This is a genomic window from Streptomyces sp. NPDC087787 (genome assembly GCF_044743035.1).
Lineage (GTDB): Bacteria > Actinomycetota > Actinomycetes > Streptomycetales > Streptomycetaceae > Streptomyces.
Genome location: NZ_JBIUVQ010000005.1, coordinates 115,344 through 342,774, shown reverse-complemented (window position 1 = coordinate 342,774; position 227,431 = coordinate 115,344). Strand labels below are relative to the sequence as shown.

Annotated in this window: 198 protein-coding genes, 10 tRNA genes, 1 other RNA gene, 6 pseudogenes and 1 riboswitch (2 of these 216 only partly in view); of the genes and pseudogenes, 116 read left to right on the top strand and 99 right to left on the bottom strand. The window is 70.6% G+C overall.

Going from position 1 to position 227,431, the window contains the following annotated elements; all coding sequences use genetic code 11:
- The 4 genes from ACIOWN_RS11275 to ACIOWN_RS11260 form a co-directional block, all read left to right on the top strand.
- Positions 1–84: the 3' portion of an ABC transporter permease gene (locus ACIOWN_RS11275; protein WP_362356103.1), read on the top strand. Its footprint begins 693 nt before the window's first position; only the last 84 of its 777 coding nucleotides appear in the window; its start codon lies off the left edge, out of view; its stop codon occupies positions 82–84.
- Positions 85–125: 41 nt separating this feature from the next.
- Entirely contained in the window at positions 126–1,376 is a 1,251-nt protein-coding gene (locus tag ACIOWN_RS11270) for a histidine kinase (RefSeq protein ID WP_362356101.1), read from the top strand.
- Positions 1,373–1,996, top strand: a complete 624-nt coding sequence (locus ACIOWN_RS11265) for a response regulator transcription factor (RefSeq protein WP_362356099.1) — start codon at positions 1,373–1,375, stop codon at positions 1,994–1,996. Before ACIOWN_RS11270 ends, ACIOWN_RS11265 begins: the two co-directional genes overlap by 4 nt.
- A 23-nt stretch (positions 1,997–2,019) precedes the next feature.
- Positions 2,020–2,092 (top strand) — tRNA-Gly (locus ACIOWN_RS11260).
- Between the two features lie 44 nt (positions 2,093–2,136).
- On the opposite strand, the gene ACIOWN_RS11255 is transcribed toward ACIOWN_RS11260, so the two are convergent.
- The 6 genes and pseudogenes from ACIOWN_RS11255 to ffs form a co-directional block, all read right to left on the bottom strand.
- Positions 2,137–3,036 (bottom strand): phosphoribosylaminoimidazolesuccinocarboxamide synthase, encoded by a 900-nt coding sequence (locus ACIOWN_RS11255; RefSeq protein WP_362356097.1) that lies wholly within the window; start codon positions 3,034–3,036, stop codon positions 2,137–2,139.
- Between the two features lie 68 nt (positions 3,037–3,104).
- Positions 3,105–4,625 (bottom strand): N,N-dimethylformamidase beta subunit family domain-containing protein, encoded by a 1,521-nt coding sequence (locus ACIOWN_RS11250; protein WP_362356095.1) that lies wholly within the window; start codon positions 4,623–4,625, stop codon positions 3,105–3,107.
- Between the two features lie 942 nt (positions 4,626–5,567).
- Positions 5,568–5,876: pseudogene (locus ACIOWN_RS11245) on the bottom strand (PT domain-containing protein); the annotation flags it as partial.
- 1,503 nt (positions 5,877–7,379) lie between these two features.
- Positions 7,380–8,633 (bottom strand): phosphoribosylamine--glycine ligase, encoded by a 1,254-nt coding sequence (gene purD / locus ACIOWN_RS11240; RefSeq protein WP_401981671.1) that lies wholly within the window; start codon positions 8,631–8,633, stop codon positions 7,380–7,382.
- A 152-nt stretch (positions 8,634–8,785) separates the two neighbouring features.
- Positions 8,786–11,062 (bottom strand): DNA polymerase III subunit gamma and tau, encoded by a 2,277-nt coding sequence (locus ACIOWN_RS11235; protein WP_362356091.1) that lies wholly within the window; start codon positions 11,060–11,062, stop codon positions 8,786–8,788.
- A gap of 48 nt (positions 11,063–11,110) precedes the next feature.
- An RNA gene (ffs, locus tag ACIOWN_RS11230) (signal recognition particle sRNA small type) lies at positions 11,111–11,205 on the bottom strand.
- A 73-nt stretch (positions 11,206–11,278) separates the two neighbouring features.
- On the opposite strand from ffs, the gene ACIOWN_RS11225 reads away from it, so the two are divergent.
- From ACIOWN_RS11225 to ACIOWN_RS11215, 3 genes are all read left to right on the top strand, one after another.
- Positions 11,279–11,363 (top strand) — tRNA-Ser (locus ACIOWN_RS11225).
- Positions 11,364–11,721: 358 nt separating this feature from the next.
- Positions 11,722–15,063 (top strand): helicase-related protein, encoded by a 3,342-nt coding sequence (locus tag ACIOWN_RS11220; protein ID WP_401981668.1) that lies wholly within the window; start codon positions 11,722–11,724, stop codon positions 15,061–15,063.
- Positions 15,060–17,801: a class I SAM-dependent DNA methyltransferase gene (locus tag ACIOWN_RS11215; RefSeq protein WP_401981666.1), complete on the top strand. Its 2,742-nt coding sequence runs from the start codon at positions 15,060–15,062 to the stop codon at positions 17,799–17,801. The genes ACIOWN_RS11220 and ACIOWN_RS11215 overlap by 4 nt, the downstream gene beginning before the upstream one ends.
- Before the next feature lie 89 nt (positions 17,802–17,890).
- Here ACIOWN_RS11215 and ACIOWN_RS11210 read toward each other — a convergent pair whose 3' ends face one another.
- From ACIOWN_RS11210 to ACIOWN_RS11200, 3 genes are all read right to left on the bottom strand, one after another.
- Positions 17,891–19,663, bottom strand: a complete 1,773-nt coding sequence (locus ACIOWN_RS11210) for a tyrosine-type recombinase/integrase (RefSeq protein WP_401981663.1) — start codon at positions 19,661–19,663, stop codon at positions 17,891–17,893.
- 11 nt (positions 19,664–19,674) lie between these two features.
- A complete protein-coding gene (locus ACIOWN_RS11205) occupies positions 19,675–19,974 on the bottom strand; it encodes an excisionase family DNA-binding protein (RefSeq protein WP_401981660.1) in 300 nt (99 codons plus the stop codon).
- A 152-nt stretch (positions 19,975–20,126) separates the two neighbouring features.
- The gene (locus ACIOWN_RS11200; protein ID WP_401981657.1) at positions 20,127–20,690 is read right to left on the bottom strand and encodes a helix-turn-helix domain-containing protein; all 564 of its coding nucleotides are present in this window, start codon (positions 20,688–20,690) and stop codon (positions 20,127–20,129) included.
- 279 nt (positions 20,691–20,969) lie between these two features.
- Between ACIOWN_RS11200 and ACIOWN_RS11195 the strand changes: the two genes are divergently transcribed.
- From ACIOWN_RS11195 to dnaB (ACIOWN_RS11160), 8 genes are all read left to right on the top strand, one after another.
- Entirely contained in the window at positions 20,970–22,508 is a 1,539-nt protein-coding gene (locus ACIOWN_RS11195) for a DnaB-like helicase N-terminal domain-containing protein (RefSeq protein WP_401981655.1), read from the top strand.
- A gap of 252 nt (positions 22,509–22,760) precedes the next feature.
- On the top strand, positions 22,761–23,600 hold the full coding sequence (locus ACIOWN_RS11190) for a DUF2637 domain-containing protein (protein ID WP_401981652.1): 840 nt from the start codon (positions 22,761–22,763) through the stop codon (positions 23,598–23,600).
- 372 nt (positions 23,601–23,972) lie between these two features.
- Positions 23,973–24,464, top strand: a complete 492-nt coding sequence (locus ACIOWN_RS11185) for a mobilization protein (protein WP_401981650.1) — start codon at positions 23,973–23,975, stop codon at positions 24,462–24,464.
- A complete protein-coding gene (locus ACIOWN_RS11180) occupies positions 24,461–26,197 on the top strand; it encodes a relaxase/mobilization nuclease domain-containing protein (RefSeq protein ID WP_401981647.1) in 1,737 nt (578 codons plus the stop codon). The genes ACIOWN_RS11185 and ACIOWN_RS11180 overlap by 4 nt, the downstream gene beginning before the upstream one ends.
- 429 nt (positions 26,198–26,626) lie before the next feature.
- Entirely contained in the window at positions 26,627–27,007 is a 381-nt protein-coding gene (locus ACIOWN_RS11175) for a DUF6083 domain-containing protein (protein ID WP_401981644.1), read from the top strand.
- Positions 27,008–27,035: 28 nt separating this feature from the next.
- The gene (locus ACIOWN_RS11170) at positions 27,036–27,605 is read left to right on the top strand and encodes a hypothetical protein (RefSeq protein ID WP_401981642.1); all 570 of its coding nucleotides are present in this window, start codon (positions 27,036–27,038) and stop codon (positions 27,603–27,605) included.
- Positions 27,602–28,198 (top strand): DciA family protein, encoded by a 597-nt coding sequence (locus ACIOWN_RS11165; RefSeq protein ID WP_111005977.1) that lies wholly within the window; start codon positions 27,602–27,604, stop codon positions 28,196–28,198. The genes ACIOWN_RS11170 and ACIOWN_RS11165 overlap by 4 nt, the downstream gene beginning before the upstream one ends.
- 164 nt (positions 28,199–28,362) lie before the next feature.
- Positions 28,363–29,709 carry a replicative DNA helicase gene (dnaB, locus tag ACIOWN_RS11160; RefSeq protein ID WP_401981639.1) on the top strand — a complete coding sequence of 449 codons (1,347 nt, stop codon included), beginning with the start codon at positions 28,363–28,365 and terminating at the stop codon, positions 29,707–29,709.
- A 105-nt stretch (positions 29,710–29,814) separates the two neighbouring features.
- Here dnaB (ACIOWN_RS11160) and ACIOWN_RS11155 read toward each other — a convergent pair whose 3' ends face one another.
- The 4 genes from ACIOWN_RS11155 to ACIOWN_RS11140 form a co-directional block, all read right to left on the bottom strand.
- Positions 29,815–30,381, bottom strand: a complete 567-nt coding sequence (locus tag ACIOWN_RS11155; RefSeq protein ID WP_401981637.1) for a dihydrofolate reductase family protein — start codon at positions 30,379–30,381, stop codon at positions 29,815–29,817.
- Between the two features lie 388 nt (positions 30,382–30,769).
- The gene (locus ACIOWN_RS11150) at positions 30,770–31,591 is read right to left on the bottom strand and encodes a DUF317 domain-containing protein (RefSeq protein ID WP_401981634.1); all 822 of its coding nucleotides are present in this window, start codon (positions 31,589–31,591) and stop codon (positions 30,770–30,772) included.
- Positions 31,592–31,767: 176 nt separating this feature from the next.
- Entirely contained in the window at positions 31,768–32,121 is a 354-nt protein-coding gene (locus tag ACIOWN_RS11145; RefSeq protein ID WP_401981631.1) for a DUF317 domain-containing protein, read from the bottom strand.
- A 193-nt stretch (positions 32,122–32,314) separates the two neighbouring features.
- Positions 32,315–32,584, bottom strand: a complete 270-nt coding sequence (locus tag ACIOWN_RS11140) for a hypothetical protein (protein WP_401981629.1) — start codon at positions 32,582–32,584, stop codon at positions 32,315–32,317.
- 386 nt (positions 32,585–32,970) lie between these two features.
- Between ACIOWN_RS11140 and aspS the strand changes: the two genes are divergently transcribed.
- A complete protein-coding gene (gene aspS / locus ACIOWN_RS11135; RefSeq protein ID WP_401981626.1) occupies positions 32,971–34,281 on the top strand; it encodes an aspartate--tRNA(Asn) ligase in 1,311 nt (436 codons plus the stop codon).
- 57 nt (positions 34,282–34,338) lie between these two features.
- On the opposite strand, the gene ACIOWN_RS11130 is transcribed toward aspS, so the two are convergent.
- From ACIOWN_RS11130 to ACIOWN_RS11115, 4 genes are read right to left on the bottom strand one after another with little or no spacing between them, the layout of a single operon-like run.
- A complete protein-coding gene (locus ACIOWN_RS11130; RefSeq protein WP_401981623.1) occupies positions 34,339–35,109 on the bottom strand; it encodes a hypothetical protein in 771 nt (256 codons plus the stop codon).
- A gap of 36 nt (positions 35,110–35,145) precedes the next feature.
- Positions 35,146–36,051, bottom strand: a complete 906-nt coding sequence (locus ACIOWN_RS11125; RefSeq protein ID WP_401981620.1) for a radical SAM protein — start codon at positions 36,049–36,051, stop codon at positions 35,146–35,148.
- On the bottom strand, positions 36,048–37,349 hold the full coding sequence (locus ACIOWN_RS11120; RefSeq protein WP_401981617.1) for a radical SAM protein: 1,302 nt from the start codon (positions 37,347–37,349) through the stop codon (positions 36,048–36,050). Before ACIOWN_RS11120 ends, ACIOWN_RS11125 begins: the two co-directional genes overlap by 4 nt.
- A gap of 5 nt (positions 37,350–37,354) precedes the next feature.
- Positions 37,355–37,714: a hypothetical protein gene (locus ACIOWN_RS11115; RefSeq protein WP_401981614.1), complete on the bottom strand. Its 360-nt coding sequence runs from the start codon at positions 37,712–37,714 to the stop codon at positions 37,355–37,357.
- A 368-nt stretch (positions 37,715–38,082) separates the two neighbouring features.
- Between ACIOWN_RS11115 and ACIOWN_RS11110 the strand changes: the two genes are divergently transcribed.
- Complete coding sequence (locus ACIOWN_RS11110; RefSeq protein WP_401981611.1) at positions 38,083–39,357, top strand: transcriptional regulator; 1,275 nt, start codon at positions 38,083–38,085, stop codon at positions 39,355–39,357.
- Here ACIOWN_RS11110 and ACIOWN_RS11105 read toward each other — a convergent pair.
- The 3 genes from ACIOWN_RS11105 to ACIOWN_RS11095 form a co-directional block, all read right to left on the bottom strand.
- Positions 39,338–39,997, bottom strand: a complete 660-nt coding sequence (locus ACIOWN_RS11105; protein WP_401981608.1) for an HAD family hydrolase — start codon at positions 39,995–39,997, stop codon at positions 39,338–39,340. The two genes, ACIOWN_RS11110 and ACIOWN_RS11105, sit on opposite strands and share 20 nt — an antisense overlap.
- A 230-nt stretch (positions 39,998–40,227) precedes the next feature.
- Positions 40,228–40,614 (bottom strand): hypothetical protein, encoded by a 387-nt coding sequence (locus tag ACIOWN_RS11100; RefSeq protein WP_401981605.1) that lies wholly within the window; start codon positions 40,612–40,614, stop codon positions 40,228–40,230.
- Positions 40,611–41,231 (bottom strand): restriction endonuclease, encoded by a 621-nt coding sequence (locus ACIOWN_RS11095; RefSeq protein ID WP_401981602.1) that lies wholly within the window; start codon positions 41,229–41,231, stop codon positions 40,611–40,613. The genes ACIOWN_RS11100 and ACIOWN_RS11095 overlap by 4 nt, the downstream gene beginning before the upstream one ends.
- A 977-nt stretch (positions 41,232–42,208) precedes the next feature.
- Between ACIOWN_RS11095 and ACIOWN_RS11090 the strand changes: the two genes are divergently transcribed.
- Both ACIOWN_RS11090 and ACIOWN_RS11085 read left to right on the top strand, forming a co-directional pair.
- Positions 42,209–42,784, top strand: coding sequence for a DUF1990 family protein (locus tag ACIOWN_RS11090; protein ID WP_401981599.1), 576 nt, complete (start codon positions 42,209–42,211; stop codon positions 42,782–42,784).
- A 159-nt stretch (positions 42,785–42,943) separates the two neighbouring features.
- Positions 42,944–43,666 carry a GAP family protein gene (locus tag ACIOWN_RS11085; RefSeq protein WP_401981596.1) on the top strand — a complete coding sequence of 241 codons (723 nt, stop codon included), beginning with the start codon at positions 42,944–42,946 and terminating at the stop codon, positions 43,664–43,666.
- A gap of 39 nt (positions 43,667–43,705) precedes the next feature.
- Here ACIOWN_RS11085 and ACIOWN_RS11080 read toward each other — a convergent pair whose 3' ends face one another.
- The 9 genes from ACIOWN_RS11080 to ACIOWN_RS11040 form a co-directional block, all read right to left on the bottom strand.
- A complete protein-coding gene (locus ACIOWN_RS11080; protein WP_362356085.1) occupies positions 43,706–44,191 on the bottom strand; it encodes a hypothetical protein in 486 nt (161 codons plus the stop codon).
- A 67-nt stretch (positions 44,192–44,258) separates the two neighbouring features.
- Positions 44,259–45,851, bottom strand: coding sequence for an NRAMP family divalent metal transporter (locus tag ACIOWN_RS11075; RefSeq protein ID WP_401981726.1), 1,593 nt, complete (start codon positions 45,849–45,851; stop codon positions 44,259–44,261).
- A gap of 491 nt (positions 45,852–46,342) precedes the next feature.
- Complete coding sequence (locus tag ACIOWN_RS11070) at positions 46,343–47,638, bottom strand: magnesium transporter MgtE N-terminal domain-containing protein (RefSeq protein ID WP_362356081.1); 1,296 nt, start codon at positions 47,636–47,638, stop codon at positions 46,343–46,345.
- A gap of 214 nt (positions 47,639–47,852) precedes the next feature.
- On the bottom strand, positions 47,853–48,350 hold the full coding sequence (locus ACIOWN_RS11065; RefSeq protein WP_362356079.1) for a MarR family transcriptional regulator: 498 nt from the start codon (positions 48,348–48,350) through the stop codon (positions 47,853–47,855).
- Between the two features lie 122 nt (positions 48,351–48,472).
- Positions 48,473–49,939 (bottom strand): MFS transporter, encoded by a 1,467-nt coding sequence (locus ACIOWN_RS11060; RefSeq protein WP_362356077.1) that lies wholly within the window; start codon positions 49,937–49,939, stop codon positions 48,473–48,475.
- Positions 49,940–50,049: 110 nt separating this feature from the next.
- Positions 50,050–50,376, bottom strand: a complete 327-nt coding sequence (locus ACIOWN_RS11055) for an STAS domain-containing protein (protein WP_401981591.1) — start codon at positions 50,374–50,376, stop codon at positions 50,050–50,052.
- Positions 50,377–50,468: 92 nt separating this feature from the next.
- On the bottom strand, positions 50,469–51,401 hold the full coding sequence (locus tag ACIOWN_RS11050; RefSeq protein WP_362356073.1) for a DUF2637 domain-containing protein: 933 nt from the start codon (positions 51,399–51,401) through the stop codon (positions 50,469–50,471).
- A gap of 11 nt (positions 51,402–51,412) precedes the next feature.
- Positions 51,413–51,703 (bottom strand): hypothetical protein, encoded by a 291-nt coding sequence (locus ACIOWN_RS11045; protein ID WP_362356072.1) that lies wholly within the window; start codon positions 51,701–51,703, stop codon positions 51,413–51,415.
- A 239-nt stretch (positions 51,704–51,942) separates the two neighbouring features.
- The gene (locus tag ACIOWN_RS11040) at positions 51,943–54,012 is read right to left on the bottom strand and encodes a copper resistance protein CopC (RefSeq protein ID WP_401981587.1); all 2,070 of its coding nucleotides are present in this window, start codon (positions 54,010–54,012) and stop codon (positions 51,943–51,945) included.
- Between the two features lie 185 nt (positions 54,013–54,197).
- Here ACIOWN_RS11040 and ACIOWN_RS11035 point away from each other — a divergent pair.
- The 3 genes and pseudogenes from ACIOWN_RS11035 (at position 54,198) to ACIOWN_RS11025 (ending at position 56,283) form a co-directional block, all read left to right on the top strand.
- Positions 54,198–54,883: pseudogene (locus ACIOWN_RS11035) on the top strand (HhH-GPD-type base excision DNA repair protein).
- A 332-nt stretch (positions 54,884–55,215) separates the two neighbouring features.
- Positions 55,216–55,512 carry a type II toxin-antitoxin system VapB family antitoxin gene (locus ACIOWN_RS11030; RefSeq protein WP_004943146.1) on the top strand — a complete coding sequence of 99 codons (297 nt, stop codon included), beginning with the start codon at positions 55,216–55,218 and terminating at the stop codon, positions 55,510–55,512.
- 150 nt (positions 55,513–55,662) lie between these two features.
- A complete protein-coding gene (locus tag ACIOWN_RS11025; RefSeq protein WP_401981723.1) occupies positions 55,663–56,283 on the top strand; it encodes a LytR C-terminal domain-containing protein in 621 nt (206 codons plus the stop codon).
- A gap of 82 nt (positions 56,284–56,365) precedes the next feature.
- On the opposite strand, the gene upp is transcribed toward ACIOWN_RS11025, so the two are convergent.
- Entirely contained in the window at positions 56,366–57,001 is a 636-nt protein-coding gene (upp, locus tag ACIOWN_RS11020; RefSeq protein ID WP_326803176.1) for a uracil phosphoribosyltransferase, read from the bottom strand.
- A gap of 150 nt (positions 57,002–57,151) precedes the next feature.
- Here upp and ACIOWN_RS11015 point away from each other — a divergent pair, with 150 nt between their 5' ends.
- The 4 genes from ACIOWN_RS11015 (at position 57,152) to ACIOWN_RS11000 (ending at position 58,867) form a co-directional block, all read left to right on the top strand.
- Positions 57,152–57,388: a hypothetical protein gene (locus tag ACIOWN_RS11015; RefSeq protein WP_362356070.1), complete on the top strand. Its 237-nt coding sequence runs from the start codon at positions 57,152–57,154 to the stop codon at positions 57,386–57,388.
- A 280-nt stretch (positions 57,389–57,668) separates the two neighbouring features.
- Positions 57,669–58,199 (top strand): hypothetical protein, encoded by a 531-nt coding sequence (locus ACIOWN_RS11010; protein WP_362356212.1) that lies wholly within the window; start codon positions 57,669–57,671, stop codon positions 58,197–58,199.
- A gap of 83 nt (positions 58,200–58,282) precedes the next feature.
- Positions 58,283–58,714 carry a tRNA adenosine(34) deaminase TadA gene (gene tadA / locus ACIOWN_RS11005; RefSeq protein WP_362356210.1) on the top strand — a complete coding sequence of 144 codons (432 nt, stop codon included), beginning with the start codon at positions 58,283–58,285 and terminating at the stop codon, positions 58,712–58,714.
- Between the two features lie 68 nt (positions 58,715–58,782).
- Positions 58,783–58,867: transfer RNA gene (locus ACIOWN_RS11000), tRNA-Ser, on the top strand.
- A 168-nt stretch (positions 58,868–59,035) separates the two neighbouring features.
- Here the strand turns inward: ACIOWN_RS11000 and ACIOWN_RS10995 are convergent.
- The gene (locus ACIOWN_RS10995) at positions 59,036–59,299 is read right to left on the bottom strand and encodes a hypothetical protein (RefSeq protein ID WP_362357544.1); all 264 of its coding nucleotides are present in this window, start codon (positions 59,297–59,299) and stop codon (positions 59,036–59,038) included.
- A gap of 313 nt (positions 59,300–59,612) precedes the next feature.
- Here ACIOWN_RS10995 and ACIOWN_RS10990 point away from each other — a divergent pair, with 313 nt between their 5' ends.
- The 4 genes from ACIOWN_RS10990 to ACIOWN_RS10975 all read left to right on the top strand — a co-directional run bounded on the left by ACIOWN_RS10990 (position 59,613) and on the right by ACIOWN_RS10975 (position 62,410).
- Positions 59,613–59,789 carry a hypothetical protein gene (locus ACIOWN_RS10990; RefSeq protein WP_141359968.1) on the top strand — a complete coding sequence of 59 codons (177 nt, stop codon included), beginning with the start codon at positions 59,613–59,615 and terminating at the stop codon, positions 59,787–59,789.
- Entirely contained in the window at positions 59,789–60,082 is a 294-nt protein-coding gene (locus ACIOWN_RS10985; RefSeq protein ID WP_362357503.1) for a Dabb family protein, read from the top strand. The genes ACIOWN_RS10990 and ACIOWN_RS10985 overlap by 1 nt, the downstream gene beginning before the upstream one ends.
- A 201-nt stretch (positions 60,083–60,283) precedes the next feature.
- Positions 60,284–61,243, top strand: coding sequence for an RNA polymerase sigma factor SigF (locus ACIOWN_RS10980; protein WP_401981584.1), 960 nt, complete (start codon positions 60,284–60,286; stop codon positions 61,241–61,243).
- 246 nt (positions 61,244–61,489) lie between these two features.
- Entirely contained in the window at positions 61,490–62,410 is a 921-nt protein-coding gene (locus tag ACIOWN_RS10975) for an RNA polymerase sigma factor SigF (RefSeq protein WP_362357507.1), read from the top strand.
- Positions 62,411–62,611: 201 nt separating this feature from the next.
- Here ACIOWN_RS10975 and ACIOWN_RS10970 read toward each other — a convergent pair whose 3' ends face one another.
- Positions 62,612–62,806 (bottom strand): hypothetical protein, encoded by a 195-nt coding sequence (locus tag ACIOWN_RS10970; protein ID WP_199836732.1) that lies wholly within the window; start codon positions 62,804–62,806, stop codon positions 62,612–62,614.
- A 273-nt stretch (positions 62,807–63,079) separates the two neighbouring features.
- Between ACIOWN_RS10970 and ACIOWN_RS10965 the strand changes: the two genes are divergently transcribed.
- From ACIOWN_RS10965 to ACIOWN_RS10955, 3 genes are all read left to right on the top strand, one after another.
- Positions 63,080–63,574 carry a MarR family transcriptional regulator gene (locus ACIOWN_RS10965; protein WP_362357509.1) on the top strand — a complete coding sequence of 165 codons (495 nt, stop codon included), beginning with the start codon at positions 63,080–63,082 and terminating at the stop codon, positions 63,572–63,574.
- A gap of 21 nt (positions 63,575–63,595) precedes the next feature.
- Positions 63,596–66,163, top strand: a complete 2,568-nt coding sequence (locus tag ACIOWN_RS10960) for an MFS transporter (protein WP_401981582.1) — start codon at positions 63,596–63,598, stop codon at positions 66,161–66,163.
- Between the two features lie 146 nt (positions 66,164–66,309).
- The gene (locus ACIOWN_RS10955; protein ID WP_401981579.1) at positions 66,310–67,131 is read left to right on the top strand and encodes a YceI family protein; all 822 of its coding nucleotides are present in this window, start codon (positions 66,310–66,312) and stop codon (positions 67,129–67,131) included.
- Positions 67,132–67,161: 30 nt separating this feature from the next.
- On the opposite strand, the gene ACIOWN_RS10950 is transcribed toward ACIOWN_RS10955, so the two are convergent.
- Together ACIOWN_RS10950 and ACIOWN_RS10945 are read right to left on the bottom strand one after the other, a co-directional pair.
- Positions 67,162–67,872, bottom strand: coding sequence for a GAF and ANTAR domain-containing protein (locus ACIOWN_RS10950; protein WP_362357515.1), 711 nt, complete (start codon positions 67,870–67,872; stop codon positions 67,162–67,164).
- Positions 67,873–67,915: 43 nt separating this feature from the next.
- Positions 67,916–68,644, bottom strand: coding sequence for a GAF and ANTAR domain-containing protein (locus tag ACIOWN_RS10945; protein ID WP_401981719.1), 729 nt, complete (start codon positions 68,642–68,644; stop codon positions 67,916–67,918).
- Positions 68,645–68,824: 180 nt separating this feature from the next.
- Between ACIOWN_RS10945 and ACIOWN_RS10940 the strand changes: the two genes are divergently transcribed.
- A complete protein-coding gene (locus tag ACIOWN_RS10940; RefSeq protein ID WP_362357517.1) occupies positions 68,825–69,298 on the top strand; it encodes a PPOX class F420-dependent oxidoreductase in 474 nt (157 codons plus the stop codon).
- On the opposite strand, the gene ACIOWN_RS10935 is transcribed toward ACIOWN_RS10940, so the two are convergent.
- From ACIOWN_RS10935 to ACIOWN_RS10895, 9 genes and pseudogenes are all read right to left on the bottom strand, one after another.
- Positions 69,299–70,063 carry a TetR/AcrR family transcriptional regulator gene (locus ACIOWN_RS10935; protein ID WP_401981717.1) on the bottom strand — a complete coding sequence of 255 codons (765 nt, stop codon included), beginning with the start codon at positions 70,061–70,063 and terminating at the stop codon, positions 69,299–69,301.
- 135 nt (positions 70,064–70,198) lie between these two features.
- Positions 70,199–70,552, bottom strand: a pseudogene (locus tag ACIOWN_RS10930) (MFS transporter); the annotation flags it as partial.
- A 22-nt stretch (positions 70,553–70,574) separates the two neighbouring features.
- Positions 70,575–71,312: a response regulator transcription factor gene (locus ACIOWN_RS10925; RefSeq protein ID WP_362357519.1), complete on the bottom strand. Its 738-nt coding sequence runs from the start codon at positions 71,310–71,312 to the stop codon at positions 70,575–70,577.
- A 184-nt stretch (positions 71,313–71,496) separates the two neighbouring features.
- Positions 71,497–72,390: pseudogene (locus ACIOWN_RS10920) on the bottom strand (DUF2797 domain-containing protein); the annotation flags it as partial.
- Between the two features lie 86 nt (positions 72,391–72,476).
- Positions 72,477–72,830 (bottom strand): hypothetical protein, encoded by a 354-nt coding sequence (locus tag ACIOWN_RS10915; protein WP_362357522.1) that lies wholly within the window; start codon positions 72,828–72,830, stop codon positions 72,477–72,479.
- Between the two features lie 6 nt (positions 72,831–72,836).
- Positions 72,837–73,523 (bottom strand): TNT domain-containing protein, encoded by a 687-nt coding sequence (locus ACIOWN_RS10910; RefSeq protein ID WP_362357524.1) that lies wholly within the window; start codon positions 73,521–73,523, stop codon positions 72,837–72,839.
- 326 nt (positions 73,524–73,849) lie between these two features.
- Positions 73,850–73,951, bottom strand: a pseudogene (locus tag ACIOWN_RS10905) (SMI1/KNR4 family protein); the annotation flags it as partial.
- A 156-nt stretch (positions 73,952–74,107) separates the two neighbouring features.
- A tRNA-Arg gene (locus ACIOWN_RS10900) sits at positions 74,108–74,180 on the bottom strand.
- A gap of 196 nt (positions 74,181–74,376) precedes the next feature.
- Positions 74,377–74,467, bottom strand: a tRNA-Ser gene (locus ACIOWN_RS10895).
- A 194-nt stretch (positions 74,468–74,661) separates the two neighbouring features.
- Here ACIOWN_RS10895 and ACIOWN_RS10890 point away from each other — a divergent pair.
- Both ACIOWN_RS10890 and ACIOWN_RS10885 read left to right on the top strand, forming a co-directional pair.
- Positions 74,662–75,177, top strand: coding sequence for an SSI family serine proteinase inhibitor (locus ACIOWN_RS10890; RefSeq protein WP_401981573.1), 516 nt, complete (start codon positions 74,662–74,664; stop codon positions 75,175–75,177).
- Between the two features lie 456 nt (positions 75,178–75,633).
- A complete protein-coding gene (locus ACIOWN_RS10885; protein WP_401981570.1) occupies positions 75,634–80,811 on the top strand; it encodes a PAS domain-containing protein in 5,178 nt (1,725 codons plus the stop codon).
- Between the two features lie 102 nt (positions 80,812–80,913).
- Here the strand turns inward: ACIOWN_RS10885 and ACIOWN_RS10880 are convergent, their stop codons facing one another.
- From ACIOWN_RS10880 to ACIOWN_RS10870, 3 genes are all read right to left on the bottom strand, one after another.
- Complete coding sequence (locus tag ACIOWN_RS10880; protein ID WP_362357530.1) at positions 80,914–82,569, bottom strand: long-chain fatty acid--CoA ligase; 1,656 nt, start codon at positions 82,567–82,569, stop codon at positions 80,914–80,916.
- A gap of 117 nt (positions 82,570–82,686) precedes the next feature.
- Entirely contained in the window at positions 82,687–83,244 is a 558-nt protein-coding gene (locus tag ACIOWN_RS10875; protein WP_362357532.1) for a SigE family RNA polymerase sigma factor, read from the bottom strand.
- A gap of 320 nt (positions 83,245–83,564) precedes the next feature.
- Entirely contained in the window at positions 83,565–83,876 is a 312-nt protein-coding gene (locus ACIOWN_RS10870) for a hypothetical protein (RefSeq protein ID WP_362357534.1), read from the bottom strand.
- A gap of 384 nt (positions 83,877–84,260) precedes the next feature.
- On the opposite strand from ACIOWN_RS10870, the gene ACIOWN_RS10865 reads away from it, so the two are divergent.
- Together ACIOWN_RS10865 and ACIOWN_RS10860 are read left to right on the top strand one after the other, a co-directional pair.
- Positions 84,261–85,154, top strand: coding sequence for a bifunctional DNA primase/polymerase (locus ACIOWN_RS10865; protein ID WP_401981566.1), 894 nt, complete (start codon positions 84,261–84,263; stop codon positions 85,152–85,154).
- A gap of 147 nt (positions 85,155–85,301) precedes the next feature.
- On the top strand, positions 85,302–85,961 hold the full coding sequence (locus ACIOWN_RS10860; protein WP_362357536.1) for an NAD(P)H-dependent oxidoreductase: 660 nt from the start codon (positions 85,302–85,304) through the stop codon (positions 85,959–85,961).
- A 99-nt stretch (positions 85,962–86,060) separates the two neighbouring features.
- Here ACIOWN_RS10860 and ACIOWN_RS10855 read toward each other — a convergent pair.
- Positions 86,061–86,145 (bottom strand) — tRNA-Ser (locus tag ACIOWN_RS10855).
- A 62-nt stretch (positions 86,146–86,207) separates the two neighbouring features.
- Positions 86,208–87,635, bottom strand: a complete 1,428-nt coding sequence (locus tag ACIOWN_RS10850; RefSeq protein WP_362356867.1) for a trypsin-like peptidase domain-containing protein — start codon at positions 87,633–87,635, stop codon at positions 86,208–86,210.
- A gap of 261 nt (positions 87,636–87,896) precedes the next feature.
- Between ACIOWN_RS10850 and ACIOWN_RS10845 the strand changes: the two genes are divergently transcribed.
- The 3 genes from ACIOWN_RS10845 to ACIOWN_RS10835 all read left to right on the top strand — a co-directional run bounded on the left by ACIOWN_RS10845 (position 87,897) and on the right by ACIOWN_RS10835 (position 90,773).
- Positions 87,897–88,724, top strand: coding sequence for a glycerophosphodiester phosphodiesterase (locus tag ACIOWN_RS10845; RefSeq protein ID WP_362356865.1), 828 nt, complete (start codon positions 87,897–87,899; stop codon positions 88,722–88,724).
- A gap of 92 nt (positions 88,725–88,816) precedes the next feature.
- The gene (locus ACIOWN_RS10840; protein ID WP_362356863.1) at positions 88,817–89,455 is read left to right on the top strand and encodes an ATP-binding protein; all 639 of its coding nucleotides are present in this window, start codon (positions 88,817–88,819) and stop codon (positions 89,453–89,455) included.
- Between the two features lie 352 nt (positions 89,456–89,807).
- Positions 89,808–90,773 carry a DUF5926 family protein gene (locus ACIOWN_RS10835; protein WP_401981561.1) on the top strand — a complete coding sequence of 322 codons (966 nt, stop codon included), beginning with the start codon at positions 89,808–89,810 and terminating at the stop codon, positions 90,771–90,773.
- 326 nt (positions 90,774–91,099) lie between these two features.
- On the opposite strand, the gene ACIOWN_RS10830 is transcribed toward ACIOWN_RS10835, so the two are convergent.
- A complete protein-coding gene (locus tag ACIOWN_RS10830) occupies positions 91,100–91,702 on the bottom strand; it encodes a hypothetical protein (RefSeq protein WP_362356859.1) in 603 nt (200 codons plus the stop codon).
- A gap of 56 nt (positions 91,703–91,758) precedes the next feature.
- Positions 91,759–92,424 (bottom strand): bifunctional DNA primase/polymerase, encoded by a 666-nt coding sequence (locus tag ACIOWN_RS10825; RefSeq protein ID WP_362356857.1) that lies wholly within the window; start codon positions 92,422–92,424, stop codon positions 91,759–91,761.
- Positions 92,425–92,926: 502 nt separating this feature from the next.
- Here ACIOWN_RS10825 and ACIOWN_RS10820 point away from each other — a divergent pair.
- The 3 genes from ACIOWN_RS10820 to ACIOWN_RS10810 all read left to right on the top strand — a co-directional run bounded on the left by ACIOWN_RS10820 (position 92,927) and on the right by ACIOWN_RS10810 (position 97,471).
- A complete protein-coding gene (locus ACIOWN_RS10820) occupies positions 92,927–94,462 on the top strand; it encodes a PP2C family protein-serine/threonine phosphatase (protein WP_362356855.1) in 1,536 nt (511 codons plus the stop codon).
- Between the two features lie 53 nt (positions 94,463–94,515).
- Complete coding sequence (locus tag ACIOWN_RS10815; protein ID WP_362356853.1) at positions 94,516–96,012, top strand: aminopeptidase P family protein; 1,497 nt, start codon at positions 94,516–94,518, stop codon at positions 96,010–96,012.
- Positions 96,013–96,106: 94 nt separating this feature from the next.
- A complete protein-coding gene (locus ACIOWN_RS10810; RefSeq protein ID WP_362356851.1) occupies positions 96,107–97,471 on the top strand; it encodes a PLP-dependent aminotransferase family protein in 1,365 nt (454 codons plus the stop codon).
- 54 nt (positions 97,472–97,525) lie between these two features.
- Here the strand turns inward: ACIOWN_RS10810 and ACIOWN_RS10805 are convergent, their stop codons facing one another.
- On the bottom strand, positions 97,526–97,972 hold the full coding sequence (locus ACIOWN_RS10805; protein WP_362356849.1) for an ATP-binding protein: 447 nt from the start codon (positions 97,970–97,972) through the stop codon (positions 97,526–97,528).
- A gap of 222 nt (positions 97,973–98,194) precedes the next feature.
- Between ACIOWN_RS10805 and ACIOWN_RS10800 the strand changes: the two genes are divergently transcribed.
- The 9 genes from ACIOWN_RS10800 to ACIOWN_RS10760 all read left to right on the top strand — a co-directional run bounded on the left by ACIOWN_RS10800 (position 98,195) and on the right by ACIOWN_RS10760 (position 108,275).
- Positions 98,195–99,034, top strand: a complete 840-nt coding sequence (locus tag ACIOWN_RS10800) for a hypothetical protein (RefSeq protein ID WP_401981554.1) — start codon at positions 98,195–98,197, stop codon at positions 99,032–99,034.
- Between the two features lie 157 nt (positions 99,035–99,191).
- Positions 99,192–99,920: a YcnI family protein gene (locus ACIOWN_RS10795; protein WP_362356845.1), complete on the top strand. Its 729-nt coding sequence runs from the start codon at positions 99,192–99,194 to the stop codon at positions 99,918–99,920.
- 95 nt (positions 99,921–100,015) lie between these two features.
- On the top strand, positions 100,016–100,666 hold the full coding sequence (locus ACIOWN_RS10790; RefSeq protein ID WP_362356843.1) for an SCO family protein: 651 nt from the start codon (positions 100,016–100,018) through the stop codon (positions 100,664–100,666).
- Positions 100,663–101,136: a copper chaperone PCu(A)C gene (locus ACIOWN_RS10785; protein ID WP_362356841.1), complete on the top strand. Its 474-nt coding sequence runs from the start codon at positions 100,663–100,665 to the stop codon at positions 101,134–101,136. Before ACIOWN_RS10790 ends, ACIOWN_RS10785 begins: the two co-directional genes overlap by 4 nt.
- 13 nt (positions 101,137–101,149) lie before the next feature.
- Positions 101,150–103,252 carry a copper resistance protein CopC gene (locus ACIOWN_RS10780; protein WP_362356839.1) on the top strand — a complete coding sequence of 701 codons (2,103 nt, stop codon included), beginning with the start codon at positions 101,150–101,152 and terminating at the stop codon, positions 103,250–103,252.
- An 8-nt stretch (positions 103,253–103,260) separates the two neighbouring features.
- Entirely contained in the window at positions 103,261–104,580 is a 1,320-nt protein-coding gene (gene efeB, locus ACIOWN_RS10775) for an iron uptake transporter deferrochelatase/peroxidase subunit (RefSeq protein ID WP_362356838.1), read from the top strand.
- 131 nt (positions 104,581–104,711) lie between these two features.
- Positions 104,712–105,644 carry a prephenate dehydratase gene (gene pheA, locus ACIOWN_RS10770; protein ID WP_362356836.1) on the top strand — a complete coding sequence of 311 codons (933 nt, stop codon included), beginning with the start codon at positions 104,712–104,714 and terminating at the stop codon, positions 105,642–105,644.
- A 547-nt stretch (positions 105,645–106,191) separates the two neighbouring features.
- Positions 106,192–107,469 carry a serine--tRNA ligase gene (gene serS, locus ACIOWN_RS10765; RefSeq protein ID WP_362356835.1) on the top strand — a complete coding sequence of 426 codons (1,278 nt, stop codon included), beginning with the start codon at positions 106,192–106,194 and terminating at the stop codon, positions 107,467–107,469.
- Complete coding sequence (locus tag ACIOWN_RS10760; protein WP_362356834.1) at positions 107,466–108,275, top strand: Cof-type HAD-IIB family hydrolase; 810 nt, start codon at positions 107,466–107,468, stop codon at positions 108,273–108,275. The genes serS and ACIOWN_RS10760 overlap by 4 nt, the downstream gene beginning before the upstream one ends.
- A 14-nt stretch (positions 108,276–108,289) precedes the next feature.
- On the opposite strand, the gene ACIOWN_RS10755 is transcribed toward ACIOWN_RS10760, so the two are convergent.
- From ACIOWN_RS10755 to ACIOWN_RS10730, 6 genes are all read right to left on the bottom strand, one after another.
- A tRNA-OTHER gene (locus tag ACIOWN_RS10755) sits at positions 108,290–108,376 on the bottom strand.
- 267 nt (positions 108,377–108,643) lie between these two features.
- Positions 108,644–108,883 carry a hypothetical protein gene (locus tag ACIOWN_RS10750; RefSeq protein ID WP_362356833.1) on the bottom strand — a complete coding sequence of 80 codons (240 nt, stop codon included), beginning with the start codon at positions 108,881–108,883 and terminating at the stop codon, positions 108,644–108,646.
- Positions 108,884–108,985: 102 nt separating this feature from the next.
- Positions 108,986–109,705, bottom strand: coding sequence for an ABC transporter permease (locus ACIOWN_RS10745; protein WP_100570477.1), 720 nt, complete (start codon positions 109,703–109,705; stop codon positions 108,986–108,988).
- A 10-nt stretch (positions 109,706–109,715) separates the two neighbouring features.
- Positions 109,716–110,627, bottom strand: coding sequence for an ABC transporter ATP-binding protein (locus tag ACIOWN_RS10740; protein WP_362356831.1), 912 nt, complete (start codon positions 110,625–110,627; stop codon positions 109,716–109,718).
- A complete protein-coding gene (locus tag ACIOWN_RS10735) occupies positions 110,624–111,532 on the bottom strand; it encodes an ABC transporter permease (RefSeq protein WP_362356829.1) in 909 nt (302 codons plus the stop codon). Before ACIOWN_RS10735 ends, ACIOWN_RS10740 begins: the two co-directional genes overlap by 4 nt.
- Positions 111,522–112,496: an ABC transporter ATP-binding protein gene (locus ACIOWN_RS10730; RefSeq protein WP_401981714.1), complete on the bottom strand. Its 975-nt coding sequence runs from the start codon at positions 112,494–112,496 to the stop codon at positions 111,522–111,524. Before ACIOWN_RS10730 ends, ACIOWN_RS10735 begins: the two co-directional genes overlap by 11 nt.
- A gap of 258 nt (positions 112,497–112,754) precedes the next feature.
- Between ACIOWN_RS10730 and ACIOWN_RS10725 the strand changes: the two genes are divergently transcribed.
- From ACIOWN_RS10725 to ACIOWN_RS10710, 4 genes are all read left to right on the top strand, one after another.
- A complete protein-coding gene (locus ACIOWN_RS10725) occupies positions 112,755–112,922 on the top strand; it encodes a hypothetical protein (protein ID WP_401981545.1) in 168 nt (55 codons plus the stop codon).
- Between the two features lie 124 nt (positions 112,923–113,046).
- A complete protein-coding gene (locus tag ACIOWN_RS10720; RefSeq protein WP_362356827.1) occupies positions 113,047–113,595 on the top strand; it encodes an RNA 2'-phosphotransferase in 549 nt (182 codons plus the stop codon).
- A gap of 78 nt (positions 113,596–113,673) precedes the next feature.
- A complete protein-coding gene (locus ACIOWN_RS10715; RefSeq protein ID WP_401981542.1) occupies positions 113,674–114,576 on the top strand; it encodes an LLM class flavin-dependent oxidoreductase in 903 nt (300 codons plus the stop codon).
- A 67-nt stretch (positions 114,577–114,643) separates the two neighbouring features.
- The gene (locus tag ACIOWN_RS10710) at positions 114,644–115,552 is read left to right on the top strand and encodes a Cof-type HAD-IIB family hydrolase (protein WP_362356823.1); all 909 of its coding nucleotides are present in this window, start codon (positions 114,644–114,646) and stop codon (positions 115,550–115,552) included.
- A gap of 54 nt (positions 115,553–115,606) precedes the next feature.
- Here the strand turns inward: ACIOWN_RS10710 and cydD are convergent, their stop codons facing one another.
- From cydD to hisC, 4 genes are all read right to left on the bottom strand, one after another.
- On the bottom strand, positions 115,607–119,119 hold the full coding sequence (gene cydD, locus ACIOWN_RS10705) for a thiol reductant ABC exporter subunit CydD (protein ID WP_401981539.1): 3,513 nt from the start codon (positions 119,117–119,119) through the stop codon (positions 115,607–115,609).
- 59 nt (positions 119,120–119,178) lie between these two features.
- On the bottom strand, positions 119,179–120,183 hold the full coding sequence (gene cydB / locus ACIOWN_RS10700; RefSeq protein ID WP_362356822.1) for a cytochrome d ubiquinol oxidase subunit II: 1,005 nt from the start codon (positions 120,181–120,183) through the stop codon (positions 119,179–119,181).
- Positions 120,184–120,203: 20 nt separating this feature from the next.
- On the bottom strand, positions 120,204–121,712 hold the full coding sequence (locus ACIOWN_RS10695; protein ID WP_401981536.1) for a cytochrome ubiquinol oxidase subunit I: 1,509 nt from the start codon (positions 121,710–121,712) through the stop codon (positions 120,204–120,206).
- Positions 121,713–122,003: 291 nt separating this feature from the next.
- On the bottom strand, positions 122,004–123,083 hold the full coding sequence (gene hisC, locus ACIOWN_RS10690; RefSeq protein ID WP_362356818.1) for a histidinol-phosphate transaminase: 1,080 nt from the start codon (positions 123,081–123,083) through the stop codon (positions 122,004–122,006).
- Positions 123,084–123,504: 421 nt separating this feature from the next.
- On the opposite strand from hisC, the gene ACIOWN_RS10685 reads away from it, so the two are divergent.
- From ACIOWN_RS10685 to ACIOWN_RS10675, 3 genes are all read left to right on the top strand, one after another.
- Positions 123,505–124,617 (top strand): LacI family DNA-binding transcriptional regulator, encoded by a 1,113-nt coding sequence (locus ACIOWN_RS10685; RefSeq protein WP_362356816.1) that lies wholly within the window; start codon positions 123,505–123,507, stop codon positions 124,615–124,617.
- 252 nt (positions 124,618–124,869) lie between these two features.
- Entirely contained in the window at positions 124,870–125,967 is a 1,098-nt protein-coding gene (locus ACIOWN_RS10680; protein WP_362356814.1) for a metallophosphoesterase, read from the top strand.
- A 182-nt stretch (positions 125,968–126,149) separates the two neighbouring features.
- Complete coding sequence (locus tag ACIOWN_RS10675; protein WP_401981532.1) at positions 126,150–127,010, top strand: hypothetical protein; 861 nt, start codon at positions 126,150–126,152, stop codon at positions 127,008–127,010.
- 125 nt (positions 127,011–127,135) lie between these two features.
- On the opposite strand, the gene thiC is transcribed toward ACIOWN_RS10675, so the two are convergent.
- Positions 127,136–128,968 (bottom strand): phosphomethylpyrimidine synthase ThiC, encoded by a 1,833-nt coding sequence (gene thiC / locus ACIOWN_RS10670; protein WP_401981529.1) that lies wholly within the window; start codon positions 128,966–128,968, stop codon positions 127,136–127,138.
- Positions 128,961–129,138: riboswitch (TPP riboswitch) on the bottom strand. (Overlaps the previous gene by 8 nt.)
- A 71-nt stretch (positions 129,139–129,209) precedes the next feature.
- Between thiC and ACIOWN_RS10665 the strand changes: the two genes are divergently transcribed.
- Positions 129,210–130,700: a YibE/F family protein gene (locus tag ACIOWN_RS10665; protein WP_362356808.1), complete on the top strand. Its 1,491-nt coding sequence runs from the start codon at positions 129,210–129,212 to the stop codon at positions 130,698–130,700.
- A 110-nt stretch (positions 130,701–130,810) separates the two neighbouring features.
- Here the strand turns inward: ACIOWN_RS10665 and ACIOWN_RS10660 are convergent, their stop codons facing one another.
- From ACIOWN_RS10660 to ACIOWN_RS10645, 4 genes are all read right to left on the bottom strand, one after another.
- On the bottom strand, positions 130,811–131,248 hold the full coding sequence (locus ACIOWN_RS10660; RefSeq protein ID WP_362356806.1) for an SsgA family sporulation/cell division regulator: 438 nt from the start codon (positions 131,246–131,248) through the stop codon (positions 130,811–130,813).
- Between the two features lie 95 nt (positions 131,249–131,343).
- Complete coding sequence (locus ACIOWN_RS10655) at positions 131,344–132,243, bottom strand: IclR family transcriptional regulator (protein WP_401981526.1); 900 nt, start codon at positions 132,241–132,243, stop codon at positions 131,344–131,346.
- 196 nt (positions 132,244–132,439) lie between these two features.
- A complete protein-coding gene (locus ACIOWN_RS10650) occupies positions 132,440–132,652 on the bottom strand; it encodes a DUF5326 family protein (protein WP_362356802.1) in 213 nt (70 codons plus the stop codon).
- 178 nt (positions 132,653–132,830) lie between these two features.
- Positions 132,831–133,148 (bottom strand): cupin domain-containing protein, encoded by a 318-nt coding sequence (locus ACIOWN_RS10645; protein WP_100570493.1) that lies wholly within the window; start codon positions 133,146–133,148, stop codon positions 132,831–132,833.
- 48 nt (positions 133,149–133,196) lie between these two features.
- On the opposite strand from ACIOWN_RS10645, the gene ACIOWN_RS10640 reads away from it, so the two are divergent.
- The 7 genes from ACIOWN_RS10640 (at position 133,197) to ACIOWN_RS10610 (ending at position 138,621) form a co-directional block, all read left to right on the top strand.
- Entirely contained in the window at positions 133,197–133,574 is a 378-nt protein-coding gene (locus tag ACIOWN_RS10640) for a phage holin family protein (protein WP_362356798.1), read from the top strand.
- 97 nt (positions 133,575–133,671) lie between these two features.
- Positions 133,672–134,850 carry a cystathionine gamma-lyase gene (locus ACIOWN_RS10635; RefSeq protein ID WP_401981522.1) on the top strand — a complete coding sequence of 393 codons (1,179 nt, stop codon included), beginning with the start codon at positions 133,672–133,674 and terminating at the stop codon, positions 134,848–134,850.
- 236 nt (positions 134,851–135,086) lie between these two features.
- Positions 135,087–135,992 (top strand): LysR family transcriptional regulator, encoded by a 906-nt coding sequence (locus ACIOWN_RS10630; protein WP_362356794.1) that lies wholly within the window; start codon positions 135,087–135,089, stop codon positions 135,990–135,992.
- Positions 135,993–136,111: 119 nt separating this feature from the next.
- On the top strand, positions 136,112–136,594 hold the full coding sequence (locus tag ACIOWN_RS10625) for an NUDIX hydrolase (protein ID WP_362356792.1): 483 nt from the start codon (positions 136,112–136,114) through the stop codon (positions 136,592–136,594).
- An 89-nt stretch (positions 136,595–136,683) separates the two neighbouring features.
- A complete protein-coding gene (locus ACIOWN_RS10620; protein WP_362356790.1) occupies positions 136,684–137,559 on the top strand; it encodes a GNAT family N-acetyltransferase in 876 nt (291 codons plus the stop codon).
- A gap of 106 nt (positions 137,560–137,665) precedes the next feature.
- On the top strand, positions 137,666–138,130 hold the full coding sequence (locus tag ACIOWN_RS10615) for a MarR family transcriptional regulator (protein ID WP_362356788.1): 465 nt from the start codon (positions 137,666–137,668) through the stop codon (positions 138,128–138,130).
- Between the two features lie 38 nt (positions 138,131–138,168).
- Complete coding sequence (locus tag ACIOWN_RS10610; protein ID WP_401981517.1) at positions 138,169–138,621, top strand: GNAT family N-acetyltransferase; 453 nt, start codon at positions 138,169–138,171, stop codon at positions 138,619–138,621.
- A gap of 79 nt (positions 138,622–138,700) precedes the next feature.
- Here ACIOWN_RS10610 and ACIOWN_RS10605 read toward each other — a convergent pair whose 3' ends face one another.
- Positions 138,701–140,086: a serine hydrolase domain-containing protein gene (locus tag ACIOWN_RS10605; protein ID WP_362356784.1), complete on the bottom strand. Its 1,386-nt coding sequence runs from the start codon at positions 140,084–140,086 to the stop codon at positions 138,701–138,703.
- 176 nt (positions 140,087–140,262) lie between these two features.
- Here ACIOWN_RS10605 and ACIOWN_RS10600 point away from each other — a divergent pair, with 176 nt between their 5' ends.
- Positions 140,263–140,829, top strand: coding sequence for a dihydrofolate reductase family protein (locus tag ACIOWN_RS10600; RefSeq protein ID WP_401981514.1), 567 nt, complete (start codon positions 140,263–140,265; stop codon positions 140,827–140,829).
- 697 nt (positions 140,830–141,526) lie between these two features.
- On the opposite strand, the gene ACIOWN_RS10595 is transcribed toward ACIOWN_RS10600, so the two are convergent.
- Together ACIOWN_RS10595 and dnaB (ACIOWN_RS10590) are read right to left on the bottom strand one after the other, a co-directional pair.
- A complete protein-coding gene (locus ACIOWN_RS10595; RefSeq protein ID WP_362356780.1) occupies positions 141,527–141,997 on the bottom strand; it encodes a DIP1984 family protein in 471 nt (156 codons plus the stop codon).
- 373 nt (positions 141,998–142,370) lie between these two features.
- On the bottom strand, positions 142,371–143,849 hold the full coding sequence (gene dnaB, locus ACIOWN_RS10590) for a replicative DNA helicase (protein WP_362356778.1): 1,479 nt from the start codon (positions 143,847–143,849) through the stop codon (positions 142,371–142,373).
- A gap of 460 nt (positions 143,850–144,309) precedes the next feature.
- Between dnaB (ACIOWN_RS10590) and ACIOWN_RS10585 the strand changes: the two genes are divergently transcribed.
- Complete coding sequence (locus tag ACIOWN_RS10585; RefSeq protein ID WP_401981510.1) at positions 144,310–145,647, top strand: MATE family efflux transporter; 1,338 nt, start codon at positions 144,310–144,312, stop codon at positions 145,645–145,647.
- A gap of 138 nt (positions 145,648–145,785) precedes the next feature.
- Here ACIOWN_RS10585 and rplI read toward each other — a convergent pair whose 3' ends face one another.
- The 4 genes from rplI to rpsF all read right to left on the bottom strand — a co-directional run bounded on the left by rplI (position 145,786) and on the right by rpsF (position 147,475).
- Positions 145,786–146,232 (bottom strand): 50S ribosomal protein L9, encoded by a 447-nt coding sequence (rplI, locus tag ACIOWN_RS10580; RefSeq protein ID WP_362356774.1) that lies wholly within the window; start codon positions 146,230–146,232, stop codon positions 145,786–145,788.
- Between the two features lie 18 nt (positions 146,233–146,250).
- Positions 146,251–146,487, bottom strand: a complete 237-nt coding sequence (gene rpsR, locus ACIOWN_RS10575; RefSeq protein ID WP_003949403.1) for a 30S ribosomal protein S18 — start codon at positions 146,485–146,487, stop codon at positions 146,251–146,253.
- 42 nt (positions 146,488–146,529) lie between these two features.
- Positions 146,530–147,114 carry a single-stranded DNA-binding protein gene (locus ACIOWN_RS10570; protein ID WP_401981507.1) on the bottom strand — a complete coding sequence of 195 codons (585 nt, stop codon included), beginning with the start codon at positions 147,112–147,114 and terminating at the stop codon, positions 146,530–146,532.
- Between the two features lie 70 nt (positions 147,115–147,184).
- Positions 147,185–147,475, bottom strand: a complete 291-nt coding sequence (rpsF, locus tag ACIOWN_RS10565) for a 30S ribosomal protein S6 (protein WP_003975025.1) — start codon at positions 147,473–147,475, stop codon at positions 147,185–147,187.
- 284 nt (positions 147,476–147,759) lie between these two features.
- On the opposite strand from rpsF, the gene ACIOWN_RS10560 reads away from it, so the two are divergent.
- The 3 genes from ACIOWN_RS10560 (at position 147,760) to ACIOWN_RS10550 (ending at position 150,532) form a co-directional block, all read left to right on the top strand.
- The gene (locus ACIOWN_RS10560) at positions 147,760–148,083 is read left to right on the top strand and encodes a hypothetical protein (protein ID WP_358738313.1); all 324 of its coding nucleotides are present in this window, start codon (positions 147,760–147,762) and stop codon (positions 148,081–148,083) included.
- A gap of 212 nt (positions 148,084–148,295) precedes the next feature.
- On the top strand, positions 148,296–149,417 hold the full coding sequence (femX, locus tag ACIOWN_RS10555) for a peptidoglycan bridge formation glycyltransferase FemX (RefSeq protein WP_100570509.1): 1,122 nt from the start codon (positions 148,296–148,298) through the stop codon (positions 149,415–149,417).
- 83 nt (positions 149,418–149,500) lie between these two features.
- Positions 149,501–150,532 (top strand): alanine racemase, encoded by a 1,032-nt coding sequence (locus ACIOWN_RS10550; RefSeq protein WP_362356770.1) that lies wholly within the window; start codon positions 149,501–149,503, stop codon positions 150,530–150,532.
- 91 nt (positions 150,533–150,623) lie between these two features.
- Here the strand turns inward: ACIOWN_RS10550 and ACIOWN_RS10545 are convergent, their stop codons facing one another.
- Positions 150,624–152,132, bottom strand: a complete 1,509-nt coding sequence (locus ACIOWN_RS10545) for a glycosyltransferase 87 family protein (protein WP_362356768.1) — start codon at positions 152,130–152,132, stop codon at positions 150,624–150,626.
- Positions 152,133–152,281: 149 nt separating this feature from the next.
- Complete coding sequence (locus ACIOWN_RS10540) at positions 152,282–154,921, bottom strand: transglycosylase domain-containing protein (RefSeq protein ID WP_362350985.1); 2,640 nt, start codon at positions 154,919–154,921, stop codon at positions 152,282–152,284.
- Positions 154,922–155,319: 398 nt separating this feature from the next.
- Between ACIOWN_RS10540 and ACIOWN_RS10535 the strand changes: the two genes are divergently transcribed.
- From ACIOWN_RS10535 to ACIOWN_RS10520, 4 genes are all read left to right on the top strand, one after another.
- Positions 155,320–156,003 (top strand): helix-turn-helix transcriptional regulator, encoded by a 684-nt coding sequence (locus tag ACIOWN_RS10535; protein ID WP_362350983.1) that lies wholly within the window; start codon positions 155,320–155,322, stop codon positions 156,001–156,003.
- A 44-nt stretch (positions 156,004–156,047) separates the two neighbouring features.
- Entirely contained in the window at positions 156,048–157,130 is a 1,083-nt protein-coding gene (locus tag ACIOWN_RS10530; RefSeq protein WP_362350980.1) for an inositol-3-phosphate synthase, read from the top strand.
- Between the two features lie 101 nt (positions 157,131–157,231).
- The gene (locus tag ACIOWN_RS10525) at positions 157,232–158,509 is read left to right on the top strand and encodes an MFS transporter (protein ID WP_401981501.1); all 1,278 of its coding nucleotides are present in this window, start codon (positions 157,232–157,234) and stop codon (positions 158,507–158,509) included.
- 111 nt (positions 158,510–158,620) lie between these two features.
- Positions 158,621–159,127 carry a hypothetical protein gene (locus tag ACIOWN_RS10520; protein WP_362350974.1) on the top strand — a complete coding sequence of 169 codons (507 nt, stop codon included), beginning with the start codon at positions 158,621–158,623 and terminating at the stop codon, positions 159,125–159,127.
- Positions 159,128–159,234: 107 nt separating this feature from the next.
- On the opposite strand, the gene ACIOWN_RS10515 is transcribed toward ACIOWN_RS10520, so the two are convergent.
- Entirely contained in the window at positions 159,235–160,707 is a 1,473-nt protein-coding gene (locus tag ACIOWN_RS10515; protein WP_362350971.1) for a CCA tRNA nucleotidyltransferase, read from the bottom strand.
- Positions 160,708–161,027: 320 nt separating this feature from the next.
- Here ACIOWN_RS10515 and ACIOWN_RS10510 point away from each other — a divergent pair, with 320 nt between their 5' ends.
- From ACIOWN_RS10510 to trxA, 7 genes are all read left to right on the top strand, one after another.
- Positions 161,028–163,517, top strand: coding sequence for a DUF6049 family protein (locus ACIOWN_RS10510; protein ID WP_362350968.1), 2,490 nt, complete (start codon positions 161,028–161,030; stop codon positions 163,515–163,517).
- Between the two features lie 45 nt (positions 163,518–163,562).
- Positions 163,563–165,890, top strand: coding sequence for a murein biosynthesis integral membrane protein MurJ (gene murJ, locus ACIOWN_RS10505; protein WP_362350965.1), 2,328 nt, complete (start codon positions 163,563–163,565; stop codon positions 165,888–165,890).
- A 118-nt stretch (positions 165,891–166,008) separates the two neighbouring features.
- Positions 166,009–167,730, top strand: a complete 1,722-nt coding sequence (locus ACIOWN_RS10500; RefSeq protein WP_401981496.1) for a protein kinase family protein — start codon at positions 166,009–166,011, stop codon at positions 167,728–167,730.
- 26 nt (positions 167,731–167,756) lie between these two features.
- The gene (gene sigM, locus ACIOWN_RS10495; protein ID WP_362350960.1) at positions 167,757–168,497 is read left to right on the top strand and encodes an RNA polymerase sigma factor SigM; all 741 of its coding nucleotides are present in this window, start codon (positions 167,757–167,759) and stop codon (positions 168,495–168,497) included.
- The gene (locus ACIOWN_RS10490) at positions 168,494–169,369 is read left to right on the top strand and encodes a hypothetical protein (RefSeq protein WP_362350957.1); all 876 of its coding nucleotides are present in this window, start codon (positions 168,494–168,496) and stop codon (positions 169,367–169,369) included. The genes sigM and ACIOWN_RS10490 overlap by 4 nt, the downstream gene beginning before the upstream one ends.
- A gap of 179 nt (positions 169,370–169,548) precedes the next feature.
- Positions 169,549–170,520, top strand: coding sequence for a thioredoxin-disulfide reductase (trxB, locus tag ACIOWN_RS10485; RefSeq protein ID WP_100570522.1), 972 nt, complete (start codon positions 169,549–169,551; stop codon positions 170,518–170,520).
- 41 nt (positions 170,521–170,561) lie between these two features.
- On the top strand, positions 170,562–170,894 hold the full coding sequence (trxA, locus tag ACIOWN_RS10480; RefSeq protein ID WP_401981493.1) for a thioredoxin: 333 nt from the start codon (positions 170,562–170,564) through the stop codon (positions 170,892–170,894).
- Positions 170,895–171,006: 112 nt separating this feature from the next.
- Here trxA and ACIOWN_RS10475 read toward each other — a convergent pair whose 3' ends face one another.
- The 9 genes from ACIOWN_RS10475 to rpmH all read right to left on the bottom strand — a co-directional run bounded on the left by ACIOWN_RS10475 (position 171,007) and on the right by rpmH (position 177,914).
- A complete protein-coding gene (locus ACIOWN_RS10475; RefSeq protein ID WP_401981490.1) occupies positions 171,007–171,624 on the bottom strand; it encodes a GNAT family N-acetyltransferase in 618 nt (205 codons plus the stop codon).
- A gap of 323 nt (positions 171,625–171,947) precedes the next feature.
- A complete protein-coding gene (locus tag ACIOWN_RS10470) occupies positions 171,948–173,066 on the bottom strand; it encodes a ParB/RepB/Spo0J family partition protein (RefSeq protein ID WP_401981487.1) in 1,119 nt (372 codons plus the stop codon).
- A complete protein-coding gene (locus ACIOWN_RS10465; protein ID WP_362351019.1) occupies positions 173,063–174,136 on the bottom strand; it encodes a ParA family protein in 1,074 nt (357 codons plus the stop codon). Before ACIOWN_RS10465 ends, ACIOWN_RS10470 begins: the two co-directional genes overlap by 4 nt.
- Before the next feature lie 252 nt (positions 174,137–174,388).
- Positions 174,389–175,105: a 16S rRNA (guanine(527)-N(7))-methyltransferase RsmG gene (gene rsmG, locus ACIOWN_RS10460; RefSeq protein ID WP_100570527.1), complete on the bottom strand. Its 717-nt coding sequence runs from the start codon at positions 175,103–175,105 to the stop codon at positions 174,389–174,391.
- A gap of 116 nt (positions 175,106–175,221) precedes the next feature.
- Positions 175,222–175,734: a R3H domain-containing nucleic acid-binding protein gene (locus ACIOWN_RS10455; protein ID WP_362350943.1), complete on the bottom strand. Its 513-nt coding sequence runs from the start codon at positions 175,732–175,734 to the stop codon at positions 175,222–175,224.
- 15 nt (positions 175,735–175,749) lie between these two features.
- Positions 175,750–177,030 carry a membrane protein insertase YidC gene (gene yidC, locus ACIOWN_RS10450; RefSeq protein WP_362350941.1) on the bottom strand — a complete coding sequence of 427 codons (1,281 nt, stop codon included), beginning with the start codon at positions 177,028–177,030 and terminating at the stop codon, positions 175,750–175,752.
- A 3-nt stretch (positions 177,031–177,033) separates the two neighbouring features.
- Positions 177,034–177,387, bottom strand: coding sequence for a membrane protein insertion efficiency factor YidD (gene yidD, locus ACIOWN_RS10445; protein ID WP_362350938.1), 354 nt, complete (start codon positions 177,385–177,387; stop codon positions 177,034–177,036).
- Positions 177,384–177,755: a ribonuclease P protein component gene (rnpA, locus tag ACIOWN_RS10440; RefSeq protein WP_362350935.1), complete on the bottom strand. Its 372-nt coding sequence runs from the start codon at positions 177,753–177,755 to the stop codon at positions 177,384–177,386. Before rnpA ends, yidD begins: the two co-directional genes overlap by 4 nt.
- Positions 177,756–177,776: 21 nt before the next feature.
- Positions 177,777–177,914, bottom strand: coding sequence for a 50S ribosomal protein L34 (gene rpmH, locus ACIOWN_RS10435; protein ID WP_003956500.1), 138 nt, complete (start codon positions 177,912–177,914; stop codon positions 177,777–177,779).
- A 376-nt stretch (positions 177,915–178,290) separates the two neighbouring features.
- On the opposite strand from rpmH, the gene dnaA reads away from it, so the two are divergent.
- The 9 genes from dnaA to ACIOWN_RS10390 all read left to right on the top strand — a co-directional run bounded on the left by dnaA (position 178,291) and on the right by ACIOWN_RS10390 (position 191,169).
- The gene (gene dnaA / locus ACIOWN_RS10430; protein WP_362350932.1) at positions 178,291–180,285 is read left to right on the top strand and encodes a chromosomal replication initiator protein DnaA; all 1,995 of its coding nucleotides are present in this window, start codon (positions 178,291–178,293) and stop codon (positions 180,283–180,285) included.
- Positions 180,286–181,199: 914 nt separating this feature from the next.
- Entirely contained in the window at positions 181,200–182,330 is a 1,131-nt protein-coding gene (gene dnaN, locus ACIOWN_RS10425; protein ID WP_362350929.1) for a DNA polymerase III subunit beta, read from the top strand.
- A 163-nt stretch (positions 182,331–182,493) separates the two neighbouring features.
- Positions 182,494–183,369 (top strand): phosphogluconate dehydrogenase (NAD(+)-dependent, decarboxylating), encoded by an 876-nt coding sequence (gnd, locus tag ACIOWN_RS10420; protein ID WP_362350926.1) that lies wholly within the window; start codon positions 182,494–182,496, stop codon positions 183,367–183,369.
- 53 nt (positions 183,370–183,422) lie between these two features.
- Positions 183,423–184,544 (top strand): DNA replication/repair protein RecF, encoded by a 1,122-nt coding sequence (gene recF, locus ACIOWN_RS10415; protein WP_362350923.1) that lies wholly within the window; start codon positions 183,423–183,425, stop codon positions 184,542–184,544.
- Entirely contained in the window at positions 184,541–185,077 is a 537-nt protein-coding gene (locus ACIOWN_RS10410) for a DciA family protein (RefSeq protein ID WP_362350920.1), read from the top strand. Before recF ends, ACIOWN_RS10410 begins: the two co-directional genes overlap by 4 nt.
- Positions 185,078–185,467: 390 nt before the next feature.
- Complete coding sequence (gene gyrB / locus ACIOWN_RS10405; RefSeq protein WP_362351017.1) at positions 185,468–187,549, top strand: DNA topoisomerase (ATP-hydrolyzing) subunit B; 2,082 nt, start codon at positions 185,468–185,470, stop codon at positions 187,547–187,549.
- 42 nt (positions 187,550–187,591) lie between these two features.
- The gene (gene gyrA, locus ACIOWN_RS10400) at positions 187,592–190,186 is read left to right on the top strand and encodes a DNA gyrase subunit A (RefSeq protein WP_401981479.1); all 2,595 of its coding nucleotides are present in this window, start codon (positions 187,592–187,594) and stop codon (positions 190,184–190,186) included.
- Positions 190,187–190,204: 18 nt separating this feature from the next.
- Positions 190,205–190,948, top strand: a complete 744-nt coding sequence (locus tag ACIOWN_RS10395; protein WP_362350914.1) for a DUF3566 domain-containing protein — start codon at positions 190,205–190,207, stop codon at positions 190,946–190,948.
- A 144-nt stretch (positions 190,949–191,092) separates the two neighbouring features.
- A tRNA-Ile gene (locus ACIOWN_RS10390) sits at positions 191,093–191,169 on the top strand.
- A gap of 461 nt (positions 191,170–191,630) precedes the next feature.
- On the opposite strand, the gene ACIOWN_RS10385 is transcribed toward ACIOWN_RS10390, so the two are convergent.
- On the bottom strand, positions 191,631–191,987 hold the full coding sequence (locus ACIOWN_RS10385) for a DUF6344 domain-containing protein (protein ID WP_362350864.1): 357 nt from the start codon (positions 191,985–191,987) through the stop codon (positions 191,631–191,633).
- A 337-nt stretch (positions 191,988–192,324) separates the two neighbouring features.
- On the opposite strand from ACIOWN_RS10385, the gene ACIOWN_RS10380 reads away from it, so the two are divergent.
- Both ACIOWN_RS10380 and ACIOWN_RS10375 read left to right on the top strand, forming a co-directional pair.
- Positions 192,325–192,453, top strand: coding sequence for a DLW-39 family protein (locus tag ACIOWN_RS10380; protein ID WP_003999697.1), 129 nt, complete (start codon positions 192,325–192,327; stop codon positions 192,451–192,453).
- Between the two features lie 318 nt (positions 192,454–192,771).
- Positions 192,772–194,031 carry a hypothetical protein gene (locus tag ACIOWN_RS10375; protein WP_362350862.1) on the top strand — a complete coding sequence of 420 codons (1,260 nt, stop codon included), beginning with the start codon at positions 192,772–192,774 and terminating at the stop codon, positions 194,029–194,031.
- Between the two features lie 85 nt (positions 194,032–194,116).
- Here ACIOWN_RS10375 and ACIOWN_RS10370 read toward each other — a convergent pair whose 3' ends face one another.
- Complete coding sequence (locus ACIOWN_RS10370) at positions 194,117–195,757, bottom strand: serine/threonine-protein kinase (RefSeq protein ID WP_362350859.1); 1,641 nt, start codon at positions 195,755–195,757, stop codon at positions 194,117–194,119.
- Between the two features lie 74 nt (positions 195,758–195,831).
- A complete protein-coding gene (locus ACIOWN_RS10365) occupies positions 195,832–196,380 on the bottom strand; it encodes a DNA-binding protein (RefSeq protein ID WP_362350855.1) in 549 nt (182 codons plus the stop codon).
- Positions 196,381–196,562: 182 nt separating this feature from the next.
- Here ACIOWN_RS10365 and ACIOWN_RS10360 point away from each other — a divergent pair.
- Positions 196,563–196,635: transfer RNA gene (locus ACIOWN_RS10360), tRNA-Ala, on the top strand.
- An 82-nt stretch (positions 196,636–196,717) separates the two neighbouring features.
- On the opposite strand, the gene ACIOWN_RS10355 is transcribed toward ACIOWN_RS10360, so the two are convergent.
- Positions 196,718–196,984: a hypothetical protein gene (locus ACIOWN_RS10355; RefSeq protein WP_362350672.1), complete on the bottom strand. Its 267-nt coding sequence runs from the start codon at positions 196,982–196,984 to the stop codon at positions 196,718–196,720.
- Between the two features lie 141 nt (positions 196,985–197,125).
- The gene (locus ACIOWN_RS10350) at positions 197,126–197,830 is read right to left on the bottom strand and encodes a DUF5324 family protein (RefSeq protein ID WP_326803268.1); all 705 of its coding nucleotides are present in this window, start codon (positions 197,828–197,830) and stop codon (positions 197,126–197,128) included.
- 387 nt (positions 197,831–198,217) lie between these two features.
- Between ACIOWN_RS10350 and ACIOWN_RS10345 the strand changes: the two genes are divergently transcribed.
- Together ACIOWN_RS10345 and ACIOWN_RS10340 are read left to right on the top strand one after the other, a co-directional pair.
- The gene (locus ACIOWN_RS10345) at positions 198,218–198,751 is read left to right on the top strand and encodes a peptidylprolyl isomerase (protein WP_362350669.1); all 534 of its coding nucleotides are present in this window, start codon (positions 198,218–198,220) and stop codon (positions 198,749–198,751) included.
- 166 nt (positions 198,752–198,917) lie between these two features.
- Positions 198,918–199,841, top strand: a complete 924-nt coding sequence (locus tag ACIOWN_RS10340; RefSeq protein WP_362350666.1) for a rhomboid family intramembrane serine protease — start codon at positions 198,918–198,920, stop codon at positions 199,839–199,841.
- Positions 199,842–200,111: 270 nt separating this feature from the next.
- Here ACIOWN_RS10340 and crgA read toward each other — a convergent pair whose 3' ends face one another.
- The gene (gene crgA / locus ACIOWN_RS10335) at positions 200,112–200,366 is read right to left on the bottom strand and encodes a cell division protein CrgA (RefSeq protein ID WP_362350663.1); all 255 of its coding nucleotides are present in this window, start codon (positions 200,364–200,366) and stop codon (positions 200,112–200,114) included.
- Positions 200,367–200,506: 140 nt separating this feature from the next.
- Here crgA and ACIOWN_RS10330 point away from each other — a divergent pair, with 140 nt between their 5' ends.
- From ACIOWN_RS10330 to ACIOWN_RS10310, 5 genes and pseudogenes are all read left to right on the top strand, one after another.
- On the top strand, positions 200,507–201,283 hold the full coding sequence (locus tag ACIOWN_RS10330; RefSeq protein WP_362350660.1) for a DUF881 domain-containing protein: 777 nt from the start codon (positions 200,507–200,509) through the stop codon (positions 201,281–201,283).
- 174 nt (positions 201,284–201,457) lie between these two features.
- Positions 201,458–201,666: pseudogene (locus ACIOWN_RS10325) on the top strand (hypothetical protein).
- A complete protein-coding gene (locus ACIOWN_RS10320) occupies positions 201,663–202,301 on the top strand; it encodes an aminodeoxychorismate/anthranilate synthase component II (protein ID WP_100570552.1) in 639 nt (212 codons plus the stop codon). Before ACIOWN_RS10325 ends, ACIOWN_RS10320 begins: the two are co-directional and overlap by 4 nt.
- Positions 202,298–203,449: a class E sortase gene (locus tag ACIOWN_RS10315; RefSeq protein WP_362350657.1), complete on the top strand. Its 1,152-nt coding sequence runs from the start codon at positions 202,298–202,300 to the stop codon at positions 203,447–203,449. Before ACIOWN_RS10320 ends, ACIOWN_RS10315 begins: the two co-directional genes overlap by 4 nt.
- 14 nt (positions 203,450–203,463) lie before the next feature.
- Positions 203,464–204,237 carry a class E sortase gene (locus ACIOWN_RS10310; RefSeq protein WP_401981469.1) on the top strand — a complete coding sequence of 258 codons (774 nt, stop codon included), beginning with the start codon at positions 203,464–203,466 and terminating at the stop codon, positions 204,235–204,237.
- Positions 204,238–204,315: 78 nt separating this feature from the next.
- Here the strand turns inward: ACIOWN_RS10310 and pknB are convergent, their stop codons facing one another.
- The 6 genes from pknB to ACIOWN_RS10280 form a co-directional block, all read right to left on the bottom strand.
- Complete coding sequence (pknB, locus tag ACIOWN_RS10305; RefSeq protein WP_362350654.1) at positions 204,316–206,289, bottom strand: Stk1 family PASTA domain-containing Ser/Thr kinase; 1,974 nt, start codon at positions 206,287–206,289, stop codon at positions 204,316–204,318.
- 169 nt (positions 206,290–206,458) lie between these two features.
- A complete protein-coding gene (locus ACIOWN_RS10300; RefSeq protein ID WP_362350651.1) occupies positions 206,459–207,946 on the bottom strand; it encodes a penicillin-binding protein 2 in 1,488 nt (495 codons plus the stop codon).
- Positions 207,943–209,376, bottom strand: a complete 1,434-nt coding sequence (locus tag ACIOWN_RS10295; RefSeq protein ID WP_362350648.1) for an FtsW/RodA/SpoVE family cell cycle protein — start codon at positions 209,374–209,376, stop codon at positions 207,943–207,945. Before ACIOWN_RS10295 ends, ACIOWN_RS10300 begins: the two co-directional genes overlap by 4 nt.
- Before the next feature lie 27 nt (positions 209,377–209,403).
- A complete protein-coding gene (locus ACIOWN_RS10290; RefSeq protein ID WP_362350646.1) occupies positions 209,404–210,960 on the bottom strand; it encodes a Stp1/IreP family PP2C-type Ser/Thr phosphatase in 1,557 nt (518 codons plus the stop codon).
- Positions 210,961–211,081: 121 nt separating this feature from the next.
- On the bottom strand, positions 211,082–211,597 hold the full coding sequence (locus ACIOWN_RS10285; protein ID WP_362350644.1) for an FHA domain-containing protein: 516 nt from the start codon (positions 211,595–211,597) through the stop codon (positions 211,082–211,084).
- Between the two features lie 10 nt (positions 211,598–211,607).
- Positions 211,608–212,465: a DUF3662 and FHA domain-containing protein gene (locus tag ACIOWN_RS10280; protein ID WP_362350641.1), complete on the bottom strand. Its 858-nt coding sequence runs from the start codon at positions 212,463–212,465 to the stop codon at positions 211,608–211,610.
- 498 nt (positions 212,466–212,963) lie between these two features.
- Here ACIOWN_RS10280 and ACIOWN_RS10275 point away from each other — a divergent pair.
- From ACIOWN_RS10275 to ACIOWN_RS10250, 6 genes are all read left to right on the top strand, one after another.
- A tRNA-Leu gene (locus ACIOWN_RS10275) sits at positions 212,964–213,050 on the top strand.
- A gap of 211 nt (positions 213,051–213,261) precedes the next feature.
- Positions 213,262–214,110, top strand: a complete 849-nt coding sequence (locus tag ACIOWN_RS10270; RefSeq protein ID WP_362350638.1) for a hypothetical protein — start codon at positions 213,262–213,264, stop codon at positions 214,108–214,110.
- Between the two features lie 93 nt (positions 214,111–214,203).
- On the top strand, positions 214,204–214,533 hold the full coding sequence (locus ACIOWN_RS10265; protein ID WP_362351006.1) for a rhodanese-like domain-containing protein: 330 nt from the start codon (positions 214,204–214,206) through the stop codon (positions 214,531–214,533).
- Positions 214,534–214,784: 251 nt separating this feature from the next.
- Positions 214,785–215,702: a DUF5819 family protein gene (locus ACIOWN_RS10260; RefSeq protein ID WP_362350635.1), complete on the top strand. Its 918-nt coding sequence runs from the start codon at positions 214,785–214,787 to the stop codon at positions 215,700–215,702.
- Positions 215,699–216,910, top strand: a complete 1,212-nt coding sequence (locus tag ACIOWN_RS10255; protein WP_362350632.1) for an HTTM domain-containing protein — start codon at positions 215,699–215,701, stop codon at positions 216,908–216,910. Before ACIOWN_RS10260 ends, ACIOWN_RS10255 begins: the two co-directional genes overlap by 4 nt.
- On the top strand, positions 216,907–217,659 hold the full coding sequence (locus ACIOWN_RS10250) for a TrmH family RNA methyltransferase (protein ID WP_362350629.1): 753 nt from the start codon (positions 216,907–216,909) through the stop codon (positions 217,657–217,659). Before ACIOWN_RS10255 ends, ACIOWN_RS10250 begins: the two co-directional genes overlap by 4 nt.
- A gap of 210 nt (positions 217,660–217,869) precedes the next feature.
- Here ACIOWN_RS10250 and paaN read toward each other — a convergent pair whose 3' ends face one another.
- Entirely contained in the window at positions 217,870–219,561 is a 1,692-nt protein-coding gene (paaN, locus tag ACIOWN_RS10245) for a phenylacetic acid degradation protein PaaN (RefSeq protein ID WP_362350627.1), read from the bottom strand.
- Positions 219,562–219,731: 170 nt separating this feature from the next.
- Between paaN and ACIOWN_RS10240 the strand changes: the two genes are divergently transcribed.
- The gene (locus tag ACIOWN_RS10240; RefSeq protein ID WP_362350624.1) at positions 219,732–221,246 is read left to right on the top strand and encodes a 3-hydroxyacyl-CoA dehydrogenase; all 1,515 of its coding nucleotides are present in this window, start codon (positions 219,732–219,734) and stop codon (positions 221,244–221,246) included.
- Positions 221,243–221,830 carry a TetR/AcrR family transcriptional regulator gene (locus ACIOWN_RS10235; RefSeq protein WP_362350621.1) on the top strand — a complete coding sequence of 196 codons (588 nt, stop codon included), beginning with the start codon at positions 221,243–221,245 and terminating at the stop codon, positions 221,828–221,830. Before ACIOWN_RS10240 ends, ACIOWN_RS10235 begins: the two co-directional genes overlap by 4 nt.
- Before the next feature lie 13 nt (positions 221,831–221,843).
- Here the strand turns inward: ACIOWN_RS10235 and ACIOWN_RS10230 are convergent, their stop codons facing one another.
- Positions 221,844–222,365 carry an Lrp/AsnC family transcriptional regulator gene (locus tag ACIOWN_RS10230; protein WP_401981461.1) on the bottom strand — a complete coding sequence of 174 codons (522 nt, stop codon included), beginning with the start codon at positions 222,363–222,365 and terminating at the stop codon, positions 221,844–221,846.
- Between the two features lie 175 nt (positions 222,366–222,540).
- On the opposite strand from ACIOWN_RS10230, the gene pdhA reads away from it, so the two are divergent.
- The 5 genes in view from pdhA to ACIOWN_RS10205 are tightly spaced (at most 55 nt apart) and all read left to right on the top strand, a layout consistent with a single transcriptional unit that may run on beyond the window.
- Positions 222,541–223,680, top strand: coding sequence for a pyruvate dehydrogenase (acetyl-transferring) E1 component subunit alpha (pdhA, locus tag ACIOWN_RS10225; RefSeq protein ID WP_362350619.1), 1,140 nt, complete (start codon positions 222,541–222,543; stop codon positions 223,678–223,680).
- A complete protein-coding gene (locus tag ACIOWN_RS10220; protein WP_362350617.1) occupies positions 223,677–224,681 on the top strand; it encodes an alpha-ketoacid dehydrogenase subunit beta in 1,005 nt (334 codons plus the stop codon). Before pdhA ends, ACIOWN_RS10220 begins: the two co-directional genes overlap by 4 nt.
- Positions 224,681–226,078 carry a dihydrolipoamide acetyltransferase family protein gene (locus ACIOWN_RS10215; RefSeq protein WP_362350614.1) on the top strand — a complete coding sequence of 466 codons (1,398 nt, stop codon included), beginning with the start codon at positions 224,681–224,683 and terminating at the stop codon, positions 226,076–226,078. The genes ACIOWN_RS10220 and ACIOWN_RS10215 overlap by 1 nt, the downstream gene beginning before the upstream one ends.
- A gap of 55 nt (positions 226,079–226,133) precedes the next feature.
- The gene (locus ACIOWN_RS10210) at positions 226,134–227,060 is read left to right on the top strand and encodes an NTP transferase domain-containing protein (RefSeq protein ID WP_362350612.1); all 927 of its coding nucleotides are present in this window, start codon (positions 226,134–226,136) and stop codon (positions 227,058–227,060) included.
- Positions 227,060–227,431 carry the start of a molybdopterin molybdotransferase MoeA gene (locus ACIOWN_RS10205; protein WP_362350609.1) on the top strand. The gene runs 1,053 nt beyond the window's last position, so the window shows 372 of its 1,425 coding nt (coding positions 1–372); its start codon is at positions 227,060–227,062; its stop codon lies off the right edge, out of view. The genes ACIOWN_RS10210 and ACIOWN_RS10205 overlap by 1 nt, the downstream gene beginning before the upstream one ends.

The following is a 227,431-nucleotide window of genomic DNA, read 5'->3' as shown; positions in this document are numbered from 1 at the left end:
CGGGCCGTGGGTATCGCGCTGGCCTGGATCGCGCTCGCGGTGTTTGCTGTACGGCGCCGGTTCCGCTGGGAGCCGAGGCGCTGAGAGACGGCGCGGAGAGAACGGGAAGAGGTGGCGGAGAAGCCATGCGCGGGCCCGTCGGCTGGTGGCGCGGCAAGAGCACGACCGCCAAGGTCGAGGCGTACACACGGTGGTCGTTCCACATCTTCGCGCTGATCGAGGCGGTCACGGGCGGGCTGATGGTCCTGCTCCAGGTGGGCCCCCACCCGGCGGCCTGGCTGGCGGCGGCGGTCACCGGGCACGCCGCGCTCTGCGCGGTGACCGCGTCCCGTGCGCTCGACTGGACCCGCGGCCGGCGTGAGCAGCCCCTGCGGCTGCTGTGGGCGCTCGGCGCGGTCACCGCGGTGCTGGCGGTCCTCGCGCTCGGCGTGCACGCGCACGGCCGGGGCGAGAACGTGGACACCGCGGCGGGGCTGGCCTTCGCGTGCGTGCTGGTCTTCGGCGCCGGCACCATCGCCCTCGGGGTGCGCACCCGGCGCCGGGTCGCCGCGGTGGTGACGGGCTTCGCGGCCGGTTCCGGAATCGTCGCCTTCCCCCTGGGGATGCCGGGCCCGGCCGCTCTGGCCGACGCGGTCATGGTGCTGGTCGGAGGCGCGTTCCTGGCCTTCACCTCCGTCTTCTCCGTCTGGCTGCTGAACGCCGTCTACGCGCTCGACGAGGCGCGGGAGACCCGGGCCCGGCTCGCCGTCGCCGAGGAGCGCCTGCGGTTCGGGCGGGATCTGCACGACGTGATGGGGCGCAACCTCGCGGTGATCGCGCTGAAGGCGGAGCTGGCCGTGCAACTGGGCCGGCGCGGCCGGCTCGAGGCGGTGGAGCAGATGATCGAGGTGCAGCGGCTGGCCCAGGAGTCGCAGCGCGAGGTCCGTGCCGTGGTCCGCGGCTACCGGGAGGCCGACCTCGCCGCGGAACTCGCGGGCGCCCAGGGCGTCCTGGCGGCGGCCGGCATCGACTGCGCGGTCACCGGCTCACCGGCCGGTCTGCCCACGCCGGTGCAGTCCGCGCTCGGCTGGGTCGTCCGGGAGGCCGCCACGAACGTGCTCCGGCACGGAGACGCCCGGCGGTGCACGGTGTCCCTGCGCGTGGCCGACGGCCGGGCCGAGCTGACCGTCGAGAACGACGGGGTGCCCGAGTCCCCCGCCGGTGACCGTCCGGGCTCCGGGCTCGCCGGTCTTCGTGAACGGCTGTCGGAGCTCGACGGCACCCTGCGGGCGGGGCCCGCGGGACGCGGCCGGTTCCGGCTGACCGCGAAGGTGCCGCTGCCGCCGCCCGCCGCCGGTCCCCCGACCGACCGTCCGTTGAGCGAGGCCACCCGATGACGACGTCCACCGTGCCCGTCCGGCTGCTGCTGGCAGACGACGAACACCTGATCCGCGGCGCGCTCGCCGCCCTGCTGTCGCTGGAGGACGACCTGCTGGTCGTCGCGGAGGCGGCGAGCGGACCGGAGGCGCTGGCCATGGCCCGGGCGCACGCGCCGGACGTGGCCGTGCTCGATCTGCAGATGCCGGGCGCGGACGGTGTGAAGGTCGCCACATCCCTGCGGGCCGAAATGCCGGACTGCCGGGTGCTGATCGTGACCAGCCACGGACGGCCCGGACATCTGAAGCGGGCGCTTGCCGCGGGTGTGCGCGGGTTCGTCCCGAAGACCGTCAGCGCCCAGCGGCTCGCCGAGATCATCCGCACCGTGCACACCGGAAACCGCTACGTCGACCCGGAGTTGGCCGCCGACGCGATCTCCGCCGGGGACTCCCCGCTGACCGCGCGGGAGGCCGAGGTGCTGGAGTTCGCCGCCGACGGGGCACCGGTCGCGGAGATCGCCGAGCGGGCCGCGCTGTCCCCGGGGACCGTACGGAACTACCTGTCGTCGGCCGTGACCAAACTCGGCGCGGAGAACCGACATGCGGCAGTACGGCTCGCACGGGAGCGAGGTTGGGTATAGTTGGCCTCGCGCCACGGCGCAGTGCGGACGTAGCTCAGTTGGTAGAGCGCAACCTTGCCAAGGTTGAGGTCGCGAGTTCGAGCCTCGTCGTCCGCTCGGGAAAAAGACCCCGGTCCATCGGACCGGGGTCTTTTCGTTCCCTACGACCAGCTCGTCCCCGTCAGCCGCTCGTACGCCTCCACGTACTTCGCCCGCGTCGCCTCCACGACCGGCTGCGGCAGCGGCGGCGGGGGCTGCTCGCTCCCGCGGTCCCAGCCGGACTCGGCCGACGTCAGCCAGTCGCGGACGTACTGCTTGTCGTACGACGGCTGCGCGCGGCCCGGCTGCCACTGGTCGGCCGGCCAGAAGCGGGAGGAGTCCGGGGTGAGCACCTCGTCGGCGAGGACGAGCGCCTCCCCGTCGAAGCCGAACTCGAACTTGGTGTCGGCGAGGATGATCCCGCGGTCGCGGGCGATGTCCCGGGCCCGGCCGTAGACGGCGAGCGTGGCCTGGCGCAGCTGGGCGGCCGTCTCCGCGCCGACCTGGCGGGCCACCTCCTCGTAGGAGACGTTCTCGTCGTGCTCGCCGACCTCCGCCTTGGTGGCCGGGGTGAAGATCGGGGCGGGCAGCTCGGAGCCGTCGGTCAGGCCCTCGGGCAGGGCGAGGCCGCAGACCGTGCGGGTCTGCTCGTACTCGGCCAGGCCCGAACCGGTGAGGTAGCCGCGGGCCACGCACTCCACGGGGACCATCCGCAGGGACTTGCAGATCAGGGTGCGGCCCGCCCAGTCGGCGGGAGCGCCCTCGGGCACCTCGGTGGACAGGACGTGGTTCGGGGCCAGGTCGGTGAGCCGGTCGAACCACCACAGGGACAGCTGCGTGAGGATGCGGCCCTTGTCGGGGATCTCGGTCGGCAGCACCCAGTCGTAGGCGGACATGCGGTCGCTGGCGACCATGACGAGGTCGCCCGCCTCGTTCTGGTACAGGTCGCGCACCTTGCCGGTGTGCAGATGCACCAGGCCCGGAACCTGGATCGGCTCGGGCTTTTCGACGAATCCGGACACGGTTCCTCCCCGTGGTTCTGTCCAATGGACCGATTCTCCCGTATCGGACATCGATCCCCGGCAGCGGGTCAGTCGCGCTTGCAGATGCGGTCCAGGAGGTTGGCGGTGGCGCGCTGGATCCGGGCGTCGACGTGGCCGGGGCGGTCCAGGGCCGGGGACCAGGCGAAGGTCCCCGCGGCGAAGACCAGGGCGCCGGAGGGCGCCCGGTACAGGGACGTCTCCTGGTGGCGCGTCACGCCCTCGCCGTCCGTGTACGGGGAGTGCGAGAGCAGGATGCGGTCCTGGTACTCGGGCAGCGGGGTGCGCGGGAAGTAGCGGTCGGCCTCGCCCGCGACCAGGCCCGCGATCTCCTCGCCCTCCCCGGCCCCGGTCGCCTCCCACAGCCAGTGGTCGGCGTTGCGGACGACCAGCGGGTGCGGCTCGGGGACGCGGCCGGCGTACTGGATGCCGACCAGTTGCTGCTCGGGCCGGTCGATCTCCCGCCACAGCACCGACCGGCCGGGGCCCTTGCGCTTGCGGCAGGTCAGCAGCCGGTCGGGGACGCCGGACGGGGAGGCGCCCAGTTCGACCTGCCAGTACATGGTGTTGGCCGAGAGGAAGACCAGGGACGTGCCGTTCTCGCGGGCGAGTTCGACGGTGCGGCGCATGCTCACCGACCAGTACTCGTCGTGGCCGGGGAAGACCAGGCCGCGGTAGCGGGTGGGGTCGACGCGGCCGGCGTGCAGGTCGCGGGCGTCGGCGTAGGCGAGGTCGTAGCCGTAGCGCTCGGCCCAGCGGATGACGTCGTAGGCGTGGCCCACGTGCAGGGGCAGGCCCGCCCCGGCGTAGGGGCGGTCGAAGGAGACCGTGGTCGCGGCGTCGGCCTCACCGAGCAGCCGGCCGTGCTCGTCCCAGGCGTGGTAGAGGCTGGCGCCCGTGTGGCCGTCCTCCGGGTAGAGGTTGTAGGCCTGCCAGGTGATGTCGGGCAGGAGCAGCAGCAGGTCCGCGGGGCGGTTGTCGCGGACGGTGAACGGGATGTGGGAGCGGTAGCCGTCGTCGGTGGTGAGCACGGCCACGTAGGCGCCGACGCTCCAGTGGGACGGCACCTGCAACCGCCACGACAGCCACCAGTGGTGGCAGGAGACGGTGCGGTCGGCGGTCAGCGGCGGGGGCTGGACGATGCCGGACAGCCGCGGACTGGTGGTGATCTTGGCGGCGCCGTCGCCGCCGTAGTGCCCGATGCGGTAGATGTCCACGCCGAACTGCTGGGGCGGGTCGACGGTGACGTGGAAGTCGATCGCCTCGCCGGGAGCGACGGCACCGGTGGAGACGAAGCCCTTGATCTGCCGGTGGACGTCGTCGGCCGAACGGGGACCGCCGCCGGAGGCGCGGGGAGCGGGCACGCGGGGGCCGCCGGACCTGGTCCGCGGGGGCGGCGTCTGCGGGGGCGTCTGCGGGAGCGGGTCCACGTACCAGGGGACGACGTGGCCGGTGTCGTCGAAGTACGTCTCGCTGCCGCGCAGCCAGGGAACGGGGCCCAGGCCGAAGGGATCCGTCACGGCGTGCGCGAGAGCCCCCGACTCCCAGCGGCGAATCTGCTCCGATCCCATGCCCGATCCCCTCCCTCGTGCCCCCGTGGTCTGTCCTGCGGCGGTGCGGATCTGTCGGTCTTGTTCCGGCCGTGGCTGTCGTATGTCGCACGGACTTGCCACGTGCGTTATCGGTCCCAGCACATCACATAACGCGCGCATGCTGTCACTATTCGTTGCGAATTGGCCGAAAGTGGAAGCGGGGGATCCGGTAGCGCGACCGCCGGGTCGGCTTCGGTCCAGGTCAGACCAGCCGTACGGGCTTTTCCGGACGTATGCCCGAGTCGACCAGCCAGTTCCGCAACGGGACCGGGTCGCCGTCCTCGACCAGGGCGAGGACCTTGGGGCTGAGATCGGCGGCCCTCTCCCCGTTGATGAGGAGAGCGGGGCCGTCGAGCCAGTCGAGGCCCGGGGAGGCGTCGGCGGTGTCCATCGCGGCGCAGCAGACCATCGCGGTGACGTGGTCGGCGAGGAGTTCGCGGCCGGTGCGGTGCGGTTCGAGCGGGAAGAGGGGCAGCGAGTCCTCGTTCCGCGGCGGCGTACCGGCGATCTGCCCGGCTCCCGTCGGCGCCGTGCCCGCCGGGGGCTCCGACGCCTCCTCGCGGGCCAGCTCGGCGCTGATGCCGGCCGCGAGTGCGGCACCTCGCTCGCTGCCGAGGCCGGGGGCCTCGTCCGGGGTGAGGGGGTCTTCGGGGGCGGGGGGCTCGCCGGGGTGCCTGTGTCCGCCGGGGTGTTCCCCGTGATCCAGGTCTTTCCCGTGTCCTGGGCGTTCCGGGCGCTCTGGGCGTTCGTCGTGTTCTGCGGGCTCTTGGTGCTTGGGGCGCTCGCGGTGTCCGTCGTGCTCGCCGTGTCCGCCGGGCTCGTCGGACGGATGGTGCGCGATGTGTGTCTCGTCGTCGTGGGCCGGTCGGGGGTCGTCGGCCGGTTCGTCGGCCGGTTCGTCGGCCGGTTCGTCGGCCGGTTCGTCGGCCGGTTCGTCGGCCGGTTCGTCGGCCGGTTCGTCGGCCGGTTCGTGGGCCGGTTCGTGGGCCGGTTCGTGGGCCGGTTCGTGGGCCGGTTCGTGGGCCGGTTCGTGGGCCGGTTCGTGGGCCGGGAGGACCGTCCGCTCGCGGATCTTGCCGGAGGTGGTGGAAGGGGCGGCGGGGGCGGCAGGGGACGGAGCGGACAGGTGCTCCAGGACCCGGGCCAGGGTCGGTCCGTGCGGATCGGCGGCCGAACCGGGGGAGCGGCGGACTCCCAGGCGGTCCAGGACACGGTGGAGGCGAGCCGCATCGGTACGCCATTTGCGGTCGACGACCTCGTCCGGGTACTCCTGCCAGTCCACCGGGCACCAGTCCCGGCCGCGCTCGGCCGGGCCGCCGTGGAAGAGGCGCGCGGCCAGCAGCGAGGCGGCCTCGTCGACGGCGCCGGGCTCCTCCAGCAGGTCGCAGGCCGGGCGCTCACCGAGCCGGGAGGTGAAACCCTCGGCCAGGCGGTCGCGGCGGGACAGTTCGGTGAGGGCCGCGACGACACCGGCGTCGAGACGGGAGGGCCAGCGGCCCATGCGCCAGGCGGGGAGCGCGACCCTGGTGAGCAGCCGGTCCCAGCCCGCGTACGCCAGGCCCACCTGCTCCTGGGCGGCGATCCTCAGCCCGTAGTCCACAGCCTGTGCGCGTTCCGCCGCCGCGGCCGCCACACCGCGCTCCATCAGGGCCGCGTGCTCCCGGCAGCCGCGCAGCAGCAGCCGGGCCACCCGGCCGAGTCCGGCGTACACCGAGCGGACCAGAGGAGGGCGGCCGGGTGCCGAGGCGACGGCCACCGCCGCGTCCAGACCACGGACGAAACGCCGGGCCGCGGCTATGTCCGGGTGCGCCGAGGGTCCCGTACCGGCGACGACCGGGGCGAGCACGGCCCGCAGCTCGCCGACGCGCATCCACCACAGGAACGGGGAGCCGATGACGAGGACGGGCGTCTGCCCCGTACGGCCCGGGCGAGCCGGGGACAGGCCGCGCAGCACGTCCGGCTCGCCGTGCGGGTGATCCTGCCCGGCGGGTGGGCCGTGGGCCGGGTGCGTACGGTCCTCCAGCCAGCTGTCGCAGTCCGGGGTGAGCTCTATGGCCGACGGGGCGGGGACGCCGAGGCGGTCGGCCAGCTCGCGCACCAGGCGGTACAGGTCCGGGGCCGACTTCTCGGCTATCGGGACGGTCGGGGTCATCGCGGGGCGGGCCCGGGCCACGACCAGCCCGATGCCCGCGGCCAGGAGCAGGACGACGACCGCGACGGCGCCGACCACCCAGCGGGCGAGGTCCCAGCCCCGGCCCACGAGGTGCCCGGTCGAGCCGCCGGCGAGCAGGATCACGGCGAGGGCTGCGGGCAGCAGGGCGACGGCGAGTGCCCGGCTGCGCACGCGCAGCACGGCCAGGGCCCTGGAGCGCGCGGCCTGGACACCGACCTCCACACCCATACCGGTCACGACCGCCCGTCACCCCCTCCCGACTGTCCTGGCGTTGCTCATTCCCCCACTGTGGCACCCATGACTGACATCGCAATGCCGGTGGGCCAAGTGCCGGAATGCCTGCGCGCACACTAGTTGGGCCCCCGGCCCGCGTCAGCCGGATGGAGTATTGGTCACTCGATGGAATGGCTTTGGTCAGAGCCGGACGACAGAGCGCAATGATCAGGCCCCGACTCGGGGAGCCGGGGCCTGCTGTTGGGGAGACGTGCTGTTCAAGACGTGCTGTTCAAGACCTGTCGTTCAGGAACAGGGCCGGTGCGGAGGAAGGGGCGGGTGCCGCGTCAGGCGTCCGCCGCGGCCCTCGCCGCGATGTCCGAGCGGTGCTGGGACCCGTCGAGGCGGACCCGGGCGACGGCGGTGTACGCGCGGTCGCGGGCCTCGGTCAGGTCCTTGCCGGTCGCCGTGACGGACAGCACGCGGCCACCCGCGCTCAGCACGGTGCCGTCCTCGCGCCGGGTGCCTGCGTGCAGCACGTACGCGTGCGGGGCGTCCTGCGCGGCCACCTCGTCGAGGCCGGTGATCGGGTCACCGGTGCGCGGGGTGCCGGGGTAGTTGTGGGAGGCGACGACCACCGTGACGGCCGCGTCGTCGCTCCAGCGCAGGGGCTCCAGGTGGGCGAGGCCGCCGGTGGCGGCGGCCATGAGGACTCCCGCGAGCGGGGTCTGGAGGCGGGCGAGGACCACCTGGGTCTCGGGGTCGCCGAAACGGGCGTTGAACTCGATCACGCGGATGCCTCGGCCGGTGATGGCGAGGCCCGCGTAGAGCAGCCCGGAGAACGGCGTGCCGCGGCGGCGCATCTCGTCGACGGTGGGCTGAAGCACGGTGTGCAGGACGTCGTCCACGAGCTTGGGGTCGGCCCAGGGCAGCGGCGAGTACGCGCCCATGCCACCGGTGTTGGGGCCCTTGTCGTCGTCGAGCGCCCGCTTGAAGTCCTGGGCGGGCTGGAGCGGGACGACCGTCTCGCCGTCGGTGACGGCGAAGAGGGAGACCTCGGGTCCGTCGAGGTACTCCTCGACCACCACGCGGCCACAGGCCGCCGAGTGCGCCCTGGCGGCCTCGATGTCGTCGGTGACGACGACGCCCTTGCCGGCGGCGAGCCCGTCGTCCTTGACGACATAGGGGGCACCGAAGGCGTTGAGGGCCGCGTCGACCTCCTCGGCCGTCGTGCAGACGTACGAACGGGCCGTGGGCACGCCTGCCGCGGCCATCACGTCCTTGGCGAAGGCCTTGGAGCCCTCAAGCCGCGCGGCCTTCCCGGAGGGGCCGAACACCGGGACGCCCGCCTCACGCAGGGCGTCGGCGACCCCGGCGACCAGCGGGGCCTCGGGGCCGACGACCACGAGGTCGGCACCCAGCTCGGCGGCCAGCGCGGACACCGCCGCGCCGTCGAGGGCGTCGACCTGGTGCAGCTCGGCGACCTCGGCGATGCCGGCGTTGCCGGGCGCGCAGTGCAGCGCGGTGACGGCGGGGTCGAGGGACAGGGAACGGCACAGGGCGTGCTCGCGGGCGCCGCTGCCGATGACGAGGACCTTCACGAGGTCAGCCTAACGGCAGCGGCCCGGGGCCCTTTGTGCGGGCCGCCGAGGAGAGGGCGGGAGGGCGTTCGTAGGTTTCTCCGAGCAGGGAGGGCGCGAGCAGGCCGGGCCGGACCGCTCGAGCGGGCGGGCCGGTCATGGGCCTGCCTCCCCTACTCCGTCGAATACTCCTCGACCACCGTGGCGCCCAGTTCCCGCACGATCAGTTCGTGACCGGACAGGGCCGACTCGTCGAGATCCGGGTCGTCGTCCTCGGGAATGTCGTCCTCGGGGGCGACGGGAGGCGGCTCCGGGGCGGAGAACGGTGGTGCCGGGGAGGGGGCGGGCGCGGGTGCCGCGGCGGACGGCGGCCGGTTCGGGGCCGCGGCGGGGGCGGGCGCCGCCGGAGCCGCGGGCTGGGTAGCAGGCGTACGCTGCGCTGCCGCGCCGCCCCCACCCCCGTAGCCGCCGCCACCGGGAGCCGGACCGTAGCCGCCGCCCGGGGGCTGGGGACCTGAGCCGCCGCCTCCCGTCGGGTCGACGACCGCCTCGATCTTCCACTGGACGTTGAACTGCTCGGCCAGCGCCTGGCGCAGTACGTCCTCGCTGCCGCTGCTCGCGAAGTTGTCGCGGGCGCCGGCGTTGACGAAGCCGATCTGGAGGGTGGTGCCGTCGAAGCCGGAGACATGGGCGTTCTGGCTGAGCAGGATCCAGGTGAAGCGACGGCGGTTCTTCACCGCTTCGAGGACGTTCGGCCAGAGGACCCGGGGGTCGAGCCCGCCGGCTGCCGGGGCCGGTGGGGCGGAGGAGACCGGGGCGGCGGCAGGCCTCGCCGCGGGTGCCTGCGGTGCGGGCCCCGGGGCGCTGGACGCACCCGGCGCCTGCCCGCCGCCCGGTGCTGCCGCGGTGGGCCAGCCGCCCGGCCGCCGGCCGCCGCCCGCGGCTGCCGCCGTGGGCCAGGCACCGGGCGAGGCGGGTGCGGCGGGTGCCGCGGCGGACGGTGGGGAGGCGGGCGCGGCGGGCGGAGCCGTCTCCTGGGAACGGTCACTCGCGGCCGGCGCAGGGGGTGCGGGGGGTGCGGCCGGCGCAGGGGCCGCGGAGGGCGCGGATGCGTCAGGGGTGCCCGAGCCCCGTACGGCCGCCCGTGCCGCGGCGGCCCCGCCGCCCGGCGGAACAGGAGGTACGGCAGGCGCCGCACCCGCGGGACCGCCCACCGCGATCGGCGCTCCCCCGTGCACCTCGGGTCCGGGCACATACCCCATCGCGGGCGCACCCGCGCCCGCGGAGAAGCTGACGCCGCGCTCGATGCGGTCGAGGCGGGCCATCACCGACCGCTCGTCGCCGTAGGCGGCGGGCAGCAGGACGCGGGCGCAGATCAGTTCGAGCTGGAGGCGGGGCGAGGTGGCGCCGCGCATCTCGGTCAGGCCCTCGTTGACGAGGTCGGCGGCGCGGCTCAGCTCGGCGGCGCCGAAGGACCGGGCCTGGGCCTGCATCCGCTCGACGACATCGGCGGGGGCGTCGATGAGCCCCTTCTCGGCGGCGTCCGGAACGGCGGCGAGGATCACCAGGTCCCGCAGCCGCTCCAGCAGGTCCGCCACGAACCGCCGGGGGTCGTTGCCGCCCTCGATCACATGGTCGACGACCTCGAAGGCGCCGGAGCCGTCCCCGGAGGCGAAGGCCTCGACGACGGAGTCGAGCAGGGAGCCGTCGGTGTAGCCGAGGAGCGAGGTAGCCATGGCATACGTCACACCTTCCTCCCGCGCACCGGCGAGCAGCTGGTCCATGACGGACATGGAGTCACGCACGGATCCGGCGCCGGCCCGCACGACGAGGGGCAGCACCCCGTCCTCGACGGGGATCTCCTCCTTCTGGCAGACCTGGCCGAGGTAGTCCCGCAGGGTGCCCGGCGGCACGAGACGGAAGGGGTAGTGGTGGGTGCGCGACCGGATGGTCCCGATGACCTTCTCGGGCTCGGTCGTGGCGAAGATGAACTTCAGGTGCTCCGGCGGCTCCTCGACCACCTTGAGCAGCGCGTTGAAACCGGCCGACGTGACCATGTGGGCCTCGTCGATGATGTAGATCTTGTACCGGCTGCGGGCGGGCCCGAAGAAGGCCTTCTCGCGCAGGTCACGGGCGTCGTCCACACCACCGTGCGAAGCGGCGTCGATCTCGATGACGTCGATGGACCCCGGGCCGTTCCTGGCCAGGTCACGGCACGAGTCGCACTCCCCGCAGGGGGTGGGCGTCGGCCCCTTCTCGCAGTTCAGGCACCGGGCGAGGATCCGCGCGCTGGTCGTCTTGCCGCACCCGCGCGGACCGCTGAACAGGTACGCGTGATTGACCCGGTTGTTCCGCAGCGCCTGCTGCAACGGGTCGGTGACATGCTCCTGCCCGATGACCTCGGCGAACGACTCCGGGCGATAGCGGCGGTACAGCGCGAGAGACGACACGCATACGAGGTTATAGGCGCCCACCGACAACGTGTCCGGGCCGTGGACGCAAGCGCCCCCCACGCACCCGCCAGAGCCGACCTACCCTTGCTGCCTTCCGGCCCTGGGGGAGTTCAGTCAGATAGCGCCGCGTGAGGGGCTCCGCACAGAGTACCCGATCCCGGGCACCGGCAACGAGTTCGCGAGCACTCCCCCGAGTCATGTAATGTTTCCGGCGGAGGATTCGCCTAGAGGCCTAGGGCGCACGCTTGGAAAGCGTGTTGGGGGCAACCCCTCACGAGTTCGAATCTCGTATCCTCCGCAGCCGCCCACCTGGGCAAACGTAGGGTCCGACCGCGATGCGGTCGGACCCTACGTCGTTCGGTGGTCTCAGTTCTGGTCTCACTTGCTCCCTGCAGCCGTCCCGGAGAACTCGGCCTGGTCGTTTGCCAGAGGCCGGCACCCCGGGCCCGTGGTCAAGCCGCCGAGGTAGTCCTCACCGAAGGCCATACGGCCCGCAGAGACCCCGCGACCAGAGATGGATCAGCACGCGCTGCCTGATCACCGTGGCGTCGCAAGTCTGCCGATAGCGCCCTGAAAGGCGATGCACCGCCGTAGCATCAAGGCTCCGCGCCTCCCGCGCGGCGCCAATCTAGCCACCGGTGCCAGGAGCAAGCTCTGTGCCTGAGATCTTTGACAACCTCGACGATCAACAGTTGGGGACTGCGCTAAAGCAATCGCTGGCTGGCTGCGCCACCGTCGATGTCGCGACCGGGTACTTCGACATGCGCGGCTGGGATTCGTTCAAAGACCTCGTCGACTCCAAGCGCGAGGCTGAGGGGGTTGGCGAGGCCAGGGGTCCGGTGGTGCGCCTCCTCGTCGGTATGGTCGCCCCCAGCGACTCGGACACCATCCTCGAGTCGTTGCAGCGGGACGTGCAGTCCCCGCATGGCGACGGCGAGCAGTACCACGACATGGAGACAGCACACGCGCGCAAGGAGCAGCTGGTCAAGCACCTGCGCAATCAGCTGATGCGCGGGCTGGCAACCAAGAATGGCCGCGCCACCCTGGACACCCTGCGCAGGCAGCTGGCTGATGGCCTAGTACAGGTGAAGGTGTTCACCGAGAAACCGCTACACGGGAAGACGTACATCTTCCACAAGCCCGGCGACCACCACACTCCTCGATTCGCCTATGTCGGTTCGTCCAACTTCACCGGCGCAGGGCTCTACAGCAACCTCGAACTGAACATCGAGGTCCCTGACAAGGACGCGACCCAGAAGCTTGCAACATGGTTCAACGACCGGTGGGACGACCCCTTCTCTCTCACCATCACCGCTGAGATCATGGACCTGATCGCGGCATCTTGGGCTGGCGACCAGCCAACCCCATTCGAGGTATACCTCAAGGTCTGCCACGAGTTGTCCCAAGATGCCCGTACTGGCATGGGCTACGTCCTGCCACCGTCGATGAAGAACCTGCTGCTCGACTACCAGGAGACGGCGGTGCGTACCCTCGCACGCCGGATAGTCCGGCGGGGCGGCACGATGCTCGGCGACGTTGTAGGCATGGGCAAGACCCTCACGGCCATCGCGACCGCCCTCATGCTGCAGGGGGCCGAGGACTACTCCACCCTCGTCCTGTGCCCGAAAAACCTCGAAGCGATGTGGAATAAGCATCTGGAGAAGTACGACGTCAACGGCCGCGTTGTGCCCTACTCGATGGCCGCCAAGCGGCTCCCTGAGCTGAAGCGGTTCAACCTCGTCATCTGCGATGAGTCACACAACCTACGCAACAACACACGCATCGACTACGAGGCCATCCACCAGTACATCCGCGACAACGGCGCGAAGGTACTGCTACTGACTGCAACACCGTTCAACCTGGCTTTCACAGACGTCGCCAACCAGATAGGGCTCTACCTCGACGATGACGACGACCTGGGTATCGAGCCCACGGTCGCGCTGGGAAAGGAGCCCGGCCTGCGGGCCAAGGTCGATGGCAAGACGACCACGCTCACCGCGTTCCGCAGGTCGGCTGAGGCCGAGGACTGGAAGCGTCTCATGAGCGACCACCTCGTGCGCAGGACCCGGTCATTCGTCAAGCGATCCGCGAAGACGGAGTCGGTCATCGCACCGGACGGGACCACAGTCGAGCGGGAGTACCTCGAATTCGCCAACGGACAGCGGTTCCACTTCCCGACACGCGTACCGCGTCCGCTGGTGCACGACTTTGCCGAGGACGATGTCGCCCGGGAGATGGAGAGCGACGCGACGCTCGACGCAGTGGCCTCGTTGCTCCTGCCCCGCTACCGACTGTCTTCGTACGACAACCCAAAGGCTAAGCACACCGACACGGATCAGGCGATCCTGGACGACATCCGCTCCGGCCGGGGCAATGTCGTCGGCTTCGTCCGTACCGGCCTCTTCAAGCGACTGTCCTCGTCAGGGCACTCGTTCATCGTGTCACTTACGCGCCAGCGGGCCCGCAACGATCTGTTCCTGTACGCGATCGACGAGGGGCTCCCCCTACCCATCGGCACGTTCACCGACACCCAGCTGCAGTTCACCGACCTCGACGCCGACTCCGAGGCCGAGTCCGACGGCCCTCTGCTGCACGGCGACATGGCCAGCCGCTACGAACAGCTGAAGCACTCACTGCCCAAGAACACCAAATGGATCAACTCCACGGTGTTCACGCCAGCACTGCGGGCCGACCTCCGGCGGGACAACGACACCATCGAGGCTCTGCTCACCCGGTTCGGAACCTGGGACGTCACCCGCGACTCCAAAGTCAACCGGCTTGTAGACCTGCTGCGTCACGACCACCCGGGTGAGAAGGTCCTAGTGTTCAGCGAGTACGTAGACACCGCCACTTACGTCGCCCAGGCGCTACAGGATGCCGGCATCGGAAAGGTCGGGCTCGTCAGCGGCAGCACCGCCGATCCCGCTGAGATCGCCAAACGCTTTTCCCCTCGCTCTAACGCATTGCCCGACGACGAGCATGACCCTTCAGCTGCACTGTCTCCCGACGAGGAGCTGGATGTCCTGGTCGCCACCGATGTTCTCTCCGAGGGGCAGAACCTCCAAGACGCGCACATCGTCGTCAACTACGACCTGCCTTGGGCGATCATCCGCATCATCCAGCGGGCAGGCCGTGTCGACCGCATCGGCCAGGCTTCCGACCACGTGTACGTGTACCTGATCACTCACGACAAGGTGGAGCGGCAGATCAATTTGCGCCGACGGATCAAGCAGCGGCTTGCCGACAGCGCCCAGGCATTCGGCTCAGACGAGCAGTTCTTCGGGTCCGACCGCGAAGTCGAGATCCTTGAGGATTTGTACAACGGCAAGCTGTCCGACACCGACGAAGACGAAGGCGAAGCCGACGCCGTCAGCGAGGCGTACCTGGTGTGGTCTCACGCCACCGAGCGGTACCCCGACATCGTCCAGCGCGTCCTCGCCTCGCAAGACAACATCGGCAGTACCCGCTCCCCGCGGGTTGCAGAGACCGGCAATCAGGTCGCCTGCTTCATCAACACCCAGTCCGGCATCGAAGCGTTCGCGATCTCCGCCCCTGGCCCGGACGGAGTGATGAAGGAGAGGCTCGTGACTCCGCTCGAGGCCCTGAGGGTGTTCGAGGCCGAGCCCGACACCCCAACACGGGAATCACTGGGCGACTTCTTCGAACGGGTCGAGCAACTGGTACACGGCCCGCTGACGACGGAGGCGGTGGCCGAGGGGAACCTCAAGGGCACCCGTAAGCGGGTGTGGGAGCGGCTGCACGGCAGCACTGGCACTCTGTTCACGGATCAGGCGCGTGAGGCACTCAATGCCTTGCACGAGCGGCCCCTGACCGAGCACGCCAATGCCAGGCTTCGGATCGCCTTGCGGAACCGGTACAGCTACGACGACCTCATCGACGTGCTGAACCAGCTCCACGAGGACGACCGGCTGGTCATCAGAACCAGCGAATCTGACCCCATCAAGATCGTCTGCTCGATCGGAGTGACCCCTGCATGAACGACCGCCTGATCGAGCGCGTCGAATCGCACAGCTACCGCGACTTGTTCCTCAAAGACCTGCATTGGTCCGCGCCCACGCATAGGCAGCCCGTTGTTCTCACGAGCGACGAGGGCGAGTCGATCGCGGCTGAGAACGTCTCCAGCTACAAGGGCGTCTCCGTCTGGGTGTGCCCTCAGCGGCCAGGGACAGCCCTGGAAGCCCAGCTCGACCAGCTGATCGCTAAGCAGTCGGTCGACCGGCTCATCATCTTCCACGACGGAAACGAGCAGGTCTGGCGCTGGCCCGTGCGCAGGTCCACGGGCGGCGGCACAACCACACGGCTCTCGTCACACCGACACGTCAAGGGGCAGGAAAACCCCAACTTCGCCCACCGGCTCGACTCGATCCGTATCGACTGGAACCGACCGCCAGATGCAACCGGGCTGATCGCGCAGGTGCGGGAAGCCTTCGATGTCGAAGCGCAGAACGAGACCCGTCATGCTTCCAAGCTCATGGCCCGCATGTACACGTCACTCGAAGCGTGCGGGACCCCGGAGCACGATATCTCCGTTAGCCTTGCCCGCATTCTCTTCCTCATGTTCGGCGATGACACCGACATGTGGCAGGCAGGTCTCTTCCAGCGCTTCATCGCCGCCCACACCCAGCCCGATGCCTCCGACCTAGCTGACCGCCTGAACGAGCTGTTCACCTGGCTCGACACCCCCGATAAGGTCAGGAGCGCCCCACCGGATCACCTTCGCGGCTTCAAGTACGTCAACGGTGGGATCTTCAGCGAGAAGATAAGCCTGCCACCACTACACCCTGAGTTTCGGGAGACTGTTCTCGAAGCATGCCAGCGGGACTGGGCCACCGTCAGCCCCGCAATCTTCGGGTCTATGTTCCAGTCCGTTCGAGACGCAAAGACACGGCGTGACCTTGGGGAGCACTACACCTCCGAGGAGAACATCCTCAAGACGCTAAACCCGCTCTTCCTCGATGATCTACGTGCCGATTTCGAAGTCGCCAAGACCAAGACCAACGAAAAGCTGGCACTCACACGCCTCCGCAACCGGCTGGGAGACATCAGGTTCCTCGACCCTGCTTGCGGTTGCGGCAACTTCATCATCATCGCCTACCGTGAACTGCGGGAACTTGAGCTGCAGATCATGGAGCGACTGCAGGAGATCACTGGAGATGATCCCCTCTTGCTGGCCAACGTCGGCCTGAAGGTCAACCTTGAAAACTTCTTCGGCATCGAGATCGATGAATGGCCAGCAAAGATCGCTGAAACAGCGATGTTCCTCACCGACCGCCAAGCCGACCTTAAGCTCATTGAGCGCCTCGGCTGGGCACCCGACAGACTTCCCATCCAGCGCCAGGCCACTATCGTCTCAGGAGTGAGCGCCCTCCAAGTCGACTGGGCATCGATCCTCCCACCGAGCGAGTCGGTCGTGGTAGCCGGCAATCCACCATTTCTTGGGATTTCCCTGCGTTCCACCGCGCAAACCCAGGAACTGCAGGAGGTCTGGGGCGCGCGCTACCACGGCACCTTGGACTATGTCACTGGCTGGCATGCAAAGTGCCTCGCCTATTTTCGAGGAATCGAGGGTAAATGGGCCTTCGTCACCACGAACTCCATCACTCAAGGCGAGGCTGTGGCCCCGCTTTTCGAACCGATCCTGGAAGAAGGGTGGCGAATTAAGTTCGCCCACCGCTCATTCCGCTGGACTTCCGAGGCGACGGGCCAAGCCGCCGTCCACTGCGTGATCATCGGATTCACCAAGGGGAAGGGCAGGCCAAGACTATTTGACTACACGACGCTTGCCTCTCAGCCGGTGGAACAGCACAACGTCACCAACATCTCGCCCTATCTGTTCGACGGGCCGAGCGTGCTCGTCACACAGAGCACAAAGCCGATCAATCCTCAGATGGGCGAGGTGGTCTACGGAAACAAGCCGACTGACGGCGGCTGGCTAATCATATCTCCTGAGGATCTCGAAGCGGTGCGCTCCGATCCGATCGCCGCGCGCTTCGTGAGGCGCTATATCGGCGCCCGTGAGTTGCTACACGGCGTTGACAGGTACTGCCTGTGGCTTCCAGACATGACTCCCCAAGAGGCTGATGAATCTCCGATACTGAGAGAACGATTGGCTGGTGTCCGGGAGTTCAGGCTAGACAGCAAGGCTGCTTCGACGCGCGCTTCATCATCAACTCCTCATCTTTTCCGCCAAATCTCGCAGCCATCCACAGCTTATCTCTGCATCCCAAGGCACGTTTCGGAGAATAGACCATTCTTCCTTGCAGCTAGATACGCACCGGAAGTAATCACCAGCGATGCCAACTTCCTGGCCGAAGACGAGGATGGATTCGTATTCGCCATCATCTCATCATCGATGTTCATGACGTGGCAGCGTACGGTCGGCGGCCGAATTAAGTCGGACTTGCGCTTCAACAAGCTGCTGACATGGAACACCTTTCCCCTACCCCACGTCAGCAACGATATACGGGATTCCATAATCCAGGCGGGAGCCCAGGTTCTTCGCGAACGCGAGTCGCAGGCCAAAACCTCACTGGCTTCTCAATACGATCCGTCGAAAATTTCCGAGGCGCTAATTGAGGCGCACCGCGCACTCGATAACGAAGTCGACCGAGCATTCGGAATCGACTCTCACAGTGCCACAGAAGCCGATCGACAGCGCACTCTTTTCTCAAGGTACTTGAAAATTACCTCAACCCAACGCAAGACAAAGAGGTAAGGGGCAACTGGATCAACTTTTCCACCTCGGTGCAGTGAGGGCTCTGGTCCGGGCCGTCAGATCGGTGCAGTGCCCGGACCAGAGATAGATCACCACTCGTCGGTATCGCCGTACCTGCCCGGGTTCTGAGCCCGGTCTACCGCCTGTGCGCACGCTTCAGCAAAGGCTTCCTCGACGGCCTTCTTGTCCGTTCCTCGCACCTGGGCCTCGACCTCCTGGCCCAAGCCGGGGCGGCGAGCGGTGCGCCAGGCCGAGGCGCGGTCGGTGTAGGCGTCGGTCTCGAACTCCCAGGCCGGCACTGACCACTGCTCGGGGAGTCCGGTCGCCGCGCGTTCCCCGCCGGGGAGGAACAGGGCTCGGGAGTAGAAGACCACGACCCGCTCTGGCAAGCGGTCGCGGATGGCGCTTACTCCGCCGGCGCCCTGGCGTTCCCAGCGCCAGCGGTCCCATGCCTCGACCTCGGCGGTGCGGTCGGGCCAGTCCTCGCTCCACCGGGCCACGATCTCGTCGGCGTGCTCGCGGTGGAGGAAAGGTACCCGCCTCTCGCCGAGGCGGGCGACGTACACCACCAGTTCGGCGGGGACGGGGCTCTGGCCAGCACCCGGCGAGACACTTCCCGCAGTCTGGTCCGTGCCCCACAGGAGGCCGCCGACCTTGGCAGCGGTGTCCTTGAGGACGCGGCTGGTCAGGTGCTGGTAGCGGCGGCGCATCCGGGCGGACTTGCCGGGCTCCCAGCCCATGATGGCATCGACGACCGCGTCGGGGACACCGAGGATGAGCAGGACGGTCGCCGCGGTGTGGCGGGCGTCGTGGAGACGGGCATCACGGACGCCAGCGGCCTTCAACAACTCCTTCCACTTGTGGTAGTCGGTGTTCGGATTCAGGGGCTCGCCAGTGGGCGAGGTGCATACGTACCCCTTCTCCGTCCACAGGTCACGGGCCAGGGCGCGCTCGCGAGCCTGCTCCTCCTGGTGCTGGCGCAGGAGCTGGAGGAGCTCGTCGGGGACGCCGATGGGGCGCTGGCCGGCGCGGGACTTGGCGTTTTTCGTCTCGCGCCGGGTGTTGATCTTCTGCGGACAGTAGCCGGGCTTGCTCCGTCCGCACTTGTCGCCGCAGCCGTGCTTGTAGCGGGGCCGCAGCCGGCCACGGCGTACGCGGATGACGCCGAGTTCGAAGTCGATGTCGTCCCACTGCATGCCGAGGGCCTCGCCCTGGCGCAGGCCGAGGGCGAGCGCGATGACCCAGCGGGCGGTGTTGCGGTGCTTGCCCGCTTCGGCGAGGAGCTGCTGAACCTCCTCGACCGTGTACGGCTCGACCTCCTCCTCTTCGACCTTGGGGGCCTTGGCGATGGAGGCCGGGTTGGTGGTGAGGTGCCGTCGCCGTACGGCCTCGTTGAGGGCTGTGCGGACGGTGCGGTGGGCTTGGTGGGCGGTGCCGACGGCACTGCCGTTCGCCTGCATCTTGCGGTAGAAGCGCTCCAGGTGTTCGGGCTCCAGCTTCTCCAGGCGGTGCGCGCCCAGGCCGGGGATGAGGTGGTGGTAGACGGCCACCCGGTAGCCGTCGATGGTGTTCTCGCCGACGCTGGGCGCGGCGATGTTCTCCACCCAGTGGGTCAGCCAGGTTTTGACCGTCCAGGTCTGCCCGGCCTTGCGCACGCCTGTGGAGTCGCGCTGTCTCTCCAGGTCTCGTACGACCTTGGTGACCTCGGCGCGCGTCTTGCGGCTGACGTGCCGGCGGTCCGGGGTGCCGTCGTCCTTGACGCCGACGGTGACGCGACCGTGCCAGCGGCCGTCCTTGCCAAGGTAGATGGACGAGGCGCCGTTGGGTTGGCGGGGCGTGCGGGGCTTCTTGGTCTGTGCCATGGGCGCCCGCCTCAGGCCGCGGCGTCGAAGTCCGTGGCCCGGTGGCGACGGGCTAGGAATTCGCCGAGGGCCTCGGCGGGGATGCGTCGCAGGCTGCCGATCTTGACGGAACGTATCTCTCCGGAGGAGACGTACTCGTACATTTTCGTCCGGCCGATGCCCAGACGGCGGGCGGCCTCCTCGACGGTGAGCCCGACGAGGGTGGGGTCGCCGGGTTCGTCACCCCGCTCGGCCATCAGGGCACGCAGGGCCTCTTCGGGGACGCCGAGCAGCTGGGCGATCTGGGTGACGGGCAGGGGGAACTGGGACAAGAGGGCTCCTCACCCCGGTCGCGTACGGAGCGCCAACTCCGGTGGGACCGGTCGTGGTGGTGGGTGGTTGGGCGGTTGCGCTGTCGCGCTTGATGATGTGCCGCGGTGGAGGGCTCGGTGTTCGCAGCACCGAGGGCCTGGCGGCGAGCCGACTACTCGTCTACGTCGGCGTTGGCGGCCGGCGGGTTGAAGGCGTCGCCGAGCCAGCGGATCAGCCTGGAGCTGGCGCCCTTGTGGCGGTGGAAGTCGCCGTTGGAGGCCGCGTCGAGTTCGTGGGCGAGCAGGTTGCGGACCATGGTGTCCTGGTCCGGGTGCGCCTTGGTGTACTCCCGGAGCTGGTCCTGGATGGCGTCCATGGACTTGCCCAGGGACCGCCATTCCTTCCACAGCTCGACGTACTCGCCGACCAGCCGCCGGATGATCGGGTTGGCCATCTGTCCTGGCGGGCTGGCGAGTTCGTCGAGGGTCATGTCGAAGACCTTGCAGAAGCCGAGCGCCTCGTCGGTGTTGACCCGGCGGCGCGGCTTGCCGCTCTCGATGCGCCAGATCGCGGACTGGCCTACGGGGTGGCCAGCCTCGGCCATCTTCTCGGCCAGGGTGACCGTGCTCCAGCCGCGTGCCTCGCGCTCCAGCTTCACGCGTTCGGCGATGTTGTTCTCGACCGGGGGCCGGTCGCTCACCGTGCGCACGGAGTCGTCGCCTTTGCCGCTGGCCATGCTCACCTCCTCGTTCGTGCGGTCGTCCGGGCGTGGCCATACCCGTACGGCCTCGGGTACACCACTAAACACCGTTCGGGAGGCGAATGCAAGTAGATGTTTCCCGAATGCGCTGATAGGGTGGTGCCGTCCACCGGTGAACGCGGGTGGACAACGCAGAAACCCCCGGTGCTGCGAACACCGGGGGTGAAGCGGAGATCCTCGCAACCGCCCAACCATGACGATCTGGACCGGTGGCCGGAGTTGGCGCTCCGTATGGCCTGCCGGGAGAGGAGTCCTATGGCCCAGAGTACGGGCCTGTCACCGCAAATGCCATCCCGCCGGCCCGCGGCCACGACCGCCGAGACGATCGTCGACGGTCCGGGCGAACCGCCGTACGCCCTGGACGCCGAGCAGGCGGTGCTCGGCGCGTGCATGCACCACAGCGACGCCGTGGACGAGGTCCGGGCCATCCTGGACGCCGCCGACTTCTACCGGCCCGCGCACGAGACGGTGTGGCGGGCGCTGCTCGCGCTGCGCTCCGCCGACGCGCCCACGGACCCCATCGCCCTGACCGAGCACCTCACGGGAACCGGCGATCTGAACCGCATCGGCGGTCGCGTCTACCTGCACCAACTCGCCGGTGCACCGCCGTCGGTCGGAAACGCCGGCTGCTACGCGGAGATCGTCCGGCGCAAGGCCGACCTGCGCCGCCTGCGCGAGACCGGCCTCCGCTTGATCCAGAGCGTCACGGAGCCGGGCGCCGACCCGGACGAGATACGCAACGCCGCCGAAGCCGAGGTACGGGCCGAGCGGGAACGCGCCCTAGCCTCCGGCACCGGACGACTCTCCCGGTACCTGGTGAACGGCTGGGACTTCGTCACGAAGACCGCCGACATGAAGCCGATCTGGGGTACCCCGGCGCAGACCGCCTGGGCCTCCGGCGAGAGCCTGATGATCGTCGGCCCGCCCGGTGTCGGCAAGACCACCCTCGCCCACCAGGTCGTCCTCGCCCGCATCGGCCTGAAGGACACCGTCCTCGACATGCCGGTCGTGCCGGGCAAGAAGGTGCTGTACCTGGCGATCGACCGGCCCACCCAGATCGCCCGCGCCCTGGCCCGCGCGGTCGATCCCAGGCATGAGGCCGTCCTGCGCGAACGGCTCGCCGTCTGGCAGGGGCCCCTGCCCGCCACCCTCGACAAGGAGCCCGATCTCCTCGCCGACCTCGCCAATGCGCACCAGGCCGACACCTTGGTGGTCGACAGCCTCAAGGACGCCGTCAGCACCATGGTCGACGACGCCCTCGCGGTCGCGTACAACAACGCCCGCGGTCGAGCCGTCCAGAACGGCATCGAGGTGCTGGAGCTGCACCACCAGCGCAAGTCCGGCGCCGAAACCCCCAAGGGCCAACGCCCCACCCTGGACCGGGTCTACGGCTCCACCTGGCTGACCTCCGGCGCCGGCAGCGTGCTGTTCCTCGACGGCAAGCCCGGCGACCCGGCGGTCACCATCCACCACCTCAAGCTCGCCACCGGCGAGATCGGCCCCCTCCAGGTCGCCCACGACCACGAGCGCGGCACCACCACCGTCGACCCCGCACTCGACCCGATCACGCTCCTGCGCGCGGCACGCGGCGGCCTGACCGTCCGCGAGCTGGCCGGCATGCTCTCCGGCGAGACCAGCCCCGACCGGGCCGACGTCGAGAAGGCCCGACGTCACCTCGAACGCCTCGTCAAGGCCGGACTGGCCACCAAGGCCGACGGCACGGCAGGCGGCAACGGCGGCGGCCAGCAGGCCCGCTACCACGCCTCCACCCGCCACATCGGCGCCGTGTCCTGACCGCCCGCACCACCGCCTGAACCGTTCACGCGACCGTACACGCACCCCTCGCACGCACACGCCCCGGAAAACCGCTCACGACGTGCACGCTCACCGCAAAGGTGCAGGTAGAGCGATCACGCGAGCGTCCACGCCGCACACGCGCCCAAGCGATCACGCGCGGGGCCCCCTTTAGAAGGGGGCCCGCGTGTACGCCCCCTTCGTGAACGCCCCTCACCCCCTCACCACCAGCCCCACCGCACCACCCCTGGAGTGCCTGACTTGCCCTCTCCTGCCCCGATAGCCCCGACCACCGTCCGCGGCAGCCGTTCCATCCGCGTCGGCGTCGTCCTGCTCGCCGCCGTCGCCTTCGCCCTCTCCTACGACGCCCTGCGCCAGATGGCCGTCGCCAGCCACGTGCGCGGGCTGCTCACCTACCTCTTCCCCCTGGTGATCGACGGCTTCATCGCCATCGGCATCGTCGCCCTGCTCATCCTGCGCACCGCCCCGCTGCGCTCCCGCCTCTACGTGTGGACGCTCGTCGGCCTGGCCACCAGCACCAGCATCGGCGCCAACGTCGTCCACGCCATCGGCCTCAACGAGGGCACCCGCCTCCACCTCAACAACACCACCGCCGGCACCCTGTCCGCCATCGCCCCGCTCGCCCTCGCCGGCGCCGTCCACCTCTACCTCGTCATCAACCGCCACCTCGCCGCCAACAGCGCCATGGCGGAAGAGCCCGCCGCCACGCCGCCCACCACCTCCGCCACGCCAAGGCGGAGCCGCCAGACCCTCCACGAACAGGCAGACGACGCCAGCACAGCCCCGCCCGCCAAGGCGAGCAACGCACCCACGCCCGAGGCCAAGTCCGCCACCACGGCGCCGACCGCCAAGAGGGCGCCCAAGGCGGCCCAGCGCAAACGCACCGTCCCAGAAGAGGAGCTGCTCGCCATGGCCCGCGCCATCGGCGCCGAGACCGGCGAAGTCCCCCGCACCGCCTTGGAGAAGGCGGTCAGGGCCAAGGGCTACACGATCAGTAAAGACGACGCCCAGAAGACCGCCGCCACCGTCAGGGCGGAACTGAACGCCGCCAAGAACGCCATCGCCGTCTGAACGCCACCCCAGAACGCCAGGCGGTGGCGAACCACGTACCGCCACCGCCCGGCACAGCCGACCAAGCGCCGCCGCCAGCCCGCTTCCCGCACGTACGGCTCTTCACCCGAACCACGCCAACCGCCAAGCCACCCGCGCCAAGGCCGCTCCTCACGGCCACGCAGAACCAACCCCGGCTCAGCCATACCCGGCTCCGCCACCGCGCGTACAACCCACCTCCCGCACGACTCCTCGGAGATCAACCCCATGCACCACGAACACCACGAACATCCCGCCACACCTGGCACTGCAACCCCAGCCGAATCGGCAGCAAGTTGGAGGTCCGGACACTCCCCCGCAGGGGGAGCGCCCGAACCCGACCCCGCCCCGGGGGTGGCGGGACCCGATCGGCACCAGGGGGCGCCGGACGGGAAGGCTGCGGCCGAGGGCGGACCGCAGCCGGGCAAGGCCGGCCACAAGGCCAGGACCAGGAAGAGCAAGCCGCGCCCGCGCGACAAAAAGCAGCGCCCCGCCCACAGCGTCCGCCTCAACGAGCACGAACTCGCCATCATCCGATCCGGCGCCGACCACGTCGGCATGAGCGTGGCCGGGTTCCTGGCCCACTCCGCCCTGGCCGCCGCCCGCGACCAGTCCCGCACCGCAGCGGCCATCGCCACCGAGCGCGATGTCCTGACCGCGCTGTTCGGCGTACGTCGTCAGCTCGGCTGGGCCGGCAGCAACGTCAACCAGATCGTCAAGGCCCTCAACTCCGGTGCTGAGGCAACGCACTTCGCCGCCGCTCTCGCCGATCTGCGACGCGCCGCGCAGGCCGTCCAACGGGCGGCCGACCAGATCACCAACCGGCGGGAGGATCAGGCGGCTTGATCCCCCGGATCCACCAGCAGGGCAGCAACACCCTCGGCCTCCTGCACTACCTGTACGGCAAGGGCACCCACGAGGAACACATCGACCCCCACCTGGTCGCCTCCTTCGACAACATGGCCCCCGACCCCGGCCGCGACCCCTCGGTGACGAAGAAGGACCTCCAGCACCTCCTCGACCAGCCCCTGTCCCTCCTCGGCCCCGGGCAGCGCCCGGACAAGCACGTCTGGCACTGCTCCGTGCGCGCCGCCCCCGACGACCCGGTCCTCAGCGACGGGCAGTGGGCCGAGATCGCCCGCCGCATGGTCGCCGCCACCGGCATCGACCCCGGCGACGGCGCCGGCTGCCGCTGGGCCGCCGTCCGCCACGCCGACGATCACATCCACATCATCGCCACCCTCGTCCGCGAGGACGGCCGCCGTCCCGATCACCACCGCTCCGGCAAGCGCGCCCAGGCCGAGGCCCGCCGCATCGAAGCCGAGTATGGCCTGCACCGCGTCACCCCTGGTGACGGCACCGCCGCCAAGCGGCCCACCAGCGCCGAACGCCACAAGGCCGAGCGCCAGGGCAGGGAGCGCACCGTGCGGGAGGAGCTGCGCGAAACCGTCCGCCGCGCAGTGGCCGGCGTGACCGGCGAGGAGGAGTTCTTCGACCGGCTGGCCGCCGCCGGCCTGCTGATCCGCAAGCGCGTCGCGCCCTCCGGTGACCTGCTCGGCTACAAGGTCGCCCTCACCGACGACCGCAACAAGGACGGCGAGCCGGTCTTCTACGCCGGCTCCACACTCGCACCCGACCTGTCCCTGCCCCGCATCCGCGAACGCTGGACCCTTCCCGCAGAGACCGCTGTCTCGGCTCACGACTCCCGGCCGGAGCAATCCGTCCTGCCGGACGTGACGGGTCCCGCGTTCGCGCGGCGCCGGGCCACCGCCGCCACCTGGCAGGCCCTGCTGATCATCGACCACGGCGACGACGGCACGGCGGCAGCCCAGATCGCCGCGGCAGGAGAGATCCTGGACGCGCTCGCCAAGACCTCCGCCGCCCACACCCGCGCCGAACTGCGCGATGCGGCCTTCGCGTTCGAGCGGGCCAGCCGCTCCCACATCAAGGCCGTACGCGGGTACGACCGCGCCCTGCGCCAGGCCGCCCGCGATCTCGTCCACAGCGGGCCCGCCCTCGGCCGCGGCGAAGACGGCGCCACCACCGCCATGCTCATCGACATGGCCTTCTTCCTCGCCACCGCCGCAGCGAACTGGCACGCCAGGAAGCACCACAGCCAGCAGGCCGCCGCCGCCCAACAAGCCGGCGAACACCTCCGCGCCGCCTACCAAGCCGCCGCAGGTGAATCCATGGCCGTCCTCCGCCAGCGAGGCCAACGTCTGGCCCCGCGTGTTCGGCAGCGGCACGCCGGCCTTCTCCACCAGGTGCTGCCGGAGCTGGCCGAACGGATCCAGGCCGAGGCCGGCTGGCTCGCCCTGGCCGCCACCCTCGACGACGCCCGCAGAGCCGGCCACGACCCGGCCGCCCTACTCACCGAAGCCGCCCGACGGCGCGAGCTCGATACCGCCACCTCCATCAGCGACGTCCTCGTCTGGCGGCTGCGGCGCAGCGCCCACCTGCCCGCCCTACCCGAAAGCCCCCAGGACACCCCTCCCCGAGGCAGTCGGCGCCCAGGGTCCCCAGCGCCCAGCAACCTGCCAACGCCGAGCGCTGTCACCGATTTCAGCCACCGACGCTGACCGGAAGGCGACGGAACATAGCCGGTCGCAGGTACGGACCGGCCCCAGCCACGGGCCGTGACGCGCAGGTAACGCCGGAACAAGGCACCGCAGCGCGAAGCCGGGCCTCCCGTTTGGGAGGCCCGGCTTTGGCACGCGTCAAGCTGCTGCGCCACAAGCTCGGCCAGCTCCGCGTGCTCCAGGCACCGACGGCAGTCGGCTGTGTCATCGGATGTGGCGATAGCCAAGGTCGTGTCAACCCGAGTCGCTAGCCTGGACGTTGCCGCCTGGACGAGCCGGCCCCTGCGGCCCTTCACACGTCGGAGGTGGTGGGTGGCGATGAGTGTTCCTCCCCAGCAAGGCCCGGCTGACGATCTCGTGCCGGCGTGGGGGCGCAAGCTGACGGTGCCGTGTCCGGCCTGTGGCCTTCCCACGCACCGTCATCGGACCATGGACTACGACGGGATCAACATCTACCGCCCCCAGGCAGGGGCCGCCCCCGTCTCCGCTATTGAGGGCGAGGAACCCGACAAGGAAGTGGCGTGGATCGCCTTGATGCCGGGCGAGTACCCGGCTCGGCACTTCGCCGACCGCGAGGTCTACCATCTCGCCGGCGGGATCGCCTGGCCGGGACCTCACCACCGTGACTATGGCACCGCCAAGGTGGCTCACGATGCCTGCTGCCCGGGCCTGCACCGTAGCCAGCCCACCACCAGCCCGGGCGCGGGCGAGCTGTGGCGGGCGATGCGGCTCCGGCTGGCCCGAAGCCCACGGCAAGCCGCTGATCAAGGGCTCTGGTCCCGGCACAGTGGCACGACGGATCCCCGGTAGGTGCCGAAGACGAAGGAGAGGTCCGCCCATGAACCACGCCCAAGTCGCCGCGCTGGGTCGTGCTCTACGCGTCGCCGGTGAACACGAACAGCGGCTCACCGGCGGCAAGGCCGTCCCCAACGTGGAGGAGATCCGCCAGGACCTCGAACGCGCGCTGGCCCTGCTGGACGAGACGATCAGCACGCCCAAGCCGGTCACCCGATGCTCCGAACACCCGAACGGACCGGTCGACCCCGACGCCGCAGACCTGTGCCTGCTCTGCGAGACCCGCCGCCGGGCAGGTCGTCGTACACCGCCCCGACCGCGCTTCGCCGACCCCGACGACGAAGCCCCCGCAGCGCGGGTGCAGTCTCGGCACCGGCTACGCGCCGAACAGCCCGAGCCGCAAAAGCGCTGGATCCCCGAGATGTGGAATGGGCAAGCCTGGCAGGTGTGCGGAACACCTCGACGCAGCGAGTCGGAGGCACAGGAGTACCTGGCGCAGCTGCGGCAAGGGCCGCATCCGGCAACCGCCTACCGGCTGGTGTACGCGTTCACCGATCACAACGTCGTACGTGTCTGGGGCACCCCAACCTTCCGCCAGCAGGTCGACCTGTGACTCGCGAAGAGGCGGCCAGCGGTGAGCAACGCCTGGATCTGGCCCGGATGATGCTGCGGCGGGCCAGGGAAGATGCCCGTCTGCACCGTTTCACCGAGCGATCGGCTTCCCCTGCCGTTCGCAGGCAACTGCGCGGACGGACACCACCGGTGCAGCTCGGGCAGGCGTTGCTTGAGATGTTCTCCGAGCACGGGCTCTGGAGCGAGACCGAGGCGACGCTGCTCAACTGCTGGGTCTCCGTGGCCGGACCTCTGGTCGGCCACGTGGACCTAGCAGGCTTCGACCGGAAATCTGGAACCCTCACACTGTGCGGGTCCTCCACCGTCTGGATCACCCAGGTCAAGCTCCTGGCAGACGCTCTCATCCAACGGATCAACGTCGAACTCGGCTCCCAGACCGTACGCCGGATCCGTCTGGTGAAGAGGGACATCACCGGCCCTCTACGGCCCTCCGCCCTATCGCCTTCCGCCCGCCCGGACGGTACACACGCGCGGCGATGGCAGCCAGCACCAGCGTTGCCCGACCCTGCCATCCAAGCCGCCGTTCAACGCCAAAGGCAGCTCCTTCCGCGCGAACCCGCGCGTCGGCCGTGAACCGTAAAGTTCCTCGGCCGGCACGGCAACGGGAAGTGAGCGTCATTATCCCCACGAGGGCCATAGAGACGATCAGCTCCTGCCGTCGGGGCGCCGCAGATACGCTCACCTCTGGCCACTTGCCTGGCCACTCGGGGAGAAGATACGAGGAGGGGGATTCCAAGGTGACCGTCGAGGACGCCGATACCGCACTGCACCACCCGCACGATCTGCACGCCGAGAAAGGCGTCCTGAAGGCGATGCTGCGGTCGAAGGACGCGATCGCCGACATCGTCGAAGTCCTCAACGGCCACGACTTCTACCGGCCTGCCCACGCCCTGCTCTACAACACGATCCTCGACCTGTACGGGCGCAGCCAGCCAACGGATCCCGCTGCGGTGATCGCCCACCTCAGCGACCAGGAACAGCTGGACGAAGCCGGGGGTGCCGCCTACATCACCGCGCTGGTCGACGGCCCTTCACCTTCGCGGAAGTGGATCGCCGACGCCGAACGCGTGGAAAACGCTGCCCTGCTGCGCCGCACGAAGGCCGCTGCTATCCACATCGAAGACCTGGTCGCCGATGCGGAGCCGGACTCGGCGGACCGGATCGCGGACGCTGCGCAGGCGGAGATCTTCGCGGCGACCACGCGGCGTCCCCTGCTGCCCCCAGCAAGTCCTCTGGGGGACGTCATGAAAGACACACTCGACTGGATCGAGGCAACTGGCAGCCGTGACGCGATCCTGCCGGGTGTGCCCACAGGCTTCACCGACCTGGACGCTCTGACTGGCGGACTCCACTCCGGTCAGTTCATCGTCGTCGCGGCCCGGCCGGCCATGGGCAAGTCCACGCTCGCGCTGGATTTCCTGCGCAACGCCAGCATCACGCATAACCTGCCTACGGCCCTGTTCACGCTCGAAGCCGACCGCAAGGAAGTCGGCATGCGGATCCTGTCAGCGGAAGCCCGTGTCTCCCTCTTCCACATTCGCTCCGGCACGTGCACCGATGAGGACTGGACCCGGATGGCCCGCCGGATGCCCGACATCAGCGCCGCGCCCATCTACATCCAGGACGGCTCCTACGCCAACCTGCACGACCTTCGAGCCCACTGCCGATACCTGCACAGCCGTATGGGCGTCCAACTCATCGTGGTCGACGCCGTTCACATGCTCACTTTCGGTACGAGGCAGCTCAACTCGCGCTACGAGGAAATCTCCGAGATCGCCCGCTGCCTGAAACTGCTGGCCAAAGAACTTCGGCTGCCCATCGTCGCCATCTCCACCCTCAACCGGGGACCGGAACAGCGCACTGACAAGAAGCCCATGATCAGTGACCTGCGAGACTCCGGGGCACTCGAAGACAACGCCGACGTGGTCATCCTGCTCCACCGCGAAGACGCCTACGAGAAGGAGTCTCCGCGCGCCGGGGAGGCCGATCTCATCGTTGCCAAGCACCGGCACGGTCCCACTGCCACCATCACGGTCGCCTTCCAGGGCCACTACTCCCGCTTCGTCGACATGGCGCAGACATAGCCGGGGACTTGTAGGGTCTCGCGGCTGATGTCGTAATCTCATGGGCCGTGTCGTACCGATGTCGTATACGACATCACCGTGAGACTAGCGCGTGGGTGCTGCTGCTCAGCGCCTCGTCTCGTACCTGGTCAGGACCACGCCGCCGGGAAACGTCCGCGTCTCCACCAGGTTCAGGTTCACCCAGCTGTCCAGCGCGGTGAAGAACGGCGTGCCGCTGCCCACCAGGACCGGATGGGCGGCGATCACGTACTCGTCGATCAGCCCGGCGCGCATGGCCGCCCCGGCGAGCGTTGCGCCGCCGATGTTCATTGGGCCGCCGTCCTCGGCCTTGAGCCGGGTGATCTCGGCGATCGCGTCGCCGGTGACCAGGCGGGTGTTCCAGTCGACCTTGTCGATCGTCGAGGAGAACACCACCTTCGGCGTGTCCCGCCAGTTCCGCGCGAACTCGATCTCCGCCGGGGTGGCGTTGGGCTGCTGGTCGCCGGTCGGCCAGTAGGAGCTCATCGTCTTCCATAGCTTGCGCCCGTACAGCGACAGGCCACTCGCCTGCTCGTGGTCGAGCCACCACTGGAACAGCTCGTCGCTCGGCGGTCCGCCCCAGCCGATGTCGTCGCCGGTCGCGGCGATGTAGCCGTCCAGGGTCAGGTTCATGCCGTAGATCAGTTTCCGCATGGCCCAGCCTTCCGTCCGTGGGTGTCCGGCGTATAGACCAGCGCGGCGCGGGAAACTCATCGGTGCGCGATCTGGGCTCGCCGGTAGCCCTCGTGCTCGGGGCTCAGCGTGGTGTACCCGGCCGACACGGGCGAGCCGCCTGATCTCGACCTCGCCCTCGCGAGGAAATGCCACGGATTTGAGACTGATCATGGGTGACAGGGCCGTGAGACAGCCAAGAACGCCCAGGTCACGCAAGATCGGCATGTCACGAGCGGCGAGACCCTACAGACTCGCTGCCCACGTCAACCAAGGCCGTAACGCGAGGAAGACGACGCCGGGACGAGACACCGAAACACGAAGCCGGGCCTCCCCAACGGGAGGCCCGGCTTCAATGCGTTGGATGCCCTCAGCTGGCTGGAGCGCGCAGGAGCCGGTCGCGTGTGCTCTCCGGCAGCACCCGGCGCAGGACCGGTGCGCGGGAGCTGAGGGAGTAGGCGAACGCGGCGACGAGGTCGTGCGGCACGCTGGCGCCGAACGAAGCCGCCCACAGGTAGCCCGCGCCGGGCACCGGCTCGGCCCATGCCTGCCACCCGGCCAGGACCGCCTCGTCCGCCTCGGTCACCAGGGCGAGCGGGTTGGCGTCCTGAATGAGGGGCGGCACCTCACCGAGGCAAATGTGGGAGGCGAACGTCGGATCCATCGCCCTCGCGCCGGGCCGGTCGATGTTGCGCAGCCAACCGTGCGCCGTGACCGCGTCGAGGACCAGCTCGGGGCCGCCGAGCGGCACGGCGGGCTGATCCCGGGCGTCGAGCGCGGCAAGGAAGTCGGCGAGGACCTCCCCGGGGACATCGGGAGTGAAGTAGGCCGACCACTGGGCGAGCGGGCTGCTCGGGTCGGTACGAGCGGAGACCTGCCAGGCGATCGGCAAGCTGCCCAGATGGAACGGCTCGTCCGGCAGGACCCACTGCGCCCACCGCAGGGTGTCGGGGCTGATGTGCAGGACGGTGCTGCGCAGGACCTGACGGTCCTCTGGTGCCTCGTCCGGCTCCTGTCGGCCGCGGACGATCGTCAGGCTCGTCCAGCCCAGGCCAGCGAGCATGTCGGCGACGGCGTCGTAGAGACGTCCGTCGTCACCGGCCAGATGCCGGGGACCGACCCAGTACGCGGACGGGACGCTGATCGGGGCGGATAGGTCGAAAGGAAAGTCGGGATGCAGGGGCGCCTCCAAGGGCTTGTGGGGTGCTGCTTGCCACCGACGGCGCGGCGGCGCCTTGGACGGGAGCCTGCCGGGTCGGCTTTACGGTGGCCTCGGGTGGCGGATGACCGAGCCGCGTGTCCGCCTCCGGCCTTCGGCGAGGTGGACGACGGAGACCGTCCGAGGGTCTCCGACATGAGCCTCTGGCGTCACACCTGCTGGGAGGTCTCCAGCACACGAGCCACGGCGGCGGCGACGATGTCGGCCGGCGTCTCGGTGTCGAAGGACATCTGGTAGCCGCGCACCTTGGCCGTACCGGTAACGGCGATCTTCCATCCCTCGCCCTCGGTGCCCGGGCGGCCGGACGGGAACCTTCCAAGGTAGAAGCGCCCATCCTTCGAGTTGACGTGCACGTCCGCACGGTCGTCCACGACCAGGTTGAAATCGTCGGCGGAGAACTGATCCATCACGAGCGTGGGCTGGCCCGGGCCGAGCTGCCACTCACGCAACCGCAGGGCCTCGGCGGTGGTGGAGAATCCGGGACTCCGGGGTGGCGCAGTCACGGGCAATCACCTCTTTGACCTGGTGGTTTGCAAGAAGGTCGTCTACGTTGACATGTCCTTGCGCCCGGCGGCCAGTCATTCGCGGATCTTTGCTGTCTGCCCCCGGCGAACTGGGGTACGGGTCATTCCCCGCGTGGCTCGGGGTCGCGTGCGCGCGGTCCGCCGCAGCCCGCTCCGTCACGCCTCGTCAAGGTCACCGTCGACGGGCGCCAAACGGAATGGCGCCGACCCACCGAGTGGGCCGGCGCCGGGTCTCATCGACGAGCACCGCGGCCGAGGGGATCAGTTGATTCGCGCGCCCCTCGACCAGGGCCGCCTGCTCCTGGGGGGAGAGGTCGGAGAGGTCCAGAGAGCGCCTGGCCGTTGTCTCACTGAGCAGCTGCGCGACCGTATAGTCCTCGCCCAGGTCCGCCCCATCGAGGATGTGCATGACACGGGCGACAGACTCACTCAAACGGCTCATGGCGCCTATACGCTCCTGGATCGGACAACTGGCCTGGCCAGTATGGGATTGGAAATGCCCCTCCGCGAGTGAGTTCTTGATTGCCACCGCCGCCACACGCTCCGTATCCTGCTGGGCAACGCGTTGACGGAGACGAGTAGCCAGGGATCACGCGAGAAGAGAGAGCCGCCGGTAGCTGGGAAGGTGGTCTCGCGCCCCGAGGTGAAGACCCTCCCGAGCGCGGGGAGGAACGGCCCCCTCCGGTGGCCCAATGCCCCGCCGGCCGGCCCCCGTCACCGGGCCGAATGAGGTCGCCACTTCGTGGCGGCGAAAGTGCGGTGGCACCGCGAGTTGCCCTTCTCGCCCGCACTCCCAAGGGATCATGACGACGTCCTTCGGAGGACCGAATGATCCACAGCCGCGTACACGTCTCCGACCTGCGAGAACACGTCGGCCGTACCGTCACTGTCTGCGGGTGGGTGAACACGCTCCGCCTGCAGCGCAAGATGCAGTTCGTCATCGTGCGGGACAGCACCGGCATGGTGCAGGTGACCCACAAGCGCGACGATGGGCCGCTGGAGGCCCAGCTCGAAGCCCTCACCCCCGAGTCCGCCATCCGTATCACCGGCCGCGTCGTGGACGCCGCCCAGGTCAAGCTCGGCGGCCTGGAGATCGTGCCTGAAGCGGTCGAGGTCCTGAACCCGGCCGCGACGCCGCTACCGATCGACGAGCACACCGGCCTGGAGCAGCGCATGGACTGGCGCTTCCTGGACGTGCGCCGCCGTCCCGCTGCCCAGCTGATGTTCGCCGTGCAGACCAGCCTGGAGCAGGGCATGCGCGAGTACGCCTACGCGCAGGGCGCCACCGAGATGCACACCCCCAAGCTCATGGGCACCGCCTCGGAGTCCGGCGCGGAGGTCTTCGAGCTCGGCTACTTCGGCCGCAGCGCCTACCTGGCGCAGTCGCCGCAGTTCTACAAGCAGATGGCGATCTCGGCCGGGATCGAGAAGGTCTTCGAGATCGGACCGGTCTTCCGCGCGGAGCCGTCGTTCACCTCCCGGCACGCCACCGAGTTCACGGGCGTCGACGTGGAGCTGGCTTGGATCGACGGCGTCGAGGACGTGATGGCGTTCGAGGAGCAGATGCTCGGCCACACGATCGCCAAGGTCGCCGACGCGCACGGCGAGGCGATCGCCGAGCACTTCGGTGTCGAGGTCACCGTCCCCACGACGCCTTTTCCCCGCGTCACCATGGCCGAGGCGCACGAGATCCTACGTAAGGGCGGCTGGGACCCGGCAGGGATCAAGGAGGACCTGGACCCGGAGGGCGAGCGGAGCATCTCGGCTCACATCAAGGAGGCCACCGGGCACGAGTTCGTGTTCATCACGCACTACCCGATCGGCATCCGGCCCTTCTACCATATGCGGCCGGCCGACGACCCGGGCGTGACCTTGAGCTTCGACCTGCTGTGGAAGGGCTTGGAGGTGACCACCGGCGCTCAGCGCGAGCACCGCTACGACGTGCTGCTGAAGCAGGCCGCCGAGAAGGGCATGAGCTCGGAGCCGCTGCAGGACTACCTGAACGCGTTCCGGTACGGGTGCCCGCCGCACGGGGGCCTCGGCATGGGCCTCGGTCGGGTGCTGATGGTGATGCTCGGCCTGGACTCGATCCGCGAGGCCACCTTCCTCTTCCGCGGGCCGAACCGGCTTACCCCCTAGCCGGTCGTGAGTGCGTCCCACGACACGGGCGAGCGCCTCGTGTCGTGGGACGCGGTCTCAGTAGCGGACGTTGCGCAGGTCGTGCGTCCATGCCTCGGCGGGGTTCTTGTCCCAGTAGGCCCGCAGCGCCCCCTCACGCTCGGAGAAGAGGCCCTGGTGGCTCAGGCCACCGTGGGAGAGGGTGACGCTCGTGGCGAGCGCTGACTCGGTGGTGACCCAGTGGGGTGTGAGAGCGTGACTCCACAGCTGCTCTCCGGGCCGCATGGTGACGGAGTGGCGATCGGCCACGTCGTGCTCGGGTGGCTCCTCGCCGGTGGTCTCGCCGATGACCGCGGCGTCGGCCGGCAGGTGCTTGTCGGGGTCGAGGTAGCTGTGGAACGTCTTGGTGCCGTGGACCTGCCAGACCAGGCCGTGCGAGTTGTCGTTGTGATAGGTCGAGGACGCGCCCTCGGTGGACAGGAACAGGATGGGTGCCAGGCGCTGCCAGGTGAAGCCCCGGGCGGACAGGTGGGTGCGCCAGGGGATCATGACCTCCTCCTGGAAGCCGCTCAGGAGGTCGTCGTAGAAGCGACTGAGGTTGAAGTGCACCAACCGAAACGGCCAGGTGACGATCTCTTCGAGCGGGGCGGTGCGGAAGGCAGCGGTGCGGTCCATGCGCACCTGCCAGTCGTCGTCCCCAAGGATCGTGAACCGGACCTCCTCGTCCTTGCGGACGTGGTCCAGGACGTCGACGGCGGGCAGGAACGTGTAGTCGAAGAGAACGTCCAGCGGGAAATTCGGCGGCTGCCGCCACCGGCGGGTGAAGTCGTCGGGTGTCGTGATCGTCATAGGGCAGTCCATGGAGTCGTGTGCGTTGGGCCGTCTTCACGCCTGAGCGACACACGACGCACTGCGTTCGTCGGACGCGGCGGAGGGGCGGCAGATGGCAGCGCAGTCCGGGGTCACGCGGTCCTGCGCCGGAGCGGTCAGGAAGTACCTGATCGCGGCACGGGGCGCGTTGACGCTGACCGACGCCTGGCCGTAGGGGCAGCGCCGTATGCGACCGTCGGCGGACACGTACGCGGTCGCCGAGCGGCACGACCACCGCTCACCCCCAGCCGGGGGGAGCTGCAGGTCCCGCAGCTCGTTGAGGTAGGCCCGGTACCGGCCGGACAGGTTGAAGTGGCGGTCCAGCAGGTCGGCGTCGAGGTGCTGCCGCACCAGATAGTCCTGGACCGATTTGCCCTCGCGGCGCAGGGCGCGCTCGTCGAGGACGACAGGGCTGAACTGGATCTCCACCTTTGCCTCGGACACGAGGCCGTCCAGTTCCTCGCACTCGCCGTCGCTCAGGTCCCAGCAGGTGATGTGCAGGATCTTCGAGTCGGTACTGACGGCGCGCAGCGTGTCGATGCCCGAGGCCGCTGTGCGGGTCGTGCGTCCCAGCAGCATCGCGCCCTGTGAGTCGGCGGAGACGGTCACGTTGGCCAGCAGATGCGCTGTCTGGGAGAGGGCGGTGACCTCGGCCACGGTGCGGGCTGAGGTCACCATCGACACCGACATTCCGAACTGGTGGGCCAGCCGTAGGAGCTGCCGCAGCCGCGGATGGTGCGTCGGTTCGCCCCCACTCAGGCACACCCCCTCCACGCCCGCTTCCTTCAGCCGCGACAGCGTGCGGGCGTAGGTCGCGGTGTCGAGGAAGCCGTGGGCGCGGTCGGCCCGGAAGCAGAACCCGCAGGCCACCTTGCAGTGCCCGGCCGTGGAGACGAGTGCCGTACGGACCTGCGTGTTCATTGCACCCCCGAGTTGTCCCACACGGCGATCTCCACGGTGCTCGCGTAGAACGCGCACATCTCGGGGTCCGGGGTGCTGCCGCCGATGAGGGACTGCTCGTTGCGGGACGGCCCGCCGCAGATGGCGAGCGCCGGGCAGTTCCCGCACTCGGGGATGGGAGCGACCTTCTTCGCCACGCCGGCCAGGCTCCCCGGATCGGCTCGCACCTCATCAAGGGTGCGCAGGAAGGACGGCTCGGTGAAGTTGATGTCGCACAGACTGACCCGGTTGCCGGGCAGCAGGGCAGCGTTCAGACTGCGGTCGCCCTGCATGTGGTCGAACAGCATCGGACGACGGGTGTCCAGGGCCTGGAAGGCGCGGTCCAGGACGGAGAACAGCATCCCGCCCCGTGCCAGGGCGGTCAGCCTGGCCTCGTACAACTCGCGAGCCAGATCAGCGCCGTTGACCTGCCAGCGGCCCGCGGTCGGAATGGGCGTGTTGACGTAGATGAACTCCAACCCGAGGTCATCGATGATCCACCGAACGGTCTCGGCGAGGCGTCCGATGTTCGCGGCCGTCGGCGTGAGGTTGCAGCCCACGTGCAGCCCCTCGGCCTCGACGAACCGGGCGACGTTTCGGCGAATCCGGTCGTCTGCGGGCTGACCACCGAGCAGAAGGCGGTGCGCGGAGTTGATGCCCGGAGGGCCATCGATGGAGATGCCTACGCCGTATTCGTACGCGATGAAATGGTCGAGAGCCTCATCCGTGAGGCGGGCGCCATTGGTGACGACTGTTCGCCGCACCCTGGTCACGTCATAGCGTTCGGCGAGGGTGTCGGCCAGCTGGTCGCCGAAGCGCATGAGGTCGAAGCGGATGGTCGGCTCGCCGCCGAACCACTGGATGGACACCTCATCCTGCCCGGTGTTCTGCTCGAACAGGAACTCCAGCCCTGCCGAGAGCTCCTCCTTCGTCATGTCCGGCTTACCGGTGTTCGTGTCGACGAAGCAGTAGGTGCAGGCCATGTTGCAGCGGTCGGTGAGGACCACGCGTAGGCCGCTGATGCGGCAGGGGGCGGCGTCGAGGCCGAGGAGTCGAAGTCGGTCACGGAGTGCTTCACGCCGGTCGGCCATGGGGCCTTCGGGGGTGAAGCCGAGCCCTGCGAGGGCTTCATGGGTCGCGGTCGGGGGGACCCCGGCGAGGTCGAGAACCTCGCCGGAGTCGATGAACACACTGTCCAGCGTGACCGGATCGAGGAGAACCGCTTCCCCGCCCCGCTCGTACTGGAAGTACTTCCCCCACAGCATCCGGGGGACGGCCATGGTGGTCAGGCCGCCGTTTCCTCTTCGGCGATCCCGAGCTCGCCCATGACCTCGCGGACCTTCTCCTCGGCGGCGGCCTGGAGCTTCGCGGAGGTGGCCGGCGAGCCGCCGTCGGCGAAGACGATCACACCGGGCAGCGTCGGGTTCGGCGCGATGACCGTGATGCCGGCCGGGTCGGTGCCGATGACCATGACCGCGTCCTTCAGCTCGACCCAGTCGGTCTGTTCCTTGAGCGCCTCGATGATGCGGCCCTGCTTCTCCTGGAAGGAGGCGCGCTCACCCATCCACACGCCTGCCTTGGACTTGGAGTCCACGACATCCGCGTAGATCAGGTGATCCTTCTTCTCTCGCCTGGCTTGGGGCATGACTGATCCTCCCTACGTACTGGATGTGCTGGAACAACTGCGTGCGTCCGCCTGAGAACGGTGAGCGCCGCCCCGCCCGGGGAGTCTTGGGTGCGGCGGCGCTTAACCAGTCCTGCGGCAACCGGACACGGTGGCGCCGGCCCCGTCGCCCGCCCCGCCACCTCAGCGGTGAGCAGAGCAGCCTGGTGGGGACGTGGCTTCGTTGTGACGCAGTGACATCATGCTGACCCGTGAGGTCCCATTCGAGGACTCTGACAGGTCATCAATAGGACGCGAATAGGGCCCAGATGCTATCGACAGGATGATTTTTAGCCGCCTGAGGACATTGCATGTCACTCTCTGACGAGAGCTCGCTCTGGAGGAGATCCATGTCCCGACCCGCAGGCAACACCAGACTCAAGGCCGCCCGCCTGGCCGCCGGATACAACTCCCAGCAGGCGTTGGCCGACGCCATCACCAAGGCGGCGCCGACTCTGGGCATCAGAGGGCTTGCTGTCGGCGTCCGACAGATCCGGCGCTGGGAGTCCGCCACACCGCCCTGGCCCCAGCCCGATGTGCACCGAGTCCTGACCCACCTCCTGGGCCAGAGCATGGAAGACCTCGGCTTCACCCCTCCGTGGGGAAGCACACGGCCCCAGCCCGGAACAGCGATCGACAACACCCCTCGCGCGCTCCTGTCCGGAGCCCGGCTGGCGGCCGTCCCCGCTCAAGGTGGGGCCACGACGCAACCAGCGACTGTCGGCAGGGCCTTCGAGGCTGTCACGCGCTCACACCGGCACTTGTACTGGTCCGTCGCCCCTGCCGTATTGCACCCGGCGGTCCTGGAGCACGCTCGTCTCGGCTGCGTTCTCCTCCCAGAGACGGCCAACCCGGCCCGTCAGATCCTCGCGGCCGCCCTGGCCGAGTCCTATCTCCTGGTCGGGCGCATCGAGTTCTTCGACCTGCGACAGTCGGAACAGGCTTCGGAGACTCTCCTGCGGGCTCTGCAGGCTGCAGCTGAAGCGGACGACCCGCTGCTCGGGGCAGCCGTCCTCGCGCACATGGCCTTCATCCCGGGCTGGGCGGATGACCGGGATGCGGCAGTCGAGCGCATGTTGGCCGCCCGTACCTACGCTCGCCGCGGACCGGCGTCAGCGGAGTTCTGGGCATGGCTGGATGCTGTCGAAGCGGAATGCGAGACCCGCTGCGGAGATCCACACGCGGCACTGCGCTTGATCCGCCATGCCGAAGACACACTGTCCACGGGCTCCGAACACGCCACTCCTGAGTGGCTGGACTGGTTCAGCCCCGTCCGCCTGGCCGCGTTCAAAGGCAACACGCAGCTAAAGGCCGGCCACCTGCCGCAAGCGCGCCAGACGCTCCAGGAGGTGCTCGACGATCTGCCACCCGAGTCAGACAAACAGCGCACCGTCGTCCTCGGCGATCTAGCCGCGGTCGAAGCTGCCGACGGGAGGCCGGAGGAGGCATGCAGGTACGCCATCCAGGCTCTCGACCAGCTGGCGATCACCTGGTACGCCATGGGCATGGACCGCATCCGCGAGGTCCGGCGCACGCTCGCCCCCTGGCAGAACGAGCGATGCGTCCGGGACCTCGATGATCGTCTCTACGACTGGAGTACGACGGTCAGCGCCCTTCAGCGTTGAACTTGGCGATCTTCTCCGGCAGCTCCGCGAGCGAGTCGATGCGCATCGTCGTGATCGCGTCCGCGTCCGGGTCGCGCTGCTGGATCGTCCCCCAGGGACCGCGCCGGATCAGCGCGGTCAGAAGCCCCGCCTGCACGGCCGGGCGGATGTCGTTGTCGAGCCGGTCACCGACGTACAGAATCTCGCCCGGCTCGGCAGGCGTCGCCTCGATGACACTCTCGAAAAACTTCACATCCGGCTTCGACACCCCCCAGTCATCGCTGGTGGCGATCATGTCGGAAGGGAGATCCAGCCCCCGCAGCAGGCCGCCGGCCCGCACGGTCTGGTTCCCGGCGATGCCCACCCACAGCCCCGCCGCACGCAGGGCAGCCAGTGTGGGCCGCACGTCCGGGTACAGGTCACCCTCGCCAAACCACTCCGGTTGTCCGGCAGCCGCGCGCTTCTCCCGCTCCTCGGTCAGATCGAACCCGGGCCGGAACTCCTGAAACGTCTCGCGATAGTCGCGCCCCTGCGCGATGACTGCCCCGAACATGGCCGCGAAGGTGTGCCGTGGCACTCCCAGCCAGTCAGCCCACGTCCCGTACTCCCGGGTCTCGTCAACAAGGCACTCACCCACGTCGAATACCACCGCACGAATCATGCTCCGCAGGTTAGACGGTCCGGCACGATGGCGAGGCGTCCTCCACCGAGGGCCTACCCGGCGCCTCGGCGGAGCGGAGACCGCCAGCACCCTCGCCGACTTCCTCCGCGGAAGCCTCGACAACCTGGACGGGATGGTGTCCCGCCGAGTGGTGTAGCAGCGATCACCACGAAAGTGCAGCTCGCGGGCCTGATTCGAGTGGCCGCCCATCGGGTTGACCTGACGTTGCGTCAGTGCATTGCTGCCCGAGGCGCTGCGATGCCGGCGTTGACGCAGCCTTCTTCGAAGCCAGGCCCAACAGGCGCGGCGATGACGGTCACGACGACCGCCTTCACCTGACGGCCAGTCAGGCAGTGGTTGCGTCGGGGCGAGCCGGCTTGGGGCTCCACCTGCAGCTTCGCCTTGATCGCTGCTACACCACATAGCGGGACATGACCCTGGACGGAGCACGCGACCGCAAGAAACGCGCCGAAGACGGCGAGGACGGTGACGACGGCCTGGTCGGCGTACCCGCCCGCGTAACCGCGCCGCCGTCCACGAGCGATGTCGGTACAACCTGAGACCACGCTGCGAGCATCCTGCAAGGTCCGGCCTCGCGCACCCGCGAGGCCGGTCATCTCCCGTACGCCCGCTTCCATCGCGCTCGGTGCCGGGAGTCTCCCTGTCCCCTGCCGTTCACCTCACTCAGGGACAGCAGGGAGGCCCCGTTGCTCCACAAACCGAGGTGATCGCGGTGCACCGCGAGGATGCCGTGCTGCACCGCGAACCGCTCGGAGGGCCGGCTGAAGCGCGTGGTCGTCACGAACACCGCCAGGTCGGCCCCGAAGTGCACCTTGGCACCCAACAGATCGCGTAACTCGCGACTCGCGATCGAGCTGCTCGGCGCATAGCGCTTGCACTGGATCACCATGGTCCGCCCGTCCGGGAGGCGGCCGACGACGTCGGCGCCGTTATCGTTCGCACCGCCCACTCGCCGGACCTCTGTGCAGCCATCCCGTCGGCAGAGGCTTGCGACCAAGTCCTCGAACTCGGTACCGGTCATCGCGTCCACCTCGGCAAGAGTCCGGTGCCCGGCCTTCACCGCCTCTTCCTGCCGCCACAGACGGTCTCGTCCACGCACAAGCCGGTCCGTACGCCACAGCCACCAGCCCGCCGCACCGACGCCACCGAGGACCAGTGCGCCCGTGATGTATGGCCACACGGCCGACCAGAACACCACCAGCAGGACCAGCACCAGACCACCGCCGGCCGCCACCGCCTTCAGCCGCGCCGCCCGCCGCCTGCGAGCAGCCGCACCCCGTCTACGCCCAGCCACGATCGAAGCCCTCCCCCCCTCAGGTCCGTGTACGGCAGTCTGAGCAGCCCGAGGCAATGCGAGAAGGACGCAAGTCGGCCATGACCGGATCCCGACTGCCTGGCGGGGCAGCGTGGGCCCGGTACCGGTGAACGATGCGACCACATCGGACGTCAACAACAGCGACGTCCGCCGCTCTTTCCGGTGTTCACCGGGCTAATCGACTCCGTAGAGGCCGATTGCGCCGCGACACTCGCCGGGTGGCCGACTCGACATCGCACGCACCGGGCGGACCCGTCCCCTCCCCGGAGAATGGACGCACGTCGGCAGGAAGGACCGCGGTCGCCACCGGCCGCGTACGGTTCCCGCTCGTGCGCTGGGTGCTTGCACCTCGGACGACATGGCAGGCCCGCCGCCTAGCCGCCGAGTTCGGGCCAGGCATGGACGCTCGCACTGCCTGGGTGATGGCGCGACTGGCACGGCACCCCGAGGAACACGTATACGCGATGCGGCTCCTGAACGATGAGGAGAACGTCGGCTGATCTCCGTGCGAGGGCCCGTTGCCGATTCGGCCCTCACATCGCCTCGGGACCGTCGCTGATCAGGGGCAACGTAGCCACCTCTGGTCTCAGTTTTGGTCTCATTCACCCCCGTCCAGCGACGTCCGGAACCCCCGCTGGCACCCGCTGCACCGCAGGTCAGAACGCCTCCGTCCCTCCCCGAACCCCCGGGCGAACATTTGGAAAGCGTGTCGGGGGCAACCCCTCACGAGTTCGAATCTCGTATCCTCCGCCAGTGCCTCACCGGGCACGATGTCGAGGGGCCCCCTGGAAACAGGGGGCCCCTCGACGTTGTCCTGGCGGAGGAGCTCCGTCACGTTACGATCACGGCCCGCCCGCACGCCCCCCAGGAGCGTCATGCCCCACAGCCGTACGAGACGCGGCCCGTCAGCCGGCGCACTCACCTACGGCCCGGCCGGGGCGACCCGACCCGCCGACGAGCCATGGCCGTCTGGGAACACGGGTCTGCGCCCCTACGCCCGTACGGTCGTCATCGGCCGCGGGGAGGCGGACTGGCAAGCCGCGGCGGACGCGGTGCTGCGCTGGGGCGTCAAACGGCGCAGCGGCTTCACAGTCAGTGGCCGCGACGGTGCCGGAGAGCGGGTCGTCGAGGGGGCGGAGTACCAGGTCACCGCGGCATTCGGTCCATGCGTGGTGCGGGAGCCGGTCCAGGTCGTCGCCGTCGTCGACACCCCGGACCGCTGCGGCTTCGCCTACGGCACCCTGCCCGGTCATCCCGTCAGCGGTGAGGAGGCCTTCATCGTCCACCGGTCCCCCGACGGCACGGTCGCGCTGACGATCCGCTCCCTGACCGGTGCCGCTCCACACGGGTGGTGGCGCCCGGTGTTCCCGGTGCTGCTGGTCGCGCAGCGGGTCTTCCGGCGACGTTATCTGCGCGCCCTGCTGCCCAGTGGAGGAGCGGACGTGGAGTGACCCGCCGTCCGGGCGGCACTGCCCGTGGGCCATCGGGTCATGGGCCTCATGAGCGCCCTTCGAATGGGCGCGGGTGGCGGAAGCCCGGCCACTCTTCGCCGGTCGATCAGTCACCCGTACGACATGGACACCGCGTCTGCGGGCGGTGTTCGGCGCACGATGAGTAGCGGACCCGATCTCTCCGGTCACTTCGAGGAGGCCGCCTTGGGACACGCCGTCGGTGATGTGCTCGGACTGGCGGCCGCTGTCGCGATCAGTCCGCTCCCGATCGTGGCGATCATCCTCATCCTGGCCACCCCGCAGGGACGTTTGAACGGCACCCTTTTCGCTGTCGGCTGGATCCTCGGCCTGGCCGTCCTCGGCGCGATCATGCTGGCGGTGGGAGGTTCCGGCGGCGCGTCCACGCACAATCACCCGGCCACCTGGGTCGGAGCCCTCAAGCTCGCGCTGGGCGTGTTGCTCGTCCTGTTCGCCGTCCGGCAGTGGCAGGGACGCCCCCGTGACCCCTCACAGGCGCACCTGCCGAAGTGGATGGCGGCCATCGACCGTTTCACCCCCTTCAAGGTGCTCGGGCTCGGGCTGCTGCTCTCGGCCGCCAACGCCAAGAACGCCCCGCTGACCATCGCCGCCGGTGCCTCGATCAGCGCGGCCGGAATCTCCGTACCGCAGCAGATCGGGGCACTCGCGATCTTCGTCGTCATCGCGTCGCTCGGCGTCCTCGCGCCGCTGGCCGTCTACCTGTCCATGGGAGAACGCGCCAAGAGCATCCTCACCGGCTGGCGGGACTGGGCAGCACAGCACAACGCCGCCGTCATGGCCGTCCTCTTCTCCGTCCTCGGACTCAAGCTGCTCGGGGACGGCATCAGCGTCCTCGCCTCCTGAGTGGCCTCTGCTGATCGCTGTCGCGGGCCTGCGGCCCAGTCAGGGCTGGTCGCTTTCGCGTGTCTTCGTGGCGCGGTTCTCCTGTGCCGACAACTCGCGGCGTCTGGCTTCGGCGGCCTCGGTGATCAGGTGGGCCGCGTCGGCGGGGAGGGCCAGGTTCTTCTCCAGCCATACGGCGTCCGTGCCCTGGGTGTGCGTGGCGAGGACCCAGGCGGCGTAGAGGCGTTCGCGGGACGGGGCGGCCGGGGTCCCCAGGGTGGCGCGGACCGCCTCCTCGGGAAAGCCGTCCAGGGTATGGGCGGTGAACCATGACGTGTCGACCGGCTCGGCGGCCCGGCGGGCGCGCGGGTTCCTGAACGGACGGCAACGGCCCCGCCGCACCCTCGTACCCACGATGAGGGCGACGAGCGCCGCCCCCAGCACGGCCGCCGCCACGCCCGCGCGGTCGGCGGCGGGGAGCCTCGTCCACACCGGCAGCAGGTATGCCACCACACGATCTCCGTGGTGCAGGTGGGGCGCGATCACATCAGGCCTCCCTCACCTCTCCATCGTCGCCCCGCGTCCGGTCCTCGGCCAGGTCCCCGATCCCGGCTCAGCCGATCTGGACGGCCTTGACCACCAGCAGCAGCGCGGCGATCACCAGGTAGCCGCGCAGCAGGCCCATGCCGAGTCTGAGTCCGGGGGACCAGACGACCGGCTCCAGCAGGGCGAGGGGAGGCATGCGCCAGCTCTCGCGTTCCGAGCGGGGGATCCGCGGAGGCGGAGGCGGTGCCGGACCTTGGCGGGCGCGGATGGCGCGCAGTCCCACGGCCGCGCCCAGCAGCCCCACGACCAGCACACCGGCGAGCCACAGCGCGATCCGGGTGGTGTCCAGCGACGGGAACAGGGTCGTCGCGACGAGGATCCCGGACAGCATCAGGAGCACCGCGATGACGGTCGACGCCACCATGTTGAGCCAGCGCGGATTGACCCAGGGGCCGAGGACCGCCCGGTCGTTGCACAGCAGCAGCAGGAAAACCGACGCGGAGGGGAGGAGCAGTCCGGCCAGGGCCTGAACGGCGGTCGTGATCAGCCCGAGGGGGGCACCGGGGATCAGCACGATCGCGGCGGCGAGCAGGACCATCCCGGCGTAGGTCCCGTAGAACGCCTTGGCCTCGCGGAAGCTGCGGTGCAGGGAGTGGCGCAGGTTGAACACGTCGCCGAAGGCATAGCTGGTGGCCAGGGTGACCGCCGCGGCGCCGATGATCGACGCGTCCAGGAGCACGATCGCGAACATCACTCCCAGCACGCGGCTGTGCCCGCCCAGGGCCTCGGCGACCCCCAGCGCGTCGGTGAAGTGCCCGGCCGCGCCCGTACCGCTCACGGCGTAGTCGGCGACGACGACGACCGCGACGGCGCCGCCGATCACGACGAGGGAACCCAGCACGGTGTCCGCGCGCTCATGGCCGACAAACCGCGGTGTGATGCGTTTGTCGATGATGTTGGACTGCTGGAAGAACAGCTGCCAGGGGGCGACGGTCGTACCGACGATCGCGATGATCAGCAGGACGGCCTCCGAGGTGACCCCGCCTCGCACGCCCGGGACGACCAGGTGGTGCGCGGCCGCTCCGTAGCGCGGGTGGGACATCAGCGCCAGCGGCACCAGCAGCAGGCTGACGGCGATGAAGGCGAACATCGCGCGTTCCCAGCTCCGGAAGCTGCCCGAGGCGGTGATCGCCACCAGGGCGACGGCGGCGACGGGCACGGCGATGTACTTGTCGACGCCGAGGTAGCTCAGGGCGAGCGAGACGCCGATGAACTCGGTGACGATCGTCAGGAAGTTCAGCACGAACAGGTCGCCGACGCTGAACCAGCCCCAGAACCTGCCGAAGCGCTCGTTGATCAGCCGGGCGTGCCCGACACCGGTGACGGCGCCGAGCCGGACCACCATCTCCTGGTTGACGATGAGGACGGGGATGAGCAGCAGGAGCACCCACAGCAGGCTGTAGCCGTAGTTCTGGCCCGCCTGGGCGTACGTGGAGATCCCGCCGGCGTCGTTGTCGCCCACCATCACGATCAGGCCGGGGCCGACGATCGCCAGGAAGGTCAGCAGCCGCCGCTTGAGACTCCGGCTGGAGTCCGCCTCCTCCAGCCGGATACGTCCCAGCGCCCCCTCGATGTCACCGAGGTGGGCCTCGTCCAGCACCGCCGTGCGGCGGGGGCGGGGGCTCGCCGGTGGCGTGGGGCTCTGGTCACGGGCGGTGCCGTCGCGGGTCGGCGTGGCGGCGTGCCCCCGGGCGCCGGGACCGACCGGTGGGACCGATGGCCTGTCCGTGGCTGCGGGGTGCGCATCGGCGCCGTGCGCCTGTGGGCGCGGGCCGGGTGTGGGGCCGCCCCCGGCCGGGGGCGGGCCGGGCTTGGTGGGCGAGTCCGGGTGCGGGCCGGGCGCGGGGAGCGCGTCCGGCCGTGGGCTGCCGGACTTCGGCGAGTCCGGGGGCAGGCTGCCGGACTTCGGCGCGTCCGGGCGCGAGCCCGGCGTACGCGGACGGTCCTCCGGACGCGCGCCGGGCCGGGGCATACGGTCCGCCGAGCGAGCCCCCGACTCGGGCGGACCGGCCTCCGGGCGGGCGCCGGGCGGCGGTTGCTGCGGCGGGCGCCGGGCGGGGTGCCGGTCGGGCCGGGGCTGCCGGGGTTCCCTCATGGTGAGGGCTCCTCACGTCCCTCCGGGCCCCCGGCGCCGCCGGCACCAGTGGTGCCAGGGACGCTTCCGGCCTCAACGGTCCGGTGGGCGTCGGGTGGCGGGGCCACTTCCCGGCGCCGCCAGTCCTCCGGCAGCGTCGCCTCCAGTACGTCGTCGACCGTGATCACACCGAGCAGGACCCCTTCGTCGTCCACGACCGGCAGGGTGATGAGGTTGTAGTCCGTCATCAGCAGGGCGACGTCCACCAGGTCCGTGTCCGGGCCGACGCGCACGGGATCGGCCTCGCTCACCTCGGCCAGCCGGAGTCCGGGGTCGCTCTGCAGGATGGTGACCAGCCCGACCCAGCCGAGCAGCCGGCCCTCCTCGTCGGCGGTGTAGACGCTGGTCAGCGCCTCCGGCTGGAGCCGGTTCGCGCGCCTGACCGCCGCCTCGGCCTCGCTCACGGGCGTATCCGGGGGCAGGGCCAGGAAGTCCATCCCCATCAGGCCTCCGGCACTGGCGGGGTTGAAGCCCATCAGGGTCAGCACCTTGGCCCGCTGTCCGGCGGGCAGCAGGTCCAGCACGGGTCGCCTGCGGCCCTGGCGCAGATCGTCGATGGCGTCGGCCGCGTCGTCCGCCCGCATCCGCGCCAGGACGGCGGCGATCTCCTCGTCGGTGCGGGCGTTGAGCAGCCGGGAGGCCCGGTCCTCCTCCAACTCCTCGAAGACGTCGGCCTCCAGCTCCGGATCCTGCCGGACGTCGCCGAGGATCTCGCGTTCCTCGTCCCTGGAGGCGTCTTCGAGCAGGTCGGCGATCTCCGCGGGCCGCAGGCGCCGGATCCTGGCCGTGGGACGGCGGACCAGCGCGCTGCGGCTGTGTCCGATCAGCGGCTCGAACGCCTTCCAGTCGCGGCACGCGTGCCCCGTCGCACGGTCTCCGAAGATCCCGAGCAGGCGGTGCGGGCGGTGCGTGTCCACGCCCGACAGCAGCCACTGGCCGTCGCGGTCGGCCAGTTCCAGGTCCTGCGCGCGGACCAGGCGGGCCTCGCCCACGTCGATCAGCCGGTGCCCCAGTACGTCCGCCCGCAGCAGCACCTCACCTTCGCGCCGCTCGAACGGCCGCAGGTCGAGCCGTGCGCTCTCGAGTTCCACCAGGCCCTCGGCGTCGAGAGCGGCCACCTGTTCGACCGGGACGAACAGCTCCCGGCCGCCCACGCCGACCACGAGCCCGGTCACCACCGGATAGTCGGCGCCGCGCAGCCGGACGATCACGTCGGAGAGCCGCCCGAGCGACCGGTCCCCCGGGTCCACCACGGGGCGCTTCACCAGCGCCGACAGATGAACGGACGACCGCTCCCGGTGTGCCGCCGGCCGCGGCGAAGACGGACTCACGGTCATCGCTCTGCCCTGCCCGAACGTCGACTACCCTCGCGACCAACGGTATGGAATCACCCCAAACGCCCGCAAACGCCCCACCGGCGGCAAGGTGGAGTGTCGATCGGCGTCTCGAACGGTGTCTCGAACGGCGTCAGGAGCCGTCTTCCAACTGGCCCAGTTGTTCGGCGAGTTGGAAGAGGGCCGGCAAGGCGGCGGCGATGGCGGAGCGGGTCGTGTCGTCCAGGGAGGCCAGGGCGGCGTCCATCCGGCGTTCATGGGCGGTGGTCCACGCGGTGAGCTGGTCGCGGCCGGCGTCGGTGAGGGTGACGACGGAGGCGCGGCGGTCGGCGGAGTCGACCTCGCGCGCGACCAGGCCCGTCGTGATCATCTGGCCGATCAGTCCGCTGACGGTGCTCGGTGCGAGCCGCTGGCGGGCCGCGAGGTCGCTGATCCGGGCGGGCGAGTGCTCGCCGAGCACCTGGAGCAGTTCGACCTGGGCCATGGGCAGCTTCTCCCACGGATAGTCGGTGCGGATCGAGGCCCGCAGGGCGCGGCGCAGGCGGGTGACAGCCTCGGTCAGCAGACGGGCGTCCGGCGCCTCGGCGGCGGGGCCGGGCAGGGGAAGCTCGGAACGGGGCTGCGCGGGCATGCGGCAAGGGTAGCCGGGTCCGCGCGGGCGCCCTCCTGCTCGCGGCGGCACCGGGTTGTCCGCCGGTTCACGCGGGTTGTCCGCCGGTTCACGCGCGTGGTTCACCGGTCTCACTCACCTCCTCACGCCCCGAGTTCCGGCCGTGGCCGCCCGTGGTCACCCCCCTCGGGACCCAGCCGGGCCGAGACCACGGCGACGGCCGACACCGCCACCAGGATCGCCGCGGACCACCGGGCGCCGGCCTCGGTTCCGCCGCCTGCCGCCAGGTGCAGGGCGAGGGTCACCAGCGCCACCCCCAGGGCGGTGCCCAGGCCGCGGGTCATGTTGACCAGACCGCCGCCGGTGCCGGAGGAACGGGCCGGGATCGCACCCATGATCAGCGCGTTGTTGGCCGGGGTGAACGTCCCCAGCCCCACACCGACCAGGGCCAGCAGCGGCACCAGCCAGGCGATGGTCAGCGGAACGGCCATGAGCGCGGCCGTGGCGAGGAGGAACACGCCGGCTCCGGTCAGGCACCGGCCGCGGTCGCTGAGGGAGCGCGGCAGCAGCCGGTCACCGCCCGTGGCGCCGAGGGCGAACCCGGCGGGCAGCGCGGTCAGCACCAGCCCCGCGGTCAGCTCCGAGGCCCCCCGCGCGGTCAGCACGACCGGTACCAGCACCAGCGGGCCGAACAGCACCAGGTATCCGCTGAGCGCCCCGACCAGCCCGGACGTCACCGCGCGCACCCGTAGCAGCGCGAGGTCGAGCAGGGGCGCGGCGATCCGCCGCTGACGGCGGGCGAACCCCCAGCCGGCCAGAGCGGCCACGCAGAACAGCAGGACCACGCTCCAGCCGGGCACCGGCAGACCGGAGGCCGCGGACACGCCGAGCAGAGCGCAGGTCGTCGCCACGGCCAGCAGCGCCAGTCCGGCCCAGTCGAAGCGGGCCACCCTCGTACGGGCCCTGGTGCGCGGCAGCAGATAGTGCCCGCTCACCAGCGCGACCACCCCCACCGGCACGTTCACCCAGAACACCCAGCGCCAGCCCAGGGTGGACACCAGCGCTCCGCCCACCGTGGGCCCCAGGGCGAGCCCCAGCGCCTGTGCGGCGGCCTGCACGCCGAGCGCGGTGCGCATCCGCCCGCGGGGTGCGCTGGTGGTCACCAGTGCGACGCTGTTGGCCTGCATCAACGCCGCTCCGGCCGCCTGCACCACCCGGAAGCCCACCAGCGCCACCAGGGAGGGCGCCAGTCCGCAGGCGGCGGACGCCAGCGTGAAGACGGCGAACCCGTACAGGTACAGCAGCTTGCGGCCGTGGGCGTCCGCCAGCCGCCCGGCCGGCACCAGCAGAGCCACCAGGGCCAGCAGATACGCCAGCGACACCCATTCCACCGCGGCGAGCGACGTGTGGAACTCGGTGCGCAGGCTGCCGTAGGTCAGCGTCACGATGCTCGCGTCCAGCTGGCCCATGAACGCCCCGAAGCACACCGTGGCCACGGCCAGCCGCCAGGCGTTCGGCCGCGACCGGATCCCCTCCGGGCGGGCCCGCTCCACGGTGAGCACGGCGGGCCAGCGCGGACGGGGCGGGGTGCGCGTCGTATCCGGAGCCATGACGTCAGATTACATCGGTCACCGAATTATTCGGGCTCCGTCCAATCGGAGACTTCCCACGACGCCACCCCTTCGACCTCATGAGAGTCCTCTTGACCTCATGAGCCTGCTCAGTCCTCCATCACCGCGACCGCGTCGAACCCCGCCTGGTGCAGGGTCCGGTGCACGGCGCGCCGGGCTCCGCGAATGGTGACCGCGGTCGCCGGCCACCGTGTGGCGACCCGCAGCAGGGCGTAGGCGCAGGCGAGGTCGAGGTGGGTGGCCCCGCTCATGTCCACGACCCACTCGTCGGTCTCACTCAGCGGCGGTGCCGCGAGTCGTTCCTCCAGCGGCCACAGGGCGTGGGCACCGATGTCCCCGGTGAGGATCAGCTCGGCCCGCCGGTCGTCGGTCGCCCTGATCACCAAGGGCGACGCCGGGAGATGCGCTGCTGTCATGGCAGCCCTCCTTCGCGTCCGCCACACTCCGTCCACCTCCATGGTGAACCCGGCGCCAGGTCCGTGGGGCCCGGCGCCGGGGAACGTCCGGCTCAGAGCCTCTTACCCGCCGTGCCTCCGGCCGGTCGCACCGGTCGTGCCGTCGTCGCGGTGCGGCGGGTGTCGCGGACGCGGGCGGCGGATGGGGACATGGGCGGGGTCTCAAGGTGCGGGGTGCGGGGCTGACGGTGGCGGGGCGTGGCCCGCCGGGGAGGGCGGGTCAGGGTGACCTGGCGTACGAGCTGCTGGAAGCAGGACAGGGAGGCCAGGCCCGGCAGGGCCGCCGCGGCGATGTCGACGATCGTCCTGGGCGCCTGCACCACGCACAGGAGCATGGCGATGGACGAGAAGATCAGCACCACGCTCCAGGAGTGGACGGCGCGGCGCCGGTGCAGCGCGGATCGCAGCACGGACAGCGAGGCGACCAGCCAGGGACCGTAGACGAGCAGGGGCCACCAGGAGGCGATGCCGCCCTCCATACGGGCCACGGCCACGACGCGGAGGGGATCGTAGGCAACCATTCCGCCGAAGAAGCTCACCGAGGAAGCGATCACCGCGGTCAGCGCGGCGATGACATGACTGGTGGTCCGCAGGACGTCCGGACGCTTGCGTTCCCTGACCTTTCGATGGCGCCGGGTGACCGCCTGCAGGGGAGGCAGTTCCTCCGTGGTCACCTGGAGGTTCTCCAGGGGCGTGTTCGGCCCGGGCTCGGCGACCGGCGCCTCGTCGAGGGCGACGGGGACATCAGGGATGCCGGGGATGTCCGGCCGGTGCTCCTCCATGGCGTCCTGGAGCATGAAGGCCAGTTCCTCGGCCGGGTCCCAGGTCGCGTCCGGCGGCTCCAGGGGAGAGGTGAAGAACTCCGCCGGACCCCGGTGCCGGCCGGTGCCCGCCCCCTGGTATCCGCCTACGTGGCCGGGATGGCCCGGATAGCCCGAATAATCTGTCGAATGGCCGGAACGGTGATCGATACGTTCGTCGTACATGACGCGGCCGGTTATTCCGCTCCCGGGAAACGGGACCGGCCCACCGATCCGAGCCAGCGGCGGGCGAGGTCGGCTTCCAGCGTGCTCATCGCGTCCAGGAAATCCCGCAGCAGGGGTTCCGTCACCTTGAGGGTGACGGGGAAACCGCCTCTGGTCAGGGTCCCGTTGACGGTCGCCGACGAGTGCACCGGGGCGGGGAGGTAGGTGTAGGGACCCAGCGCCACCGCGTGCGCGGCGACCGGGTCCTCTCGCTCCTGACCCCCGAACAGACCCCAGTACCCTTCCCTGGTTGCCTTAGTCATATCTCGACTAACGCCGTCGGACTTTCCCCGGATGCGCGGCAAATGGGTGAAGGAATTCCCCGATTAGCTCTATATGTGCGATCGGATGTCTCATCCGTACAAATGAAGAGACGGACATGGAGCGGTGAGCCGCCGTTCGGCGTGCGGCACGTCGACAATACGTCCCTTCGGACGCATGTCACGGGTATCGACCCGCCGCGTTCCCCACGGGTGACGCGGCGGCCGGCGTCCCTCGGCCGCTAGCGCGGGATGTGGACCTTCCGCTCCTCGCTCGCCTGGTCGATCTCCGACACCCGTACCGTCGCCTTCATGGTCCAGGTGCCGGGGATCGGGAGATTGAGGGTGTCGGTGCCCCAGTAGCCGCCCCTGTTGGTCAGCGCGGCGTCGATGGGGCCGATGTTCCGTGCGGGCAGGGACAGGGACAGGCGCAGTTCGGGGACGGTGGTCAGACCGCCGTCCGGACCGTAGACGACGGCCTCCACCGCGTTCTGGCCGACGCGGCCCGGTTCCAGGGTGATCTGCACCTTGCCGTGACCGCCGGGGGTGCCGACGTCGAACGGGATGACCGTGACGGAGGCGCCCGGGACCCCGGCCACGGGCGTGGCCTGCGCCGCCTCGGCGGCCGCGCGGCCCGGCAGGGTGCCCGCCAGCACCGTGGTGAAGACCAGGACCGCGATGCCCACGGCGACCTCGGCCAGCACCGAGCGGCGCAGGGCGCGGCGGCAGACGTCGGGGGCGGACGGGGATGTCTTCGTACCGGGGTCCTCCGCCGGAGCCTTCCCGTCGGACGCGGCCGGGTCCGTGTCCGCCGCGTCTGCCGTCACCAGCCGTGCCGTCCAGCGCCGGGAGCGGGCCGCCACGGCCAACAGCATTGCCACCACTACGAGTTTGACCAGCAGCAGCCGGCCGTACTCCGTGCCGGTGAGCGTGGTCCAGGAACCGAGGCCGCGCCAGGACTGGTAGACGCCGGTGACCACGAGAACGACGACGGCGCCGAAGGCGATCCGGGAGAAGCGCACCACCGCGGCGGTCAGCGCGGGACCGTTGGCGGAAGGCTCCGACGCGCCGGCCGCCGACCGGTCAACCGCACCGGCCGCTGCGTCGGCCGGACCGTCGACCGGAGCGGCCGTGGTCGCGGCGCCGTCCGAGGCCTCCGTGGCCGCGGTGCCCTTGAGGGCCGCGACCGTCGTACGGCCGCCGCTGCCCTCGGCAGCGACCGTGACCGCCGCCTTCGCCCTCGGCTCCGGGTCGCCGTCCGGAGAAGCCGGGGGCACTTTCCGGCGCGTGGCCGGTGGCGCGGCGCGCCCTGTCTCCGGCTCGTCCGGTGTGGCGTGCTGAAGGGTGGTCAGGAGGGCCGTCAGGCCGCCCAGCCAGACCGCCATCGCCAGCAGGTGCAGCACCGACGACGTCATCGCCACCGGAACCTGGATGCCGGCCGAGGCGTGCTCGGACCCCGCCCATGTCAGCGCCAGGGCGAGGGCGAGCGCGGCGCCCGCCGCCAGGCTCGCGCGCGAGGGCTTCTCCTCCGGCCGGCGCCGGGACAGCCGTACGAGAAGGAGTGCCACCGGTGCGAGCAGGGCGAGGCGGGTCAGCAGCACCAGGCCGGGGCGGCCGGTCAGGGTGCGGGCGAAGGCCGCGGGGTCGAAGGCCGACGCCGGACCGGTCCCGGTCTCGTAGGGCGCCCGCAGCACCAGCAGGGCGAGCGTGGAGGCCAGCAGCGCCCACCAGCCCGCCACCAGCGGCTTGCGCAGCGGGCCCGTGTGCGGCGGGCGGCACAGCAGTGCGAAGGCCGCCGTGCCGATCAGCAGGGCGGCGGCGCCGTATGAGGTGTAGCGCGCGAGATCGTAGAGGCCGCGGGTCGTGGGGTTCTCGGCCGGGCCGGTGTCGATCGCGGCCGTCGTCGGGGACGGCTTTCCCACGGAGAAGGTGAAGGCGCCGGAGACGGGGTGGCTGTCCGCCGACACCACTCGCCACGCCATGGTGAACGTGCCTTCGCCGAGTCCCCCGGGGAACGCCACCCGGGCCGTGTCCGGACGCCCCGGAGCGTGCTGCGGCTCACCCGTGGGCACCCGCCGCCCCTCGGGGTCGAAGAGACGGAAGGAGTCGTCGAGCAGGCTGACGGACTCGGTGAAGGACAGAGTGACCGTGCCGGGCGCCGACTTGAGGACGGTTCCGTCGGCGGGGTCCGCGCCCCGCAGGGCGGCGTGCGCCGAGGCGGGTGAGGCGCCGCCGAGGAGGAGCAGGACCAGTACCGCGCCGAGCAGCGTCAGCTTCCCAAGTCGCCGCCGTCGTACGCGTCCACGGCGCACAGCGCCGTCCCGACCTTCGCCCCGCCGTCCGGTCACGTCACTTCTCCGTCTTGGCACTCGCCGGCTTCTGGATGGGTACGGACGAAGGCGGCGTTCTGCTCACCGAGTCTTGCCCACCGGGGATTCCCCGCGTTCTCCGGGGTGCTCCGGCTGCGTCCCGCCGTCCGGCGGGCGACCATCGGGACATGGACGTCACCCTTCACCTCGCCCAGGACCCCGAGGCCGACGCGCTCCTCGGCCGCAGTCCGCTCGCCGCCCTGGTCGGCATGCTGCTGGACCAGCAGATCCCGATGGAGTGGGCGTTCACCGGCCCGGCGACGATCGCCAGGCGCATGGGCACCGACGATCTGGACGCCCACGAGATCGTGGCCTTCGAGCCGGAGACCTTCGCCCGGCTCCTGTCGGACAAACCGGCCGTGCACCGCTACCCGGCGTCGATGGCCTTGGGGGTCCCCCCTGCTCCTTGAGAGCCAGGGGGAGGGTCCAGCAGTTGTGCAAGTACCTCGTCGAGCACTACGACGGCGACCCCGAGGCCATCTGGCGGGACGTCGACAGCGGGCGGGAACTGCTGCGACGGCTGGAGGAGCTGCCCGGGTTCGGCAAGCAGAAGGCGCAGATCTTCCTGGCACTGCTCGGCAAGCAGCTCGGTGTGCGGCCCACGGGGTGGCGGGAGGCGGCGGGAGCGTACGGCGAGCCGGACTCCCACCGGTCCGTCGCCGACATCACCGGGCCCGAGTCGCTGGCCAGAGTGCGGGCGCACAAGCAGGAGCTGAAGGCGGCGGCCAAAGCGGCCAAATCAGCCACCACGGCCCAGACAGCCCAGACGGCCGGAACCGGCAAGTCGAGCAGGGCATCGCCGGGATCGTGCTGATCGACTCTCCGCCGGCGTCGGCCGCGGTGCTCATCGCGCTCGGCTGGTGGTGGTCGGCATCTTCGAGATCGTCACCGCCTTCCGCGTCCGCGGGCACGCCGAGCACGTCCCCCGTACCGCGTGACCCGTTGTCCACAGCCTGTGCACAACGGCCGGACGGCCGGGACTCCCGCACCGCGCGGCCGTGGCACGATCTCCGCCGTCGCTCATCTCCGGCATCCCGGCAGCTCCGTCCCCCGTTCCCGGTTCGCCCGGTTTTGCCGCGGCATTTCCAGCGCCGTACTCCGGTGGCCGGGCTGCGCCCGGAAGGTCTGGGCCGGTAGGCTCTCCGTGTGATCTTCAAGCGCATCGGAAACGGCCGGCCGTACCCCGACCACGGCCGGGAGAGCACCCGGCAGTGGGCGGACGTCGCGCCGCGCCCGGTCCGCCTCGATCAGCTCGTGACCACCAAGCAGCAGCTCGACCTGGAGACCCTCCTCGCGGAGGACTCGACGTTCTACGGCGACCTCTTCGCGCACGTCGTGAAGTGGCAGGGCGACCTGTATCTGGAGGACGGCCTCCACCGCGCGGTGCGGGCGGCACTCCAGCAACGCCAGGTGCTGCACGCGCGCGTGCTGGAGCTGGACTGAGCCTCCGGGCTTCGGGCCACCCTCCGGACCGCCGTTCGACGACGGTTTGGACCTTTTGGGTTCAGCTGAGCGGTCACCAATGATCATCTAGTAGGAATCACCGCTCACGCGCACTACGCTGCGCCCATGAGCATGCTGACTCCCCCCGGCATGGGCGGGAAGTACCGGATCACGGGGAACAGATACCCGCGGATGCGCAAGCCCCGGCGGCGCGGCAGGCTCGCGTTCCTCGCCGCCGCCTCCGTCGCGGTGCTGGGCGTGATCGGCTGGGGCACGTGGCAGCTCATCGATGTCTTCACCGGTGGCAGCAAGGCCTCGGCGGCCAGCAGCGACTGCTCGACCAAGGCATCGCCCACGGCGAGCCCGTCGCCGGCGAACGCGGCCCGGGCGCTGCCCAAGCCGGGCCAGATCACGGTCAACGTCCTGAACGCCACGCCGCGCAGCGGCCTGGCCAAGCAGACCGCGGACGAGCTGAAGAAGCGCGGCTTCCGCATCGGTCAGGTGGGCAACGCGAGCGAGGCGTTCGACAAGAAGGTCAAGGGAGCCGGACTGCTCCTCGGCCCGGCGTCCTCGCTGAACACCTCGCTGCCCGTCCTCGCCACCCAGCTCGCCGGGGCGGAGAGCCGCACCGACACCCGCAAGGGCACTGACGTGGACCTGATCATCGGCACCGGCTTCAAGGCGCTGACCCGGCCGGCGGCCGCCGACGAGGCCCTGACCGCCCTGACCGCCCCGCAGCCGGAGGCGACCACTCCGAAGAGCGGCTGCTGAGGTTCCGCGGCCGCCCGGTGGTGGGCGGCCGCGTGGTGGTCGCAGGTGCTCCGGCTGAGGGGCGTCGGGCCGTGAGCAGGAGCTACTCGGCGGCGCCGTACATCCGGTCGCCCGCGTCTCCGAGGCCAGGGACGATGTAGCCGTGCTCGTTGAGGTGTTCGTCGACCGAGGCCGTCACCACGGTCACCGGGGTGCCCGCCAGGTCGCGTTCCATGACGGCGACGCCCTCGGGGGCGGCCAGCAGGACGACCGCGGTCACGTCGTCGGCGCCGCGCTTGATCAGTTCCTGGATGGCCGCGACCAGCGTGCCGCCGGTGGCGAGCATCGGGTCGAGGACGTAGACCTGACGGCCGGAGAGGTCCTCCGGCATGCGCGTGGCGTACGTCGAGGCCTGGAGCGTCTCCTCGTTGCGGATCATGCCCAGGAAGCCCACCTCGGCGGTCGGCAGCAGCCGCACCATGCCGTCCAGCATGCCGAGTCCGGCCCGCAGGATCGGCACCACCAGGGGCCGCGGGTGGGAGAGCTTGACGCCGGTGGTCTGGGCGACCGGCGTGTTGATGTCGACCTGTTCGGTGCGCACGTCGCGGGTCGCCTCGTAGGCGAGGAGGGTGACCAGTTCGTCGGCGAGCCGCCGGAAGGTCGGGGAGTCGGTGCGGCGGTCGCGCAGCGTGGTGAGCTTGTGAGCGACCAGCGGGTGGTCGACGACGTGGAGACGCATGGGCCAAGAATAATCGGGCCCCGATCCGGCCCGCCCGCCCGCTTCCCCAGGGGGTGCGGCACGGACCGCACCTCCGCCACCGTGCTCCGGTGTGGCATCAATCCCGCCATCGGGGGGAAAGTGGGAATGACGGACTGGGGTGGTGAGCCGATGCCTGATCGGGAACGGGAACCTGGCAAGGATCCGTCGCGGCGCGCGCGCCGGGAGACGGCGGACCTCCCGGAGACGGCCGGCGCGGTGGATGCCGACGCCGAACGGCGCCGCCGCCGGGCCCGGTTCCTGCGCGACCTCGCCGAGGCGCGGGCCCTGCGCGACCGCGTCCAGCCCCGCCGCGCCAGGACCGCCCGGCTGCGGCACGCCATGCGCATGCGCACGTTCCGCTGGTAGGACGCCACCTGCACCCGCACGGACGCCTCCGACGGTGGGTGTGCGTTGCCGCCGGGGGAAAGCCGCGTACGATCCGCTGGTGGCGGCAACGTGCGCGCTGGTGAGTCCTTTACCGGTGTGCGGTCAAAACTGCTGGACACAGGGAGCCGAAGACGTCCCCTGAAGGCCTTGTTTCTGCCACGATTCCGAGTGGGTGGGGCTCGGAGCCCAGCTCCCCCGCCCACAACCTCCGCCGGGGGGACCCCCAACCGGCACGCCTATGACCAGTGGGAGAGTCACGGTGTACTTCGCCGCACTGCTCGCGCGCACCGAAGACGGGTGGGAAGCGAGCGACACAGAGCTCGACGATGTGGAGACGCTGGCCGACCTGGCCGAGCTGGCCCGGGAAGCCTCGACCGACGACGACACGGTGCTCGTCCTGATCGAGCAGGAGGACGCGTGGTTCGGCGTGGTCCGCGTGGAGGGCGAGGACGACCCTCGCATCTACGTGTCCGACGCCGCCGCCGCCGCCCGCAGCTCGTACGGCGAGATCCTGCTCACCGACGAACTGCTCGGCCGGGAACCCGGCGACGACGGACCCGACCTGGACTCCCTCGACCTCGACGGCACGGAGGAGGGCGAACCGGCCTCCGCCGATGACGAGGAGGAGCCGTCGGGCGAGGCCATCACGCACAGCCCGCTGGGTGACGGCGGGATCCTCGCCGATCTGGGCGTCGGTCCGAAGGAGCTGCGCACCCTGGACCCGGACGACGCCCTGAGCGCCATCGCCGAGGCCCTGGGCGCCTCGGAGGTCCTGGAGACCGTCCGCTGACCGGGCCGGACGCGCTGCGGACGAACGGGACTCCGGACCCGGCCGAGGTCCCGGACCCCGTGCGGGACCCGTGGCGGGCCGCGATGCGGCTCGCGCTGGACGAGGCCGGGCGGGCCCTGCCCGGTGGGGATGTGCCCGTCGGCGCGGTCCTGCTGGCCGGCGACGGCACGACCGTGCTCGGCGTCGGCCACAACGAGCGGGAGGCCACCGGCGACCCGACCGCCCACGCGGAGGTGCTCGCCGTCCGGCGGGCCGCCGCGAGGACCGGGCAGTGGCGGCTGGCGGGCTGCACGCTGGTGGTCACGCTGGAGCCGTGCACGATGTGCGCCGGAGCCATCGTGCTGTCCCGGGTGGACCGGGTGGTCTACGGCGCCCGCGACGAGAAGGCCGGCGCCGCCGGCTCCCTGTGGGACGTCGTACGGGACCGGCGGCTCAACCACCGGCCCGAGGTGATCGAGGGCGTGCTCGCCGAGGAGTGCGCCGCGCTGCTGACCGACTTCTTCCGCGGCCGCTGAATCCCGGCCGCCGGGCGGTACGGAAACGGATTTCGGACCACGGCCCGGTGTGCTGTAAGGTCTCCCTCGGTAGCGTGTCCGAGCGGCCGAAGGAGCTCGCCTCGAAAGCGAGTGTGGCGCAAGTCACCGAGGGTTCAAATCCCTCCGCTACCGCAGATAGGAGAGGCGTCCGGTTGATCAGACCGGGCGCCTCTTCGGCTTGGCACACATGCTGATCGACCGTGGCACGGAACGAGCCGCACCCCGGAGTCATCCGCATGATGATCACAGCATCCCTCTTCGTGGGCCGGCCGCCGCTTTCCCGCGCAGTACTGGTACTGCTTACTTCTTGACGCGGACCAGGTCACCCGTGGCGTTGACCGCCGGGGTGGTCGAGTTGCCCGCGAAGCTGTAGCGGTAGTAGCCGTCGACGGTGCCCTTCACGGTCGTCTTGAGATTGCCCGTGGAGTTCGTCTTGACGGCGACCTTGTCGATCGTGATGTCGCCGGTGCCGCCGTCCTCTGCCTGGGCGGCGGTGGCACTGATTGCGGTGGCGACCAGCGCGACGCTGGTGCCGAGCAGGGCAAGGCGCGTGGTTGTGCGCATATAAGTCCCCCACGGAGTCTTTGATCGATCAGAGGGATCGTACGGCGCTGGCCAACGGTTCACCATGGTGTTGTTTCAACGCTTCATGAACAAGGCTGGACGGCTGTGGATCACGCCCTGATCAGTACGAACAGACCTCGAAGGCGAGTGTGGCGCAAGCCATCGAGGGTTCGAATCCCTCCGCGACCGCTTCAGAAGGGCCGCGTCCGGCAGGACGGGGCCCTTTGTGCGATCATCTACAGCGCTCGGCCCGGACAGTACCGACTACCAGGCAACTCGGCGACCGGGAAGTCGCCGACAGGGGGAGGTCGCGATGGCGATGAACGCCAAGAGGATCGTCGTCTACGTGGTCGTGGTCTTCGTGCTGTACGTGATCATCACGGACCCGAAGGGGGCCGCGGGCTACGTCGAGATAGGGTTCGAGGGCATCTCGGACGCCGCCAAGGCCATAGGCGAATTCATGACGTGGGCCGCCAACGGAGGAAAATGATGATCCGCCACCTGGTCCTCTTCAAGCTGAACGAAGGCGTGGAGCGGGACGAACCGCGCGTCGTCGCCGGGGCCGAGGCCTTCCGCGCCCTCGGCGGGCAGATCGAGGACTTGCGCTTCTGGGAGTGCGGCTGGAACGTCAGCGACCGGCCCATCGCATACGACTTCGCGATCAACTCGGCGGTCGAGGACCCGGACGCTCTGCGCCGGTATCTGGAGCACCCGGCCCACCAGGCGGGCGTGGCCCAGTGGCGCGAGTTCGCCACGTGGGTGATCGCCGACTACGAGTTCTGACGGCCCGTACCTTCTCAGTCTTACGGCCGTACGGCTGCACGCTCGGCCCCGCATCGGAACGGTGCGGGGCTTTTCGACGTCTTATGCCCTATTTCATCCCTCAACACGTGCATATGCGGTGCTTGAACACGATGCACCTGTCTTGTGATGCTATGACCGCTTTTGACGGATGAGTTGATCGACGAAGAGGTGGCGTTGACCGTGTCGGCCAAGACTGCGCCGCCCCAGGATCCTGTCTCGGCCCCGGCCCCGGCCGCCCCGACTCCGGCCACCCCGACCTCGACCTCGACCTCGACCTCGACCTCGACCGCGGCCACGAACCCGACTGCGACGCCCACTCCCACCTCCACTCCCGCTTCGGATTCGGATTCGGCTCCGGCCCCGGCTCCCGAGAAGCGGCGCGGTGCCGACACCCGCGCCCTCACGCAGGTGCTCTTCACCCAGCTGAAGGAGCTCGAACCCGGTACGTCCGAGCACTCCCGCGTGCGCGGGGCGCTCATCGAGGCGAACCTGCCGCTCGTGCGCTACGCGGCCGCCCGCTTCCGCTCCCGCAACGAGCCGATGGAGGACGTCGTCCAGGTCGGCACCATCGGGCTCATCAACGCCATCGACCGCTTCGACCCGGACCGGGGCGTGCAGTTCCCGACCTTCGCGATGCCGACGGTCGTCGGCGAGATCAAGCGCTACTTCCGGGACAACGTCCGCACGGTCCACGTCCCGCGCCGGCTGCACGAGTTGTGGGTGCAGGTGAACAGCGCGACCGAGGACCTGACGACCGCCTTCGGCCGCTCCCCCTCGACCGCCGAGATCGCCGAGCGGCTGCGCATCACCGAGGAGGAGGTGCTGTCCTGCATCGAGGCCGGACGCTCGTACCACGCGACCTCCCTGGAGGCGGCACAGGAGGGCGACGGGCTGCCCGGGCTGCTCGACCGGCTCGGCTACGAGGACCCGGCCCTGGACGGCGTCGAGCACCGCGACCTCGTCCGCCATCTCCTCGTCCAGCTTCCCGAACGGGAACAGCGGATCCTCCTGCTGCGCTACTACAGCAATCTGACCCAGTCGCAGATCAGTGCGGAGCTCGGCGTCTCCCAGATGCACGTGTCCCGGCTACTCGCCCGTAGCTTCCAGCGATTGCGATCCGCAAACAGGATCGAGGCGTAACCGGCACGAGCGAATCACCCATCAGGGCAGTTCCCGACATCTTCGGGCAGAAAAGCCGTCAGACCCCTTCTTTCCAGGGCCGATTCAGTTCTGACTTGTCGACAAGTCCCTACAGCGCGTTGCCGACATGTGACATTCTGCGGGAAGCGCGTTTGCCGAGGCTTCGGCTCCGGTATTCAGGTGAGGGCTGCGTTCTCCTCGTCAGAGAACGTGGCCGCGACCGTCCCGCGACCCAGAGGGGGTGGCATGTCCGCAGACCAGGGCAGCTCCAAGGTGCTGACGCTCACGAAGAGCGAGACGCCCTCCCCGGCGCTCGAGCCGCTCGACGCCCTCGACGACGTGGCGGCCCTCGAGGCCGCTCCCGCCCCGGCTGTTCCGGCCGCGTCGGCCCTGCCGGCCCCGGAGACCATCGACACCCGCACCCTGTCCCGCTCCCTGTTCCTGCGGCTCGCCGCACTCGACGAGGACAGCCCGGAGCGCGCCTACGTCCGGGACACCCTGATCGAGCTCAACCTCCCGCTGGTCCGTTACGCGGCGGCCCGCTTCCGCTCGCGCAACGAGCCGATGGAGGACATCGTCCAGGTCGGCACCATCGGCCTGATCAAGGCGATCGACCGCTTCGACTGCGAGCGGGGCGTGGAGTTCCCGACCTTCGCGATGCCGACGGTCGTGGGCGAGATCAAGCGCTTCTTCCGCGACACCTCGTGGTCGGTGCGCGTACCCAGGCGCCTCCAGGAGCTGCGTCTGGCGCTCACCAAGGCCAGCGACGAGCTCTCCCAGAAGCTCGACCGCTCCCCGACCGTCACGGAACTGGCCACCGTGCTGGGCGTGTCCGAGGAGGACGTGGTCGACGGCCTCGCGGTCGGCAACGCGTACACCGCCTCCTCGCTGGACTCCCCCACCCCGGAGGACGACGGCGGCGAGGGCTCCCTGGCCGACCGCCTCGGCTACGAGGACACGGCACTGGAGGGTGTGGAGTACCGCGAGTCGCTCAAGCCGCTGCTGGCCAAGCTGCCGCCCCGGGAGCGCAGGATCATCATGCTGCGCTTCTTCGCCAACATGACCCAGTCGCAGATCGGCGAGGAGGTCGGCATCTCGCAGATGCACGTCTCCCGGCTGCTGACCCGGACGCTGGCGCAGCTGCGGGAGGGACTCATCAACGACTGATCCGCACGGTCCGGCGCATCCCGCCCGGCGGGGCACCGGACGCGCGTCGGGCAGCACGGCGCCAAGCCGTGGTGATACCGACTCCTGGCCGCCGAGGCGCCCTTGCGGGCGCGTCGGCGGCCGCGGTACGTCCGGGAGCCGTTTCCCGGCCTCGCACGGGGCGACAGGGCCGGCGGAGTCGTACGGAGGAGAGTGGTCGCCCTACTTGAGCGCGAGCCAGGCGACGGCCGCGACGACCGCGACCAGGACGACGACACCGACGATCAGGCCGGTGCGGGGGCCGGAGGAGGCCTGCTGCTGGGTGCTCTGAGGGGGCGCATCGTCGACGAACGCGCGGAACATCTGGGTGCTGCCGGCGGGGTCGTAGTTGCCCTGCGGGCCCTGGGTGTTAGCCATGGCCCGAGACCCTAGCGAAAACGCTGCCGCCACCCAAGCGCGGGGCCCGGCAGCGCACTTGGCGGGAGCCCCGGAGAGGGGCGGTCCGACGGGCTCCCGGACGTCGCCCGGTGCACATCGCGGTCCCGGACCGGCGGACCACACCTCACCTGCGGATTTACATTAGCCAATACTTGCCTTTGCCAACTTTTTGCGCCACCAGGGCCCGATTTGTTTGCCTGCGGCAACCAACCACCTCTACCGTTGCCCCGAGCAACGAATTCGGGAGGTGTGATGGCCGAGCAGGCGCAGTACGAAGAGCTCGCGCGTCAGCTCAGTGCCGTCGGAGCCGTGAAACGGGGCCTGGGGCGGATACTGCCGCCCCACTGCCCGGCCGGCTCGGCCGCCGTGCTGACCCTGCTCGGCCGCCACGGGGACATGCGCATGAGCAAGCTCGCCGAGCTGCTCGCCGTGGACATGTCGGTGACCAGCCGGCATGTCGCGCACGTCGCCGCACGCGGCTGGATCGAGCGGATCCCGGACCCCGCGGACAAGCGTTCGCGCATCCTGCGCCTGACGCCCGCGGGTCTCGACCAGCTGGACGAGCTGACCCGGCGGAGCACCCGCCTGCTCAGCGAGCGGCTGAGCGACTGGACCGACGACGAGGTCGGCCAGCTGATCCGGCTGATGACGCGCCTGCGCGACAGCTTCGGCGACTGCCGTTCCGCTCCGGCCCGGATCCCCGCGCCCGTTGCCCCCGACACCACCCGTACACCCGCAAGCACGTAAGAAATAAGAAAAAGGAAGCCCATGGCAACGACCACACCAGCCGGTGTGCGGGCTCACGCCAAGCACGGGGGAGGCTCCTCCGGCAGCGCTCCGATGACGCACCGGCAGATCATGGAGGCGCTCTCCGGGCTGCTGCTCGGCATGTTCGTGGCGATCCTGTCGTCCACGATCGTCTCCAACGCGCTGCCGCACATCATCGGTGACCTCGGCGGCGGCCAGTCCGCCTACACCTGGGTGGTCACGGCCGCCCTGCTGTCGATGACCGCGGCCACTCCCCTGTGGGGCAAGCTCGCCGACCTCTACAGCAAGAAGGCGCTCGTCCAGATAGCGCTCGTCATCTTCGTCCTGGCGTCGGCCTGCGCGGGCCTGTCGCAGAACCCGGGCATGCTGATCGCCTGCCGTGTGGTGCAGGGCATAGGCACCGGCGGTCTGTCCGCCCTCGCCCAGATCGTCATGGCCGCGATGATCTCGCCCCGCGAGCGCGGCCGTTACTCCGGCTACCTCGGCGCCACCTTCGCCGTGGCCACCGTCGGCGGCCCGCTGCTCGGCGGTGTCATCACCGACACCTCCTGGCTGGGCTGGCGCTGGTGCTTCTACGTCGGCGTGCCCTTCGCGGTCATCGCGCTGATCGTCCTGCAGAAGACCCTGCACCTGCCCGTGGAGAAGCGGGAGGTCAAGGTCGACTGGGGCGGCGCGTCCCTGATCTCCGCCGCCGTGTCGCTGCTGCTGATCTGGGTCACCTTCGCCGGTGACAAGTACGCGTGGCTGTCCTGGCAGACGTACGCGATGGTGGCCGGTTCGATCGTCCTCGGACTGCTGTTCGTGCTCGTCGAGGCCAAGGCGAGCCAGCCGATCATCCCGCTGCGCCTGTTCCGCAACCGCACCATCGCGCTGGCGTCGCTCGCCTCGCTGTTCGTCGGTGTCGCGATGTTCAGCGGCACCGTGTTCTTCAGCCAGTACTTCCAGCTCGCCCGGGACAAGTCCCCGACGATGTCGGGCGTCATGACCATCCCGATGATCGGCGGTCTGTTCGTCTCCTCCACCGTCTCCGGGCAGTTCATCACCCGTACCGGCCGGTGGAAGGGCTGGCTGGTCAGCGGTGGCGTGCTGGTGACGGCGGGTCTCGGCCTGCTCGGCACCATCCGCTACGACACGGAGTACTGGAAGACGGCCGTCTTCATGGCCCTGCTGGGTCTCGGCATCGGCATGATGATGCAGAACCTGGTGCTGTGCACGCAGAACCAGGTCGCCCCGAGCGATCTCGGCTCGGCCAGCTCCACGGTCACCTTCTTCCGTTCCCTCGGCGGTGCGGTCGGCGTCTCCGCGCTCGGCGCGGTGATGGCCCACCGGATCACCGACTACGTCAAGGACGGCCTGGCCGGCCTCAGCCCGAAGTACGCGGCCGCGATGTCCGGCTCCGGCTCGAGCGACACCATCCCGGACATGAACGCGCTGCCCAAGCCGCTGCGCACGGTCATGGAGAGCGCCTACGGGCACGGCATCGCCGACATCTTCCTGATCGCCGCCGCGCTGGCGGCGGTGGCCTTCCTGATCACGCTGTTCATCAAGGAGGTCCCGCTGCGGACCAAGGGCGGGCTGGCGCAGACCGCCGAGGCCGAGTCCGCGCCGGTCGACCCGGCCGCCGCCCCCGTCGTCGCCGAGGCCCTGCCCTCCGAGGCCGCGGCCGGCTCCACCGGGGAGCGGGTGCCGAGCTGGGCGATGGCCGCCTCCCCCGCCGAGGGCGCCGGGACCGGTCCCGAGGGCACGCAGCACCTGGCCGCGGTCGCCACGGTGGCACCCGGTGCGCCGGGCGCCGGTGCCGGCGGCGGCGGGATTCCGGTGCACGGCTTCGTCCGGGGCGTGGAGAGCGCGCCGGTGCCGCGGGCCGCGGTCACGCTGATCTCGCCGGCGGGCCGCCAGCTCGGCCGGTCGGTCGCGCAGGCCGACGGCGCCTACGCGGTGGACGCGCCGGGCGCGGGCTCGTACGTCCTGATCGCCTCCGCCGACGGCTTCCAGCCGCAGGCGTCCACGGTGGTCGTGGGCGGCGAGCCGGTGGCGTACGACATCCTGCTCAGCGGCACCAGCGGGCTGGGCGGTATGGTCCGCGCCGCCGGGTCCGGGCTGCCGGTGCGGGACGCCATGGTGATCGTCACCGATGTCCGCGGCGACCTGCTGGCCACCGGGACCACCGGGGAGAGCGGCGAGTTCTCCTTCGCCGAGCTGGTGCCGGGCGCGGTGACCGTCGCGGTGAACGCCGCCGGGTACCGGCCGCGCGCGCTGCCGGTCGAGGTCGGCGGCACCGGGGTCACCCGGGTCGAGATCGACCTGGAGGCCGGGGCGCGGCTCCAGGGCGTGGTCCGCGCTCCGCACGGGCCCCTCGCGGACGCCAGGGTGACCCTGGTCGACGCGGCGGGCAACGTGGTCGGCACCTCCACCACCGGCGCGGACGGGGCCTACGCCTTCACCGATCTGAACGGCGGTGACTACACCGTCATCGCCACGGGCTACCCGCCCGTGGCGACCGCCCTCACGGTCACCGGACCCGGTGTCGACGACCACGACATCGAACTCGCCCACCCCGGCGAGTAGCCCCGGGCCAGGGTGCCCATGAGGCCCGGGCGGGAGTCCGGGTCACGGTCCGGCCCGTGGCGGGGCGCGCTCCGAGGGGAGTCGCGCCGCGCCGCGGGCCGGTCGCCTTCCGACCATTTTGCAAGGCTGCGCAGGGAGAAAACGGGATGGGACTGACCGCGAGGATCCGCACCCGGGACGGATGGGCCGTGTCGCACGCGGTCGTCACGATGACCGACATGACGGGCACGCAGGTGCTGCGGGCCGAGGCCGACGCGGAGGGCGCCGTACGGGACACGACGGCGCTGGCACCGGGCGCGTACACGGTGATCGTCACGGCGGTCGGGTACGCGCCCGCGGCCTCCAGCGCGATCGTCACCGCGAGCGGCCGGGCCGAGGTCGGCGCGGTGACGCTGGCCCGGCAGGGCGGCGCCGGACTGCCCCCGCCGGGGCCGTGGACCATCGACCCGGCGCACTCCTCGGTCGCCGCGATCGCCCAGCACCTGGGGATCTCCAGCGTGCGCGGCCGGTTCACGGACTTCGCCGGCACCGTCGAGATCGCCCCCGACGACGTCACCGGGTCCCGGGTGGAGGCGGTCATCAGCGCCGGCTCCATCGACACCGGAAACGACATGCGCGACGGCCACCTGAAGTCCCCGGACTTCCTGGACGTCGAGCGGCATCCGCGGATCACCTACCGCTCCACCGGTGTGACCGCCGCCGGCTCCGACCGCTGGACCGTCCACGGCGAACTGGGCATGCGCGGCGTGGTCCGCCCGGTCGACCTCGACCTCGCCTACCTCGGCACCGGCGCCGACCCCTGGGGCGGCACCCGCGCCGCCTTCCGCGCGACGACCGAGCTGCGCCGCGAGGACTTCGCCATGAACTACAACCAGGTCCTCCAGGCCGGCATCGCGGCCATCGGCACCACCCTGAGGGTCGAACTGGACATCCAGGCGGTCCAGGGCACCGCGCTCCCCGCGGCGTAGTCGGCGTGGTCCACCGGGCCCTCGCCCGCCCTACCGGCCGCCCGACGGGGGGCGGCCCGGGTCCGTGACGCGGGAGACCAGGTCGGCGGCCAGGTCGCGGAGCTTGGTGTTGCGGTGCTGGGAGATACGGCGCAGCCGCTCCAGGGCCCTGCCCGCGTCGACCCTTTCCCGGGCCATCAGAACGCCGATCGCCTGGTCGATGACGCTGCGGGACAGCAGCGCCGTGCGCACGTCGGGCACGGCGGCCCGGTCGCGTTCGAGGCGCAGGGCGAGGTCGACGGCGTCCGCGGCGCGGGCGGCGAAGGCACGGGCCTCGTGCCGGCCCGCCCGGAGCGCGCCGGGCTCGGTGCCGTAGAAGTTGATCGCGGCACCCGTCTCGCCGGTCACGACGAGCGGGAGCGCCAGTACGCACCGCACCCCGACGGACAGCGCGTACGGCGTGTACGCGGGCCAGCGGCTCTCGGCGGCCAGGTCGGGCGCGTACTGCTCCACCGCGGTCTCGGCGGCGGTGACGCACGGGCCGTCACTGTTCTCGTACTGGCGCAGGTCGAGGCCGCCGGGCAGGCCGCCGCTGCCCGCAAGGGTCAGCAGCCGGTCGTCCCGGCGGACGGTGATGCTGCACGCGGCGGCGCCGGGCACGTCCTCGACCGCACGGTCGGTCAGATCACGCAGCAGCGTGTCGAGACCGCCGCTGCGTACGATCGCCCGCTCCAGCGGGTCAGGGGTCGTCTCGGGGCTCATGGGGTTGCGTGTGTCCCCCTGTCGCCGATCAACTCATGGCCGTTCATGTGGCGTTGTTCGCATCGACGATCCGGCGGGCGAGGTCGCGCAGCTTGACGTTCTCCCGCTGCGAGGCCCGCACCAGGCTGTCGAAGGCCTCCGCCGCGTCGATGTTCAGCCGCTCCATGAGGATGCCGGTGGCCTGGCCGATCAGGTCCCTGGTGCGCATCGCCTCGGTGAGCTGCTCGCGCACGGTCACCGAGTCCAGGGCGAGGCTGACGTGCGCGGTGAACAGCCGTCCCACGCGTGTCGCGGCGTCGTCGAAGACGCCCGGCTTGCGGGCGTAGACGGTGAGCACGGTCAGCCGCCGCTTGTCGGCGCGCAGCCGCAGCGCGAGCGCGGAGCGCAGGCCCAGACCGGCCAGTGACGCGCCGCCGTCCTCAGCCTCGCTGTCCGCCAGCTGTACGACAGGCGCATGCCACAGGTGGTCCCAGTACGGCTCCGGGCCACCCCCGTCATCGTCACCGGACGCCTCGGCGGTGCGCACGACCTCGTCGGTCCAGGCGACCGCACTGCGGCCGCTGCCGCGCTCCAGCACCGAGATGCCCGCGTGCTCGGCGCCCGGCAGCAGGCCCACGGCGAGCCGTACGGCGGCTCGCATGGTGCTGTGCGGGGTGGCCGTGTCGTGGAGTTGCTGAGCCGCCGTCGTCAGGGCTTCGGCCAGCTCAAGATCCCCCGGAAAACGGGGCAATTCAGAAAAGTCGGACTCAGGCACCACGAACCTCTTCGGCATGCACGGCCAAACGGCCATGCGCAGGAGAGCTCCGCAGCACATTCCCGACTGCGAGCACAGGACGAACAGAACTTTATCTCGTCCCTCCCAGCAGGTTCCGCCTGGTTGACGGTCGGCCTCCGCCCCCACGAACCGGCGTCGAAGCCGCCGTCGGCGCAGGGCAGCGCCTAGGCTGCGGGCATGGCACCGGACATCGCGACCAACACCCGCGTCTCGCTGGATGAGCTGCTGGACTTCGTACGCCCCCGCCACCGCGCCCTGCTGCTGACCCGGCGCTCCGACGGCAGCCCGCAGGCCTCACCGCTGACCTGCGGAGTCGACGACTCGGGGCGGATCGTGGTCTCCACCTATCCGGAGCGGGCCAAGACCCGAAACGCCAAGCGGGACGAGCGGGTCGGCATCGTCGTACTGAGCGACGAGTGGAACGGGCCGTGGGTGCAGATCGACGGAACGGCCGAGGTGATCGACGCGCCGGACTCCGTGGAACCCCTGGTGGAGTACTACCGCAACATCGCGGGCGAGCACCCGGACTGGGCCGAGTACCGGGAGGCGATGGTCCGGCAGGACAAGTCGATCATCCGGATCACTCCGCGGCGCTGGGGTCCTGTGGCGACGGGCGGGTTCCCGGCCCGGCTCGCGCAGGGCGACGCCTAGTCAGCCGCGGGCGACCATCGCCTCGATGCCGGCGACCAGCAGGTCCAGGGCGAAGGCGAAGTCGCGGTCCAGCATCTCCGCGACCGTGTCGCCGCCGCGGGCCGCCATGAGGATCGCGGACTCCCGGAGCACCTCCGCGGCGTCCGGGGCGCGGGTCGCCGCGCTCATCGCGTGCCGGAAGTAGTCGTCCGGGGGCATGCCCGCCTCGGCGCAGCGGGCCACGAAGTGGCCCTCGATCGTGCCGTAGCCGTACACGAACTGGAGGACGGCGGAGATCGCCCCGGTCAGCCGCTGCTCGGGCAGGCCGGTGCGGCGGATGATCCGCCGCGCCGTGCCCGAGAAGGCGAGCGCGTTCGGGCCGATGTTGAGGAACGTCCCGGCGAGCGGCGACAGCCAGGGGTGGCACACCAGCAGCGCCCGGTACTCGGCGGCGAGCCGGCGCAACTGCTCGCGCCAGTCCGCCTCCTCGTCCGGCTCGCGCAGCCGCAGCTCGCCGAAGGCGGCGTCAAGGGCGAGTTCGAGCAGGTCGTCCTTGGTGTCGACGTACCAGTACACGGACATCGCCGTCACGTTCAGCTCGGCGGCGAGCCGGCGCATCGAGAACTTCGCCAGCCCCTCCGCGTCCAGCAGCCGCACCGTGACCTCGGTGATCCGCTCCCGGTCGAGAGCGGACGGCTGCCCGCCGCGCCCGCCGCGGGGCGCCTTGCCCTCCAGCCAGACGCTGGTCCGCGCCGCGCCCTTGGCCCCCTGGGCTGCCTTCACCATGGCGCACCTTCCTCGACTCCTGAACCGCCGGCCGCACCGGCGCGCGCGGGGCGGCGCGGCACGAGAGAGGCCTTGGTGGGCCACCACCAACCCCGAGTCTGCCCGCTCGGCCCGGCGGAGCAACGCGGCGGCCGGCGTGGTGGTCAGCAGCAGCGCGCCGCCGACGCCCATGCCCGCGCGGGCGGCGATCAACTGCCCGGTGGAGTCGGCGAGCGCGGCGGCCGGCGAACCGATGCCGAACAGGACCAGCCCCGCCACCAGCATCTTCTTGCGGCCGTACCGGTCGGCGGCGCTGCCCGCGGTCAGCAGCGGCCCGGACTGCACGAGCGAGTACGCGTTCATCATCCACTGGATGTCGGCGGTGGCCGCGCGCAGCTCACGGGTGAGGGACGGGATCGCGACGTTCAGGACGGTGTTGTCCAGCAGCACGGTGAGCTGGGCGAGGCAGATGACGCCGAGGACCTCAGCGCGGCGACGGACGGACCTCAACGACGCGGAGCGGGGCGCCCCCTCACCCGGCGGGCTTGATCAGATAACCGGCCCCCCGCCGGGTGTGGATCATGGGTTCCCGGCCGGCGTCGATCTTGCGCCGCAGGTAGGAGATGTACAGCTCGACGACGTTGGCCTGCCCGCCGAAGTCGTACGACCAGACACGGTCCAGGATCTGCGCCTTGCTGAGCACGCGCCGCGGGTTGCGCATCAGGAAGCGCAGCAGCTCGAACTCGGTGGCGGTGAGGTGGATGTCCTCCCCGCCCCGCGACACCTCGTGGCTGTCCTCGTCCAGGCTGAGGTCGCCGACCACGAGCACGGAAGCGGAGCGCCGGTCGGCGGCACCCGAGCGCCGGATCAGCCCGCGCAGCCGTGCCACGACCTCCTCCACGCCGAATGGCTTGGTGACGCAGTCGTCCCCGCCCGCGGTCAGCCCGGCGACGCGGTCCTCCGCGGCGTCCTTGGCGGTCAGGAAGAGGACGGGCACCCCGGGCAGTTCGCCGCGCAGCCGGCCCAGGACGGTGAGCCCGTCCATGTCGGGCAGCGTCATGGACAGGACGACGGCGTCGGGCCTGAACTCGCGCCCGGTCCGGACGGCGCCCTGTCCGTCCCGCGCGCTGCGGATCTGCCAGCCCTCGTAGCGCAGGGCCATGGACAGCAGATCGGTGATCGACTCCTCGTCGTCCACCACAAGCACCCGGACGGGGCTCCCGTCCGGCCTCAGCAGTTCGGTGTGCCCCTGGGGCGAGGTCGTGGTCATGGGGGACACCCTTCAGGGAGCCTCTGAGAGCAGACTTTCACCTGTCTGTGATTTCTCTGAGAAACCCACAGGCGGCTCTCAGGAAGAGCCTGGGAGCCACGTGCCCCGGCCGCGGCGGCCCCTGATGCCACCGGCGGCCCGGAAGTCTCCCTCGTGGCACGGCACTTCCGTCCCGCGGGCTCCAGAACAAGCCGTCCTGCAGCCCGTTCTGCCGCCCGCCCTCCATGCCCGCCGGATTCCGCAACTCCCGTACCGGCACGGTGAGTCCCACACCGCGGGCGGGCCGCAGCTCCCAGCCGGCCATCAGCCGGGTGTCGAGCACGACGACCTCACCGCCGGCGGCAAGGTGCAGATCTGGCCCGGCGGCCGCGATCAGCTCGCCGCTCACCACCCCGCCCGCGACGAGTTCGGTCACCGCGCCCACGGCAGCCGGCAGGCCGGTCAGCCCGAAGATCCCGGCGTGGTCGACGGGCCGGAAAGGCTCACGCTTCAGCGACTCCGGCCAGCCGCCGAGCGCGGTGGCCCGCGCGTGCAGCTCCTCGATCTCGGCGGCCCGCTCGGCCTCGGTCACCGGCAGCGCGGACCGCACGGCCCGCTTCTCGGCGTACGGAATCCGGTCCGGGACCTTGAGCGCGGCGCGCAGCAGTTCCTCGGTTCGCCGCGCCGCCATGAGCGGACCCGCGCCCAGCCAGCTGAAGCAGACGGCCCCCTGCTCAAGCAGCCGCGCCGAGCCCCGCTCGACAGCCGTGATCCCGGCCTTGACCATGCCGGGCCCGAACCACGCCAGATATACGTGGTAGGGCCGCGGGTCGTCCGCGAACGTGTCCGCGGCCACGGAGTGCGCCCGGTCCAGCCGGGCACATTCCTCGCACCGCGCCCCCGCGCTCCGCCCCGGCACCGCCGCCCGGAGCGGACACGCGTGCCCCCGCGCTCCCACGCATGTACGCACTCCCCCTTCCGCGACCCCGAAGGCCACCCGCTTCCCCCACGGCAGCGCACTGGGCCGCCCGCCGTCCCACACCAGCACAGGGCCGTCCGCGGACCACCGCGTCCCCGAGCACTTCCACACCCGCGTCATCCCTTGCGAGAGTACGGGGCCCCACTGACAACACCCCGGCTGCGAGCGCGGACCGCCTGCCGGTCCTCGCGACGGACGTCCCGCAGTCAGTCGTCGTCGGCCGGCCCACGGCAGCCATGGAAGTCCTCCCAGGCCTGCCGCTGGATCTCATCGGCGTCGGCGAGGAGCTTCTCCAGGGGTTCCGCCGCCTCCGAAGGGGCGGGGGGAATCCGCGTGAGCCTGTCGTAGAGGTACTCGCAGGCCTCGGCTTCGCTGCCGAAACGCCGGATGGCACTGTCCTGGGAGCGCTGGCGCAGGCCGACGGTCCAGGCATCCGCCTCAGGGCGCAGGAAGAAGTAGGCGTCCGGCTGGACGGGGACGTCGTGGACACCGGCGATGTCGTAGAACGCCTCGGGCACGTCCGCTTCGCGGAGTCTCTCGACAAGCTCTGCGCTGTCCATCGGAGGTCAGGCTACGGGCAACGCGTCCAGGTACTTCGCGTTGACGAGGTCGGAGACCGACGATTTCGTCACGTACTGGAGACCGAGGCCGGGCTGGCCGAACCAGGGCCTGATCGGGCCGGCCTCGACGGTGAACGGCTTGCGGACCCGGTAGAGGTGGTAGCTGTACGGATAGTTGTTGACGTAGGTGTCAAGATTGCTCGGCGGAATCGCACGCTTGGCGAACGGCGTGCCCGCGGGTGCGAGGAAGTTGCCGAAACCGCTGCCGAAGAGGTCGACCAACTGGCCCTTGCGGAGCGTCAGGGGACGCTCGACCGGCTTGCCGTTCTTCAACACGAAACCGTTGTTGTCGGGATACCACCAACCCGACTTCCCCGTCTTGGGATCCGTCTGCCAGTAGCACCCGAGGAACCAGTACGCCGAGGTGTGGTCGGTGCGCTGATAGCCCCTCAGCATCCGGCCGAGGGCCCCGCTCTGGGGGAGGTACCTCGGTCCCAGGCGCCAGTCGTCGAGGTAGTAGCGCTGGTAGTCCGCCTGCGGGGCGGTGTTGGTCCCACGGCTGCGATGCGTGGTCGGGCAGTGCGCGGCGTTCCTGTTACGGAGTTGGTCGGCCTGGGCCGTGGTCGGCGAGATGCCGAGCAGCAGGAGGAGCGATGCGAGGGCGCTCCCCACCAGAGCACGCAGTACGCGCATGCGGTGTCCCTTCTCTATCGGCGCCAACCGGACGCCGTGTGAGGGCAGGCAGCCAATACGGTGACCGGCCACCGGCTTCGTCGTGAGCAGGGCTCATTTCATGCGCGGCAGCGCTTCCCAGAGCGAAGGCGTCACGGATGGTCACCCGAACCGACGAGCGCGAGCCCTCGGACAGCCGAACGCAGGAGACGATCGCCCGGTCCGCGAGGAACTCGTTGATCGCTGCCCTGTGGCTCCTCGGCCGGGCAGCGCCCAGGAAGTGAACCCACCCCCGAACGCGCTCGCCGTCGGCCACTGCCGTCAGGACAAATGCCAGGGACCCGGGCCTACGGAGCCGACAGGGCGGTTTGCTCGGCCTTCTCCAGCCAGTCGCTGTACCAACGGGCGAAGGTCACCGGCTTCCCGTCGTCATCGAGGAGCGGCACGAGGCCGCCTCGACCCGCTGACGTACGCCCGCCCACCACTGATCAGTCATGCGCAGACCGTACGTGCAGCCACCGACACCCGGGCGGTTGCCGTACTTCGCTGCTGTGCGCCCCTGAAACGCCGAAGGCCCCGGAGCGATCCGGGGCCTTCGATCTGTGTGCACTCGGCAGGATTCGAACCTGCAACCTTCTGATCCGTAGTCAGATGCTCTATCCGTTAAGCTACGAGTGCTTGTTCTTTTATTGTCTTCGCTTCGGTCCCTTCCGGGCCTCTCGCGGCGACAGGAAGAACATTACATGACTGCCGCCGCCATGTGAAATCCATTCCCCCCACCCTTTGTGACCTGCGGAAACAAGGTTGAGAGCGCGCCGGAGCCGGTAACGCCGAAGCCCCGGTCGGGAGAGACCGGGGCTTCGGTGATCATGCGCGGAGGCGGAGGGATTTGAACCCTCGATGGGCTTTAAGGCCCAAACCGCATTAGCAGTGCGGCGCCATAGACCGGACTAGGCGACGCCTCCAGCACTACCGCTCACGCGAGCGCGCGAGTGGTGCGTGCAGATGATGACACAGCCGAGTGGGGTGTCACCAATCGCCCCCTACGGTACTAGGCCGGTGGGGCCCAGGGCAAAGCCGTTGTGCCGGCGTGGGCCGGCCGGTGGCCGGGGTGCCGGACAGGGCGCAACGTCCCGGGGCGCGAGGCGTTAGTCCGGGCATGACGCAGACCCGATCTCTCCCCGTGCGGCGTTCCGCGCTCGCGCGGACGCTGGCCCTCGGTGCCTTTGCCGTACTGGCCGGGCTCGCCTCGGTCTCGGCCGTGCCCGCCGCCTCCGCCGCGGCGCCGCCGCCCGTCCGGGCCGAGGACCGGGCCGGCGACCACCTCACCGTCACCGTGCGGCACGCGGGCCTGGGCCGCGACGGAACGTACAGGCTGTCCTGCCACCCTGCCGGGGGCAGCCACCCGGACGCCCGGCGGGCCTGCGACGTGCTCGACCGGAACACGCGCTGGGGGCGGGAGCCCTTCGCGCCGGTGCCCGACGGCAGCGTGTGCACCATGCAGTACGGCGGGCCGGCCACCGCCCACATCACCGGGACGTGGGCCGGGCGCCGCGTCGACGCGACCTACGACCGCGGCGACGGCTGCCGGATCGACCGCTGGAACCGGCTCGTGCCGCTGCTGCCGGACCTCAGCGCCCCGAGGCCGACCACGGTGTCCCGCGTCGGCCAGTAGGACCAGCGACCAGTGGGACCCCTGGGACCACTGGGACCAGTACGAAGAGGACGGGCGCGGAGGCCCGCTACCGGTGCGTGGGCGGGAGCGTGAAGGGGTCTCCCGCCGGCCGGCCGGGAACGGGTGGGGCACCCCAGTACCGGCCGGTGGGCGGGGACGGGCCCGGCGTCTCGTACCGGCGCGGCGGCCCGGGGCCGGCGCGTGGGCGCGTGTACCGGCGCGTAGGCGTCTACCGCGGGTGTCGTGGGCAGGGAGTGCGTAAAGGTCTCGCGAAGGTCGTGCGAAGCCAAATCGTCCGGTCACAGGTTCGACGTCAACTCCGCGTGCGACCTCCCTCTCATCCGGCATCGCGGCAGCAACCACTGCGCATAGACTCCCTCGCGTGACACGCTGCGGGCCGGTTGGCAAGATGGCCCCCGCGGTCGGCAAGGTGCGGTGACAGGGAGGAAGCGTCTCGTGAGCAGCAGGCCATCCCGAGGCGCTGCTCGCCTCGCTGCCATACTCGACGCGCTGCCCGATGCGCTGGTGCTGGTCAACGCCAACGGCACCGTCGTCAACGCCAACACCATCGCGCTGGAGGCCTTCGAGACGCCGGGAACGGCCCTCGTCGGGCGGGGACTGCTCGATCTGCTGCCGGAGTTCGACTCCAAGCTGATCCCCGGCTCCATGCGGCGGCCCGACCACATCGACCCGCGCGGGCGGACCAAGCCGACCCGGATGACGGCGCGGCGCACCGACGGCTCCGAGTTCCCGGTCGAGGTCACGAGCGCGAATCTGGAGAACAGCCAGCAGGCCTACGACGGCCACGGCTACAGCGGCGACGAACTGCTGATGCTGGTCGTCCGCGATCTGTCCGGCACCGTCGACACCGAGGCCGAACTGGCCCGTTCGCAGCGGCAGACCGAGATGATCCTGCGGGCCGCCGCCGAGGGTGTCGTGGGCACCGACACCGACGGGCGGATCGTGCTCGTCAACCCCGCCGCCGCCCAGATACTCGGTTACCGGGCCGGTGAGCTCGGCGGCCGCGAGCTGCACACCCTCGTCCTGCACTCCCGCGCCGACGGCTCCCCCTTCCCGTACGGGGAGTCCCCGCTCGCCGACACCCTGCGCTCCGGGCGCAAGCACCGGGTGCGAGGGCAGGTGCTGTGGTCCAAGGCCGGCGACAAGGTCTCGGTCGACCTGACCACCGCGCCGGTGCGCGACGGCGACCAGCTCGTCGGCGCCGTGATGACCTTCACCGACCGGCGCCCCTACGACGCGCTCGCCGACGAGAAGGCCGCCGACGAGCAGCGCCACGAGGAGCAGCTCGATCAGCTCGCCGAGGAGCACGCCTCCGAGCTCACCGCCCTGCGCCAGCAGCACGTCACCGAGATCGAGGAGCTCACCGAGCGGCACGCGGAGCAACTCGCCGCGAACGAGGAGCGCTACGCCGCCCTCGGTGAGCGGGAGAAGGACCGCTACGAGGCGCTGGCCGGCCGGCACGAGCAGTTGCTGACCCTCCTCGGCGGCTCCCTGCGCGGCCCCCTGGACGAACTGCGCCGCGAGCTGGCCGCCCTCGCCGCCGACGACGCCGGGCAGCTGTGGCCCGAGGCCAACCAAGTGCTGCATCACCTGTCGGCCGGGTACGCCCGGATCACGACGCTGATCGACAACGTCCTCGGCTACCAGCGTCTCGACGCCGGCAGCGAGGAGATCATCCGGACGAACGTGATGCTGGACGCGGTCGTCGCCGCCGGTGTCGACGGCGCCGTCGAGCTGATCGGCCCCGGGCGAGTGCAGTTCGCCGTGCACGCGCCGCCCATCGAGGCCGAGGTCGACCCGCGGCGTCTGGCCACCGCGCTCGCGCACCTCGTCGCGGACGTCGCCGGCGTGGATGCCACCGGGAACTCGCCCGTCTCGGCGGGCGGTTACATGGACAACACCGTCGTGGTGGCGGCGGCGCAGCGCGGTGAGGTCGTCCGGATCGAGGTGCGCGGGCCGTACGCCGGTGGAGACCCTGTGCACGAGCCGATCGTGCGCGGGATCGTCCGGGCGCACGGCGGTGTCCTCCAGACCCACGAAGTGCCGGGTATGAGCGGCAGCGCGTACGTCCTGGAGGTGCCGCTCGGCGGCGGTGCCGGCGTCGTCGCGGCCCCGGCCGCGGCGCCGGTCCAGGCCCTGGAGCCGGCTGCGGCTCCGGTGGAGCCTGCCCCCGCGGAGCCCGCCGTGCCCGAGCAGCCTGCGAGCGGCGGGCGACGGAGGGCCCGGCGGTCCTCGACGGACGCGTTCCTCGAGAGCGACGCCGACGCGGAGGCCACCGGGGCACCGGCGGCCCCGACCGGTCGGCGCAGGCGGCGGGCGGCCGAGCCGTCCCAGGAGGCCGGGCAGGTTCCGGACCAGGGCGCGGACGGCTCCGGCGGTACGGGACGGCGGCGCGGACGGCCTGCCGACGGCGCGGCGGGCGTGTCCGAGGGTGCCGTGGTCATGGCGGGCGAGCACGCGGCGGGAACGGCGGCCTCGGGTACGGGACTCGGCGGCACGGTGCCGCCGCAGGGCGTGCCCGCGTCCACCGAGCGGCGGGAGACGAGGCAGCACGAGGCACTGCCGGCGGCGCTGCCCGCGGCGGGCGCTGCCCAGCCCGGGGCAGCACAGGCAGAGGCTGCGCAGACCGAGGCAGCGGGCGGCGAGAGCGCGGCGGCTCCGGCCCAGCAGCCGAGCGGGCGCCGTCGGCGTGCCCTGGCCGCGGCCACCGAGCGTGCCGCCGCGCAGGAGGCGGCGCCGCGTCCGGTGTTCGCCCTGCCGCCCGCGGAGGCGGACCGGCCAGCCGGAGGCCCGGAGGCGGCGCAGGGTGCCGTTGCCGTCGTTCCCCTGGGGAGCGACGGACAGCACGACGCCGTATCCCACGATCAGGCCGACGACCACACACCGCCGCAGCCGCATCCCACGAGCGCGCCGACGGGACGCCGGCGGCGGGCGGTGGCCCAGCCGCAGGACGGCGCGGCGACCGGCGCGACTCCCGTGCAAGGTGCGCAGGGTGTGCAGGGTGTTCAAGGGACACCTGGTGCGGTCGAGGCTGCCGGTGTGGCCGGTGCCTCCGGTGCGCCTGCCGGTGCCGTTCCCATGCCCTTGCCGGGCGCGCCCGCGCAGGGTGCGGCGGGGCCGGGCGTCCCGGTGCAGACCGCCCCGGGGAGCGTCCAGGCGCTCGCACAGGCCGTTCCGCAGGTGAGTGCGGGTCAGCCTGCCGTGCCTTCGGGCGTGCCTCAGGGGGTACCGGTACAGCCCACCCCGCAACAGGTGGCTCCCGGTCAGCCGGTAGCTCCCCAGGGTGTGCCCGGGCAGTCCGCCATGCCGCAGGGTGTACCCGGACAACCCGCGGCACCTCAGGGGCTCCCCGGCCGGCCCGCAGTACCGCAAGGTCTTCCCGCTCAGTCCGCCGCGCCGCAGGGGGCGCCCGGACAGCCCGTACCGCAACAGGTGACTCCCGGTCAGCCGGTCACACCACAAGCCCTGCCCGGCCAACCCGCCGCACTTCAGGGCCTGCCCGGTCAGCCCGCCATGCCGCAGGGCGTGCCTGGGCAACTCGCAGCGCCGCAAGCCGTTCCCGGCCAGCCCGCAGCGCCGCAAGCCGTTCCCGGCCAGCCCGCAGCGCCGCAAGCCGTTCCCGCTCAGCTCGCAGCACCGCAGGGCCTGCCTGCTCAGACCGCCGAGCCGCAGCCGGTGCCGGGACCCCCCACCCCGCAGGGGGTCCCGGGACAGCCCCCCGCCGCACAAGTGACCCCCGGTCAGCCCGTCACGCCACAGGGCCTGCCCGGCCAACCCGTCACGCCACAGGGCGTGCCCGGTCAGCCCGCCGCACCGCAGGTGGCTCCCGGTCAGCCGGTCACGCCCCAGGGGCTGCCCGGCCAGCCCGCCATGCCGCCGGCGGTCCCCGGACAGCCGGGCGCGGCGCCGCAGGTTCCCGGGCAGGCGCTGCCCGCGCCGCACCTGTCCGGGCAGGCGGTCCTGCCCGGACAGGTGCCGTCGCCGGAGCACGGGGCCGCGGGCACGGCGCCCGCTCCCGCGCTCGGCATCGCCGGTCAGCCGCTCCCCCCGCAGCCTCCCGTACTCGCGCGCGTGCAGAACCCCGGCGCACAGGCCCCGGCCCCGCAGCCCCCCGCCGGGCCGCTCCCCGGACAGCCCGTTCCCGCGCAGGGCGTCCCGGCCCCGGGCGTCCCGGCTCCGGGTGCCACGGCGCAGCCGGTCCCCGGCGCGGTCGGCGGCCCCGTACCGCCGAACGCCACCGGTGCCCCCATGCCCCCGCCGCAGGCCGTTCCCCAGCAGGCAGCCCCTGCTGCTCCCGGCGTCCCGGCCGGCACCGCCCTCCCGCCCGAGCAGGCGGCGGGACAGGCTGCCGTACAGGTTCAGCCCACCGGGCAGCAGCCCGGCCTCGGTGCCGCGGTCCCGCGCGCCGCCCAGCCGTTGCCCGCCGAGGCCGCCGTGTCCGTCGATCCCCACTCGACGCAGGGGCGGGCGATCAGCGTGCGCACGCTGGGACAGGGCGTGCCGTTCGTCCGGCAGGCGGCACAGGCGCAGGCACCCCAGCCGCCGTCCGCCACGCCGCCCCCGCAGACGGCCGGCGGTTCCGGCCGCCGCCGCAAGCTGGGCACTCGGCCCGACCCGGCCGCCGCACCCCAGCAGGCACAGACGCCGCCGGCGCCGATGCAGGCACAGCGGCCGGAACAGACGGCCCGCCCGCACCCGTCGGCCGAGCAGCCCCCCGCGCAGCCCTCCCTGGGAGGACCCGTCGTGGCCCCCGGCACCGAGGGTGGCGGACGGTCGTACGCCATCGGGGCCCCGGACGAGAACGCCGCCGAGGGTCCCGAGCCGCTGGACGGTCCCGGCGGTGCGGTGGAGGTCGCGGACACCCCGCGGCCGCAGCCGATGGACGACGAACTGCCCCCGGAGCCCCTGGACAACCCGCGTCGGCTGCTGGTCTGGCCGGCCCCCGACGTCACCACCCAGCAGGCGCTGAGCGACCGCGGCTACCGGCCGGTCATCGTGAACTCCCGTGAGGAGGTGGACGCGCAGATCGCGGCCTTCCCCGCCGCGCTGTTCGTCGACCCGCTGACCGGGCCGATCACGCGCACGGCGTTGCAGTCGCTGCGGCAGGCGGCGGTCGCCGCCGAGGTCCCGGTGCTGGTCACGGCCGGACTCGGGCAGGCGACGCGGGAGGCGGCCTACGGCGCCGACCCGGCCGTACTGCTGAAGGCGCTCGCGCCGCGCGACAGCGAGCAGCACCCGCCGCGGGTGCTGCTCATCGAGGAGCACGCGGAGATCGCGCTGGCGCTGACGGCGACGCTGGAGCGGCGCGGGATGCAGGTGGCGCGGGCCGCGAGCGACAACGACGCGGTGACGCTCGCCGGGCAGTTCCGGCCGAACCTGGTCGTGATGGACCTGATGCAGGTGCACCGGCGCCGGGCCGGGATCCTTGACTGGCTGCGCGCGAACGGGCAGCTCAACCGCACCCCGCTGGTCGTCTACACGGCTTCCGTCGGCCAGGCCGACCTGCCCCGGCTGGCCTCGGGCGAGACGGTGCTGTTCCTCGCGGAGCGGTCCACAAGCGACGAGGTGCAGAGCCGGCTCGTCGATCTGCTGGCCCGCGTCGGCACCAACTGACCAACCGGCCGGCCCGCATCGCGTACGACGCCGGGCGGGGAGCCCTCCCGCTCCCCGCCCGGCGTCGTACGCGTACGCGCGCGCGTGCCGTGCCCTCCGCGGTCAGAGCCGGGTGACGTCCAGCTCCCCGGCCGCGTACTGCCTGCGCAGCACCTTCTTGTCGAACTTGCCCACGCTGGTCTTCGGAACGGTCTCGATGATCGTCCAGCGTTCCGGGAGCTGCCACTTGGCGATCCCGCGCTCCTCCTGGAGGAAGGCGCGCAGTGCCTCGAAGCCCGCGGTGGCGCCTTCCCCGAGGACGACGGTCGCCAGCGGGCGCTCGCCCCACTTGTCGTCGGGTACGGCGACGACGGCGGCCTCGGCGACGTCCGGGTGGGACATCAGGGCGTTCTCCAGCTCGACGGAGGAGATCCACTCGCCGCCCGACTTGATGACGTCCTTGGCCCGGTCGGTGAGGGTGAGGAAGCCGTCGGGGCTGATGGTGCCCACGTCGCCGGTCTTCAGCCAGCCGTCCTCGCTGAACTTGTCGGCCGGGCGCAGCGGTTCGGCGCCGGCGCCGTTGTAGTAGGCGCCGGCGATCCACGGTCCGCGGACCTCCAGCTCGCCCGCGGACTCGCCGTCCCAGGGAAGGCGCTCGCCGCCGGGGCCGGTCAGGCGGGCCTCGACCCCGGTGGGGAAGCGGCCCTGCGTGAGGCGGTAGCCGAACTCCTCGTCCGTGCCGATCGCGTGGGCCGGCGGGCGGGCCACCGTGCCGAGCGGGGAGGTCTCGGTCATGCCCCAGGCGTGGCAGACGCGCATGCCCAGCCGGTCGAAGGCCTGCATGAGGGAGGGCGGGCAGGCCGAGCCGCCGATGGTGACCTGGGTGAGGGAGGAGACGTCGCGGGGGCGGGCGGTCAGTTCGGCGAGCAGTCCCTGCCAGATGGTGGGCACGGCGGCCGCGTGGGTCGGCTTCTCCCGCTCGATCATCTCGGCGAGGGGGGCCGGCTGGAGGAAGCGGTCGGGCATCAGCAGGTTGACGCCGGACAGGAAGGTGGCGTGCGGCAGGCCCCAGGCGTTGACGTGGAACTGCGGGACCACCACGAGCGTGGTGTCCCGGTCGGTCAGGCCCATGGACTCGCTCATGTTGACCTGCATGGAGTGCAGGTAGACAGAACGGTGGCTGTAGACCACGCCCTTGGGGTCGCCCGTGGTGCCGGAGGTGTAGCACATGGCGGCGGCCTGGCGTTCGTCCAGCTCGGGCCAGTCGTAGGTGACCGGCTTGGCCGCGATCAGGTCCTCGTACTCGTGCACACGGGCGTGGGAGCCGTCGAGCGGGGTACGGTCGCCGGGGCCCGAGACGATGACGTGCTCGACCGTCTTCAGGTGCGGCAGCAACGGGCCGAGCAGCGGGATCAGGGAGCCGTCGACGATGATGACGCGGTCGGCGGCGTGGTTGACGATCCAGACCAACTGCTCTGCGGGCAGGCGCAGGTTGAGGGTGTGAAGGACCGCGCCCATGCAGGGGATCGCGAAGTACGCCTCCACGTGCTCGGCGTTGTTCCACATGAGGGTGGCGACACGGTCGTCGGCCGCGACCCCGAGGTCCTCGTGCAGGGCGTGCGCCAGCTGGGCCGCGCGCTCGCCGATCTCGGCGAAGGAGCGGCGGTGCGGCTCGCTGTCACCGGTCCAGCTGATCACCTGCGACGCCCCGTGGATCGTCGACCCGTGGGCCAGGATCCTCGAGATCAGCAGCGGTACGTCCTGCATGGTGCTCAGCACGGCGTCCTCCCGGGGCAGCGTCGCTACGCGGTGGTAAGGGATGCGCCGATTCTGCTCACATACCGCGCGGTATGTCACTAGCCAGGGACGATCGATCACACAACGTTCCCGCGGGGGTCAGCGCACGCGCCCAAGCTCCGGGTCCTCCCGCAGCTTGCCGAGCGCCCGCGACACCGCCGACTTCACCGTCCCCACGGACACTCCGAGCACCTCGGCCGTCTGGATCTCGGAGAGGTCCTCGTAGTACCTGAGGACGACCATCGCCCGCTGCCGGGTGGGCAGCTTCATGATCGCCCGCCACATGGCGTCGCGCAGCGCCTGCCGCTCCGCCGGATCGGCCGCTCCGGGCGCCGGCTCCGGCTCCGGCAGCTCGTCGCAGGCGAACTCGTCGACCTTCCGCTTGCGCCACTGCGAGGTGCGGGTGTTCAGCAGAGCGCGCCGCACATAGCCGTCGAGCGCCCGGTGGTCCTCGATCCTCTCCCACGCCACGTACGTCTTGGTGAGCGCGGTCTGCAGCAGATCCTCCGCGTCGCTCGGGTTCGCGGTCAGCGACCGTGCGGCGCGCAGCAGCACCGGCTGCCGGTCCCGCACGTACGACGCGAAGGACGGGTACGCCGCAGTCCCGGTCGCCAGAACGGCGGCTTTCGACACGCTGGTGCAGACGGGTGTGGTCATGTCTCCACGCTAGGAGCGGCACCCGCTCCCGCGGATCGCCCGCAGGTCCCGCAGCCGGGTCCGCCTCAGGTTGTAGGGGTGGGGCCGGCCGCACCTCCTGTAGGTGGAGGAACGGGGCGCGTGTACTGCGGGTTCACCCCTGGGGGACGTCCCGGCCGGCGCTCCGGGCGAGCAGGCCACTGCGTCGCGGCCGCACGGAAAACGACTGCGCGGCGGTACCGAAGTACCGCCGCGCAGAGGTGTGTTACGTCCCCACGAGCACACCCACCAGGGAGGTCAGGGCCGGCAGGTCCCCAGATCGCGCGCCGGCCCGCCCCGGCTCACCACAGCCGGGTGAAGTGGACGACGACGTTGCTGTTGCCCTGCTGGATGGCCGTGAACGCGGAGCGGTTGACCTGTGCGGTGTTGCTCTGGTTCGTGGCGCCCGAGCCGACCGCCTGCTGCTGGGTCGTGGACGAGTTGCCGCTGTTGTCACGGCCGACCCCGCTGCCGACGACGCCCGCGACGCCCGCGTTCGATCCGTCGCCCGCGACGGCTCCCGTGTCCGCGGCGGCGACGCCGGTGAAGAGCGCCGCGGCGAGGGGGATGGCCGCGGCTGCGGCGAGAACACGGGCGGTCCGGATGCTTGCCATGTTGCTCCTCCAGTACGAGGTACGCGCCGGCTGCCTTGCCGGGAGTACATGAAGTACGGCTTTCGCCTGGGCAGTTGGCCGACCGCCCGGGCCTTCTCACGACGTCGCGAGATCAGAGTTGCCCACCGGAGCCCGGCGAACCACCCCGGAGCGCCCGATTCGCACGCAAGCGTGAGGACAAGTCGATAAACCCCTTTCGCCGTCTTTTCTGCCGCTCCGGACCGCGGCGGGGACGGCATGGACCGCTGCGCCCCAAGCGCCCCAAGCGCCCCAAGCGCCCCAAGGGTCGATACACCTCTCGGGAAGCCGCCCGGAATCCCGGCCTCCGGGCGCGCCGCGCCCGCCCCTCTTCCCTTTCTCGAACGTACGTACGAACATAGAAGCATGGCCACCATCGACCGGCAGGCCACGACGCTGGCCCTCGCGCACGCCCTGTCAGCCGCCGAACGCGGACTGGCCGTCATCCCCCTGTCCCGGACGAAACTCCCGGCCCTGCGCTCCCCGCACCGCGACGGCCCCGGCCCGACGGGCCCGCCCGGTCCGCCATGTCCGCCCTGCCACGGCGGGTGCGGACGCTTCGGTCACGGGGTGTACGACGCCTCCACCGACCCGGCCCGCATCCGGCAACTGTTCGCCGCCGCACCCTGGGCCACCGGCTACGGCATCGCCTGCGGACTGCCACCGCACCATCTGATCGGCGTCGACCTGGACACCAAGACCGGCACGGACGCCTCGACGGCCCTGCGCGAACTCGCCCTGCGCCATCTGTTCACCATCCCCGCCACGGTGGTCGTGCTGACCCCCAGCGGCGGCCGCCACCTGTGGCTGAGCGGGCCGCCCGACGTCGTCGTCCCCAACTCGGCCGGCCGCCTGGCCCCCGGCATCGACATCCGCGGCGCCGGCGGCTACCTGGTCGGCCCCGGCTCCCGCACCGGACACGGCGTCTACGCGACCGCCCCCGGCACCGCGCACCTCTCCCCGGCCCCCTGCCCGCGCGCCCTCCTGCGACTGCTGCTCCCCCCGCCCCGAACCTCCCGCCACCCCGCACCGCCCTCGGCGGGCCGGCACGGCCAGGGCCTGGTGCGGTTCGTCCTGGACGCCCATGAGGGCCAGCGCAACACCCGCCTGTTCTGGGCCGCCTGCCGCGCCTACGAGCACGGCATCGGCCCCTCCCTCGTCGAGGCCCTGGTCGACGCGGCCCTCCACACCGGCCTGACCGAACGCGAGGCCCGCGCGACCACAGCCTCCGCGGCCCGCCTGACGGGCCACCGGCCCTGAGCCCTCGGCGAGAACCGCCCCGAGCGGGCGCCGAATCATCGGCCGGGCCTGCCCGGCTGCCGGTCGCACGGCAGCCCTCCCGGAACCACACTGGTCAGTGGGGCGCCCCCGTTGGAGACGCCCGCCCACGACGGAAGGAACGGATCCATGCCCACGGACACGCCTCCCGGTCCGCTGCGGTTCCTGGTCTTCGGCGCGGCACTGCGGACCGGTTCTGCCAACGCACGCCTCGCCTCCCTCGTGGCCCGGCTCATCTCCGACACGGGTGCCACCGTCGACTTCGCCACCATGCGCGACTTCGACATGCCCTTGTACGACGGCGACATCGAGGCGGCCGAAGGAGTGCCCGAGGGCGCCCTGGCCCTGCGCGACCGACTCGAGCGGAGCGACGCATTCGTCATCTCCTCGCCGGAGTACAACGCCTCCGTGCCGGGAGTTCTGAAGAACGCGATCGACTGGGTCTCCCGTGTCCGGCCGCAGCCGTTCAAGAACAAGCACGCGATGCTCGTCTCCGCCTCACCGTCCCTGATCGGCGGCAACCGCGGGCTGTGGGCTCTGCGGGTTCCCCTGGAGCACCTGGGCACCCGCGTCTACCCGGACATGTTCAGCCTGGCCGACAGCTACCGGTCCTTCGCGGAGGACGGAACACTGGCCGACACAGGGCTGCAGCAACGCCTCACCGAGACCGTGTCGGGCTTCCTGAGCCTCGTCGAAGCGGACGTCCGCTACGTCTGCCTGGAACGCCGGTGGTACGAGTTCCTGGGAGACCGCACCGAGGCGGCCATCACCCAACGCGCCGAGTCGTGATGCCACGGAACCGGCGAGCCAGGGTAAGACCAGTCAGGCGGAAGGGGTGCCGCTCCGGAGAGTGGCACCCCTTCTGACCTGCAAGCTTCTGACCTGCTGCGGTGGGTGTGGGATTTGAACCCACGGTGACTCGCGCCACGACGGTTTTCAAGACCGTTCCCTTAGGCCGCTCGGGCAACCCACCCCGCGCCGCTCGCGTGTGGCGGCGCGGGGACAAGACTAACGGGTTGGCGGGCGCGCGTGGGATCAGCTGTCGCCGATGCGGGAGCCGAGGGTCAGCTGCGCCGTGTGCTCCTTGCCGCCGCGCTTGTAGGTGACGGTGACCTTGTCGCCGGGCTTGTGGGTCCAGATCTCGCCGATGAGGGTCGGGCCGGAGTCGATCACCCGGTTGTCGAGCTTGGTGATGACGTCGCCGGGCTTGAGGCCGGCGTCGGCGGCGGGGCCGCCCGACTCGACCGGGGCGGAGCCGCTGACGCCCTGGTCGGTGATCTTGGCGCCGCTGGACGTGTCCTCCAGGGACACCGACGCGCCGATCTTGGCGTAGACGGGCTTGCCGGTCTTGATCAGCTGCTGGGCGACGTACTTGGCCTGGTTGATCGGGATGGCGAAGCCCAGGCCGATCGAGCCGGACTGGCCGGAGCTGCCGAGGCCTCCGCTGCTCGCGGACTGGATGGCGGAGTTGATGCCGATGACCGCGCCGCGCGCGTCGAGGAGCGGGCCGCCGGAGTTGCCCGGGTTGATGGAGGCGTCCGTCTGCAGGGCGCTCATGTAGGAGGCCTTGCTGTCGGAGCCGCCGTCGCTGGAGGCGACGGGACGGTTCTTGGCACTGATGATGCCGGTCGTCACCGTGTTCGACAGACCGAAGGGCGCGCCGATGGCGATCGTCTCGTCGCCGACGGCCACCTTGTCGGAGTCGCCGAGGGCGAGCGGCTTGAGGTCCGAGGGGGCGTTCTTGAGCCGGATGACCGCGACGTCGTAGCCCTGGGCGTGGCCGACGACCTCGGCGTCGTACTTCCTGCCGTCGGGGAAGGTGGCGCTGAGCTTGCCGCCGTCGACGGCCTCGGCCACCACGTGGTTGTTGGTGACGATGTGGCCCTGGGTGTCGAAGACGAAGCCGGTGCCGGTGCCGCCCCGGCCGCCGGTCCCCTCGGCCTCGATGGTGACCGTGCTCGGCAGGGCCTTGGCGGCCACACCCGCGATCGAGTTCGGGTCGCGCTTGATCTGCGAGGCGCCGGTGTCGGAGGCGGAGACCGTGGTGGAGCCGCTGTCGTCGTTCCTGGCCAGGGTGTAGCCGAGGCCGCCGCCCAGGCCGCCGGCGACCAGGGCGGCCACCAGGACCGCGGCGATCAGGCCGCCGCGCCGGCCGCCGGGCTTGGGCGCGGGCTGGTGCTGCTGGTACGCGGCGCCCCAGCCGGAGCCTCCCGCGCCGCCGTCCATGTAGGCGGGCGTGGCGGGCGACGGGGGCGGCCAGGAGCCGTCGACGGGCGCGCCGGGGTCCTGCGGTGCGGGCGCGCCGTGGGCTCCCGGGACGTACGGGGGCACGTCCGGGGGCGGGGGTGCGGCAGGGCCGCCCTGGGGGGCGGCCGGGTGCGGGGAAGCAGCGGGAGTCTCCACCGGCACGGGAGGTGCGGACGGCGCCGGCGGTACCGTGTTGCCCTCGTTCTCGGTGCTCACAGCTCTTCTCCTTGGTCCACGGCTGTTGTTGTCGGTCGCACTCGGTCACGCTCGGCATGCCCGCCGGCGACCCGGCGCGCTCCAGCTGTGCATGTGCTGCAGATGTACGTAGTCAGCTTTTCCCACGGGCCGTCAGAGCACCATAAGCCGATGCTGTGGGTCCCGGCGCATTCTTTATATAGGCCATCTCACATGAAAAGGACACATTATCGACGGCTCTCCGCCGTCCCGCCCATTCCGCCGCGGTGGCACCATGGCGCGGTGACCCACGTACGGCAGCACCACATCCAGGTCGTCGCCCACCGCGGAGCCTCCGAGGCTGCCCCGGAGCACACGCTGGCCGCCTACCGGAAGGCCATCGAGGACGGTGCGGACGCCCTCGAGTGCGATGTGCGCCTGACCGCGGACGGTCATCTCGTCTGCGTGCACGACCGCCGCGTCAACCGTACGTCCAACGGCCGGGGAGCGGTGTCCGCCCTGGAGCTCGCCGACCTCGCCGCGCTGGACTTCGGATCGTGGCGCACGCGCGCGTCCTGGCGCGGCCGGGCCGAGGAGCCGGACTGGGAGGTGCGGCCCGAGGACCCCGAGGACACCTCCGTCCTCACCCTGGAGCGGCTGCTCGAACTCGTCGCCGACGCCGGGCGCCCGGTGGAGCTGGCCATCGAGACCAAGCACCCCACGCGGTGGGCGGGGCAGGTCGAGGAACGGCTGCTGGCCCTCCTGAAGCGGTTCGGACTGGACGCCCCCGCCTCGCCCGCGAAGTCGCCGGTGCGTGTGATGAGTTTCTCGGCACGTTCGCTGCACCGGGTGCGGGCGGCCTCGCCGACACTGCCGACGGTCTACCTGGTGCAGTTCGTCACACCGCGGCTGCGGGACGGGCGGCTGCCGGCGGGGGTCGGGATCGCGGGCCCCTCGATCCGCATCGTGCGCAGCCAGCCGGCGTACGTGGAGCGGCTCAAGCAGGCGGGACACCAGGTGCACGTGTGGACCGTGAACGAGCCCGACGACGTCGACCTCTGCGTGGACCTCGGGGTGGACGCCATCATCACCAACCGCCCGCGCGCGGTCCTGCACCGGCTCGGCCGCTGACCGCCGCCGGACAAGCCGCGTGACCTGCCGTCGGTCCAGCTCGGATGACAGGGAGTGCTCCGGCGCGTTCGGTGCGTGACCGACCGTTCCGAATGCGTCGCCGGACGCGATTCGGCCGGTTTCCGGTACAGGCCGGTGGGGCATCCACACCGTGGCGTGGGGCGAAGGAGGTCTCGGGGGTGGCGTTGGTGGTGGCACAGGAGGTGCCCACGTCGTCGAGCATGGCCGTACCCCATGGCCCTGCGGGCGTGGGGGAAGCAAGGCGCCGGATGCGTGATCAACTACGCGGCGGCGGCGTGGCGGAATCGGTCGTCGACGACGCCGTACTGATCCTTTCCGAACTCTTGAGCAATGCCTGCAAGCACGGCCGGCCGCTGCGCGGTGCCCTGGCCGGCGACGGCGACGTCCGGGCCGCGTGGCGGGTGGACGCGAGCGGCAGGTTGATCATCGAGGTGACCGACGGCGGCGGCCCGACCCGCCCGTCCCCGGCCACCCCCTCGGTCACCGCTCACGGCGGCCGCGGGCTGAACATCATCAGCGCGCTCAGCGACGACTGGGGCGTGCGGGACAGCGTCGGCGGCGAGGTCACGGTGTGGGTGGTCGTCCACGAGGACGTGCACGACCCGGACGCCGGTCACCGTCGCGACGACTTCGCCTCCCGGATCACCGCACCGCCGGTGGCGGCGGTGCCCGACCTGGGCTTCACGGACGCCTTCGGCGACCTGGACTGACCCACGCACGCGTACGCCGCGCCCGGGCATCGCCCGGGCCGGACCGCGGGCGCGTCCGCGCGCGGAGCCGACGGTTCCCGTGCACCGCTCGCCGGGCCCGCTCCGGATGCGGGCGCGCGCCGGGCCGACGGGCAACCGCGCGTCGCGCCCCGGCTCATCGCAGGCGCGCGGGCGGGCGCGCGGGGCCGGTGAGCGGGACCTCGGGTCCAATCGAGGTACTGCATCCCGGACACGGAAGCGGGGCCGACCGGTTGTCCACATTTCCCGCCGCGTCCACAGAGTCCCGTCGTTGACGGCGTGAACGGCTAGGCTCGCGCCCGTACGAGACGAGCCGTAACCGGGAGACACCCAGATGGCCAAGAAGCGACCCCAGACGAAGGCCAAGCGCCCGCAGCTCACGGACGGAGAGGTCCCGGTCGTCGGTGCGCGCGAACCCTGCCCGTGCGGCAGTGGCCGGCGGTACAAGGCCTGCCACGGACGGGCCGCCGCGCACGCGGTGACCGAGCTGGTGCAGCGGCCCTTCGAGGGACTGCCCGGCGAGTGCGACTGGGTGGCGCTGCGCGAGCTGGTCCCCGCCGCCACGGCCGGGCTGGACCTGCGCGACGGCCTGCCCGACGGCGTCCCGGCCGTCACACTCGCCACGGTCCTGCCGATGGCCTGGCCCGCGATGCGCCGCGACGACGGCTCGGTGCTGCTCGGCCTGCAGAACGACACGGCGTCCGGCGACATCAGCCGCGACCTCGCCGACACCCTGCTGCGCGCCCTGGAGGCCGAGCCGGGCACCCCGGTGCAGGGCCGCCGCGCCCCGGCCGACGGCCCGCGGCTCCAGGACCTGCTCGACCTGAAGGCCTCCTTCGAACCGGTGGTGCACGAGGGCTTCGAGTTCTGGGTGCCGGACGCGGAGAACGCAACGCCGGAGGTCACCGCCTCCCTGGAGCGGGCCAACGCGGCGGCCATTCCGACCGTGCGCCTGGAGAGCGTCGAGGCGGCGTACTGGTGCCTGACGCCGGAGAAGAACCACCTGCGCTGGGTCATGCCGCACCCGGAGGAGCAGCTTCTGGACGCCCTCGCGCGACTGCACGCGGCGGGCCGTTCGAACCTCGGTGAGGGCACCCGTCTCGTGGGCTCCTTCCGGGCGCACGGCCTGACCGTGCCCGTGTGGGACCTGCCGAGCGAGATGGGCGCCCAGGACGTGGAGAAGCCGGCCGCCGAGTTCGCCGAGCACCTGGCCGCGGCGCTGGCCAGCGAGGCGCCGCTGACCGGGGACGAGCGCCGGGCCCGCGGCGGTCTGACCAACCGGCAGGTCACGCTGAGCTGAGCGACGACCGGGCGGCCGGACCTTCGACCGGCCGCCCGGTCAGCCTCCGGCCGGTCGCCGAGTCAGCCGTCCGGCCGGTCGCCCGGTCACCGTCCGGCCGGTCATCCGGTCCGGGCGGAGCGAGTGACGCCCGTCACAACCGGCGGGCGACGCAGTGGAGTCGGTGACCTAAAAGGCCATGCACCCGGTGACTGGAAAGCCGGGATCGAATTTGCGAACTGCCGATCTCTTGTTACCGTTCCAGTAGCCCGGTTGCTGGTGCATCCCCCGTCGCCAGCAACCGGGCGCTTACGTGTCCGCAGCCGTTCACCGAGCGCAGCCGCACATCAACGGCCCGTCGCCATCGGCGAGTTGCTCCCCGATCGCAGCAGCAGCGCGGCCCGCCCGCCGCGCTCGGCGAACTCCGCGACGGCGCTGTACGCCGCCACCGTCCCCCGGCTGTGCTCCCGAGGCGTCTCACAGGCCTCCGGCTCCTCGCCTCCGGCCGGCGCGCAATGCGTCCGCACGGTGCGATCCCCCGGCCCCATGAGGGTCAGGCCGGCGTCCAGGGGCCGCCCGGTCGCGTTGCGGTAGTAGGTGCGCGCCCAGGTGTCCGCGCCCTGGGTGAGCACACACGTCTGCGCCTCGACGCCGCCGGGCGAGGCGACCTCGGGGCCGCAGCGCGCGGCGGTCGCGAGCCCCAGGCCGAGCACCCGCGTGAAAGGCGCCTGCGCGGCGGAGGGCGTCCTGCCGTCGCCGCCCGGCAGGACGCGCATCGCGGACCGGGCGTCCCCGCCGCTTCGGTGACCGGCCTGGCCGGCGGACGCCCCGGCCGGCGGCAGTACGACGGCGCAGCCGGCGATGCCCAGGAGAGCGAGCAGGCAAAGGCGCCGGAGCGCGGGGCCGCCGCCCGGTACTCGGCTTCCGGGTCCGGCGGAGGGACGCAGCATGAGGGGGACGATAACGAGCCGGGGCGGGCAGTTCGCCCGCCGCGGCCGTGACACCCCTACAACTCGGGGGCGCTCACACCCGTACGAGTGAGAGCCTCCACCACCGCGTCGACCACGGCCTCCACATCGGGCACCCAGGGCGAGGCGGAGCCGGGCAGCGGGGCACGCTCCCAGCGGATCGGGCCGTCGCCGGTCTCGGAGGGGGGCAGGGCGAGGTAGCCGCCCTCGCCGTGGAAGCGGAGCGAGCCGGGGACGAAGTCCTTGGCGTAGAGCAGCTCGCCCAACTGCTCCATGGAGTACGGCTTGACGAGGATCGCCCAGCGCTTGGGCGAGGCGACGACCGGGCCGAGCCGCATGCCGACGCGGTCGAGCGCGGTGAGGGCGCGCGCGGCCGGGAGGGCCGGCAGGCTCACCGCGCAGGGGGCCGTGCCCCCGGTGGCCAGGACGATCGGCGCGGTGGGCCGGTTGGTCCACCACCAGCGCACCATGCGGGCGTCGGTGGTGGCGGCCAGAAGGCCGGGTTCGAAGGGGTGCGCGCCGGGCACCGTGCACTCCGGGTCGGGGCAGCCGCAGCGGTCGTGCCGCCGCGGATCCGTTGCCACGCCCGGCAGCACGGGCCACTGCCACCGGGTCGCGAAGGTCAGGGCCGCGCTGATCGGCTCAGGCCTCTCGTCGCTGCGCTGGGACAGGAGCCCGCGTCGCCTTCCGGGGATCTCGCGCATGAGCGCTCGTTCCTTTCCGTTGCACCGCTGGCAACACCGTGGACCACTCACACCATGTGTCGATCACTGACTGTGCGTACCTGTTGGCGCATCACACCCCTGCCTTCAGGCACGGGGAACCCCTATGGGCCGAACATCGGCTGCTTCCACGGCAGCCCCGTCCATACTGCGTCTACCAGAAGCATGGGCGTGGCGCGGGGTGGCGGAGCATGGCGTTACGCCGTCTTGTCTTCTGCTCTCCGCCGCCGTCACGCAAGGATGGGGCACGGTCGTCGGTGGTTAAGACGCCCGGGTCCGTCGCCAGGTTCCGGGTGGCAACCAACCACCCCTGGCCTTCTCCGAGTACGTACCCATCACGACCGCTGTGACGCTCTGTCGAGCAGGCCCAGTCGACCGCAACAGGCCGTCACCCGAGGCAGTTTCAAGCCAACTTCCCTTTTTAGCAAGAGGTTGGGAAGAAGACCCCGAGAAGCCCTCTGACACCAGGAAACCCAGCAGGACAATGCTGGACATCCCCTCACGAGTGCGTGTACATGTGGAGACACTGCTGGCGGCGCAGAATGACATGGGGGTTTGCGATGCTTTTGAGCAATACGCACCGGTCGGAAGGCCGGGCGCCATGAACGCCCCCCACCCTCCGAAAGTGGCTGGAATCGATTCGACGGTCCCCGCTCCCGCACACACTGTCGCGCCTCCACCCGCCGCCCCGGACACCTCCCCGAGCGGTCCGTCCGGCCCCCACGCCCCCCGCCCGGCGGGCGCCCTCCTCCAGGACCGGCTCGCCGGCTGGGTCTCCGACCTCACCACCCTGAACGAGCTCACCGAACGGCTGGCCCGTACGAACGGACTCGACGCCGCCCTGAAGGAACTGCTGCGCGCCGGAGCCGCCCTCGTCGGCGCCCGGCGCGGCCTCGCCGTCCTCGAACCGGACGACGGACTCGGCCCCGACACCACCATCGGCCTCGGCCTGGCACGGGCCGATCTCGGCCACATCGAGACCGTGCCGCGCAGCGCCATGCCGTACGGGACGCTCCTCGACACCGCGGCCGGCCTGCCGGGCGGCGACGGGGAGGACGTGCGCCCCGACCTGTTCGCCGAGGACGGCCTCGATCCGCGCCACCGCGAGGTGGCCGGCCGCCTCGGCTACGCCGCCTGTTACGCGCTGCCCCTGTCCACCGAGGCCGCCGGCCGCCTCGGTGCCGCCGTCTGGTTCTACGACGAACCCGCCGAGCCGGCCGAGCGGCGGCGCCATCTCGTCGGCCTCTACCTCCGCTTCGCCACCGAGCACCTGGCGCGCCTGCTCGACACCGAGCGCACGCGCGCGTGCATGGCGACGGTCTACGAGGAGCTGCTGCCCTCCCGGCTGCCCCGCGTCCCCGGTGTCCAGCTCGCCTCGCGGCACCGCACCGGCCCGCGCGGCGGCGGCGACTGGTACGACGCGCTGCCGCTGCCCGACGCCGCGCTCGGCCTCGCGGTCGGCTCGGTCACCGGCGCCGGGCCGGGCGCGATCGCCGCGATGGGCCGGCTGCGGGCGTCCCTGCGGGCGTACGCGGTGATGGAGGGCGAGGATCCCGTCGCCGTCCTGTCCGATCTCGAACTGCTCCTGCGGCTGACCGAACCCGCCCGCTCCGCCACGGCCCTGTTCGCCTACTGCGAGCCCGCGCTGCGCCGGATCACCATGGCGGGCGCGGGGCACTGCCCGCCGCTGGTGCTCGGCGAACGGCGCACGGAGTTCGTGGAGACGTCCGTGTCCGCGCCGCTGGGCATGCTCGCCTGCTGGGAGGCGCCGAGCGTGGAGTTCCAGGTGTCCTCGGGCGAGACGGTGCTGCTGTACACCGACGGGCTGCTGCACCGCACCGGCGACTCCGTCGACCGCGCCTTCGCCCGGCTGCACACGGCCGCGGCGAGCGTCCCGCGCGCGCTGCGCCACGACCCGGCGGCCGTCGCCGACCACGTCCTGCACACGGTCCTGCCGAACGGACTTGACGTGACCGACGGCGCGGAGGACGTGGCGCTGCTGGCGGCGCGCTTCGAGTAGGCCGCTCGGTAACAGGCACTTCCGCCTTTGGCCCCCTTCCGCACGACCGTACGATGGGGGATGGCCCAGTGGCTGTATCGAGGAGGAAGACCGTGGCGCAGGAGCTGCCGGAGACCCCGGAGACCGCCGAAGAAGAACCGATCAAGCAGCGGAAGAACGGCCTGTACCCGGGCGTGTCCGACGAGCTCGCCGAGAACATGAAGTCCGGCTGGGCCGACACCGAGCTGCACGACCTCGAACCGGTCGCCCAGGCGGAGCACACCGCGCGCCGCCGCGCCGCGCTGTCCGCACGCTTCCCCGGCGAGCGCCTGGTCATCCCCGCGGGCAATCTGAAGACCCGCTCGAACGACACGGAGTACGCCTTCCGCTCCTCGGTCGAGTACGCCTACCTCACCGGCAACCAGACCGAGGACGGCGTCCTGGTGCTGGAGCCCACCGCGGACGGCCACGAGGGGACTCTCTACCTCCTGCCGCGCTCCGACCGTGAGAACGGCGAGTTCTGGCTCTCCGGCCAGGGCGAGCTGTGGGTCGGCCGCCGCCACTCCCTGACCGAGGCCGCGACGCTCTACGGCATCCCGACCTCCGACGTGCGCGAACTGGCGGACAAGCTGCGCGAGGCCACCGGCCCGGTCCGCGTCGTGCGCGGCTACGACGCCGGCATCGAGGAGGCGCTGACCGACAAGGTCACCGCCGAGCGCGACGGGGAGCTGCGCGTCTTCCTCTCCGAGGCCCGCCTGGTCAAGGACGACTTCGAGATCGGCGAGCTGCAGAAGGCCGTCGACTCCACCGTGCGCGGCTTCGAGGACGTGGTGAAGGTCCTCGACAAGGCCGAGGCGACCAGCGAGCGCTACATCGAGGGAACGTTCTTTCTCCGCGCGCGCGTCGAGGGCAACGACATCGGCTACGGCTCCATCTGCGCGGCCGGCCCGCACGCCTGCACGCTGCACTGGGTGCGCAACGACGGCCCGGTCCGCTCCGGCGACCTGCTCCTGCTGGACGCGGGCGTGGAGACGCACACCCTCTACACCGCCGACGTCACGCGCACGCTGCCGGTCAACGGCACGTACGACGAGATCCAGAAGAAGATCTACGACGCGGTGTACGAGTCCCAGGAGGCCGGCATCGCGGCGGTGAAGCCGGGCGCCAAGTACCGCGACTTCCACGACGCCGCCCAGCGCGTGCTCGCGGAGAAGCTCGTCGAGTGGGGCCTGGTCGAGGGCCCGGTCGAGCGGGTCCTGGAGCTGGGCCTGCAGCGCCGCTGGACGCTGCACGGCACCGGCCACATGCTCGGCATGGACGTCCACGACTGCGCCGCAGCCCGGACCGAGACGTACGTCGACGGCACGCTGGAGCCGGGCATGGTCCTCACCGTCGAGCCGGGCCTGTACTTCCAGGCCGACGACCTGACCGTCCCGGAGGAGTACCGCGGCATCGGCGTCCGCATCGAGGACGACATCCTCGTCACCGAGGACGGCAACCGCAATCTCTCCGCGGGCCTGCCGCGCCGCTCCGACGAGGTCGAGGCCTGGATGGCGTCGCTGAAGAGCTGACACGGAGGTGAGGGCCGGGTACCCGAGAGGGGTGCCCGGCCTTCCCGCGCCGGGACGTGCCCGGCGAATTCACCTACCTGGGGGGAGGGTTCTCGTGGACGACTTCTGGTCCGGTGCCGGGATGGACCTGCATCTGGAACCGGACGCGACGGCGGGCCGCCGGGCGGGGCTGGAGAAGGCGCTGCGCGACGCCGTGCGGGACGGACGGCTGGCGCCCGGGACGCGGCTGCCGGCGACCCGCCTGCTGGCCGCCGAACTCGGCGTCTCGCGCGGCACCGCGAAGGCGGCGTACGACCAGCTCGTCGCCGAGGGCTATCTGACGGCGCGACAGGGGTCGGGCACCCGGGTCGCCGACCTGCCGGCCGCCGACGCGCAGGAGCCGGGCGCCGCGGCACGCGCGCGTGCCCCCCGATTCGACCTGCGGCCGGGCAGCCCGGACGTCGGCACGTTCCCTGCGGCGGCCTGGCTGCGGGCCCTGCGCCGCGCCATCGCGACGGCGCCCTCACTGACGTACGACTACGGCGACCCGCGCGGCCGGATCGAGCTGCGCACGGCGCTCTCGGGCTACCTGGGCAGGGCGCGCGGGGTGATCGCTCCGCCCGAGAGGATCGTCATCACCTCCGGGTACGTGCAGGGACTGGCGCTCCTCACCCGTGTCCTGGACGGGGCCGAGGTCGCCATGGAGGACCCCGGGCTCCCCTTCCACCGGGAGGTCGTGCGGCGGGCCGGCGGCGGCGTGGTCCCGGTCCGGGTCGACGAACGCGGTGTCCGCGCTCAGGATCTGGACGGGCAGAAGGCCGTCGTCGTCACCCCGGCGCACCAGTACCCGACCGGCGCGACCCTGCACCCGGAGCGGCGGCGGGCACTGACCGACTGGGCACGCGCGCGTGGAGGGCTGATCGTCGAGGACGACTACGACGGCGAGTTCCGCTACGACCGCCAGCCGGTGGGCGCGCTCCAGGGCATGGCACCGGGTCAGGTCGCCTATCTGGGCACCGCGTCCAAGACCCTGGGGCCGGCCCTGCGGCTGGGCTGGATGGTGCTGCCGCCGCACCTGGTCGACGCGGTGGCCGAGGCCAAGCTGCACAGCGACCACCACACCGAGACCATCGGCCAGTTGGCGCTCGCCGAACTGATCGACAGCCACGCCTACGACCGGCACATACGCGCGTGCCGCCTTCGATACCGGCGCCGCCGGGACCAGCTCCTGGGCCGGCTGGGCCCGCGCCGGGTGCGCGGGATCGCCGCCGGACTGCACGCCCTGGTGGACGTCACCGACGAGGCGGAGACGCTGGCTCGCGCGGAGGCGGAGGGCCTGGCCCTCGGCAGCCTGGCCGAGCACTGGCACACCCCCGGCGCGAACCGCCCCCAGGGCGTGGTCGTCGGCTACGGCACTCCCCGGGAAAGGGTCTACCCCGAGGCTCTGGAAGCGCTGGCGAAGCTCCTGGCCGACGCCTGAGGGCGCGCCGGGCCGGGACACGCCCGACGGGTCCGGCCCGCGCCCCGCGCGGCGCTACACCGCCATCAGCGGGGCGTCCTCACGCCACTTGAGGATCTTGTCGAAGATCACCACCGCGCCGCCGCGGCCCGGCCTGTTGCGGATGTGGACGTGGTCGGCGAGTTCCTGGATGAGGTACAGGCCGCGGCCGTGCTCGGCCTCGGCGCGCGCGGCGCGGAGCGGGCGCCGGCGGCCCGCCGGCGGAAAGCCGGGGCCCGTGTCGGCCACCTCGATGCGGCACTTCTCCCCGTCGAGGAAGGCGGTGACCCGGAACGCGTCACAGGACTCGGTGTCCCCGCCGTGCTCCACCGCGTTCGCGCAGGCCTCGCTCAGGGCCACGGACAGGTCGTAGGAGATCTCGGGGTCGACGCCCGCGGTCTCCATCGTGCCGAGCAGCAGGCGCCGGGCGAGCGGCACGCTCGCGGCGTCACGCCGCAGATGGAGTGACCACCAGATGCTCATGCTCCAGCCTCCCGGCCGCGGCTCGACATACCGTTACGTATTGCCCCGAGTGCCCGTCCATAAGCACTCCGTCGACCCGGCACCGCGCGATCGGCGGACCGGCGGGACGGGGAATCGGTGTATGTGCGGGCCGACGTCATCAGACCGCGACTTTCCGGATCTACCGCATCTTGTGGACCTGCTGTACGGCGGCCCCGGGTCCAGTGGGATGATGGGGCCGCCATGTCTGCCCCCCACCCGCGCACGGCACCCGCCGGACGCGGTCCACGGACCCTGCGGGCTGCGGTGTTCGCCGCGGTCTGCGTCGTGCTGGCCGCGGCCGGGCACTCGCTGGCCTCCTGTGCCGCGGTGCCGCTGTGGACGCTCGGCGCCGGGTTCCTCGGGGCGCTGGTCGTGGTGGCACCGCTCGCCGGGCGGGCGCGTTCCCTGCCGGCGATCGCGGCGCTGCTGGTGGTCGGCCAGACCGTGCTGCACGCCCTGTTCGGCATGGGACAGAGCGGCATGGGCGCCATGGCCATGGGCTCCGCGGGATCGACGGGCTCCGCGCCCGTTCTGTCCGACGCCGAGCTCGTCCAGCGGGCCGCACGGTACGTCTGCGGGGCCACCGCCGCCGCGATCAGCCCGGCCCAGGCCTACCGGATACTCGTCGACGCACACGCCTACGCCGGCGCCGGTGCGGGCCTGAACGCCCCGCACCACCCGGCGGCCTCCCCGTTTCGCCTGGGCGTGGCCGCCCTGCTGCCGTCCCTGCCGATGCTGCTCGTCCACGTCCTGGCCGCCCTCGCCATGGGCTGGGTGCTGCGACGCGGCGACCTGGCCCTGCTGCGGCTGATCGAACTGTCGGCGCACGGAGTCGCCGAGACCGCGCTCGTACGGTCCCTGCGCGGGGCGCTCGCCCTGGTGCGCGCCCTGTGCGCCGGGCTGCCCACGGCGGCCGGTACCGGCCCGCGCCTGCCGCGCGCCGCCGGCTCCGCGCCCCTCACCCCCCGCACCACCGCGCTCCAGCACACGGTGATCCGCCGCGGCCCGCCGTCCGCCGCCGCACTCGCCCTCGCTGCCTGACGCGACGCGACCACCACCCCACCGAGCGGGCTTCCGCCGGGGGAGCGGCCGCCGTCGTGCGGCACGCGCGCGTGCCCGTCCGGCGGGAACACCATTGGTCCCGCTCCGCACGCGCACCCCCACACACCGGAACCCACTCGAAGCGGAGTGCACCCTTATGAAGGCTTCCCGACTCGTCGCCACCGCCGCCGTCGCCGGCTCGGCCGTCCTCGCCCTGTCCGCCCCCGCGTTCGCACATGTCTCCGTGCAGCCCGAGGGCGCCGCCGCCAAGGGCGGCTACGCCGTCGTCGACTTCAAGGTCCCCAACGAGCGCGACAACGCCTCCACCACCAAGGTCGAGGTCAACTTCCCGACCGACCACCCGCTGGCCTCCGTCATGCCGCAGCCGGTGCCCGGCTGGAAGGCCGTCGTCACCAAGTCCCAGCTGGACAAGCCGCTGGAGATGCACGGCAAGAAGATCTCCGAGGCCGTCACCAAGGTCACCTGGACCGCCGACGGCAAGGGCATCGAGCCCGGCTTCTTCCAGAAGTTCCCCGTCTCCGTCGGCACGCTGCCGGAGGACGCCGACCAGCTCGTCTTCAAGGCGATCCAGACGTACTCCAACAAGGAGGTCGTGCGCTGGATCGAGGTGCCGCAGAAGGGCCAGGAGGAGCCGGACAACCCGGCGCCGGTGCTCCAGCTGACCGCGGCCTCCGAGGGTGACGGACACGACGCGTCGGCCAAGGACACCGCCGACACCAAGCCCGCCGCCCAGACCACCGCCGCCGACTCCGCCAAGAGCGGCAGCGACACCACCGCCCGCGTCCTCGGCATCGTCGGCATCCTCGTCGGCGCGGCCGGCGTGGCCTACGGCGTACTCGCCGGCCGCAGGCGGACCACCGCCTGATCCGCGGCCAGTCCGTCACGCGCTCCGGGGGTCGTGCCACTCCCGCGTACGGCCCCCGGTGCGCGCCGGAGTTCTCACATCTGGGACATTTCTCTATGCACAACAAGACCTTCGTCGCGGCCGCGCTGCTCGCCGCGGCCGCCATGACCCTCTCCGCCTGCGACAGCGGGGACGACGGCAGGAAGCCCGTCGCCGTCGTCTCCGAGGACACCTCGCAGAAGGCCGCGACCGTCCTCGACCAGCCGTTCGAGAAGCCGGACCTGGTCCTCACGGACACCCAGGGAAAGAAGTACGACCTCCGCGAGGAGACCACCGGCCACCCGACACTCGTCTACTTCGGCTACACCCACTGCCCCGACGCCTGCCCGCTGACCATGAGCAACATCGCGGTCGCGAAGAAGGCACTGCCCAAGGCCCAGCAGGACGACCTGCGCGTGGTGTTCGTCACGACCGACCCGGACCGCGACACCCCGGCCGAACTCGGCAAGTGGCTCAAGGGAATCGACCCGCGGTTCATAGGACTGACCGGCGACTTCTCGACCATCCAGGCCGGCGCGCGCACTCTCGGCATCTCCATCGAGCCGACCACCAAGGACAAGAACGGCAAGCTCGTCTCGATGCACGGCACCCAGGTGATCGCCTTCTCGCCGAAGACCGACGCCGGATACGTCCTCTACGGCGAGAACGCCACCGTCGACGACTACACCAAGGACCTCCCCAGGATCGTCAAGGGGGAGAACCCGTGAGCCGGCCGGCAGCGGCGGCCGCACTCGTGGCCACGGCCCTGACCGGCACCACCCTGCTGACCGGCTGCGGCGCGTCCTCGGACACCGGCGACACGAAGGCCGACCTCTCCGTCCACTCGGCCTACATGCCCCAGCCCGTCTCGGCCTCGATGGCTGCCGGCTTCCTGACCATAGAGAACAAGGGCGGCGCCAAGGACGAACTCACCTCTGTCACCAGCGCCCAGGCCGAGGACGTCACCGTGCACCAGACGGCCGGCGGGGTCATGACGGAAGCAGGCCCCCTGACCGTCCCCGCCCACGGCCGCCTCGTGTTCAAGAGCGGCGGCAACCACCTGATGTTCGACCAGTTGAAGCGCGCGCCCCGGCAGGGCCAGACGGTCCCCGTCGAACTGCACTTCGCCGAATCCGGCACCGTCAAGGTCGAGATGCCGGTGAAATCGGCCACATACAACCCCGCGACCGGACACTGAGGGAGGGACCACCTTGTCGCAGACCATCGCCCCACGCTTCCGGGCCCTGACGCTGCTGCTCCTGGCCGTCGCCGGCGTGCTCCTCGCCGGAGCCGCCCCGGCCTCCGCGCACGCCGCGCTGACCGGCAGCGATCCGCAGCAGGGGGTGGTGGTCGACAAGGCGCCCTCCCAGGTGTCGCTGACGTTCTCCGAGCAGGTCGCGATGAGCGACGACTCGCTGCGCGTCCTGGACCCCAAGGGCAACCGCGTCGACACCGGGAAGCCCGCCAACGTCAGCGGGACGACGTACGCCGTGCGCCTGCACAGCGGACTGCCGGACGGCACCTACACCGTCGCCTACCAGGTGGTCTCGGCCGACAGCCACCCCGTCGGCGGTGCCTATACCTTCTCCATCGGCGCCCCCTCCAAGACGTCCGCCACGGTCGGCGACCAGACGGTGGGCGGCGGGATCGTCGGCGCGCTCTACGGGGTCGGGCGGTACGTGTCGTACGCCGGCTTCATCGTCCTGGCCGGCGGGGCCGCCTTCGTACTGGCCTGCTGGCAGCGCGGCTCGGGCGTGCGGGCGGTGCAGCGGCTCGTCGTATCCGGCTGGGTCGCGCTCACCGCGGCCACGCTCGCGCTGCTGCTCCTGCGCGGCTCCTACACCACTTCCGGAAAGATCGGGGACGTCTTCGACCTGACGCTTCTCGGGCAGGTGCTCCAGACCAAGACCGGGGCGGCGCTCGTGTCCCGGCTGCTGCTGCTCGCCGCGGCTGCGCTGTTCGTCGCGGTGCTCTTCGGCGAGTACCAGAAACGCGCGGACGACGAGAAGCGCGATCTGACCTTCGGGCTCGCGATCGGCGGCACCGTGGTCGCCGTCGGCCTCGCCGCCAGCTGGTCCATGGCCGAGCACGCCTCGACCGGTCTCCAGCCGGGCATCGCGATGCCGGTCGACGTCGTCCACCTGCTCGCCGTGGCCGCCTGGCTCGGCGGGCTCGCCGCGCTCCTGGTCTCGCTGTACCGGGCGCCCGCCGAGACCCCGATCGAGGCCGCGGCCGTACGCCGCTTCTCCCGCCTCGCCTTCGGCTCCGTCCTCGCGCTGGTCGCGACCGGCACCTACCAGTCCTGGCGCCAGGTCGGCTCCTGGCCGGCGCTCACCGATACGCGCTACGGGCAGCTGCTCCTCATCAAGATCGCTCTGGTGCTGCTGATGGTCGGCATCGCCGCCACCTCCCGCCGCTGGACGGGCCGCTTGGCGGAGACGGCCGTCACGAAGGCGCCGGCCACGGCACGCGCGAAGGTCGCGGCGGCCGCGGGCAGGAAGTCCGGTTCGGACGCGACGACCGGGGCCGACGCCGACTCGAAGACCGGTGCCGGGAAGGGCGGGGCAGGGGCCGCGGGGTCCGGAAAGGCCGGGGCCGGGAAGGCGGCTGGTAAGGCCGAGGCGGGGAAGGCGGGCGCCGGGAAGGCGGGCGCCGGTGGGAAGGACGCGGCCAAGGGGAAGACCGGCGGCAAGGCGCAGCCCGGTGGCAAGGCGGCGAAGGGCGAGGCCGCACGGCGCGCCGCCCAGCTCGCCCGGCAGCAGGCCGCCGTGGACACCGCACGGCAGAAGCGGCTGCGGGACGCCGACCCCCACCGCTTCGGGCTGCGTAGGTCCGTCCTGATGGAGGCCGGTGTCGCCGTCGTGCTGCTCGTGGTCACCACCGTGCTGACGCAGACCGAACCGGGGCGCACGGAGACCGAGGCCAAGGCCGCCACGTCGTCCTCCTCGCCCTCTTCCTCGTCCTCCGCGGCGGGCGCCGTCACGCTCGACATGCCGTTCGACACCGGCGGCAAGGACGGCAAGGGCGTCGTACGGATCGACATCGACCCGGCCCGCGTGGGCGGCAACGAGTTGCACATCTTCGCCCTCGGGCCCAACGGACGCCTCCGCGACGTCGCGGAGCTCAAGATCTCCTTCACCCTGGCCACGAAGGACATCGGCCCGCTCCCGGTGAACCCCGAGCACGTCACCACCGGACACTGGGTGGCGAGCGGAGTGCAGATCCCCATGGCGGGCGACTGGAAGGTCGACGCGACCGTGCGGACCTCCGACATCGACCAGGTGTCCGTCACCAAGAACGCGCAGATCGGCTGAACCGCACCATGACCGACCAGTCCACCCCGGAGGCCACCTCCTCCAACTCCGCGCGCGCGGCGACCGCGCCCGCGCGGGCCGGCACGGGAGGAGGAGAAGGAGGAGGAGGAGCCGGAGCCGGCGTGTCGCGACGGCGGCTGCTCGGCACCGCCGGAGCCACCGGACTCGTCCTCGGCGCGGCCGGCGCCGGCCTCGGCTACACCGCGGCGCCCGCCGGTGCCACCCCGCTCACCTCGCTCGGCGCCGACCGGGCGAGGTTTCACGGGAAACATCAGCCCGGCATCACCGACGCCCTCCAGGCCCGCGGCCATCTCGTCGCCTTCGACCTCGCGCCCGGAGCGGGCCGCAGGGAGGCCGCCGCGCTGCTGCGCCGCTGGTCGGCGACGGCCGAGCGGCTGATGGCGGGTGAACCGGCCCCGCACGACGACACCGACGTGGCACTGGACGCGGGGCCCTCGGCGCTGACGGTCACCTTCGGCTTCGGCCACTCCTTCTTCGACCGGACGGACCTGAGCCGGCAGCGGCCCGGCGCTCTCGACCCGCTGCCCGACTTCTCCTCCGACCGGCTCGACCAAGCACGCAGCAACGGCGATCTGTGGGTGCAGATCGGCGCGAACGACGCGCTGGTCGCCTTCCACGCCCTGCGCGCCCTCCAGAAGGACGCGGGCGGCGCCGCCCGCGTCCGCTGGCAGATGAACGGCTTCAACCGCTCCCCCGGAGCCACCGCGCGGCCCATGACGGCCCGCAACCTGATGGGGCAGATCGACGGCACCCGCAACCCGAAGCCCGCGGACCCGGACTTCGACCGGCGCCTCTTCGTGCCCGCGAACGGCGAGCCCGCCTGGATGGCGAACGGCTCCTACGTCGTCGTACGCCGCATCCGGATGCTCCTGGACGACTGGGAGAAGCTGTCGCTCACCCAGCAGGAGGACGTCATCGGGCGCCGCAAGTCCGACGGGGCGCCGCTCAGCGGCGGCTCCGAGACGACCGCGATGGACCTGGAGAAGACCGGCAAGGACGGCACCTACGTCGTCCCGGTCAACGCCCACGCCCGGATCACCCGGCCCGACCAGAACGGGGGCGCGGCCATGCTCCGGCGCCCCTTCTCCTACCACGACGGCTTCGACACGGACGGCACTCCGGACGCGGGCCTGCTGTTCATCTGCTGGCAGGCGGACCCGCTGCGCGGCTTCGTGCCGGTGCAGCGCAAGCTGGACCGCGGCGACGCGCTGTCGGCGTACGTCCGGCACGAGGCGAGCGGTCTCTTCGCGGTCCCGGGCGGGGCGGCGAAGGGCGAGTACGTGGGGCAGCGGCTGCTGGAGGGGTGAGTACCGCGGGAGGCGGCGGGATAGCACACGTCACACCTGGGGAATCACACCCGTCACACCCGGTTCACCCGCGGGAGGGGCGTCCGTGAGACACGCGAGCCGGGTCCGGCCGCGGCCATTAGGGTGAGGTCATGCCAGCGAGCTACGCGTATCTCGGCCCCGAGGGCACCTTCACCGAAGTCGCCCTGCGCACCCTTCCCGAGACGGCCACGCGGGAACTGGTCCCGTACGTGTCCGTGCAGTCGGCGCTGGACGCCGTCCGGGCCGGCGAGGCCGAGGCCGCTTTCGTGCCGATCGAGAACTCCGTCGAGGGCGGCATCACCACCACGCTCGACGAGCTGGTCGCGGGCCAGCCGCTGATGATCTACCGCGAGGTGCTGCTGTCGATCACCTTCGCGCTGTTGGTCAGGCCCGGTACGACGCTGTCGGACATCAAGACGGTCACCGCTCACCCGGCCGCCCAGCCGCAGGTGCGCAACTGGCTCTCGGCGAACCTCCCGGACGCCGTCTGGGAGTCGGCCGCCTCGAACGCGGACGGCGCCCGCCTGGTCCAGGAGGGCCGCTACGACGCCGCGTTCGCCGGTGAGTTCGCCGCCGCGCGGTACGGGCTCGTGCCGCTGGAGACGAACATCCACGACGCGGAGAACGCGCAGACACGGTTCGTGCTGGTCGGCCGGCCCGCGCGGCCCGCCGCGCCGAGCGGTACGGACAAGACGTCCGTGGTGCTGTGGCAGCGCGACGACCATCCCGGCGGGCTGCGCGACCTGCTCGGCGAGTTCAGCACCCGCGGTATCAACCTGATGCTGCTCCAGTCCCGCCCGACCGGCGCAGGCATCGGCAACTACTGCTTCTGCGTCGACGCCGAGGGCCACATCAACGACCGCCGGATGGCGGAGGCCCTGATGGGGCTCAAGCGGATCTGCCTCCAGGTCCGCTTCCTGGGCTCGTACCCGCGGGCGGACGCCGACACGGCGGACCTGCGGCCCCGGCTGACCGGGACCTCGGACGAGGAGTTCGTGGCGGCGGCGGACTGGGTGGCACGCTGCCAGGACGGTCGTTTCTAGCCGTCGCGCCGATTCCGGCCGGTGCTGGCTGCGGATGCTCGTTGTCCACAGAAGTTATCCACACCCTCCCGTCCTCGGCCCTCTCGACCTGGGGACAAGTCGACATCCAATGGGCACTCGGTCGACAAGTCGCCCTTCAGCATCCAAGAGCGGTCGAGGGCGCACAGGTCACCCTTCGTCCACCTGTCTCCTTTGGTTCATCTTTTGGGGCGACCTCTTTCCACCCGAAAGTGGGCACCCTGGCACATCGGGACGGGAATTCCTCCGCCCGCAGCACGCTTCCGGAGTGATCAATTCCGAAATCCACAGATCTTCCACACAGCCTGTGGAAAACTCTCCGCCGACTGTGGATCCCTGTGGACAACTCGACCCCAAGTCCCGTTCCGCACACGGGAATCAGGTCAACCCAACGCCCGCCACGTGCCTCGTTCCAGGGAGACGGGCCTCCATTATTGACACGGGAGGCAATTCCCCCATAACGGCACGTACGGCATGGTTCGCAATACTGAGTCGTGGGGTGGAACGTCGCACCGGTAGCCTTGACCGCGTGATTGACCTTCGTCTGCTCCGTGAGGACCCCGACCGTGTGCGCGCCTCGCAGCGTGCCCGTGGAGAGGACGTCGCGCTCGTCGACTCCCTCCTGTCTGCCGACGAGCGGCGCAGGTCGTCCGGCGTCCGCTTCGACGAGCTGCGCGCCGAGCAGAAGGCGCTGGGCAAGCTCATCCCCAAGGCCTCGGGTGACGAGAAGGCCGAGCTGCTGAAGCGGGCGGGCGCGCTCGCCGCCGACGTCAAGACCGCCGACGCCGAGCGCGACGCGGCCGACGCCGAGACCCAGGAACTCCTCCTCCGGCTCGGCAACCTCATCCACCCCGACGTGCCCGTCGGCGGCGAGGAGGACTTCGTCACGCTGGAGACGCACGGGACGATCCGCGACTTCGCCGCCGAGGGCTTCGAGCCCAGGGATCACCTGGAGCTGGGCCAGCTCCTCGGCGCGATCGACGTGGAGCGCGGCGCGAAGGTCTCCGGCTCGCGCTTCTACTTCCTCACCGGTGTCGGCGCCCTGCTGGAGCTGGCGCTGGTGAACGCGGCGATCGCTCAGGCCACCGCGGCCGGCTTCACGCCGATGCTGACTCCCGCGCTGGTCCGCCCCCAGTCGATGGCGGGCACGGGCTTCCTCGGCCAGGCGGCCCAGGACGTCTACCACCTCGACAAGGACGACCTGTACCTGGTCGGCACCTCCGAGGTGCCGCTGGCGGCGTACCACATGGACGAGATCATCGACGCCGAGCGCCTGCCGCTGCGGTACGCCGGGTTCTCGCCGTGCTTCCGCCGCGAGGCCGGCTCGCACGGCAAGGACACCAAGGGCATCTTCCGCGTCCACCAGTTCGACAAGGTCGAGATGTTCTCCTACGTCCGCCCCGAGGAGTCGCAGGAGGAGCACCGGCGGCTGCTGGAGTGGGAGAAGCAGTGGCTGACCTCGCTGGAGCTGCCGTTCCGTGTGATCGACGTCGCCTCGGGCGACCTGGGCGCCTCGGCCTCGCGCAAGTTCGACTGCGAGGCGTGGGTTCCGACTCAGGACAAGTACCGCGAGCTGACCTCGACCTCGGACTGCACCGAGTTCCAGTCCCGCCGGCTCCAGATCCGCTTCCGTGACGGCAAGGCGGTCCGCCCGCTGGCGACGCTCAACGGCACGCTGTGCGCCGTCCCGCGCACGATCGTCGCGCTCCTGGAGAACCACCAGCAGGCCGACGGCTCCGTGCGGGTGCCGGAGGTGCTGCGTCCCTACCTCGGCGGCCGGGAGGTTCTGGAACCGGTGGCCAAGTGAGACCCGCCGCCGGGCCGTTCCCCTACAAGCTGATCGCGACCGACCTCGACGGGACGCTTCTGCGCTCCGACGGGTCGGTCTCCCGGCGCACCCGTGAGGCGCTCGCCGCGGCCACCGCGGCGGGTGCCGCGCATCTCGTCGTCACCGGCCGCGCGGTGCCCTGGACCCGGCACGTCCTGGACGACCTCGGCTATCGGGGCCTCGCCGTCTGCGGTCAGGGCGCCCAGGTGTACGACGCCGGGGAGCACCGTCTGCTGACCTCGGTGACCCTGGACCGGCAACTGGCGGCGGTGGCCCTGGCCAAGATCGAGGCGGAGGTCGGTCCGCTGTATCTGGCGGCGAGCCGCGACGGCCTGGACGGCGAGGTGCTGGTCGGGCCCGGCTACGCGGCGGGCCCGCTTCCGGCGACGCCGTTCACGGACGTCGCGGATCTGTGGAGCGCGCCCCTCAACAAGATCTACGTCCAGCACCCGGACCTCACGGACGACGAACTGGCCGACGTGGCCCGCCGGACCGCCGGCGGTTTCGTCTCGGTCACCATGGCCGGCGAGGGCATCGTCGAACTGCTGCCGCTGGGCCTGTCCAAGGCGACGGGGCTTTCGCTGGCCGCGCGGCGACTGGGTCTGAAGGCGGCGGACGCCATCGCCTTCGGCGACATGCCCAACGACATCCCGATGTTCGCCTGGGCGTCGCGGGGCGTGGCCATGGCCAACGCCCACGACGAACTGAAGGCGGTCGCGGACGAGGTGACGGCCTCGAACGACGAGGACGGCATCGCGGTGCTGCTGGAGAAGCTGGCGGGCTGAACCTTCGGTCTCGGCGGAGGATGCACGGATCGAACGTGCGCGGGGGTGACCCCGACCGCGGCTTGAACCAAGCCGGTGCCTTGCCACTCGGCCAATCCTCCGGGTGGGCGGCCCACGCGAAGGGATTCGCGTGCTCGAAGCGGCCGCCCCGGGCAACTCCCCGTGCGGAGCGGGCTCGACGGGGCCGGTAGTTACTCCGGAGCCCGCCGCGGGCTGCCCTGTCGGGAGCCCGGCGTACTGCCGTGCATCGGCATCGCCCAGCTCCTCTCCCAGAACGTGGCGCCGGCACGATCCGGCGCGGTGAACACCACCACTGTGCCGCTACGACGGCGGCGGCGCCACCGAATTACCGGGCGCCCCGGGCCTCTTCACCTGCGCCGCCACCGACGCCGTCGGGCCTTGCCGAAGAACCATCCGGCGGGCGGCTCGTCGGAACGCCACGGCTGGGGCTCGGGCTCCTCGCGCCGCCAGCGCGCGGCAAGCATCCGCGCCCGGGCGGAGGGCTCGGCGGTCCCGGCGCCCCGTATGAAGTCGGCGTCCAGGACGACGTCGTCCCACGTGTCCCCGGTCGCCTCCCGGCCCTCGCTCTCCGGCACGTCGCCCGCCATCACATCCTCCTGCCGTTTCATCCGCTTTGCCCAGTGTGCCCGCGTGGAGGTGAAGCCTCCGTCAAGGCCGGGCACGACCGCCCGGCCTTGAGCGAATGCCCCCTACTCCTCGCCTGCGAGGGTCAGCGACCGCAGTTTCTGTCCGGCGTACCAGGTGGCCAGGACGGTCACCACCACCAGCAGCACGGTCGCCGTCGGCAGCCCGACGTCGGAGGTGACCATGTCCCCGCCGGAGACCTTGTGCGCCACGGCCAGCGCCCACTGCTGGACGCTCAGCGTGCGCGCCCCGGCCACCAGGGAGCCGAACAGCGCTTCCCAGACCAGCGCGTAGACGAGCCCGAAGACCACCGCGTGCCGGGAGACCGTGCCCAGCAGGAGGAAGAGGGCCGCGTAGGCGATGGAGGCGACCAGCGCGGCCACCGTGTAGGCGACGGCGATCTGCTGTCCGTTGCCGTTGAGGATCAGCCCGGCGACCAGGGTCGGCACCGCGGAGAAGACCATGGTCACCGCGATCGCCACGATCAGCTTGGTGAAGATGATCGTCGGCCGCTTGAGCGGTTTGGACAGCAGGTACACCACCGAGCCGTCGTCGATCTCCGGACCGATCGCTCCGGTGCCGGCGATGACGCCGATGATCGGCACCATGGTGGCGAGCGCGAACCCGCCCAGGACGTTCACCGTGGTCTGGTCGTCGGCTCCGGCGAGGGCGCGGACGGCCGTGGCGATCACGATCAGCAGCAGCGGCAGCGCGCCGAGGATGAGGGCCCGGCGACGGCCGAGCAGGGCCCGGTAGGTGAGCCGGGCGACTGTGGGGTCGTACATCTTCGGCCTCCTACGCCGCGACCAGATACGAGAAGACGGACTCGAGGGACTCGTCGGAGGGCGAGACCGTGTGCAGCCGGATGCCGTGGTCGCGGGCGACCCGCGGCAGCAGGGTGGTGAACCGGCCGAAGTCGACGGCCTGGACGCGCAGCGCGCCCTCGGCGAGGTCGACCTCGATGCCGGACGTCGACGGGTCGGCGATCAGCGCGGCCGCCAGTGCCCGGTCGTCGCTGGAGCGCACCAGGTAGCGGTGGGGCCGGTCGGTCATCAGGCGGCGGATCCTGCGGAAGTCGCCGCTGGCGGCGTGCCGTCCGGCGACCACGACCTCGATGTGCCAGGCGAGTTGTTCGACCTCCTCCAGGATGTGGGAGGAGAACAGCACGGTGCGGCCCTCGTCGCCCATGCGCCGCAGCAGGTCCATCAACTGCATGCGCTGGCGCGGGTCCATGCCGTTGAACGGCTCGTCGAGCAGGAGCAGCGAGGGGTCGTGGACCAGCGCGGAGGCCATCTTCACGCGCTGGCGCATGCCCTTGGAGTAGGTGGAGATCTTCCGGTCCTGCGCGTACTCCATCTCAACCGTGGCGAGCGCCTTCTGGGCGGCCTTGGCGCCCAGGCCGTGCAGTTCGGCGTTGGCGACGACGAACTCGCGGCCGGTGAGGAAGTCGTACATCGCCTCCCGCTCGGGGACGATGCCGATGTGCTGGTAGATCTTCTCGTTGCGCCACACCGCCTGCCCGTCGAGGGTGACCGTGCCGGTGGAGGGCGCGAGGAAGCCGGCCATCATGTTGATCAGCGTGGACTTCCCGGCGCCGTTGGGGCCGAGCAGTCCGGTGACGCCGGGTCCGATCGTCATGGTGATGTCGTTGACGGCGACCACGTTGCCGAACCAGCGGGAGACGTGGTCGATGCTGAGGGTCGTCACAGTCCCACCTTCTTGTAGCGGCGCAGCAGGAGACCGTATGCGGCGGCGATGACGCCGAGGGCGACGAGGACGTGGACGACGCCCTGTCCGCTGCCCGGGCCGACACCGCCGGGTGCCGAGGAGGTCGCGCCCAGGAAGGCGGTCTGCACACCGTCGACGAGGGTGACCGGTGAGAACAGGCCGATCCAGGGGATGGCGCCGGAGTTGTTCCGGACCTCCGCGATGGCCTGGAGGGTGGAGACGGCTCCGTAGGAGATGACCAGCACGGCGATCACGGCGGCGATGCCGAAGCCGCGCCGCGGGGTGACTGCGGCGATGACGAGGGCGATGCCGGCGAAGAGCAGTGAGAGCAGTGCCACGGAGACGACTCCCTCGGCGAATCCCTTGGTCTGGTCGGTGAAGTCCATCTTGGCCAGCAGCGCGCCCACGTAGAGCACGAGCAGCGGGGCGGCGGTCAGGATGAACAGCGCGGAGGCCAGCGCCGCGTACTTGGCGCGCACGTAGTCGGCGGTCTCGATGGGGCGTGAGAAGTACAGCGGCACGGTCTTGAAGCGCAGGTCGCGCGAGACGGACTGGGGTGCCTGCGAGGCGACGTACAGGCTGATGACGCCCTGCATGATGATGGCGTAGCGCGTGTACTCGATGGGCAGGTCCTTGGCCTTGGTGGCGACCGCGACGGCGACGATGATGGCCGCGGGCACGCACATCACCACGAACAGCAGCATCGGCAGCACCTTGGACTTCACCGAGCGGCCGAGGCCGTAGGCGCCGCGCAGGGACTGCGAGTACAGCGAGCGGCGGGCGTAGGCGCGGCCGAGGCGGGGGCCGTCGTAGCTGCGGTAGCCGATGTTGTGGATGCGGGTCTGGTCACCCGTGGGCGCTGCCGCGGTGTGTTCAACCGCCATGGCCGACCGCCTCCTTACCCTGTGCGTCGTGCTGTTCGTCGCTGTCCCGGAAGACCTCCGAGATGTGGTGGCGTCGCTGCTCCATGCGCACGAGGCCGAGGCCGAGGTCCACGATCGCGTCCCTTACCAGGTCGTAGGTCTCCTCGCCCTGGGCGGTGAGCAGCAGGACGTGTCCCGCGCCCGGCAGGCCGGTGCCGTCCTGGGTCTCGACCCCGCGCGTGTGGAGCGCTTCGCGCACCGCGCGGGTGCCGTCCGGGTGCTCGTCGCTGTCGGTGACCTCGATGGCGAGGGTCGTCGTGGTCTGGGTGAAGTCGGTGGTGGAACTGGAGCGCAGGAGCTTGCCGCCGTCGACGACGACCACGTGGTCGCAGGTGCGCTCCAGTTCACCCAGGAGGTGGGAGGTGACCAGGACGGAGATGCCGAAGTCGGTGTGGATGCGGCGGATCAGGCCGAGCATGTCGTCGCGGCCGACCGGGTCGAGGCCGTTGGTCGGCTCGTCGAGGAAGACCAGCTGCGGGTCGTGCACCAGGGCCTGGGCGAGCTTCACTCGCTGCTTCATACCCGTGGAGTAGCCGCCGATGGGGCGGTAGCGCTCCTCGTACAGGCCGACGTGGCGCAGGGTGTCCGCCGTGCGCTCGCGCGCGGCGGTCGGGGGCAGGCCGGACATGCGCGCCATGTGGACGACGAACTCGGTGGCCGAGACGTCCGGCGGCAGGCAGTCGTGCTCCGGCATGTAGCCGACGCGCTCGCGGATGGCGGCGCCCTCGGTGGCGACGTCGAGGCCGAGCACCTCGGCGCGGCCCTCGGTGGCGGGGGACAGACCCAGCAGGATCTTGATGAGTGTGGACTTGCCGGCTCCGTTGGCGCCGACGAGTCCGGTCACACCCGGTCCGACGTCCACGGAGAGCCGGTCAAGCGCGGTCACCCGTGGGAACCGCTTGCTCAGGCTTTCGGTCGCGATCACAGTCACGTCTTCGACGGTAGTGATCCGGACCACGCCGGTCGTCAGACCCGAGAGCCGTCTTCGGGTCCCCCTCGAGTATTACGTGGACCCTAGGGGTTGGACCCTGGGGGCCGGGCGGCCCACGGAGTTCCGGCACCCGGACCGCGTTGTTGACGCCTGGTCTAACAAGTGCCGGAGTCGCCAGGACCACGGCAGCACGGGCACGGCGCGGGCACAACACAGGCAGGTACGGCAGTCGATCCGACCCGGGCGGAGAAGGTGGCCGACGCGGTCCTGCGCGCGGTGGTGCGCGACGAGGCGGTGGTGGCGGTCACGCCGGAGGCCCGTCTCCTGCGCGCGATGTCCCGCTTCAGCGCGCGGGCGCGACGCCGGCTCGCGCGGGTGCAACCACCGCTGGGTACTGCGGATCCGGGCCAACGTGCCTGAATCGGCGATCAGTTGTCCACAGGCATGCGCCCCTGACCTGTGGACAACATCACTTTGCTGTGGATCAAACCTCGCGGGCGAAATTGACCTGCGTGATCCGTGTCTCTCCCAGCATGCTGGTGGCATGGACGAAAGACGCACCGTGAAGGTGTCGAAGTACCTCGCCAAGCACCTTCGCCACCAGCCCGAGCGGATCGGACTCACCCTCGACGAGGGCGGCTGGGTCGAGATCGACGCACTGATCATGGCGGCGTCCGCGCACGGTTTCCGGTTCACCCGCGAGGAACTGGACCACGTGGTCGCCACCAACGACAAGCGGCGCTTCGCGATCGAGGGCAGCCGCATCCGCGCCAGTCAGGGCCACACCATCGATGTCGACCTCGGGCTGCCGGCCGCGACGCCGCCGCCGTACCTCTACCACGGGACCGTGGCCGGCAGGCTGGAGGCGATCCGCAGCGAGGGGCTTCGGCCGATGAACCGGCATGACGTGCACCTCTCGCCCGACCGCGAGACCGCGACCCGCGTCGGCGCCCGCCGTGGTCGCCCGGTCGTCCTCGCGGTGGACGCGGCCGCCATGCACCGCGACGGCCATGTCTTCCATGTCAGCGCCAACGGGGTGTGGCTGACACAGTCCGTGCCGCCCCGGTACCTGCGGTTTTCCGAGACTCGCTGACCGTCTCGGTCCACGGCCGCCGGCCACCCGCGGTGACCGTTTCACGTGAAACACCCGCGAGTGTCTAGTCTCGGTTCCATGAGTTTGCGCCTGAGCACCGTGATCCTTCCGTATCGCCGCTGGCACGAGGGCGGCCGTTCGGCATGGACACGTGCCGAACAGCTCGGCTTCCACGCCGCCTACACCTACGACCACCTGTCCTGGCGCAGCTTCCGCGACGGCCCGTGGTTCGGAGCCGTGCCGACACTGACCGCCGCCGCGGCCGTGACGGAGCGGATGCGGCTGGGCACCCTCGTGACCTCGCCGAACTTCCGGCACCCGGTCACTCTCGCCAAGGAACTGATCTCCCTCGACGACATCTCCGGGGGCCGGATCACACTCGGCATCGGCGCGGGCGGCACCGGCTTCGATGCCACCGCCCTCGGGCAGGAGCCCTGGACGCCGCGGGAGCGGGCCGACCGCTTCGCCGAGTTCGTCGCGCTGCTCGACCAGCTGCTGACCGAGGACGCGGTGTCGTACGAGGGCGACTTCTACGCGGCGCACGAGGCGCGCAACATCCCCGGCTGCGCGCAGCGCCCCCGGCTGCCGTTCGCCGTGGCCGCGACCGGGCCACGCGGGCTGCGGCTCGCCGCACGGTACGGACAGGCCTGGGTGACCACGGGTGACCCGAAGCTCTACGAGAACAGCACGCCGGAGCAGTCCGTGCAGGCCCTTCGCGCCCAGACCGAGAAGCTCGCGGACGCGTGCGCCGCTGCGGGCCGTGACGCCTCCGAGCTCGACAAGATCCTGCTCACCGGATTCACCCCCGACCGCGGGCGTCCGCTGGAGTCCCTGGACGCGTTCGTCGACTTCGCGGGCCGCCACCGGGAGCTGGGCTTCGCCGAGATCGTGATCCACTGGCCGATCCCCGACTCGGACTTCGCCGCGGACCAGAAGGTCTTCGAGCGGATCGCCATGGAAGCGCCCTCCCAGCTGACGTGACCGAGGCAACCCCTCAGATGTGCGAACTCTCGCACGATCGTGCGGACATATAGGCGACAATGACGCGGTGACCTCAGCGACTCGACAGCCAGAGACCCCGGCCTCACCCCAGCTCTCGACCTCGTTCGAGCCGGGGGGCACCCCCGGCTTCCCGCCTCGGCTGATCGCCACCGATCTCGACGGCACCCTGCTGCGCGACGACAAGTCGGTCTCCCCGCGCACGATCGCCGCCCTGGCGGCGGCCGAGGAGGCGGGCATCGAGGTCTTCTTCGTCACCGGCCGCCCGGCCCGCTGGATGGACGTGGTCAGCGACCACGTCCACGGCCATGGTCTGGCGATCTGCGGCAACGGCGCCGCCGTGGTCGACCTGCACGGCGGTCCCGGCGCCCACCGCTTCGTGAAGGTGCGCGAGCTGGCCCGGGAGACCGCGCTGGACGCCGTACGGCTGGTGCGCGAGGCGGCTCCGGGCACGATGTTCGCGGTGGAGCAGACCTACGGCTTCTACCAGGAGCCGGCCTATCCGAAGCTGCACATGGAGCTGCCCGACGTCCTCGCACCGGCCGAGGCGCTGCTGGTGCCGGGCGGAGTCGGTACCGACCAGCCGATCCTGAAGATCCTCGCCCACCACCCCACGCTGGACCCCGACGCCTTCCTCGCCGTCGCCCGCCTCGCCGCCGGCGAGCACGTCTCCATCACCCGGTCCAGCCCCAGCGCCCTGCTGGAGATCAGCGGTCCGGGCGTCTCCAAGGCGAGCACTCTGGCCCTGTGCTGTGCCGAGCGCGGCATCTCCCAGGAGGAGGTCGTCGCCTTCGGCGACATGCCGAACGACGTCGAGATGCTCACCTGGGCCGGCCGGTCCTACGCCATGGGCAACGCGCACCCCGCCGCGATCGCCGCGGCGTCCGGACGGACGGTCGCCAACAACGAGGACGGCGTCGCCGTCATCATCGAGCGGTTGCTGGGGGAGCGGCCGTAGCGGGGGCCGCCCGCCGGGGGGCGGCCCGCCGGGGGGCGGCCCGCGAACGAGCCGCTACCCCACGCCCACCAGCAGCTCCGTCTGCGTCTCCCGTTCGACCATCCGCCGCAGCGGTCCCGGCAGCACGGCCAGTTCCGCGTACGGTCCCCGCTGGACGACGCGCCCCTCGTCGAGGACGATCACCTCGTCCACGGCCTCCAGCCCGGCCAGACGGTGGGTGATGAGCAGCGTCGTACGGCCCTCGGTGGCGGCCAGCAGATCGGCGGTGAGCGCGTCGGCGGTCGCCAGGTCGAGGTGTTCGGCGGGTTCGTCGAGCACCAGCACCGGGAAGTCGGCGAGCAGCGCGCGGGCCAGGGCCAGCCGCTGACGCTGGCCGCCCGACAGCCGGGCACCGTGCTCGCCGACGAGCGTGTCGAGACCGTCGGGCAGGGCGTCGACCCAGCCGAGCAGCCGGGCCCGGGCGAGGGCGTCCCGCAGGTCTGCCTCGGTCGCGTCCTTCTTCGCGAGCAGCAGGTTCTCGCGAACGGAGCTGTCGAAGAGGTGCGCGTCCTGGGCGCACAGGCCGACCAGCCGCCGTACGTCGTCGCCGGCCAGGGCTCGGGCGTCGACGCCGCCGAGGGTGTACGTGCCCGCCTCCGCGTCGAGAAAGCGCAGCAGTACCTGGGCGAGCGTCGTCTTGCCGGAGCCGGACGGCCCGACCACGGCGACCCTGCGGCCCTCCTGGAGCGTCAGGTCGACTCCGGTGAGCGCCGCCCGGTTCTGCCCCGCGTACCGCGCCGTCAGGTCGCTGACGGTGAGCGGGAACGGCGAGGCGGGCGCCGGCAGGGGCCGCTCCGGTTCACGGACGGGCTCGGGGGCGTCCAGGACCTCGTGGACCCGCTCCGCGCTACGGCGTACCCGGTGCCGGTGGCGTACGGCGAGCGGCATGCCGAGGACCGCTTCGAAGGCGGCGAGCGGGGTGAGGACGACAACGGCCATGGTCACGCCGCCGAGCCGCCCGTCGGCGACCGCCTGGGCGCCGACCAGGGCGGCCGCGGCGACGGTCAGTCCGGAGACCAGCGCGGTCAGCCCGTCGCCGAGCGCGGTGGCGGTGGCGGCACGCGAGTCGATCCGGGTGAGCAGCCGGTCGGCCCGCCGGGTCTCGGCGGTGCGGGCGGGCAGGGCGCCGGCGACGGTCAGTTCGGCGGTTCCGGTGAGCAGTTCGGTCACGCGGGTGGCCAGGGCGCCGCGCGCCGGGGCGAGCCGGTGCTCGGCGCGCCGGGCCACGGCCGCGGTGATCAGCGGGACGCCTGCCCCGGCCGCGAGCAGGCCGGCCGCGAGCACCGCCCCGGCCTCCGGCAGGAGCCAGGCCGTGAAGGCGACGGTGGCGGCGGACACGGTCAGTGCCGCACCGGCGGGCAGCAGCCAGCGCAGCCAGTAGTCCTGGAGCGCGTCCACGTCGGCGACGAGCCGTGTCAGCAGGTCGCCGCGGCGCATCCGGCGCAGCCCGGCGGGCGCCAGCCGCTCCAGTCTCCGGTGGACGGCGACCCGTGTGTCGGCGAGCATCCGCAGCACCGCGTCGTGCGAGACCAGCCGCTCCGCGTACCGGAAGACCGCACGCCCGATGCCGAAGGCCCTGGTCGCCGTGACGGCCACCATCAGGTACAGCACGGGCGGCTGCTGGGACGCCCGGGAGATGAGCCACCCGGAGGTGGCCATCAGCCCGACCGCGCTGCCGAGTGCCAGGCTGCCCAGCAGCAGGGCGAGGGCGAGCCGGCCACGCCGGGGGCCGGACATGGCCCGCACCCGGGCGAGGACGCCTCGCGCGACGGTGGTGGCCTCGGTCGCGGAATCAACCGGGGCGGAAACCGGTCCGGTCTCCGCCGTTCGCACGGAGCGTGTTCCGGCGGCGTGTGTCCGGGCGGTGCGGGGCACGGCCGGCGCCGGCCCGGCGGACTCGGTCCCGTCGAGAGGCACGACTCGGTCCGCCACGTCCAGCAGTGCGGGCCTGTGCACCACGAGCAGCACCGTCCGGCCCGAGGACAGCCGCCGTACCGCGTCCACGACTTCCGCCTCGGTCGCTCCGTCCAGGGCGGCCGTCGGCTCGTCGAGCAGCAGGACGGGCCGGTCGGCGAGGAAGGCCCGGGCGAGCGCGAGCCGCTGCCGCTGCCCGGCGGAGAGCCCGGTTCCGTCCTCTCCGAGCCGGGTTTCCATTGCCTCCGGCAGCGCGTCCACGAACTCCAGCGCACCGGCGTCGGCGAGCGCCCGGCGCACAGTGGTGTCGTCCGCGTCGGGCCGGGCCAGCCGTACGTTCTCGGCGATCGTTCCCGCGTACAGATGCGGCCGCTGTGGAACCCAGGCGATGCGCGAGCGCCACTGCTCCAGGTCGACGTCGGCGAGATCGGCTTCCGCGACGCGCACCCGGCCCGCGCTGGGCTTCACGAATCCCAGCAGGACGTTCAGCAGAGTGGACTTGCCCGCGCCGCTCGGCCCGACGAGCGCGACCGTCTCCCCCGGCCGCACGGAGAAGGACACATCCGTCACCGCGTCCGCGGACCGCCCTGGATAACGGACGCTGACGTCCTCGAAGGTCAGGGCGCCGGTGGGCACGTCCCCGGTGCCGGACTCGGGTACGGGGGTCTCCAGCACGGCGAAGATCTCCTCGGCGGCAGCCAGTCCTTCCGCCGCCGCGTGGTACTGCGCGCCCACCTGACGCAGCGGCAGGTACGCCTCGGGCGCGAGCACCAGGATGACCAGTCCGGTGTAGAGGTCCATGTCGCCGCTCACGAGCCGCATACCGATCGTCACGGCGACCAGCGCCACCGACAGCGTGGCGAGCAGTTCCAGGGCGAAGGAGGACAGGAAGGCGATCCGCAGCGTGCGCATGGTCGCCCGCCGGTACTCCCCGGTGATCCGCCGGATCGACTCCGCCTGTGCCTTGGCCCGGCCGAACACCTTCAGGGTCGGCAGTCCGGCGACGACGTCCAGGAAGTGGCCCGACAGCTGGGACAGCAGCCGCCACTGGCGGTCCATACGGGACTGCGTGGCCCAGCCGATCAGCATCATGAAGACGGGGATGAGGGGCAGGGTGGCGATGATGATGGCCGCCGAGACCCAGTCCTCGGTGACGATCCGGGCGAGCACCGCCACCGGGACGGCCACGGCCAGCCCCAACTGCGGCAGATAGCGCGAGAAGTAGTCGTCCAGGGCGTCGACACCTCGCGTCGCCAGGGCCACGAGCGAGCCCGTGCGCTGCCCGCTCAGCCAGCCGGGGCCGAGCGCCGCCGCACGCTCCAGCAGTCGCCCGCGCAGCTCGGACTTCACCGCCGCGCTCGCCCGGTGCGCGGCCAGCTCGGTCAGCCAGGAGACCAGCGCACGGCCACAGGCGACGAGGGCCAACTGCAGCAGGGCCGTGCGCAGTTCGGCGACCGGCATCCGGTGCTGGAAGGCGCCCACCACCACCTCGGCGATGAGCATCGCCTGAGCGATGACCAGGCATGCCCCGACGGCGCCCAGTCCGACGACGGCCACCAGGAAGAGCCGGGTGGCACCGGCGTGACGCAGAAGTCGCGGATCGATCGGTTTCATGGAGAACATGCCCTTCGGCCCCGAGGGTGTGTTTCACGTGAAACACACCCTCATCGGACTCAGTGCGCGGGTTCGGCGAGGTGCTGCGTGCCGATCCGCTTGCGGAACACCCAGTAGGTCCACCCCTGGTAGAGCAGGATGATCGGCATGGCGATCCCGGCGCACCAGGTCATGATTTTCAGGGTGTACGGGCTGGACGAGGCGTTGGTGACCGTCAGACTCCAGTCCGCGTTGAGCGTGGACGGCATGACGTTCGGGAAGAGCGACAGGAACAGCATCGCCACGGCGGCCACGATGGTGACGCCCGACAGCGCGAACGCCCAGCCCTCACGCTTCGCCTGGCTCGCCGCCAGCGCGGACACCAGGGTGACCACCGCCACGACGAGCGCCACCAGGCTCCTGCCGTTGCCCGTGTGAGCCTGGGTCCACAGCAGGAAGACCAGCGCCGCCACGGCCGTCAGCAGCCCCACGCGCAGGGCCAGCTTTCGCGCCCGCTCGCGGATGTCACCGACGGTCTTCAGGGCCGTGAACACCGTGCCGTGGAAGGTGAACAGCGTCAGGGTGACCAGGCCGCCGAGGAGCGCGTAGGGGTTGAGCAGGTCTCCGACCCCGCCGACGTACTCGAGGTTCCGGTCGATCTTCACACCGTGCACGATGTTGCCGAAGGCGACGCCCCACAGGAAGGCGGGGATCAGCGAGCTCCAGAAGATCGCGTTCTCCCAGTTGCGCTGCCAGTTCTCCTCGGGCCGCTTGACCCGGTACTCGAAGGCGACTCCGCGCACGATCAGGCAGACCAGGATCACGAGCAGCGGCAGGTAGAAGCCGGAGAAGAGGGTGGCGTACCACTCCGGGAAGGCGGCGAAGGTGGCGCCGCCCGCCGTGAGCAGCCAGACCTCGTTGCCGTCCCAGACCGGACCGATGGTGTTGATCAGCACCCGCTTCTCGGGCCGGTTCCGGGCCAGCAGCTTGGTGAGGATGCCGACCCCGAAGTCGAAACCCTCCAGGAAGAAGTAGCCGGTCCACAGGACGGCGATGAGGACGAACCAGACGTCGTGCAGTTCCATGGCTGTGCAGCTCCCTCGGCCTAGTACGAGAAGGCCATCGGCTTGTCGGCGTCACGCTCGTAGCCGCCGATCTTCGTGGGCGGGTTGAGGTCGGCCTCCGTCAGCTCGGGCGGGCCGGCCTTCACGTACTTCGCCAGCAGCTTGACCTCGATCACGGCGAGGACGGCGTAGAGCAGCGTGAAGACGGTCATCGAGGTGAGGACCTCGCCCTGGGAGACACCGGGGGAGACCGCGTGCCGGGTCTGCAGCACGCCGTAGACGACCCAGGGCTGACGGCCCATCTCGGTGAAGATCCAGCCCCAGGAGTTGGCGATCAGCGGGAAGGCCAGCGTCCAGATCGCGATGCGCCAGTACCAGGTGGTCAGCTTCGGGCTGAGCGCCTTGTTCGGCAGCAGCGCCAGATGGGGCACCTCGTCGTCGCCGACCCGCAGATGCCGCGGCAGCAGGAACTTCTTGCGGGTCAGCCACAGCCCCGCGAGGCCGATGGCGAAGGACGCCATGCCGAACCCGATCATCCAGCGGAATCCCCAGTAGGCGACGGGGATGTTGGGCCGGTAGTCGCCGGGCCCGAACCGCTCCTGCTCGGCCTTGTTGACGTCGTTGATGCCGGGGACGTGGGAGGTGAAGTCGTCGTTGGCCAGGAAGGAGAGCAGGCCGGGTATCTCGATGGCCACCGTGTTGTGGCCCTTGTCCACATCGCCGTAGGCGAAGACCGAGAACGGCGCCGGCGCCTGTCCGTCCCACAGCGCCTCGGCCGCGGCCATCTTCATCGGCTGCTGCTTGAACATGACCTTGCCGAGGACGTCACCGCTGACCGCGGTGAGCAGGCCGGCGATGACGACCGTGACCAGGCCTAGCCGCAGCGAGGTCTTCATCTCGCGCACGTGCTTCTTGCGGGTGAGGTGGTAGGCGGCGATGCCGACCATGAAGGCGCCACCCGTCAGGAAGGCGGCCGAGAGCGTGTGGAAGGCCTGGCTGAGCGCCGTGTTCTGGGTCAGCACCGCCCAGAAGTCGGTGAGTTCGGCGCGGCCCTTGGCCTCGTTGATCCGGTAGCCGACGGGGTGCTGCATCCAGGAGTTGGCCGCGAGGATGAAGTACGCCGACAGGATCGTGCCGAGCGACACCATCCACATGCAGGCCAGGTGGATCCTCTTGGGCAGCTTGTCCCAGCCGAAGATCCACAGTCCGATGAACGTGGACTCGAAGAAGAACGCGATCAGTGCCTCGAAGGCGAGCGGGGCGCCGAAGATGTCACCGACGAAGCGGGAGTAGTCCGACCAGTTCATGCCGAACTGGAACTCCTGCACGATACCGGTGACCACGCCCATGGCGATGTTGATCAGGAAGAGCTTGCCCCAGAACTTGGTGGCCCTGAGGTACTTCTCCTTCTCCGTGCGCACCCAGGCGGTCTGCAGTCCGGCCGTCAGGGCGGCCAGCGAGATCGTCAGGGGAACGAACAGGAAGTGGTAGACGGTCGTGATGCCGAACTGCCAGCGCGCCAGTGTCTCCGGCGCCAACGCCAGGTTCACGTCGTCACTCTCCTTACGTCACCGCGGTCACGGCGGCGGTTGATCCCGATGTGACCTGCACAACAGGCAACAATCGGACTCGCTTGTGAACGCGTTCACATTCACAAGCAATTATGACCCACCGATTTTCAGACGGGGAAGGGGGTCCCCCCAAAACCCGGGGGGACCCCCTTCTCACGCGCTACCGCGTCGTCTTCGGCCGACCGAGGACCGACTCGTCCCCGACCGGATCGGGCCCGGCCCGGATCAGGCGCAACCTGATCAGTCCTGGCCGGACCGGACATGGCCGGATCAGATCTCCTTGCGGAACGCCTCCGCCGTCTTCAGGAAGATGTCGTTCGCCTCGGCCTCCCCGACGGTCACCCGCACGCCCTCACCCGGGAACGGCCGGACCACCACGCCGGCCCGCTCGCAGGCCTCGGCGAAGGGGACCGTCCGCTCCCCCAGCCGCAGCCACACGAAGTTGGCGTGCGTCTCGGGCACCGTCCAGCCCTGTGCGCGCAGCGCGTCGACCACCCGGGTGCGCTCGCAGACCAGCGAACCGACCCGTCCCAGCAGCTCGTCCTCGGCGCGCAGTGAGGCGATCGCCGCCTCCTGCGCGAGCTGGCTGACTCCGAACGGCACGGCCGTCTTGCGCAGCGCCGCCGCGACCGGCTCGTGGGCGATGGCGAAGCCGACGCGCAGCCCGGCGAGGCCGTACGCCTTCGAGAACGTGCGCAGCACGCAGACGTTCGGGCGGTCGCGGTAGAGCGTCACGCCGTCCGGCACCTCGGCATCGCGGATGAACTCGCGGTAGGCCTCGTCCAGGACCACCAGCACGTCGGAGGGCACGCGGTCGAGGAACCGCTCCAGCTCGGCCCGCCGCACCACCGTGCCGGTCGGGTTGTTCGGGTTGCAGACGAAGATCAGACGCGTGCGTTCGGTGATCGCGTCCGCCATCGCGTCCAGGTCGTGCACGTCACCGGGCGTCAGCGGGACCTGCACGGAGGTCGCCCCGCTGATCTGCGTGATGATCGGGTACGCCTCGAAGGACCGCCAGGCGTACATGACCTCGTCGCCGGGGCCGCTGGTGGCCTGGATCAGCTGCTGGGCGACACCGACGGAACCGGTGCCCGTGGCCACGTGCGAGGCCGGCACGGCGAAACGCTCGGCCAGCTCGTTGGTCAGGCCCGTGCACGCCATGTCCGGGTAGCGGTTGAAGGCGGCGGCGGCCGTCGTCACCGTCTCCATGACCCCCGGCAGGGGCGGATAGGGGTTCTCGTTCGAGGACAGCTTGTACGCCACCGGACCGCCGGCAGCGGCGGGCTTCCCCGGCTTGTAGGTGGGGATACCCTCCAGCTCAGCACGCAGCTTCGGGCTTGTCTCGCTCACCGCAGTCCTCCTCGTGACCACCACCGGCATCCAATACTGCACACCTTAAGAGGATTGGGCGCCGCTGCGTATGGGTCGGCGGCCGGCACCTCGCGCGAGGGCCGGCCGTGTCCGTCACACCGACATCGACGGCACGCCCGTACGAAGACGTACGAATTGGGGGGCGCGTCACACATATATCTACGCGCCGGTGGCTTGCGCCGTGGCGCGCATCCCCCGTGCAGGTGAGTTGAGACCTCTTCGAGACATCGAGGGCTCGACAGGTCCATGCGTGCCGCCAGGTCACGTCCCAACACGAAACCGGGCAACTGACATGGATTCAAAGGAGCTTGGACCCGAATGGCCATGCAGAAACGTGCCTGCCAACGGGTGCATATGCGTCCGCACTACCCCACCGCAAGAGCCCTACTATCGGCTCGCCATGACAGCAGCAGGGAAGCACCAGGTGAGCCGCGCGGAAACCTCACGCCGAGGAAGCCGGCCGGGCCGGGCGGGCATCAGAGACGTGGCCGCCGCCGCCGGAGTCTCCATCACGACCGTCTCCGACGCCCTCAACGGCAAGGGACGGCTCCCCGACGCCACCCGGCGCCATGTCCGCGAAGTCGCCGACCGGCTGGGATACCGCCCCTCGGCCGCGGCCCGCACGCTCCGTACCGGCAAGTCCGGCCTCATCGGCCTGACCGTGACCACGTACGGGGATGAACCTTTCACCTTCACCGAGTTCGCGTACTTCGCCGAGATGGCCCGCGCGGCCACCTCGGCCGCGCTCGCCCGCGGCTACGCCCTCGTCATCCTGCCCGCGACCTCGCGCCACGACGTGTGGTCGAACGTCGCCCTGGACGGCACGGTCGTCATCGACCCCTCCGACCAGGACCCCGTCGTCAGCGAACTGGTGCGGCAGGGCTTACCAGTGGTCAGCGACGGCCGCCCGGCCGGGGCGCTCCCGGTCACCGCCTGGGTCGACAACGACCACGAAGCCGCCGTCCTCGGCATCCTCGACCACCTCGCCGAGGCCGGCGCCCGCCGCATCGGCCTGCTCACCGGCACCACGACGGACACCTACACCCACCTGTCGACGACCGCCTACCTCCAGTGGTGCAAGCGCGTCGGCCAGGACCCGGTGTACGAGGCCTACCCCGCCCACGACCCGTGCGCGGGCGCCGTCGCCGCCGACCGGCTGCTGGCCCGCCCCGACCGGCCCGACGCGGTCTACGGACTGTTCGACCCCAACGGCACCGACCTGCTCGCCGCCGCCCGCCGCTACGGCCTGCGCGTCCCCGACGACCTCCTGCTGGTGTGCTGCAGCGAGTCCACGGTGTACGCCAGCACCGAGCCGCCCATCACCACGCTCTCCCTGAAGCCGCGCCGGATCGGCACGGCGGTCGTCCAGCTCCTCATCGACGCGATCGAAGGGGTCGAGTCGGACCATCCGGTCGAGCAGGTCATACCGACCGAGCTGATCGTGCGCACCTCGTCGCAGCGGCGCACCCAGCGCAGGACGGTCAGCCCGCCCCGCGTGTCGGAGGACCGCTAGGGAGCAGTGGCCGCCGTGCCGCGCAGGACACGAGTGACCTCGCGGCCGCCCGGGACTCGGGTGGCCGCGGGGCCGCCGAAGACTGCCCAATCGGGGCGAAAGCCACGGTGAACCGGAGTCCAGTCCCGATTCACCACCCCTGGGTCATCACATGGCGCGATCCGCGTTCCTATGATGGGCCCACGACACCGCGGGCCGCTGCGACCAGGCAGTCCGAAGCGGTGCAGAGGCGGCGCGATGGTGGAGGGGTCGATGACTCAGGGGGCCGGTCAGGGACCCGAGGTGGAGCGGACGGCTACGCTGCGCGACTTCCGGGTCCCCGCGTACGTGAACGAGGCCGGCCCGTACGCCCACGGCACGCATCCCGCCGAGACGGCCCGGCCGGCCGGCAAGGCCACCGCGGCGCCCAAGGAGGGCTACTCGGCCGCGTACACGCCCACCGAGCGCGACCTGCCAGTCATCAAGCGCGGTGACACGCTTCAGGCGGCGGTCGAGCCGGTCTCCGCGCCGACCCGGCAGTCCGCCGCCGCCCCGGGCCCCCTCTACGTCGTCGGTGACGTGCACGGCTACCTCGACCAGCTGATCGCCGCGCTCCAGGCCAAGGGACTCGTCGACTCCGCCGGCCAGTGGTGCGCGGGCACCGCGCGGCTGTGGTTCCTCGGCGACTTCACCGACCGCGGCCCGGACGGCATCGGCGTCATCGACCTCGTGATGCGGCTGTCCGCCGAGGCGGCCGCGGCCGGCGGCTACTGCAAGGCCCTCATGGGCAACCACGAGCTGCTGCTGCTCGGCGCCAAGCGGTTCGGCGACACCCCCGTCAACTCCGGCGCGGGCACCGCGACCTTCCAGGCGGCCTGGCTGCTCAACGGCGGCCAGAAGTCCGACATGGACCGCCTCCAGGACCACCACCTGCAGTGGATGGCGCGTCTCGACGCCGTCGAGGCGGTCGACGGCTACCTGCTCGTGCACTCGGACACCACCTCCTACCTCGAGTACGGCGCCTCGATCGAAGAGGTCAACGACACCGTCCGCGAGACGCTCACCCGCAACGACGTGAACGAAGTCTGGGAGCTGTTCCGCAAGTTCACCAAGCGCTTCTCCTTCCGCGACGAGGGCGGCTCCGACGCCGTACGCTCCCTGCTCGATACGTACGGCGGCACCCGCATCGTTCACGGACACAGCCCCATTCCCTATCTGCTGGGCGAAGTCGGCACCGAGGAGGGCGAGGAGTCCGCGGGTCCGGTCGTGGAGGGACCGCACGTCTACGCCGACGGACTCGCCATCGCGATGGACGGTGGCGTGACCATGGCCGGAAAACTGCTGGTCGAGCAACTGCCCCTCGGTATCTGACCGTTCACCGGGCAGCCCGCCCCGCGGAGACGACCGCGCAGGTCGCCACCCAATTTGTGGAAACCCCCTGTCACCGCGCGCCGTCACGGCTCTACCATCGGCTTATCCGTAGCAGGCTCCCCTCCGTTTCTGCCCGACGGCTCGCCGCCATGCGAGCCCCAAGCCCTACGGAGCATCGGGGGATGCACATGAACAGCGTTCCGCAGCACCTGCTGAGCGAGGACCGCCAGGAATACGAGCGGATCCTCGATGAGGCGCTGCGCTCCGCCCCACACCACCCGGAAGCGGCCGCTGCCGGGCAGCGGCTCAACTCGGAACAACTGCGCACCATGGCACTGAGCGCCACCGCAGTCATAACGGCGGCCGCGGCGACCGAGTACCACCACTACGTCAAGCTCCGCGAGGAACTGCGACGGCCGGCGCCGGCCGTCCCGTCCTCCCTGGCCGGGGCCGGCTCGGCGGAGCCGGACGGGCCGGTCCGACCGGCCGCCACCATGGGCGAGGCCGCCGAGACCCACGGCGCTGGCGCGGGCGCCGTCGTCGCAGTGCTCGCCCCCGTCCTCGCCGGCACCGCCGCGGCCCTCTTCCTGCTCCTCGGCTACCTCCTGAGGATGCTGGACCCTGCCCAGGCATTCGCCCAGTCCATGATCACGGTGGGCTGGGTGTTCGGCGCCCTGACCGCGGCCGCGATCCTCGCCGCCGCGGCCGGGCTGCTGCTCACCGCGCTGCGCAACCGTCCCTCGCTCGACAGCGGCGCCTACGCCGGACTGGGTGAGGAGGTGGCCCAGGCGAGGGAGGCCTGGCAGGAGGCCCTGCTCGAACGGGGCATCCTGCCGTTCCTGCGCGAGGCGCTCGCCGCCCCCCGCTCCCCCTCGCCGGGGTATGCGGGCCCGGCGGCACCGACCGGCCGCATGCCGCAACTCGGCTACGACCGGCCGGGTTTCAGCAGCCCGGACGACGGAGCCCCGACCCGCCGCCCGCGCTTCTCCAGCCCCGACTTCAGCAGCCCGGACTTCGGAGGCCCGGAACACCAGCCGGAGTGACCGCCACCGGAGTCTCCCCGACGCGACACTCTCGTCCCCGCCCCCACCGGCGGCGGGCGCACGTCCCGAGAGCAATCCGGAGCGGTGCCCTTGCCCACTCGCGAAGAGCACCGCCCCGCCTTGCGTCAGTCGGCGATCGGCAGGTACACCCGGTTCCCCGCCTCCGCGAACTCCTTCGACTTCTGCAGCATGCCCTCGGCGATCTCCTCCGCCGTGGCACCCTCGGCCGCCGCACCACCGAACCGCTCTGTGATGCTTTGGCTGATCTTCATCGAGCAGAACTTCGGGCCGCACATCGAGCAGAAGTGGGCCGTCTTGGCGGGTTCCGCCGGGAGGGTCTCGTCGTGGAACTCCCGTGCCGTGTCCGGGTCGAGGGCGAGGTTGAACTGGTCCTCCCACCGGAACTCGAAGCGGGCGTCGGACAGCGCGTCGTCCCACTCCTGGGCGCCCGGGTGCCCCTTGGCGAGGTCGGCCGCATGGGCGGCGATCTTGTAGGTGATGACGCCGGTCTTGACGTCGTCGCGGTTGGGCAGGCCCAGGTGCTCCTTGGGCGTGACGTAGCAGAGCATCGCCGTGCCCCACCAGGCGATCATCGCCGCGCCGATGCCGGAGGTGATGTGGTCGTACGCCGGTGCGACGTCCGTCGTCAGCGGGCCGAGCGTATAGAACGGAGCCTCATCGCAGATCTCCTGCTGAAGGTCGATGTTCTCCTTGATCTTGTGCATCGGGACGTGCCCCGGGCCCTCGATCATGGTCTGTACGTTCAAACGCCTGGCGATCCGGCCGAGTTCCCCGAGCGTGCGCAGTTCCGCGAACTGGGCCTCGTCGTTGGCGTCCGCGATCGAGCCGGGCCGGAGCCCGTCGCCCAACGAGTAGGTGACATCGTAGGCGGCGAGGATCTCGCAGAGCTCCTCGAAGTTCTCGTAGAGGAACGACTCCTTGTGGTGCGCCAGGCACCAGGCGGCCATGATCGAGCCGCCGCGCGAGACGATGCCGGTCTTGCGGTTCGCGGTGAGCGGCACATGGGCGAGGCGCACCCCGGCGTGGACGGTCATGTAGTCCACGCCCTGCTCGGCCTGCTCGACGACGGTGTCCTTGTAGATCTCCCAGGTCAATTCCTCGGCCCTGCCGTCCACCTTCTCCAGGGCCTGGTAGAGCGGGACCGTGCCGATGGGGACGGGGGAGTTGCGCAGCACCCACTCCCGGGTGGTGTGGATGTTGCGGCCGGTGGAGAGGTCCATGACCGTGTCGGCGCCCCAGCGGGTCGCCCAGGTCATCTTCTCCACCTCCTCCTCGATGGAGGAGGTCACCGCGGAGTTGCCGATGTTGGCGTTGACCTTCACCAGGAACCGCTTGCCGATGATCATCGGCTCGATCTCCGGGTGGTTGACGTTGGCCGGCAGCACCGCACGGCCTGCCGCGATCTCCTCGCGGACCGTCTCGGGAGCGACGTTCTCCCGGATGGCCACGAACTCCATCTCCGGAGTGATCTCCCCGCGGCGCGCGTACCCGAGTTGTGTCACGGCTCGGCCGTCACGGCCGCGGCGGGGCTGGCGCGGCCTTCCGGGGAACACCGCGTCGAGGTTGCGCAGACCGCCGCGCGGCGAGGTGTGCTTGATTCCGTCGTCCTCGGGGCGGACCGGACGGCCCGCGTACTCCTCGGTGTCGCCGCGGGCCACGATCCAGTTCTCCCGCGACGGCGGCAGGCCCCTGCGGACATCGGTGCCGACGAGCGGATCGGTGTACGGGCCGGAGGTGTCGTACAGCGTGACCGACTGCCCGTTGCTGAGGTGCACCTGACGGACCGGCACCCGCAGATCGGGCCGTGAGCCCTCCACGTAGCCCTTGTGCCAGCCGATGGACTTCCCGGCCTCCTCGCCGGAAGCGGCGGAAGCGATCTGCTCCGCGCCGCCGGAGATCTGCTTGGAGGCAGGCGTGCGTACGTCCTTGTTGGTCATGAGACCTACTCCCTACGCCGGCATTACCCGGTAACAGGTTCGGCGGTCGACGCAGCGGTGTCCGTCTGTCGGCGTCTCGTGTGAAACATCGCACGTTCCACGTGAAACATCGCGAAGACGGAGGTCAGCGCCCTCTCAGCCCGGTGCTCCGAGCTCCCGCGTGTGCAAAGGTGCCACCACGCTAGCGTCCATTGTGGCGCGGTGAACAGTGGGCCTGTCCCGTTCTTGCGATGATCGGGCGGTGACCACGACAGAGCAGTTCCCCCATCCGCCGCCCGAACCCCGGCGCGAACAGGACTTCCGGCACGGTCAGGAAGCCACTGGCACGAGCCATGGGCATGGCGCCGGTACCGGCCACGGGCACGGCCCCGCGACCGGGGGCGGGCACGGCCCGGGGAACGACCACGGGCACGGCCCGGGGAGCGGTGGCGGACACGGGCACAGTCACAGCCACGGGCCCGCCGCACCCGTGTCGAAGCACCTCCGCAAGGTGATCGCCGCGATCCTGATTCCGTTCGCCGCCCTGGTGGTGGCCGGACTCGCCGTCCTGTGGCCGGGCGGGGCCCCGTCGCACGAGCGCACCGGCGTCGGCTTCGACCGGCAGACCCAGCAGGCCACCGTCGTCGAGGTGCTCGAGGTCAGCTGCGGGTCGGTGAACGCCTCCGGGGACGCACCGACCGGCGACACCTCCACCGCCGAGGGCTCCTCAGCACAGCAGCAGCAGTCCGGGGCCTGCAAGAAGGCCACGATCCGGGTGGATACCGGCAGCGACAAGGGCCGTACCTTCACCGAGATCGTGCAGCCCGACCAGTCCCGGCAGCTGCATCAGGGCGAGAAGGTCGTGGTCGCCTACGAGCCCTCAGCACCCAAGGATTTGCAGTACTCGGTCACCGACGTCGACCGGCGCTTCCCGATGGCACTGCTGGCCGGTGTCTTCGCACTCGCCGTCGTGGTCGTCGGGCGGATGCGGGGCGTCATGGCGCTGGTCGCGCTGGCCATCAGCTTCCTGGTGCTGAACCTCTTCATCCTGCCCGCGGTCCTTCAGGGATCGAACCCACTGGTGGTGGCGGTGGTGGGGGCCAGCGCCATCATGCTGATCGCGCTGTACATGTGCCATGGCCTGTCCGCACGTACCTCGGTCGCGGTACTCGGCACGCTGATCTCGCTGATGCTGATCGGCTTTCTGGGCTCCCTGTTCATCGGCTGGGCCGCGCTGACCGGCAACACCGACGACAGCACCGGACTGATCCACGGCCTGTATCCGTCGATAGACATGAGCGGCCTGCTGCTCGCCGGTGTCATCATCGGCTCGCTCGGCGTTCTGGACGATGTGACGGTGACCCAGACCTCGGCGGTCTGGGAGTTGCACGAGGCCAACCCCGCGATGGGCCGGCGCGAGCTGTATCGCGCGGGCATCCGCATCGGACGCGATCACATCGCCTCCGTCGTCAACACCCTCGTCCTCGCGTACGCGGGTGCGGCGCTCCCCCTGCTGCTGCTGTTCTCCATCGCACAGAGCGGTGTGACGACAGTCGCCACCAGTGAACTCGTCGCGGAGGAGATCGTGCGCACGCTGGTGGGCTCGATCGGCCTGGTCGCCTCGGTGCCGGTCACCACGGCGCTGGCGGCACTCGTGGTCTCGGCCGACCGTCCGGGACTGATGGAGGCCGCGGCACCGGCCGCCCTGCCCGCTCCGGCGCGCGGCGCAAGGGGCAGGCGCCGCAGGCGCTGACGCCGGGCCCGGGGGCTGTCTGCGTCCCGGGCGACCGGCGAAGCGTTCCTGCACACCCTGGCGCCGTGGCGAAGCGTTACGGCAGCGCCCGTGCCGCCTGCCGCGAGGGCTCAGCCCGCGCTCTGTTCCTCCGCCAGGATGCGGTCCAGGGCTTCGTCGAGGTGGGCGTCGAAGTCGGCCAGCGCGCCCTCCTGCCCCAGGGGCACCAGCTTGTCCGTACGGTCCAGGAACGCCACCAGGGGCGCCGTCGAGGAGCGGAACAGCGCCCGGTCGCCACCGACCTGAAGCCGGATCAGGACCGCGCTCAGCGAGTCGCGGCCGGCCGGTGAGATGCGCACATCGCCGTCACCGCACGGGGTCCCCACCCCGTCGATCAGCAGTTCCCGTCCGAACACCCAGGTCACCGGGGCGTCTCCGGGCAGATGAAAGGTCAGCCGTACGGCATAGGGATCACAGGTCTCGTACCGCAACTCCACCGGGATGCGGAAGGAGAGCTCCTCGGACACGAGAAAGCTCATCATGACCTCTGCCTGTACGGACTCGCGCATCGCTACCCCGGTGTTTGCCGTCGACTGGCCGGGAATCCATCCCGTGACTGGTGCATCTTGCTGAACGTACACACCAGATCACAAGGAGTGAGTTTTCAGATACTGATAGAGAGCGCCAGAGAGCCCAGACGCCGTCCGACCTCGCGTTGCAACTGGCGCGCGGCGGGCAGCAGCCGGTCCGCCTGGTGGGCCGGCAGGGAGAGGGCCATCGCGGCCGCCGTGGTGCCCACTGTGATGGGGATCGCCGCGCAGACCGTCCCCAGCGCGTACTCCTGCCGCTCGGTCACCGGTTCCATCGGCCGGATGCGTTCCAGACGCCGCAGCACCGAGTGGCCGTCACGGACCGTGTACGGGGTGAGGGACTGCACGGGGTAGCGGTCGAGATGGTCGCGGCGGGCCCTGTCGTCCAGCTGGGACAGCAGGCACTGGCCGATCGCGTGCGCGTGCCCGGTCTCGCGGAAACCGGCCCATTCCTCGACCGCCGGGGCGGCCGCGGTGGCGGAGACGCACATGAGCTCGATCTCGCCCTCGCGGTACATCGCGTAGTACACCGGGGCACCGATGGAGTCCCGCCACTGGGCGAGCGCCTCGACGATCGTGCTGCGACGTTTCTGCGCCGCTCCGCTGCTGCTCAGTCGTTCAGCGGCCTCGCCGAGGAAGAACAGGCCCCGGTCGCGGCACAGATAGCCCTCGTGGACGAGGGTGCGCAGCAAGTGGTAGGCGGTGGGCAGCGCCAGGCCCGTCTCACGGGCGAGCTGTTTCGCGGGCGCTCCGTGCTCGTGCCGCGCGACGGTCTCCAGCAGGCGCATCGCGCGCTGCACGGACCCGATGAGGGTCGGGGGCTGCTGGGGCCGTGGCTGCTCCGGGACCGTGGCCCCGGGCCGTTCCACGGGGGCCGACGAACGCGGTTGTGCCGGGAGGGCCGTCGAGCGGGACGGCCCCCGGGGTGCGGGCGGCGCGTGCCGTTCTGCGGGTGCGGTGTCAGCCGTGGCCAAGGGGTCACTCCCGTAGCGCGAGGGGGCAGCCGTGCGGGAACACGATGGGGGTGTGCGCGCCCGCGGGGGCCGGCCCCCCGCGTCGATCTCCGGACCCTATCCGCCTGTCACCGCACACGGACGGCTTGTCCGCCAAACTTCCCTCCCGCGAGGGAACCGGCGATTCCCGTTACCGGCCACCGGTTGCCCCTGGCACTCACCAGTCGCTGCGCGAGGACGAACCCATCAGGAACTTGCGCACGATGTAGATCAGCCCGCCGACCAGGGCCACGAAGATCAGCACCTTGAACAGCAGCCAGACCACGAAGCCGATCACGCTCGCTATCACGCCGCCGAAGACGACCAGAGCGATGACGGGCACCGCGATCCACTTCACCCACCACGGCAGACCCGCGAAGATCTCTCGCATTGCCCTCGTCCTCATCTCTCCGCCGGCTCGGGGCCGGGTCCTGTCGGCGGCTCGCACTCCCCGGTGCGGACCCTGCCGGTGTTCTGCGTTCGATGCTAGAGCCGGGAGGGCGCCCGCGGGGCCCTCGCGCCCCTTGTCCTGCCCTGACCGGTCCCCTAGGGAACCCCGAGACGCCGCCTCAGGCTTCCGGGGGAGAGAACACCACCAGGACCCGCAGATCCTCGCTGATGTGGTGGAACTTGTGGGCGACTCCGGCCGGCACGTACACCACGCTGCCGCGCGCCACCTCGGTCGTCTCCAGACCGACCGTGATGGAGGCGCGGCCGCTGACGACGAAGTACACCTCGTCCTGGTTGTGCGGCTTCTGCGGGTCCTGCCCGCCCGCGTCGAGCGCGTACAGCCCGACCGACATGTTCCGCTCGCGCAGGAACTGAAGGTAGGCGCCCTCGTTGGCGGCTCGTTCCGTCTCCAGTTCGTCCAGCCGGAATGCCTTCATCGCCCTCGCCCGTACTCGTAGTCGATCTGGTCTGCCACGATCAGACACATGAAGAATTTCGTAGTCAAGACGATCGCCAACGCGGGCGCCCTGGCGGTCGCCGTATGGGTGCTCGACAAGATCACCCTGACCGGGGACAGCACAGCCAAGAAGGCCGGCACGCTGATCGTCGTCGCCCTGATCTTCGGGCTGGTGAACTTCCTGGTCAAGCCGGTGGTGAAGGTACTGACCTTCCCGTTGTTCATCCTCACACTGGGCCTGATCACCCTCGTGGTCAACGCGCTGATGCTGCTGTTGACGTCGTGGGTGTGCGGCAAGCTCCATCTGAGCTTCCACGTCGACGGCTTCTGGACGGCCGTCCTGGGCGGTCTGATCGTCTCGGTCGTCTCCTGGGCGCTGAACCTGGTTCTGCCGGACGAGGACTGACCCGAGGGACCGAGGAAGCACTTCCGAGCAGGAAGTGGGCGGCGGGCCGCGCTCGGCCCACCGCAGGACGAACAGCAGGCGAAGGAAGGCAGGCGGCATGAACGACTCCGCTGCGGGCACGCGGGAGCAGCCCCGTTTCCCCACCGGCGCGGGTGACGGAACACGTGCGGTGCGGGCCGGGCTGCCCGAGCCGGTCAAGCACGAACCGACGCTTCCGGGGCCGGTGTTCGCCGCCCACTTCCATCTGCCGGGCGACCCCACGGGCCCCTACACCTACGGCCGCGACGAGAACCCGACCTGGACGCTGCTGGAGCGCGCCATCGGCGAGCTGGAGGCACCCGGGCAGGACGGCGTCGAGACGCTGGTGTTCGCCTCCGGCATGGCCGCCATCTCGTCGGTGCTCTTCTCCCAGCTGCGCACCGGGGACACGGTGGTGCTGCCCAGCGACGGCTACCAGGCGCTGCCCCTGGTACGTGAGCAGCTTCAGGAGTACGGGATCGAGGTGCGCACGGCACCGACCGGCGGGGACGCCCAGCTCGACGCGCTGGACGGGGCACGGCTGCTGTGGATCGAGTCCCCGTCGAACCCGGGGCTGGACGTGTGCGACATCCGGCGGCTGGTCGAGGCGGCACACGCGCGTGGCGCCCTGGTCGCCGTCGACAACACGCTGGCCACCCCGCTCGGACAGCGGCCGCTGGCTCTGGGCGCGAACTTCTCCGTGGCCAGCGGCACCAAGCAGCTCACCGGGCACGGCGACATCCTGCTGGGATACGTCGTCGGCCCCGACGGCGAGGCCATGGCGGCCGTACGCCGCTGGCGCAAGATCGCCGGCGCGATCCCGGGGCCGATGGAGGCCTGGCTCGCCCACCGTTCGATCGCCACCCTGCAACTCCGCGTCGACCGGCAGAACGCCTCCGCCCTCGCTCTCGCCGAGGCGCTGCGCGGACGGCCTGAGGTGACCGGGCTGCGCTACCCCGGGCTGCCCGACGACCCCTCGCACAGGACCGCCGCACGGCAGATGCGGCGCTACGGGTGCGTGGTGTCCTTCACGCTGCCCACGCGTGCGCGTGCCGAGCGTTTCCTCGACACCCTGCGGCTCGTGGACCCCGCGACGAGCTTCGGCGGGGTACGCTCCACCGCCGAGCGGCGCGGACGCTGGGGCGGTGACGCGGTGCCGGAGGGCTTCATCCGGATGTCCGTCGGCGCCGAGGACCCCGAGGACCTGGTGGCGGATGTACTGCGGGCGCTGGAGGAGTCGGCGGAGCCGGCCGGCTGACGCTTCGCGGACACCGGCCGCTCCCGCCCGCTTCCATCCATGCAGGGCGGACGGTCCGAGCCTCCCCCCTCGTGGCTCGGACCGCCCTCGGTTCCGCGCGCAAGAACCGCGCGAACAAGGCTAGTTGACTGTCCGTCAGTGTCCAATCACGGTAGCGACAGAGACCTATCGACATATTTATAGTTGGGCGGGGCCGGGGGGCCGTACGAAGGGGCACCAAGAGGGGTGGGCGTGCCATGGATCTGGCGTTGCTGCGCACGTTCGTGACCGTGCACCGCGCGGGCTCCTTCACCCGCGCCGCGGCGCTCCTCGGTCTCTCCCAGCCGGCCGTCACCTCACAGATCCGCACGCTGGAAAGGCAGTTGGGACGCCCCCTGTTCCTGCGCAGGGCCCGTGGTGTGACGCCCACGACCATCGGTGACGAGCTCGCGCACAAGGCCGCGCCACACCTGGACGCGCTTGTGGAGATCACCGAGTCCGACCTCGACGAAGAGTCCTCCCTGCGCACGCTGCACCTGGCCGGGCCGCCGGAGTTCGTCGCGGAACGGGCCCTGCCCGCACTGACCGGACTGACCGGCGACGACGGACAGGGCTTCGCGCTGCGTACCTCCTTCGGGACCGCCGAGGAGATCCTCGACGGACTGTCCGCCGGACATCACGATCTGGCCATCAGCACGGCCCGGCCCCGAGGCGGACTGCTCACAGCGGCTCCGCTGTGCGACGAGGAACACGTCCTGGTCGCCGCTCCGCGCTGGGCCGAGCGGATCGCCCCGGCGACACCGCGCCGCACGGTCGCGCCCGCCCTGGAGACCGTCCCCGTGATCGAGGTCCACGAGTCGCTCCCCTTCACCTCCCGCTACTGGGGCTCGGTCTTCGACGCCCGGCCCGCGGCGGCCGGCACAGTGATCGTCCCCGATCTGCGCGCGGTCCTCGCCTGCGTGGTCGCCGGCGCGGGACTCGCGGTGCTGCCCCGGTATCTGTGCGCGGCCGCCCTCGGGCGGGGCGAGATCGTGCCCCTGCACGAGCCGGCGGTACCGCCGCTGCGCACCTACTTCCTCGCGGTCCGCGCCGGCACGCTGGCGATGCCGCACATCGCGCGGGCCCACGAGTGGCTGCTGCGGGCGGCCACCACCTGGTACTGAGTGAACCGGTACTGAGTGAAGAGGAAAAGTGCGGCTACTGGGCGAGGGAGAACAGCGCGGCGTGAGACCGAAGCGGCGTGCGATGTTTCACGTGGAACCAGCCGGGCCACATTTCTCCCATGACCGTCCGACCCGTGGTCAAGCGCACCGCCCGCGCCGTTCTCCTCGACGGTGACGACCTGATCCTGATCAAGCGCACCAAGCCCGGTGTCGATCCCTACTGGGTCACTCCCGGCGGCGGGGTCGAGCCCGAGGACGCGACTGTCGTCGACGCCCTGCACCGCGAGGTGCACGAGGAACTCGGCGCCAAGATCATCGACGTCGTGCCCTGCTTCGTGGACACCGTGGAGCACATCGGCGAGGACGGCGGCGCGACCGGTGTGAAGGTGCAGCACTTCTTCGTCTGCCGGCTGGAGTCCATGAACCTTTCCCAGCGGCATGGCCCCGAGGTGGACCAGCCCACCGGGGAGTACGAGATCGTGCGTGTGCCGTTCACACGGGTCGGCATCGCCTCCGTCCACCTCGTCCCACTGTCCCTGCGCCACTACCTGGACGGGAATATCGAGGGCGTGCGGGCCATGCACGCTCCCGACCTGGGCTGAGGACCGGTCGGTCCGGCATGGCCAAAAGCACGTACGTGTGGTCCCAAACAGGTGGACGCCGAGGGGGTCCTTCGGACAGCCTGACCTGCGTGTCGACTCCTTCTTCCGCGCGTTTCCCCATCCGCCGCCTGACGCTTCGCGATCTCACCGCCTGCGCCGACTTGTCCGAGAACCGGGGATGGCCGCGGGAGGAGCACAAGTGGAGCTTCCTCCTGACGGCCGGGACGGGCTACGGCATCGACGACCCGGACGGAGGACTCGTCGCCACGTGTGTCGTGAGCGAGTACGGACCGCAGGGCCGTCCGGATCTCGGCGCCATCGGCATGGTCCTGGTCGCCGAACGACATGCCCGCCAGGGAATCGGACGGCGGCTGATGCGCCATGTCGTCTCGACGATGGGCAGCACCCCCCTGACTCTCCATGCGACACCGTTCGGCCGCCCGCTCTACGAGGAGCTGGGCTTCAAGGTCACGGGCAGGGCGGAGATGGTGGTCGGGCACTTCACGCCGGGCGGGCCGGATGAGCCGCGATCCCGTATCGCCACACGCGCGGCCACCGCGGCGGACCTCGCGGGCATCCTCCGGCTCGACGAGGAGGTGTTCGGCGTCGACCGGACCCCGGCCGTCACGCGACTGCCCGCGTTCGCCGACCAGTTGCGCGTCGCCGAGGAGCGCGGCCGGATCATCGGGTACGCGGCGGCCTGGCCCAACATGGACACCCATGTGGTGGGCCCCCTGATCGCCCGGGACACGGAGACGGCCAAGGCTCTGATCGCCTCCCTCGCCGCCGGAACCGACCGCCGGCTGCGCACCGACATCGACGTGCGTCACGAGGAGCTGCTGGCCTGGGTGACGGAACGCGGGCTGGCCCCGGTGGCCGGCAACGACGTCATGATGTACGGCGTCACGGAGCCGCCCGGGGACTGGACCCGCCGCTTCGCTCCGCTCACCGTCGCGGCGGGCTGAGAGACGAAGCCACTCAGTAGTTGCATGCGCGCTATATTTTTGAAGGCCGTCTATTGCTGCGCTGCTCTATCCTGGACTCAGCCGCTTCGGGACGGAGGAGACGCCCATGACAGCGACGGACCCCGCGCTCACCGCCCTGGCCCAGGGCTGGTCCGCGCTCGCCCTGCTGCACGGCGGGATCGAGACGCGCATCGAGCGAGCCCTTCAGGCCGGGCACGATCTGAGCGTGCGCGAATACTCCCTGCTCGACGTGCTCAGCCGGCAGCACGACGGTGAGGGCGGCCATCTGCAGATGAAACAGGTCGCGAACGCGGTCGTCCTCAGCCAGAGTGCCACCACCCGACTGGTCACCCGGCTCGAGGACCGCGGTCTCCTGGAGCGCTACCTGTGCCCCACCGACCGCCGCGGCATCTACACCAACGTCACCGAAGCCGGCCTCAAGCTCCTGGCGGAGGCCCGGCCGACCAACGACGGGGCCCTGCGCGAGGCACTCGACGAAGCCGCGAAGAACCCGGAGCTGGCACCACTGGTCCGGGCCGTCGAGTCCTTGCACGCGACTGCCCCGGCATAGTCCCGGCGCGAGCCGGATCGCCGCATAGGGTGCGGGCCATGGAAGATCTCGCCATACGAGCCGCCGTCGCCGCCGACATCCCCGCCATCGTGGCCATGCTCGCGGACGACCCGCTGGGGGCGCGGCGCGAGTCCCCGGACGACCTCGCGCCCTACCTGGTCGCGCTGGAGCGGCTCAGCGCCGATCCCCACCAGCACCTGGTGGTCGCCGAGCGCGAGGACCGCGTCGTCGGCACACTCCAGCTCACGATCATTCCGGGCCTGTCCCGGCGCGGCTCCACCCGGGCGATCATCGAAGCCGTCCGCATCCACGCGGACGAGCGCGGCAGCGGGCTGGGCACGCGACTCATCGAGTGGGCCATCGACACCTCACGGCGTGAGGGCTGCCAGTTGGTCCAGCTCACGTCGGACAGGACGCGCACCGACGCCCACCGCTTCTACGAGCGCCTGGGCTTCGAAGCCTCGCACATGGGTTTCAAGCTCCATCTGTGAGCACGTGAACACAAACACGCCGAGGGGCGGGCGTTTCACGTGAAACGCCCGCCCCTCGGATCGCGCAGGACTTCCGGGCTTATCCGATGCCTCGCCATCCCTCCGGGTCGACGCCGCCGGGCACGGAAGCCTCTACGTCGTACGGCTGACGCGTGAACACGAACGACCCGAGGTCCAGATGGTCCACGGACCCGTCCGGCCGCCGCACCACCCGCAGCACCTCGCCTGCGTAGTAGCCCTCCAGCCCCGTCCAGGTGCCGTCACCGTTCGCCCGGAACCGCGAACGCCGGCCGTTGCCGGACAGTGGCTCCAGCGAGGCGAGCCCGTCGGCCGTCAGCCGCAGGCCGAACCCGTACGTCCCCCAGTACCACTGTCCCGCCAGTTCCAGCACCGACGGCTCGGCCTTCCGCAGCGGCCGCCAGGGCTCCGGGATCCGCGGCTCGGCGTCGGCGACGATCCCCACGAGGTCGGCCGCCACCGCGGCAAGCGCCGGCCCGGACGTGCAGTTCGCCAGCACCACCGCGGCCACGTCGTCCTCCACTCCGATGGTGAGCGAGGCCAGAAAGCCCGGGAGCGACCCGCCGTGTCCGACCAGAAGCCGCTCGCCCCACCGCCGCACCTCGAGCCCCAGGCCGTACGCGTACCCGGATGCCACATCCGCCGCCTCGGGGGGAGCCGCCGGAGTCCTCATCTCCCGTAGCGACTCGGCGCTCAGCACCCGGTCGTCTCCCTGGACCAGGAAGACGGCGAAGCGCGCCAGATCCCCTGTCGTGGACCACAGTTGCCCGGCCGAAGCCATCCGCCCGAGGTCCTCGGCCGGTTCGGGCAGCAGCACATCGGCCCAGGGGTGCACCGCCCAGCCCCCCGCGTGCGGCGCCTCGGGACGGGCGCCCGTGCGGTGCAGGCCCAGGGGTTCGAGCACTTCCCGCCGAAGGACGTCCTCCCAGGGAGCGCCCCGCAGCTCCTCGACGAGCGCGCCCAGCAGGGTGTAGCCGGGATTCGAGTAGTGGAACTTCCGGCCGGCCGGATGGCGCAGCGGCTCCTCGCCCAGCACATCGGCCAGCTCGGGCCGCAGGGCCCCCGGCGACCTCTCCCACCAGGGCGCCGGCGACTCGGCGGCCAACCCGCTCGTGTGCGCCAGCAGTTGGGCTACGGTCGTCTCCCCCACGCCGGTGCCCGGCAGATGCTTCTCCAGCGGATCCCCGAGGTCGAGCAGGCCCTCGTCGCGCAGCCGCAGAACAAGCACGGCGGTGAAGGTCTTGGTGATCGAGCCGATGCGGTACTGCGTGTTCTGATCCGGTGCGTGTCCGTCCACCGACGTCCGCGCACCCTGCCAGACCGTCCGCCCCTCCCGGACGACCGCGGCGACGAGCGACGGCGCCCGCCCCTCGGCCTGGGCCACGGCGATCCGGTGCAGCAACGCCCGGCGAGTGCCGGGAAGCAGGTCATCCTGAAATGTCGTCATGCCCACAGTCCACCCGGAGGGCCGGGCACACGTCGAGCACATTTTTCCGCACGGCCGCGAAGAGCCGCGCTGAGCCCCGAGCACGAGGACTACCGGCGAGCCCAGATCGCGCACCGATGAGTTTCCCGAGCCGCGCTGGTCTATACGCCGGACATCCACGGACGGAAGGCTGAGCCATGCGGAAACTGATCTACGGCATGAACCTGACTTTGGACGGCTACATCTCGGCGGCCGGCGACGACATCGGCTGGAGCGGACCCCCGAGCCACGAGCTGTTCCAGTGGTGGCTCGACCACGAGCAGGCGAGTGGCCTGTCGCTGTACGGGCGCAAGCTGTGGGAGACGATGAGCTCCTACTGGCCGACCGGCGACCAGCAGCCCAACGCCACCCCGGCGGAGATCGAGTTCGCGCGGAACTGGCGGGACACGCCGAAGGTGGTGTTCTCCTCGACGATCGACAAGGTCGACTGGAACACCCGCCTGGTCACCGGCGACGCGATCGCCGAGATCACCCGGCTCAAGGCCAAGGACGGCGGCCCAATGAACATCGGCGGCGCAACGCTCGCCGGGGCGGCCATGCGCGCCGGGCTGATCGACGAGTACGTGATCGCCGCCCATCCGGTCCTGGTGGGCGGCGGCACGCCGTTCTTCACCGCGCTGGACAGCTGGGTGAACCTGAAGCTGGTGGAGACGCGGACGCTTCCCGGCGGCGTGGTCCTGACCAGGTACGAGACAAGGCGCTGAGCAGCTTCCCGCTGTCTCACGGCGGCTTGACCTGCCAGTCTCAGATTCGTGTCGGATATGCCCTCGCTTGGCCATCGCTCGTGAGATTCGGCCACGAAATCTGAGACCCTGCAGGCCAAGAGTTTAGGGTCTCGCCGCTCGTGTCGGACACCGTCCTCGTGGCCTGCGGCTTCCCCCGCAGTCTCACGACGTGTCGGACCGCTGAAGTCTCAAGTCCGTGTCGTCTGCTCGGCGGTTCGCAGCGATCCGTGCGAACCGCCGAGCCTGTGACCTGGGTGTCCTGTCGCACTGAGTCTGGCGTGTGGTGGGCTGCTGACCTGCGCAGTTGCCAGGTCGTTTGAGACCGCCGGTGGTCAGAGTTCTCAAACGACCTGGCTTTCGCCGAAGTCTCGTTCGCGAACGATGCAGGAGCGCCGCCAAAATCGCCAACAGTCCGCCGGAGATCGCCGTTCTCCATGACGCTGCGATGTGGAAAGCCCCGAGCCCGCCCTCGCCGCCTCGGATCTGCACGTGGTGATGTGCTGTGCGATGTACGCCGTTACCTGTACGCGGTGCTGAGCTGCACTGTTTGGTGGGGAGTCGAACCCCCGCGTTGCTCTTCACGCGCCAGGAGTGGGCTGGAAAACCGCCGGCCCTCGGTGTGTGCACGCCTCCGAAGCTGCTACCTGCTCCACATCGTCCCAGCTTGCTGAACTACTCAGTCCAGCAAATCGACCTCCCAGTTCGTACGCTGGATCCGCACATCGACCTCGCGGATCTCCCGGGCGAGTGCATCCGCCTGACCACGAAGATCCGCGACTGGAAGCGCAGAAAGCATCATCAGCTCGGACCGAAGCTGCCGGCCGTATCCCCGGTCGTCCTTACCCGCCGCGGCGTCCGCTGCTGCGGTGACCACGGAATGACGCAACCGCAGGACATCCCGGCGTGCGAGGGCATCGGTGAGCGTGCCGTCCGGACTCATCTCCACGGTGGCATTGGTCCGGTTGATCCGCCGGATCAACGTTTCCAGAGCATCCAGCACCTCACCGGCCTCAGCCAACAGCTGAGCTGCATCCTCGGCAGGTGTCTCCCCTTCCTGGTACCGCGCACTGCTAACGACGCGCGCTCGCAGCTGCTCTACACGGCGCGTCGCCTCCGCACGTTCTGCCAGTGCCTCAGCAAGCTTCACCGTCTCCGCCTCCCCCTCCATGAGCTCGCACGAGTATACGAGTGCTAACCAGCTCATACGCACCTGGATTTGATCCGACGGAGCCCCTGACCAGCCACTGGAGTCAGAGCGGACAGCCACTCAGAGCGCCCACGAGAGAGAATGCGACGGTTTCAGCGTGACAGGACAAGATCAAACCCCACGTACGGGGCAAACCGCCGCCCAGCACACGATGCAGTGAGAATCCGACAGCACGAACGAGAACCGGTGAGAATCCGACAACCTCAGTGCGACAGGACACTGGGCTGTCTCACGGCTGGTGTCGTATCCGACGGCGATCCGACATCAGCCGTGAGATTCCGACACGAAATCTGAGACCCTACAAAGAGCCCGATCAGGTCTGTGCCATGTCCACGAAGCGTGAGTAGTGGCCTTGGAAGGCGACCGTGATGGTCGCGGTCGGGCCGTTGCGGTGCTTGGCGACGATCAGGTCGGCCTCGCCGGCGCGCGGTGACTCCTTCTCGTAGGCGTCCTCGCGGTGCAGCAGGATGACCATGTCGGCGTCCTGCTCGATGGATCCGGACTCACGCAGGTCGGAGACCATCGGCTTCTTGTCGGTGCGCTGCTCGGGGCCACGGTTGAGCTGGGAGAGCGCGATGACCGGGATCTCCAGCTCCTTGGCCAGCAGCTTGAGGTTACGGGACATGTCCGAGACCTCCTGCTGCCGGCTCTCGGCACGCTTGGAACCGCCGGACTGCATCAGCTGGAGGTAGTCGATCACGACCAGCTTGAGGTCGTTGCGCTGCTTCAGGCGCCGGCACTTGGCACGGATCTCCATCATCGACAGGTTCGGGGAATCGTCGATGTAGAGCGGAGCTGCCGAGACGTCGGGCATCCGGCGGGCCAGCCGCGTCCAGTCCTCGTCGGTCATCGTGCCCGAACGCATGTGGTGCAGGGCGACCCGGGCCTCGGCGGACAGCAGGCGCATCGCGATCTCGTTGCGCCCCATCTCCAGCGAGAAGATGACGCTGGGCAGGTTGTTCTTGATCGACGCCGCCCGCGCGAAATCCAGCGCGAGCGTCGACTTGCCCATCGCGGGGCGCGCGGCGATGACGATCATCTGACCCGGGTGCAGACCGTTCGTCAGCGAATCGAAGTCGGTGAATCCGGTGGGCACACCGGTCATCTCCCCGCTGCGCGAGCCGATCGCCTCGATCTCGTCGAGCGCGCCCTCCATGATGTCGCCCAGTGGCAGGTAGTCCTCGCTGGTCCGCTGCTCGGTGACCGCGTAGACCTCGGCCTGGGCTCGGTTGACGATCTCGTCGACGTCGTCGTCGGCCGCGTATCCCATCTGGGTGATGCGCGTACCCGCCTCGACCAGGCGGCGCAGGATCGCCCGCTCATGGACGATCTCGGCGTAGTACGCGGCGTTGGCCGCCGTCGGCACGGTCTGCACGAGCGTGTGCAGATACGAGGCGCCGCCGACCTTGTTGATCTCGCCGCGCCTGGTCAGCTCGGCGGCGATGGTGATGGGGTCGGCCGGCTCCCCCTTGGCATAGACGTCAAGGATCGCCGTGTAGATCGTCTCGTGGGCCGGCTTGTAGAAGTCGTGGCCCTTGAGGATCTCCACCACGTCGGCGATGGCGTCCTTGGACAGGAGCATGCCACCGAGCACCGACTGTTCGGCGTCGAGGTCCTGCGGGGGAACACGTTCGAAGGCGGAGCCCCCGTCGTCCCACGCGCCGTTCTCCCGGCCGCGGTCGTGCTGGTCGTCCCGGCCGCGGTCCGTGCCGGGGCGGCGGCGGGAGGCGGGCAGACGATCACTTGGGCCGCTGTCGGCCCACGGGTCGTCCAGGGGCTCGGAAATGCTCACCGAGCAGCCTCCTCCCGTCCGCCGAGCGGACCTCGCCGTGCCCCTCTGTTGTACGGGACGGCACTGACAAAATGAGAGGCCCAACTCCGCTTCAGGCGCGTCAGGTTTATGACACTTTGGAAGCCGGCGGACGGAGCGGGCGCCGGACCACGGTAGGGCCCAGAACAGCGTCAGCCAATCTGGTTATCCACAGGCCATGTGGACGACGGCCCCGATGCTGTGGAGAACTCGGCGAAACCTGTGCACGAGCCGGTGGACAGCCCTGTGAAAAAGCCCTCGGCGTCACCCACAGACACCTTCTGACCTGCCACTTTCCCGTCCACCGGCTGTGCAGAAGAAAAACTTTCCCAGTCGGACCAAGATCGCGTCGAACGGTACGCACAAGCGAACGCCACCAAAGCTCAAGTAAGGACTGCAAGAGCTTTGCATCTCTTACCTGTGGACGATTACATTGGTGCTCATGACACAGGCCCCCGCACGCCGCCCGGCCACCCGGCGCCGGCACGACCGAGAGATCGTCGCGCTGGCCGTACCGGCCTTCGGCGCGCTCGTCGCCGAGCCCCTCTTCGTGATGGCCGACAGCGCGATCGTCGGCCACCTCGGCACGGCGCAGCTCGCCGGACTCGGCATCGCCTCGGCCCTTCTGACCACCGCCGTCAGCGTCTTCGTCTTCCTGGCCTACGCCACCACGGCGGCGGTCGCCCGCCGCGTCGGCGCGGGCGACATCCCGGCAGCCATCCGCCAAGGCATGGACGGCATCTGGCTGGCGCTGCTGCTCGGGGCCGTCGTCATCGCGGTCGTCCTGCCCACCGCGCCCGCCCTGGTGGACCTCTTCGGTGCGTCGCCCACGGCGGCGCCGTATGCGACCACCTATCTGCGCATCTCCTCACTCGGCATTCCGTCCATGCTCGTCGTCCTGGCCGCGACCGGAGTCCTTCGTGGACTTCAGGACACCCGGACACCGCTGTATGTGGCCATCGCCGGGTTCGTCGCCAACGGCGTCCTCAATGTCGGGCTCGTCTACGGCGCCGGACTCGGCATCGCGGGCTCGGCCTGGGGCACCGTCATCGCCCAGTGCGGCATGGCGGCGGTCTATCTCTGGGTGGTCGTCCGCGGAGCGCGTCGGCACCACGCCTCCCTGCGGCCCGACCGGGCCGGAATCAGGGCATCGGCACAGGCCGGTGCCCCGCTGCTCGTCCGTACGCTTTCCCTGCGGGCGATCCTGATGATCGCCACGGCCGTGGCGGCCCGCCTCGGTGACGCGGACATCGCAGCCCACCAGATCGTCCTGTCCCTGTGGAGCCTGCTCGCGTTCGCCCTCGACGCCATCGCGATCGCCGGGCAGGCCATCATCGGCCGCTACCTCGGCGCCGACGATCCCCAGGGCGCTCGCGAGGCCTGCCGGCGCATGGTGCAGTGGGGGACAGCCGTCGGATTCGCCCTCGGGCTCCTGGTGCTCGTGAGCCGACCGCTCTTCCTGCCGCTGTTCACCAGTGACGCCCTCGTCAAAGACACGGCACTCGGGGCGCTGCTTCTGGTGGCGCTCTCCCAGCCGATCTGCGGCGTGGTCTTCGTCCTGGACGGTGTGCTGATGGGTGCGGGAGACGGACCGTATCTCGCCGGGGCCATGCTGGTGACCTTGGCGGTCTTCACCCCTGTGGCGTTGCTCGTGCCCGTTCTGGGCGGCGGACTCACCGCGCTCTGGGCTGCCATGACGTTGATGATGGCGGTGCGGATGCTGACGCTGTGGCTGCGTTCCCGCTCGGGCCACTGGATCGTCACGGGAGCGGCACGCTGAACGTTTCACGTGAAACACCACGACCTGCCAGGTTTCACATGAAACACCGTTGCCCGGGCCGTTGACTCAGCCACGCGGAAGGGGCCGCATCCTCGACGGATACGGCCCCTTCCAAGTGCTCAAGCAGAGCGGAACGCCTTACGCGGCGACAACCTCGATGTTGACCTTGGCGGCAACCTCGGGGTGCAGACGCACGGACGTCTCGTGACCGCCCAGGGACTTGATCGGCGCGCCCAGCTCGATGCGGCGCTTGTCGACCTCGGGACCGCCGGCAGCCTTGATCGCCGAGGCGATGTCGGCCGGGGTGACGGAACCGAACAGGCGGCCGGAGTCGCCGGAGCGAACGGCCAGGCGGACCTTCACACCCTCGAGCTGGGCCTTGATCTGGTTGGCCTGCTCGATGGTCTGGATCTCGTGGATCTTGCGAGCACGACGGATCTGCTCGACGTCCTTCTCGCCGCCCTTGGTCCAGCGGATAGCGAACTTCCGCGGGATCAGGTAGTTGCGAGCGTAGCCGTCCTTGACGTCCACGACGTCGCCCGCGGCACCGAGGCCGGAGACCTCGTGGGTGAGGATGATCTTCATGTGTGGCTCACCCTTCCCTTAGCGCGCAGTGGAGGTGTAGGGCAGCAGCGCCATCTCACGGCTGTTCTTGACGGCCGTGGCGACGTCACGCTGGTGCTGCGTGCAGTTGCCGGTCACGCGACGGGCACGGATCTTGCCGCGGTCGGAAATGAACTTCCGCAGCATGTTCGTGTCCTTGTAGTCCACGTACGTGACCTTGTCCTTGCAGAAAGCGCAGACCTTCTTCTTAGGCTTGCGCACAGGCGGCTTCGCCATGGTGTTTCTCCTGTGTGATCAAGAAGTTGGGGTACGGCCCGCCTAGAAGGGGGGCTCGTCCGAGTAGCCGCCACCGCCGCCGGAGCCGCCGCCCCAGCCACCGCCGCCGCCCTGGTTGCCACCGGCGGGAGCACCGGTCGCCCACGGGTCGTCGGAGGGAGCACCGCCCTGCTGGCCGCCACCGGGGCCACCGCCCCAGCCGCCGCCACCCTGGCCGCCGCCCTGGCCGCCACCGCCGCCGTAACCACCCTGGCCACCGCGGCCCGAGGTCTTGGTGACCTTGGCCGTGGCGTTGCGCAGGCTGGCACCGACCTCGTCGACGTCCAGCTCGTAGACCGTGCGCTTGACGCCCTCACGGTCCTCGTAGGACCGCTGCTTCAGCCGGCCCTGCACGATGACGCGCATGCCTCGCTGGAGCGACTCGGCGACGTTCTCCGCCGCCTGACGCCAGACCGAGCAGGTCAGGAAGAGGCTCTCGCCGTCCTTCCACTCGTTCGTCTGACGGTCGAAGGTGCGGGGAGTGGACGCGACGCGGAACTTCGCGACCGCCGCACCGGACGGGGTGAAGCGCAGCTCGGGGTCGTCGACAAGATTGCCGACGACCGTGATGACGGTCTCGCCTGCCATGGGGGAACCTCTCGGCGGGTTTGCTCTGGCTGCTTGCTACTCGAATCCCGAGATCAGCTGAGCGAAGGGCTCAGTGCATCTCGGGGCGGAGGACCTTGGTCCGGAGGACCGACTCGTTCAGGTTCATCTGGCGGTCGAGCTCCTTGACGACCGCAGGCTCGGCCTGCAGGTCGATGACCGAGTAGATGCCCTCGGGCTTCTTCTTGATCTCGTACGAGAGACGACGACGGCCCCAGGTGTCGACCTTCTCGACCTTTCCGCCGCCGTCACGGACGACAGAAAGGAAGTTCTCGATCAGCGGGGAGACAGAACGCTCCTCGAGATCGGGGTCGAGGATGACCATCACCTCGTAGTGACGCATGTGGAACCCACCTCCTCTGGACTCAACGGCCACGGTCGTTCCGTGGCAGGAGGGTTGTGATGCGTACGCAACAGTGCTTGCAGTACATCAGCCGCCACTGACAACGAGGGCCGGCTGGCGGACTCTCCAGATTGGCCGTGGCTCAGCCTGGGCAGACACCGTGCAGAACGTACAGACTACCCGCACACCTGCTTCCGGTTGAAATCGGGGCGCCGGACCCGTCAACCTGGACACCTCGGGTGTGCACGGCGCTAAGATGCGCCGCTTTTCGCTGGAGGTGCCCCATGGCACAGACGATGCGACCGAACACCGCCGCGGGCGGCGGCCTCTTCGCCACCGACGGCAAGTCCCACCCGGTCCAGGACACCCTGCTCGTGGTGACCCTGGTCCTGGGCGTGCTGGCGTTCATCACCGGGCTCCTCTTCCACAGCCTGCACCTGCTGAGCTCCTGGGCCGGTCTGGTGGGGATCCTCACCGGCGCGTACGGCCAGTGGATCTCCGTGACGACGCGCGAGCGCTTCGGGCTGGTGCTCGGCCTCGGCGCCTCCGCGGTCGGCTTCTACCTCGGCCTGGCGCACGGCGGCCTGTTCGGCGGCCTGTTCAGCTGAGACCGGGCACGCCCGGCCGCTCCTCGGGGACGGCGTCCGCCGAAGACCGCGGACGCGCCCGTACGACCGCGCGACCGGCGCCACGGCGGTGAACGGGCCGGGCCGAAGGTTGTGTGCGGCCAGTCTGCGCGCTCCCGGGGCGCAGTAGGCTTCGGCGCGAGAGCCGGAGCCCCTGTACCCATGGGGACACGCCAGCCCGAGGAGCGCCCCGAATGAGCCTGACCCTGAGGACCATCAGTCGAGAGCAGCATCTGGCCTACATCCAGAATCTGCCCGCGGCGAGTCACATGCAGGTCCCGGCATGGTCAGAGGTCAAGGCGGAGTGGCGCTCGGAGAACCTGGGCTGGTTCGACGAACGCACCGGCGAACTGGTCGGCGCGGGTCTCGTCCTGTACCGCCAGCTGCCCAAGATCAAGCGGTATCTCGCCTACCTGCCCGAGGGGCCGGTCATCAACTGGTTCGCGCCGAATCTCGACGACTGGATCCAGCCGATGCTGGCGCATCTGAAGCAGCAGGGCGCCTTCTCGGTGAAGATGGGCCCGCCGGTGATCATCCGCCGCTGGAACGCCGAGACCATCAAGAAGGGCATCCAGGACTCGGACGTCAAGCGCCTGCGCGACCTGGAGGCCGACTTCATCGAGCCCCGCGCCTTCGAGGTCGCCGACAAGCTGCGCCGTATGGGCTGGCAGCAGGGTGAGGACGGCGGCGCCGGCTTCGGCGACGTGCAGCCCCGTTACATCTTCCAGGTGCCGCTCGCCAACCGGTCGCTGGAAGAGGTGCACAAGAACTTCAACCAGCTGTGGCGCCGCAACATCAAGAAGGCGGAGAAGGCCGGCGTCGAGGTCGTCCAGGGCGGCTACCAGGACCTCGAGGAGTGGCAGCGGCTGTACGAGATCACGGCGGTCCGCGACCACTTCCGGCCCCGCCCGCTGTCGTACTTCCAGCGCATGTGGACGGCCCTCAACACCGAGGACCCCAACCGCATGCGGCTGTACTTCGCCCGGCACAACGGCGTGAACCTGGCGGCGGCGACGATGCTGATCGTCGGCGGGCACGTCTGGTACTCCTACGGAGCCTCCGACAACATCGGCCGCGAGGTCCGGCCCTCGAACGCGATGCAGTGGCGGATGCTGCGTGACGCCTACGCGCTCGGCGCCACGGTCTACGACCTGCGCGGCATCTCCGACTCGCTGGACGAGACCGACCACCTCTTCGGTCTGATCCAGTTCAAGGTCGGCACCGGCGGCCAGGCCGCCGAGTACCTCGGAGAGTGGGACTTCCCGCTGAACAAGCTGCTCCACAAGGCGCTCGACATCTACATGTCGCGCCGCTGACCTGACACTCTTCGGTTCGACCCCGTCGACACCTTCCATACTTCCGATACACCGCATTTACGAGAGAGGTTCCAGGTCCGGCCATGGCGCTCACGCTCTACGTCGACACCGCGCGCTGGCGGGCGCACCACAAGCACGTGCAGGAGCAGTTCCCCGGGCTCGTCCCGGTCTGCAAGGGCAACGGCTACGGATTCGGGCACGAGCGGCTGGCGGAGGAGGCCACGCGGCTGGGCTCCGACATCCTCGCCGTCGGCACGACGTACGAGGCCGCGCGCATCAAGGACTTCTTCAGCGGTGACCTGCTGGTCCTGACGCCGTACCGCCGCGGCGAGGAGCCGGTGCCGCTGCCCGACCGCGTGGTCCGTTCGGTGTCGTCGATCGACGGGGTGTACGGCCTCGTCGGGGCCCGTGTGGTCATCGAGGTGATGTCCTCGATGAAGCGGCACGGCATCAGCGAGCAGGATCTGCCGCAGTTGCACGCCGCCATCGAGAACGTCCGGCTGGAGGGTTTCGCCATCCACCTGCCGCTGGACCGCACGGACGGCTCGGACGCCGTGGAGGAGGTCATCGGCTGGATGGACCGGCTGCGCGCGGCCCGCCTGCCGCTGCACACGCTGTTCGTCAGCCACCTCAAGGCGGACGAACTCGCCCGGTTGCAGCAGCAGTTCCCGCAGACGCGTTTCCGTGCCCGCATCGGCACGCGGCTCTGGCTGGGGGATCACGACGCCACCGAGTACCGCGGCGCGGTCCTGGACGTCACCAAGGTCGGCAAGGGCGACCGTTTCGGCTACCGCCAGCAGAAGGCGGCCTCGGACGGCTTCCTGGTGGTCGTGGCGGGCGGTACGTCGCACGGGGTGGGCCTGGAGGCCCCCAAGGCGCTGCACGGCGTCATGCCACGCGCCAAGGGCGTCGCCCGCGCCGGTCTCGCCACGGTGAACCGCAACCTCTCCCCGTTCGTCTGGAGCGGCAAGCAGCGCTGGTTCGCGGAGCCGCCGCACATGCAGGTGTCGATCCTGTTCGTCCCCTCGGACGCGCAGGAGCCCAAGGTCGGCGACGAGTTGGTGGCCCATCTGCGACACACCACGACGCAGTTCGACCGGCTCATGGACCACTGAGCGGCGGTCGCGGGACCCGTTCTCGTGCGAAAGGCCGTGTCCGGCAACGCCGGACACGGCCTTTCGCACGCCCCCTGAAGAGGCTGTTCGCTCAGAGCGGATCGCTCCTGGGTGCGGCCGGGCCCCGACCACCCCACTCCACCTGGGCCCCGCCCAACTCCGCCTCCGGGTGCGGTGGCCGGGCCCGGGTGCCCAGGACGAAGACGTCCTCGGCTCCGTCGAGGACACCGCCCGAGGGGTCGTCGTCGCCGGCCCGGCGCACCACGTCCCGCTCCGGCATGAGAATGTCCCGCACGACGACCGCGCACAGGTACGACGTGCCCAGCAGGTGCACGGCGATCACCCAGTGGTAGCCGTCGGCCGGCAGCCCCTTGTGGGCGTCTCCGCTGGTCGTGTAGGCGAGGTACATCCAGATGCCGAGGAAGTACGCCACCTCGCAGGCCTGCCAAATCAGGAAGTCGCGCCACTTGGGGCGGGCCAGCGCGGCCAGCGGGACCAGCCACAGGACGTACTGCGGCGAGTAGACCTTGTTGGTGAGGATGAAGGCCGCCACGATCAGGAAGGCGAGCTGGGCGAAGCGCGGACGGCGCGGGGCGTACAGCGTCAGTGCCGCGATGCCGAGGGCGCACAGCACCACCAGCAGGGTGGCCGTGGTGTTGACGAAGTCGGTGCTCGGCGGACTGGTCGAGTTCTGGGCCCAGATGAGCCAGAAGGAGCCGAAGTCGACGCCCCGGTCATGGCTGAACCTGTAGAACTGCCACCAGCCTTCCGAGGCGAAGGCCATCACCGGCAGATTCACCACGAGCCAGGCGACGACGGCGCCCGCCAGCGCTCTGCCGAAGTCCCGCCACTTCCCCGCCCGCCAGCACAGCACGAGCAGCGGGCCGAGCAGGAAGACGGGATAGAGCTTGGCGGCCGTGGCGAGGCCCAGCAGGACGCCGAAGGCGACCGAACGCCCTCGGGACCACATCAGCATCGCGGCGGCCGTCAGCGCGACCGCCAGCAGGTCCCAGTTGATGGTGGCGGTCAGCACGAAGGCCGGCGCGAGGGCGACCAGCAGACCGTCCCACGGCCGCCGGGCATGGGTGCGGGTCACGCAGACGGCGATGACGGCCGCGCACACCATCAGCATCCCGGCGTTGACCATCCAGTACCACTGTTCCTGGTGCTGGATGCTGCCGCTGTGCGGAGTCAGCCAGGAGGCCACCTCCATGAAGACCCCGGTCAGTACGGGGTACTCCAGGTACGGCATGTCGCCGGGGAGCCTGTCGAAGTAGGGCACGAGGCCCTCGGCGAAACCACGGCCCTGGTAGAGGTGCGGAATGTCCGAGTAGCAGGCCTTCGTGTACTGGGAGCTCGCACCGAAGAACCAGGCGCCCTGGTAGCAGGGCACCTTCTGGACCAGGCCGAGGGCGAACATGCCGATCGCGACGAGCGCGACGACCCGTACGGGGGTCCACCAGGACCTTCCGAGCAGGGCACGCCGCCCGACGGGACCGCCGATCAGCTCACTGCCGGCCGCCGCGACCTCGTCCTCCTTGGTGGGCCGCACCGGGTCCGGCTCGTGCACGCTCGCTTGCGTCGATTCAGCACTGGGCATGGGGCACATCCTGCCGTACGACCCGAGGGCACGTGCCCGGTCGGCACCGCTGAGGGCTCGACGGCCCTCGCTGCGGCCGATCCCGAAACGCCCCATCACACGAACGCGCCACGACCAGGAGGTCGTGGCGCGCGCTCGCTTCGTTCGGATCAACCGCCGGCCGGGCCCGCGAAGAGACCGTTGCCTCCGTTCCCGTTGCCCCGGTTGCCGCCTCCGCTGACGTTGCTGCCGTCCGACTCGCTCGGCGAAGGCGAGGACTGGTCGGTGCCGCCGTCCACGCCGCCGTCACCGGTCTGACCACCGTTGCCGTTGCCGTTGCCGTTGCCATTCCCGTTGCAGCCGAAGAAACCGCACCGGGTCCGGCTCGGCGTGGGGTCCGGGGTGGGCTCGGTCTCGCTGGGCGTGGGCTCGGGAGTCGGGCTCTCCTCGGCGGTCTCGGTGACCGTCGGGGTCGGAGTCGGGGAGGGCGCGCCGATCCCGTCCGCGATCTCGCCGACCTTCTCGGCCTTGGGGAAGCCGGGGTCGTTCTTCCCCTGCAGGGCTGCCTTCATGTACTCGGTCCACACCTGTGTGGGGATGTCACCACCGTGGATGGAGTCCTTGCCCGCCGTGCCGTTCATGGAGAGCAGACCGTGGGTCTTGGGCTCCTCACGGAACATCGTCACCGCAGTCGACAACTGCTGCGTGTAGCCGACGAACCACGCGGACTTGTTCTTGTCGGTGGTGCCCGTCTTGCCCGCGGCCTTGCGGCCCAGGGCGCGCGCGTTCGTGGCCGTGCCGTTCTCGACGACGTTCTCGAGGACGTCGGTGACGTTGTGCGCCACGATCTCGGGCATCGCCCGCTTGAGGCGCGGCTTCTCGAAGCCGGGCAGCTCCGAACCGTCGTGCTTGACGGCCGTCACCGAGTACGGGTCGGCCTGCTGCCCCGACGCCGCGAACGTCGCGTAGGCGTCGGCCATGCGGATCGCGCTGGGGGTCGACGTACCGAGGGCGAACGACGCGTTGAGGTCGGCGAAGCTGTCCTTCAGAAGGCCGGACTTCTCAGCCACGTCCGCCACCTTCGCCATCCCCACGTCCATGCCGAGCTGCACGAAGGGGGTGTTGATGGACTGCTCCATCGCCTTGCGCAGGGTGATGTAGCCCCACGGGCGAGGGCCCTCGTTGTTCTGGAAGAAGGGGGTGTTGTCCTTCTTGAGGACGTAGGACCCGTCGTTGTTCAGGATCTTCAGGTGGTCGTTGCCGTTGTACTTGCTGAGCGGTGAGACCCCGACGCCATCGGTCTTGTAGGTGCCGTACTGCATCGCCGCGGCGAGCACGAACGGCTTCCACGTCGAACCGACGGGGACGCCCGAGGTGTCCGCGTTGTTGGTGAAGTGGCCGTTCTCGAAGCCGACGCCACCGTAGAGAGCGACGATCGCACCGTCATTGGGTTTCACCGACGCCGCACCGAACTGGACGTGCTTGTCCAGCTCGCGCTTCGGGTCGATGTTCGCCTTCTCCACCTTCTTCACGGCGGCGGCCAGTGCGTCGACCTTGTCCTTCTCGAAGGTGGTGTAGATCTGGTACCCGCCCTGGTCGAACTGCGCCTCCGTGATGTCGGAGTGCTTCAGGACGTACCGCTTCGCCGCGTCGACGAGGTAGCTGACCTGGCCGGTCATTCCCTTGATCGCCTTACGGCCCTGAGGCTCGGGGTACTTCTTGATCGCCTCCTGGTACTGGGCGTCCGTGAGGTGATCCTTCAGATCGCTCTTGTGCATCTGCTCGAGGATCCAGCTCCACCGCACTTCCGAACGCTTGTGGTTGGCCGCTGCGGTGGCCGAGGAGTCGAGGTTCTCGTTGCCGGCCGGGTCGTAGTACGTCGGGCCCTTGAGCAGAGCGGCGAGGACGGCGCATTCGCTCGGCGTGAGCTCGACGGCGTTCTTGCCGTAGTACGTCTGGGCGGCGGCCTGGATGCCGTACGCGCCACGGCCGTAGTACGAGGTGTTCAGGTAGCCCTGGAGGATGTCGTCCTTGGAGAGCTTCGTGCCCACCTTGATCGAGATGAACATCTCCTTGAACTTCCGGGAGACCGTCTGGTCCTGGCTCAGGTAGGTGTTCTTCACGAACTGCTGGGTGATCGTCGAACCGCCCTGCGTGTCACCGCCCGTCGCCATGTTGGCCAGCGCGCGGACGATACCCATCGGGTCGACACCCGAGTCGCTGTAGAAGCTCTTGTTCTCGGCCGAGATCACCGCCAGCCCCATGGCCTTGGGAATCTTGTCGATCGTGACGTTCTGCCGGTTCTGGCCGCTGCCGGTGGCGACCATCTGCTGACCGTTGGACCAGTAGTAGACGTTGTTCTGCGACACCGCCGCGGCGTGCGCCTCACTGGGCACGCTCACCATCGCGTACCCGACGCCGGCGACGGCCACCAGGCTGCCGACGAAGCCGATGCACAACCCGGAGACGAGCCTCCAGGACGGTATCCAGCGGCGCCATCCGTACCCTTCCGCGCGCGGGTAGTCGATGAACCGCTTCTTCGGGGGCGGCCCCGGCCGTCCTCGGCCGCGTCCGGGATCGTCCGGTCGCCCGCGTCGGCCGCTGCCTCTCTGCGCCGCCCGCCGGGCCTCGGCACGGCTGCCGTAGGGGCGGTCCCCGCCTTCCACGCCATATGAACCGGAATCGGCAGGAGATCCGGTGGCGCCTCGCGGTGCCGCACGGCGGCCGGAGGACGAGGCGGACTGGCCACGTCGGGCCGCGGCACGTCCGCCTCCCTGCGGCTGCGGCGGTTTGCGACGGTGCTCGCTCATCGAACGATTACTCCTCGGGCAGGCGCTTTCTCGCGCGCCTGGAGACGGCGGCTGTTTTCCGGTCCCCCCGAAGTACGGATGTGGTCGGTCACGCATTCACCCGTACCGCACCGGGAGCGAGGACGATCCCCAGGCGTCACTCGGTTCCCGGCGATGTGCATGGCGCACAGACTACGCACTGGCTAAACCCGGTGAGCCCGAAGTTCACCCCAAACCAGGCAACTTGCCTCCGACCGACCGGTGATGTGATCCCGTTCACTCCACCCCCTCTTGTCGCATGCGGGAGTGCGATCTATCGTCGTGATGTATCGAGTCGATACATCAGTGCGAGATAAGCAGCGTCACGGCACCCGGAGCGGCCCCCGCCGCCACCGGATCGCGGCAGAGAGGAGGCGACGATGGGCCGGCGTTCCGGCATCCTCGAGTTCGCCGTACTCGGCCTGCTCCGCGAATCCCCGATGCACGGCTACGAACTGCGCAAACGGCTCAACACGTCACTGGGCGTGTTCCGTGCGTTCAGCTACGGGACGCTCTATCCCTGCCTCAAGACGCTGGTCGTCAACGGCTGGTTGATCGAGGAGCCGGGGAGCGCTCCTGAGGACGCCGTCTCCGCCGCGCTCGCGGGCCGGCGCGCCAAAATCGTCTACCGGTTGACGGCCGAAGGTAAGGAGCACTTCGAGGAGCTGCTCTCGCAGACGGGACCCGACACGTACGAGGACGAGCACTTCGCCGCTCGCTTCGCCTTCTTCGGGCAGACGTCGCGCGACGTACGCATGCGCGTACTGGAGGGCCGCCGCAGCCGGCTGGAGGAGCGTCTGGAGAAGATGCGCGCCTCCCTGGCGCGCACGCGGGAGCGCCTCGACGACTACACACTCGAGCTCCAGCGCCACGGGATGGAGTCCGTGGAGCGCGAAGTGCGCTGGCTGAACGAGCTCATCGAGAGCGAGCGGGCCGGGCGGGACCTCAAGGGTTCCGTCTCGGGGGGTCCCGCGTCGCTGGACACCACCACTGGAGCGACGGGCGGCCTGCCCCGGTCCGGGGAGCCTTCCCGGCCGGATACGCCCGACGACACCGCCACGTGAGGTCCCGTCGGGGCTTCACCGATTACACACAGGGAGCAACCGGAATGGGTTCGGTTCGCGTAGCCATCGTCGGCGTGGGCAACTGCGCCGCGTCGCTGGTGCAGGGCGTCGAGTACTACAAGGACGCCGACCCGGCGTCCAAGGTCCCGGGCCTCATGCACGTGCAGTTCGGCGACTACCACGTGCGTGACGTCGAGTTCGTCGCCGCCTTCGACGTCGACGCGAAGAAGGTCGGCCTGGACCTCGCGGACGCCATCGGCGCCTCCGAGAACAACACCATCAAGATCTGCGACGTGCCCAGCACCGGCGTGACGGTTCAGCGCGGCCACACTCTCGACGGTCTCGGCAAGTACTACCGGCAGACCATCGAGGAGTCCGCCGAGGCCCCGGTCGACGTCGTCCAGATCCTCAAGGACAAGCAGGTCGACGTCCTGGTCTGCTACCTGCCCGTGGGCTCCGAGGACGCGGCGAAGTTCTACGCCCAGTGCGCCATCGACGCCAAGGTCGCCTTCGTCAACGCGCTCCCGGTCTTCATCGCCGGCACCAAGGAGTGGGCGGACAAGTTCACCGAGGCGGGCGTCCCGATCGTCGGCGACGACATCAAGTCGCAGGTCGGCGCGACCATCACGCACCGCGTCATGGCGAAGCTGTTCGAGGACCGCGGTGTCATCCTGGACCGCACCATGCAGCTGAACGTCGGCGGCAACATGGACTTCAAGAACATGCTGGAGCGCGACCGGCTGGAGTCCAAGAAGATCTCCAAGACCCAGGCCGTCACCTCCCAGATCCCCGACCGGGACCTCGGCGAGAAGAACGTCCACATCGGCCCGTCCGACTACGTGGCCTGGCTCGACGACCGCAAGTGGGCGTACGTCCGCCTCGAGGGCCGCGCCTTCGGCGACGTTCCGCTGAGCCTGGAGTACAAGCTCGAGGTCTGGGACTCCCCGAACTCCGCCGGTGTCATCATCGATGCCCTGCGCGCCGCGAAGATCGCCAAGGACCGGGGCGTCGGCGGCCCGATCCTGTCGGCGTCCTCGTACTTCATGAAGTCCCCGCCGGTGCAGTACTTCGACGACGAGGCCCGCGAGAACGTGGAGAAGTTCATCCGCGGCGAGGTCGAGCGCTAGAGAGCGCTTCACAAAACCGCTCCTGCCAGGGCTGTTGGGCCCCCGTCCGTGTACGTCTCGCGTGCACCCGGGGGCCCTCCCACATGTGAGGCTGTCACCCCATGGCCGTCGTCCGTGACCTGCGCGTCCTGCTGCGCTTGAGGAACTTCAGGCGCCTGCTCGCCGTGCGGGTGCTCTCCCAGAGCGCCGACGGCGTCTACCAGGTCGCGCTCGCCACCTACGTCGTCTTCTCCCCGGAGAAGCAGACCTCGCCCGCCGCGATCGCCTCCGCGATGGCGGTGCTGCTCCTGCCGTACTCGCTGATCGGCCCCTTCGCCGGCGTCCTGCTGGACCGCTGGCGCCGTCGCCAGGTCTTCCTCTACGGCAACCTGGCGCGTGCCGTGCTGGCGACCGCCACGGCCGTGCTGATGGTCGCCGCCGTACCGGACTGGCTGTTCTACGTCTCCGCGCTGTGCGTCACCGCCGTCAACCGCTTCGTGCTCGCCGGGCTGTCCGCCGCGCTGCCGCGCGTGGTCGACGCCGAGCGGCTGGTGATGGCCAACTCACTGTCGCCGACCGCCGGCTCCCTGGCCGCGTTCGCGGGTGGCGGCCTCGCCTTCGTCGTGCGGCTGGTGGGAGCGGACTCCGACGCGGCCGTGGTGCTGCTGGGGGCCGTCCTGTATCTGTGCGCGGCCCTGACCTCGCTGCTCATGGCACCGGACCTGCTCGGGCCCGACCGCGAGCCGCGGCGGCCACGGCTGGGCGCGGCGGTGAACGTCACCGCGCGCGAGTTGATGGCGGCCGTACGGCACCTCGTCGCGCCGCCCAGGCGGCAGGCCGCCTGGGCGCTGGCCTCGATGACGCTGATGCGGTTCTGCTACGGGGCACTGACCGTCCTGGTGCTGATGCTGTGCCGCCACGGCCTGACCTCGAACACACGGGACGGGCTGCGTCTGCTCGGGCTGGCGCTGGCCCTCTCCGGCGTGGGGTTCTTCGCGGCGGCCGTGATGACACCGTGGGCGGCGGACCGGCTCGGACCGTCCGGCTGGATCGCCGTGTGCGCAGGCTCCGCCGCGGTCCTCGAACCCGCCCTCGGCCTGCCGTTCGCCACCGGTCCCCTGCTCGTCGCGGCGTTCGTGCTGGGGCTGACCACCCAGGGCGCGAAGATCGCCACGGACACGATGGTGCAGTCCGCGGTGGACGACGGTTTCCGCGGCCGGATCTTTTCCGTGTACGACGTGCTGTTCAACGTGGCGTTCGTCGGCGCCGCGGGGGTCGCCGCGCTGATGCTGCCACCGGACGGCCGCTCGTCCGTGCTCGTCGTGATGGTCGCCGTGATCTACGGGGCGATTGCGGCCGCTTTGACACGCTTTGCAGGCCGACACGTGTCACATCAATGACACAGAGTCCCATTGGGTTACAGCAGTGTCAGTCCTGGCCTGTAACTTACGTGCGTCTTATTTCGACAGCATGTTCTCGCCGTCATGCACTAGTTCCAGGGGGACCCCCGAATGACCACTCCGCCGCCGCCCCAGGGCCAGAACCCGCACGCTGAGGCGCCCACCGCTCCCATGGGGCAGCAGGCCGGTCAGCCTGGAGCCCCGCAGCAGCCGTACCCGCCGCAGGCGCCGTACGCCCCCTTCCCGCAGCAGCAGGGTGCCCCGGTCCCGCCGCCCGTTCCGCCGAAGTCCGGGGGCAAGAAGGTGCTGGGCATCCTCGGCACGATGGGCCTCATTGCCGCCGCCCTCCTCGTCAAGTTCGGTCTCGGCTGGTGGTTCAACCAGACCGACGCCGAGACGACTTCGGTGGGCGCCTGCCTGCACAACAAGGGAACCGACTCCAACGCCGACCTCAAGGAGGTCGACTGCTCGTCCGGTGAGGCCGAGTACAAGGTGATCGAGAAGTTCGACGGCTCTTCCGACGAGAAGAAGTGCGAAAGCGTCAAGGGATGGACCGTCTCCTACGTCCAGTCCGGAGGCGGACACGACGTGGTGCTGTGCCTGACGGAGACCAAGTAACACCCGCTTGACCCATGGCGAAGGGGCGATGTTTCACGTGAAACATCGCCCCTCGGCGCTTCTCGCGCTCGCGTTTCACGTGAAACACGAGCCCTTTCCACGCACCCTCAGCCTTGCTGCTCCTGCTCGGCCCACCACTCCTTCAGGGCCGCCACCGCCGCGTCGTGCTCCATCGGGCCGTTCTCGAGTCGCAGTTCCAGCATGTGCTTGTACGCCTTGCCGACGGCCGGTCCGGGCTTGACGCCGAGGATCTCCATGATCTGGTTGCCGTCGAGGTCCGGGCGGATCGCGTCGAGCTTCTCCCGCTTCTGGAGATCGGCGATGCGCTCCTCCAGGCCGTCGTACGCCCGGGACAGTGTGGCCGCCTTGCGCTTGTTGCGGGTGGTGCAGTCCGAGCGGGTCAGCTTGTGAAGGCGGTCGAGCAGCGGGCCGGCATCGCGGACATAGCGGCGGACAGCCGAGTCCGTCCACTCGCCGGTGCCGTAGCCGTGGAAACGCAGATGAAGTTCGACCAGCCGCGAAACGTCCTTCACCAGCTCGTTGGAGTACTTCAGCGCGGTCATGCGCTTCTTGGTCATCTTCGCGCCGACCACTTCGTGGTGGTGGAAGGAGACCCGGCCGTCCTTCTCGAAGCGACGGGTGCGCGGCTTGCCGATGTCATGCAGAAGGGCGGCGAGGCGCAGCGTCAGGTCGGGCTCCTCCTCCAGCTCCATCGCCTGCTCCAGCACGATCAGCGTGTGGTCGTAGACATCCTTGTGCCGGTGGTGCTCGTCACTCTCCAGACGCAGGGCGGGCAGCTCGGGCAGCACATGGCCGGCGAGACCGGTGTCGACGAGCAGGGACAGACCCTTGCGCGGGTGAGCCGACAGGATCAGTTTGTTCAGCTCGTCCCGGACCCGCTCGGCCGAGACGATCTCGATACGCCCCGCCATCTCCTTGATCGCCGCAAGAACCTCGGGGGCGACTTCGAAGTCGAGCTGGGCGGCGAAGCGCGCGGCCCGCATCATGCGCAGCGGGTCGTCGGAGAAGGACTCCTCGGGTGTGCCCGGAGTGCGCAGCACCCGTGCCTCGAGGTCGCCGATCCCGCCGTGCGGGTCGATGAACGCCTTCTCCGGCAGCGCCACGGCCATGGCGTTGACTGTGAAATCACGGCGGACGAGGTCCTCCTCGATGGAGTCGCCGTACGACACCTCGGGCTTGCGCGAGGAGCGGTCGTAGGCCTCCGACCTGTAGGTGGTCACCTCGATCTGGAAGCACCGGTCGACATCCCCGACGCGGGCCTGCTTCTGCGCCCCGACCGTGCCGAAGGCGATCCCGACCTCCCAGACGGCGTCCGCCCAGGGCCGCACGATCTTCAGTACGTCCTCGGGGCGGGCGTCGGTCGTGAAGTCCAGGTCATTGCCGAGCCGGCCGAGCAGTGCGTCCCGGACCGAGCCGCCGACCAGGGCGAGAGAGAACCCGGCCTCCTGGAAACGGCGCGCGAGGTCGTCGGCGACAGGGGCGACCAGCAGCAGCTCGCTCACCGCGCGCTGCTGCACCTGGCTCAGGGCAGGGGAAGTGTCTTCGTTGGCGTTCGGCACAACAGAAAAGGGTACGTGGCCCGGGCGCCCGACCGCGCCGACATTGTTCGGCACCGGCCGAGGCGGATGTGCGGCAACAGCACTGCGCGGGATGCGGCGGCAGATCCCCTTTATTACCCGCTCAAGCTCTCCTTATTACTTACGTAACCCACGCCTTTGTGACGCAACGAACAGCATCCCCGGATACGGGCATATCCAGGGCGTTCACCCGCGCCCAGCGATCTTGAGACCGCCTCCGAGGCACTTCCCCCCGGCGCACATCGTTACCATGCGTGGACGCACATTCCGACGACCACTGACGACGAGGGACGGGCGAGCGCGTGGCCGAGGCGGCAGACTTCCAGGGGACCAGTCCCTCACCTGCCCGCCGCAGGCTGCGGCGTGCCGGGGCGCTGCTCACCGGAGCACCGCTGCTGGCCGCTCTGCTCCAGCTGCCCGCCACGCCGTCCGCACACGCCGCCGGGCAGGAGTCCCCGCAGAGCGCGTCGGGCTCGCGCACGGTCGCCGTCTCCGTCGACTCGTTCAGCCCCAGCGCCCCCACGGACGGGGACACGCTGACCGTCTCCGGCACCGTGACGAACAAGGGCAAGCAGGCCGTCACCGACGCCCACGTGGGCCTGCGCGTGGGCCCGGAGCTGGACACCCGCTCGGCGATCGACTCCGTGGCCCAGCGCACCCGGTTCGATCCGAACGCCGACGGCCCAGAGATCGGCGACAAGTACACCCAGAAGTTCACGCAGCTCGCTCCGGGCGTCGCGGAGCACTTCAGCATCTCCGTGCCGGTCGACAAGCTGAACCTCGGCGCGAACGGCGTCTACGAGTTCTCCGTCTCGCTGTCCGGCCAGACCTCCGTCCAGCCCTGGGAGCAGGTCCTGGGCATCCAGCGCACGTTCCTGCCGTGGCAGCCGGACGACGCGGGCACGAAGACCAGGACGACCTATTTGTGGCCGCTGGTGTCCAGCGTCCACATGACGGCCGAGACGGGCCCCGGGGCGCAGCAGACGCCGGTCTTCCTCGACGACGACCTGGCCAAGGAGATCGCGCCCGGCGGACGCCTGGAGCGGATGCTGTCGCTGGGCAAGGACCTCGACGTCACCTGGGTGATCGACCCCGACCTGCTGGCGTCCGTCGACGCCATGACCGGCAACTACCGCATCCAGACCGCGGACGGCACACCCGTGCCGGGCACCCACCAGGATGTCGCCAAGAAGTGGCTCGCCGAGCTCCAGCAGGCGGTGGCGGGCAAGGACATCGTGGCGCTGCCCTTCGCCGACCCGGACCTGGCCTCCCTCGCCCACCACGGCACGAGCGTCACCGGGTCGCTGAGCCAGCTCAAGGACGCCACCGACGTCGCCGCCAGCACGGTGGAGACGGTGCTCCAGGTGAAGCCGAGCACGGACTTCGCCTGGCCCGTGGAGGGCGCCGTCGACCCGTCGATCGTCAAGGTCGCCACCTCCGCGGGCGCCGACAAGATCATCACGCGTAGCGACAGCCTCCAGGAGACCGGCGGGCTGTCGTACACGCCCTCCGCCGCCCGCCCGATCGGCGGCGGCACCACGGCGATCGTCGCGGACGCCCGCCTGTCGACGGCGTTCGAGGGCGACCTGGCACAGGCCGGCGCCAGCACACTGGCCGTGCAGGAGTTCCTCGCCCAGAGCCTGGAGCTCGACAGCCAGACGAGCCGGCAGCGCAGCATCGTCGTGGCCCCGCAGCGCATGCCCAGCGCGAGCCAGGCCCAGGCCATGGCGCAGGCGCTGACGGCCCTCCAGCAGAGCAACTGGTCGCAGTCGCAGGACCTGGCCGCGGCCACCGCTGCCAAGCCGGACCCCGGCGCCACCACGAAGGTCCCGTCCGCCGCGGACTACCCCTCCTCGCTGCGCAGGAAGGAACTCAGGCGGGCCGCCTTCGGGGCGATCGCCCGGACGCAGGACAAAATCGACAACTTCCGGGTCGTCCTGACCAACCCGTCCCGGGTCGTGACGCCCTTCGGGCGGGCCATGAACCGGGAGATGGCCACGTCGTGGCGCGGCCGGTCCAGCGGGGCGACGGACTTCCGGGACGGCGTGGAGGCGTACCTCGACGACCTCTCCGAGCAGGTCAAGCTGATCGACAAGTCGGAGACAAAGCTCTCCGGCCGCAGCGCCACGATCCCGGTGACCGTGCAGAACAACCTGGTGCAGGGCGTCGACCACCTGGTGCTGCGGCTCACCTCGACCAACCCCACCCGCCTCAAGATCGGCGGCAACGCGTACTCGGAGCAGTCCGTCGCGGTCGCCGGCGGGCACGCCCAGTCCGTGAAGTTCACCACGTCGGCCAACGCCAACGGCCCCGTGACGGTGGTCGCCCAGCTCTATACGCAGGACGGCCGGGAGTACGGCGCGCCGGTCACCTTCGACGTGAAGGTCACCGAGATCACGGCGACGGTGATGCTGGTCATCGGTGGCGGTGTCCTGCTGCTCGTCCTCGCCGGCTTCCGCATGTACACCCAGCGCAAGCGTGCCGCGGCCAAGGAGGCGTCCCACGACCCCCAGGACGCCGAGCACGCAGAGAACGCAGAGGAAGCGCGGGACGGCGAGGACGGCGCCGGAGACGCCGGTGACGGCGCGGACGAGCCGGAAGGCGTCGATCCGGAGAACCCCGAAGACACCGCCGGTCGTCCCACGGAAGGCGCCGGTCGTCCCACGGAAGGCACAGAAGAGTCCGGCACCCGGTCCCGGACGGACGACCCGGAGCAGCCGAGTGACCCGACACCGGACACCGCGGCGGAAAGCACAGACCCGTCCGGGACGGGTGAGAAGGTGGACCGTTGAGGATGTCGTGGCCCGGAGGGCCCGGGACGATGAGGTGGGGTAAGCATGAACGCGCCGTACGACGGTGACCGCGGCCAGGCCGTGGGCGGCTCGGGCCACCCCGACGCGCCGCCGCCCGGACACGGCCAGACGCCGCCGGAGCCCCCCGCGGACATGTACCTCCAGGACGCCTACGACGACGACCCCTACCGCGCGCAGGACCTCACCGCCCAGGACCCGGTCGGCGAGGCGCTGTACGACCGTGCCGCGCACCCTCCGCCGCCCCCGGGCCCGAACGGGCCGCAGCAGCCGCTCTACGGCCGCCCCGCGCAGTCGCCCTACGCCCCCGACCCGCGCGTGTGGGCGCAGACCCCGCCGCCGGAGCCGTCGGGCACCACCCAGTACCTGCCGCACGGCGAGGATCCCCGGACCACCGAGTTCGTCGGGGTCGACGACCTGGTCAGCCACTCCGGCGAGGACCACCACGAGCCGGACGCCTTCGCCCACCTCTTCCGCGACCAGCAGCAGGGCGGACCGGACACGCGTCAGAGCGGCTACGGCCACCAGGGCCCGGGACAGCACGGCTACCGGCCGCCGCAGGACATGGGCGGACGCCCGCGGATGGCGGTCCCCTCGGTTCCCGGTCCCGCCCCGGCCCCGGCCGCCGGTCAGGGACCGATGGGGCCGTACGCACCCGCACCGGCCGTCGCCGAGACCCCTGCCCCGGCGGCCGAGCCCGCCCCCGCTCCGGCGGCGAAGAAGGGCGGGAAGGCCTCAGGACTGCTGCAGTCGAGCGCCGTCATGGCGGCGGGCACGATGGTCTCCCGGCTCACCGGGTTCATCCGCTCGGCGATGATCGTGGCCGCGCTGGGCACGTCCCTGCTGGGCGACACCTTCCAGGTGGCCTACCAGCTGCCGACGATGATCTACATCCTGACCGTCGGCGGCGGCCTGAACTCCGTGTTCGTCCCGCAGCTCGTCCGTGCCATGAAGGAGGACGACGACGGGGGCGAGGCGTTCGCCAACCGGCTGCTCACCCTGGTGATGGTCGCGCTCGGCGCGCTCACCGCCCTCACGATGTTCGCGGCGCCGCTGCTGGTCCGGATGCTCTCCAACTCGGTCGCCGGCGATCCGGCGGCCAACGAGGTCGGCATCACCTTCACCCGGTACTTCCTGCCCTCCATCTTCTTCATGGGCGTCCATGTGGTGATGGGGCAGATCCTCAACGCCCGGGGCAGGTTCGGCGCCATGATGTGGACGCCGGTCCTGAACAACATCGTCATCATCTTCACGCTCGGCACGTTCCTGTGGGTCTACGGCACGTCCGCGAACTCCCACATGACCGTCACGAACATCCCGCCGGAGGGCCAGCGCCTGCTGGGCGTCGGCGTGCTCCTCGGTCTCGTCGTGCAGGCACTCGCGATGATCCCGTACCTGCGCGAGACCGGGTTCAGGCTCCGCCTCCGCTTCGACTGGAAGGGGCACGGTCTCGGCAAGGCCGCCATGCTGGCCAAGTGGACCGTCCTCTTCGTCCTCGCCAACCAGGCGGGCGCCCTGGTGGTCACCCAGCTGGCCACCTCCGCGGTCGCCAGCACGCACGTCGACGGCACCGGCTTCAGCGCCTACGCCAACGCCCAGTTGATCTGGGGCCTGCCCCAGGCCATCATCACGGTCTCGCTGATGGCGGCCCTGCTGCCCCGCCTCTCACGCTCGGCCGCCGAGAACGACACCGGCGCCGTCCGCGACGACGTCTCGCAGGGTCTGCGCACGACGGCGGTCGCCATCGTGCCCATCTCCTTCGGGTTCCTCGCCCTGGGCATCCCCATGTGCACGCTGATCTTCGGCTCCTCGGGCACCGCGGCCGCCACCAACATGGGCTACATGCTGATGGCCTTCGGACTCGGCCTGATCCCGTACTCCGTGCAGTACGTCGTCCTGCGCGCCTTCTACGCCTACGAGGACACCCGCACGCCCTTCTACAACACGGTGATCGTGGCCGCGGTCAACGCGGGTGCCTCGCTCCTGTGTTACTTCCTGCTTCCGGCCCGCTGGTCCGTGGCCGGCATGGCGGCCGTGTACGGTCTCGCATACGCGATCGGCGTCGGTGTCGCCTGGCGCCGGCTGCGCCAGCGGCTGGGCGGCGACCTCGACGGTTCGCGTGTCCTGCGGACGTACGCGCGGCTGGGCATCGCCTCGGTACCGGCGGCACTGATCAGCGGCGCGGCCTGCTACGGCATCGGCCACACGCTGGGCCAGGGCGTCCTCGGGTCGTTCGTCTCGCTGCTGGCCGGTGGCGCGCTGCTGCTCGGGGTCTTCTTCGTCGCCGCCCGCCGGATGCGCATCGAGGAAATCAACGGGCTCGTGGGTATGGTCCGCGGGCGCCTGGGGCGTTGAGTCGGGGGTAGGCGCACAACCATCGTCCGCAGCTGTGTGTCGTGCATAGCGCCGGACTGTGGGCACAATTGGATTCGGCGTCGGACAGCGCGCGATGGATGGGGAGGCAGGAGCGACGGTGGCGGAACGGATCACGGCTGCCGTCGACGTGGCAGACAACAGCGGCGAGCAGCCGCTGACCGCCAAGGCGGACCAGTCCACGTCCGACGGGGTGGCCCAGCACCGGGAGCGGGGCACGGACAACGAAGAGGCACAGGGGAGCAACGGGACGGAGAGTCCCGGGAGGAAGGCCTCACCACCCGATCTGCACAGCGGTCACAAGCTGGCCGGACGCTACCGCCTCGAGGAGTGCGTCACCCGTCTGGACGGATTCAGCAGTTGGCGAGCCGTCGACGAGAAACTCCGTCGCGCCGTCGGGGTGCACATCCTGCCCGCGGACCACACACGAGCGCGCTCCGTGCTGGCCGCGGCCCGCTCCTCCGCGCTGCTCGGCGATCCCCGCTTCGTGCAGGTCCTCGACGCCGTCGAGGAGGACGACCTCGTCTACGTCGTCCACGAGTGGCTGCCCGACGCGACGGAACTGACCACGCTTCTGGCATCGGGCCCTCTGGAGCCGCACGACGCCTACCAGTTGGTCAGCCAGATCGCCTCCGCCATGGCCGCGGCACACCGTGAGGGCTTGGCCCATCTGCGCCTGAACCCCAATGCCGTACTGCGCACCTCCACCGGTCAGTGGCGGGTCCGCGGCCTCGCGGTGAACGCGGCGCTGCGCGGCATCAGTTCCGACACCCCGCAGCGCACGGACACCGAGGCGATCGGCGCACTGCTGTACGCGGCGCTCACCCAGCGCTGGCCGTACGAGAGCGACGCCTACGGCATGTCCGGCCTGCCCAAGGACATCGGTCTCATCCCCCCCGACCAGGTGCGCGCGGGCGTCCACCGTGGCCTGTCCGAACTCGCCATGCGCGCCCTCGTCAACGACGGCGCCACCGCCTCCCGCCACGAGTCGGCGTGCACCACCCCGGAGGAACTGGTCAAGGCGATCGGCGAGATGCCGCGCGTCCGGCCGCCGGAGCCGACGTTCACCGCGCCACCTCAGTACCAGGGCACTTCCTACCAGCAGGGCTCGTACGGCCGTCCGGCTCCGCGCCCCGGGGTCACCCAGCCGGTCCCGACTCCGCCGCCCCCGCTGCAGAGCCGCACCGGCAAGGCCCTGAAGTGGGCCGTCTCGGCCCTCCTCATCGCCGCCCTGGGCCTGGGCAGCTGGCAGCTCGCGGACGCTCTGCTGGGCCAGGGCGGCAAGTCCGACGACACCCAGACGCAGACTCAGGACGACACCGACAAGAAGGACACGCAGCCGAAGCCGGTCAAGCCGCTCAAGATCTACGGTGCGCAGGAGTACGTCGCGAAGGGTGATGCCCAGCACCCCGCCGATGTCGGCAAGACGTACGACGGGGACAGCTCGACGTACTGGCGCACCGCCAGCTACAAGGAGGGGCCGGACTTGAACCCGGCCTTCAAGCCCGGTGTCGGCATCGTCTACGACCTCGGTTCGGCACAGGAGGTCTCCTCCGCGTCCATAGGGCTCCTGTTCGGCGCAGACCACACGACCGTCACGTTGTACGGCACGGAATCGATGAGCTCCTCGGTACCGATCACCTCGATGACGAAGCTGGGGTCCGTGACGACGGCCGGCACCACCGCGGAGGTGAAGGTGGGCAAGCCGGTGAAGACCCAGTACGTGCTGGTGTGGTTCACCGCTCTGCCGTACGCCCCAGGTGACGCGTACAGCAACCCGGGATACAAGCAGGCTGTGACGGACCTCAAGTTCACCGGCTGAGCACGGACGCGAGGGGGAGTAATCCTGTGGCGAACGGCACCATATATGGCGGCGTAAGCGATCAGGACCTCCTGGCCCGTCATGTGGAGGGCGACCCCGAAGCCTTCGGTGAGCTGGTGCGCCGTCACCGTGACCGGCTCTGGGCGGTCGCCCTGCGCACGCTGGGCGACCGTGAGGAGGCCGCTGACGCCGTGCAGGACGCGTTCGTCTCCGCCTACCGGGCCGCCGGCACCTTCCGCGGCCAGTCGGCCGTCACGACCTGGCTGCACCGGATCACGGTGAACGCCTGCCTGGACCGGGTCCGCAAGGCCGCCTCCCGCAAGACCTCTCCTGTGAACGACACCGAGCGCCTGGAGCAGTTGCTGGAGCCGCACGAGTCGGCCTCGGCGCCCGCCGAGAGGAACGACGTGCAGCGGCAACTCGTCGAGGCGCTGGGCACTCTCCCGCCGGATCAGCGGGCCGCCCTGGTGCTCGTGGACATGCAGGGCTATCCGGTGGCCGAGGCCGCCCGCATCCTCGATGTGCCGAGCGGGACGGTGAAGAGCCGTTGTGCCCGGGGCAGAGCGAGACTCCTGCCGCTGCTCACTCATCTGCGCCCGAGGCGCATGCGTGAGGCGAAGGAATCGGGCGCGGGACGGAACCGGGCGCAGGGGACATCCGTCCCACCGAAGACGGATCCTGACGGCACGCGCCCCGAGGGCAGACACGCGCAGAACACGGGATCAAGCGATTCAGCTGCTGTGAAGGGCGGAGGTGGGCGAGCGTGACATCCACGACAGACGCGGCCGGGCACCCGGACGTCACGGAGATCTCCGACCTCACCGAAGGCCTCCTCGCCCCCACCCGGGCCGACGACCTCCAGCGGCATCTGGACGAGTGCGAGTTGTGCGCCGACGTCCACGCGTCGCTGACGGAGATCCATGGTCTGCTCGGCGCCCTGCCGGATGTTCCCGCCATGCCGGCCGACGTGGCAGAGCGTATCGACGCGGCCCTCGCAGCCGAGGCCCCAGTGGCGGGGCCTCCGCTCGCATATGACGCGCGTGTTTCACGTGAAACATCGGCCGTGGACCGTCCCTCCGGCCGTCCTCGCGCCGCCAGCACCGGACCGGGTCGCAGGACAGGGACCCGGCGGGGACGCCGCAGGAGCGCCGTTCTCGGCTCCGTCGTGGCCCTCGCCGCCCTGGGGGTGACATCCGCGGTTCTGGCGACGCTCCACGACGACAAGCCGTCCGACACCGCGGCGCACGATCGTCCGAGCGCGTCCGCGGACACCTTCTCCGCGAGCACCCTCAAGAGCGAGGTCGCCGGTCTCCTCGCCCAGGAGCAGCCGCCGCGCAGGGACGCCCACACACCCCATGACTTCGGCGTGGAATCCGCTGCCGGTACCGACAGGCCCAAACTGCTGAACAACCCGCCGCCGACCGTCCCCTCGTGCGTACGGCAGGGCATCAACGACAGCGGCGTTCCGCTCGCCGCCCGGGCGGGCACCTATGACGGCAAGGACGCCTATCTCGTCGTGCTCCCCGACGCCTCCGGCGACAGCAGCCGCGTCACGGCCTACCTGGTCGACGCGACCTGTGTCCGCCATCAGGCGGTCGCGGCGAAGGTGTTGCTGTCGCACTCCTACGCGCGTTCCTGAGTCCGCACGCTCGGGCCTCGCGCCGCATGACACCGCATGACATCCCGTGCGCTGTCGCGCCACCGTGTGCCCCGGCACACCGGGAATGCCTGCCCCTTAGGATCCGTTGGGTGGGGTGAGAGCTGTGAGAGAGGCTCCCCCCGGCCGTAGGACACAGTCCAGAGACGAGGAATCAAGCCGTGAGCGATGTCCGTAACGTGATCATCATCGGCTCCGGGCCCGCCGGCTACACGGCGGCGCTCTACACCGCGCGCGCGTCGCTGAAGCCGCTGGTTTTCGAGGGTGCGGTCACCGCGGGTGGTGCCCTGATGAACACCACCGACGTGGAGAACTTCCCCGGCTTCCGTGACGGGATCATGGGCCCCGAGCTCATGGACAACATGCGTGCGCAGGCCGAGCGTTTCGGCGCCGAGCTCATCCCGGACGACGTGGTCTCCGTCGACCTGAGCGGTGAGATCAAGACCGTCACGGACACCTCGGGCACGGTGCACCAGGCGAAGGCCGTCATCGTCACCACCGGCTCGCAGCACCGCAAGCTCGGCCTGCCGAACGAGGACACGCTCTCCGGCCGCGGCGTCTCCTGGTGTGCCACCTGCGACGGCTTCTTCTTCAGGGAGCAGGACATCGCCGTGATCGGTGGCGGTGACACCGCCATGGAGGAGGCGACCTTCCTCTCCCGGTTCGCCAAGTCCGTCACCGTCGTCCACCGCCGGGACACCCTGCGCGCCTCCAAGGCGATGCAGGAGCGCGCCTTCGCCGACCCGAAGATCAAGTTCGTCTGGGACAGCGAGGTCGCGGAGATCCAGGGCGACCAGAAGCTCTCCGGACTGAAGCTGCGCAACATCAAGACCGGCGAGCTGTCGGACCTGCCGGTGACCGGCCTGTTCATCGCCATCGGCCACGACCCGCGCACGGAGCTCTTCAAGGGCCAGCTGGACCTGGACGAGGAGGGCTACCTGAAGGTCGACTCGCCGTCCACCCGCACCAACCTGACCGGTGTCTTCGGCGCAGGCGACGTGGTCGACCACACCTACCGCCAGGCAATCACCGCGGCCGGCACCGGCTGCTCCGCCGCCCTCGACGCCGAGCGCTTCCTCGCGGCTCTCGCCGACAACGAGCAGAAGGCCGAGCCCGAGAAGTCCACCGTCTGAGCCCCCACCACCCCACCGCACGACCAGTTAAGGAGCCCGCTGTGGCCGGCACCCTGAAGAACGTGACCGACGACTCCTTCGAGCAGGACGTCCTGAAGAGCGACAAGCCCGTCCTGGTGGACTTCTGGGCCGCCTGGTGCGGTCCCTGCCGCCAGATCGCTCCGTCCCTCGAGGCGATCGCCGCCGAGTACGGCGACAAGATCGAGGTCGTCAAGCTCAACATCGACGAGAACCCGAGCACCGCCGCGAAGTATGGGGTCATGTCCATTCCGACCCTGAACGTCTACCGGAACGGCGAGGTCGCCAAGACCATCGTGGGGGCGAAGCCCAAGGCCGCGATCATCCGCGATCTCGAGGACTTCGTCGCCGAGTAAGCATGGCGCGGCCGCCGAGACAGCGGCGATGTTTCACGTGAAACACGAATGGGCCAACCCTGAGGGGTTGGCCCATTCGCATGTCGCAGTTCGTATGTGGCAGCCAGCTCGCTTACAGAGGCCTCAGCGCCGGCTCTTTCTGCACCGCTCCCAGAAGCCGGTCGATCGCCATCTCCACGTCTTCCTTCCAGGACAGCGTCGACCGCAACTCCAGCCGGAGCCGCGGATGGGCCGGATGGTGCCGGACCGTCTTGAACCCCACGGCCAGCAGATGGTCGGCGGGGAGCACGCAGGCGGGCTCCTTCCAGCGGGCGTCCCCGAATGCCTCAATGGCCTTGAAGCCCCGCCGCAGCAGATCCTTCGCGACCGTCTGGACCATGACACGGCCCAGTCCTTGCCCCTGGTAACCCGGCATGATGAATGCGGTGATCAGCTGCACGGCGTCCGGAGAGACGGGGCTCGTGGGGAAAGCCGTGGAACGAGGGACATAGGCGGGGGGAGCGTAGAGCACGAAGCCCACGGGCACGTCGTCGACGTAGACGACCCGGCCGCAGGACCCCCAGTCCAGCAGGACGGCGGAGATCCACGCTTCCTTTTCCGCCGTGGCCGTGCCGGCCTTCAGCGCTGCTTCACCACTGACGGGGTCCAGCTCCCAGAAGACACACGCACGGCAGCGCTGTGGGAGGTCTTGAAGGTTGTCCAGCGTGAGCGGTACGAGCCGACGGCCCATGAAGGCTGTTCCTCGCTTCCTTCGCCCGCGGCGCCACGCGCGGCTGTCAGAGCGCTGCGTTCCTTGAGGAGGCTGCCGACGAATCCGCCGACCGCACCCAGCCCCAAGACCGCGCCGAGCATCCCGGTGCGGTTCACCGTTCGCATGCCCTGCCTCCCTCTAGAGGTACCGCCGGGTGGATGCGTCATACCCGAACGCATCGTATCGACGATGCGATTGCATCGATACCGCCTGAAAGCAAAGAGCGGGCCGTGTTCCGGTACACACCGGACACGACCCGCCTGTGCCGAGCGATCGAGCCGAAACCATCCCATCGGACGGACTCAGCCCTCCGTCTCCTCCTCCGGCTCTTCGCCGTCCAGAAGACTCTGCTGCATGACCGGGCCCTCGCCCGGAGCCAGCGTGCCGAGGATGCGTTCCAGGTCCTCCATGGAGGCGAACTCGACGGTGATCTTGCCCTTCTTCTGCCCCAGGTCGACCTTCACCCGCGTCTCGAAACGGTCGGACAGACGCGTCGCGAGGTCGGACAGGGCCGGGGAGACCCGGCCGCCGGCACGCGGCCCCTTGGCCCGAGGGGCCGCCGTCGGCCGCGACCCCATCAAGGTCACGATCTCCTCGACCGCCCGCACAGACAGCCCCTCGGCGACGATCCGATGGGCCAACCGGTCCTGCTCCTCCGAGTCCTCGACGGAGAGCAGCGCCCGCGCATGTCCCGCCGAAAGAACTCCGGCGGCGACCCGGCGCTGCACGGCCGGCGAGAGCTTCAGCAGACGCAGGGTATTGGAGACCTGTGGGCGGGACCGCCCGATCCGGTCCGCCAGCTGGTCATGCGTGCAGTTGAAGTCCCTCAGCAGCTGGTCGTAGGCGGCTGCCTCTTCCAGCGGGTTCAGCTGGGCCCGGTGCAGGTTCTCCAGCAGGGCGTCCAGGAGAAGCTTCTCGTCATCCGTCGCGCGCACGATCGCCGGGATGGCCGCGAGCCCCGCCTCACGGCAGGCCCGCCAGCGCCGCTCACCCATGATGAGCTCATAGCGCGCGGGGCCGAGCTGCCGGACGACGACGGGCTGGAGGAGACCGACCTCCTGGATGGAGGTGACGAGCTCGGCCAGCGCGTCCTCGTCGAAGACCTCACGGGGCTGGCGCGGGTTGGGCGTGATGGCGTCGAGAGGGATCTCGGCGAAGTGGGCGCCCATCACCGGCGCGGTCACCTCAGCCGAGCTGCTCGCCTGCGGTTGCGCTGTTTCACGTGAAACAGAGGGCAGCGTGGTCACCTTCGCCGCCGCCACCCCCCGGTCACCGCGGTCACCCGTCAGCACCGGGACAGCCGAGGACGACGCGGAGCCCGCGCCTCCCGCCGTCGCCGGAGCCGGCGGCTTCTCCCCGGTCGGGGCAGCGGGGATCAGGGCGCCGAGACCGCGACCCAACCCCCTCCGTCGCTCACTCACTGAATCCCCTCCACCATGTTCGGATCACCCTGTGCGCCGACGTGGGCGTGCGTGGCGTCGTAGCTGACGCCGACGCCCCTCAGCGCGATTTCTCGTGCCGCCTCCAGATAGGAGAGGGCACCGCTTGACCCTGGATCGTAAGTCAGCACCGTCTGCCCATAGCTCGGCGCCTCGGAGATACGGACCGAGCGAGGAATGCTCGTCCGCAGCACCTCCTCTCCGAAGTGGCTGCGCACCTCTTCCGCGACCTGGGACGCCAGGCGGGTCCGGCCGTCGTACATGGTGAGCAGGATGGTCGACACATGCAGGGTGGGGTTGAGATGCCCCCGGACCAGGTCGACGTTGCGGAGCAGCTGCCCCAGGCCCTCCAGCGCGTAGTACTCGCACTGAATCGGGATGAGAACCTCCTGGCCCGCGACGAGCGCGTTGACCGTCAGCAGGCCGAGCGAGGGCGGGCAGTCGATGAGGATGTAGTCCAGCGGCTGCTCGTAGGCCTGGATCGCCCGCTCAAGCCGGCTCTCCCGCGCCACCAGGGACACCAGCTCGATCTCCGCACCGGCGAGATCGATCGTGGCAGGGGCGCAGAAGAGACCCTCGACATCGGGGACGGGCTGGACGACCTCGGCCAGCGGCCTGCTCTCCACCAGGACGTCGTAGATGGAGGGGACCTCGGCGTGATGGTCGATGCCCAGCGCCGTGGAGGCATTGCCCTGCGGGTCGAGGTCGATCACCAGGACACGGGCACCGTGCAGAGCCAATGAGGCGGCAAGGTTGACGGTCGTCGTCGTCTTGCCTACGCCGCCCTTCTGGTTGGCCACCACCATGACTCGGGTCTGTTCGGGCTGGGGCAGACCCTCGCCGGCGCGACCCAGAGCCTCGACCGCCAGTTGGGCAGCACGACCGATGGGAGTGTCGTCCATCGGGGGCGGCGTTTCACGTGAAACATCCTCCCCCATCGATTCGGTACGGGGACCGGGGACCGGATCGGTCATCGGTCCCGCAATGTTGGCGTCGGACCGCAAGGATTCACTCTCCTCGACTTCAGGCTCGCAATGCACAGAGCCTCCCATGCCTTCGGGGTCGTGAACCAGTGAGGCCTGACGTTCTGTGGAGAAATCCACCTCTGTGGACAACACTGATCCCTGTCCGAGTGAACCGAGAGGCTTGCGGTCGCGAGGTTTGGCCGCAGCGCGACCGCGGTCGATGATGCCGTGCAGCAGTGAGCGACGTTTCACGTGAAACACGATGCACAGCGGCCATGGCCGGACTGTCGCGACACTCCGGCATGCGGAGGTTTGGCAGCTTGTGTGGAGTACGACCGGCTATCGGCGCCGTCGCGTGCGGCCCGTCCGCGCCGCCTTCGCCCGCTTGGCCGCGAAACGCACGCCACCCGGACTCTCCCCGACCTCGACCCGCACGACGGTGGAGCACGGATCCACGACGCCCTCACCCACATGCAGGATCGACGTCTCCACCGCGCCGAGCTTGCTCAGGGCAGTGGCCGCGCTCTTCAGCTCCTCCTCGGCGGTGTCCCCCTTGAGGGCCAGCATCTCCCCGTAGGGACGCAGCAGCGGGATACCCCACGTCGCCAGGCGGTCCAGCGGCGCCACCGCGCGTGCGGTGACCACGTGGACCGGCGGAAGCTGGCCCATCACTTCCTCGGCACGCCCCCGGACAACGGTGACGTGGTCGAGGCCCAGCAGCTCCACGACCTCGGTGAGAAAGTTGGTGCGCCGCAGCAGCGGCTCCAGCAGCGTGATCTTCAGGTCCTCCCGGACCAGGGCCAGGGGAATGCCCGGCAGACCGGCGCCCGAGCCCACGTCGCACACCGTCACGCCCTCGGGAACCACCTCCGAGAGCACGGCGCAGTTCAGCAGATGCCGCTCCCACAGACGCGGTACCTCACGCGGGCCGATCAGCCCTCGCTGCACTCCTGCCTCGGCCAGCAGCTCGGCGTACCGGACCGCATCCGTGAAGCGATCACCAAATACGTCACGTGCCTGCTCGGGCGCAGGGGGGAGCTCCGCTTCCGCCGTCACGGGGACCGTCCTTCCGTACCGCATCGGCGCTCTCGGCGCCGACCATCAGAACTACCAGGCTGACAAAGTACGGCCCCGCCTGCGCAACAGACGGGGCCGGTGGAACGTGGGACCGCTCAGGCGGGAAGCACGACGACGAAGCGCTGCGGCTCCTCGCCCTCCGACTCACTGCGCAGGCCGGCGGCCTTGACCGCGTCGTGCACGACCTTGCGCTCGAACGGAGTCATCGGCTTCATCTTCACGGGCTCGCCGCTGTTCTTGGCCTCGGCTGCGGCCTTCGCACCCAGCTCGGACAGCTCGGTCCGCTTCTTGGCGCGGTAGCCCGCGATGTCCAGCATCAGACGGCTGCGGTCGCCGGTCTCCCGGTGCACGGCCAGGCGCGTGAGCTCCTGCAGTGCCTCCAGCACCTCGCCGTCCCGGCCGACCAGCTTCTGCAGGTCGCGACCGCTGCTGTCACTGATGATCGAGACAGAGGCGCGATCGGCCTCGACATCCATGTCGATGTCACCGTCGAGGTCGGCGATGTCCAGTAGACCCTCGAGGTAGTCCGCCGCGATCTCGCCCTCCTGCTCCAGGCGGGTCAGGGCGTCCGCGCCCTCGGCAGCGGCGGAGGTGGTGCCTTCCGTCACGGGATGGGCTCCTTCTTACTTCTTGGACGGGGACTTGGGCCGCTGCGGACCCTTGCGCTGTCCGGACTGGGCCTTGCTGCGGGTGCCGTTGCCGGGCTTCGAGGCGGCCTTCTTGCCGGCCGCGGCCGGAGCGTCCTCCGGCTCGTCGGACTTGGTCAGCGACAGGGACTCCGTCGCTTCCTCGGCCGACTTCGTGCCCCCCGACTGGCGCTGCGCCTTGGTCTGCCGCTTGGGCTGCTGGCGCCGGGGAGCAGTGGCGGCGGCGGTGGCGGTCGTACCGTCCTCGGCCTGCGCGACGGCGGCGCTGTCGCTCTTCATCACGGAACCGTCGGTCTGGGCCGCGAGACCCGCCTTGTTCAGACCGTTGATGAACTTGCGCTCGAACTCGTTGCGGTCACGGCCCTTGACGACGATCGCCTTGACGATGGCCTTCTCCCGCCGGTTGCGGGTCTTGCCGTGGTGCGAGACGTGCTTGAAGAGCCGCTCCAGGTAGGCGGCCTGGGCCTTGGAACCCGGGGTCGGGTTGTTGTGGATGACGTACATCTGCTGGCCCATGGTCCACACGTTGGTGGTCAGCCAGTAGACGAGGACACCGACCGGGAAGTTGATGCCGAAGATGGCGAACATGACCGGGAAGACGTACATCAGCATCTTCTGCTGCTGCATGAACGGCGTCTTCACCGTCGTGTCGACGTTCTTCGTCATCAGCTGGCGCTGCGTGTAGAACTGCGACGCCGACATCAGGATGATCATGACCGCGGTCACCACGCGGACGTCGGTCAGCGTGGCGCCGAGTGCGGCGACCTTGTCGGTGCTGTCCATGAACTTCGCGGCGAGCGGTGCCCCCACGATGTGCGCCTTACGGGCACTGGCCAGCAGCTGATCGTCGATGACGCCGATCGTCTTGCCCGTCGCGATGCCGTTGAGCACGTGGTACAGGGCGAAGAAGAACGGCGACTGCGCCAGGATGGGAAGGCACGAGGAGAGCGGGTTGGTACCCGACTCCTTGTACAGCTTCATCATCTCTTCGGACTGGCGCTGCTTGTCGTTCTTGTAGCGCTCCTGGATCTTCTTCATCTCGGGCTGGAGCGTCTGCATGGCCCGGGTCGCCTTGATCTGCTTCACGAAGAGCGGAATCAGGCAGATGCGGATCAGGATCACCAAGGACACGATGGACAGGCCCCAGGCCCACCCGGTGTCAGGGCCGAAGAGCGTGCCGTACACCGTGTGGAACTGGACGATGACCCAGGAAACGGGTGTCGTGATGAAGCTGAAGAGGCTGGCAATCGTGTCCACTAATCATGCTCCTTGGGCATGGGACGAGGTCTCTGCGGCCGGGACCGCCGGCATCTTCCCGTCGGTGGCCGTTTCGGCGGCGGAGGACCCGCCCTTGCGCGCACGCCAGGCGTCACGCAGCATTTCGTGCCACCGCGGACGCTTGCGCGGCGGAACATGGTCCACACCGCCGAGCGACCACGGATTGCACCGTAGGATGCGCCACGCTGTGAGCGCCGTTCCCTTGATCGCACCGTGCCGGTCGATGGCCGTGTAGCCGTAGTGGGAACACGACGGGTAGTACTTGCACACCGGCCCGAGCAACGGGCTGATGGTCCACTGGTACAGCTTGATCAGAGCCAGCAGCGGGTACTTCATCGCGTGCCCCCTCCCAGCAGCCGTCGAAGGGCGGCATCCAGGTCTCGGGCCAGCTGTGCGTGATCGGCGTCGCCCGCACCGGGCAGCGCTCGTACGACTACCAGGCTACCGGGGGGCAGCAAGGCGACTCGGTCGCGCATCAGATGGCGAAGTCTGCGCTTCACCGCGTTACGGACGACCGCGCCGCCCACCGCCTTGCTCACGACGAAACCCGCACGCGACGGGGGAGCGCTCTCCCCTGGCGCGTGCGGGTCCGTGGCACCGCTGCGTAGATGGACGACGAGAAGCGGGCGTCCGGCTCGACGCCCTCGTCGTACCGCGGTCGCGAAGTCCTCGCGCCGCCTCAGCCGGTTGTCGGTGGGCAGCACGACGACATGACCTGACCGGAATCAGGCGGACAGACGGGCGCGACCCTTGCTACGGCGAGACGCGAGAATCGCGCGGCCGGCACGGGTGCGCATACGCAGCCGGAAGCCGTGGGTCTTCGCGCGACGACGGTTGTTCGGCTGGAAGGTGCGCTTGCTCACTCGGGGGCTCCAGAAAGAATCAGTAGTGGCGGGGTGCCGTCCTGGCTGTCACCGTGCGCCCACGAGTAGCTCGCAGTAACGCCCAAGTGCACCGCTGTCCGATCACCCTTGACGTGATCTGTGCCCTTCGGAGGCAGGCGGCAGCAGCCATCGACAACTCGACCTGGGTACGGTACGCGCGGCTGCGCCATTCGGTCAAACCCGCCGCCCCCGAGGGACACTGTCCACAGCCTGGGGACAACGACTTGAACCGCAGCCGTCGCGCTGACTACCGTGACTGGACTCCGATTCGTTCCCATGTCCCCCGCCCCACCCGTTTTAGATACCGACCCGTCCCGCACGACACGTTCGTGGGACCTGTGAGAGAGCGTGCCCTGTGGCTGACGTACCTGCCGATCTTGCCGCAGTGTGGCCACGGGTTCTTGAGCAGCTTCTCGGCGAAGGACGCGTACAGGGCGTCGAGGCGAAGGACGAGCACTGGATCCGGCGCTGCCAGCCGCTCGCGCTGGTCGCGGACACCGCCCTGCTCGCGGTGCCGAACGAATTCGCCAAGGGCGTACTCGAAGGGCGCCTCGCCCCGGCCGTCAGCGAGTCGCTGAGCCGCGAGTGCGGCCGCCCGATCCGTATCGCGATCACCGTCGACAGCTCCGTCGGCGAGTCCCAGGCCCCCGCGCCCGCCCCGGCGCCGCGCTACGAGGACCAGGAGCACCCCACGGGCCCGGGCGGCGGCTACGAGGGCTACGGCAGGCGCCGGGCGGACGCCCACCGTCCGGCCCGCCCCGACCAGTACCCGGGCGGCCAGGGCGACCAGATGCCGCCCCATCGCACGGGCGCCCAGCCGGCGGACGGCGCCGACCACCTCCCGACCGCCCGTCCCGCCTACCCCTCGGAGTACGCCGAGTACCAGCGTCCCGAGCCCGGCGCCTGGCCGCGCCACCACCAGGACGACTACGGGTGGCAGCAGCAGCGGCTCGGCTTCCCGGAGCGGGACCCCTACGCCTCGCCGTCCCAGAACGCCTACGGCCCGCAGGAGACCGGGTACGGCCACCAGGACGCGTACGGGCCGGCCAAGGACTCCTACGCGCAGGACTACCGCTCACCGTCGATGGAGCGCCCGCCGTACGACCAGCCGCGCTCCGACTACGACCCGTCCCGCGGCGAGTACGAGGCCCGTGACGCCCGTGACGCCCGTGACTACGACCAGCGCGACACCGGCCACCGCGAGCCGCCGGAGCCGGCCGGCCCCGGTCATGCGCACCGCGGCGGCCCCACCGGCCCCACCGGCGCCGCCGGCCCGCTGGCCGCGCAGCCCGCGCCGGCGGCCGGACCCGGCGAGCCGACCGCGCGCCTGAACCCCAAGTACCTCTTCGACACGTTCGTCATCGGCGCGTCCAACCGCTTCGCGCACGCGGCCGCGGTCGCCGTCGCCGAGGCACCCGCCAAGGCGTACAACCCCCTGTTCATCTACGGGGAGTCCGGCCTCGGCAAGACGCACCTGCTGCACGCGATCGGCCACTACGCGCGCAGCCTGTACCCGGGCACACGCGTGCGCTACGTGAGCTCCGAGGAGTTCACCAACGAGTTCATCAACTCCATCCGCGACGGCAAGGGCGACAGCTTCCGCAAGCGGTACCGCGAGATGGACATCCTGCTCGTCGACGACATCCAGTTCCTCGCGGACAAGGAGTCGACGCAGGAGGAGTTCTTCCACACCTTCAACACCCTCCACAACGCCAACAAGCAGATCGTGCTCTCCAGCGACCGGCCGCCCAAGCAGCTCGTGACGCTGGAGGACCGGCTGCGCAACCGGTTCGAGTGGGGGCTGATCACCGACGTCCAGCCGCCCGAGCTGGAGACCCGTATCGCGATCCTGCGCAAGAAGGCGGTGCAGGAGCAGCTGAACGCCCCGCCCGAGGTGCTGGAGTTCATCGCCTCGCGGATCTCCCGCAACATCCGCGAGCTGGAGGGCGCGCTGATCCGGGTGACGGCGTTCGCCTCGCTCAACCGGCAGCCGGTGGACCTGGGCCTGACGGAGATCGTCCTGAAGGACCTCATCCCCGGCGGCGAGGACTCGACCCCCGAGATCACCGCGACGGCCATCATGGCGTCGACCGCGGACTACTTCGGCCTCACGGTCGAGGATCTGTGCGGCACCTCGCGCGGCCGCCAGCTGGTCACGGCCCGCCAGATCGCCATGTACCTGTGCCGCGAGCTGACCGACCTGTCGCTGCCGAAGATCGGCGCGCAGTTCGGCGGCCGTGACCACACCACCGTGATGCACGCGGACCGCAAGATCCGCGCGCTGATGGCCGAGCGGCGCTCCATCTACAACCAGGTCACGGAGCTGACCAACCGCATCAAGAACGGCTGAGAACACCCACAGCGGCGCTCAGGGCGCCTCCGGGATCCGCTCCCGGAGGCGCCCTGCGTCGTCGTCGCGTCCAGCCGTCCGGCGCTGAGCGGTTGCGCCGCCCGTCCCTGAGCCGTCGCGGCGTACTGCCCCGAGCCGTCGGGCGTCCACCGCTGTTCGAATCCGCGGCGGGTTACGGCCGTCCTCCACAGATTCGCCGACTTTTTTCCGTCCACATCCTGGGGACCGGGAAGTTGTCCAGATTGCTTCCACAGGCTGTGCGATCGGCACATCATCCCTCCAGCTCAGAGGCCTGTGGAACGGTGGACGAACGATCTCCACAGACTGTGGATGAAGCGGATGTCCACAGGCGGCGGCCGGACTTGTCCACCGGCAACCCACAGGCTGGGGGCTGTTGTCCCCAAGGATCGGTCGCTTCTCCACACCCCTGTCCACTGTTCGGCAACGCGACGCCCCTGCTCACCGCGTCGAGTGAAAGCCGTCACACCGAGCCACACGATTGGCATGTGGGAAACCCGGGTATACCTGGGGACGCAGCTGGGGAGAACTGCCCTCAGCCTGTGGGCGGGGTGTGCAGAACTTCCCGTTCTCCACAGAGACGGTGAGTTGTCCACTGGTCCCACCCACAGGGCCCGTGGACAAAATTTCCGCGCTGAGCTGGGCAAACGTGGTTATCCACGGTATCCACAGGCCCTACTACTACTCCCGACCAGAGAGAGAGCGGAATCCGTTTCGAAGCGGGGCCTGTGCACAACTCGAGCTCTCGAGCCCGACCGCACCTCGCAGCGACTTGACCCCGACAGGCGCCTACTGTCAGTGCTGTGCGTCAGACTGGTCCCCGGTGTCCTTCCCGTCCCAGTGGGCGGTGACACCGAGTCGGAGGACTCAGTAGCAACAGCAGGAGGCGGCTTACGGTGAAGATCCGGGTGGAACGCGACGTACTCGCGGAGGCAGTGGCGTGGGCGGCACGCAGCCTCCCGGCCCGTCCGCCGGCGCCTGTTCTCGCCGGCCTGCTGCTCAAGGCGGAGGACGGCCAGCTGAGCCTGTCCAGCTTCGACTACGAGGTCTCGGCGCGTGTGTCCGTGGAGGCCGAGGTCGAGGAGGAGGGCACGGTCCTCGTCTCCGGCCGCCTGCTCGCCGACATCTCGCGCGCCCTGCCCAACCGGCCCGTGGAGATCTCCACAGACGGTGTACGGGCGACGGTGGTCTGCGGCTCCTCGCGCTTCACCCTCCACACCCTGCCTGTGGAGGAGTACCCGGCGCTCCCGCAGATGCCGAACGCGACGGGCACGGTCCCCGGCGAGGTCTTCGCCTCCGCCGTGCAGCAGGTGGCGATCGCGGCCGGCCGCGACGACACGCTGCCCGTGCTGACCGGTGTCCGCATCGAGATCGAGGGCGACACCGTCACGCTGGCCTCCACCGACCGCTACCGCTTCGCGGTCCGCGAGTTCCTGTGGAAGCCGGAGAACCCGGACGCCTCCGCGGTCGCCCTGGTGCCCGCCAAGACCCTGCTGGACACCGCCAAGGCGCTGACCAGCGGCGACAGCGTGATCCTGGCGCTGTCCGGCTCGGGCGCCGGTGAGGGCCTGATCGGCTTCGAGGGTGCCGGGCGGCGCACGACCACGCGGCTGCTGGAGGGCGACCTCCCGAAGTACCGCACCCTGTTCCCGACCGAGTTCAACTCCGTGGCCGTCATCGAGACCGCCCCCTTCGTGGAGGCCGTCAAGCGCGTGGCGCTGGTCGCCGAGCGCAACACCCCGGTGCGCCTGAGCTTCGAGCAGGGCGTGCTGATCCTGGAGGCCGGCTCCAGCGACGACGCACAGGCTGTGGAGAGGGTCGACGCGCAGCTGGAGGGCGACGACATCTCGATCGCCTTCAACCCGACGTTCCTGCTGGACGGCCTCAGCGCGATCGACTCCCCGGTGGCGCAGCTGTCCTTCACGACGTCCACCAAGCCGGCGCTGCTCAGCGGCAAGCCCGCGGTGGACGCCGAGGCGGACGAGGCCTACAAGTACCTGATCATGCCGGTGCGGCTGAGCGGCTGAGCGGGCTGCCTGCCGGACGCGTTCCCGCAGGTGGCGGCCTCAGGTCCGGGCATACGAATGAGCGGGTATGCCCACGGATGTGCGCGAGCGTCCGGGTCTAGGCTCGGACGCAGGTACGAAAGTGCCGTCAACGCCACGTCGTGAAACCTAAGGAACGCAACTGATGGAGCTCGGTCTCGTCGGCCTCGGCAAGATGGGCGGCAACATGCGCGAGCGGATCCGCCGCGCCGGCCACACCGTCATCGGATACGACCGCAACGCGGGCCTCGCCGATGTGCACAGCCTGGAAGAGCTTGTGGGCAAGCTGCACGGCCCGCGCGTGGTCTGGGTCATGGTCCCGGCCGGCGAGCCCACCCAGGGCACGATCGACGCCCTCGCCGAGCTGCTGGAGCCCGGCGACGTGGTCGTGGACGGCGGGAACTCCCGCTGGACGGACGACGAGAGGCACGCCGAGGAGCTGGCCGCCAAGGGCATCGGCTTCGTCGACTGCGGCGTCTCCGGCGGTGTGTGGGGCCTGGAGAACGGCTATGCGCTGATGTACGGCGGCGACGCGGAGAACGTCGCCAAGGTGCAGCCGGTCTTCGACGCGCTCAAGCCGGAGGGCGACCTCGGCGCGGTGCACGCCGGCAAGGTCGGGGCGGGCCACTTCGCCAAGATGGTCCACAACGGCATCGAGTACGCGATGATGCAGGCCTATGCCGAGGGCTGGGAGCTGCTGGAGAAGGTCGACTCCGTGGAGAACGTCCGCGACGTCTTCCGCTCCTGGCAGGAGGGCACCGTCATCCGCTCCTGGCTGCTCGACCTGGCGGTGAACGCCCTCGACGAGGACGAGCACCTGGAGCAGCTGAGGGGCTACGCGCAGGACTCCGGCGAGGGCCGGTGGACCGTGGAGGCGGCCATCGACAACGCCGTGCCGCTGCCCGCGATAACGGCGTCGCTGTTCGCGCGGTTCTCCTCGCGTCAGGACGACTCGCCGCAGATGAAGATGATCGCCGCGCTGCGCAACCAGTTCGGCGGTCACGCCGTGGAGAAGAAGTAGTTCACCGGACCGTCTCGGCGGTCCGCAACGCCGGGGGAGGTCGGCGAACGACCATGCACGTCACGCATCTGTCGCTGGCCGACTTCCGCTCGTACGTCCGGGCCGAGGTGCCGCTCGACCGGGGTGTCACGGCGTTCGTCGGCCCGAACGGCCAGGGCAAGACGAATCTCGTCGAGGCGATCGGCTATCTGGCCACGCTCGGCAGCCACCGGGTCACCTCCGACGCTCCGCTGGTCCGCATGGGCGCCGAGCGTGCGGTGGTCCGGGCACAGGTGCGGCAGGGCGAGCGGCAGCAGCTGGTCGAGCTGGAGCTGAACCCCGGCCGGGCCAATCGCGCCCGTATCAACCGCTCCTCGCAGGTCAGGCCGCGGGACGTGCTGGGCATCGTGCGGACCGTGCTGTTCGCGCCCGAGGATCTGGCCCTGGTCAAGGGCGATCCCGGGGAGCGGCGGCGGTTCCTCGACGAGCTGGTGACGGCGCGTTCTCCGCGCATGGCGGGGGTGCGCTCGGACTACGACCGGGTGCTCAAGCAGCGCAACACGCTGCTGAAGTCGGCCGCGCTGGCGCGCCGGCACGGCGGCCGGTCCATGGACCTGTCCACGCTGGACGTGTGGGACCAGCATCTGGCGCGGGCGGGCGCCGAGCTGCTCGCGCAGCGCCTCGACCTGGTCGCCGCGCTGGAGCCGCTGGCGGACAAGGCGTACGAGCAGCTGGCGCCCGGCGGCGGTCCGGTGGTGCTGGAGTACAAGCCGTCGGCGCCGGGCGAGGCACACACGCGTGAGGATCTCTACGCGCAGCTGATGGCCGCGCTCGCGGAGGTCCGCAAGCAGGAGATCGAGCGGGGCGTGACGCTCGTGGGGCCGCACCGGGACGACGTGGTGCTCAGGCTCGGTCAGCTGCCGGCGAAGGGGTACGCCTCGCACGGGGAGTCCTGGTCGTTCGCGCTGGCGCTGCGCCTGGCCTCGTACGACCTGCTGCGCGCGGAGGGCAATGAGCCGGTGCTGATCCTCGACGACGTCTTCGCGGAGCTGGACAGCCGTCGACGTGAGCGGCTGGCGGAGCTGGTGGCGCCCGGTGAGCAGGTGCTGGTGACCGCCGCGGTCGACGACGACGTACCGCACGTGCTGACGGGTGCGCGGTTCACCGTGTCGGACGGGACGGTGGAGCGCGTATGAGCGGCGAGCGGGACGCAGGCCGGGGAAAGGCGCCCGAGCCGTCGGGCGTGGACCTCGCGCGCGTGGCGCTGCGCGCGGCGAAAGAGGCGGCACGCGCGCGTGGGGACGCGGCGCAGCAGCGGAAGCAGGCGCGGCGTGGTGGTCTGCGTTCCGGGGCGCGGGCGGACGGCCGTGATCCGATGGCTCTCGGCGCGGCGATCAACCGGCTGATCACCGAGCGCGGCTGGGAGGCTCCTGCCGCGGTGGGCGGTGTGATGGGGCGCTGGCCGCAGATCGTCGGGGCGGACGTGGCCAAGCACTGTGTGCCGGATCGCTACGACGAGGACGAGCGGGTGCTGTCCGTGCGCTGCGATTCGACGGCGTGGGCGACGAATCTGCGGCTGCTGGCTCCGACGTTGGTGGCCCGGCTCAACGAGGACCTGGGGCACGGCGCGGTGCGGACGATCAGGGTGTTCGGGCCGGGCAGCGGTGGTCGCCGGTACGGTCCGCTGCGGGTTCCGGGCAGTACGGGACCCGGGGACACCTATGGGTGACAGACGTCACACAACGGGGGCCCGACGGCACTTTCGGGGTGCGTGACGGCGGTCCTGCGCGCACCCGCACGCTCTTGCGAATCCCTACGTGACCCGGGAGTAGCGAAGTGTTGACGCCCGGAAGCGCTGAGTGCCGCTGTGAGCCTCTTGGAGCCCCCTTGTGCATATCGGGACCCGGCCAAGACCGGTTGAGGGCGCCACATGCGTACTCAGGTACCGGCAAACCCCCATCACTGTCGGCGCTACCGGTAGACTGGAAGGCGATCCCGCCCCAATCGATGGGGACCGTCCGGGAAAAGCTGAGCAACGCTGATCAAGGCTTACCAACGCAACATGCCGCAGCCGCTCCGGCAACCCTCCCCGGAGGGGGCACCCCCAGGAGCCCGGCTCGTGCTGTGCCAGAAAGGGCGCTTCGTGGCCGATTCCGGCAACCCCAACGAGAACATTCCGTCCACCGACGCCGGCGTGAACGGGGCCGCATCCTCGAACGGCGAGGTCACGGCCTCCTACGACGCCAGCGCGATCACCGTCCTCGAGGGTCTGGACGCGGTCCGCAAGCGACCCGGCATGTACATCGGTTCCACCGGTGAGCGCGGCCTGCACCACCTCGTGTACGAGGTGGTCGACAACTCCGTCGACGAGGCGCTGGCCGGGCACGCGGACACCATCGACGTGACGATCCTGGCCGACGGCGGCGTGCGCGTGGTCGACAACGGCCGCGGCATCCCGGTGGGCATCGTCCCCTCCGAGAACAAGCCGGCCCTGGAGGTCGTGCTGACCGTCCTGCACGCGGGCGGCAAGTTCGGCGGCGGCGGTTACGCGGTCTCCGGCGGTCTGCACGGTGTCGGTGTCTCCGTCGTGAACGCCCTGTCGTCCAAGGTGTCGGTCGAGGTCAGGACCGACGGCCACCGCTGGACGCAGGACTACAAGATGGGCGTTCCGACCGCCCCGCTGGCCAAGCACGAGGCCATCGAGCAAACCGGCACGTCGGTCACGTTCTGGGCCGACCCGGAGATCTTCGAGACCACCGACTACTCCTTCGAGACGCTGTCGCGGCGTTTCCAGGAGATGGCGTTCCTCAACAAGGGCCTGACGATCAAGCTCACCGACGAGCGTGAGTCGGCGAAGGCCACCTCGGGGGCGGACGAGGCGGGTGCGGACGAGAAGGACGAGGTCAAGGCGGTCGTCTACCGCTACGACGGCGGCATCGTCGACTTCGTGAAGTACCTCAACTCCCGCAAGGGCGAAGTGGTGCACCCCACCGTCATCGACCTGGAGGCCGAGGACAAGGACAAGAGCCTGTCCCTCGAGGTCGCCATGCAGTGGAACGGCGGCTACAGCGAGGGCGTGTACTCCTTCGCGAACATCATCCACACCCACGAGGGCGGTACGCACGAGGAGGGCTTCCGCGCGGCCCTCACGAGCCTGATCAACAAGTACGCGCGCGACAAGAAGCTGCTGCGCGACAAGGACGACAACCTCACGGGCGACGACATCCGCGAGGGTCTGACGGCGATCATCTCGGTCAAGCTGAGCGAGCCGCAGTTCGAGGGCCAGACCAAGACCAAGCTGGGCAACACGGAGGCGAAGACCTTCGTCCAGAGGGCCGTCTACGAGCACCTCAACGACTGGCTGGACCGCAACCCGGTCGAGGCGGCGGACATCATCCGCAAGGGCATCCAGGCGGCCACCGCGCGCGTGGCGGCCCGCAAGGCCCGCGACCTCACCCGCCGCAAGGGCCTGCTGGAGTCGGCCTCGCTGCCGGGCAAGCTCTCCGACTGCCAGTCGAACGACCCGACCAAGTGCGAGATCTTCATCGTCGAGGGCGACTCCGCCGGCGGCTCGGCCAAGTCCGGCCGCAACCCGGAGTACCAGGCGATCCTCCCGATCCGCGGCAAGATCCTCAACGTCGAGAAGGCACGGATCGACAAGATCCTGCAGAACCAGGAGATCCAGGCGCTGATCTCCGCGTTCGGCACGGGTGTGCACGAGGACTTCGACATCGAGAAGCTCCGCTATCACAAGATCATCCTGATGGCGGACGCCGACGTCGACGGCCAGCACATCAACACCCTGCTGCTGACCTTCCTGTTCCGCTTCATGCGGCCGCTGGTCGAGGCCGGGCACGTGTTCCTGTCGCGTCCTCCGCTGTACAAGATCAAGTGGGGCCGTGAGGACGTCGAGTACGCGTACTCCGACCGCGAGCGCGACGCGCTCCTCGAGATGGGCCGCCAGCGCGGCAAGCGGGTCCGTGAGGACTCGATCCAGCGCTTCAAGGGTCTCGGCGAGATGAACGCCGAGGAGCTGCGCGTGACCACCATGGACCAGGAGCACCGCGTGCTCGGCCAGGTCACCCTCGACGACGCCGCCCAGGCCGACGACCTGTTCTCGGTCCTGATGGGCGAGGACGTCGAGGCCCGCCGCCAGTTCATCCAGCGCAACGCCAAGGACGTCCGCTTCCTCGACATCTGAGTCGGTCTCAGCTGACCGCACCAGGAAGGATCCTCACCAGCAATGGCCGACGAGAACACTCCAGTCACCCCTGAAGAGGGCGGCGACCTCGCCATGCGCGTCGAGCCCGTCGGGCTCGAGACGGAGATGCAGCGTTCGTACCTCGACTACGCGATGTCCGTCATCGTCTCGCGTGCGCTGCCGGACGTCAGGGACGGTCTCAAGCCCGTCCACCGCCGCGTGCTGTACGCGATGTACGACGGCGGCTACCGCCCCGACCGCGGCTTCTACAAGTGCGCCCGCGTCGTCGGCGACGTCATGGGCAACTACCACCCGCACGGCGACTCCTCGATCTACGACGCGCTGGTCCGCCTCGCGCAGCCGTGGGCGATGCGGATGCCGCTGGTGGACTCCAACGGCAACTTCGGTTCGCCGGGCAACGACCCGGCGGCGGCCATGCGCTACACCGAGTGCAAGATGGCGCCGCTGTCGATGGAGATGGTCCGCGACATCGACGAGGAGACCGTCGACTTCACGGACAACTACGACGGCCGCTCCCAGGAGCCGACCGTCCTGCCCGCCCGCTTCCCGAACCTGCTGATCAACGGCTCGGCCGGTATCGCGGTGGGCATGGCCACGAACATTCCGTCGCACAACCTGCGCGAGGTCGCCTCCGGTGCCCAGTGGTACCTGGAGAACCCGGAGGCCTCCCACGAGGAGCTCCTCGACGCGCTGATCGAGCGGATCAAGGGCCCGGACTTCCCCACCGGCGCGCTCGTCGTCGGCCGCAAGGGCATCGAGGAGGCGTACCGCACCGGTCGCGGCTCGATCACCATGCGCGCCGTGGTCGAGGTCGAGGAGATCCAGAACCGCCAGTGCCTGGTCGTCACGGAGCTGCCGTACCAGGTCAACCCGGACAACCTCGCGCAGAAGATCGCCGACCTGGTGAAGGACGGCAAGATCGGCGGTATCGCGGACGTCCGCGACGAGACCAGCTCGCGCACCGGCCAGCGCCTGGTGATCGTCCTCAAGCGGGACGCGGTCGCCAAGGTCGTCCTGAACAACCTCTACAAGCACACCGACCTGCAGACGAACTTCGGCGCCAACATGCTGGCGCTGGTCGACGGAGTGCCGCGCACGCTGTCGCTGGACGCGTTCATCCGCCACTGGGTGACGCACCAGGTCGAGGTCGTCGTCCGTCGTACGCGGTTCCGGCTGCGCAAGGCGGAGGAGCGGGCGCACATCCTGCGCGGTCTGCTGAAGGCCCTGGACGCCATCGACGAGGTCATCGCGCTGATCCGGCGCAGTGCGACCGTCGAGGTCGCGCGTGAGGGCCTGATGAGCCTGCTGGAGATCGACGAGATCCAGGCCAACGCCATCCTGGAGATGCAGCTGAGGCGACTGGCCGCCCTGGAGCGGCAGAAGATCGTCCAGGAGCACGACGAGCTCCAGGCCAAGATCAACGAGTACAACCAGATCCTCGCCTCCCCGGTCCGCCAGCGCGGGATCGTCAGCGAGGAGCTGGCGGCGATCGTCGAGAAGTTCGGCGACGACCGCAAGACGAAGCTGATCCCCTACGAGGGCGACATGTCCATCGAGGACCTGATCGCCGAAGAGGACATCGTCGTCACGGTCAGCCGCGGCGGCTACATCAAGCGGACCAAGACCGACGACTACCGCGCCCAGAAGCGCGGCGGCAAGGGCGTGCGCGGCACGAAGCTGAAGGAAGACGACATCGTCGACCACTTCTTCGTCTCCACCACGCACCACTGGCTGCTGTTCTTCACCAACAAGGGCCGGGTCTACCGGGCGAAGGCCTACGAGCTGCCGGACGCCGGCCGGGACGCGCGCGGTCAGCACGTGGCGAACCTGCTGGCCTTCCAGCCGGACGAGGCGATCGCCCAGATCCTCGCGATCCGCGACTACGAGGCGGCGCCGTACCTGGTGCTCGGCACCAAGGCGGGCCTGGTCAAGAAGACGCCTCTGAAGGATTACGATTCTCCTCGCTCCGGCGGTGTCATCGCGATCAACCTGCGTGAGCAGGAGGACGGTTCCGATGACGAACTGATCGGGGCGGAGCTGGTCTCCGCCGATGATGATCTGCTTCTGATCAGCAAGAAGGCGCAATCGATCAGGTTCACCGCCTCGGACGACACTCTGCGTCCGATGGGCCGTGCCACCTCGGGTGTCAAGGGCATGAGTTTCCGCGGTGGCGACGAACTGCTCTCGATGAATGTTGTTCGACCCGGTACGTTCGTGTTCACTGCCACCGATGGCGGGTACGCCAAGCGGACCCGTGTCGACGAGTACCGCGTCCAGGGTCGCGGCGGCCTCGGCATCAAGGCCGCCAAGATCGTGGAGGACCGCGGTTCGCTCGTGGGAGCGCTGATTGTCGAGGAGGCCGACGAGATCCTCGCCATCACGCTCTCGGGCGGTGTGATTCGTACGCGAGTCAACGAGGTCAGGGAGACGGGCCGTGACACCATGGGCGTCCAACTGATCAATCTGGGGAAGCGCGATGCCGTCGTCGGTATCGCACGTAACGCCGAGGCGGGGCGCGAGGCGGAGGAAGTCGACGGCGACGTGGCCGTGGACGAGACCGCCGAGGGGGCCGCGACCAGCGGCACGGACGAGGGCGAGGTGTCCTCGGCCGAGTAGCTCGAGGAGAGAGTCATCGTGAGCGGAGCCACGGGCGCCGGATCGGCCGGTACCTCCACTGGTACGGGAGCGGACGGCGGCGGCCGTGGCTCCGCCGCGCCTGCGACGGACACGCATACGACCAATCTGCAAGCGATCAAGTCGCCCGCGGCCGATGCGCACACGCCGCACACTCACGGATCCCAGGGGGGAACGGTGACGGACACCCGAGGCCCGCAGGCCCAGCAGGCGAACGCCGCGGCCGGCCAGCAGGCGGCGGGCTCTCCGCTGCCGGGTGAGCGGCAGTCGCAGCAGCCCGCCGGGCCGTACCACCCGCCGCAGGCCTACCCGGCGGCCGAGTCCGCCTCCCAGGCGGTGCGCCGGCCGCGTACGGGCGTGCGTACCGCGCCGCGCACCCGCAAGGCCCGGCTGCGCGTGGCCAAGGCCGATCCGTGGTCGGTGATGAAGGTCAGCTTCCTGCTCTCCATCGCCCTGGGCATCTGCACGATCGTGGCGGCCGCCGTGCTGTGGATGGTCATGAACGCGATGGGTGTGTTCTCCACGGTCGGCGGGACGATCTCCGAGGCCACGGGCTCGAACGAGTCCAATGGCTTCGACCTCCAGTCCTTCCTGTCCCTCCCCCATGTGCTGATGTTCACGTCGATCATCGCCGTGATCGACGTGGTGCTGGCGACGGCCCTCGCGACCCTCGGAGCGTTCATCTACAACCTCTCCGCGGGCTTCGTCGGCGGCGTCGAGCTGACGCTGGCCGAGGACGAGTAGACCGGCCGGCGCGCCCTCCACAGCGTCTGCGGTGGTGTCGCGAAACGTCCGCTGACGGTCCTCCGACAACCGATTTTGGGACTGCCCCCCTCGTGCGCTAATCTTCAGGAGTCAGCGCGCGGGACACACCCCGCAAAGCGCGGCGGGGCTATAGCTCAGTTGGTTAGAGCGCATCCCTGATAAGGATGAGGCCACAGGTTCAAATCCTGTTAGCCCCACCAGCACGAAGACCCCCGGACCAATAGGGCCGGGGGTCTTTTCGTATCTCTCGCCCAGACGGAGAAGTGGCTGTCCAGTACTCGGGAGTGCGCATGGACCGGCGCCTGAGGAAATTCGGCGACCGTCTGATGACCTGCGTCGCCCTGGCCTGGTTCGGCTACCAGGCCCTGTGCGGGCAGGGGATCCAGCGGATCGTTTCCGTCCTCATGCTGGTGATCGGTGTGGTGATCGCCGCGGACGCCGTCCACGACCACATCCGCCCCCGGCCGAAGCGGCGCCGGTCCCGTGAACGGGACACCGATGGGCAGGGAACCCGAGGCGTGAGGAGCCGGGGCGCGGACGCAGGTGAAGCTCCCCGGCCGTGGTGGCCGGGGAGCTTCGCGTTCTGCGGCTGGTGCTGTACGCGAATCGCCGTTACGTCAAGGGTGCGGGTGGTGGCACCGGCCGGGCCGGTGCGGCCCTGTCAGCGCTGGAGGGGGATGGTCGGCCGGGCCGGCGGTTCGTCCGGGAGGCATCGGGGTTCGGCGGCGAGGGAGAAGGCGTCGACCGGCGGGCGGTGACGGCAGCCCGGGGTTCTTCCGTGAGCCTCGGCGCGGATGCGCTGTTTCATCGTCGGGGGCAGGGACGGGGTGTGGGGCTTGGACAAGGACGGCGTCGTCTGTGCCGGTACCGGTGCGGTGCTCTTGGGCGCCGTCTCGGGCTGCGGCGCGGCCGCGGCCGCGGAGGCGGCCGTCGTGGTGATGAGTCCGAGCGCCGTGCAGAGCGCGAGGAAGGCGGTGACGATGGCGGTCCACAACTTCATGACTTTGTGCTGGTCCATGGCCCCTCACTTTCAGGTTGGGCGATTTGCGTACTTTGCTCATCATGTGTATGAGCGCCGCGAAGTGGTGGACCGACGCCCGTGGCGCGGCGATCTTCGGATGAACACCACTCGGATGGGCGCATGAGCGGTGAAAAGGTGCGAAGGTGGGATGAGCGTACCCAAAGTGACCGTCCGTGCGGGTGCGATCACCCTCCGATCGGAGCGGTTTCGTCCACGCCTACTGCGCTCGCGCGCACGGTAGTTGACAGCCGACGCAGGTCACCGATCGGTATCGGCCGGTGTGTATAGTCGGGCGCCAGAGGTCCCCTACGTCAAGGAAAGACGAGGTCGCGCGGTGAAGAAGCTTCTCCTGGTCGCACTGGCCGCCATCGGCGGGCTCCTCGTGTACCGCCAGATCCAGGCGGATCGCGCCGAGCAGGATCTGTGGACGGAGGCGACTGACTCCGTGCCCACGGGTTCGTGAGCACCGACATCCCGAACTGAGCAGGCCCCGACCGCCGTAGCGGTCGGGGTTTTGTGTTGTGGGCCCCCGTCCCGGGCGCGCTCTCGTGTTGCGGGGTCGCGGAGGGTGAGGTAGGCGTCGCTTCCTGAGACGGTTGTCGCGTGTGCGCCCGGGGAATGCGCGGATGGCGTAGCGGCCCCAGGGGAATGATGGGCGACGTCCGGAGGGACGGAACGCGAGGGGTGGCGCGGGATGGTACGGCGTGGGGCGGGACGGCGGGCGACGGCAGGGCGCTCATGGCGTGATCGGCGCGGTCGGTGTCTCTCGCACCATCTCGCCGTGCGCCTGGCCGTGGCCACGGCGGCGCTGTGCCTCGCGGCGGCCGGCCCAGGGGCGAGCGCTCTCGCGGCCGGCGAAGCGGACCCGTACGCCTTCACCGACGGCGCCAGGACCGTCAACGGAGCCACGAGCACCACGGACGCCGTACCCCTCGAACCGGGCGGCACCTACAGGAGTTCCCTGCCGGGCAGCGGCAAGCTGTACTACCGCCTCGACCTGGACGCCACTTCCACCGTCTACGTCTCCGCCACGGCGGCGCCCAAAGCCGGCACCGCGGTCGCCGCCACCGACGGCCTCAGGATCTCGGTGCAGGACGCCCGCGGCGCCTCCTGCTCCTCGCAGGCCGCCCGCTTCGGCCCGAGCCGCAGTCCGCATCCCGTCGCCGCGTGGGGGGCGCGCGAGGTCTCCTCCGGCCGTCCCCCGTGCCAGGGTGCCGGGTCGTACTACGTCCTCGTCGAACGCGTCGGCGCCAAGGGATCCTCGTCCGACACCTGGCCCCTGGAACTCGCCGTCGTCTCGGAGCCGCTGCTGGAACGAGCCGGGGCCACGAGCGCGCCCGGGTCCTGGAACTCCGCCTCCCCCGAGCCGGTCACCGGCCAGGCGGCCGAACGGGCCGGGGGTGCCGGGTTCGCCGCGGCGAGCACGATCGGGCAGGGCCTGTGGCGCACCCGTATCCGACCCGGCCAGACCCTGTTCTACAAGGTCCCGGTCGACTGGGGGCAGCAGCTGAACGCCGGCGTCGAGCTGGGCAGTTCCAGCGGCGGCAGCGGCTACGTGAACGGCGCGCTGACCCTGTCGCTCTACAACCCGGTGCGCGGATACGTCGAGGAGGCGTACGCCGGTTACAGCGGCAGGCAGACGTCCGCCGCCCTCGCACCCGTGCCGCCGGTCGCCCACGCCAACCGCCACGGTTTCGCCGCCCAGGTCAAGGGGATGCGGTTCGCCGGCCTCCACTACCTGGTCGTGCACCTCGCGGCCCAGACCGCCGACTCCTTCGGCGAGGGGCCCTACGGTCTGGTCCTGCGGGTACGGGTGGACGGCACGGCGCAGCCGGGTCCGGACTACGCGGGCCGGTCCGAACCCGGGCAGCTCTTCGAGGTCACCGCCCACGACCGGGCCGCGGCGACCCCGGCCGGGGCGGCGGACGGCTCCGCGGCGCTCCGGGCGCTCGCCGTCGGCGGGATCGGGGCGGGAACGGTCCTGCTGGCCGTCCTCGGGGTGTGGACCGTGCTCGCCCGGCGCAGAGCCGACGCCCTGTAGGGCGGCGGGAGGGGCGCGGGGGCCGCGCTCGCCGGGGGCGGCCGCGGATCGGCCAGGATGTGCTGGGATAAGCCTGTGGCGCGCCTTACAGACGGCTCAGTGCCCAGAAACCGACGGCGTAGCAGGCCAGCGCGAGGAGCAGCAGCGGGATCGCCACCGTCGCGGGCGGGCCGGGGCGGCGGGGCCGTCCGGCGCGGTGGCGTGAGACTCCCCGCGCCGGAACGGGAACCGGCGGGGCCTGGGCGGTGTACGAAGCGGTGGCGACATCGGCGCGCTGCCGCGGATCGGGGGAGGACAGCACGTGGGTGGGGTCGTGAGGGGAGACGTGGGCCGCGGGTCGGGCCGAGGGCTCGAGCGGCGTGCCACCGGACGAGGGGCCGGACGGGGGCGGGGCGGCCGGTGCCGGGGGAACGCCCTGCGGGGGCGTGGTGTGCGGGGGCACCGCGGGGGACGGAACAGCCTGCGGGGGAGCGCCCTGGGGTGGCGGGACCTCCCGCGCCGGGGCGGCGGTCCGGGGCGGTGGCAGGTGGAAGCTGCCGGTGTCGGACATCGTGGAGGGCTGAGGTGGATCCGACGGCGGGCCGCTGACGTCCGTGCCCGGCGCCGGCCCGGTCCCCTCCCGGGGCTCGAGACGCGGGTCCGGCACGCCCCCGGTACCGGCAGCGGCACCCGCGCCAAAAGCCGTGGAACCGGCGCCGGAAGTCACGGAACCGCCGTTACCGGAAGCGGCGGCCCCGGCACCGGGGATCCCGGAACCGACCGCCGAGCCGGCTGAACCGGCGGAACCGGTCGAACCGGTCGAACCGGACGCCGCCGTCCGCCCGACCGTCACCCCAGGGCTCCGGGTGAGCGGGCCCTCGGGTCCGAACCCCGGGGGCAGCGGGCCGAGTTGGTCGAAGATCTCGATCAGCTCGTCGTCGGGGCCCGGTTCCGGCAGGAGCTCGGCGCACGCGGCAAGAGCCTTGCGCGCACCCGTCGCGGTACGGAACCTCGCCTGCGGATCGGGTTGCAGCAAGTTCGCCACGACCTGCCACAGCGGCTCAGGAACGCCCATGGGCGCACCGGGAGTTCCGTGCTCGGCGAAATACTCCACGAGCGCCTTGGCGTCCGGCTTGGCACCCTGGAGCAGATAGAGGGCGACCAGACCGGTCGCGAACAGGTCGGCGGGGAAGTCGGGTTCGGCGCCCATCATCTGCTCGGGAGCGAGGTAACCCGGCGTCCCCACCACCAGGTTGGTCTCCGTCAGCCGCGGTTCGCCCAGCCGCATCGCGATGCCGAAGTCCGACAGGCGCAGCCTGGGCCGGCCGGTTCCGGTGGCCTCCAGCAGGATGTTGGCGGGCTTGATGTCACGGTGCACGACACCCTCCGCGTGCACCGCCGCGAGGCCCGAAAGCAACTGGTCGAGCAGGATGCGGACGAACGCAGGGGGCAGTGGGCCGTAGTCCCCGACCAGATGGACCAGGGAGCCGCCGGCCACCAGATCCATGGTGAACAGGACCTGGTCGTCGTCGGCGGCCCAGCTGGCCGGCGCGAGCACATGGGGGTGGTCGATCCGCAGCGCCTGCTCCCGCACGAAGCGCAGCAGGGAGTGCGCGTCACGCTGTTGCAGGACCTTGGCGGCCACGTACCGGCGACGGCGGTGGTCCCAGGCCCGCCAGACCGCGCCGACTCCACCGCGCCCGACCGGGTCGGCCAGCTCGTACCGGCCGGCGAAGACCTCACCCATGGCTGTGCGTCGCTCCTCCCCCTGGGGCCGTCCCCCTCGCATCCCCCTCGACGCGCGATTCGCCGCCCGCGGTGTCAGTTCTGGTGGGACTGGTAGTGCGTGACCGCGTCCGAGGTGCGGCCCGCGCCGTACACCCGGAGGAACTCCGCCAGTTCGGGGTGGCTGGGGGCGAGGGTGTTCGCGGCATCGATGATGTCACCGGCCGCCGCGACCGAGCGGAGCAGCGACTGGATCTCGCGGACCACCCGCTTGACCGTCGGCGCCCCCGAGGTGTTCGACGTGTGCGTGGTGTTGCTGAGCACCGAGCCGCCCTGCGACCGCTTGATCTCCTCCATGCGCTCGGTCGCCTCGGCCGCGCTGACGCTGCCGTCCGCCACCTGGGCCGCCAGCTCCTGGAGAAGTTGCACGCGTTGGACCACCGCGGGGTTGCCGATCTTCGCGCGCTGGCCGCTCATCAGCTGCGACAGCATCGGGGCGGACAGCCCCAGTACCCCCGCCAGCCGGGCCTGGTTGAGCCCGAGGTCGTCTATGAGCTTGCGGAAGAGCGCCCCCAACGGCTCCCCGTACCAGTTCCGCTGCAGTTCCCGCGCTCTTGCGGTGGCTTCCTGCTGTGCGGCGTCCATTGCGTCTCCCCATCGCTTCCCCAGGTACCGCGGTTCGCTGTAGCGAACCACGCGGAGCATCTTACGGAGAGTGGTCGGCCGCGGGGAGCCCCAATCTTTTTGCGAGATCCGGGGGGTGACCCGGTACTCTGGTCTGCGGCACCCGACCGGTGGACGGATCTTCCGGCCGGATGCTGTCTTCCGGGGCCTTAGCTCAGTTGGTAGAGCGCTGTCTTTGCATGGCAGATGTCAGGGGTTCGACTCCCCTAGGCTCCACCGGTGAAATGCCCTCCGATCTGCAAAACGCGGTCTCGGAGGGCATTCTTCGTGCGTGCGCGGTGCGCACGCATGGCGACGGCTACGCCGGGAGTTCCTCCACGTAGCGCTTGGCGAAGAGGAGCGAGACGTACGGGTAGCTCTGCCGTACCGCCTTGATGGCGGCGACGTCGCCCCGCTCCCTGCGCACCCGCTGGATCCTCTCCTCGTCGACCTGGCCCCGGAAGCCCTCGAAGGATCCGTAGCGCTCCCAGAACGCCTTCTCGCGCTTCTTCGAGGCACGGTCGCCGGCGACTGCCAATGCCGCCGTGACGCCGATGGCGACGGTGCCTGTGATCGCGTCGAGCATGGGGTCCCCCTCAGATCTTGTCGGTGCCCAGGCAAACTCAACCTACCCACACGCGGAACGGGACCCGCGTGATCGCGACAAAAGCCCGCCCGACCAGTGGACACACCGGTCAGGCGGGCTCTTCTGTCTCCGGGGGCGGCCCTACTCGTCGCGGTCCGACGTCTCCTCGTCCTCCTTCGCCTGGACCTCGGGGTCCAGCACGGACTGGCCGGTGCCGTCCACGGACGTCAGCCGGCCCGACTCGGGCACCTCCGTCGCGGCCGGCGGCTCCACCAGCCAGTCGGGGTTGGCCTGCTTGTCCCACCACTTCCAGGCGGCGAAGGCACCGCCGGCGAGCGCGCCCGCCAGCGCGAGCAGCTTCACCGCGCGCCCGGCCCGCGCACGCCGCTGCTGCGTGCGGGCCAGCTTCTGGATCTTCCGGGCCGGGACCTGGCCGCGCAGCGCCACCAGCGCGGCGGCACCGCGCGCTGCGGCCTCGTCCGCGACCGGCGCCGCCGCGGCCATCGCCTGCTCGATCCGCGGCCGGGAGTACTCGGCGGCCTGCCGGGCGGCCCGGCGCGCCCGCTCGGCGGCTTCCTGGGCGGCCTGGTCGATCTTCGGCGGCACATGGGCCATGGCCTGCGTGCGGGCCTGCTCCAGCCGGGGTGCCACATAGGCGCCGTACTGGACGCGGGCCTGGTCGGCGGCCAGCGTCACCTTCGGCGCGAGCCGTACGCGTGCCTCGTGTGCGTAGTGCGCGGCCCTGTCCCTGGCCGTGTCGGCGTAGGGCGCCACCACTTCCGCGGCGTGCAGCACGCTGTCCTTCGCCGAGCCGGTCGCGGCGCGCACGCTGTCGATGCGGGTCACGGGTTCCTCCTCCTCGGTGGCGTACGGTAATTCGACTTTCCACCCTTTTACGGATCATGCCTGCCAACGGGCCCGGTGGCATGTGCGACCGGGCATCCGGGTCACGGGTGACGCACGTGGTCACCGCGCCGGCCCTGCCGGCCGGAAGTCCGCCAGGAGGCGGGCACGTGCGGCAAGGGCTGAATCGATAGGGGATGAATGCGGAGCAACAGGAGCTTGTCGTCGACAATGCCACGGATCGCCGCGCCGCGCTCCCGTCCGGGACGACTCGCCCCGTTCTCCGCAACCGAATCGGCGGATCTCCCCCGGGGAACCGACCGCCGGGCGACGCACGGCGCGGGCCGTGCGAGGATCGGGGAGTCACAGGAAGACAACGGAAGGCAGATCGTGGCTGAGCAGCTCTACGCCACCCTGAAGACCAACCACGGCGACATCGAGGTCCGGCTCCTGCCGAACCACGCTCCCGAGACGGTCCGGAACTTTGTCGAACTCGCCACGGGCGAGCGTGAGTGGACCCACCCCGCCACCGGCGAGAAGTCCAAGGCGAAGCTCTACGACGGCACGGTCTTCCACCGGGTGATCAGCGGTTTCATGATCCAGGGCGGTGACCCGCTGGGCAACGGCACCGGCGGTCCCGGCTACCAGTTCAAGGACGAGTTCCACCCGGACCTCTCCTTCGACAGGCCCTACCTGCTGGCCATGGCCAACGCGGGTCCGGGCACCAACGGCTCGCAGTTCTTCATCACGGTCGCCCCGACGTCGTGGCTGAACCGCAAGCACACCATCTTCGGCGAGGTCACGGACGCGGCCAGCCAGAAGGTCATCGACACCGTCGCGACCGCGCAGACCAACCCGCGCACCGACCGCCCGCTCAAGGACGTCGTCATCGAGTCGGTCGTCGTCGAGACCCGCGAAGGCTGAGTCAAGGGCTCGTCCCGAGGGCCCCGCGAGGGAACCAAACGCCCCGCTTGTCCGTAAGGATGGGCGGGGCGGTGCGTTGCCCACGAGCAGCCGCGGCCGTGTTTCGCGGCGGGCCGGCGGGACCAGTAGGACGAGCAGGACAGCAGGACGAATCGAGGGGAGCCCCATGGACCAGGCACCAGGCAGCCCGACGGGCCCGACGGGCCAGGACCCGGCGGACCAGGGCCCGCCGGACGCCCACCGCCTGCCGGCCTGCTACCGCCATCCGGGTCGCGAGACCGGCATTCGCTGTGCCCGCTGCGACCGGGCGATCTGCCCCGAGTGCATGGTCGACGCCTCTGTGGGCTTCCAGTGCCCGGACTGCGTCCGTGGCGGCTCCGGCACCGGGCACCCGCCCGCCGCGTCGCGGCCGCGCACGCTGGCCGGCGGCACCATGACCGCCGATCCCCGTCTGCTCACCAAGATCCTCATCGGGATCAACGTCGCGGTGTTCATCGCGGTCAGCGCCGACTCCTCGCTCCTCGGGGACCTGGTCCTGATCGGCGCCTGGCCGCCGGCTCCCTTCACCCCCACCTCGGGTGTCGCGGACGGCGAGTGGTACCGCCTGGTGAGCTCGATGTTCACGCACCGGGAGATCTGGCACATCGGCTTCAACATGCTGAGCCTGTGGTGGCTGGGCGGCCCCCTGGAGGCGGCCCTGGGCCGGCTGCGCTATCTGTCGCTCTACTTCGTCTCCGGGCTCGCGGGCGGAGCGCTGACGTACCTGCTCGCCTCGCCCAGCCAGGCAACGCTCGGTGCCTCGGGCGCCATCTTCGGGCTGTTCGGTGCCACCGCGGTGCTGATGCGGCGGCTCAACTACGACATGCGGCCGATCATCGCCCTGCTGGTGATCAACCTGATCTTCACCTTCAGCTGGAGCGGCATCGCCTGGCAGGCGCACATCGGCGGCCTGGTCGCCGGTGTCGTGGTGGGGTACGCGATGGTGCACGCCCCGCGCGAGCGGCGTGACCTGGTGCAGTACGGCACGTGTGCGCTGGTGCTGGCGGTCGTCGTCGTGCTGACGGTACTCAGAACGGTTCAGCTCACCTGAGAGCGTCCGTTGTCCACAACTGGTGTCGGATCTTGTGCATAGCGTGCGGGAACGGGTGCGCCCCCTGCCGATGTCCTGTGTTGTCGCAGGTCAGGCAGGGGGCGTGCATGCTCTGGAGGAGCGGTGTGACAGTCGTACCGGCGTCAACGGCAGGCGGGTTATCCACAGATCATCAGCGTTTTCCCCAGGCAGCATGTGGAAATTTTCACCGGCCTGTGGATAACTCAGCGGATAGCCGTGGGCAGAGCTGCGTTCACCGGAGGGACGACGTCACTTCCACTGCGTGGAGACGGCGAACCCGGCGGCGATGAAGCCGAAGCCCACGACGATGTTCACGTTGTCGATGGCCTTGATGGGCAGTGAGCCGTCGGTCACGTAGAAGACGACGATCCAGGCCAGCCCGATGAGGAACAGCGCCAGCATGACGGGCGCGACCCAGCCGCGGCCCTCCAGCTTGATACTCGCCGCCTGCTTGGCGGGCGGCGGCGTGTAGTCGGCCTTCTTGCGGATACGTGACTTCGGCACGAGGGTCTCTCCTGTCGATGCGCTGGTGGCCGCGCAGGGAACTGGGCTGGCTCCGGAGCAGCGTACAAGGGCACTCTGAGCACTCCCCCGGACGTCCGTTAGCGTAGTGCTTCCGCGGCGCCGAAGGAGATAAGGGTACGTTGACCAATTCCGCCGACTTCTCGGGGACGGGTGCCGGCCCGGCCCGCACGCGCCGCCCGAGGCCTGTGCGGATCCTCACCGTGGCCGTCTTCGCCCTCGCCGGGTTGATCTTCTTCACCAGTTTCAACACGGCCAAGGGCACCAACATCCGCACGGACACGTCCCTGCTGAAGCTGTCCGACCTCGTCCAGGAGCGCAGCCGGAAGAACAAGGAACTCGACGAGTCCAACGCAGCCCTGCGCGACGACATCGAGTCCCTCGCCGCGCGCGACGACGGCGGCAAGCCCCAGGACGGCAGGCTGACCGGCCTGGAGACGAGCGCGGGCACGCAGAAGCTCACGGGCAGGGCGATCACGGTCACACTCAACGACGCCCCGCCCGACGCCACCGCGAAGCTGCCCGGCTACCCCGAGCCGCAGCCCGACTACCTGGTGATCCACCAGCAGGACCTCCAGGCCGTGGTCAACGCGCTGTGGAACGGCGGCGCCCAGGGCATCAAGGTGATGGACCAGCGGCTGATCTCCACCAGCGCGGTGCGCTGCGTGGGCAACACGCTGATCCTCCAGGGCCGCGTCTACTCGCCGCCGTACAGGATCACGGCGGTCGGCGACCCGGCGAAGCTCCAGAAGGCGCTCGCGGACTCCCCGGCGATCCAGAACTACATGGTGTACGTCAACGTCTACGGCCTGGGCTGGAAGGTCACCGACGAGGGAACCGCCACCCTGCCCGGCTACTCGGGCACGGTGGACCTGCACTACGCGAAGCCGGTGCAGTAGTCGTACTGGTGAACGGAACGGCCCGGTTCGCGTATCGGATCGACAAAGGGCCGTACAAAACCGGGTCCGCGGTCGTTGAGGTGATCGACGCTGTTGCCACGTACGTCCGGGCGCAGGCGGTATCCGCCCGGCTCGCGGAGGCCGGGAAACCTCGGGCGCCGCGCCGTTAGTCTGGTGGCGTACGGCGTGAGTCTGGTGCCGTGGGAGACGGAAGGGACGGCATGTACGGCTGGATCTGGCGGCATCTGCCGGGGAACGTGTGGGTGAGGGCGCTGATCTCACTGGTGCTCGTCCTCGCCGTGGTCTACGCCCTGTTCCAGTACGTCTTCCCGTGGGCCGAACCGCTGCTTCCCTTCAACGATGTGACGGTGGACAACCAGTGAGTGCGCGGATTCTCGTCGTCGACAACTACGACAGCTTCGTCTTCAACCTGGTCCAGTACCTGTACCAGCTGGGGGCCGAGTGCGAGGTGCTGCGCAACGACGAGGTGTCGACGGCGCACGCGCAGGACGGCTTCGACGGCGTACTGCTCTCGCCGGGGCCGGGCACGCCCGAGCAGGCCGGTGTCTGCGTGGAGATGGTCCGGCACTGCGCCGCGACCGGTGTCCCCGTCTTCGGCGTGTGCCTGGGCATGCAGTCGATGCAGGTGGCCTACGGCGGTGTGGTGGACCGCGCGCCCGAGCTGCTGCACGGAAAGACCTCACCGGTGGAGCACGAGGGCACGGGCGTCTTCGCGGGCCTGCCCTCCCCCTTCACGGCGACCCGCTACCACTCCCTGGCCGCCGAGCCGGCGACCGTGCCCGACGAGCTGGTGGTCACGGCCCGCACGCAGGACGGCATCATCATGGGCCTGCGACACCGTGAACTCCCCGTCGAGGGCGTGCAGTTCCATCCGGAGTCGGTGCTGACCGAGCACGGGCACCGGATGCTGGCCAACTGGCTGGCGGAGTGCGGCGACAAGGAGGCCGTGGCGAGGTCGGCGGGGCTCGCCCCGGTGGTGGGCAGGGCCACGGCGTGACCGCGCTGCGCCCCGAGCGCGAGACGGACACCTCGTACGGGCAGCAGTCGTACGGGGGACCGGACGCGTTCGACGGGTGGTACGGGGCCGGCCAGGCGCAGAGCGCGCCCCAGGACCCCTACGCCGCGTCCTACGGGCCGCAGGGGGCGGCGCCCCAGCAGAACGCCCCGCACGTGCCCCCGCAGAGCGCGGCGGCGCCGTACGGGTCCTCGGGCGACGCGACGGCGTATCTGCCTCCCGCCGACGACGAGACGATGGCGCTGCGGATCCCGGAACCGTCGCCTGGCGCCTCTTCCGCCGCGCAGGCCCCCTCGCCCTCGCCGGGGGGGCGCGCGGCCCGCAGAAAGGCCGCCAGGCGCCGTAACGGCCGTCGTGGGGCCGCGGGTGGCCCGCTGCCGGAGGAGGACAGCCCGGCGGACCGGTCGTCGGCGCCGCTGTCCCGGATGGAGGCGCGCCGGCAGGCGCGGGCGCGCAGGGCGAGCCCGGCCGTGATCGCCAGCCGGGTCATCGGCGAGCTGTTCATCAGCACCGGTGTGGTGATGCTGCTCTTCGTCACCTACCAGTTGTGGTGGACGAACGTCCGGGCGCACGCGCAGGCGGGCAGTGAGGCGCACCAGCTCCAGGACGACTGGGCGAGCGGTAAGCGCAACCCCGGGACGTTCGAGCCGGGGCAGGGCTTCGCCCTCCTGCACATCCCGAAGCTGGACGTGGTGGTGCCCGTCGCGGAGGGCACCAGCAAGGCGAAGGTGCTGGACAAGGGCATGGTCGGGCACTACGGCAACGGCGATCTGAACACGGCGATGCCCGACGCGAAGACGGGCAACTTCGGACTGGCGGGTCACCGCAACACGCACGGTGAGCCGTTCCGCTACATCAACAAGCTCTCGCCGGGCGACGCGATCGTCGTGGAGACGCAGGACACGTACTTCGTCTACAAGATGGCGTCGATCCTGCCGGTGACCTCGCCGGCCAACATCAGCGTCCTCGATCCCGTTCCCAAGGGGTCGGGCTTCACCGGGCCGGGCCGTTACATCACGCTGACCACCTGCACACCGGAGTTCACCAGCAAGTACCGGATGATCGTCTGGGGCAGGATGGTCGAGGAACGGCCGCGCAGCAAGGGAAAGCCGGATGCGCTCGTCAGTTAAAGGGCGGATGAACAGTGGCAGCGACCACGGACGACACGGCAGGGCACACCGACGGCCGCGAAGGGCACGGTGACGCGTCGGGCGCCGGCCGCGGGCGGCGCCGCCGGGGGACCGGCCCGCTGGCGTTCGCCGTCAGCGTCTTCGGTGAGCTCCTGATCACGACGGGTCTGGTCCTCGGCCTGTTCGTCGTCTACTCCCTGTGGTGGACGAACGTCCTGGCGGACCGCAAGGCCGACCGGGAGGGCGGCAAGGTCCGCGACGAGTGGGCCCATTCCGTGCCCGGCGGCCCCGGAGCGCTGGACACCAAGGACGGCATCGGCTTCCTGCACGTGCCGTCCATGCACAACGGCGAGGTCCTGGTCAAGAAGGGCACGGCGGAGGAGGTCCTCAACGACGGGGTGGCCGGCTACTACACGGACCCCGCCAAGGCGACCCTTCCGACGTCCGGCAAGGCCGGCAACTTCACCCTCGCCGCCCACCGGGACGGTCACGGCGCGAAGTTCCACAACATCGACAAGGTGCGCGTGGGCGATCCGGTCGTCTTCGAGACCAAGGACAAGTGGTACGTCTACAAGGTCTACGACATCCTCCCGGAGACCTCCAAGTACAACGTCCAGGTCCTGTCCTCGGTCCCCGAGGAGTCGGGCGTCAAGAAGCCCGGCCACTACATCACCCTGACGACCTGCACGCCGGTGTACACCTCCCGCTACCGCTACGTGGTCTGGGGCGAACTGGTCCGCACGGAGAAGGTCGACGCCAGGCGGACCCCACCGGCGGAACTGCGATGAGCTGACCGGCGTACGACGGAGCCCCGGTTCCCCTTGTCGGAGGGGAGCCGGGGCTCTGAGTGTCGCCGGGGTCGGGGGTCAGCCGCCGAAGAATCCGCCGTTGCCCCTGTTGTTGCCTCCGCCCCCGAAGGTGGTCAGCGTGATCTGGGTGCTGCCGGGGTCGTCGACCTCTTGGCCTTCGCCCGGATCCTGCTTGAAGACCACCGAGTTGTCGTCCTGGTTGCTGCCATCGGCGAACTGGACGTTGGTGAAGCCCTCAGCCGCGAGTATCTGCCTGGCCTCCGCCACCGTTCGGCCGCGGACGTCGGGCACCTTCTTCTTCTGCTGCTGGAACTTGCCGATCTGGATGTTCACGCTCGAACCCTTGTCGGCCTGCTGGCCGATGCCCGGGTCGGTCTGGACGACCTTGCCGTCCCGGTTGGGGTCGTCGGTGGGCACCTCACTGCACGTGCTGTTGAGGTTGACGCCCTGAAGCAGCTGCTGGGCCTCCTGGCAGGTCCTGCCCGCGACGTCCGGGACCGCGACCTGCCTCTTCTCCGTGGCGACCGTGAGCGTGATGGTGGAGCCCTTCTCCTTCTCCGTGTCGCCCTCGGGGTCCTGGCTGATGACCACGTCGGGGGTCTGGTCGGACTCCTCGGTCTTCTTCTCGACCTTGAAGCCCTTGTCCACCAGCTGGGACTCCGCCTTGTCGAAGGTCACGCCGCGGACATCGGGAACCGTCACCTTCGGCGCCCCGGTGGACAGCACAAGGTTGACCGTGTCGCCCTTCTTGATCTTGCCGTCCTTGGGATCCTGCGAGCAGACCTTGCCCTTGGGCTGGTCGTCGCAGGTGTCCTGGGTGAAGGCCACTTCGATGCTGGCGTTCCTGGCCGACTCCTGGGCCTCGCTCTTCGTCTGGCCGACGAAGACGGGGACGGTCAACTCGTCGTTTTTGACGCCGTTGCCGCTGAAGGCGTACATGCCGATGAAGATCGCGCCGACGAGGACCAGGAGGCCGGCGACGATCAGCATGATCGTCGAGGTGTTGGACTTCTTCTGACGGCGCCGGTCGGGGCGGTCGTCGTAGCCGTAGCCGCCGTCGTCCGGGTTCATGGGCGGCAGCATCGTCGTCGCGCCCGCGGCTCCGGCGTCGGAGCGCAGGGCGGTGGTCGGCTGGTCGTCGGGGTAGCCGCCGTAACCGACCGCGCCCATGGCTGCCGTGGCCGCGACCGGCTGGCCGTCGAGGCAGGCCTCGATGTCGGCGCGCATCTCGTCGGCGGACTGGTAGCGGTAGTCGGGGTCCTTGACCAGCGCCCGCATCACGATCGCGTCCATCTCGGGCGTGATCTCCGGGTCGAAGACGCTCGGCGGCTGCGCCTCCTCGCGCACGTGCTGGTAGGCCACCGCGACCGGGGAGTCGCCCACGAAGGGCGGGCGGACCGTCAGCAGCTCGTAGAGCAGGCAACCCGTCGAGTAGAGGTCCGAGCGCGCGTCGACCTGCTCGCCTTTGGCCTGCTCGGGAGACAGGTACTGGGCGGTGCCGATGACGGCCGCCGTCTGCGTCATGGTCATGCCGGAGTCGCCCATGGCGCGGGCGATGCCGAAGTCCATGACCTTGACCTGGCCGTTGCGGGTCAGCATGACGTTGGCAGGCTTGATGTCGCGGTGGACGATGCCGCTGCGGTGGGCGTACTCCAGGCCCTGGAGGATGCCGATGGTCATCTCCATCGACCGCTCCGGCAGCAGCTTGCGGCCGCTGTGCAGCAGTTCACGGAGCGTGGAGCCGTCGACGTACTCCATCACGATGTACGGGATCGAGACCCCGTCGATGTAGTCCTCGCCCGTGTCGTAGACCGCGACGATCGCGGGATGGTTGAGCGAGGCGGCCGACTGGGCCTCCCGGCGGAACCGGGCCTGGAAGGAAGGGTCGCGCGCCATGTCGGCGCGGAGCGTCTTCACCGCCACGGTGCGTCCCAGCCGGGTGTCATGCGCGAGGTACACCTCCGCCATGCCACCACGGCCGAGCACATGGCCCAGCTCGTACCGGCCGCCGAGGCGACGCGGCTCTTCCATAGCTACCTACCAGCCCTCTCCGTCGGTCCCGACCGGCACCCTTGTGCCGCCGGAGGCTGCTGTCCGGGCCTACCGTACCCGGCTCGCTCTGTGTGACTTGGCCAAGCCCGTCACCCGATACAGGACCGGTATCGCAACGTGCACCGATGTGAAGGGGGCGTGACGGGACTCACTGCCTGGCGCTGATGACCGCCTCCATGACGTTCTTCGCGATGGGAGCCGCCAGGCCGCCGCCGGAGATGTCGTCGCGGTTGGCGTTGTTGTCCTCGACCACCACGGCCACGGCGACCGGCGAGCTGCCGTCGGCGAGCTTGGCGTAGGAGATGAACCAGGCGTACGGCTTCTCGCTGTTGTCGACGCCGTGCTGGGCGGTACCGGTCTTGCCGCCCACCGTGACGCCGTTGATCTTCGCGTTCTGGCCGGTGCCGTCCTTGACGACGGTCTCCATCATCGACTGGAGGATCTGGGCGTTCTGCGAGCTGAGCGGCCGGCTCAGTTCCTGCGGCTCCGTCTGCTCCAGGGTGTCCACGTTGGGCGACTGCAGCTTGTCGACCATGTACGGCTTCATCAGCTTGCCGTCGTTGGCGACGGCGGAGGCGACCATGGCCATCTGGAGCGGGGTGGCGGCGGTGTTGAACTGGCCGATGGAGGACAGGGCCGTCTGCGACTCGTTCATGTCGTCGGAGAACACCGAGGCGTTGCTGCGCACCGGCGTGAACTGCTCGCTGTCGAAGCCGAACTTCTTCGCCTCCTCGAGCATCTTGGCGTTGCCGAGGTCCGCGCCGATCTTGCCGAAGACGGTGTTGCAGGACACCCGCAGCGCCGTGCGCATGGTGGCGTTCTCGCAGGGGATGTTGCCCTCGTTCGGCAGCGGCGTCGTCGTGCCCGGCATGATCCACGGCAGTGGCGTGCTGGTGGCTTCGTCCGCCGACTTGTACAGGCCGTTCTCCAGCGCGGCGGCCGCGGTGACCACCTTGAAGGTGGAGCCCGGCGGGTAGGTCTCGCGCAGTGCCCGGTTCAGCATCGGGTCGTTGGGGTCGGCCGTCTTCTGGAGCTTCTTCCAGGCCTCGGCGTCCTTGTTGGAGTTGCCGGCGAACGACGACGGGTCGTAGGACGGGTAGGACGCCAGGGCGAGGATCTTGCCGGTGGCGGGGTCGAGGGCCACCGCGGCACCCTTGCCGCCGACCTTCTTCAGGCCGTCGTAGGCGGCCTTCTGCGCGGCCGGGTTGAGCGTGGTGACCACGTTGCCGCCCTGCTTGGGCTTGCCGGTGATCATGTCCAGGGTGTTGCGGAAGAACAGCCGGTCGTCGTTGCCGGTGAGGATGCCGTCCTCGATGGACTCCAGCTGGGTGGCGCCGAAGGCCTGGGAGGTGAACCCGGTGACCGGCGCCCACATGGGGCCGTTCTTGTACGTGCGCTTGTACTTGAGGTCGTTGAGTCCGTTGCTCTTGGTCTCGACCGACCCGGTGATCGGGTTGCCGCCGCCGACGATGATGTCGCCGCGCGGGGTCGCGTAACGGGCGATGGTGACGCGGCGGTTGTGCTTGTCGTTCTTGAGGGTGTCGGCCTTGACGTACTGGATCCAGTTGTCACGGACGAGCAGGGTGAGGACGAGGAGACCGCAGAAGATCGCGATTCGGCGCAGGGGCTTGTTCACGGGCGGACCACCTGGGTCATCTCGGCGTCGGGGTTGGAGGCGGGAGCGGGCGCCGGTCTGCGGGCGGTGTCGCTGATCCGGATCAGGATGCCGATCAGGGCCCAGTTGGCGAGGACGGAGGAACCGCCGTACGCCAGGAAGGGCATCGTCATACCGGTCAGCGGGATGAGGCCCATCACACCGCCGGCCACGACGAAGACCTGGAGCGCGAAGGCGCCGGACAGGCCGACGGCGAGCAGCTTGCCGAAGGGGTCGCGGGCGGCCAGCGCGGTGCGCACGCCGCGTTCCACGATCAGGGCGTAGATCAGCAGGATGGCCATGAGGCCGGCCAGGCCCAGCTCCTCGCCGAAGGTGGCGAGGATGAAGTCGGAGTTGGCGGCGAACTTGATGAGGTCGGAGTGGCCCTGGCCGAGGCCGGAGCCGAGGGTGCCGCCGGAGCCGAACGCCCAGAGCGCTTCCATGGACTGCTCGGAGTGGCCGCTGACGCCCTTCTGGCTGAGCGCGTACTCCTTCATCGGGTTGAGCCAGGCCTGGACGCGCTGCTGGACGTGCGTCTCGAAGCTGGCCACGCCGACGGCGCCGACGGCGGACATCAGCAGACCGAAGACGATCCAGCTGGTCCGCTCGGTGGCGACGTACAGCATGATGACGAACATTCCGAAGAACAGCAGCGACGTACCGAGGTCGGTCTCGAAGACCAGGATCAGGATCGAGATGAACCAGACGACCAGGATCGGGCCGAGGTCGCGGCCGCGCGGCAGGTACAGGCCCATGAAGCGGCGGCTGGCGAGGGCGAGCGCGTCGCGCTTCACCATCAGGTAGCCGGCGAAGAAGACCGCCAGCACGATCTTCGCGAACTCACCGGGCTGGATGGAGAATCCGGCGACCGAGATCCAGATCTTGGCGCCGAAGATGTCCTGTCCGAGGCCGGGTACCAGGGGCAGCAGCAGCAGGATCAGTGCGCCGACCATGGAGATGTAGGTGTAGCGCTGCAGGACGCGGTGGTCCTTGAGGAAGATCATCACGACCACGAACAGGGCGATGCCCAGCGCCGTGTACAGCAGCTGCCGCGGCGCGGCCGTTCCCGCCTGGTCGATGGCCTGCAGCAGTTTCGACTGGTCCAGGCGCCAGATGACGACCAGTCCGAGCCCGTTCAGCAGCGTGGCCAGCGGCAGCAGCAGCGGGTCCGCGTACGGGGCGAACTTGCGGACGACGAGGTGCGCGACACCGGCCAGCAGACCGAGGCCCAGGCCGTAGCTCAGCAGGCCCGCGGGCACCTGGCCGTTGATGGCCAAGCCCACGTTGGCGTAGGCGAACACCGGGATGGCGACGGCGAAGACCAGCAGCGCAAGCTCGGTGTTGCGGCGGCTGGGCGCGCCGATCGCACCGATCGTGGACGTGTGCTGCGTCGACGGGTTGGTAGTGCTCATCGTGTGACAGGGCCTCTCACGGCTTGCCTACTGCTTACCGCACAGCGAGACGACCTTCTGCTCTTCCTCCGAGAGAGTGGGGCCGGGGCTGGGAGTGGACGCGGTGGCGGACGCGGACGGGGAGGACGGGGACGTGGCCGTCGACGGGTTCGGCGCCGGTGTCGCCTTGGACGTGAAGGCGGTGCGGGTGGTTCCCGTGGTGGCGCCGGCGCCGGTGGTGCCGCCCGCCTGGCCCTCCTCGGCCTTGGCGCCGTTCTTGTCCTCGGCGGTGCGGCGCTGGACCTCCTTCTTGCACGCGGAGGCCTGCACGGACAGCTCGTCGATCTTCTTCTGGGCGTTGGCCAGACCGCCCGCGGTGATCGTCGCTCTGACCTGCTGCTGCTGGTAGGACGGCAGGTACTTGAGTTCGATCTCGGGGTGGTCGGTGTGGATCTTCGACAGCTTCAGCCACGCCAGGTCCTGGCTGATGCCCCGGTACAGGGCGACGTGCTCCTCGTTGGCGCCGACGAAGTACTGCGTCTGCGTCCAGCGGTAGCCGCCGTAGAGGCCGCCGCCGAGGACCGCGAGCGTGAGCACGCTGTAGAAGGAGCGCTTGAGCCACCTGCGGCTCTTGCGGGGTTTGACGAAGTCGTCCTCGCCGTATTCGCCCGCGGGGGCGTAGCCGGCGGTGTCGCCGCCGGAGCCGGGCGGGCCGAACTCGCCGCCACCGCCGCCCTGTCCGGGTACCTGGCGGCCGAGGCCCGAGGCGCGTCCGGCGGGGGTCTGCATGATGCCGTTGTCGTGCAGGTGGTTCTGGTTCTCGGCGACCGCGCCGACCACGACCGGGGTGTCGGAGAGCTGTCCGGCGAGGGTGTCGCCGGTGTCCAGATCGAGGACGTCGGCGACGATCACGGTGATGTTGTCCGGGCCGCCGCCGCGCAGCGCGAACTGGATCAGTTCCTGCACGGTCTCCTGCGGGCCCTGGTAGCCGGCGAGGGTCTCCTCCATCGTCTGGTGGGAGACGACGCCGCTGAGGCCGTCGGAGCAGATCAGGTAGCGGTCGCCGGCGCGCACCTCGCGGATGGACAGGTCGGGTTCGACGTGTTCGCCGCTGCCGAGGGCGCGCATGAGCAGCGCGCGCTGCGGGTGGGTGCTGGCCTCCTCCTCGGTGATGCGCCCCTCGTCGACGAGGCGCTGCACCCAGGTGTGGTCCTGCGTGATCTGGGTCAGCACGCCGTCGCGCAGGAGGTAGGCGCGCGAGTCGCCGACGTGCACCAGGCCGAGTCGCTGGCCGGTCCACAGCAGGGCGGTGAGCGTGGTGCCCATGCCCTCGAGCTGGGGGTCCTCCTCGACCATGGCGCGCAGCTGGTCGTTGGCGCGCTGTACGGCGGTGCCGAGCGAGGTGAGGATGTCGGAGCCGGGGATGTCGTCGTCGAGGGCGACGATCGTGGAGATCACCTCGGAGGAGGCGACCTCACCCGCGGCCTGGCCGCCCATTCCGTCGGCGATCGCGAGCAGCCGCGGGCCGGCGTAACCGGAATCCTCGTTGCCCTCGCGGATCATGCCTTTGTGCGATCCGGCGGCGAAGCGCAGTGACAGACTCATGCGCACCTCGCCCGTCGGCTCCGGGTACATCCGCACGGTGCCCACCCTCCGGTCGGGAGCGCGCCGGGGCCCGGGGTGCCGGCCGCCGTTGCGTGCTCGCTCCGCTCGCTCATTAGTCGTATTACTTCCGCAGCTCGATGACGGTCTTGCCGATGCGGATCGGCGCGCCCAGCGGGATCGGTGTGGGGGTCGTCAGCCGGTTCCGGTCCAGGTACGTGCCGTTGGTGGATCCGAGGTCCTCGACGATCCACTGACCGCCCTGGTCCGGGTAGATCCTGGCATGGCGGCTGGAGGCGTAGTCGTCGTCCAGCACGATCGTGGAGTCGTGCGCGCGGCCCAGGCTGATGGTCTGGCCCTGCAGCGCGACGGTGGTGCCGGTGAGGATGCCCTCGGTCACCACGAGTTTGGTGGGGGCGTTGCGGCGCTGGCGGCCACCGCCCTGCTGACCGCGCTGCTGCGGCGGCGCCGCGGCCTGGCGCGCGGCCTGCTGCGGCCGGGCGGTCTCCCTGCGGGACCCCCGCTGGGTGACGCGCGTACCGAACAGGTCGCTGCGGATGACCTGCACGGCCACGATCACGAACAGCCACAGTACGGCCAGGAAACCCAGCCGCATGACCGTGAGGGTCAGCTCTGACATTGCCCCCGCTTCACCCTTCGGCTTGCCGGTAAATGATGGTGGTGCTGCCCACGACGATCCGCGAGCCGTCGCGGAGCGTAGCGCGGGTGGTGTGCTGCCCGTCCACCACGATGCCGTTGGTGGACCCGAGATCCTGGATCGTCGAGGGCGTTCCGGTCCGGATCTCGCAGTGCCGGCGGGAGACGCCGGGGTCGTCGATCCGCACGTCGGCCTCGGTGCTGCGGCCGAGCACGAGTGTCGGGCGGGAGATCTGGTGGCGGGTGCCGTTGATCTCGATCCAGTAGCGGGTGGCGCCGCCGGCCGCCGGGGCGGGCGCGGGCCGCTGGGCGGCGGGCGGGTAGCCGTAGCCGCCGGGGCGGGCGCCGGGCGGCGGCGCGGCCGGCATGGGGGGCGCCGCCGAGGGGCCCGCGGCGGGCGGGTAGCCGTATCCGCCGGGGGCGGCGGGACGGCCGGCCGGGCCGGCCGAGGGAGCCTGTGGCGCCTGCTGGCTGCTGGAGGAGGCGAGCGTACGGCTGCGCACCCGGTACAGACCGGTGTCCAGGTCCTCGGCCTTCTCCAGGTGGACCTTGATCGGCCCCATGAAGGTGTAGCGCTGCTGCTTGGCGTAGTCGCGCACCATGCCGGCGAGCTCGTCGCCGAGCTGGCCGGAGTAGGGGCTCAGACGCTCGAAGTCGGGTGCGCTGAGCTCCACGATGAAGTCATTGGGTACGACGGTGCGGTCGCGGTTCCAGATCGTCGCGTTGTTGTCGCACTCGCGCTGGAGCGCACCCGCGATCTCCACGGGCTGGACCTCGGACTTGAAGACCTTGGCGAAGGTGCCGTTGACCAGACCTTCGAGACGCTGCTCGAACTTCTTCAGGACTCCCATGGGGCACCTCCTCCGTAGTTGCCGTCACTGCGGGTCTTGCCGTCGTGCTGCGTATTGCCTGCCTGGTACTGCTTACTGATCGTATCCACGCGCCGGTGAATCGGCTGGTTCCCCCTGTCGGCCCTGTCGACGGGTGTCGACACCCGTCGCGTGCCCGGTGTCACTCGGTACTTCTGCCCAGGATCGTAGAGGGGGTCGCAGACCAGTGTCCCGCACCCGGCGGCCGACCTTGCCCGGCTCCTGGGCAGAAGGGGGTGACCGGTACGAGGTTGATACGTGAACGGGCGCTCCTCGATACGGAACGGGACTCCGTCCGCGATACGCCGTACGGGGCCGTGCGGGGCCGCCGGCCCCGCACGGCAGGCGGGTCGGCCGGGGCCGGTGCCGGGCGCCTGCCCTGGGGAAAGGGATGTGAATCCACCGTCCGGGCCGTGCTAATGTTCTGCATGTCGGAAGGCGCCGCCCCAAGGGGGGATGGAGCCGGAGGACACACCCAATGCGCGGGTGGCGGAATAGGCAGACGCGCTGGATTCAGGTTCCAGTGCCCGCAAGGGCGTGGGGGTTCAACTCCCCCCTCGCGCACCATGAGATACCGATGAACGGGTCTCCGCCAGTGACGGAAGTCACGGTGGGGCCCGTTTTTCGTTGTGCTGACGCATGTGAGGGAGTGCACACGTCGGCCGGGTCCCGGGTGCGTGAGGTATCTCACGTGCTGGACAAGGGCCGGGGGAGCCGGGCGGCGCGGCCGTCGTGGCGGTGGGCCGGAGCGTGTTGCGCGGGGCACTAGTCTGGTCGGGTGACGACCCCGGAAGCTGAGCAGGGTGACGTCGCCGGGGCGGACCGGGCGACGTCCGAGGGCGCTTCGGCGCGGCCCGAGGAACGGTTGGAGCGGGCCGTACGGGCCGCCGAACAGGCGCTCATCGAGTACGAGATCGCGGTGGAGACCTTCCGAGTGGAGGTCGAGAACTTCGCCCGCCTGCACGAGCAGAGACTCGGACCGCTCTACGCCCGGCTGGAGGAGCTGAAGGTACTCACGGCCGAGGCCAGGGCCGCGCGTACCGGTGACCCCGAGGACCTGCGCAAGGCGCAGGAGGCGCGGGCCGATCTGCAGCCGATCCCCGGGGTCGACGAGCTGATGAACGGCTGGATGGACTCCAGTGGGCTGTACCCGGAGGCCGTAGCGATGCTCACCGACCTGCCCGTGCGGCCCCCGCAGCGGGTGCGCCCCAGCGAGGAGGCCCGCCGGCTGTACCGCGAGCTGGCCCGCAAGGCCCACCCCGACCTGGTGCAGGAGGACGACGAGCGCAAGCGGCGCGAGGACTTCCTCACCCGGGTGAACGCCGCCTACGCGCGCGGTGACGAGGACGGGCTGCGGGAGCTGGGCGCGGAGTGGGCGGCGGGGCCGAAGCCCAAGGAGCAGCCGCCGAGCCGCAGCGAGGAGCTCTACGCCCGCCTCGAATGGCTCGCCCAGCGCAAGGAGGTGCTCACGCTGGTCGCCAAGGGCCTGGAGGACGGCGCGATCGCCGGGATGCTCCGGCTGGCCCCCGACGACCCGGACCGTCTCCTCGACGAGGTCGCCGAGCAGTTGCGCAAGGAGATCACGGAGCGGGAGGCGGAGCTCGCCGAGCTGGTGGGCCAGGAGTGACCCGTGTCACCGGTGTGTGAGCGGGTGCCGGGTCCGTGCCGGATCCCTCCGGCGCGCTTCGGGTAGCGTCGCAGTATGCATTTCGGAGCTGGTGTGCCCACGGTCGGCGTTCAGGACCTCGAGGACGGCGACTTCCTGCTGGACGTCCGCGAGGACGACGAGTGGCGGGCGGGCCACGCCGAGGGGGCGCTGCACATCCCCCTGAGCGAGTTCGTGGCCCGGTACGGCGAACTGACCGGGGCGGCGCCCCAGGACGGGCGGATCAATGTGATCTGCCGCTCCGGCGGGCGGTCGGCGCAGGTCGCGATGTACCTGGTCCAGCAGGGAGTTGACGCGGTGAACGTCGACGGCGGCATGCAGGTGTGGGCCGCCTCGGGCCGGCCCGTGGTGACCGACGAGGGGCAGCCCGGCCAGGTGGTGTGACCCCGTGATCCGGGGCCTGCAATCCCAGGAATCCCAGGGGAGCCTGACCGTGTGTCAGGCGTGGGAGGGTCGGGGAGGGCGGCGACGGCCGCAGGTGCGTGGGAGCCCGGTACGCCCCGGGGGTGTGCCCGGAGGGCGGCCCTGAGTACCGTTCCGGTACGGCACCGGGAAGCGGTGCGCGCGGCGGTACGGCGCCCCGCGGGCGGGCGGGCGGCGGCCGCAGGACGGACCGGGAGCGGAAACGGGGCGGGATGAACGCGCACGACGACGACTCGACCGCCTCACGCGCCCCCAGCCGACTGGACGCCGCCCGCCCGGACGAGGCCTCCCGGCCCACGGCCGGCCCCGCCGGCGCCCCTACGGACGGCCTGACGGCCACCGACGGCCTGACGGCCGCTGACGGGCCGGACGGGAGCGACCCGAACGGGCAGGCCGCCGACGGGCCGGACGAGGACGTCCGGCTCCCGATACCCGCACCCGCCCCTGAGCCTGTTCCCGCCCCCGGCGGCCCGGCGGCGCCCCCCTCCGGGGCCGCCGCGTTGGCGGCGCCGTACCAGGTGGGTGCGGTGCTGGCGCTCGCGGTGGTCGCCGTCGCGGTGTGTGTGCACCTCGGGATGGTGTTCCTGCACGTCACGCCGTCGAACACGGTGAACAGACAGCACGCCGAGGCCGTCGACGGGTGGATCTACCCGGAGTTCGAGCAGAACTGGAAGCTGTTCGCGCCGAACCCGCTCCAGCAGAACATCGCCGTCCAGGTACGCGCCGAGGTCGGGACCGCGGACGGCGACACCCGTACCACCGGCTGGTACGACCTGTCGGCCGAGGACGGCCGGGCCATCGACGGCAACCTGCTGCCCAGCCACACCCAGCAGAACGAGCTGCGCCGCGCCTGGGACTTCTACGGCGCCGCCCACGACGCCGACAACCGGCCGGTGGGCCTGCGCGGCGCCCTGGCCGAGCAGTACCTGCGCCGCATCGTGGTGCTGCGCCTGGAACGAGGTGACGCAGCCGGCGCGGGCGGCGTCCTCGAACGCGTCCAGGTCCGCAGCCGTACCAGCAACGTGCCCCCGCCCCCGTGGAGCAGCGAGAAGGCGACGGGCAAGCCGGCCTACCGCACGCTGCCCTGGTGGACGGTGCCGGCCGGCGAGACCCGGGGAGGCGGGCGGTGAACCGTCTCACGCTCGCGGTCTCGCGCGGGATCGCCAAGGTCACCGAGGCGGCCCTCGGCCCCTACCAGAGCGCCGTCATACGCATCGGCTTCTCACTCACCTGGCTGCTGTTCCTGCTGCGCGAGTTCCCCCACCGCCATGAGCTCTACGGCCCCGACGGCCCGTGGAGCTGGAACCTGGCGCAGCAACTGGCCTCGGACAACGGCGCCTTCACGGCCCTGCTGTGGTTCCGCGGGAACCTCTGGTTCGAGACGTGCTACGCGCTGGCCCTGCTGGCGAGCCTGCTGTTCGCGCTGGGCTGGCGCACCCGTACGACCTCCGTGCTCTTCATGGTCGGCGTGCTCTCCCTGCAGAACCGCAGTGTCTTCGTGGGCGACGGCGGCGACAACGTGCTGCACCTGATGGCGCTGTACCTGGTGTTCACCCGCTGCGGCCAGGTCTGGTCGCTGGACGCGCGCCGGGCCGAGCGGACACGGGAGGCACGCGCGCGCGGGGAGCGGGTGCCCGACCGGGCCGGTCCCGCCCTGTGGGGCGTGCTGGGACTGTTCCTGGCCGTGGTCACCGCGGCGGGCCGGGCGCAGGGCGAGGCGTTCGTGCCCCTCCTGCTGTGGACGGTGTGGCTGGGCCTGGCCCTGTGGTGGGCGGCCGGGCGGTGGGCGCGCTCGGCGCAGCCGCGGATGCTGCTCGACGTCGTCGCCCGCGTCGTCCACAACGGCGCCCTGCTCGTGATCATGGCGGAGGCCTGCCTGATCTACGCCACGGCCGGCTGGTACAAGATCCAGGGCTCGCGCTGGCAGGACGGCACCGCCGTCTACTACCCGCTGCACCTGGACTACTTCTCGCCCTGGCCGGCCCTGGCCGGTCTGCTGGCCGCCAGCGGCACGATGGTGATGCTGGTGACCTACGGGACGGTGATGGCGCAGGTCGCCTTCCCGTTCACCTTGTTCAACCGGCGGGTGAAGAACGTCCTGCTGGCGGTCATGATGACCGAGCACGCCGCGATCGCGGTGGTGCTGGGGCTGCCGTTCTTCTCGCTGGCGATGATCGCGGCGGACGCGGTGTTCCTGCCGACGCCGTTCCTGCGCCGCCTGGGCGGACTGGCGGCACGCGCGCGTACGCGACTGCGGCGGGACGGGGACCGGCCCCCGGCGAAGGACCCGCGCTCCCCGGAGGAGGCCGGACCCACCCACGTAGGCTTCCCGGCATGAACGATCCCGTACGCGCCTGGCACCGGCTGGCCGGCGGCTCCGTGCTGCTCGACGGCTTCCACGCCCTCAAGCACGCCCTGCGCTTCGGGGCCGAGGTGCCGGTGGCCGTCACCGCCGACCGGCGCGCGGCGCTCGCCCTCGCCGGCGAGCTGGCGCCGGACGTGCGGGACACGCTGGACGCCCTGCTGAGCGAGGTGCCGCGGGAGACGTACGCCTCCCTGGTGCCGCGCCCGCATCCCACCGCCGTGGCGGCCCTCGCGGTACGGCCCTCCCGCGAGGCCAATCTGCGCACGCTGGCGCACGCGCCCCGCAGCGCGCCGGTCGTCGTCCTGGACCAGCCGCGCAACCTGGGCAACGCGGGGGCGGTGATCCGCCTGGCCGCCGGTTTCGGGGCGACCGGAGTGGTCACCACGGGCACCCTGGACCCCTGGCATCCGACCGTGGTGCGCGGCGGGGCGGGGCTGCACTTCGCGACCGCGGTGGAGCGGCTGGACGTCGACGAGCTCCCGCGCGGGCCGCTGTTCGCGCTCGACCCGGAGGGCGAGGACCTCCGCGGGGTGAAGCTGCCCGACGACGCCGTGCTCGCCTTCGGCTCCGAGCGCAGCGGCCTGTCCCCCGAACTGCGCTCGCGCACCGACCACCTGCTGGCGCTGCCGATGCGCCCCCAGGTCTCCAGCTACAACCTCGCCACCAGTGTGGCGATGACGCTGTACCACTGGAGCGCCACCGGGGGCGCACCCGCGTCCTGAGCGACCCTAGCGCCTGTTGCGAAAGTCCCGCCTGCCCCGCGACGCCATGCACGCACTCTCGCCGCACCGGGCCCTGACCCGAGTACATCCAGTACGAGGGCCAGGGCCCGGCACTCCCCCAAGCTCTTCGAGCAGGGGGACCTCCAGAGCACGCACCTGACGCCGCGAGGCCCGCCCTCCGGGCGGACGACGGGACTTTCGCAACAGGCCCTACGCCTCCCGGCGGACCTCCACCACGCGGAAGCGGTTGGCGACGAACGCGCCGTCGGTGAGGGCCGCGTTGGCCGCCGGGTTGCCACCGGAGCCGTGGAAGTCGGAGAAGGCGGCGGTCTGGTTGACGTACACCCCGCCGGTGAGGTTCAGCGACAGCTGGGCGGCCTCCTCCAGGCACGCCTCCCGCACCGCCAGCTCGACCTCCTCGTCGGTCGTGTACGCGCCCACCGTCATCGCGCCCTTCTCGCGGATCGTGCGGCGCAGCAGCTCCACCGCGTCGGCGGCCGAGTCGACGGCGACGGCGAAGGAGACGGGCCCGAAGCACTCGCTCATGTAGGCGGCCTCGGCGTCCGGCTTGGCGCCGTCCAGCTTCACGATCACCGGCGAGCGGACGACGGCGCCGGGGAAGTCCGGGTTGGTGATCTCGCGGGAGGCGAGGGCGACCTCGCCGAGGCCCGCGGCGGCCTCCAGGCGGGCCTTGACGTCCGGGTTGACGATCGCGCCGAGCAACGCGTTGGCGCGCGCGTCGTCGCCGAGGAGGCCGTCCACCGCCTTGGCGAGGTCGGCGGCCACCTCGTCGAAGGACTTGGGGCCCTGGTCCGTGCTGATGCCGTCGCGGGGGATCAACAGGTTCTGCGGAGTGGTGCACATCTGGCCGCTGTAGAGGGACAGCGAGAAGGCCAGGTTGGCGAGCATCCCCTGGTAGTCGCCGGTGGACTCCACGAGCACCGTGTTGACGCCGGCCTTCTCGGTGTAGACCTGCGCCTGGCGGGCGTTGGCCTCCAGCCAGTCGCCGAAGGACGTCGAGCCCGTGTAGTCGATGATCCTGATCTCGGGGCGGGTGGCGAGCGTCTTGGCGATGCCCTCGCCGGGACGCTCGGCGGTCAGCGCGATCAGGTTCGGGTCGAAGCCGGCCTCGGCGAGCACCTCGCGGGCGGTCTTCACCGTCAGCGCGAGCGGCAGCACCGCGCGCGGGTGCGGCTTGACCAGGACCGCGTTGCCGGTGGCGAGGGAGGCGAACAGGCCCGGGAAGCCGTTCCAGGTGGGGAAGGTGTTGCAGCCGATGACCAGTGCGATGCCGCGCGGGACGGCGGTGAACTGCTTGGTGAGGGCGAGCGGGTCGCGCTTGCCCTGCGGCTTGGTCCACTCGGCGGTGTCGGGGGTGCGCACCTGCTCCACGTACGCGTACGCCACCGCCTCGAGGCCACGGTCCTGGGCGTGCGGGCCGCCCGCCTGGAAGGCCATCATGAAGGCCTGGCCGGAGGTGTGCATGACCGCGTGCGCGAACTCGTGCGTCCGGTCGCTGATCCGCTTGAGGATCTCCACGCACACCATGGCGCGCGCCTCGGCGCCCGCGTCCCGCCACGCCCGCTGGCCGGCCTTCATGGCGGGCAGCAGCACGTCGACGTCCGCGTGCGGATAGCTCACGCCCAGCTCGATGCCGTACGGCGAGACCTCCCCGCCCACCCAGTCGTCCGTGCCGGGCTGGCCGAGGTCGAGGCGGGTGTTCAGGACGGCGTCGAAGGCGGCCTTGCCGGCGGCCGCGTCGAGGCTGCCGTTGTCCCCGTAGGCCTTGGGGTGCTCGGGGTGGGGCGACCAGTACGCGCGGGTGCGGATCGCCTCCAGCGCCTGGTCCAGGGTGGGCCGATGCCTGGCGATCAGCTCGTGTGCGGTCAGTTCGGCGGCCATGCGGGACCAACTCCTCGTCTCAAGAGCTCTTCGTCGAGCCCGTGATCTGGCATCTCCATGGTCACGGCCATGGGCAGGAACAGGCGGTCAGAGTTAGAGTAACCGAACGATCGGTCGGTACAAGGGGTCCGCCGCATCCGTGAACGGCGCCGTGCGGGAGGATCGCGCACATGACAGCACTCGACCTCAGCAGTCCCGTGGCCGTCGTCGGCACCGGCACCATGGGCCAGGGCATAGCCCAGGTCGCGCTGGTCGCGGGCCACACCGTACGCCTGTACGACGCCGTGCCCGGGCGGGCCCGGGAGGCGGCCGCCGCGATCGTCACCCGGCTCGACCGGCTCGTCGAGAAGGACCGGCTGACCGGCGCCGAGCGGGACGCCGCCCGCGCCCGGATCCTGGCCGCCGACGATCTGACGGAACTCGCCGACTGCGCGCTGGTCGTCGAGGCCGTCCTGGAGCGGCTCGACGTCAAGCAGGAGCTGCTGAAGGAGCTCGAAAACATCGTCGGCGACGACTGCCTGCTCGCCACCAACACCTCCTCCCTGTCGGTGACGGCCGTCGGCGGCGCGCTGCGCGCCCCGGGCCGCCTCGTGGGCCTGCACTTCTTCAACCCCGCCCCGCTGATGCCGCTGGTCGAGGTGGTCTCCGGGTACGCCACCGACGTCACGTCGGCCACGCGCGCGTACGAGACGGCCCGCGCCTGGGGCAAGACCCCCGTGGCCTGCGCGGACACCCCCGGCTTCATCGTCAACCGGATCGCCCGGCCCTTCTACGCCGAGGCCTTCGCGGTGTACGAGTTCCAGGGCGCCGACCCCGTCACCATCGACGCCGTCCTGCGCGAGTCGGGCGGCTTCCGGATGGGCGCCTTCGAACTGACCGACCTCATCGGGCAGGACGTCAACGAGTCCGTCACCCACTCGGTGTGGCGGTCGTTCTTCCAGGACGTGCGCTTCACGCCCTCGCTCGCCCAGCGCCGCCTGGTCGAGTCCGGCCGGCTCGGCAGGAAGAGCGGCCGGGGCTGGTACGACCACCGCGACGGCGCCGAGCGCCCCGAGCCGCACACCGCGGAGCAGGAGGCGCCGCCCGCCCACGTGGTCGCCGAGGGGGATCTCGGGCCCGCCTCCGAGCTGCTCCCGATGATCCGGGAGGCGGGCATCCAGGTGCGCGAGGAGGACGAGGACCACGGCACCCGCCTGGTGCTGCCGGGCGGCGGCCAGCTCGTGCTCGCCGACGGGCAGACCTCCGTGGAGTTCAAGGACGTCGTCTACTTCGACCTCGCCCTCGACTACCGCAGGGCCACCCGGATCGCCCTGTCCGCCTCCCAGGACACCTCCCCGCGGACCGTCGCCGAGGCCACCGGCCTGTTCCAGGCGCTCGGTAAGAAGGTCAGCGTCATCGGGGACGTCCCCGGCATGATCGTCGCCCGCACGGTCGCCCGGATCGTCGACCTGGCGCACGACGCCGTCGCCAAGGGTGTGGCCACCGAGGAGGACGTCGACACCGCGATGCGCCTGGGCGTCAACTACCCGCTCGGACCCTTCGAGTGGAGCCGCAGACTCGGCGGCACCTGGGCCTGCTCCGTGCTGGACAACCTGCACGAGTGCGAGCCGTCCGGCCGCTACGCGCCGTCGCTCGCGCTCTACCGCCACGCCTACGCCACCGACAAGCGGGAGGGCACCCCATGACCACCGCCAGGCGCGACACGTACACCCCGGAGACGCTGCTGTCCGTGGCCGTGCGGGTCTTCAACGAGCGCGGCTACGACGGCACCTCCATGGAGCACCTGTCCAGGGCGGCCGGCATCTCCAAGTCGTCGATCTACCACCACGTCGCCGGCAAGGAGGAGCTGCTGCGCCGGGCGGTCAGCCGGGCGCTGGACGAGCTGTTCGGCATCCTCGACGAGGAGCACGCGCGCGCGGGGCGCGCCGCCGAGCGCCTGGAGTACGTGGTGCGGCGCATGGTCGAGGTGCTCATCGGCGAACTGCCCTATGTGACGCTGCTGCTGCGCGTGCGCGGCAACACCGAGACCGAGCGCTGGGCGCTGGAGCGGCGCCGCGACTTCGACCACCGGGTGGCCGATCTGCTGAGGGCGGCGGCCGAGGAGGGGGACGTGCGCGCCGACGTGGAGGTGCGGCTGGCGACCCGGCTCGTCTTCGGGATGATCAACTCGATCGTGGAGTGGTACCGGCCCGACGGGCGCGGCATGTCGGAGCGCGAGGTCGCCGACGCGGTGACGCGGCTGGTGTTCTCGGGACTGCGCAAGGACTGACCCCGCGCCCGCCTCACCCCTGCGGCTCCAGGTCCTCCTCCTCGAACACCAGCAGCGTGCGCGTGCTCAGCACCTCGGGGATGGCCTGGAGCCGGGTGAGGACCAGTTCCCGCAGCGCCCGGTTGTCCGGGGTGTGCACGAGCAGCAGGACGTCGAAGTCGCCGCCGACCAGCGCGATGTGGTGGGCGCCGGGGAGCTGCCTGAGGTGCTCGCGCACGGTGCGCCAGGTGTTCTGCACGATCTTCAGCGTGATGTACGCGGACGTGCCGTGTCCCGCGCGTTCGTGGTCGACGCGGGCGCCGAAGCCGCGGATGACGCCGTCCTCGATGAGCCGGTTGATCCGTGCGTAGGCGTTGGCCCGCGAGACGTGGACCCGTTCGGCGACCGACCGTATGGACGCGCGCCCGTCCGTCTGGAGCATGCGCAGGATGTCCTGGTCGATCGCGTCCAGCGGACGCGGCGGCGGTACGGCGCCGTCTCTGCTCTCGGCGGTCCCGGCGGTCCCGGCGTTCCCGGCCATTTGTTCAGGTGCCATGTCCCCCCGCCTTTCCGTTGTGGACGTACTGCGTACATCTCAGGCTGTGGAGAACCGATTGTCCACAGCCTGGGCCCGCCTGTAGCCAAAATGCGCCCACGACCGAACAATCGGTAGGTGGGGCGCGTCACACCCGACGCGCCCTTCGTAGCCGCTCCCACGAGGAGGTGCCGTCATGACGGTCATGGAGCAGCGGGGCGCGTACCGGCCTTCGCCGCCGCCCGCCTGGCAGCCCCGTACCGACCCCGCGCCGCTGCTGCCCGACGCGGAGCCCTACCGCGTCCTGGGGACGGAGGCGGCCGCGAAGGCCGATCCGGAGCTGCTGCGGCGTCTGTACGCGCAGCTGGTCCTGGGCCGCCGTTACAACACGCAGGCCACCGCCCTGACCAAGCAGGGCCGCCTGGCGGTCTACCCCTCCAGCACCGGCCAGGAGGCCTGCGAGGTCGCCGCCGCGCTCGCCCTGGAGGAGCGCGACTGGCTCTTCCCGAGCTACCGCGACACGCTCGCCGTCGTGGCCCGCGGTGTGGACCCCGTCGAGGCCCTGACGCTGCTGCGCGGCGACTGGCACACCGGCTACGACCCCTACGAGCACCGTGTGGCCCCGCTGTCCACGCCGCTCGCCACCCAGCTCCCGCACGCCGTCGGCCTCGCGCACGCCGCCCGCCTCAAGGGCGACGACGTGGTCGCGCTGGCGATGATCGGCGACGGCGGCACCAGCGAGGGCGACTTCCACGAGGCGCTGAACTTCGCCGCCGTCTGGCAGGCCCCCGTCGTCTTCCTCGTGCAGAACAACGGCTTCGCGATCTCCGTCCCGCTCGCCAAGCAGACCGCCGCGCCGTCCCTGGCCCACAAGGCCGTCGGGTACGGCATGCCGGGCCGCCTGGTCGACGGCAACGACGCCGCGGCCGTGCACGAGGTGCTCGCCGACGCCGTGCGGAACGCGCGCGCGGGAGGCGGACCCACCCTGATCGAGGCGGTGACCTACCGCATCGACGCCCACACCAACGCCGACGACGCCACCCGCTACCGCGGCGACGCCGAGGTCGAGGCCTGGCGCGAGCACGACCCGGTCCAGCTCCTCGAGCGGGAGCTGACCGGGCGCGGCCTGCTCGACGAGGACGGCGTCCGCGCCGCCCGCGAGGACGCCGAGGCGATGGCCGCGCGGCTGCGCGAGCGCATGAACCAGGACGCGCCGCTCGACCCCATGGACCTGTTCGCCCACGTGTACGCGGAGCCGACCCCGCAGCTGCGCGAGCAGCGCGACCAGCTGGTCGCCGAGCTCCAGGCCGAGTCGGAGGAAGGTACGGCCCGATGACCACCGTCGCGCTCAAGCCGGCCACCATGGCCCAGGCCCTCACGCGCGCGCTGCGCGACGCGATGGCCGCCGACCCCTCCGTGCACGTCATGGGTGAGGACGTCGGCACCCTCGGCGGTGTCTTCCGCATCACCGACGGCCTCGCCAAGGAGTTCGGCGAGGACCGCTGCACGGACACCCCGCTGGCCGAGGCCGGCATCCTCGGCGCCGCCGTCGGCATGGCCATGTACGGGCTGCGCCCGGTGGTCGAGATGCAGTTCGACGCCTTCGCCTACCCGGCGTTCGAGCAACTGGCCAGCCATGTCGCCAAGATGCGCAACCGCACCCGCGGCAGGATGCCCCTGCCGATCACCATCCGCATCCCCTACGGCGGCGGCATCGGCGGTGTGGAGCACCACAGCGACTCCTCCGAGGCGTACTACATGGCGACTCCGGGGCTCCATGTCGTCACGCCCGCGACCGTCGCCGACGCCTACGGGCTGCTGCGGGCGTCCATCGCATCCGACGACCCGGTCGTCTTCCTGGAGCCCAAGCGGCTGTACTGGTCGAAGGACACCTGGAACCCGGACGACCCGCAGACCGTCGAGCCGGTGGGCCGCGCGGTGGTGCGGCGCACCGGCAGGAGCGCCACGCTGATCACGTACGGTCCGTCGGTGCCCGTCTGCCTCGAGGCCGCCGAGGCGGCGCGGGCCGAGGGCTGGGAACTGGAGGTCGTCGACCTGCGCTCACTGGTGCCGTTCGACGACGAGACGGTGTGCGCGTCGGTGCGGCGCACCGGACGCGCGGTCGTCGTGCACGAGTCGGGCGGGTTCGGCGGCCCGGGCGGTGAGATCGCGGCCCGGGTCACGGAGCGCTGCTTCCACCACCTGGAGGCGCCGGTGCTGCGCGTGGCCGGGTTCGACCTCCCCTACCCGCCGCCGATGCTGGAGCGGCACCACCTGCCCGGCGTCGACCGGATCCTGGACGCCGTGGCGCGTCTGCAGTGGGAGGCGGAGAGCTGATGGCACAGGTGCTGGAGTTCAGGCTCCCCGACCTCGGCGAGGGACTCACCGAGGCGGAGGTCGTCCGCTGGCTGGTCGAGGTGGGCGACGTGGTCGCCATCGACCAGCCGGTCGTGGAGGTCGAGACGGCCAAGGCGATGGTCGAGGTGCCCTGCCCCTACGCCGGCGTGGTCACCGCCCGCTTCGGCGAGGAGGGCGCGGAACTGCCCGTGGGCGCGCCCCTGCTGACGGTGGCGGTCGGGGAGCAGGACGCCGGTGAGGCCGGTGGCGACACCGAGGGCTCCGGCAACGTCCTGGTCGGCTACGGCACGGGTGCGCCTCCGGCGCGCCGGCGCAGGGTGCGCCCGGCCCCGGTGACGCAGGGCTCGCGCCCGGGCACGAACGGCGCCGTGGCGCCTTCGGCGTCCGCGGCATTGGCCGCCAACGGGACGGCGCGTACGACGGGCGCCCCGGCGACCCCGGCGGCCCGGGCCGCCGCGGTGGCCGAGCGGCCCACCGACGGCCCGGTCCCCGTGATCTCGCCGCTCGTGCGCCGCCTCGCGCGGGAGAACGGCGTGGACCTGCGGCAGTTGTCGGGCTCCGGGCCCGAGGGGCTGATCCTGCGCGCGGACGTCGAGGACGTCCTCAGGGCCGGCGCGGCAGGAGGCCGGACCGCCGGCGCACCGGCCGCTCCCGCGCCCGCGACCGCGGGCAGGGCGGCGCAGGACTCCGGCTCGCGCGTTCCGCTCAAGGGGGTGCGCGGCGCCGTCGCCGACAAGCTCTCCCGCAGCCGCCGCGAGATCCCGGACGCGACCTGCTGGGTGGACGCCGACGCGACGGAGCTGATGCGCGCCCGGACCGCCATGAACGCCGCCGGGGGGCAGAAGATCTCCCTGCTCGCGCTGCTGGCCCGGATCTGCACGGCCGCCCTCGCCCGCTACCCCGAGCTCAACTCGCGGGTCGACCTGGAGGCCAGGGAGATCGTCCGGCTGGACGCCGTGCACCTGGGCTTCGCCGCGCAGACCGAACGCGGACTCGTCGTGCCGGTCGTCCGGGACGCGCACACGCGTGACGCGGAGTCGCTGACCGCCGAGTTCGCCCGGCTGACCGAGGTGGCCCGCGCCGGCAGCCTCACCCCGGCCGAACTGACCGGTGGGACCTTCACGCTGAACAACTACGGCGTGTTCGGCGTCGACGGCTCCACGCCGATCATCAACCACCCGGAGGCCGCCATGCTCGGCGTCGGCCGCATCGTCCCCAAGCCGTGGGTGCACGAGGGCGAGCTGGCGGTGCGGCAGGTCGTCCAGCTCTCGCTGACCTTCGATCACCGGGTGTGCGACGGCGGTACCGCGGGCGGTTTCCTGCGGTATGTGGCCGACTGCGTGGAACAGCCGGCGGTGCTCCTGCGCACGCTGTGACGACAGTGTCCCGCCCGCGTTCCCCTTGATCGCGGGCGGGACGCATACTCGGGGGGTGACCTCCTACGAGCCCCTCGCCCACGACGCCGTCGTGCTCGCCGGGGGAGCCGCCCGCCGGCTCGGCGGCGCGGACAAGCCCGGCCTGCGCATCGGCGGCCGCGCCCTGCTCGACCGTGTGCTCGACGCCTGCGCCGACGCGGGCACGACGGTGGTGGTCGCCGACCCCCGCCCCACCGTGCGGCCCGTGCGCTGGGCACGCGAGGAACCGGCCGGCGCCGGACCGCTCGCCGCGCTCGACGCCGGGCTGCGCCACACCACGGCGGACCACGTCGTCGTCCTCTCCGCCGACCTGCCGTTCCTCGAACGCGGCACGGTACGGCGGCTGCTGACGGTCCTGCGGGCCGACCGGTCCGACGGCGTGCTGATCACCGACGCCGACGGCCACGACCAGCCGCTCGTGGCCGCGTACCGCGCGCAGGCGCTGCGCCGCGCGCTGGCCGGGCTCGCCCGCACCGCGTCCGACGGCTCCGCCGAGGGCGGGGCCCTCACCGGGCTGCCACTGCGGCGGCTGACCGCCGCGCTCGACCTCACCCGCGTCCCCGACGACGTCGCGTCCTTCGACTGCGACACCTGGGACGACATCGCCATCGCCAGGGCACGCATCAGGGAGCATGGGCACGTGTTGGATGAATGGATTTCCGCAGTCAAGGACGAGTTGGGCATCGAGCTGGACGTCGACACCCGCGCCCTGCTCGACCTCGCCCGCGACGCCGCCCACGGCGTGGCCCGGCCCGCGGCACCCCTGACCACCTTCCTCGTCGGGTACGCGGCAGCGCAGGGCAAGGGCGGCCCCGAAGCCGTCGCCGAGGCCTCCCGCAAGGCCGCCGCCCTCGCCCTGCGCTGGGCGGACGAGACCACCGGCGGCACCGGCGAGCCCGACGTGGCGCCCGACGCCACGCCCGACACCCGCCCGGACGTCTGATGCCCGCCCGTGGCGCGCGGGTCGGCAAGCACGCCCAGGACGCCGGGGACGCCGAGGATTTCGACGTGGAGGAGGCGCTCGCCCTGGTGAACGAAGGCAGCAGCCGACGTGCTCCTGAGCCCGGCCGGGGCCGGGCGAGCCGCGGCGGCACCCCCGCCTCCGCCTCCCGCGGGGATCACGCAGGCACCGAGGCCGGTCACGCGTGCTCCAGGGAAGCTTACGACCAGGCCATCGCCTGGCCGCGGGCCCGAGAGGCCGCCGCCCGAGCGGCCCGCGCCGGTGGCCGCCGTGCCCCCGTCCCGGTGCCCCTCGACGCCGCCCTGGGGCTGGTCCTGGCCGCGCCCCTGACCGCCCTGTGCGACCTGCCCTCC

Excerpts from the sequence above, each read along its gene's own strand:
- ACIOWN_RS11270 (WP_362356101.1), top strand. The coding sequence starts at position 126 with ATGCGCGGGCCCGTCGGCTGGTGGCGCGGCAAGAGCACGACCGCCAAG.
- ACIOWN_RS11265 (WP_362356099.1), top strand. The coding sequence starts at position 1,373 with ATGACGACGTCCACCGTGCCCGTCCGGCTGCTGCTGGCAGACGACGAA.
- ACIOWN_RS11250 (WP_362356095.1), bottom strand. The coding sequence starts at position 4,625 with ATGGGATCGGAGCAGATTCGCCGCTGGGAGTCGGGGGCTCTCGCGCAC.
- ACIOWN_RS11215 (WP_401981666.1), top strand. The coding sequence starts at position 15,060 with ATGAACGACCGCCTGATCGAGCGCGTCGAATCGCACAGCTACCGCGAC.
- ACIOWN_RS11210 (WP_401981663.1), bottom strand. The coding sequence starts at position 19,663 with ATGGCACAGACCAAGAAGCCCCGCACGCCCCGCCAACCCAACGGCGCC.
- ACIOWN_RS11200 (WP_401981657.1), bottom strand. The coding sequence starts at position 20,690 with ATGGCCAGCGGCAAAGGCGACGACTCCGTGCGCACGGTGAGCGACCGG.
- ACIOWN_RS11195 (WP_401981655.1), top strand. The coding sequence starts at position 20,970 with ATGGCCCAGAGTACGGGCCTGTCACCGCAAATGCCATCCCGCCGGCCC.
- ACIOWN_RS11175 (WP_401981644.1), top strand. The coding sequence starts at position 26,627 with ATGGACTACGACGGGATCAACATCTACCGCCCCCAGGCAGGGGCCGCC.
- ACIOWN_RS11170 (WP_401981642.1), top strand. The coding sequence starts at position 27,036 with ATGAACCACGCCCAAGTCGCCGCGCTGGGTCGTGCTCTACGCGTCGCC.
- ACIOWN_RS11155 (WP_401981637.1), bottom strand. The coding sequence starts at position 30,381 with ATGCGGAAACTGATCTACGGCATGAACCTGACCCTGGACGGCTACATC.
- ACIOWN_RS11140 (WP_401981629.1), bottom strand. The coding sequence starts at position 32,584 with ATGAGCCGTTTGAGTGAGTCTGTCGCCCGTGTCATGCACATCCTCGAT.
- aspS (WP_401981626.1), top strand. The coding sequence starts at position 32,971 with ATGATCCACAGCCGCGTACACGTCTCCGACCTGCGAGAACACGTCGGC.
- ACIOWN_RS11130 (WP_401981623.1), bottom strand. The coding sequence starts at position 35,109 with ATGACGATCACGACACCCGACGACTTCACCCGCCGGTGGCGGCAGCCG.
- ACIOWN_RS11125 (WP_401981620.1), bottom strand. The coding sequence starts at position 36,051 with ATGAACACGCAGGTCCGTACGGCACTCGTCTCCACGGCCGGGCACTGC.
- ACIOWN_RS11120 (WP_401981617.1), bottom strand. The coding sequence starts at position 37,349 with ATGGCCGTCCCCCGGATGCTGTGGGGGAAGTACTTCCAGTACGAGCGG.
- ACIOWN_RS11115 (WP_401981614.1), bottom strand. The coding sequence starts at position 37,714 with ATGCCCCAAGCCAGGCGAGAGAAGAAGGATCACCTGATCTACGCGGAT.
- ACIOWN_RS11110 (WP_401981611.1), top strand. The coding sequence starts at position 38,083 with ATGTCCCGACCCGCAGGCAACACCAGACTCAAGGCCGCCCGCCTGGCC.
- ACIOWN_RS11105 (WP_401981608.1), bottom strand. The coding sequence starts at position 39,997 with ATGATTCGTGCGGTGGTATTCGACGTGGGTGAGTGCCTTGTTGACGAG.
- ACIOWN_RS11100 (WP_401981605.1), bottom strand. The coding sequence starts at position 40,614 with ATGACCGGCCTCGCGGGTGCGCGAGGCCGGACCTTGCAGGATGCTCGC.
- ACIOWN_RS11090 (WP_401981599.1), top strand. The coding sequence starts at position 42,209 with ATGCCCCACAGCCGTACGAGACGCGGCCCGTCAGCCGGCGCACTCACC.
- ACIOWN_RS11085 (WP_401981596.1), top strand. The coding sequence starts at position 42,944 with ATGAGTAGCGGACCCGATCTCTCCGGTCACTTCGAGGAGGCCGCCTTG.
- ACIOWN_RS11065 (WP_362356079.1), bottom strand. The coding sequence starts at position 48,350 with ATGCCCGCGCAGCCCCGTTCCGAGCTTCCCCTGCCCGGCCCCGCCGCC.
- ACIOWN_RS11060 (WP_362356077.1), bottom strand. The coding sequence starts at position 49,939 with ATGGCTCCGGATACGACGCGCACCCCGCCCCGTCCGCGCTGGCCCGCC.
- ACIOWN_RS11055 (WP_401981591.1), bottom strand. The coding sequence starts at position 50,376 with ATGACAGCAGCGCATCTCCCGGCGTCGCCCTTGGTGATCAGGGCGACC.
- ACIOWN_RS11050 (WP_362356073.1), bottom strand. The coding sequence starts at position 51,401 with ATGTACGACGAACGTATCGATCACCGTTCCGGCCATTCGACAGATTAT.
- ACIOWN_RS11045 (WP_362356072.1), bottom strand. The coding sequence starts at position 51,703 with ATGACTAAGGCAACCAGGGAAGGGTACTGGGGTCTGTTCGGGGGTCAG.
- ACIOWN_RS11025 (WP_401981723.1), top strand. The coding sequence starts at position 55,663 with ATGGGCGGGAAGTACCGGATCACGGGGAACAGATACCCGCGGATGCGC.
- upp (WP_326803176.1), bottom strand. The coding sequence starts at position 57,001 with ATGCGTCTCCACGTCGTCGACCACCCGCTGGTCGCTCACAAGCTCACC.
- ACIOWN_RS11015 (WP_362356070.1), top strand. The coding sequence starts at position 57,152 with ATGCCTGATCGGGAACGGGAACCTGGCAAGGATCCGTCGCGGCGCGCG.
- tadA (WP_362356210.1), top strand. The coding sequence starts at position 58,283 with ATGCGGCTCGCGCTGGACGAGGCCGGGCGGGCCCTGCCCGGTGGGGAT.
- ACIOWN_RS10995 (WP_362357544.1), bottom strand. The coding sequence starts at position 59,299 with ATGCGCACAACCACGCGCCTTGCCCTGCTCGGCACCAGCGTCGCGCTG.
- ACIOWN_RS10990 (WP_141359968.1), top strand. The coding sequence starts at position 59,613 with ATGGCGATGAACGCCAAGAGGATCGTCGTCTACGTGGTCGTGGTCTTC.
- ACIOWN_RS10985 (WP_362357503.1), top strand. The coding sequence starts at position 59,789 with ATGATCCGCCACCTGGTCCTCTTCAAGCTGAACGAAGGCGTGGAGCGG.
- ACIOWN_RS10975 (WP_362357507.1), top strand. The coding sequence starts at position 61,490 with ATGTCCGCAGACCAGGGCAGCTCCAAGGTGCTGACGCTCACGAAGAGC.
- ACIOWN_RS10970 (WP_199836732.1), bottom strand. The coding sequence starts at position 62,806 with ATGGCTAACACCCAGGGCCCGCAGGGCAACTACGACCCCGCCGGCAGC.
- ACIOWN_RS10965 (WP_362357509.1), top strand. The coding sequence starts at position 63,080 with ATGGCCGAGCAGGCGCAGTACGAAGAGCTCGCGCGTCAGCTCAGTGCC.
- ACIOWN_RS10960 (WP_401981582.1), top strand. The coding sequence starts at position 63,596 with ATGGCAACGACCACACCAGCCGGTGTGCGGGCTCACGCCAAGCACGGG.
- ACIOWN_RS10955 (WP_401981579.1), top strand. The coding sequence starts at position 66,310 with ATGGGACTGACCGCGAGGATCCGCACCCGGGACGGATGGGCCGTGTCG.
- ACIOWN_RS10950 (WP_362357515.1), bottom strand. The coding sequence starts at position 67,872 with ATGAGCCCCGAGACGACCCCTGACCCGCTGGAGCGGGCGATCGTACGC.
- ACIOWN_RS10945 (WP_401981719.1), bottom strand. The coding sequence starts at position 68,644 with ATGCCGAAGAGGTTCGTGGTGCCTGAGTCCGACTTTTCTGAATTGCCC.
- ACIOWN_RS10940 (WP_362357517.1), top strand. The coding sequence starts at position 68,825 with ATGGCACCGGACATCGCGACCAACACCCGCGTCTCGCTGGATGAGCTG.
- ACIOWN_RS10935 (WP_401981717.1), bottom strand. The coding sequence starts at position 70,063 with ATGGTGAAGGCAGCCCAGGGGGCCAAGGGCGCGGCGCGGACCAGCGTC.
- ACIOWN_RS10925 (WP_362357519.1), bottom strand. The coding sequence starts at position 71,312 with ATGACCACGACCTCGCCCCAGGGGCACACCGAACTGCTGAGGCCGGAC.
- ACIOWN_RS10915 (WP_362357522.1), bottom strand. The coding sequence starts at position 72,830 with ATGGACAGCGCAGAGCTTGTCGAGAGACTCCGCGAAGCGGACGTGCCC.
- ACIOWN_RS10910 (WP_362357524.1), bottom strand. The coding sequence starts at position 73,523 with ATGCGCGTACTGCGTGCTCTGGTGGGGAGCGCCCTCGCATCGCTCCTC.
- ACIOWN_RS10890 (WP_401981573.1), top strand. The coding sequence starts at position 74,662 with ATGACGCAGACCCGATCTCTCCCCGTGCGGCGTTCCGCGCTCGCGCGG.
- ACIOWN_RS10875 (WP_362357532.1), bottom strand. The coding sequence starts at position 83,244 with ATGACCACACCCGTCTGCACCAGCGTGTCGAAAGCCGCCGTTCTGGCG.
- ACIOWN_RS10870 (WP_362357534.1), bottom strand. The coding sequence starts at position 83,876 with ATGGCAAGCATCCGGACCGCCCGTGTTCTCGCCGCAGCCGCGGCCATC.
- ACIOWN_RS10865 (WP_401981566.1), top strand. The coding sequence starts at position 84,261 with ATGGCCACCATCGACCGGCAGGCCACGACGCTGGCCCTCGCGCACGCC.
- ACIOWN_RS10860 (WP_362357536.1), top strand. The coding sequence starts at position 85,302 with ATGCCCACGGACACGCCTCCCGGTCCGCTGCGGTTCCTGGTCTTCGGC.
- ACIOWN_RS10840 (WP_362356863.1), top strand. The coding sequence starts at position 88,817 with ATGCGTCGCCGGACGCGATTCGGCCGGTTTCCGGTACAGGCCGGTGGG.
- ACIOWN_RS10835 (WP_401981561.1), top strand. The coding sequence starts at position 89,808 with ATGGCCAAGAAGCGACCCCAGACGAAGGCCAAGCGCCCGCAGCTCACG.
- ACIOWN_RS10830 (WP_362356859.1), bottom strand. The coding sequence starts at position 91,702 with ATGCTGCGTCCCTCCGCCGGACCCGGAAGCCGAGTACCGGGCGGCGGC.
- ACIOWN_RS10825 (WP_362356857.1), bottom strand. The coding sequence starts at position 92,424 with ATGCGCGAGATCCCCGGAAGGCGACGCGGGCTCCTGTCCCAGCGCAGC.
- ACIOWN_RS10820 (WP_362356855.1), top strand. The coding sequence starts at position 92,927 with ATGCTGGACATCCCCTCACGAGTGCGTGTACATGTGGAGACACTGCTG.
- ACIOWN_RS10815 (WP_362356853.1), top strand. The coding sequence starts at position 94,516 with ATGGGGGATGGCCCAGTGGCTGTATCGAGGAGGAAGACCGTGGCGCAG.
- ACIOWN_RS10805 (WP_362356849.1), bottom strand. The coding sequence starts at position 97,972 with ATGAGCATCTGGTGGTCACTCCATCTGCGGCGTGACGCCGCGAGCGTG.
- ACIOWN_RS10800 (WP_401981554.1), top strand. The coding sequence starts at position 98,195 with ATGTCTGCCCCCCACCCGCGCACGGCACCCGCCGGACGCGGTCCACGG.
- ACIOWN_RS10795 (WP_362356845.1), top strand. The coding sequence starts at position 99,192 with ATGAAGGCTTCCCGACTCGTCGCCACCGCCGCCGTCGCCGGCTCGGCC.
- ACIOWN_RS10790 (WP_362356843.1), top strand. The coding sequence starts at position 100,016 with ATGCACAACAAGACCTTCGTCGCGGCCGCGCTGCTCGCCGCGGCCGCC.
- efeB (WP_362356838.1), top strand. The coding sequence starts at position 103,261 with ATGACCGACCAGTCCACCCCGGAGGCCACCTCCTCCAACTCCGCGCGC.
- pheA (WP_362356836.1), top strand. The coding sequence starts at position 104,712 with ATGCCAGCGAGCTACGCGTATCTCGGCCCCGAGGGCACCTTCACCGAA.
- ACIOWN_RS10750 (WP_362356833.1), bottom strand. The coding sequence starts at position 108,883 with ATGGCGGGCGACGTGCCGGAGAGCGAGGGCCGGGAGGCGACCGGGGAC.
- ACIOWN_RS10745 (WP_100570477.1), bottom strand. The coding sequence starts at position 109,705 with ATGTACGACCCCACAGTCGCCCGGCTCACCTACCGGGCCCTGCTCGGC.
- ACIOWN_RS10735 (WP_362356829.1), bottom strand. The coding sequence starts at position 111,532 with ATGGCGGTTGAACACACCGCGGCAGCGCCCACGGGTGACCAGACCCGC.
- ACIOWN_RS10720 (WP_362356827.1), top strand. The coding sequence starts at position 113,047 with ATGGACGAAAGACGCACCGTGAAGGTGTCGAAGTACCTCGCCAAGCAC.
- ACIOWN_RS10715 (WP_401981542.1), top strand. The coding sequence starts at position 113,674 with ATGAGTTTGCGCCTGAGCACCGTGATCCTTCCGTATCGCCGCTGGCAC.
- cydD (WP_401981539.1), bottom strand. The coding sequence starts at position 119,119 with ATGAAACCGATCGATCCGCGACTTCTGCGTCACGCCGGTGCCACCCGG.
- cydB (WP_362356822.1), bottom strand. The coding sequence starts at position 120,183 with ATGGAACTGCACGACGTCTGGTTCGTCCTCATCGCCGTCCTGTGGACC.
- ACIOWN_RS10685 (WP_362356816.1), top strand. The coding sequence starts at position 123,505 with ATGACAGCAGCAGGGAAGCACCAGGTGAGCCGCGCGGAAACCTCACGC.
- ACIOWN_RS10680 (WP_362356814.1), top strand. The coding sequence starts at position 124,870 with ATGACTCAGGGGGCCGGTCAGGGACCCGAGGTGGAGCGGACGGCTACG.
- ACIOWN_RS10675 (WP_401981532.1), top strand. The coding sequence starts at position 126,150 with ATGCACATGAACAGCGTTCCGCAGCACCTGCTGAGCGAGGACCGCCAG.
- thiC (WP_401981529.1), bottom strand. The coding sequence starts at position 128,968 with ATGACCAACAAGGACGTACGCACGCCTGCCTCCAAGCAGATCTCCGGC.
- ACIOWN_RS10660 (WP_362356806.1), bottom strand. The coding sequence starts at position 131,248 with ATGCGCGAGTCCGTACAGGCAGAGGTCATGATGAGCTTTCTCGTGTCC.
- ACIOWN_RS10650 (WP_362356802.1), bottom strand. The coding sequence starts at position 132,652 with ATGCGAGAGATCTTCGCGGGTCTGCCGTGGTGGGTGAAGTGGATCGCG.
- ACIOWN_RS10645 (WP_100570493.1), bottom strand. The coding sequence starts at position 133,148 with ATGAAGGCATTCCGGCTGGACGAACTGGAGACGGAACGAGCCGCCAAC.
- ACIOWN_RS10640 (WP_362356798.1), top strand. The coding sequence starts at position 133,197 with ATGAAGAATTTCGTAGTCAAGACGATCGCCAACGCGGGCGCCCTGGCG.
- ACIOWN_RS10635 (WP_401981522.1), top strand. The coding sequence starts at position 133,672 with ATGAACGACTCCGCTGCGGGCACGCGGGAGCAGCCCCGTTTCCCCACC.
- ACIOWN_RS10630 (WP_362356794.1), top strand. The coding sequence starts at position 135,087 with ATGGATCTGGCGTTGCTGCGCACGTTCGTGACCGTGCACCGCGCGGGC.
- ACIOWN_RS10625 (WP_362356792.1), top strand. The coding sequence starts at position 136,112 with ATGACCGTCCGACCCGTGGTCAAGCGCACCGCCCGCGCCGTTCTCCTC.
- ACIOWN_RS10615 (WP_362356788.1), top strand. The coding sequence starts at position 137,666 with ATGACAGCGACGGACCCCGCGCTCACCGCCCTGGCCCAGGGCTGGTCC.
- ACIOWN_RS10610 (WP_401981517.1), top strand. The coding sequence starts at position 138,169 with ATGGAAGATCTCGCCATACGAGCCGCCGTCGCCGCCGACATCCCCGCC.
- ACIOWN_RS10605 (WP_362356784.1), bottom strand. The coding sequence starts at position 140,086 with ATGACGACATTTCAGGATGACCTGCTTCCCGGCACTCGCCGGGCGTTG.
- ACIOWN_RS10600 (WP_401981514.1), top strand. The coding sequence starts at position 140,263 with ATGCGGAAACTGATCTACGGCATGAACCTGACTTTGGACGGCTACATC.
- ACIOWN_RS10585 (WP_401981510.1), top strand. The coding sequence starts at position 144,310 with ATGACACAGGCCCCCGCACGCCGCCCGGCCACCCGGCGCCGGCACGAC.
- rplI (WP_362356774.1), bottom strand. The coding sequence starts at position 146,232 with ATGAAGATCATCCTCACCCACGAGGTCTCCGGCCTCGGTGCCGCGGGC.
- rpsR (WP_003949403.1), bottom strand. The coding sequence starts at position 146,487 with ATGGCGAAGCCGCCTGTGCGCAAGCCTAAGAAGAAGGTCTGCGCTTTC.
- ACIOWN_RS10570 (WP_401981507.1), bottom strand. The coding sequence starts at position 147,114 with ATGGCAGGCGAGACCGTCATCACGGTCGTCGGCAATCTTGTCGACGAC.
- rpsF (WP_003975025.1), bottom strand. The coding sequence starts at position 147,475 with ATGCGTCACTACGAGGTGATGGTCATCCTCGACCCCGATCTCGAGGAG.
- ACIOWN_RS10560 (WP_358738313.1), top strand. The coding sequence starts at position 147,760 with ATGGCACAGACGATGCGACCGAACACCGCCGCGGGCGGCGGCCTCTTC.
- femX (WP_100570509.1), top strand. The coding sequence starts at position 148,296 with ATGAGCCTGACCCTGAGGACCATCAGTCGAGAGCAGCATCTGGCCTAC.
- ACIOWN_RS10550 (WP_362356770.1), top strand. The coding sequence starts at position 149,501 with ATGGCGCTCACGCTCTACGTCGACACCGCGCGCTGGCGGGCGCACCAC.
- ACIOWN_RS10545 (WP_362356768.1), bottom strand. The coding sequence starts at position 152,132 with ATGCCCAGTGCTGAATCGACGCAAGCGAGCGTGCACGAGCCGGACCCG.
- ACIOWN_RS10540 (WP_362350985.1), bottom strand. The coding sequence starts at position 154,921 with ATGAGCGAGCACCGTCGCAAACCGCCGCAGCCGCAGGGAGGCGGACGT.
- ACIOWN_RS10535 (WP_362350983.1), top strand. The coding sequence starts at position 155,320 with ATGGGCCGGCGTTCCGGCATCCTCGAGTTCGCCGTACTCGGCCTGCTC.
- ACIOWN_RS10530 (WP_362350980.1), top strand. The coding sequence starts at position 156,048 with ATGGGTTCGGTTCGCGTAGCCATCGTCGGCGTGGGCAACTGCGCCGCG.
- ACIOWN_RS10525 (WP_401981501.1), top strand. The coding sequence starts at position 157,232 with ATGGCCGTCGTCCGTGACCTGCGCGTCCTGCTGCGCTTGAGGAACTTC.
- ACIOWN_RS10520 (WP_362350974.1), top strand. The coding sequence starts at position 158,621 with ATGACCACTCCGCCGCCGCCCCAGGGCCAGAACCCGCACGCTGAGGCG.
- murJ (WP_362350965.1), top strand. The coding sequence starts at position 163,563 with ATGAACGCGCCGTACGACGGTGACCGCGGCCAGGCCGTGGGCGGCTCG.
- ACIOWN_RS10475 (WP_401981490.1), bottom strand. The coding sequence starts at position 171,624 with ATGGGCCGTCGGCTCGTACCGCTCACGCTGGACAACCTTCAAGACCTC.
- ACIOWN_RS10465 (WP_362351019.1), bottom strand. The coding sequence starts at position 174,136 with ATGGGAGGCTCTGTGCATTGCGAGCCTGAAGTCGAGGAGAGTGAATCC.
- yidD (WP_362350938.1), bottom strand. The coding sequence starts at position 177,387 with ATGAAGTACCCGCTGCTGGCTCTGATCAAGCTGTACCAGTGGACCATC.
- gnd (WP_362350926.1), top strand. The coding sequence starts at position 182,494 with ATGGAGCTCGGTCTCGTCGGCCTCGGCAAGATGGGCGGCAACATGCGC.
- recF (WP_362350923.1), top strand. The coding sequence starts at position 183,423 with ATGCACGTCACGCATCTGTCGCTGGCCGACTTCCGCTCGTACGTCCGG.
- ACIOWN_RS10410 (WP_362350920.1), top strand. The coding sequence starts at position 184,541 with ATGAGCGGCGAGCGGGACGCAGGCCGGGGAAAGGCGCCCGAGCCGTCG.
- gyrA (WP_401981479.1), top strand. The coding sequence starts at position 187,592 with ATGGCCGACGAGAACACTCCAGTCACCCCTGAAGAGGGCGGCGACCTC.
- ACIOWN_RS10385 (WP_362350864.1), bottom strand. The coding sequence starts at position 191,987 with ATGGACCAGCACAAAGTCATGAAGTTGTGGACCGCCATCGTCACCGCC.
- ACIOWN_RS10370 (WP_362350859.1), bottom strand. The coding sequence starts at position 195,757 with ATGGGTGAGGTCTTCGCCGGCCGGTACGAGCTGGCCGACCCGGTCGGG.
- ACIOWN_RS10365 (WP_362350855.1), bottom strand. The coding sequence starts at position 196,380 with ATGGACGCCGCACAGCAGGAAGCCACCGCAAGAGCGCGGGAACTGCAG.
- ACIOWN_RS10355 (WP_362350672.1), bottom strand. The coding sequence starts at position 196,984 with ATGCTCGACGCGATCACAGGCACCGTCGCCATCGGCGTCACGGCGGCA.
- ACIOWN_RS10340 (WP_362350666.1), top strand. The coding sequence starts at position 198,918 with ATGGACCAGGCACCAGGCAGCCCGACGGGCCCGACGGGCCAGGACCCG.
- pknB (WP_362350654.1), bottom strand. The coding sequence starts at position 206,289 with ATGGAAGAGCCGCGTCGCCTCGGCGGCCGGTACGAGCTGGGCCATGTG.
- ACIOWN_RS10295 (WP_362350648.1), bottom strand. The coding sequence starts at position 209,376 with ATGAGCACTACCAACCCGTCGACGCAGCACACGTCCACGATCGGTGCG.
- ACIOWN_RS10290 (WP_362350646.1), bottom strand. The coding sequence starts at position 210,960 with ATGAGTCTGTCACTGCGCTTCGCCGCCGGATCGCACAAAGGCATGATC.
- ACIOWN_RS10285 (WP_362350644.1), bottom strand. The coding sequence starts at position 211,597 with ATGTCAGAGCTGACCCTCACGGTCATGCGGCTGGGTTTCCTGGCCGTA.
- ACIOWN_RS10280 (WP_362350641.1), bottom strand. The coding sequence starts at position 212,465 with ATGGGAGTCCTGAAGAAGTTCGAGCAGCGTCTCGAAGGTCTGGTCAAC.
- ACIOWN_RS10260 (WP_362350635.1), top strand. The coding sequence starts at position 214,785 with ATGAACGCGCACGACGACGACTCGACCGCCTCACGCGCCCCCAGCCGA.
- ACIOWN_RS10250 (WP_362350629.1), top strand. The coding sequence starts at position 216,907 with ATGAACGATCCCGTACGCGCCTGGCACCGGCTGGCCGGCGGCTCCGTG.
- paaN (WP_362350627.1), bottom strand. The coding sequence starts at position 219,561 with ATGGCCGCCGAACTGACCGCACACGAGCTGATCGCCAGGCATCGGCCC.
- ACIOWN_RS10240 (WP_362350624.1), top strand. The coding sequence starts at position 219,732 with ATGACAGCACTCGACCTCAGCAGTCCCGTGGCCGTCGTCGGCACCGGC.
- ACIOWN_RS10235 (WP_362350621.1), top strand. The coding sequence starts at position 221,243 with ATGACCACCGCCAGGCGCGACACGTACACCCCGGAGACGCTGCTGTCC.
- ACIOWN_RS10230 (WP_401981461.1), bottom strand. The coding sequence starts at position 222,365 with ATGGCACCTGAACAAATGGCCGGGAACGCCGGGACCGCCGGGACCGCC.
- pdhA (WP_362350619.1), top strand. The coding sequence starts at position 222,541 with ATGACGGTCATGGAGCAGCGGGGCGCGTACCGGCCTTCGCCGCCGCCC.
- ACIOWN_RS10220 (WP_362350617.1), top strand. The coding sequence starts at position 223,677 with ATGACCACCGTCGCGCTCAAGCCGGCCACCATGGCCCAGGCCCTCACG.
- ACIOWN_RS10215 (WP_362350614.1), top strand. The coding sequence starts at position 224,681 with ATGGCACAGGTGCTGGAGTTCAGGCTCCCCGACCTCGGCGAGGGACTC.